This is a genomic window from Virgibacillus ihumii, assembly GCF_902726655.1.
Classification (GTDB): Bacteria; Bacillota; Bacilli; order Bacillales; family Amphibacillaceae; genus Lentibacillus; species Lentibacillus ihumii.
Genome location: NZ_CACVAN010000001.1, coordinates 1095757 through 1326442, shown reverse-complemented (window position 1 = coordinate 1326442; position 230686 = coordinate 1095757). Strand labels below are relative to the sequence as shown.

At 40.9% G+C, this 230686-nt stretch carries 222 protein-coding genes, 2 tRNA genes, 3 rRNA genes, 1 other RNA gene and 6 other annotated features (2 of these 234 running past the window's edge); of the genes, 181 read left to right on the top strand and 47 right to left on the bottom strand.

Annotation, left to right across the window (positions count from 1 at the left end; all coding sequences use genetic code 11):
- From HUX68_RS06640 to rrf, 3 genes are all read left to right on the top strand, one after another.
- Positions 1–283: ribosomal RNA gene (locus HUX68_RS06640) — 16S ribosomal RNA — on the top strand; it begins 1282 nt to the left of the window's first position.
- A gap of 145 nt (positions 284–428) precedes the next feature.
- Positions 429–3347, top strand: a 23S ribosomal RNA gene (locus HUX68_RS06635).
- 65 nt (positions 3348–3412) lie between these two features.
- Positions 3413–3528 (top strand): 5S ribosomal RNA (gene rrf, locus HUX68_RS06630).
- The 16S, 23S and 5S rRNA genes sit together here, the layout of an rRNA operon.
- 513 nt (positions 3529–4041) lie before the next feature.
- On the opposite strand, the gene ltrA is transcribed toward rrf, so the two are convergent.
- The 3 genes from ltrA to HUX68_RS06615 all read right to left on the bottom strand — a co-directional run bounded on the left by ltrA (position 4042) and on the right by HUX68_RS06615 (position 7574).
- Positions 4042–5211: a group II intron reverse transcriptase/maturase gene (gene ltrA, locus HUX68_RS06625; RefSeq protein WP_174614090.1), complete on the bottom strand. Its 1170-nt coding sequence runs from the start codon at positions 5209–5211 to the stop codon at positions 4042–4044.
- A gap of 863 nt (positions 5212–6074) precedes the next feature.
- Entirely contained in the window at positions 6075–6233 is a 159-nt protein-coding gene (locus HUX68_RS06620) for a hypothetical protein (protein ID WP_174614089.1), read from the bottom strand.
- 66 nt (positions 6234–6299) lie between these two features.
- Positions 6300–7574, bottom strand: coding sequence for a BaiN/RdsA family NAD(P)/FAD-dependent oxidoreductase (locus tag HUX68_RS06615; RefSeq protein ID WP_174616364.1), 1275 nt, complete (start codon positions 7572–7574; stop codon positions 6300–6302).
- A 128-nt stretch (positions 7575–7702) separates the two neighbouring features.
- Here HUX68_RS06615 and HUX68_RS06610 point away from each other — a divergent pair, with 128 nt between their 5' ends.
- The 4 genes from HUX68_RS06610 (at position 7703) to HUX68_RS06595 (ending at position 11672) form a co-directional block, all read left to right on the top strand.
- Entirely contained in the window at positions 7703–9322 is a 1620-nt protein-coding gene (locus tag HUX68_RS06610; protein WP_174614088.1) for a putative polysaccharide biosynthesis protein, read from the top strand.
- 13 nt (positions 9323–9335) lie between these two features.
- On the top strand, positions 9336–10052 hold the full coding sequence (locus HUX68_RS06605; RefSeq protein WP_174614087.1) for a pseudouridine synthase: 717 nt from the start codon (positions 9336–9338) through the stop codon (positions 10050–10052).
- Between the two features lie 17 nt (positions 10053–10069).
- The gene (gene thpR, locus HUX68_RS06600; RefSeq protein WP_174614086.1) at positions 10070–10636 is read left to right on the top strand and encodes an RNA 2',3'-cyclic phosphodiesterase; all 567 of its coding nucleotides are present in this window, start codon (positions 10070–10072) and stop codon (positions 10634–10636) included.
- 220 nt (positions 10637–10856) lie between these two features.
- On the top strand, positions 10857–11672 hold the full coding sequence (locus HUX68_RS06595; protein ID WP_174614085.1) for a phosphotransferase family protein: 816 nt from the start codon (positions 10857–10859) through the stop codon (positions 11670–11672).
- On the opposite strand, the gene HUX68_RS06590 is transcribed toward HUX68_RS06595, so the two are convergent.
- Complete coding sequence (locus HUX68_RS06590) at positions 11659–11946, bottom strand: YtzH-like family protein (RefSeq protein ID WP_174614084.1); 288 nt, start codon at positions 11944–11946, stop codon at positions 11659–11661. The two genes, HUX68_RS06595 and HUX68_RS06590, sit on opposite strands and share 14 nt — an antisense overlap.
- Positions 11947–12162: 216 nt before the next feature.
- Here HUX68_RS06590 and trmB point away from each other — a divergent pair, with 216 nt between their 5' ends.
- Positions 12163–12798 (top strand): tRNA (guanosine(46)-N7)-methyltransferase TrmB, encoded by a 636-nt coding sequence (gene trmB, locus HUX68_RS06585; RefSeq protein WP_174614083.1) that lies wholly within the window; start codon positions 12163–12165, stop codon positions 12796–12798.
- Between the two features lie 68 nt (positions 12799–12866).
- Complete coding sequence (locus tag HUX68_RS06580; protein ID WP_174614082.1) at positions 12867–13721, top strand: YtnP family quorum-quenching lactonase; 855 nt, start codon at positions 12867–12869, stop codon at positions 13719–13721.
- 277 nt (positions 13722–13998) lie between these two features.
- Here HUX68_RS06580 and HUX68_RS06575 read toward each other — a convergent pair whose 3' ends face one another.
- Positions 13999–14313: a PepSY domain-containing protein gene (locus HUX68_RS06575; protein ID WP_174614081.1), complete on the bottom strand. Its 315-nt coding sequence runs from the start codon at positions 14311–14313 to the stop codon at positions 13999–14001.
- Positions 14314–14483: 170 nt separating this feature from the next.
- On the opposite strand from HUX68_RS06575, the gene HUX68_RS06570 reads away from it, so the two are divergent.
- Both HUX68_RS06570 and HUX68_RS06565 read left to right on the top strand, forming a co-directional pair.
- Positions 14484–15551 carry a M42 family metallopeptidase gene (locus HUX68_RS06570; protein WP_174614080.1) on the top strand — a complete coding sequence of 356 codons (1068 nt, stop codon included), beginning with the start codon at positions 14484–14486 and terminating at the stop codon, positions 15549–15551.
- Positions 15552–15790: 239 nt separating this feature from the next.
- The gene (locus HUX68_RS06565; RefSeq protein ID WP_174614079.1) at positions 15791–16294 is read left to right on the top strand and encodes a DUF84 family protein; all 504 of its coding nucleotides are present in this window, start codon (positions 15791–15793) and stop codon (positions 16292–16294) included.
- A gap of 31 nt (positions 16295–16325) precedes the next feature.
- On the opposite strand, the gene HUX68_RS06560 is transcribed toward HUX68_RS06565, so the two are convergent.
- Positions 16326–16766, bottom strand: a complete 441-nt coding sequence (locus tag HUX68_RS06560) for a YtoQ family protein (RefSeq protein ID WP_174614078.1) — start codon at positions 16764–16766, stop codon at positions 16326–16328.
- A gap of 159 nt (positions 16767–16925) precedes the next feature.
- Here HUX68_RS06560 and HUX68_RS06555 point away from each other — a divergent pair, with 159 nt between their 5' ends.
- From HUX68_RS06555 to ccpA, 11 genes are all read left to right on the top strand, one after another.
- Positions 16926–17474, top strand: coding sequence for a hypothetical protein (locus tag HUX68_RS06555; protein WP_174614077.1), 549 nt, complete (start codon positions 16926–16928; stop codon positions 17472–17474).
- A 135-nt stretch (positions 17475–17609) separates the two neighbouring features.
- The gene (locus HUX68_RS06550; RefSeq protein ID WP_174614076.1) at positions 17610–17927 is read left to right on the top strand and encodes a thioredoxin family protein; all 318 of its coding nucleotides are present in this window, start codon (positions 17610–17612) and stop codon (positions 17925–17927) included.
- 17 nt (positions 17928–17944) lie between these two features.
- A complete protein-coding gene (locus HUX68_RS06545) occupies positions 17945–18748 on the top strand; it encodes a DUF1444 domain-containing protein (RefSeq protein ID WP_174614075.1) in 804 nt (267 codons plus the stop codon).
- 15 nt (positions 18749–18763) lie between these two features.
- Complete coding sequence (ytpR, locus tag HUX68_RS06540; RefSeq protein WP_174614074.1) at positions 18764–19366, top strand: YtpR family tRNA-binding protein; 603 nt, start codon at positions 18764–18766, stop codon at positions 19364–19366.
- Between the two features lie 116 nt (positions 19367–19482).
- Complete coding sequence (locus tag HUX68_RS06535; RefSeq protein ID WP_174614073.1) at positions 19483–21732, top strand: DNA translocase FtsK; 2250 nt, start codon at positions 19483–19485, stop codon at positions 21730–21732.
- 100 nt (positions 21733–21832) lie between these two features.
- A complete protein-coding gene (locus tag HUX68_RS06530) occupies positions 21833–22951 on the top strand; it encodes a nicotinate phosphoribosyltransferase (RefSeq protein ID WP_174614072.1) in 1119 nt (372 codons plus the stop codon).
- 134 nt (positions 22952–23085) lie between these two features.
- A complete protein-coding gene (murC, locus tag HUX68_RS06525) occupies positions 23086–24408 on the top strand; it encodes a UDP-N-acetylmuramate--L-alanine ligase (protein WP_174614071.1) in 1323 nt (440 codons plus the stop codon).
- A 222-nt stretch (positions 24409–24630) separates the two neighbouring features.
- Positions 24631–25038, top strand: coding sequence for a DUF948 domain-containing protein (locus tag HUX68_RS06520; RefSeq protein ID WP_174614070.1), 408 nt, complete (start codon positions 24631–24633; stop codon positions 25036–25038).
- Between the two features lie 18 nt (positions 25039–25056).
- Positions 25057–25455 (top strand): YtxH domain-containing protein, encoded by a 399-nt coding sequence (locus HUX68_RS06515; RefSeq protein WP_174614069.1) that lies wholly within the window; start codon positions 25057–25059, stop codon positions 25453–25455.
- Between the two features lie 355 nt (positions 25456–25810).
- Positions 25811–26884: a bifunctional 3-deoxy-7-phosphoheptulonate synthase/chorismate mutase gene (locus HUX68_RS06510; RefSeq protein WP_174614068.1), complete on the top strand. Its 1074-nt coding sequence runs from the start codon at positions 25811–25813 to the stop codon at positions 26882–26884.
- Between the two features lie 106 nt (positions 26885–26990).
- Positions 26991–27986 carry a catabolite control protein A gene (gene ccpA / locus HUX68_RS06505; protein WP_174614067.1) on the top strand — a complete coding sequence of 332 codons (996 nt, stop codon included), beginning with the start codon at positions 26991–26993 and terminating at the stop codon, positions 27984–27986.
- 26 nt (positions 27987–28012) lie between these two features.
- Here ccpA and HUX68_RS06500 read toward each other — a convergent pair whose 3' ends face one another.
- The 3 genes from HUX68_RS06500 to HUX68_RS06490 are packed head-to-tail and all read right to left on the bottom strand — an operon-like array spanning position 28013 to position 30479.
- Positions 28013–29179 carry an acetoin utilization protein AcuC gene (locus tag HUX68_RS06500; protein ID WP_174614066.1) on the bottom strand — a complete coding sequence of 389 codons (1167 nt, stop codon included), beginning with the start codon at positions 29177–29179 and terminating at the stop codon, positions 28013–28015.
- Positions 29176–29826: an acetoin utilization AcuB family protein gene (locus HUX68_RS06495; protein WP_174614065.1), complete on the bottom strand. Its 651-nt coding sequence runs from the start codon at positions 29824–29826 to the stop codon at positions 29176–29178. The genes HUX68_RS06500 and HUX68_RS06495 overlap by 4 nt, the downstream gene beginning before the upstream one ends.
- Positions 29826–30479 carry a GNAT family N-acetyltransferase gene (locus tag HUX68_RS06490; RefSeq protein WP_174614064.1) on the bottom strand — a complete coding sequence of 218 codons (654 nt, stop codon included), beginning with the start codon at positions 30477–30479 and terminating at the stop codon, positions 29826–29828. The genes HUX68_RS06495 and HUX68_RS06490 overlap by 1 nt, the downstream gene beginning before the upstream one ends.
- A 202-nt stretch (positions 30480–30681) precedes the next feature.
- On the opposite strand from HUX68_RS06490, the gene HUX68_RS06485 reads away from it, so the two are divergent.
- The 3 genes from HUX68_RS06485 to HUX68_RS06475 all read left to right on the top strand — a co-directional run bounded on the left by HUX68_RS06485 (position 30682) and on the right by HUX68_RS06475 (position 32369).
- On the top strand, positions 30682–31173 hold the full coding sequence (locus HUX68_RS06485; protein ID WP_174614063.1) for a DUF2975 domain-containing protein: 492 nt from the start codon (positions 30682–30684) through the stop codon (positions 31171–31173).
- 10 nt (positions 31174–31183) lie between these two features.
- Positions 31184–31408, top strand: a complete 225-nt coding sequence (locus tag HUX68_RS06480; protein ID WP_174614062.1) for a helix-turn-helix domain-containing protein — start codon at positions 31184–31186, stop codon at positions 31406–31408.
- 94 nt (positions 31409–31502) lie between these two features.
- Entirely contained in the window at positions 31503–32369 is an 867-nt protein-coding gene (locus HUX68_RS06475) for a DUF817 domain-containing protein (protein ID WP_174614061.1), read from the top strand.
- Between the two features lie 133 nt (positions 32370–32502).
- On the opposite strand, the gene HUX68_RS06470 is transcribed toward HUX68_RS06475, so the two are convergent.
- Positions 32503–35586, bottom strand: coding sequence for a transglycosylase domain-containing protein (locus HUX68_RS06470; protein WP_174614060.1), 3084 nt, complete (start codon positions 35584–35586; stop codon positions 32503–32505).
- 299 nt (positions 35587–35885) lie between these two features.
- Positions 35886–36088, top strand: a binding site (T-box leader).
- 120 nt (positions 36089–36208) lie between these two features.
- Between HUX68_RS06470 and tyrS the strand changes: the two genes are divergently transcribed.
- From tyrS to HUX68_RS06455, 3 genes are all read left to right on the top strand, one after another.
- On the top strand, positions 36209–37480 hold the full coding sequence (gene tyrS, locus HUX68_RS06465) for a tyrosine--tRNA ligase (RefSeq protein WP_174614059.1): 1272 nt from the start codon (positions 36209–36211) through the stop codon (positions 37478–37480).
- 30 nt (positions 37481–37510) lie between these two features.
- Positions 37511–38257, top strand: coding sequence for a Bax inhibitor-1/YccA family protein (locus tag HUX68_RS06460; protein ID WP_246206620.1), 747 nt, complete (start codon positions 37511–37513; stop codon positions 38255–38257).
- 185 nt (positions 38258–38442) lie between these two features.
- Positions 38443–39612 carry a YkvI family membrane protein gene (locus HUX68_RS06455; RefSeq protein ID WP_174614058.1) on the top strand — a complete coding sequence of 390 codons (1170 nt, stop codon included), beginning with the start codon at positions 38443–38445 and terminating at the stop codon, positions 39610–39612.
- 63 nt (positions 39613–39675) lie between these two features.
- Here the strand turns inward: HUX68_RS06455 and HUX68_RS06450 are convergent, their stop codons facing one another.
- The 3 genes from HUX68_RS06450 to HUX68_RS06440 form a co-directional block, all read right to left on the bottom strand.
- Positions 39676–39936: a hypothetical protein gene (locus HUX68_RS06450; RefSeq protein WP_174614057.1), complete on the bottom strand. Its 261-nt coding sequence runs from the start codon at positions 39934–39936 to the stop codon at positions 39676–39678.
- A 285-nt stretch (positions 39937–40221) separates the two neighbouring features.
- Positions 40222–40824 (bottom strand): 30S ribosomal protein S4, encoded by a 603-nt coding sequence (gene rpsD, locus HUX68_RS06445; RefSeq protein ID WP_174614056.1) that lies wholly within the window; start codon positions 40822–40824, stop codon positions 40222–40224.
- A 335-nt stretch (positions 40825–41159) separates the two neighbouring features.
- Positions 41160–41642 carry a GAF domain-containing protein gene (locus HUX68_RS06440; RefSeq protein WP_174614055.1) on the bottom strand — a complete coding sequence of 161 codons (483 nt, stop codon included), beginning with the start codon at positions 41640–41642 and terminating at the stop codon, positions 41160–41162.
- A gap of 118 nt (positions 41643–41760) precedes the next feature.
- Here HUX68_RS06440 and refZ point away from each other — a divergent pair, with 118 nt between their 5' ends.
- The 6 genes from refZ (at position 41761) to HUX68_RS06410 (ending at position 48791) form a co-directional block, all read left to right on the top strand.
- A complete protein-coding gene (refZ, locus tag HUX68_RS06435; protein WP_174614054.1) occupies positions 41761–42384 on the top strand; it encodes a forespore capture DNA-binding protein RefZ in 624 nt (207 codons plus the stop codon).
- Positions 42385–42598: 214 nt separating this feature from the next.
- Positions 42599–44290, top strand: coding sequence for a septation ring formation regulator EzrA (gene ezrA / locus HUX68_RS06430; protein WP_174614053.1), 1692 nt, complete (start codon positions 42599–42601; stop codon positions 44288–44290).
- 160 nt (positions 44291–44450) lie between these two features.
- Entirely contained in the window at positions 44451–45593 is a 1143-nt protein-coding gene (locus HUX68_RS06425) for a cysteine desulfurase family protein (protein WP_174614052.1), read from the top strand.
- 6 nt (positions 45594–45599) lie between these two features.
- On the top strand, positions 45600–46802 hold the full coding sequence (gene thiI / locus HUX68_RS06420) for a tRNA uracil 4-sulfurtransferase ThiI (RefSeq protein WP_174614051.1): 1203 nt from the start codon (positions 45600–45602) through the stop codon (positions 46800–46802).
- A gap of 70 nt (positions 46803–46872) precedes the next feature.
- Entirely contained in the window at positions 46873–47073 is a 201-nt protein-coding gene (locus HUX68_RS06415; protein ID WP_174614050.1) for an alpha/beta-type small acid-soluble spore protein, read from the top strand.
- Positions 47074–47186: 113 nt separating this feature from the next.
- On the top strand, positions 47187–48791 hold the full coding sequence (locus HUX68_RS06410; RefSeq protein ID WP_174614049.1) for an amidohydrolase: 1605 nt from the start codon (positions 47187–47189) through the stop codon (positions 48789–48791).
- Positions 48792–49120: 329 nt separating this feature from the next.
- Here HUX68_RS06410 and HUX68_RS06405 read toward each other — a convergent pair whose 3' ends face one another.
- Positions 49121–49921 carry an NAD kinase gene (locus HUX68_RS06405; protein ID WP_174614048.1) on the bottom strand — a complete coding sequence of 267 codons (801 nt, stop codon included), beginning with the start codon at positions 49919–49921 and terminating at the stop codon, positions 49121–49123.
- 307 nt (positions 49922–50228) lie between these two features.
- Here HUX68_RS06405 and HUX68_RS06400 point away from each other — a divergent pair, with 307 nt between their 5' ends.
- The 6 genes from HUX68_RS06400 to HUX68_RS06375 all read left to right on the top strand — a co-directional run bounded on the left by HUX68_RS06400 (position 50229) and on the right by HUX68_RS06375 (position 54599).
- Positions 50229–50618 (top strand): DUF2953 domain-containing protein, encoded by a 390-nt coding sequence (locus HUX68_RS06400; RefSeq protein ID WP_174614047.1) that lies wholly within the window; start codon positions 50229–50231, stop codon positions 50616–50618.
- A gap of 12 nt (positions 50619–50630) precedes the next feature.
- Complete coding sequence (gene ytfJ, locus HUX68_RS06395) at positions 50631–51161, top strand: GerW family sporulation protein (RefSeq protein WP_174614046.1); 531 nt, start codon at positions 50631–50633, stop codon at positions 51159–51161.
- A gap of 103 nt (positions 51162–51264) precedes the next feature.
- On the top strand, positions 51265–51765 hold the full coding sequence (gene tpx / locus HUX68_RS06390; RefSeq protein ID WP_174614045.1) for a thiol peroxidase: 501 nt from the start codon (positions 51265–51267) through the stop codon (positions 51763–51765).
- A gap of 113 nt (positions 51766–51878) precedes the next feature.
- Positions 51879–52871 carry a class I SAM-dependent methyltransferase gene (locus HUX68_RS06385; RefSeq protein WP_174614044.1) on the top strand — a complete coding sequence of 331 codons (993 nt, stop codon included), beginning with the start codon at positions 51879–51881 and terminating at the stop codon, positions 52869–52871.
- Positions 52872–52888: 17 nt separating this feature from the next.
- Complete coding sequence (locus HUX68_RS06380) at positions 52889–54085, top strand: acetate kinase (protein ID WP_174614043.1); 1197 nt, start codon at positions 52889–52891, stop codon at positions 54083–54085.
- A 1-nt stretch (position 54086) separates the two neighbouring features.
- Entirely contained in the window at positions 54087–54599 is a 513-nt protein-coding gene (locus HUX68_RS06375; RefSeq protein WP_174614042.1) for a MogA/MoaB family molybdenum cofactor biosynthesis protein, read from the top strand.
- 26 nt (positions 54600–54625) lie between these two features.
- On the opposite strand, the gene HUX68_RS06370 is transcribed toward HUX68_RS06375, so the two are convergent.
- Positions 54626–55060, bottom strand: a complete 435-nt coding sequence (locus HUX68_RS06370; RefSeq protein WP_174614041.1) for a universal stress protein — start codon at positions 55058–55060, stop codon at positions 54626–54628.
- Between the two features lie 130 nt (positions 55061–55190).
- Here HUX68_RS06370 and HUX68_RS06365 point away from each other — a divergent pair, with 130 nt between their 5' ends.
- Positions 55191–55343, top strand: a complete 153-nt coding sequence (locus tag HUX68_RS06365) for a hypothetical protein (RefSeq protein WP_174612718.1) — start codon at positions 55191–55193, stop codon at positions 55341–55343.
- 136 nt (positions 55344–55479) lie between these two features.
- On the top strand, positions 55480–56238 hold the full coding sequence (locus HUX68_RS06360; protein ID WP_174614040.1) for an SDR family oxidoreductase: 759 nt from the start codon (positions 55480–55482) through the stop codon (positions 56236–56238).
- Between the two features lie 271 nt (positions 56239–56509).
- On the opposite strand, the gene HUX68_RS06355 is transcribed toward HUX68_RS06360, so the two are convergent.
- Positions 56510–57607 carry a M24 family metallopeptidase gene (locus HUX68_RS06355; protein ID WP_174614039.1) on the bottom strand — a complete coding sequence of 366 codons (1098 nt, stop codon included), beginning with the start codon at positions 57605–57607 and terminating at the stop codon, positions 56510–56512.
- Between the two features lie 240 nt (positions 57608–57847).
- On the opposite strand from HUX68_RS06355, the gene HUX68_RS06350 reads away from it, so the two are divergent.
- From HUX68_RS06350 to HUX68_RS06330, 5 genes are all read left to right on the top strand, one after another.
- Positions 57848–58519 (top strand): PspA/IM30 family protein, encoded by a 672-nt coding sequence (locus HUX68_RS06350; protein ID WP_174614038.1) that lies wholly within the window; start codon positions 57848–57850, stop codon positions 58517–58519.
- Between the two features lie 152 nt (positions 58520–58671).
- The gene (locus HUX68_RS06345) at positions 58672–59352 is read left to right on the top strand and encodes a metal-dependent hydrolase (protein WP_174614037.1); all 681 of its coding nucleotides are present in this window, start codon (positions 58672–58674) and stop codon (positions 59350–59352) included.
- A 220-nt stretch (positions 59353–59572) separates the two neighbouring features.
- Positions 59573–60325 carry a prepilin peptidase gene (locus HUX68_RS06340; protein ID WP_174614036.1) on the top strand — a complete coding sequence of 251 codons (753 nt, stop codon included), beginning with the start codon at positions 59573–59575 and terminating at the stop codon, positions 60323–60325.
- Between the two features lie 231 nt (positions 60326–60556).
- Positions 60557–60778, top strand: a complete 222-nt coding sequence (locus HUX68_RS06335) for a hypothetical protein (protein ID WP_174614035.1) — start codon at positions 60557–60559, stop codon at positions 60776–60778.
- Positions 60779–60857: 79 nt separating this feature from the next.
- The gene (locus HUX68_RS06330; RefSeq protein ID WP_174614034.1) at positions 60858–62165 is read left to right on the top strand and encodes a DRTGG domain-containing protein; all 1308 of its coding nucleotides are present in this window, start codon (positions 60858–60860) and stop codon (positions 62163–62165) included.
- Between the two features lie 49 nt (positions 62166–62214).
- Here the strand turns inward: HUX68_RS06330 and HUX68_RS06325 are convergent, their stop codons facing one another.
- Positions 62215–62520 (bottom strand): YtpI family protein, encoded by a 306-nt coding sequence (locus tag HUX68_RS06325; protein WP_174614033.1) that lies wholly within the window; start codon positions 62518–62520, stop codon positions 62215–62217.
- Positions 62521–62702: 182 nt separating this feature from the next.
- Between HUX68_RS06325 and HUX68_RS06320 the strand changes: the two genes are divergently transcribed.
- Complete coding sequence (locus tag HUX68_RS06320; protein ID WP_174614032.1) at positions 62703–63650, top strand: DHH family phosphoesterase; 948 nt, start codon at positions 62703–62705, stop codon at positions 63648–63650.
- Positions 63651–63701: 51 nt separating this feature from the next.
- On the opposite strand, the gene HUX68_RS06315 is transcribed toward HUX68_RS06320, so the two are convergent.
- The 3 genes from HUX68_RS06315 to ytrH form a co-directional block, all read right to left on the bottom strand.
- On the bottom strand, positions 63702–63899 hold the full coding sequence (locus tag HUX68_RS06315; protein WP_174614031.1) for a YtzJ family protein: 198 nt from the start codon (positions 63897–63899) through the stop codon (positions 63702–63704).
- Between the two features lie 148 nt (positions 63900–64047).
- The gene (ytrI, locus tag HUX68_RS06310) at positions 64048–64557 is read right to left on the bottom strand and encodes a sporulation membrane protein YtrI (protein WP_174614030.1); all 510 of its coding nucleotides are present in this window, start codon (positions 64555–64557) and stop codon (positions 64048–64050) included.
- Positions 64557–64889, bottom strand: coding sequence for a sporulation membrane protein YtrH (gene ytrH, locus HUX68_RS06305; protein ID WP_174614029.1), 333 nt, complete (start codon positions 64887–64889; stop codon positions 64557–64559). Before ytrH ends, ytrI begins: the two co-directional genes overlap by 1 nt.
- A 237-nt stretch (positions 64890–65126) precedes the next feature.
- Here ytrH and dnaE point away from each other — a divergent pair, with 237 nt between their 5' ends.
- The 8 genes from dnaE (at position 65127) to HUX68_RS06265 (ending at position 75838) form a co-directional block, all read left to right on the top strand.
- Entirely contained in the window at positions 65127–68489 is a 3363-nt protein-coding gene (dnaE, locus tag HUX68_RS06300; RefSeq protein ID WP_174614028.1) for a DNA polymerase III subunit alpha, read from the top strand.
- A gap of 258 nt (positions 68490–68747) precedes the next feature.
- Positions 68748–69953, top strand: a complete 1206-nt coding sequence (ystJ, locus tag HUX68_RS06295) for an NADP-dependent malic enzyme (RefSeq protein ID WP_174616362.1) — start codon at positions 68748–68750, stop codon at positions 69951–69953.
- A 27-nt stretch (positions 69954–69980) separates the two neighbouring features.
- Complete coding sequence (locus tag HUX68_RS06290) at positions 69981–70619, top strand: FadR/GntR family transcriptional regulator (RefSeq protein ID WP_343033615.1); 639 nt, start codon at positions 69981–69983, stop codon at positions 70617–70619.
- Positions 70620–70721: 102 nt separating this feature from the next.
- Positions 70722–71579, top strand: a complete 858-nt coding sequence (accD, locus tag HUX68_RS06285; protein ID WP_174614027.1) for an acetyl-CoA carboxylase, carboxyltransferase subunit beta — start codon at positions 70722–70724, stop codon at positions 71577–71579.
- Positions 71579–72535: an acetyl-CoA carboxylase carboxyl transferase subunit alpha gene (gene accA / locus HUX68_RS06280; RefSeq protein ID WP_174614026.1), complete on the top strand. Its 957-nt coding sequence runs from the start codon at positions 71579–71581 to the stop codon at positions 72533–72535. Before accD ends, accA begins: the two co-directional genes overlap by 1 nt.
- Positions 72536–72641: 106 nt before the next feature.
- Positions 72642–73601 (top strand): 6-phosphofructokinase, encoded by a 960-nt coding sequence (gene pfkA, locus HUX68_RS06275; RefSeq protein WP_174614025.1) that lies wholly within the window; start codon positions 72642–72644, stop codon positions 73599–73601.
- Between the two features lie 16 nt (positions 73602–73617).
- A complete protein-coding gene (gene pyk / locus HUX68_RS06270) occupies positions 73618–75378 on the top strand; it encodes a pyruvate kinase (RefSeq protein WP_174614024.1) in 1761 nt (586 codons plus the stop codon).
- 70 nt (positions 75379–75448) lie between these two features.
- Positions 75449–75838 carry an FxsA family protein gene (locus tag HUX68_RS06265; RefSeq protein WP_174614023.1) on the top strand — a complete coding sequence of 130 codons (390 nt, stop codon included), beginning with the start codon at positions 75449–75451 and terminating at the stop codon, positions 75836–75838.
- 2 nt (positions 75839–75840) lie between these two features.
- On the opposite strand, the gene ytvI is transcribed toward HUX68_RS06265, so the two are convergent.
- Entirely contained in the window at positions 75841–76971 is a 1131-nt protein-coding gene (ytvI, locus tag HUX68_RS06260) for a sporulation integral membrane protein YtvI (RefSeq protein ID WP_174614022.1), read from the bottom strand.
- 276 nt (positions 76972–77247) lie between these two features.
- Here ytvI and citZ point away from each other — a divergent pair, with 276 nt between their 5' ends.
- The 13 genes from citZ to dnaI all read left to right on the top strand — a co-directional run bounded on the left by citZ (position 77248) and on the right by dnaI (position 91461).
- Positions 77248–78363 carry a citrate synthase gene (citZ, locus tag HUX68_RS06255; protein WP_174614021.1) on the top strand — a complete coding sequence of 372 codons (1116 nt, stop codon included), beginning with the start codon at positions 77248–77250 and terminating at the stop codon, positions 78361–78363.
- A gap of 88 nt (positions 78364–78451) precedes the next feature.
- Entirely contained in the window at positions 78452–79723 is a 1272-nt protein-coding gene (icd, locus tag HUX68_RS06250; RefSeq protein ID WP_174614020.1) for an NADP-dependent isocitrate dehydrogenase, read from the top strand.
- 134 nt (positions 79724–79857) lie between these two features.
- Positions 79858–80334 carry a MaoC/PaaZ C-terminal domain-containing protein gene (locus tag HUX68_RS06245; RefSeq protein WP_174614019.1) on the top strand — a complete coding sequence of 159 codons (477 nt, stop codon included), beginning with the start codon at positions 79858–79860 and terminating at the stop codon, positions 80332–80334.
- Positions 80335–80457: 123 nt separating this feature from the next.
- Positions 80458–81150, top strand: a complete 693-nt coding sequence (locus HUX68_RS06240; RefSeq protein ID WP_174614018.1) for a response regulator transcription factor — start codon at positions 80458–80460, stop codon at positions 81148–81150.
- Positions 81150–82514 carry a two-component system histidine kinase PnpS gene (pnpS, locus tag HUX68_RS06235; protein ID WP_174614017.1) on the top strand — a complete coding sequence of 455 codons (1365 nt, stop codon included), beginning with the start codon at positions 81150–81152 and terminating at the stop codon, positions 82512–82514. Before HUX68_RS06240 ends, pnpS begins: the two co-directional genes overlap by 1 nt.
- Positions 82515–82637: 123 nt before the next feature.
- Positions 82638–85274, top strand: coding sequence for a DNA polymerase I (gene polA / locus HUX68_RS06230; protein ID WP_174614016.1), 2637 nt, complete (start codon positions 82638–82640; stop codon positions 85272–85274).
- 14 nt (positions 85275–85288) lie between these two features.
- Positions 85289–86116 (top strand): DNA-formamidopyrimidine glycosylase, encoded by an 828-nt coding sequence (gene mutM / locus HUX68_RS06225; RefSeq protein ID WP_174614015.1) that lies wholly within the window; start codon positions 85289–85291, stop codon positions 86114–86116.
- Positions 86117–86139: 23 nt separating this feature from the next.
- Positions 86140–86742: a dephospho-CoA kinase gene (coaE, locus tag HUX68_RS06220; protein WP_174614014.1), complete on the top strand. Its 603-nt coding sequence runs from the start codon at positions 86140–86142 to the stop codon at positions 86740–86742.
- A gap of 132 nt (positions 86743–86874) precedes the next feature.
- Positions 86875–87906, top strand: a complete 1032-nt coding sequence (locus tag HUX68_RS06215; protein ID WP_174614013.1) for a glyceraldehyde-3-phosphate dehydrogenase — start codon at positions 86875–86877, stop codon at positions 87904–87906.
- 348 nt (positions 87907–88254) lie between these two features.
- On the top strand, positions 88255–88647 hold the full coding sequence (locus HUX68_RS06210) for a cytosolic protein (RefSeq protein ID WP_174614012.1): 393 nt from the start codon (positions 88255–88257) through the stop codon (positions 88645–88647).
- Between the two features lie 21 nt (positions 88648–88668).
- Positions 88669–89148, top strand: a complete 480-nt coding sequence (nrdR, locus tag HUX68_RS06205) for a transcriptional regulator NrdR (RefSeq protein WP_174614011.1) — start codon at positions 88669–88671, stop codon at positions 89146–89148.
- A 21-nt stretch (positions 89149–89169) separates the two neighbouring features.
- On the top strand, positions 89170–90507 hold the full coding sequence (locus HUX68_RS06200; RefSeq protein ID WP_174614010.1) for a replication initiation and membrane attachment family protein: 1338 nt from the start codon (positions 89170–89172) through the stop codon (positions 90505–90507).
- 21 nt (positions 90508–90528) lie between these two features.
- A complete protein-coding gene (gene dnaI / locus HUX68_RS06195) occupies positions 90529–91461 on the top strand; it encodes a primosomal protein DnaI (RefSeq protein WP_174614009.1) in 933 nt (310 codons plus the stop codon).
- Between the two features lie 277 nt (positions 91462–91738).
- Here the strand turns inward: dnaI and HUX68_RS06190 are convergent, their stop codons facing one another.
- Both HUX68_RS06190 and HUX68_RS06185 read right to left on the bottom strand, forming a co-directional pair.
- Positions 91739–92707 (bottom strand): LLM class flavin-dependent oxidoreductase, encoded by a 969-nt coding sequence (locus HUX68_RS06190; RefSeq protein WP_174614008.1) that lies wholly within the window; start codon positions 92705–92707, stop codon positions 91739–91741.
- A gap of 252 nt (positions 92708–92959) precedes the next feature.
- On the bottom strand, positions 92960–94093 hold the full coding sequence (locus HUX68_RS06185) for a zinc-dependent alcohol dehydrogenase (protein WP_174614007.1): 1134 nt from the start codon (positions 94091–94093) through the stop codon (positions 92960–92962).
- Between the two features lie 269 nt (positions 94094–94362).
- On the opposite strand from HUX68_RS06185, the gene ytxC reads away from it, so the two are divergent.
- The 7 genes from ytxC to HUX68_RS06150 all read left to right on the top strand — a co-directional run bounded on the left by ytxC (position 94363) and on the right by HUX68_RS06150 (position 99971).
- On the top strand, positions 94363–95211 hold the full coding sequence (gene ytxC, locus HUX68_RS06180) for a putative sporulation protein YtxC (protein ID WP_246206619.1): 849 nt from the start codon (positions 94363–94365) through the stop codon (positions 95209–95211).
- A gap of 338 nt (positions 95212–95549) precedes the next feature.
- Positions 95550–97496, top strand: coding sequence for a threonine--tRNA ligase (thrS, locus tag HUX68_RS06175; RefSeq protein WP_174614005.1), 1947 nt, complete (start codon positions 95550–95552; stop codon positions 97494–97496).
- 155 nt (positions 97497–97651) lie between these two features.
- Positions 97652–97780, top strand: a sequence feature (ribosomal protein L20 leader region).
- Positions 97781–97838: 58 nt separating this feature from the next.
- Positions 97839–98342: a translation initiation factor IF-3 gene (gene infC, locus HUX68_RS06170; RefSeq protein ID WP_174614004.1), complete on the top strand. Its 504-nt coding sequence runs from the start codon at positions 97839–97841 to the stop codon at positions 98340–98342.
- 27 nt (positions 98343–98369) lie between these two features.
- Complete coding sequence (gene rpmI, locus HUX68_RS06165; protein WP_174614003.1) at positions 98370–98567, top strand: 50S ribosomal protein L35; 198 nt, start codon at positions 98370–98372, stop codon at positions 98565–98567.
- Between the two features lie 52 nt (positions 98568–98619).
- The gene (gene rplT, locus HUX68_RS06160) at positions 98620–98976 is read left to right on the top strand and encodes a 50S ribosomal protein L20 (RefSeq protein WP_174614002.1); all 357 of its coding nucleotides are present in this window, start codon (positions 98620–98622) and stop codon (positions 98974–98976) included.
- A gap of 68 nt (positions 98977–99044) precedes the next feature.
- The gene (locus HUX68_RS06155; RefSeq protein WP_174614001.1) at positions 99045–99320 is read left to right on the top strand and encodes a DUF1294 domain-containing protein; all 276 of its coding nucleotides are present in this window, start codon (positions 99045–99047) and stop codon (positions 99318–99320) included.
- A gap of 78 nt (positions 99321–99398) precedes the next feature.
- The gene (locus tag HUX68_RS06150) at positions 99399–99971 is read left to right on the top strand and encodes a TVP38/TMEM64 family protein (protein ID WP_174614000.1); all 573 of its coding nucleotides are present in this window, start codon (positions 99399–99401) and stop codon (positions 99969–99971) included.
- A 221-nt stretch (positions 99972–100192) separates the two neighbouring features.
- On the opposite strand, the gene HUX68_RS06145 is transcribed toward HUX68_RS06150, so the two are convergent.
- Positions 100193–100585, bottom strand: coding sequence for a sigma-w pathway protein ysdB (locus HUX68_RS06145; protein ID WP_174613999.1), 393 nt, complete (start codon positions 100583–100585; stop codon positions 100193–100195).
- Positions 100586–100707: 122 nt separating this feature from the next.
- Here HUX68_RS06145 and HUX68_RS06140 point away from each other — a divergent pair, with 122 nt between their 5' ends.
- Positions 100708–101196: a dUTP diphosphatase gene (locus tag HUX68_RS06140; RefSeq protein ID WP_174613998.1), complete on the top strand. Its 489-nt coding sequence runs from the start codon at positions 100708–100710 to the stop codon at positions 101194–101196.
- 71 nt (positions 101197–101267) lie between these two features.
- Positions 101268–102353, top strand: coding sequence for a M42 family metallopeptidase (locus HUX68_RS06135; protein WP_174613997.1), 1086 nt, complete (start codon positions 101268–101270; stop codon positions 102351–102353).
- A 122-nt stretch (positions 102354–102475) separates the two neighbouring features.
- On the opposite strand, the gene HUX68_RS06130 is transcribed toward HUX68_RS06135, so the two are convergent.
- The 5 genes from HUX68_RS06130 to sspI form a co-directional block, all read right to left on the bottom strand.
- A complete protein-coding gene (locus HUX68_RS06130) occupies positions 102476–103147 on the bottom strand; it encodes an ABC transporter ATP-binding protein (RefSeq protein WP_174613996.1) in 672 nt (223 codons plus the stop codon).
- Positions 103131–104258, bottom strand: coding sequence for an ABC transporter permease (locus HUX68_RS06125; protein ID WP_174613995.1), 1128 nt, complete (start codon positions 104256–104258; stop codon positions 103131–103133). Before HUX68_RS06125 ends, HUX68_RS06130 begins: the two co-directional genes overlap by 17 nt.
- Entirely contained in the window at positions 104255–105475 is a 1221-nt protein-coding gene (locus tag HUX68_RS06120; RefSeq protein WP_174613994.1) for an ABC transporter permease, read from the bottom strand. Before HUX68_RS06120 ends, HUX68_RS06125 begins: the two co-directional genes overlap by 4 nt.
- A gap of 15 nt (positions 105476–105490) precedes the next feature.
- On the bottom strand, positions 105491–107068 hold the full coding sequence (locus HUX68_RS06115) for a DUF6583 family protein (RefSeq protein ID WP_174613993.1): 1578 nt from the start codon (positions 107066–107068) through the stop codon (positions 105491–105493).
- Between the two features lie 762 nt (positions 107069–107830).
- The gene (sspI, locus tag HUX68_RS06110; RefSeq protein ID WP_174613992.1) at positions 107831–108055 is read right to left on the bottom strand and encodes a small acid-soluble spore protein SspI; all 225 of its coding nucleotides are present in this window, start codon (positions 108053–108055) and stop codon (positions 107831–107833) included.
- 242 nt (positions 108056–108297) lie between these two features.
- Here sspI and HUX68_RS06105 point away from each other — a divergent pair, with 242 nt between their 5' ends.
- The 3 genes from HUX68_RS06105 (at position 108298) to pheT (ending at position 112875) form a co-directional block, all read left to right on the top strand.
- The gene (locus HUX68_RS06105; RefSeq protein ID WP_174613991.1) at positions 108298–109032 is read left to right on the top strand and encodes a TrmH family RNA methyltransferase; all 735 of its coding nucleotides are present in this window, start codon (positions 108298–108300) and stop codon (positions 109030–109032) included.
- Between the two features lie 367 nt (positions 109033–109399).
- Entirely contained in the window at positions 109400–110449 is a 1050-nt protein-coding gene (pheS, locus tag HUX68_RS06100; protein ID WP_174613990.1) for a phenylalanine--tRNA ligase subunit alpha, read from the top strand.
- Positions 110449–112875, top strand: a complete 2427-nt coding sequence (gene pheT / locus HUX68_RS06095; protein WP_174613989.1) for a phenylalanine--tRNA ligase subunit beta — start codon at positions 110449–110451, stop codon at positions 112873–112875. Before pheS ends, pheT begins: the two co-directional genes overlap by 1 nt.
- A gap of 65 nt (positions 112876–112940) precedes the next feature.
- Here the strand turns inward: pheT and rnhC are convergent, their stop codons facing one another.
- Positions 112941–113870: a ribonuclease HIII gene (rnhC, locus tag HUX68_RS06090; RefSeq protein ID WP_174613988.1), complete on the bottom strand. Its 930-nt coding sequence runs from the start codon at positions 113868–113870 to the stop codon at positions 112941–112943.
- Positions 113871–113995: 125 nt separating this feature from the next.
- Between rnhC and zapA the strand changes: the two genes are divergently transcribed.
- The 12 genes from zapA to uvrC all read left to right on the top strand — a co-directional run bounded on the left by zapA (position 113996) and on the right by uvrC (position 127126).
- Positions 113996–114259 (top strand): cell division protein ZapA, encoded by a 264-nt coding sequence (zapA, locus tag HUX68_RS06085; protein ID WP_174613987.1) that lies wholly within the window; start codon positions 113996–113998, stop codon positions 114257–114259.
- Positions 114260–114262: 3 nt separating this feature from the next.
- Complete coding sequence (locus HUX68_RS06080) at positions 114263–114817, top strand: CvpA family protein (protein WP_174613986.1); 555 nt, start codon at positions 114263–114265, stop codon at positions 114815–114817.
- Positions 114818–114992: 175 nt separating this feature from the next.
- Positions 114993–116714, top strand: coding sequence for a DNA polymerase/3'-5' exonuclease PolX (gene polX, locus HUX68_RS06075; RefSeq protein WP_174613985.1), 1722 nt, complete (start codon positions 114993–114995; stop codon positions 116712–116714).
- Between the two features lie 30 nt (positions 116715–116744).
- Entirely contained in the window at positions 116745–119090 is a 2346-nt protein-coding gene (locus tag HUX68_RS06070; RefSeq protein ID WP_174613984.1) for an endonuclease MutS2, read from the top strand.
- 21 nt (positions 119091–119111) lie between these two features.
- Positions 119112–119519 carry a DUF350 domain-containing protein gene (locus HUX68_RS06065; RefSeq protein WP_174613983.1) on the top strand — a complete coding sequence of 136 codons (408 nt, stop codon included), beginning with the start codon at positions 119112–119114 and terminating at the stop codon, positions 119517–119519.
- A 253-nt stretch (positions 119520–119772) separates the two neighbouring features.
- The gene (locus HUX68_RS06060; protein WP_174613982.1) at positions 119773–121467 is read left to right on the top strand and encodes an AMP-binding protein; all 1695 of its coding nucleotides are present in this window, start codon (positions 119773–119775) and stop codon (positions 121465–121467) included.
- 131 nt (positions 121468–121598) lie between these two features.
- Positions 121599–122183 (top strand): fatty acid metabolism transcriptional regulator FadR, encoded by a 585-nt coding sequence (fadR, locus tag HUX68_RS06055; protein WP_174613981.1) that lies wholly within the window; start codon positions 121599–121601, stop codon positions 122181–122183.
- A 21-nt stretch (positions 122184–122204) separates the two neighbouring features.
- Complete coding sequence (locus HUX68_RS06050) at positions 122205–122978, top strand: enoyl-CoA hydratase (RefSeq protein WP_174613980.1); 774 nt, start codon at positions 122205–122207, stop codon at positions 122976–122978.
- A gap of 16 nt (positions 122979–122994) precedes the next feature.
- Entirely contained in the window at positions 122995–123768 is a 774-nt protein-coding gene (locus HUX68_RS06045; protein WP_174613979.1) for an electron transfer flavoprotein subunit beta/FixA family protein, read from the top strand.
- Between the two features lie 27 nt (positions 123769–123795).
- Positions 123796–124767, top strand: coding sequence for an electron transfer flavoprotein subunit alpha/FixB family protein (locus HUX68_RS06040; RefSeq protein ID WP_174613978.1), 972 nt, complete (start codon positions 123796–123798; stop codon positions 124765–124767).
- A gap of 176 nt (positions 124768–124943) precedes the next feature.
- Complete coding sequence (gene trxA, locus HUX68_RS06035) at positions 124944–125258, top strand: thioredoxin (protein ID WP_174613977.1); 315 nt, start codon at positions 124944–124946, stop codon at positions 125256–125258.
- Positions 125259–125347: 89 nt separating this feature from the next.
- A complete protein-coding gene (gene uvrC, locus HUX68_RS06030) occupies positions 125348–127126 on the top strand; it encodes an excinuclease ABC subunit UvrC (protein ID WP_174613976.1) in 1779 nt (592 codons plus the stop codon).
- A 129-nt stretch (positions 127127–127255) separates the two neighbouring features.
- Here the strand turns inward: uvrC and HUX68_RS06025 are convergent, their stop codons facing one another.
- On the bottom strand, positions 127256–127693 hold the full coding sequence (locus tag HUX68_RS06025) for a YslB family protein (protein ID WP_174613975.1): 438 nt from the start codon (positions 127691–127693) through the stop codon (positions 127256–127258).
- A 322-nt stretch (positions 127694–128015) separates the two neighbouring features.
- On the opposite strand from HUX68_RS06025, the gene HUX68_RS06020 reads away from it, so the two are divergent.
- The 5 genes from HUX68_RS06020 (at position 128016) to HUX68_RS06000 (ending at position 132930) form a co-directional block, all read left to right on the top strand.
- On the top strand, positions 128016–128636 hold the full coding sequence (locus HUX68_RS06020) for a succinate dehydrogenase cytochrome b558 subunit (protein WP_174613974.1): 621 nt from the start codon (positions 128016–128018) through the stop codon (positions 128634–128636).
- 30 nt (positions 128637–128666) lie between these two features.
- Positions 128667–130418, top strand: a complete 1752-nt coding sequence (sdhA, locus tag HUX68_RS06015; protein ID WP_174613973.1) for a succinate dehydrogenase flavoprotein subunit — start codon at positions 128667–128669, stop codon at positions 130416–130418.
- Positions 130419–130434: 16 nt separating this feature from the next.
- Positions 130435–131199 carry a succinate dehydrogenase iron-sulfur subunit gene (gene sdhB / locus HUX68_RS06010; protein WP_174613972.1) on the top strand — a complete coding sequence of 255 codons (765 nt, stop codon included), beginning with the start codon at positions 130435–130437 and terminating at the stop codon, positions 131197–131199.
- 83 nt (positions 131200–131282) lie between these two features.
- Entirely contained in the window at positions 131283–131735 is a 453-nt protein-coding gene (locus HUX68_RS06005) for an acyl-CoA thioesterase (RefSeq protein WP_425509505.1), read from the top strand.
- Positions 131736–131928: 193 nt separating this feature from the next.
- A complete protein-coding gene (locus HUX68_RS06000; RefSeq protein ID WP_174613970.1) occupies positions 131929–132930 on the top strand; it encodes an ABC transporter substrate-binding protein in 1002 nt (333 codons plus the stop codon).
- A 61-nt stretch (positions 132931–132991) separates the two neighbouring features.
- Here HUX68_RS06000 and HUX68_RS05995 read toward each other — a convergent pair whose 3' ends face one another.
- Positions 132992–133216, bottom strand: coding sequence for a helix-turn-helix domain-containing protein (locus HUX68_RS05995; protein WP_010651078.1), 225 nt, complete (start codon positions 133214–133216; stop codon positions 132992–132994).
- Between the two features lie 195 nt (positions 133217–133411).
- Here HUX68_RS05995 and HUX68_RS05990 point away from each other — a divergent pair, with 195 nt between their 5' ends.
- The 17 genes from HUX68_RS05990 (at position 133412) to HUX68_RS05910 (ending at position 149663) form a co-directional block, all read left to right on the top strand.
- Positions 133412–134884: a potassium/proton antiporter gene (locus HUX68_RS05990; RefSeq protein WP_174613969.1), complete on the top strand. Its 1473-nt coding sequence runs from the start codon at positions 133412–133414 to the stop codon at positions 134882–134884.
- Positions 134885–134955: 71 nt separating this feature from the next.
- Positions 134956–135408, top strand: coding sequence for a MarR family winged helix-turn-helix transcriptional regulator (locus HUX68_RS05985; RefSeq protein WP_174613968.1), 453 nt, complete (start codon positions 134956–134958; stop codon positions 135406–135408).
- Between the two features lie 22 nt (positions 135409–135430).
- Positions 135431–136246: a glutamate racemase gene (gene racE / locus HUX68_RS05980; RefSeq protein WP_174613967.1), complete on the top strand. Its 816-nt coding sequence runs from the start codon at positions 135431–135433 to the stop codon at positions 136244–136246.
- 110 nt (positions 136247–136356) lie between these two features.
- Positions 136357–137442, top strand: coding sequence for a GerMN domain-containing protein (locus HUX68_RS05975; RefSeq protein WP_174613966.1), 1086 nt, complete (start codon positions 136357–136359; stop codon positions 137440–137442).
- A 152-nt stretch (positions 137443–137594) separates the two neighbouring features.
- Positions 137595–138359, top strand: a complete 765-nt coding sequence (rph, locus tag HUX68_RS05970; protein WP_174613965.1) for a ribonuclease PH — start codon at positions 137595–137597, stop codon at positions 138357–138359.
- Positions 138356–138943 carry an XTP/dITP diphosphatase gene (locus HUX68_RS05965; protein WP_174613964.1) on the top strand — a complete coding sequence of 196 codons (588 nt, stop codon included), beginning with the start codon at positions 138356–138358 and terminating at the stop codon, positions 138941–138943. Before rph ends, HUX68_RS05965 begins: the two co-directional genes overlap by 4 nt.
- Positions 138944–138965: 22 nt before the next feature.
- Positions 138966–139478, top strand: a complete 513-nt coding sequence (locus HUX68_RS05960; protein WP_174613963.1) for a metallophosphoesterase — start codon at positions 138966–138968, stop codon at positions 139476–139478.
- A gap of 170 nt (positions 139479–139648) precedes the next feature.
- Positions 139649–139722: transfer RNA gene (locus HUX68_RS05955), tRNA-Gly, on the top strand.
- 7 nt (positions 139723–139729) lie between these two features.
- Positions 139730–139803, top strand: a tRNA-Arg gene (locus HUX68_RS05950).
- A gap of 115 nt (positions 139804–139918) precedes the next feature.
- Complete coding sequence (locus tag HUX68_RS05945) at positions 139919–140899, top strand: tetratricopeptide repeat protein (RefSeq protein WP_174613962.1); 981 nt, start codon at positions 139919–139921, stop codon at positions 140897–140899.
- 139 nt (positions 140900–141038) lie between these two features.
- Complete coding sequence (tig, locus tag HUX68_RS05940) at positions 141039–142331, top strand: trigger factor (RefSeq protein ID WP_174613961.1); 1293 nt, start codon at positions 141039–141041, stop codon at positions 142329–142331.
- 380 nt (positions 142332–142711) lie between these two features.
- Entirely contained in the window at positions 142712–143992 is a 1281-nt protein-coding gene (gene clpX, locus HUX68_RS05935) for an ATP-dependent protease ATP-binding subunit ClpX (RefSeq protein ID WP_174613960.1), read from the top strand.
- Between the two features lie 206 nt (positions 143993–144198).
- Complete coding sequence (gene lon / locus HUX68_RS05930) at positions 144199–146529, top strand: endopeptidase La (RefSeq protein ID WP_174613959.1); 2331 nt, start codon at positions 144199–144201, stop codon at positions 146527–146529.
- Positions 146516–147097 carry a ribosome biogenesis GTP-binding protein YihA/YsxC gene (gene yihA, locus HUX68_RS05925; protein WP_174613958.1) on the top strand — a complete coding sequence of 194 codons (582 nt, stop codon included), beginning with the start codon at positions 146516–146518 and terminating at the stop codon, positions 147095–147097. Before lon ends, yihA begins: the two co-directional genes overlap by 14 nt.
- 281 nt (positions 147098–147378) lie before the next feature.
- Positions 147379–148191, top strand: coding sequence for a transporter substrate-binding domain-containing protein (locus tag HUX68_RS05920; protein ID WP_174613957.1), 813 nt, complete (start codon positions 147379–147381; stop codon positions 148189–148191).
- Positions 148192–148252: 61 nt separating this feature from the next.
- Entirely contained in the window at positions 148253–148906 is a 654-nt protein-coding gene (locus HUX68_RS05915) for an amino acid ABC transporter permease (protein WP_174613956.1), read from the top strand.
- Between the two features lie 16 nt (positions 148907–148922).
- Positions 148923–149663, top strand: coding sequence for an amino acid ABC transporter ATP-binding protein (locus HUX68_RS05910; protein ID WP_281355697.1), 741 nt, complete (start codon positions 148923–148925; stop codon positions 149661–149663).
- A gap of 253 nt (positions 149664–149916) precedes the next feature.
- Here the strand turns inward: HUX68_RS05910 and HUX68_RS05905 are convergent, their stop codons facing one another.
- Positions 149917–150399: a LiaI-LiaF-like domain-containing protein gene (locus HUX68_RS05905; protein ID WP_174613955.1), complete on the bottom strand. Its 483-nt coding sequence runs from the start codon at positions 150397–150399 to the stop codon at positions 149917–149919.
- Positions 150400–150605: 206 nt separating this feature from the next.
- Here HUX68_RS05905 and hemA point away from each other — a divergent pair, with 206 nt between their 5' ends.
- From hemA to HUX68_RS05865, 8 genes are all read left to right on the top strand, one after another.
- On the top strand, positions 150606–151970 hold the full coding sequence (hemA, locus tag HUX68_RS05900; RefSeq protein WP_174613954.1) for a glutamyl-tRNA reductase: 1365 nt from the start codon (positions 150606–150608) through the stop codon (positions 151968–151970).
- A gap of 13 nt (positions 151971–151983) precedes the next feature.
- Positions 151984–152814 (top strand): cytochrome C assembly family protein, encoded by an 831-nt coding sequence (locus HUX68_RS05895; protein ID WP_174613953.1) that lies wholly within the window; start codon positions 151984–151986, stop codon positions 152812–152814.
- 10 nt (positions 152815–152824) lie between these two features.
- On the top strand, positions 152825–153754 hold the full coding sequence (hemC, locus tag HUX68_RS05890) for a hydroxymethylbilane synthase (RefSeq protein WP_174613952.1): 930 nt from the start codon (positions 152825–152827) through the stop codon (positions 153752–153754).
- Positions 153754–154515, top strand: a complete 762-nt coding sequence (locus HUX68_RS05885; RefSeq protein WP_174613951.1) for a uroporphyrinogen-III synthase — start codon at positions 153754–153756, stop codon at positions 154513–154515. The genes hemC and HUX68_RS05885 overlap by 1 nt, the downstream gene beginning before the upstream one ends.
- 6 nt (positions 154516–154521) lie before the next feature.
- Positions 154522–155502 carry a porphobilinogen synthase gene (gene hemB / locus HUX68_RS05880; RefSeq protein ID WP_174613950.1) on the top strand — a complete coding sequence of 327 codons (981 nt, stop codon included), beginning with the start codon at positions 154522–154524 and terminating at the stop codon, positions 155500–155502.
- A 27-nt stretch (positions 155503–155529) separates the two neighbouring features.
- Entirely contained in the window at positions 155530–156816 is a 1287-nt protein-coding gene (gene hemL / locus HUX68_RS05875; RefSeq protein ID WP_174613949.1) for a glutamate-1-semialdehyde 2,1-aminomutase, read from the top strand.
- Positions 156817–156992: 176 nt separating this feature from the next.
- Entirely contained in the window at positions 156993–157997 is a 1005-nt protein-coding gene (locus tag HUX68_RS05870) for a LysM peptidoglycan-binding domain-containing protein (RefSeq protein WP_174613948.1), read from the top strand.
- A gap of 193 nt (positions 157998–158190) precedes the next feature.
- Positions 158191–159198 carry a phosphotransferase gene (locus HUX68_RS05865; RefSeq protein ID WP_174613947.1) on the top strand — a complete coding sequence of 336 codons (1008 nt, stop codon included), beginning with the start codon at positions 158191–158193 and terminating at the stop codon, positions 159196–159198.
- Here HUX68_RS05865 and HUX68_RS05860 read toward each other — a convergent pair.
- Complete coding sequence (locus HUX68_RS05860; RefSeq protein WP_174613946.1) at positions 159195–159383, bottom strand: hypothetical protein; 189 nt, start codon at positions 159381–159383, stop codon at positions 159195–159197. The genes HUX68_RS05865 and HUX68_RS05860 overlap by 4 nt on opposite strands.
- 174 nt (positions 159384–159557) lie before the next feature.
- Positions 159558–159793 (top strand) — a binding site (T-box leader).
- 44 nt (positions 159794–159837) lie between these two features.
- On the opposite strand from HUX68_RS05860, the gene HUX68_RS05855 reads away from it, so the two are divergent.
- On the top strand, positions 159838–162480 hold the full coding sequence (locus tag HUX68_RS05855; RefSeq protein WP_174613945.1) for a valine--tRNA ligase: 2643 nt from the start codon (positions 159838–159840) through the stop codon (positions 162478–162480).
- Positions 162481–162784: 304 nt separating this feature from the next.
- Here the strand turns inward: HUX68_RS05855 and HUX68_RS05850 are convergent, their stop codons facing one another.
- Both HUX68_RS05850 and HUX68_RS05845 read right to left on the bottom strand, forming a co-directional pair.
- On the bottom strand, positions 162785–163648 hold the full coding sequence (locus HUX68_RS05850; protein ID WP_174613944.1) for an ATP-grasp domain-containing protein: 864 nt from the start codon (positions 163646–163648) through the stop codon (positions 162785–162787).
- A complete protein-coding gene (locus HUX68_RS05845) occupies positions 163645–164553 on the bottom strand; it encodes an ATP-grasp domain-containing protein (RefSeq protein WP_174613943.1) in 909 nt (302 codons plus the stop codon). Before HUX68_RS05845 ends, HUX68_RS05850 begins: the two co-directional genes overlap by 4 nt.
- 94 nt (positions 164554–164647) lie before the next feature.
- On the opposite strand from HUX68_RS05845, the gene HUX68_RS05840 reads away from it, so the two are divergent.
- The 26 genes from HUX68_RS05840 to yajC all read left to right on the top strand — a co-directional run bounded on the left by HUX68_RS05840 (position 164648) and on the right by yajC (position 186167).
- Entirely contained in the window at positions 164648–165952 is a 1305-nt protein-coding gene (locus tag HUX68_RS05840) for a bifunctional folylpolyglutamate synthase/dihydrofolate synthase (RefSeq protein WP_174613942.1), read from the top strand.
- A gap of 119 nt (positions 165953–166071) precedes the next feature.
- The gene (locus tag HUX68_RS05835) at positions 166072–166995 is read left to right on the top strand and encodes an SPOR domain-containing protein (protein WP_174613941.1); all 924 of its coding nucleotides are present in this window, start codon (positions 166072–166074) and stop codon (positions 166993–166995) included.
- 198 nt (positions 166996–167193) lie between these two features.
- Entirely contained in the window at positions 167194–167883 is a 690-nt protein-coding gene (gene radC / locus HUX68_RS05830; protein WP_174613940.1) for a RadC family protein, read from the top strand.
- Between the two features lie 234 nt (positions 167884–168117).
- Positions 168118–169155 (top strand): rod shape-determining protein, encoded by a 1038-nt coding sequence (locus tag HUX68_RS05825; protein WP_174613939.1) that lies wholly within the window; start codon positions 168118–168120, stop codon positions 169153–169155.
- Positions 169156–169167: 12 nt separating this feature from the next.
- Positions 169168–170055 (top strand): rod shape-determining protein MreC, encoded by an 888-nt coding sequence (gene mreC / locus HUX68_RS05820; protein WP_174613938.1) that lies wholly within the window; start codon positions 169168–169170, stop codon positions 170053–170055.
- Positions 170055–170597: a rod shape-determining protein MreD gene (gene mreD / locus HUX68_RS05815; protein ID WP_174613937.1), complete on the top strand. Its 543-nt coding sequence runs from the start codon at positions 170055–170057 to the stop codon at positions 170595–170597. The genes mreC and mreD overlap by 1 nt, the downstream gene beginning before the upstream one ends.
- A 30-nt stretch (positions 170598–170627) precedes the next feature.
- Positions 170628–171314: a septum site-determining protein MinC gene (gene minC / locus HUX68_RS05810; RefSeq protein WP_174613936.1), complete on the top strand. Its 687-nt coding sequence runs from the start codon at positions 170628–170630 to the stop codon at positions 171312–171314.
- A complete protein-coding gene (gene minD, locus HUX68_RS05805; protein WP_174613935.1) occupies positions 171307–172104 on the top strand; it encodes a septum site-determining protein MinD in 798 nt (265 codons plus the stop codon). Before minC ends, minD begins: the two co-directional genes overlap by 8 nt.
- A gap of 115 nt (positions 172105–172219) precedes the next feature.
- Positions 172220–172999, top strand: a complete 780-nt coding sequence (locus HUX68_RS05800) for a M23 family metallopeptidase (protein WP_174613934.1) — start codon at positions 172220–172222, stop codon at positions 172997–172999.
- Positions 172983–173852, top strand: a complete 870-nt coding sequence (locus HUX68_RS05795; RefSeq protein WP_174613933.1) for a site-2 protease family protein — start codon at positions 172983–172985, stop codon at positions 173850–173852. The genes HUX68_RS05800 and HUX68_RS05795 overlap by 17 nt, the downstream gene beginning before the upstream one ends.
- Positions 173853–173917: 65 nt before the next feature.
- Positions 173918–173994 (top strand) — a sequence feature (ribosomal protein L21 leader region).
- A 13-nt stretch (positions 173995–174007) separates the two neighbouring features.
- Positions 174008–174316 (top strand): 50S ribosomal protein L21, encoded by a 309-nt coding sequence (gene rplU / locus HUX68_RS05790; protein WP_174613932.1) that lies wholly within the window; start codon positions 174008–174010, stop codon positions 174314–174316.
- 12 nt (positions 174317–174328) lie between these two features.
- Positions 174329–174685: a ribosomal-processing cysteine protease Prp gene (locus HUX68_RS05785; protein ID WP_174613931.1), complete on the top strand. Its 357-nt coding sequence runs from the start codon at positions 174329–174331 to the stop codon at positions 174683–174685.
- The gene (rpmA, locus tag HUX68_RS05780; RefSeq protein WP_174613930.1) at positions 174672–174962 is read left to right on the top strand and encodes a 50S ribosomal protein L27; all 291 of its coding nucleotides are present in this window, start codon (positions 174672–174674) and stop codon (positions 174960–174962) included. Before HUX68_RS05785 ends, rpmA begins: the two co-directional genes overlap by 14 nt.
- A 331-nt stretch (positions 174963–175293) precedes the next feature.
- Positions 175294–175827 carry a Spo0B domain-containing protein gene (locus tag HUX68_RS05775; RefSeq protein ID WP_174613929.1) on the top strand — a complete coding sequence of 178 codons (534 nt, stop codon included), beginning with the start codon at positions 175294–175296 and terminating at the stop codon, positions 175825–175827.
- 11 nt (positions 175828–175838) lie between these two features.
- Positions 175839–177119: a GTPase ObgE gene (obgE, locus tag HUX68_RS05770; RefSeq protein ID WP_174613928.1), complete on the top strand. Its 1281-nt coding sequence runs from the start codon at positions 175839–175841 to the stop codon at positions 177117–177119.
- A 27-nt stretch (positions 177120–177146) separates the two neighbouring features.
- Positions 177147–177998 (top strand): prephenate dehydratase, encoded by an 852-nt coding sequence (gene pheA, locus HUX68_RS05765; RefSeq protein ID WP_174613927.1) that lies wholly within the window; start codon positions 177147–177149, stop codon positions 177996–177998.
- A 341-nt stretch (positions 177999–178339) separates the two neighbouring features.
- A complete protein-coding gene (gene safA, locus HUX68_RS19595; protein ID WP_174613926.1) occupies positions 178340–179215 on the top strand; it encodes a SafA/ExsA family spore coat assembly protein in 876 nt (291 codons plus the stop codon).
- 151 nt (positions 179216–179366) lie between these two features.
- On the top strand, positions 179367–180107 hold the full coding sequence (gene nadE / locus HUX68_RS05755; protein ID WP_174613925.1) for an NAD(+) synthase: 741 nt from the start codon (positions 179367–179369) through the stop codon (positions 180105–180107).
- A gap of 58 nt (positions 180108–180165) precedes the next feature.
- Positions 180166–180717, top strand: a complete 552-nt coding sequence (locus tag HUX68_RS05750; protein WP_174613924.1) for a YhcN/YlaJ family sporulation lipoprotein — start codon at positions 180166–180168, stop codon at positions 180715–180717.
- A 205-nt stretch (positions 180718–180922) separates the two neighbouring features.
- Positions 180923–181654, top strand: coding sequence for a YebC/PmpR family DNA-binding transcriptional regulator (locus HUX68_RS05745; protein ID WP_174613923.1), 732 nt, complete (start codon positions 180923–180925; stop codon positions 181652–181654).
- A gap of 207 nt (positions 181655–181861) precedes the next feature.
- A complete protein-coding gene (ruvA, locus tag HUX68_RS05740; RefSeq protein WP_174613922.1) occupies positions 181862–182467 on the top strand; it encodes a Holliday junction branch migration protein RuvA in 606 nt (201 codons plus the stop codon).
- Between the two features lie 16 nt (positions 182468–182483).
- Entirely contained in the window at positions 182484–183485 is a 1002-nt protein-coding gene (gene ruvB / locus HUX68_RS05735; RefSeq protein WP_174613921.1) for a Holliday junction branch migration DNA helicase RuvB, read from the top strand.
- Positions 183485–183682, top strand: coding sequence for a DUF2905 domain-containing protein (locus HUX68_RS05730; protein ID WP_174613920.1), 198 nt, complete (start codon positions 183485–183487; stop codon positions 183680–183682). Before ruvB ends, HUX68_RS05730 begins: the two co-directional genes overlap by 1 nt.
- Before the next feature lie 19 nt (positions 183683–183701).
- Entirely contained in the window at positions 183702–184730 is a 1029-nt protein-coding gene (gene queA, locus HUX68_RS05725) for a tRNA preQ1(34) S-adenosylmethionine ribosyltransferase-isomerase QueA (protein WP_174616359.1), read from the top strand.
- 18 nt (positions 184731–184748) lie between these two features.
- Positions 184749–185888: a tRNA guanosine(34) transglycosylase Tgt gene (gene tgt / locus HUX68_RS05720; RefSeq protein WP_174613919.1), complete on the top strand. Its 1140-nt coding sequence runs from the start codon at positions 184749–184751 to the stop codon at positions 185886–185888.
- 18 nt (positions 185889–185906) lie between these two features.
- Positions 185907–186167: a preprotein translocase subunit YajC gene (yajC, locus tag HUX68_RS05715; RefSeq protein WP_174613918.1), complete on the top strand. Its 261-nt coding sequence runs from the start codon at positions 185907–185909 to the stop codon at positions 186165–186167.
- Between the two features lie 138 nt (positions 186168–186305).
- On the opposite strand, the gene HUX68_RS05710 is transcribed toward yajC, so the two are convergent.
- Positions 186306–186659, bottom strand: a complete 354-nt coding sequence (locus HUX68_RS05710; protein ID WP_343033700.1) for a TIGR04086 family membrane protein — start codon at positions 186657–186659, stop codon at positions 186306–186308.
- Between the two features lie 195 nt (positions 186660–186854).
- On the opposite strand from HUX68_RS05710, the gene HUX68_RS05705 reads away from it, so the two are divergent.
- A complete protein-coding gene (locus tag HUX68_RS05705; RefSeq protein ID WP_174616357.1) occupies positions 186855–188156 on the top strand; it encodes an ArsB/NhaD family transporter in 1302 nt (433 codons plus the stop codon).
- A 224-nt stretch (positions 188157–188380) separates the two neighbouring features.
- Here HUX68_RS05705 and spoVB read toward each other — a convergent pair whose 3' ends face one another.
- Positions 188381–189934 (bottom strand): stage V sporulation protein B, encoded by a 1554-nt coding sequence (gene spoVB, locus HUX68_RS05700; RefSeq protein ID WP_174613917.1) that lies wholly within the window; start codon positions 189932–189934, stop codon positions 188381–188383.
- 117 nt (positions 189935–190051) lie between these two features.
- Between spoVB and HUX68_RS05695 the strand changes: the two genes are divergently transcribed.
- The 7 genes from HUX68_RS05695 (at position 190052) to dtd (ending at position 199089) form a co-directional block, all read left to right on the top strand.
- Positions 190052–190345, top strand: a complete 294-nt coding sequence (locus HUX68_RS05695; protein ID WP_174616356.1) for a post-transcriptional regulator — start codon at positions 190052–190054, stop codon at positions 190343–190345.
- Between the two features lie 52 nt (positions 190346–190397).
- The gene (gene secDF / locus HUX68_RS05690; RefSeq protein WP_174613916.1) at positions 190398–192668 is read left to right on the top strand and encodes a protein translocase subunit SecDF; all 2271 of its coding nucleotides are present in this window, start codon (positions 190398–190400) and stop codon (positions 192666–192668) included.
- Positions 192669–193004: 336 nt separating this feature from the next.
- Positions 193005–193325 carry a LapA family protein gene (locus HUX68_RS05685; protein ID WP_174613915.1) on the top strand — a complete coding sequence of 107 codons (321 nt, stop codon included), beginning with the start codon at positions 193005–193007 and terminating at the stop codon, positions 193323–193325.
- A gap of 55 nt (positions 193326–193380) precedes the next feature.
- Positions 193381–195711, top strand: a complete 2331-nt coding sequence (recJ, locus tag HUX68_RS05680; protein WP_174613914.1) for a single-stranded-DNA-specific exonuclease RecJ — start codon at positions 193381–193383, stop codon at positions 195709–195711.
- Complete coding sequence (locus HUX68_RS05675; protein ID WP_174613913.1) at positions 195701–196213, top strand: adenine phosphoribosyltransferase; 513 nt, start codon at positions 195701–195703, stop codon at positions 196211–196213. The genes recJ and HUX68_RS05675 overlap by 11 nt, the downstream gene beginning before the upstream one ends.
- A 194-nt stretch (positions 196214–196407) precedes the next feature.
- Positions 196408–198609 (top strand): RelA/SpoT family protein, encoded by a 2202-nt coding sequence (locus HUX68_RS05670; RefSeq protein ID WP_174613912.1) that lies wholly within the window; start codon positions 196408–196410, stop codon positions 198607–198609.
- 33 nt (positions 198610–198642) lie between these two features.
- Entirely contained in the window at positions 198643–199089 is a 447-nt protein-coding gene (gene dtd / locus HUX68_RS05665; RefSeq protein ID WP_174613911.1) for a D-aminoacyl-tRNA deacylase, read from the top strand.
- A 548-nt stretch (positions 199090–199637) separates the two neighbouring features.
- On the opposite strand, the gene HUX68_RS05660 is transcribed toward dtd, so the two are convergent.
- Entirely contained in the window at positions 199638–200039 is a 402-nt protein-coding gene (locus tag HUX68_RS05660) for a GlcG/HbpS family heme-binding protein (protein ID WP_217424789.1), read from the bottom strand.
- Positions 200040–200243: 204 nt separating this feature from the next.
- Here HUX68_RS05660 and fdhA point away from each other — a divergent pair, with 204 nt between their 5' ends.
- The gene (gene fdhA / locus HUX68_RS05655; RefSeq protein ID WP_174613909.1) at positions 200244–201464 is read left to right on the top strand and encodes a formaldehyde dehydrogenase, glutathione-independent; all 1221 of its coding nucleotides are present in this window, start codon (positions 200244–200246) and stop codon (positions 201462–201464) included.
- A gap of 165 nt (positions 201465–201629) precedes the next feature.
- On the opposite strand, the gene HUX68_RS05650 is transcribed toward fdhA, so the two are convergent.
- On the bottom strand, positions 201630–202619 hold the full coding sequence (locus HUX68_RS05650; protein ID WP_174613908.1) for an N-acetylmuramoyl-L-alanine amidase family protein: 990 nt from the start codon (positions 202617–202619) through the stop codon (positions 201630–201632).
- A 142-nt stretch (positions 202620–202761) separates the two neighbouring features.
- Between HUX68_RS05650 and HUX68_RS05645 the strand changes: the two genes are divergently transcribed.
- From HUX68_RS05645 to HUX68_RS05625, 5 genes are all read left to right on the top strand, one after another.
- A complete protein-coding gene (locus HUX68_RS05645; RefSeq protein WP_174613907.1) occupies positions 202762–202938 on the top strand; it encodes an RNA polymerase sigma factor sigma-70 region 4 domain-containing protein in 177 nt (58 codons plus the stop codon).
- Between the two features lie 51 nt (positions 202939–202989).
- Positions 202990–203210, top strand: a binding site (T-box leader).
- Between the two features lie 54 nt (positions 203211–203264).
- Complete coding sequence (gene hisS / locus HUX68_RS05640) at positions 203265–204545, top strand: histidine--tRNA ligase (protein ID WP_174613906.1); 1281 nt, start codon at positions 203265–203267, stop codon at positions 204543–204545.
- A 1-nt stretch (position 204546) separates the two neighbouring features.
- Positions 204547–206313, top strand: coding sequence for an aspartate--tRNA ligase (gene aspS, locus HUX68_RS05635; RefSeq protein WP_174613905.1), 1767 nt, complete (start codon positions 204547–204549; stop codon positions 206311–206313).
- Positions 206314–206431: 118 nt separating this feature from the next.
- A non-coding RNA gene (gene ssrS, locus HUX68_RS05630) (6S RNA) lies at positions 206432–206610 on the top strand.
- Between the two features lie 148 nt (positions 206611–206758).
- The gene (locus tag HUX68_RS05625; protein ID WP_217424788.1) at positions 206759–208462 is read left to right on the top strand and encodes an IS1182 family transposase; all 1704 of its coding nucleotides are present in this window, start codon (positions 206759–206761) and stop codon (positions 208460–208462) included.
- Between the two features lie 47 nt (positions 208463–208509).
- On the opposite strand, the gene HUX68_RS05620 is transcribed toward HUX68_RS05625, so the two are convergent.
- Positions 208510–209163: an RsfA family transcriptional regulator gene (locus HUX68_RS05620; protein WP_174613904.1), complete on the bottom strand. Its 654-nt coding sequence runs from the start codon at positions 209161–209163 to the stop codon at positions 208510–208512.
- Between the two features lie 97 nt (positions 209164–209260).
- The gene (locus tag HUX68_RS05615; protein WP_174613903.1) at positions 209261–210541 is read right to left on the bottom strand and encodes a replication-associated recombination protein A; all 1281 of its coding nucleotides are present in this window, start codon (positions 210539–210541) and stop codon (positions 209261–209263) included.
- 156 nt (positions 210542–210697) lie between these two features.
- Between HUX68_RS05615 and cymR the strand changes: the two genes are divergently transcribed.
- From cymR to mtnN, 17 genes are all read left to right on the top strand, one after another.
- On the top strand, positions 210698–211117 hold the full coding sequence (cymR, locus tag HUX68_RS05610; protein ID WP_174613902.1) for a cysteine metabolism transcriptional regulator CymR: 420 nt from the start codon (positions 210698–210700) through the stop codon (positions 211115–211117).
- Between the two features lie 30 nt (positions 211118–211147).
- Positions 211148–212308, top strand: a complete 1161-nt coding sequence (locus HUX68_RS05605) for a cysteine desulfurase family protein (RefSeq protein ID WP_174613901.1) — start codon at positions 211148–211150, stop codon at positions 212306–212308.
- Positions 212305–213414, top strand: coding sequence for a tRNA 2-thiouridine(34) synthase MnmA (gene mnmA, locus HUX68_RS05600; protein WP_174613900.1), 1110 nt, complete (start codon positions 212305–212307; stop codon positions 213412–213414). Before HUX68_RS05605 ends, mnmA begins: the two co-directional genes overlap by 4 nt.
- Before the next feature lie 71 nt (positions 213415–213485).
- Positions 213486–214154: a tetratricopeptide repeat protein gene (locus HUX68_RS05595; protein ID WP_174613899.1), complete on the top strand. Its 669-nt coding sequence runs from the start codon at positions 213486–213488 to the stop codon at positions 214152–214154.
- A gap of 18 nt (positions 214155–214172) precedes the next feature.
- Positions 214173–216497 (top strand): SF1B family DNA helicase RecD2, encoded by a 2325-nt coding sequence (gene recD2, locus HUX68_RS05590; RefSeq protein WP_174613898.1) that lies wholly within the window; start codon positions 214173–214175, stop codon positions 216495–216497.
- 165 nt (positions 216498–216662) lie between these two features.
- Positions 216663–216854 (top strand): hypothetical protein, encoded by a 192-nt coding sequence (locus tag HUX68_RS05585; protein WP_174613897.1) that lies wholly within the window; start codon positions 216663–216665, stop codon positions 216852–216854.
- A 46-nt stretch (positions 216855–216900) separates the two neighbouring features.
- On the top strand, positions 216901–217965 hold the full coding sequence (locus tag HUX68_RS05580; protein ID WP_174613896.1) for an AI-2E family transporter: 1065 nt from the start codon (positions 216901–216903) through the stop codon (positions 217963–217965).
- 45 nt (positions 217966–218010) lie between these two features.
- Positions 218011–218220 (top strand) — a binding site (T-box leader).
- Between the two features lie 57 nt (positions 218221–218277).
- The gene (gene alaS, locus HUX68_RS05575) at positions 218278–220920 is read left to right on the top strand and encodes an alanine--tRNA ligase (RefSeq protein ID WP_174613895.1); all 2643 of its coding nucleotides are present in this window, start codon (positions 218278–218280) and stop codon (positions 220918–220920) included.
- 94 nt (positions 220921–221014) lie between these two features.
- Positions 221015–221284 carry an IreB family regulatory phosphoprotein gene (locus HUX68_RS05570; RefSeq protein WP_174613894.1) on the top strand — a complete coding sequence of 90 codons (270 nt, stop codon included), beginning with the start codon at positions 221015–221017 and terminating at the stop codon, positions 221282–221284.
- Positions 221285–221710, top strand: coding sequence for a Holliday junction resolvase RuvX (gene ruvX / locus HUX68_RS05565; RefSeq protein ID WP_174613893.1), 426 nt, complete (start codon positions 221285–221287; stop codon positions 221708–221710).
- Positions 221711–221714: 4 nt separating this feature from the next.
- Complete coding sequence (locus tag HUX68_RS05560) at positions 221715–222005, top strand: DUF1292 domain-containing protein (RefSeq protein WP_174613892.1); 291 nt, start codon at positions 221715–221717, stop codon at positions 222003–222005.
- Between the two features lie 121 nt (positions 222006–222126).
- Positions 222127–223245 carry an endolytic transglycosylase MltG gene (gene mltG / locus HUX68_RS05555; protein ID WP_174613891.1) on the top strand — a complete coding sequence of 373 codons (1119 nt, stop codon included), beginning with the start codon at positions 222127–222129 and terminating at the stop codon, positions 223243–223245.
- 464 nt (positions 223246–223709) lie between these two features.
- Positions 223710–224372 (top strand): O-methyltransferase, encoded by a 663-nt coding sequence (locus HUX68_RS05550; RefSeq protein WP_174613890.1) that lies wholly within the window; start codon positions 223710–223712, stop codon positions 224370–224372.
- Positions 224365–225006: a uridine kinase gene (udk, locus tag HUX68_RS05545; RefSeq protein WP_174613889.1), complete on the top strand. Its 642-nt coding sequence runs from the start codon at positions 224365–224367 to the stop codon at positions 225004–225006. Before HUX68_RS05550 ends, udk begins: the two co-directional genes overlap by 8 nt.
- 248 nt (positions 225007–225254) lie before the next feature.
- Positions 225255–225731 (top strand): transcription elongation factor GreA, encoded by a 477-nt coding sequence (gene greA / locus HUX68_RS05540; protein ID WP_174613888.1) that lies wholly within the window; start codon positions 225255–225257, stop codon positions 225729–225731.
- Positions 225732–225891: 160 nt separating this feature from the next.
- Positions 225892–226548: a YrrS family protein gene (locus HUX68_RS05535; protein ID WP_174613887.1), complete on the top strand. Its 657-nt coding sequence runs from the start codon at positions 225892–225894 to the stop codon at positions 226546–226548.
- A gap of 32 nt (positions 226549–226580) precedes the next feature.
- Positions 226581–227270: a 5'-methylthioadenosine/S-adenosylhomocysteine nucleosidase gene (gene mtnN, locus HUX68_RS05530; protein ID WP_174613886.1), complete on the top strand. Its 690-nt coding sequence runs from the start codon at positions 226581–226583 to the stop codon at positions 227268–227270.
- Positions 227271–227343: 73 nt separating this feature from the next.
- Here mtnN and sigK read toward each other — a convergent pair whose 3' ends face one another.
- From sigK to HUX68_RS05505, 5 genes are all read right to left on the bottom strand, one after another.
- Entirely contained in the window at positions 227344–228048 is a 705-nt protein-coding gene (gene sigK, locus HUX68_RS05525; RefSeq protein ID WP_174613885.1) for an RNA polymerase sporulation sigma factor SigK, read from the bottom strand.
- 131 nt (positions 228049–228179) lie between these two features.
- Positions 228180–228563, bottom strand: coding sequence for a monovalent cation/H(+) antiporter subunit G (gene mnhG, locus HUX68_RS05520; RefSeq protein ID WP_343033699.1), 384 nt, complete (start codon positions 228561–228563; stop codon positions 228180–228182).
- On the bottom strand, positions 228535–228846 hold the full coding sequence (locus tag HUX68_RS05515; protein WP_174613883.1) for a Na(+)/H(+) antiporter subunit F1: 312 nt from the start codon (positions 228844–228846) through the stop codon (positions 228535–228537). Before HUX68_RS05515 ends, mnhG begins: the two co-directional genes overlap by 29 nt.
- Complete coding sequence (locus HUX68_RS05510; RefSeq protein ID WP_174613882.1) at positions 228843–229319, bottom strand: Na+/H+ antiporter subunit E; 477 nt, start codon at positions 229317–229319, stop codon at positions 228843–228845. Before HUX68_RS05510 ends, HUX68_RS05515 begins: the two co-directional genes overlap by 4 nt.
- A 6-nt stretch (positions 229320–229325) precedes the next feature.
- On the bottom strand, positions 229326–230686 hold the 3' portion of the coding sequence (locus tag HUX68_RS05505) for a Na+/H+ antiporter subunit D (protein WP_174613881.1). The gene runs 115 nt beyond the window's last position; only the last 1361 of its 1476 coding nucleotides appear in the window; its start codon lies off the right edge, out of view — the gene reads right to left on this strand; the stop codon is at positions 229326–229328.

Below are 230686 nucleotides of genomic sequence, written 5' to 3'. Positions count from 1 at the left end.
GAAGCCGCAAGGTGTAGCAAATCCCATAAAACCATTCTCAGTTCGGATTGCAGGCTGCAACTCGCCTGCATGAAGCCGGAATCGCTAGTAATCGCGGATCAGCATGCCGCGGTGAATACGTTCCCGGGCCTTGTACACACCGCCCGTCACACCACGAGAGTTGGCAACACCCGAAGTCGGTGAGGTAACCTTTTGGAGCCAGCCGCCGAAGGTGGGGCCAATGATTGGGGTGAAGTCGTAACAAGGTAGCCGTATCGGAAGGTGCGGCTGGATCACCTCCTTTCTAAGGATTATTACGGAAGGCATACTTGGTTGTTTGGTTCAGTTTTGAGGGAGTAAATTCTCTCATTTGTACCTTGAAAACTGAATAAGCAAGATCAACGACATCAAATCAAAAGCGAAGGCGAAGAAGAAGTACGTCTATTCATAGTTAAGTGAAGAAGGGCGCACGGTGAATGCCTTGGCACTGGGAGCCGAAGAAGGACGGGACTAACACCGATATGCCCCGGGGAGTCGTAAGTAGACTTCGATCCGGGGATTTCCGAATGGGGGAACCCGCTGTTCGTAATGGAACAGGACGTGTATCTGAATACATAGGGTACGCGAGGCACACCCGGGGAACTGAAACATCTCAGTACCCGGAGGAAGAGAAAGCAAACGCGATTTCCCGAGTAGCGGCGAGCGAAACGGAAGCAGCCCAAACCAGAAAGCTTGCTTTCTGGGGTTGTAGGACACTCCATTGGAGTTACCAAGAGATGCATTAGACGAATCGGCCTGGAATGGCCGGCCGAAGAAGGTAAGAGCCCTGTAGTCGAAAATGCGTCTCCTCCGGAGTGGATCCTGAGTACGACGGAACACGAGGAATTCCGTCGGAATCCGGGAGGACCATCTCCCAAGGCTAAATACTCCCCAGTGACCGATAGTGAACCAGTACCGTGAGGGAAAGGTGAAAAGCACCCCGGAAGGGGAGTGAAAGAGAACCTGAAACCGTGCGCTTACAAGTAGTCGAAGCCCGTTAATGGGTGACGGCGTACCTTTTGTAGAATGGACCGGCGAGTTACGATCGTATGCAAGGTTAAGTGGAAGACACGGAGCCGCAGCGAAAGCGAGTCTGAACAGGGCGAATGAGTATGCGGTCGTAGACCCGAAACCGTGTGATCTACCCATGTCCAGGGTGAAAGTCAGGTAACACTGACTGGAGGCCCGAACCCACGTATGCTGAAAAATGCGGGGATGAGGTGTGGGTAGGGGTGAAATGCCAATCGAACACGGAGATAGCTGGTTCTCTCCGAAATAGCTTTAGGGCTAGCCTCAAGGGAAGCGTACCGGAGGTAGAGCACTGATTGGACGAGGGGCCCTCACCGGGTTACCGAATTCAGTCAAACTCCGAATGCCGGTTACGTAGCCTTGGGAGTCAGACTATGGGTGATAAGGTTCATAGTCGAAAGGGAAACAGCCCAGACCGCCAGCTAAGGTCCCAAAGTATACGTTAAGTGGAAAAGGATGTGGCGTTGCCCAGACAACCAGGATGTTGGCTTAGAAGCAGCCATCATTTAAAGAGTGCGTAATAGCTCACTGGTCGAGTGACGCTGCGCCGAAAATGTACCGGGGCTAAACGTATCACCGAAGCTGCGGATTGTTCTTCGAACAATGGTAGGAGAGCGTTCCAGGCGCTGTGAAGTCAGACCGTGAGGACTGGTGGAGCACCTGGAAGTGAGAATGCCGGTATGAGTAGCGAAAAAAGAGTGAGAATCTCTTTCACCGAAAGCCTAAGGTTTCCTGAGGAAGGCTCGTCCTCTCAGGGTTAGTCGGGACCTAAGCCGAGGCCGAAAGGCGTAGGCGATGGACAACAGGTCGATATTCCTGTACCACCTCATGAGCGTTTGAGCGACGGGGGGACGCAGGAGGAGAAGGAAAGCGCACCGATGGACGTGTGCGTCCAAGCAGTAAGGCAGTTGGATAGGTAAATCCGTCCAATAATGCCGAGCTGTGATGGGGAGGGAAATAGAGTACCGAAGTTCCTGCATCCACACTGCCAAGAAAAGCCTCTAGTGAGTTCATAGGTGCCCGTACCGCAAACCGACACAGGTAGGCGAGGAGAGAATCCTAAGGTGAGCGGGAGAACTCTCGTTAAGGAACTCGGCAAAATGACCCCGTAACTTCGGGAGAAGGGGTGCTTGCTTACGAGTGAGCCGCAGTGAATAGGCCCAAGCGACTGTTTAGCAAAAACACAGGTCTCTGCGAAGCCGAAAGGCGAAGTATAGGGGCTGACACCTGCCCGGTGCTGGAAGGTTAAGGGGAAGCGTTAGCACTTCGGTGCGAAGCGCAGAACCGAAGCCCCAGTAAACGGCGGCCGTAACTATAACGGTCCTAAGGTAGCGAAATTCCTTGTCGGGTAAGTTCCGACCCGCACGAAAGGTGCAACGACTTGGGCACTGTCTCAACGAGAGACCCGGTGAAATTATACGATGTGTGAAGATGCACATTACCCGCGACAGGACGGAAAGACCCCGTGGAGCTTTACTGTAGCCTGATATTGAATGTTGGTACAGCTTGTACAGGATAGGTGGGAGCCATTGAACCCGGAGCGCCAGCTTCGGTGGAGGCACCCGTGGGATACCACCCTGGCTGTACGGACCTTCTAACCCAGGGCCGTAATCCGGTCCGGAGACAGTGTCAGGCGGGCAGTTTGACTGGGGCGGTCGCCTCCCAAAAGGTAACGGAGGCGCCCAAAGGTTCCCTCAGAATGGTTGGAAATCATTCGCATGAGTGTAAAGGCAGAAGGGAGCTTGACTGCGAGACCTACAAGTCGAGCAGGGACGAAAGTCGGGCTTAGTGATCCGGTGGTTCCGCATGGAAGGGCCATCGCTCAACGGATAAAAGCTACCCCGGGGATAACAGGCTTATCTCCCCCAAGAGTTCACATCGACGGGGAGGTTTGGCACCTCGATGTCGGCTCATCGCATCCTGGGGCTGTAGTCGGTCCCAAGGGTTGGGCTGTTCGCCCATTAAAGCGGTACGCGAGCTGGGTTCAGAACGTCGTGAGACAGTTCGGTCCCTATCCGTCGTGGGCGTTGGAAGTTTGCGAGGAGCTGTCCTTAGTACGAGAGGACCGGGATGGACACACCGCTGGTGTACCAGTTGTTCCGCCAGGAGCACAGCTGGGTAGCTACGTGTGGCAAGGATAAGTGCTGAAAGCATCTAAGCATGAAGCCCCCCTCAAGATGAAACTTCCCATCACTTCGAGTGAGTAAGATCCCTCAGAGACGATGAGGTAGATAGGTCCGAGGTGGAAGCGTGGTGACACGTGGAGCTGACGGATACTAATCGATCGAGGACTTAACTAAACAGCTTTGGATGATGCGTTGCATATATGCTTATTCAGTTTTCAGGGTATAAATTCCTGATAAGGTCTGGTAGCAATAGCGGAGAGGTCACACCTGTTCCCATGCCGAACACAGCAGTTAAGCTCTCCAGCGCCGATGGTAGTTGGGGCTTTGCCCCTGCAAGAGTAGGACGCCGCCAGGCATAAATTTTAAGGGGAGTACATGCCTTTATGTGCTCCTCTTTTTTGTGATTTATTTAAATTTCAAAGTAGATATTTATTTCTGTGCTAGGTATGTAACGTCTAATGAAAAATGGCCCGAAAACAGCATACTTTGCACTCACTTCCTTAAAGCCTGTACATTTCCCACCATCGCTCAAGAGATAATCTCAATGGCTGACATTCTGATTCACTACAATGTTTAATTAATTAAACATTTGCATCTGCATCTATCTAAATTGCCCATTTCCAATTCTGTATCAGAATTTTCTTTGGAAAGCATGTACTTTTTTGATATTGGGCAAATTTATCATAAGGATGGTTTTGGATGATAGCTAAATTTCTTTCTAATAGACTAAATTTCAAAGTAGAGTAGGAGGAGGGCTTTCGCCCTCCGACCCCTCGTCAAACCGGACGTGCAGATTTCCCGCATCCGGCTTTCACTTCGTCAGTTCCCCATTTCCGGGAATGAGTTGTTACTTTATTTCACTCACGAATTAGGAACGTTTGGTGAGTAAGCTGACCATTGAAACCAATCCCGCTTGTGCTAACACTTTATTGGGTATGCGCCAATTCGACTCCATGGAACGCTTTTTCCTCATATAAGCTCGCACCCTCATTCGAATCCATTCATCCAGACGTTCGAATTTCTTTTTGACATTTCCTATCCTGAAGTAATTGGCAAATCCCCGAATGACTTCATTCAGTTTGTGAATCACTTCTACCAGACTCTTACCTTGTTGTCTTCTTGATAGATGCCTTATTTTATCTTTAACCTTTCGGGCTCTTTCATCTGGAAGGACTAGATAGTCTTTCCAGAAATGAAACCCCAGAAAACGAAATCCTTCATCAAAATGAACGACTTTCGTCTTTTCGGGATGCATCGTAAGCTTTAAATTGCCTTCCAATATCTCTTCAGCTGCTTTATACGCTCGATTAGCTTTTATCTTCGTTTTACAGAAAATAATCGCATCGTCCGCGAAACGTACAACTGGAAATCCTTGTTGGTTCATTTTCCAATCAAATTCATCCAAATAGACATTCGCCAATAACGGTGATATGACCCCTCCCTGAGGAGAGCCGGAAGTCGTGTCATAGAACCGATCGTCTTCCATGACACCTGCTTTTAACCACATTTCAATCAAATCAAGTATTCGCCCGTCGGCGATTTTTGTTTTGACTTTTTCCATCAATAAGTCATGCGGGATATTATCGAAATACGATTGGATATCCAAATCCACCACGTATTCATACCCATTCTTCTTCGCACGTCTTACGACGTCCACTGCCTGATGTTGGGAATGTCCCTTTCGAAACCCATAACTGTGTGGATAAAAGTCCCGGTCAAACAAGGGTTCCATCATTTGCCGTACGGCTTGTTGGATGATTCGGTCCCTTACAGTGGGGATGCCCAGCGGTCGTTTCTTTTTGCCGTCCCCTTTTGGGATATAGTGACGTAGTACCGGTTCCGGTCGATAACGCTGTTGCTTCAAAAGCCGTTGGACTTCTCTAAGATTTTGTTCCAACTGCGCCTCAAACCATAGGATGGTTTCACCATCTACCCCGGCGCTACCTTTATTGGTCTTAACGGCATTCCATGCATCGTACAGGTTACTCATGCGGTACACCTTATCAATGATGGAATAAAATTTGCGCTTTGGTCGCATATTCATCACCACCTTCGCGCTTACTCACCACATTGGTCTTATGGTCACTACAAGAGGCGATTCCTCGCTTGTTCCACCATGTTGGATTACGTGTTTAGGCAAAAGCCAATCGCTCCTATCCAATCATCATGTACTCAGGTCGCAAGTCCACCTGTATCCTTACATGGCTTTTCATGTTCGGCAGGACGTACCCCTTGGTGAACCTTTTCATTTAATGCGTTACGTCTCCCACTCACTTCCATTCACAATGTTGACGAAGCAGGTCCCTTCACCGCCATATCACAACTTTTGGTCGTGACACAGGTTAGATGACATCATGCATCTACTCATCCGACTTTTCCCCTCCAGACTGTCGCCAGCCTTCATCGGCTCGAATTTCATCGCTACTACGGAGCCATCCGCCACCTGCAGTACCCTCGGTTTGGCTTTCCCCATTTAGGGTTATACCTCCCCTACCTACCGGTGTTTACCGATAGGAGTCTACAGTGCTTCCCCCAGTAATCACACACTCTGTTCCATCCATCCTGACCCTAATCACGTCGATGTGCCCTATAGGTCGTTTCCCTTTTCTAGTTTCCCTACAAGGTGCGCAACTGCACAGGTTTCCCCGTTTTTTGGGCGGGTCACCCAACATCGCCGCCACCTCTGGTTCACACAATGTTCCGGGCTGGACTTTGCCTGCAGACCTTTCGGATTCCCCTTCGCAGAGGACACCCTGTCAATCCTGCCTCATCAGCGAGGATTCTTCTTCGGCTACGATACTTGAAAGGATAAAGTTATCGAGTGGATTTGAACCACCTAGAGTGTGGAACAGTGAGGCACACCAAAAAAGCGCACCCTAAAATTAGGGTACGCTAATTTTTTTATTGACGGGTTCCGCCGCTATTCATTTGCGTAACAAAAGGAACCATTTTTTGCATGGTTTGTCCAAGATTCTGGTTGTTTTTGGTCATCGTGTAGTAAGTCGCCGCTCCAACGCCGACAGAAGCGATTAATGGAAGCCACATTTGATTTTTTTGCATGTTTTTCAACCCTTTCATTGGTATTCCCGGACATTATTAGGGTGGGGTTAAAGTTAAAAAAACATGTCAGGAATCAAATGCCAATTCGCTTGCCTCAAAAGCTGCATTCATTCCAGCCAGCCGTCCGGTGACAAGTGCGGAGGTGATGTTGTATCCGCCTGTATAACCATGGATATCCAAGATTTCCCCACAGAAATAAAGACCGTGCATTTTTTTCGATTGCATTGTCTTTGGCATGATTTCCTTGATGGAAACGCCGCCCCCGGTGACGAATGCTTTGTCCAGTGGTAATGATCCGTTGACTTTAATGGAAAAATGCTTCAAATGATAAATGATCGAACGAAGAGATTCGCCTGACAGGTTTGCTGCTTTTTGGTCTGCATCAATCTTATTTTCCTGTAAAATAAATTCCAGCAGTCGCTCCGGTACAATTCCTTTTAAGATATTTCGTATTGATTTTTTAGGATTTTCTTTCATTAACTTGAATAGGTCCTGTATCAATTTTTCTTCCTGTTTGTCTGGCAGGGTATCAAGTACCATGGAAACTTCCTGTTGCCCCTTCATTAATTGTTTTACAACGAATTGTGAACAGCGCAGTACGGCTGGACCGGAGATTCCAAAGTGGGTGAAAATCATATCCATCCGGTGGGTGACCGCTGGCTTGTTTTTCTTATTCAAAACAGTCAATGCCACGTCCCTTAATGATAATCCTTGCAGTTGTTTATTTTTGATGAAGGCTTCATTTGATGTCAGAGCAACTTCGGTTGGATAGAGCTCTGTAACCGTGTGGCCTGCCTTTTTTGCCCATGCATAGCCATCACCGGTTGAACCTGTATGTGGTACTGCTTTACCGCCAACAGCGATTACAATGGATGTTGTATGTAATTTTGCGCCATCCGTTAGAATGACACTATGCCCTGACTTATCATAATGTACTGCTTCTACCGGCGTGTTCATGCGAACTTCCACATGCAGTTCATCGAGTTTATTGATTAATGCATTAACAACTGTTTTAGCTGAATTGGAAACAGGGAACATGCGGCCATGATCTTCCTCTTTTAATCCCACTCCCATTCCTTCAAAAAAGTCGATAATGTCATAATTATTGAAAATAGAAAATGGACTGTAGAGAAATTTCCCGTTCCCTGGTATATGTCTGATTACTTCCTCCTGGGGAAGCCTGTTTGTTACGTTACAGCGGCCGCCACCGGAAATTGCAAGCTTTTTCCCCAGTTTTCGCCCTTTTTCGATCAAAATCGTATTTGCGCCTTGCTCAGCAGCTGCTATGGCAGCCATCAATCCGGACGGGCCGCCGCCAATTACAATTACATCATATGTCACCATTCTTCATTCCCTTCGTATACATAATATCATGTTTTCAAGATAAGAAAAAAATTAAAATATAGCGTGAATGACTGCTATGTATGATAAAATGACAATTAAAGTATGAACAAATTGCAGGTGAAATAATGTCGAATATTGTCAGAGGTACCATGCTCCTTACTGGTGCCACTTTTTTATCAAAATTTCTGGGAATGATTTATCTCATACCGTTTAATACGCTTGTTGGGGAGACAGGTGGAGCATTGTACTCGTTTGCCTATATCCCATACAATATTTTAATCAGTATTTCAACAATCGGTGTCCCATTAGCCGTTTCCAAATTCGTTTCGAAATATAATGCATTGGGTGATTATGAAACCGGTATGCGAATATATAAAGCGGGAATATCGTTAATGATGGTTACCGGGTTCATTGCATTTTTAGGGTTATACTTCGGTGCAGAACCTCTGGCTAAATTCATTATTGCCAATGAAAATGTGGGTGCGATTTCCCGCGAAGAAGGGGCAATGGTTATTCGGATGGTCAGCTTTGCGTTATTAATAATCCCGGCAATGAGTATCACGCGCGGATTTTTCCAGGGATATGAATCGATGGGACCTACTGCAGTTTCGCAGGTTGTCGAACAAATAATCCGGATTGTGTTTATTTTGGCAGCTACATTTATTATTATGAAAATAATTGACGGAAATGTTGCAACAGCGGTTGGTTTTTCTGCCTTTGCAGCATTTGTCGGTGCACTCGGCTCCTGTGTTGTTTTATGGTATTACTGGCGAAAGCGGAAACCGCATATCCAAAAACGGCTGAGTCAGCAAAAATTTTCACATGCTATACCCACGAAAGATTTAATCACAGAGTTATTCCGGTATGCGGGTCCATTTGTAATCGTTGGAATCGCAACGCCACTTTATCAATTGGTTGATACGCTCACATTTCAGCGGGCCATGATTGATATCGGACAAGGAGATAATTATGATACAGCATTAGGCGCAATTAATGTATACGGACATAAATTAGTGATTATTCCGGTGACAATTGCTACAGGGCTATCTTTGGCTATTTTACCGGCTTTGACCAAATCGTTTACAAATAACAACAGGAAGGTTATGAACCAGCAAATTAATCAGGCACTGCAGATAGTCCTTGTTTTGGTTGTACCGGCGGCAGTTGGATTGACGATGCTGTCTGATTCGGCATATGGTGCACTTTATGGTACTCATCGGCTTGATATCACCGGTTCTCTGCTTGGCTGGTATGCGCCGGTTGCGCTACTGTTTGCCCTGTTTACGGTGACGTCTTCCATTTTGCAGGGGATCAATCAGCAGCGCTTTGCTGTCATTAGTTTAACTGGTGGCTTATTGATGAAAATACTGTTTAATATCCAGCTGATTCATATGTTTGGTGCAAAGGGTGCTATTTTTGGTACTGCACTTGCGGTCGGTACAGCGGTAGCACTTAATTTATGGCGAATCGGCGTATCTATCCGTTTTCCATTTAAACAGACATTAAAGCGGTTTTTGTTGGTCTGTATTTTTTCAATTATTATGTGTATCACCATTTGGATTACAAAAGCAATTTTTGGCACTTTCTTGGAAGTTGAGGGAAGCAGGCTGTCTGCTATCATTATGCTGATTGCAGGCGTTGGTGCAGGTGCTGGTGTATATCTGTGGTTTGCGTACGAATCCACCTTGCTTGACCGGGTTCTGGGAAGTAAGGTTCGTGTATTGGATAAGATTTTTCGCAGGTAAGGAGGATTGATTCATGCGTCTCGATAAATTGCTGGCAAACATGGGTGTTGGCAGCAGAAAAGATGTGAAGGCACTGATCAAGAAAAAGAATGTAACAGTAAATGATGCGGTTGTTAAAGACAGTGGTTTGCATGTTGATACAGAGTGTGATGTCGTCAAAGTGAATAATCAAACGATAAATTTTCAACAATATATATACCTGATGATGAACAAGCCGCCTGGTTATATTTCAGCTACCACTGATAATCGTGAACGAACCGTAATTGATTTATTGCCGAAAGCATACCAAAAATTCAAGCCATTTCCGGTCGGCCGCCTGGATAAAGATACAGAAGGGCTGCTTTTGATTACAAATGACGGGGAACTTGCACATCAGCTGGTTTCCCCGAAAAAGGATGTTGATAAAACATATTACGCAAAAATTAATGGTACCGTAACGGATGCTGACATTCAAGCTTTTAGAAACGGTCTAACACTTGCTGATGGTTATCACGCGAAACCTGCAGCGCTGGAAATTCTACATGCTGATACTGTTTCTGAAATAAACATCACCATAACAGAAGGAAAATTTCATCAGGTGAAGCGGATGTTTGAAGCGGTTGGAAAAAAGGTAGTTTATTTAAAGCGGATTAAAATGGGGAAACTTAAGTTGGACCCTGACCTGGATGTGGGCCATTTTCGTGAATTGACAAAGGAAGAGCTGGCTTTACTGGATGTCCAACAAAGTTAAATGAAAAGAGGGATTTCATGGCCGGATTGCCCCACTATTTTATAGCGGTTCCATTACCGATGGAATTGAAACAGTATTTGTACGAACAACAACAGCAATTAAAGCAATTAGTACCGTACAAACAATGGCCACACCCGGAAGATTTACATATTACACTGAAATTTCTTGGTCCGGTTTCACCCGCTCAATTGAACCAGCTTAAAGAGAAACTGGAAAAGGTAACGGATTTATATTCATTTCGTGTCAGGACAGGGTCACTTGGAACGTTCGGTAAATCGATTCAGCCAAGGGTTTTATGGGCCGGTGTAGAAAAAACAGCAGCGTTATTAAAGTTGCAGCAGCTGGTTGAAGGGCTTGTCAATGAAGCTGGATTTGAACAGGAGAAGCGAACCTATTCACCGCATATTACCCTTGCCAAAAAGTGGAATGATCCGACTGAAAAATTTCCTGAGCTGGAGGATACCTATGTTGATACGTATCAGCTCACCGTTCATCAGGTTGTAATTTACCGGATATTTCCCCAATCAATACCTAAATACAACCAGATTGCAGTATATCAGCTGAAAGGTGCAGGTGGCAGTTAAATTGTTTCTTTTAATTCCTATACGATGAAAAAGTGCGCAGGGCATAATTATCAGTAAAGACAGCTTTTTTGTGTTTTTAGGAAGAAAAAAAGCTGAATCCAAAGTTTGTTCTTGAAATAGGAATGAAAATCCGATAATCTAATCTATGGTCTTATTATCGGAATGTAAAAGCGTTTAAGGATTATTGGAAGGTCAAAATGTGCAGAATTGAGGTATTGGTGTGAATTGGTTAAAAGAAGTGCTCGGTAAAGAATGGGATATTGAGAAAGCTGGCGGGCTGACAGGGGAAGCTTTTATTGCCGAGAATAATAAAGAACGCCTGTTTTTGAAACGGAATTCTTCGCCTTTTTTGGCTGTTCTTTCAGCGGAAGGCATCGTTCCTAAACTGGTCTGGACCAAGCGGCTGGAAAACGGGGACGTTATAACTGCGCAGGAATGGCTTGAGGGCAGGGAATTAATGCCGTTGGAAATGCAGCATAATCGTGTTGCTGCCATACTGAAAAAAATCCATAACTCATCCGAATTACTGCATATGCTGATGCGAATGGGACGAAAGCCGGTAACGCCGGAAGAGCGTTTTCAGGACGTTAAGAAGCAACTTAAATATATCGGGGTAACCGGCAATTATCCGGAGGTTTCCGAAGCCATAGACAATTTGGAGCACCTGCTCCCGGTTACGCATGAACAGAAACAAGTTGTCTGTCATTGTGATTTGAATCATAATAATCTTTTATTAACAAAGGAAGGACAACTTTATCTGATTGATTGGGAGAATGCCATGATCGCTGATCCAGCAATGGATATCGGGATTATTTTAAAATGGTATATACCTCCCGAAGATTGGGACAACTGGCTGCGGGAATATGGTGTGACAAGTGACCAGTTGTTGCTGAAAAGAATGTATTGGTATCTTTTGTTGGATTCTCTTTATTTTTTAAATTGGCATCTGCAGCGTGATGAAACGGATAAGGCGCGGCGCAGATTGGAAGACTTACGGGAGTTGAACCGAGAAACGAGCATGACTATTCGAGATTGATTTGCTGAATAGCGCTAACCCAAGTTTCAATTTTTTCTTTGTTTGCGGTAATATGTTCTGCATCATTATGTGCAATTTCCCCCTGCCGCCCATAATTGTAGATTTCCGGAAGCAGTTGCAGCAGCTCCTCATCAGAAATGGATCCGTTCGCCATCATTGCTTGAACAAGGCGCTTAATTTGCTGATATTCGGAAATCTCACCACAGCAATCTTCATTCTGTTCACTTAATATATCCTGTAAAAGCTTTAACTGATTATTTAGGGTTAATGTCACTTCAAATCACCTCAAATGGTAGTGTTAACCATTATTGCTATTAATATGCTATTGATTTTCAACACCGGTTAATCGAAAGTAAATTCTGCTTTAAGCAATGCATGAGTGGATGAAGTGAAAAAGTGGGGTGCAAATGCATGATTTATTCCATTAACAACCATGGGGATGTGCCCACCGATTGAAATTTCACTATACATCGAAAGAAGGTGCTGCTAGATGCGACAGCGAAATAAACCATGGGCAGACGATTTTTTAAAAGAAAATGAACATTTTATTATTGCTGATCCACAATTAAATAAAGGTTCATGGTCAGAAGTATTTGGAAATTCCAACCCAATTTATGTTGAAATAGGGACTGGGAAGGGACAGTTTATTGCTGGGATGGCTGAAAAATATCCGGACGTGAATTTTATTGGAGTTGAGCTGGCCAAAAGTGTTATCGTAACTGCTGCACAAAAAATAATGGAAACAGATTATGATAATATTTTGTTAATTAATAAAGATGCAGAAGATTTGAAAAATATCTTTGCAATGGATGAAATCTCCCAAATTTATCTGAATTTTTCCGATCCGTGGCCGAAAAATCGCCATAAAAAAAGGCGTTTGACTTTTCACACCTTTTTGGAAAAGTATCGGGATATTCTTCAGAAAAACGGAGAACTTATTTTCAAAACCGACAACAGAGGTCTGTTTGAATACTCGCTTGTCAGTTTTTCCGAATTTGGTATGACTTTGAAGGAAGTGAACCTGGATTTGCATGCGATTGATGATCCCGGCAATGTCATGACCGAATACGAGGAGAAATTTTCTGCTAAGGGACAGGTGATCTATCGATGCCGATCTGAATTCTGATGCATGTTTGTTTACATGGCATTCCCTCTTTCGCTAAACTGACAGTATAGGCAAAGGAGGATGAAACAATGGAGACACTGCAAGTAGGCAGGGCAAAGTTGACTTGGCTGAACGGGGGAGTAAACTTCCTTGATGGAGGCGCAATGTTTGGTGTTGTTCCTAAGGCATTATGGAGCAGGAAATATCCGTACAATGAAAAAAACCAGATTGAATTACGGACAGATCCGATTTTACTTCAGCTGGACGGTCGGAACTACCTGATTGATTCTGGTATGGGTAATGATAAACTTACCGATAAACAGTTGCGGAATTTTGGGGTGCTGGAAGAATCTTCACTTAATCAATCATTGGCTGAGGTAGGTCTGACGGTTAATGACATTGATGCAATGCTCATGACGCATCTTCATTTTGACCATGCGTGTGGTATTACAAAAGCAGTTGGTGATGGTTACGAGTCTCTTTTTAAGAACGCAGTGATTCACGTCTCTCAGGTTGAATGGGATGAAATGCGGAACCCGAATATCCGGTCTGCGAATACATACTGGGAAATGAATTGGAAACCGATTCAGGAGCAGGTGCAGCCGTTCGAAAATGAAAAGCAGATTGCTGATGGGCTAAAAATGATTCATACCGGCGGACACAGTGACGGCCATTCGATACTGGTATTTGAAGATGGGGATGAAACCTTTATCCATATGGCTGACATTATGCCGACCCATGCACATCAAAATAAGCTGTGGGCACTTGCCTATGACGATTATCCTGTTACTTCCGTTCATCAGAAAGAGAAATGGATGGATTTTGGCTACTCCAAGCAGGCATGGTATACATTTTATCATGACGCCTATCTTCGTGCGGTCAAATTTGACGCGGAAGGCAAGCGGATTGATCAGGTGGATAGAGAACGGTATGAATATAAGTAAAGTCAATTGAATAAATTTAATCCAGTTGCAGAATTGATTAAATAAGGCTGCACTATCAGAAAAAATGTTAACGTTTAACCCCCTTTGGATTTTGTGATACCAAAGGGGGTTATATTATCTCTGTGTTCGGACTGGAGAATCATGCATTAGTAAAAACCGCTCATGCGGGAACATGAAGCGGTCGTAACAGTCTAAACCCTATCAAATGAGGCTGGACAGCTTAAGGCAATAATAATACCTCACGCCAGTTAAATTTTTTTGGTTGTTCAGGAATTTATTATGCTGTTTGTACAGAACCGATGACTGCACCTGTTTCAACGTCCACATAGAATTCAAACTGCTTGTTTTCCCCGTCGATATTTCTGGTTACGCCACCGCGATAAGCATTATACAACAAACCGTTTCGCTCCACTTCCTCAGGTTTCATATAAATCCATGAACCGCTGATCGGACCTTGTTTTTTAAATGTCTCTTTTGCCTGTTTTAATGCTTTTTCCGGGGTGATTTTTTGGTAATTGTCAATTTGTTGTTTTGCCACATAGCCAACTGCAACGCCTAAACCGGCTGCCAGTACTGCTTTTTTTACACTCATCTCATTCACCTCTATACAAAATTTGTTCCAATTTTAGGTTGTTCAATTCAATTCTTAGTATAACTTAAATTAATAAAAATAGAAACTGTTAGGCAGTATGTCTGTAGGGTGGAAAGCTTAACGTGTTTTCGTTTATACTGAATATATTACATAATAATGGGGGTATACATATGAAGCAGGAAACAATGGACATGTTCAGAACGCTTACCGAACTGCAGGGGGCACCGGGAAATGAGCAACCGGTTCGTCGGTTTATGAAACATGAACTTGAAAAATATTCAGATGAATTGATTCAGGACAATCTTGGCGGTGTGTTCGGTGTCAGAAAAGGGGAAGGTCCGCGTGTAATGGTTGCCGGCCATATGGATGAAGTTGGGTTAATGGTAACGAAAATCACCAAAAATGGGATGCTTCGTTTTCAGACTCTTGGTGGATGGTGGAGCCAGGTATTGCTTGCGCAGCGGGTACAGGTTATGACGGATAACGGGCCAATTACCGGTGTGATTGGATCGATCCCGCCACATAATCTTACACCGGAACAGCGCAAGAAACCAATGGAATTAAGCAATATGCTGATTGATATTGGTGCCGATGACCAGGAGGATGCTGAACGAATTGGTGTAAAACCGGGCCAGGCTATTTTGCCGATTTGTCCATTTACACCGATGGCAAATGATAAAAAGATTCTTGCAAAAGCCTGGGATAATCGTTATGGCTGCGGATTATCCATTGAATTACTGAAAGAATTAAAAGGTGAAACACTTTCAAACGAGTTATATTCAGGTGCAACGGTACAAGAGGAAGTGGGCTTGCGCGGCGCTCAGGTTGCCGCCAATATGATCAAGCCGGATATTTTTTATGCGCTTGATGCTTCTCCTGCCAATGATATGTCCGGTGATGAAAGTGAATTTGGTCAGCTTGGCAAGGGAGCATTGCTTCGAATTTTTGATCGTTCGATGATTACACATCATGGAATGAGGGACTTTATTCTGGATACAGCTGAATCCAATGACATTCCATATCAGTACTTTATATCGCAGGGTGGTACAGATGCCGGACGTGTTCATCTTTCTAATGACGGGGTTCCATCCGCAGTGGTTGGAATTTGTTCCAGATACATTCACACTGCCGCATCAATGATTCACGTGGATGATTATCAGGCGGCCAAGGAATTAATTGTCAAGCTTGCTAAATCCACGGATAAAAGCACGTTGGATAGCATTAAAAAGGCTAATTAAAGTTGATCGAGCTGCTGTCATAGAGTGATGGCAGCTTATCTTGTTTTGATATTTTTGATATTGACGTGTGGGGGATTGAGTTCGAGAGTTTAAGTGCCATCTTCGAGAGATGGAGGGTCATCTTCGAGAGTTTGAGTGCCATCTTCGAGAGATGGAAGGTCATCTTCGAGAGTTTAAGCTTCATCTTCAACATTAAATTTTGGAAAAAATTGTGGTGTAAAAACAAATGAGGTGTTTGAATGAAAATTTTAATCGGGTCGAAAAATCCTGCTAAAATCGAGGCTGTGGGGTCGGTATTTCATGTTGATAATGTTACTGGAATTGAGGTAACATCTCAGGTCAGTGCCCAACCTCAGACGGATGAGGAAACCCGGCGCGGTGCTATAAATCGTGCCCGGCAATGTGTAACAGAGTCAACGTGTGACATTGGTATTGGGCTGGAAGGTGGTGTGATGACACTGGACAATCAGCTGTATGTAACGAATTGGGGTGCACTTGTCCACAGTGATGGCACTACCTTTACCGCTGGTGGTGCCAGAATTCAGCTCCCGCAGGAATTTTCAGCCAAACTTAATCAAGGGATGGAGCTTGGTGATATAATGGACGATTTCGCGAAACGAAAAGACGTCCGTAAAAAAGAAGGTGCTATTGGTATCTTTACGAATGAACTGATTTCGCGGAAAGAAATGTTTGTACATGTTGTTACACTTTTAAAAGGGCAGTATGACTTCAGCCAAAAATAAGCAACGGGGGTTCCCGCTGCTTACTACTTCCTTATTCATAAATGTAGGCTAATACATCCAGTGCCTGGTCGATGTTTCCAACGGTTACATTCGCTTTGTTTGATAGCTCCTTCAGCGGATGCACCAGTGAGTCCGGACGTACGATAATGGTCGGTTTATTCATTGAAATGGCTGCACTCGCATCCATTGCGGTATTCCACTGCTTGTAACTTTCCCCGAATAATGCAATAACCGCATCGGATTTCTGCATTAATACCTCAGTTCTGAAGTTATTGATGTCGGATGCAGCATCATCTTTAACTGTTTTGTTCGGTTGCTCTCCAAGAATATCTTCCCCGACATTATCGGATCGTTCGTGATTTGTCTGCGGTGATACAAACGAAATCGGCAAGCTTTTTTCTTTTGCCTTGGCTTTTACTTTTTCACGCCAGTCATCATGAATTTGTCCGGCTAAATATACAGTCAGATCCATTAATATCCCCTCCATTTTTTATATCTGTCTTCCATGTTACCTTTATTACTAAAATTCGCAACTATTTCCAATTGTATTGGAAAAACATACTTCTTGTAAATTTCCAAAATCATAGTATTATGTAAAGAGGTAAATTGTACTGTTTCAGGGGGAACAAAAATGGAAAAGAGGTACAAACTTATTGTTGCCGTACTTTTTCTGACTGCAGTGTTGTTTGGCTGCAGTTTTCAGTCGGAAGAAGAAGCGGTAAATGATGCTGAAAAATCAGCTGAAGCAGTGTTTAACTCCAATAAAACGGCGGAAGCAAATCATGAAATGGATGGTTTTTCATTGTATCTGCCAGACCGGATGGAAGTTAAAGAAACTGGTAAAAATAATGTTATTTTAAAAGACGGCGATCAGACATATATTGTTTTTCATAACAGTCTTGAAGGTGCAGCCAGTCAATTGGGCTATAAGACTGCAAAAACGGAGTCGGCATTGTTGCTTGAGTCGTTTAAAGATGATAATAAATTCGGCTATATCCGTATCCGGTCACATGATGAAGAAGATAATTATGAACTGCAGGTTGGCTTAGGCGGAGTAAAAATCACTACTTACACAACTAAAGACCAACTGGATAATGATTCAAAGGCACTGATGAAAGTTGCCAGATCAATATCAACTTCCAATCCGACTACAGTAACCAATATAAAGGACGAATTTTAAACCAGCCAGCATGATGAGTGGCTGGTTTTCTTTTGTACAAAAACTTCGGCTCAAGCTGCAAGATGATTTTTTTAAAGTCTGTGAATTGATTCGCAGTGTAAAGCAAGATATGATTGGGTTGGAGGATGATGAATAATGAAAACTGTAGCTTCAATAGAAGAATGGAATGAATTAACGACCAATGAAAACGTAATTGCATTATTTACTGCAGGTTGGTGTCCGGATTGCCGTGTAATTGAACCGGTAATGCCGGGAATCGAGGAAAAATATCCGCAATATACATTTTTGAAGGTTAATCGGGATCAATTCATCGATCTTTGCAGCGAAAACGAAATTTTCGGGATTCCAAGTTTTCTTGCGTTTCAGGAAGGTAAGGAAATTGGGAGGTTTGTAAGCAAAGACCGTAAAACCAAAGAAGAGATTATAACGTTTATTGATGGACTTCCACGATAGGAAGGAGGATATATGATATGAAAATGACGAGCATCAAAATGAAAAAAATACTGGATGAGCGTTTGGCAGGACCCGCTTACAGAATATCCTACAACAGGGATAAAGACACATACCGCATAGTCTGGAAAGAATCCAATCAGGGAATAACGATTACACTTCCAAACGTAGTTGCCAAGTACAACGAGCGCGGTGAAAAGGCTGTTGATGATCTGGTTGAACACGTAACGGAAGCTTTAAAGGTTATGAATGAGGAACAGGAATTAACCGGCATGGAGAAAAATATCTATCCGGTTATACGGGCGACCTCATTTGCAACAAAGACAAAGTCAGGCGATAAGCTTGTATGTAAAGAGCATACGGCTGAAACACGAGTATATTATGCATTGGATCTCGGGAAATCATATCGGCTGATTGACGAATCAATGCTTGAAAAAGAGGGCTGGAATCAGGAACGGATTGATGAAATTGCCACATTTAATATTCGTTCACTGAACAATGATTATAAGAAAGATACAGTCGCGGGTAATGATTTTTATTTTGTGGCAAAACAGGACGGTTACGATGCGAGCAGAATTTTAAATGAAGCATTCCTCGAAGAAATGAAATTAAACAGTAAAGGGGAACTGGCTATTGCTGTACCGCATCAGGATGTGCTTATTTTTGCAGATATTCAAAATAAGACAGGATATGATGTACTGGCACAGATGACGATGAAATTTTTTGCGGAGGGAAGAATTCCGATAACGTCGCTGCCGTTCATTTATGAAAATAAAGAATTGGAGCCGATATTTATTCTTGCCAAAAATCGGCCAACAGAATAACAAAGGATGGTTGAAATGGACATTTTTTATAATCCTGATGGAATCGGCGATGTGCTGATTCTTCCACTGGATGATGCTGATTGTTATGAGGTTAAGCATGAAAACATTGGTGATATCACCAAAATCACAAAAGAAGACGGTACTGTAGTCGGGTATAATCTTTTCCGTGCTTCCACCAATATTGATCTGTCCGGGAAAGGTAAAATAGCTCTGACTGAAGATTTGCTTAACCAGTTGAAAGATGTTTTTCAAAAACAAGGGGTACAGGATTCGCTGGATATTGATTTGAGCCCAAAATTTGTTGTGGGCTTTGTTAAAACAAAAAATCCGCATGAAAATGCTGATAAATTAAGTGTCTGCCAGGTTGACGCAGGTGACGAATTACTGCAGATTGTCTGTGGCGCTCCTAATGTTGATGCAGGTCAAAAAGTTGTGGTGGCCAAGCCAGGTGCTACAATGCCAAGCGGAATGAAAATAAAACCGACAGAACTTCGCGGGGTTCCTTCGAATGGTATGATATGTTCACAGAAGGAACTTGGGCTGCCTGATGCACCAAAGGAAAAAGGGATTTATGTCCTTGATGACTCCTATCGGACGGGCGAGCCGTTTGAATTCTAAACTTTGGGCAACCTGAGTCTCGGACAAGGGTTGCCTTTCGTTTTACCCCTACAAAAAAATAAAAAAACTGATAAAATATGAATAGCGTCTATTATTATGGAAATGAGTGAAGATGTATGTGGGATCAATTTAAAAAGAAAATCAACAACTTTCTTTTTGTTGAAACTGAAGAAACAGAACAGACGGAAGTGAAACCAAGACGAAAAATAGAGCATAGAAGTGACAATATCCAAGCGAAAATGAAGTATCAGTATCCTGAAAAAAAATCATTCCGTTTTCCTGTTATTCCGGATCAGCCGAAAGAGGAAAAAACATCAGACATTCCTGCATATGCCCGAAAAAAGAAACGACGATCTGTTCCGGAAACTCACGAGCAAAACACGCCCCATAAACAGCGGGACAAAGAACAGGATGATTTTTATTCCAAAAAGCCATTTGAGCCGACACCGGTGCCGTCACCGATTTATGGTTTTCAGGAGCGCAGGAAAGAAAAAGAGACGGAGAATGTACCTGCTTATCAACGTAAACATCGGGTGGGAGAAATCATCGAGGAAACCGCTGAGACTGAAGCTGCTGCAACGAATACATATGCGGATGAACGGGTGCAATCCGATCAGGAAAACAATGTAAATTCTGAACAAAAACAGGCTGTCACAGAAAAACTGAAACAGGAATCTGTCCAGGAACCGGTTCAAGAATTTGTACAGGAGCCAGTTCAGGAATCGGCACCAAAGTTAGATGCAAAACCGGACGGAGATCCAGTCCCGGCCTCAAAACATAACGCTAATTCGAAACAGAAAACGAAAAAGCGGTTTGATAGAAAGAAGAAGAATAAAAAAGACGGTGACCAGAAACCATTGCCTTTTAACGTCATGATGTCGGCAAATGATAAACGGAGACATCGTGAAAGGAAACCGAAATTTGAAACGAATGTATCACCCGCTCCTTCTGTTCCGGAAAAGAAATATCCGTCGATACCGTATCACTTATTGAACGATCCGGTAGCAAAGACAGAAAAGGACCAACTATGGATGCAGGAAATGAAAGACCTGCTGGAAAAGACATTAAAACATTTTAATGTACGGGCAAAAGTGGTGAACACAACGCAAGGTCCATCCGTGACACGCTTTGAAGTACAGCCGGAAATGGGGGTCAAGGTCAGCAAAGTAAAAAACCTGAGTGATGATTTAAAGCTGAATATGGCTGCAAAGGATATACGTATCGAAGCACCTATACCGGGAAAAAATACAATTGGCATTGAAATCCCGAATCGGAAACCGCAAATTGTCGGCTTACAGGAGATTTTCGAAAGTGATGTTTTTCAGCATGACACGTCACCACTATCAGTTGGACTGGGATTAAGCATTGAGGGAAGCCCGATGATAACAAATATCCAGAAAATGCCGCACGGTTTAATCGCAGGTGCTACAGGATCCGGAAAAAGTGTTTGTATCAATACCATTTTAATCAGTATGTTATATAAAGCCAGTCATAACGATGTGAAGTTTTTACTAATTGATCCAAAGATGGTGGAACTTGCACCTTATAATGGTATTCCCCATCTCATATCACCGGTCATTACAGATGTAAAGGCGGCAACTGCTGCATTAAAATGGGCGGTTAAAGAAATGGAAGAACGCTATGATAAATTTGTAACAGAAGGCGTAAGGGACGTGGAGCGATACAATCAAAAAATGGCAAGACAAAACCGAATGGATGAAAAGCTGCCGTTCATGGTGATCGTGATTGACGAATTGGCGGATCTTATGATGGTATCCCCACAGGATGTGGAAGATGCAATATGCCGGATCGCCCAAAAAGCGCGCGCATGCGGCATTCATCTTCTTTTGGCAACCCAGCGTCCGTCGGTTGATGTCATTACAGGACTGATTAAAGCTAATATTCCAACACGAATTGCTTTCAGTGTTTCCTCTCAGGTGGATTCCAGAACGATAATGGATACAAGCGGTGCTGAAAAATTACTCGGCAAAGGTGATATGCTGTTCGTGGAAAATGGAGCCGGCAAGAGCATCCGGCTGCAGGGCGCTTTTGTTTCTGATGAAGAAATTGAACGGATTACGGACTATGCACGGACTATTGCGGAGCCTGAGTATGCATTTGAGCAGGAACAGTTATTGGAACAGATTTCCCATGATGATCATGAAGATGAACTTCTACAGGAAGCAATTGAATTTGTAGTCAGCCAGAACAGCGCAAGTACATCTTTGCTTCAGCGTCATTTTAAAATCGGGTATAACCGTGCAGCAAGGTTGATGGATGATATGGAAAACAGGGGGATTATTGCCCAGCAGAACGGCAGCAAGCCCCGTGATGTTCTCATATCTGAAGCTCAAATTGAAACATAAAAAATAATGGGTATTATTTTTGTTGCAGCGAATTGCAGAACCTGCAAATAAGTAATCTTGTAAAATTAAATACCTACATTGACAAGAGGAGATAACGGTTATGAAGGAAATTGAGCAAAAATTAAATGGAACGATTAAACGGCTGACAAATAAAACATTTAAATTTGATGAACGCATAAAGGAAGGTTGGTTTTCCGCAGTATACTTTTTAAAAACAAAAGAGATGGTTGAAAAAAAGCTGTCAAATAATCATGTTACGATGCAGTTTTTCCAAAAAGGCAGCAATGCAGTGTTATGTGGAACAGATGAAGCTATTGCTCTGGTACATACTTTTGCAGATAAGCCTGAGACACTTGAAATACATTCACTGAAGGATGGGGATAAAATAAAGCCATACGAGACGGTGTTGACCATCTCAGGTGCGTATCAACAGTTTGGTTTCCTGGAGGGGATCATTGATGGTATTCTGGCTAGAAGAACATCAGTGGCAACGAATGTATATAATGTGGTAAAAGCGGCCAGTTCTTCAGGGAAACAAAAGCCAATCATTTTCATGGGTGATCGTGATGATCATTATACTCAGCAGGCCGGAGACGGTTATGCAGCATTTATCGGCGGATCTACAGCACAGGCCACACATGCGATGAATGAATGGTGGGGCAAACACGGAATGGGAACGATGCCGCACGCTATGATTCAGATGTTCCGAGGGGATGTGGTGGCTGCAACTCAAGCATACCATGAAATGTTTCCGGAAGATGATCTTGTGTCACTTGTTGATTATAATAATGACGTTATCACAGATGCACTAAAGGTTGCCAAAGTTTTTGGGAACGAACTTAAGGGTGTACGAATAGATACATCCAGGACACTTGTTGATAAGTATTTTTTACGAAATCATCACCTGATGGGTACATTTGATCCCAGGGGAGTCAATCCGGAGCTGGTGTTCGCGCTTCGTAAAGCTCTTGACGATGAAGGTTTTTCTCATGTGAATATTGTTGTGACTGGAGGATTTACTGAAAAACGAATCAGTCATTTTGAACAGTTGGGAGTTCCGGTCGATATGTATGGTGTAGGTGGCAGTCTCCTGAAAATTAATATCGGCTTCACCGGTGACAACGTGTTGCTTAATGGGACTCGGGAAGCGAAAGAAGGGCGACGATACCGTCCAAATCCGTTAATGGAACGAGTGGAATTCCGCCCGCAAAACGATTAATGCAATATAATTTATTTTACACCACGGAAAGTTTTGCTATAATTACTTAGTAACTGTTGAAATAAATAAATAAAATTGTATTATATTCAGTTGAAAATTAACGGTTTTTATATATTTTTTGGAGGTTCTTTTTTATGACAACTTACCATTTTATTGGTATCAAGGGGACAGGGATGAGTTCACTTGCCCAAATACTTCATGATTCCGGGGAAAGTGTGCAAGGTTCTGATGTAGAAAAGCGTTTTTTTACACAGGAAGCATTGGAAAACAAGAATATCCCGATTTTCCCTTTTGCAGAAAGTAACATCGAAGAGGGATATACGATAATTGCCGGAAATGCATTTTCTGATGATCATCCGGAAATAAAAGAAGCAAAACGAAAAGGATTATCTTTCTACAGATATCATGAATTTCTTGGGGAATGGCTCAAACAGTACACAAGTATTGCTGTGGCCGGGGCACATGGAAAAACTTCAACAACAGGATTGCTGGCGCATGTATTGAATGAAACGTATCCTATTTCATATCTGATTGGCGATGGTACAGGAAAGGGGCATGTGGATAGCAAATATTTTGTGTTTGAAGCGTGTGAGTACCGGCGGCATTTTCTCAGATATGAACCTGACTATGCCATTATGACCAATATAGATTTTGACCATCCGGATTACTTCACGAGTATTGATGATGTGTTTAATGCATTTCAGTCAATGGCAGAACGTGTGAAAAAAGGAATTATCGCCTGTGGTGATGATGAGCAGTTACAAAAAATCCAGGCAAAAGTTCCTGTAGTGTATTATGGTTTTGAAGAAACAAACGATTTTCAGGCGCAAAATACACTGGAAACGGATGATGGAACTGAATTTGATGTGTTCGTCCGCAATACGTACTATGATACTTTTCAGATTCCAATGTACGGAGACCATAACATTCTTAATGCATTGTCAGTAATTGCAATCTGTCATTATGAAAATATGAAGGCGGATGATATCAAAGCTCTTGATACATTCCAGGGCGTCAAGCGGCGTTTTACTGAAAAGCGAATCGGCAAACAATTATTGGTTGATGATTATGCACATCATCCGAAAGAAATTACCGCAACTATTGATTCTGCCCGGAAGAAGTACCCCGGTAAGTCCGTGACTGCAATTTTTCAGCCGCATACGTTTTCACGTACGAAAACATTTCTGCAGGAGTTTGCCGATAGTTTATGCAATGCTGATAAAGTATACTTGTGTGATATCTTCGGGTCTGCAAGAGAAGACAGCGGGATGCTTACCATTTATGATTTACAGAAGCTGATTGATGGAAGTGAAATTTTGGAATTGTCCAACACAGATGTACTTCAGGAAGATGATGACAGTGTGCTGATATTTATGGGTGCCGGTGATATCCAAAAATTTCAGCAGGCATACGAGGAACAGTTGTCTTTGACTGGCAAAAATAGATTAAACGCGTAAAGAGCCTGAATTACAAGGCTCTATTTTTCCCTTATATTTTTTATGGACAGGTGAAAAGATGCTGTTATTTGGTACAAGCTGCTATTTAGTATGTTAAAATGTTTATGTGTTACTATTTTGGGATATTGTTTATTAAAACTATTTTCCAGCATTTATAATAGCAAGCATTTTAGAAGAATTCTGCACGAAAACGTCATATGAATTGAAGGAGCTGATCTACCAGTGGAAAGTTTGTTGTATATCTCAGCAATAATTGTCGCAGTTGCATTTGCCGTACTCGTCGTTTACCTGGCAATTACGCTGAAGGCAGCCAAGCAGACATTGAGCAATGTTTCAGGCACATTGGACAGCCTGAATCAGCAAATGCAGGGAATAACGACTGAAACATCTGCTTTGTTGAGCAAAACCAATCAGCTGGCTGACGATGTAAATGAAAAATCGTCCAAGCTGAATGGATTGTTTGAAGGACTTAAGGGCATCGGGGAAACAGTTAAGGGTTTTAATCATTCCTTGGGCAAATTATCGAAGAGCATATCCAATTCGGCAGCACAAAATCAGGATTCGACTTCACAGGTAATGAAATGGGGAAATGCAGCCGTGGATTATTTAAAAAAGAAAAAAAATAAATAAAAATGGAGGCATGTTCATATGGGAGAGAATAATATTAACAGTAAAGATTTTTTGATTGGTACACTAATCGGCGGATTTGTGGGTGCCGCTGCAGCATTATTGTTTGCACCAAAATCGGGAACTGAGCTAAGAGGAAATTTGAATGAAAGTGCTACACAGTTGAAAGACGTTGCTTATGAAAAGGGTTCCGGTCTGAAGGAAAAGGCATACGAAAAAGGATCAGACCTGAAAAACAAAGCCACTGATTCCAAAGACAAATTTTCTCAGAAAACACAGGAACTAACGAAAAATGTTCAGGACAAATGGAACGAACGGAAGAATGACGAAACGGCCGCAGAGGAAGCTGCTGAAGAACTTGCCGATGCAATTGAGGAAGCAGCAGAAGAAGCAGAGGAAGCAGAAGAAAAAAATAAATAAACAGATATTCAACAATCTGTAACGTTATAAAGCGTTGCAGATTTTTTTATTGGTAAGTGGAGAAGAATGATTTTACAGACGAAATATATGTATGGAGCAAATGAGAATAAAAATTATCATATATTATGCAGGATTTTAACCAAATTGGGGATAATGGAGTAAGCGCTTTATCGGTTTAATGTCAGTGGTTCTGAGTGAAAATACTGTTCCAATGCTGTTTTGGAACGGTTATAATGGTTTTTATTTTTTAAAAATTCCTGATGACAAATGTATAATAATTCGTTATAATGGTTTCTAATTATTAAAATTCTGCCTATTTCAACAGGTAAAAACATAGTGTTCAGGAGGGGTTACGATGAGCCAAAACGAATTGGAACAATTACGTCAGAATCTTGATAGGATTAATATGGAATTACTGGGTCTGATCAATGAACGTGCGGAAATTGCACAAGAAATAGGAAAGGTAAAGAATAAACAAAGTATTATGCGCTATGATCCGGTAAGGGAACGTAAAATGCTTGATGAACTTACAGAGAAAAATAATGGTCCATTTGAAAATTCCACGATTGAACACATATTCAAGGAAATTTTTAAAGCAAGCCTGGAATTGCAGGTAGATGACCACCGAAAAGCATTGCTGGTTTCCAGAAAAATGAAGCCTGAGAATACTGTTATTGATATCAATGGGGAAAAATTTGGTGATGGAAATACACACAATATTTTCGGGCCATGTGCAGTGGAAAGTTATGATCAAGTGGCTGAAGTTGCCAAGGCAGTTAAGCGCAATGGAAATAAACTATTGCGTGGCGGCGCATTTAAACCACGTACATCACCATACGACTTCCAGGGACTTGGACTTGAAGGACTGCAGATTTTAAAGAAGGTTGCGGATGAGTACGATCTTGCGGTTGTAAGCGAAATAGTCAATCCTGCCGATATAGAAAAAGCTGTTGATTATATTGATGTGATTCAAATTGGTGCACGTAACATGCAAAATTTCGAATTGCTCAAAGCAGCAGGGGAAGTTGACAAACCTGTATTGTTGAAACGCGGTATGTCAGCAACCATTTCCGAATTTGTGAATGCCGCAGAATATATTATTTCACGGGGCAATGGTAATATTATTCTTTGTGAACGTGGTATCCGAACTTATGAAAAAGCTACCAGAAATACACTGGATATTTCAGCCGTACCAATTCTGAAGCAGGAAACACACTTGCCCGTTATGGTTGATGTAACACATTCAACAGGACGCAGAGATTTACTGCTGCCAACGGCAAAAGCTGCATTGGCAGTTGGTGCAGACGGTGTAATGGCTGAAGTACATCCGGATCCGGCAGTAGCATTATCAGACGCTGCCCAGCAAATGGATATTCCAACGTTTGATTCCTTCAGCAAAGAATTGGGGTCGTTTTCGTATCAAAAATAGTTTTTGCCAAGGCCGATCACAGTGATCGGCCTTAAATTTTTTGTGTTTTTCCCCGCGTTAAAGTATGATATATGCATAAGGATCCGTATGATGGAGGTAGATTAGCGTGAACATAACAATTTATGATGTAGCACGAGAAGCAAACGTTTCAATGGCAACTGTATCAAGGGTTGTTAATGGAAATCCAAATGTAAAGCCTGCTACCCGGAAAAAGGTGCTGGCTACAATTGAACAATTGGGGTACAGGCCCAATGCGGTGGCGCGTGGTCTGGCAAGTAAAAAGACAACAACGGTTGGGGCAATCATTCCGGATATTTCAAGTATCTTCTTTGCTGAACTGGCAAGGGGGATTGAAGATATTGCAACGATGTATAAATATAACATTATTCTAAGTAATTCCGATCAGAACAAAGATAAAGAATTGCAGTTAATTAATACAATGCTGGAAAAACAGGTCGACGGTATATTGTTTATGGGCGGGAATATTTCCGAGGATCATGTTAACCAGTTTGAAAGCTCGTCAATTCCGGTTGTATTGGCAGCAACATATGATGAAACAGACACTATTCCATCTGTAAATATTGACTATGAAGCAGCTGCTTACGAAGCAACGTCATTTCTGATTGAAAAAGAAAATAGCAAAATTGCTTTTATATCCGGCCGTGAAGATACATTAATAAATCAGCAGAAATACAAAGGCTATCTGCGTGCACTCCGTGAGAAGTCAATCAGTGTCGATGATGATTATATTTTGAAAGGCGATTATTCGTATCACTCAGGCATTGAAGCTGTTGAAGAATTGTTGGTTATGGAAAACAAACCAACTGCGGTTTTTGTCGCTTCCGATGAAATGGCGCTTGGTGTAATTCATGGTGCGCAGGATAAAGGATATAACGTTCCTGAAGATCTGGAAGTGTTCGGGTTTGATAACACCAGATTGGCTACGATGGTACGGCCGACATTATCAACCATTGTGCAGCCAATGTACGACATCGGTGCAGTTGCAATGCGCCTGCTGACTAAATTTATGAACAAAGAAGAAGTGGCCGAGAAGAAAGTTGTTCTTCCGCATCGAATCGAAGAAAGAAAATCAACAAAATAATCGGTTAAAACGGGGAGGTGAAACATTCACCTCCCCGTTTGTGTATTTTGCGTATATTTTAATGCATTCATCAATATTTTAGCGTTTTTCTCTGTTATTTCAGTTTTGCGAGGAATGTCCGGTACGATGTTTTTGTCATCGTGCCAGGTTTTCGGCAGTGTAACGGGTGCATCCCGCTGCCATTTGTTCAGCCACATTTCCGGAATTGGTCCGGTTTTTGCAGTACCGGTTTTCATGACGCTCCATACCTGTGCCCAGGCACGGGGTACGACGCGCCACATATCATAACCGCCGCCTCCTAGCGCAATCCAGCGTCCATTACAATATTCATGGGCAATTTCATGTGCCAATTGCGGTATTTTGTCATATGTTTTCATGGTGGAACACAAATGTGTCAGCGGATCATATGTATGTGCATCAGCACCGTTCTGTGTCACAATCACGTCCGGTTTAAAATATGCAGCAATATTCCTTAGGGCAGACTCATAGACCTGCAAAAACGACTCATCCTCTGTAAATGCATCGATAGGCAGGTTAAACGAATAACCATGTCCTTCCTTAATTCCCCGCTCGTTTACGTTTCCGGTGCCAGGAAACAGATAGCGTCCCGTCTCATGGATGGAAAAGGTACAGACATTCGGATCATCGTAAAATGCCCACTGAACACCGTCACCATGATGGGCGTCTGTATCAATATATAATGCTCGTAATCCATAATTTTTACGAATATATTTTAGGGCAACTGCTCCATCATTATAAATACAGAAACCACTTGCTTTCCGCTTAAAACCATGGTGCAGTCCGCCGCCAAGGTTCAGGGCATGCTCAGCATTGCCTTGCAGGACATGGTCAACTGCAGCAAGCGTCCCGCCAACCAAATAGCTGGATGCTTCATGCATTCCTTTGAAAATCGGCGTATCCTCTGTTCCGATGCCGTATTCAGACCCATCATCAGAAGCCAGTTCACCGTTTCCGGCCTTTTTAACAGTTTCGATATAACTTAAATCATGAAAAAGGTTTAGTTCCTCAATCGTAGCAAGTCTTGGCTGAATAATGTCATCTTTGGTTAATAGTCCGGAATTCTCCAATAAAGTTTTTGAAAGTAATATCCGTTTTTGATTAAATGGGTGATCCGCATGAAAATGATAGTTTAAAAAAGCATCTGAAAAAACAAAAGCAGCATTGCACGTCATCGTTTTGGCCCCGCATCGTCATTTGGCCACATCAATTCGTACCCTGCATTCTGTAAGTCTTTTATTACAGGTAATGGATTCATGGTTTGGATACGGAACACAAGAATTTTATAATTTGCATCATTTTTATACGGATAAACCAAAACGGATGTGATGTTTGTTTTCCTTGCACCGAATATTGCTGCAACCTCCGGCAGAATACCCGGTTTATGTGGAACTTTTACTTCGATATGGGAGCTCTGTACATTGGTTCCTGTTATTTCTATAAGCGTATGGAGCATGTCTTTTTCTGTAATCACCCCAACCAATTCATTGTTGCTGACGACTGGAAGACAGGCAAACTCTTCTTCGTAAAAAATTCCGGCTATCTCTTCAACAAGATCGAGTGGATGCACAGTTACTACCGGCTGACTCATTATGGTATGGATTTCATTTTGCAATTCAGTATGTTCTCTGTTTTCTTCAAATATGGATGGTGTTGCATCCCGAACGTCCCGATCGGAGACAATGCCGATGACATTCTTTTCCTCATTTATTATCGGAATATGGCGGATCTTTTTTTCATGAAGCAGTTTTAATGCCGAGGCAATGGTCGCCGTTGGTGGTAAAGATGTTACTTCTGTATTCATAATCTCTTCAACGAGCATTAGAATCCCTCCCGCATATTTCGGTACTGGTGGCGCTGCAAGAACCTCAGCTTATCAAATTTGCTGATGGATGATTCCGGAACATTCTCTCCAACTCTTACCATCAGGCAATTTGCAGGATGTGAAATAATTTCGGGGTCATCTGTTGGAGCAGGGACAAGTCCTCCGGCTGCCATCATTTTTTCCATCACTTTGCGGTAATCCCAAACACTCAGACGTGTTCCGTCAAGATCCCAGTGCCAATAATATTCAGTGGAAATGATAATGTAATTTTCCATATAGTTGTCCATCATGGACAGTTTCAGAAGTCCTGATGCAATGCCCGCACCACGATAGGCCGGGATAATTTCAATCGCTCCGAGTTCAATCAAATCTTCCATCTTAAACTCTGACCACCGCTCAAGTGGATCCGGATGCAAATAGGTGACATACCCGATAATTGTATCCTTTGTTCTTGCTATTATAATTCGGCCTTCGTCAAAATCAGCAATGTTCTGGATTGCTTCAAATTGTTGTGGTGCACGGCGAAATGCCGTTAAATGTTCATGGAAATGGTATTTCCTCAGTTCGGATGAAGGCACCGGTCCTTCAATTATGATAGAGCTTTGTTCCGTATTGCGCTCCATTGAATGATACGTTTTAATATGCTCCACGTTTTCACCGCCTTAATAAAAATACCTTTGATACTCCTATTATACAGGAGATTGTAGTGAATTTTTAGTAAAAACCGGAGTAGTTTTAAATTTGACTATTCAATTTAACACAATAATAATATTATTAAATTCAATAAATATTTATTGATATTCAATAAATAATATGTTAAATTCAAATTAAAATAAATTAGTGAGGTGCTTTATGAAACGGGGATCAACACTCTTTTTAAAAATATCGGTTATTTTATTAGGGATTCCGGTTCTAGCGGTGTGTATATTTTTGCTTCCGCAAATAACAGTTGAAGCGATTGACCAGGCGAAAAGTGGTTCAGAGCTCGCATATATCGTATTTAGCATTTTATTTGTTATGTATGGAGCGACGATACCTTATTATTATGCTTTGTACCAGGCATTAAGGCTTTTAAGTTATATTGACAGGAACCAGGCTTTTTCTTTACATTCTGTAAGAGCGCTCAAAAAGATAAAAAACAGTGCCATCATAATCAGTGGCCTGTATGCAGTTGCTTTGCCACTTGTATATATCATAGCGGAGTGGGATGACGCACCAGGTCTTATATTAATTGGCATGGTCATTATTGGTGCTTCCATTGTAATTGCAGTTTTTGCTGCCGTTCTTCAAAGGCTATTAAAAGAAGCGATAGCAATCAAATCGGAAAATGATTTAACGGTCTGAGGTGAATAATATGGCAATTATAATCAATATTGATGTAATGCTGGCGAAACGGAAAATGAGTGTTACCGAACTTTCCGAAAGGGTCGGCATAACGATGGCCAATCTTTCCATACTGAAAAACGGAAAAGCAAAGGCGATTCGATTTTCAACGCTGGAAGCTATTTGCAAGGCTTTGGACTGCCAGCCGGGAGATATTTTGGAATACCGAAGTGATGGAAATATGGAAGGCTCCTAATACTGCTGTTAATTTTTTTGCAAATATGGTCGCCACCTAAAGACTTGGTGACAACCAATTTTTCTAATGTCGAAGTTTAGAAGGCAGGATGCGTATGAATTCAATCATTCATAATACTTCTCGGAAAGAAACATGGTCAGTGAAATCGAAGAGAGGTGGGGAACAGCTTGTTCGTTTTGGCTGGGAGCAGGCTATGTCCTGTTTATTTCCAGTTGTAATTTTTGCTTCTCTAGCCATTACAAAATTTATCCCGCTTCCTTTTCTGCCGCGGTATGACTGGCTGTTGATTATCTTTTTTCTAATGCAGGTCTGGATGGTGCGTTCCGGACTTGAGACACGGGATGAGCTAAAAGTAATCACATTGTTTCATCTTATTGGACTCACACTTGAAGTTTTTAAAGTACATATGGGGTCCTGGTCTTATCCGGGGGAAGGATATTTTAAAATTTTTGGCGTGCCTTTGTACAGCGGATTTATGTATGCGAGTGTCGCGAGCTATCTCTGTCAGGCATGGAGGAGGTTAAGGGTAGATTTGGTGAACTGGCCTGCATATTTGGCAGTTGTTCCGCTTGCAGCTGCAATCTATATAAATTTTTTTACGCACCATTTTTGGGTTGATGTCCGTTGGTGGTTATCCGGGCTTGTTCTAATCGTATTCTGGAAATCCTGGGTCACATACGAGATTGCTGGAGTTCGCTACCGTATGCCGCTTACACTTTCGTTTGTGCTTATCGGCTTTTTCATTTGGATTGCTGAAAATATCGCAACGTTCTTTGGTGCATGGGAGTATCCAAGCCAAACTGATGCCTGGAGTCTCGTTCACTTGGGAAAGGTGAGTTCATGGCTCTTGTTGGTGATTGTCAGTTTTCTTATCGTAGCGACGTTGAAACAAGCAAAAGAAAAAATTTCTGCTAATCGTAATTCTGTTGATAAGCTTCTGCGACAAGGCTCCGATTCATAGATTTACGGAAATTTCCAGAAACATACGTTTTAATAATAAAAATGCACCGCATGATGCGGTGCATTTAGTAATTTTTAATGTAGTGAGTTTAGATCATTTTTCTTCTTTATACAAGTTAATGTTTCTGTGTCATTTATTCACCATTATTACCGTTAGTCTCTCTATTATCGGTATTATCAATATCACTGTTATTGGGGCCCCCATTGCTGGATTCCCCGTTTCCGGAACTACCATCGCCGCCGGAATCACCACTGTCGGCACCGTCACCGTTAGAGCCTTCATCACCTGTGTTACCATTGCCGTTATCGGTACCGCCATTATTTCCATTATTCGAATCGTTATTTTCGTTATTCCCGGTATCCCCTGGATTTTCAGGTTCATCCGGCTTATCTGGTTTGTTTTTGCCATCTTTTTCCGGTTTATCCGGTTGTCCGGACGTAGCCGGTTTGGATGCGGATGATTCCAATCCGAAATAATCCACGGCTCGAACAATGTAAGCACCGCTTCCTGAAATGGATGTGCTTGTGCCAGTTGTACTGCCGACTTTGCTGTACGATCCATTTGAACTGGAAGCTTTATAGATTCGGTAACCGACAACATCATCGCTGCCGGATTCATTCCAGGTTAGCTTTCCACCTGATATTGAGACGCCAGAAGGAGCTTTTGGTGCTTTACCGTCATCCTCGATGGCGTTTGAGCTGGCATCTGAAGGCGGCAAGCCAATTTTTGACCATTTATCACGGTTCGTTCGTGGGAACAGTTTGGATAGGTTACCAAGTCTGTCCCAGCCTTTTCGTTCCAGAAATGCCGGATTGAATGCCAGTCCATCACCTTTGGTAAATTCTGCTGGCGTGTTTGGTCCCGCAACAACTGCCTGTCCGTTAACCATAACGTAAGAACCTTCTATTAAACTATTACCTGTTTCGGTTGGTGCATACTTTGCATTAAACAGATCAGTCATGACCAGCCCTGCTTGTTTACATAGGTCAGACGGCAGTTTACCTGAAATCGCACAATAGCTGCGTGATACGATACCACCCGGTCGATCAAAATTTTTCTGCGGTGCAACAAGGTCAGGTCTGATATCTGATGCTGCGTTGATCAGCTCTGCCCAAAGTTTTATATTTCGGTTACTGTAACCAAGTGAACAGCTTGAACATTTGATCGATTGTGGAGTTTTGTATCCCATCCATGTTCCAAAGGTTACTTTCGGGTTAACTCCGACAAACCATGTATCCTCCCAGTTGTTTGATGTTCCTGTTTTTCCGGCCCAGTCAACATAGTCATATTTTAATTGCGAATTGAGATAGGATGCTGTACCACTATCGATAACATCACGCATCATATCGATTGTTAAATAGTTTGTCTGCCGCGAGAAAACTTCTTCCGGATTTTTTTTGTGTTTATAAATTACTTTTCCATCTGCGGTCGTAATTTTTTGGATCAGATAAGCGTCATTAAATTTTCCGCGATTACCGAACGTACTGAATGCGTTTGTGTTTTCTTCAACACTAATTCCTTTGGTCGGCTGTCCAAGAGAAAGCGACATATGGTGCTGGTCACCTTTTGTCAGGGTAGTAATTCCCATACCTTCAATCAGAAAGTTCTTAGCCGGATTTTGGTTAATGATTCTGCTGTATACCTTGGCCGCGGGGATATTATAGGAATCTGCCAGCGCTTTACGGGCAGAAACAATGCCATGGTAAGATCCCTGAATATAGTTACTTGGACTCCAATTGTCACTTCCGGGTATCTGAAAAGTTGTTGAAACGTCGGCGATTGGTGTTCCAGGCTGTACTTTTCCAAGTTCCATCGCCGGCGCATAGTCCAGTATCGGCTTCATGGTACTTCCATTTGGACGCGGACGTGTTGTGTAGTTGAGCTGATTGTTTTGATTGTAATCTCTGCCGCCTATGAAACTAATTATTTTACCAGTACTGTTTTCAATCAGGATACCGCCCGTCTGGATTTTTTGGGTGATTGTTTTTGTTTTACCAGTTTCGTAATTCACCACAACTTCCCCGGTCCAGGGTTCCCCGTAATAATCATAGTTTTTAACAATTTGTTTGAATTTGTCATGAATCTTCTTATTTATTGTTGTATGAATCTTATAACCATTTTGACGCATAGCCCGGTCAGCAAGTGCTGTGTATTCACCCATCAGGTCATCATTTTCCTTGAGCTCTTTCATGGAGTATCCATCCTGTTTAGCCAGATGCTCTATTATAATTTGTTTCGCTCGTTCTTGGGCTTCAAAAGTTAAATACGGATATTTCTCAATAGGTGACTTGGATTCTTTGCTAAAATCATCCACGATATTATAGTTTAAAGCTTTTTCATATTGTTTTTTTGTGATGTATCCTGCTTCGTGCATCCGCTCCAGTACAAAACTCATCCGATTCAACCCCGGTTGAAGACCTTCCTTATTTTTAAGACCACCACTGTTTTTAAAAGGTGTATAGTAGGATGGGCTTTGCGGCAGCCCAGCCAGAAAAGCAGCCTGCGGAAGGTTCAGTTCCGAAGCATCGACCCCAAAGATCCCCTGTGCCGCAGTCTGGATTCCCGCAATATTTTGTCCGGATGCATTACGGCCATATGGAATAATATTTAAATAGGCTTCAAGAATTTCATCTTTATCAAAAAAACGTTCAACCCGCATAGCAATTAATATTTCTTTTGCCTTTCGTTCAAATGATACTTCATTTGTGAGTATTTGGTTTTTAACCAGTTGCTGTGTGAGTGTACTGCCGCCCGATTGCATAGGCGCATTTGTTACTTGTTGGACCATGGCCCGCACAATTGCCTTTGGTACAATACCTTCATGCATTCTGTAGTTACTGTCCTCTGTTGCAATTACGGCATGGATTAATTTGTCGGATACTTCATCAAGCGTGACCTCTTCCCGATGAATATCAGAGCGTACATTTCCAAAATAGTTGCCTCCTGCAAAATATAATTTGGAAGTTTGCTCATAATTATATATATCCTGTTTCATGCTGGCATAGCTCCTGACTGGTTCGTCTTTTACCAGGGAAGCGAAATAACCTGCACCCAAGCCGCCGACGAAAAAAGCGCCGATAACACCTACGACAAGGAAAAATAGAATAACATTCCAGAAAACATCATATGTAATTCTGGATGACCGCTGAATTTTTCCTTCATTCCAGGCATTCTTCACCTTCTGCGTATATTTGTGAAGCATTTGTTTGAAATCCACTATAAAATACCCCCTAAAATTCCACAATCTATTATAGCATAGCAGGAAGAATTAATGTATAATAAATTGTGCCTGCATATTGCTTTTGTTTGCAGAGTATGGTATGAATATATAATAATAAAATTATAGCAGTTAAGAAAGTATAAATCCTTTCTTACTGCATAAGTGCAACTATGGCTGTCACCTAAAAGCTTGGTGACAACTAAGTTTCTAATAACGTCAGAAAATATAAGTTATGGTTGACTTTATAAGAAGAACTTCGGCACTCGCTATAAGATGAGGCGTGGCCTGAGTTTTCCAAACATGCAATGATGGATTTCAGTAGTGTTGCATTTCCCTTTCCAAGAGAGCTGACGGCAGGTGGAAGTCAGTATACAGATGCAGGCGAATTACAATTCCGGAGCTTCTTTTATGAAAGACGGTGCGAATCATCGTTAACAATCCTAAGGTGACACGTATGGTGTAACAAGGGTGGTACCGCGAGTATAAACTCGTCCCTTTTGGAGGGATGGGTTTTTTTAATGATTAAAAATCGTTATGTGAGGGGAAATGCGGTATTCGCGCATAACATAGCTGGACCTGAATTTATATAAAATTTATAAGAAAAGTGAGAGTGGTGGACATGGATATTTTAAAAGATTTGGAAAAACGTAATCTTATTCATCAGACAACCGATGATGAAGGGCTTAAAAAACATCTCAGTGAAAATCAGGTAACTGTTTATTGCGGCTTTGACCCCACTGCTGACAGCCTTCACATTGGGCATTTGGTTCCGATTACTATGCTTAAAAGATTTCAGCGTGCGGGTCATAAACCAATCGCATTAATTGGCGGCGGAACTGGTATGATTGGTGACCCTAGCGGTCGCTCCAGTGAACGTTCGCTAAATGAAGAATCGGTAGTAAAAGACTACAGTGAAAAAATAAAAGAACAACTTGCACACCAGCTTGATTTTGATCATGGTTCAAATGCAGCTGTCGCCAGAAATAATCACGACTGGCTTGCAAGTATGACGGTTATCGATTTTCTGCGCGATGCTGGAAAACATTTTGGTATTAATTATATGCTTGGAAAAGAGTCAGTCTCAGCCAGAATTGAACAGGGGATATCGTATACTGAATTCAGTTACATGATTTTGCAGTCACTTGATTACATGAAATTGTATGAACAGGAAAACTGTACGCTGCAAATTGGCGGAAGTGATCAGTGGGGCAACATTACTGCTGGTATGGAGCTGATTCGTCGATCCAGAGAAAACGAGGATGAGGATATTAACGTATTCGGGTTGACTGTACCATTGATTACGAAAGCTGATGGCAGCAAATTCGGTAAAACGTCCGGCGGGGCAATCTGGCTTGATTCGGAAAAGACGTCACCATATGAATTTTATCAATTCTGGGTGAATACGGATGATAGGGATGTCATTAAATTTTTAAACTACTTTACATTTTTGGAAGATGACGAGATGGAAGCACTAAAAAAAGAATTGGAAACTCATCCTGAAAATAGGCTGGCACAGAAACGGCTTGCTGAGGAAATGACCCGTGAAGTCCACAGTCAGGAAGCACTGGAGCAGGCACAACGGATTACTTCTTCATTATTTAGTGGTAATCTACAGGATTTGACAGCTGAAGATATTGAGCAGGGTTTCAAAGATGTGCCTGCATATGTAACAGAAAAAGCGGAGATTGGATTAGTAGATTTACTCGTAAACAGTTCAATTTCCTCATCAAAGAGACAGGCGCGAGAAGATATCAACAATGGTGCTATTTATATAAACGGCACACGTGAGCAGGATACGAAATATGTGGTTGGTTCATCCGACCGGATTGATGACAGGTTTACGATTATCAGACGAGGCAAGAAAAAGTACTTCCTGATTCGTTATCAATAATCAGCACGTTTTACGAGAGGGGGGATATAGTTGGCACGTATAGGTTCATATTCACAGACGGCTAACCCGGCTTGGAGTGATAAAGCATTTCGGTCCGGCAATAATATTGCAAAGCAGATGACATTGCAAGGGACCATAAACCGGACATTTCTTTTGACAATGGCACTGTTTCTCTCGGCAGCATTCGCATGGAGCCGGTATTTCAACGGACCTGGTGTAAATGGACTGCTGGTACTTGGCCTGATTGCCGGGTTGATTTTGGCAGTTATTACAATTTTTGTCCCGAAAGTTGCCCCTTTTACATCTGTTCCTTACGCGCTCGCTGAAGGATTGGTAGTGGGCAGTGTTTCGGCAATGTATGAAGACCTGTACGGCGGTATAACGATGCAGGCTGCGTTGCTGACATTCGGTGTTCTGCTCATGATGCTATTACTGTATAAAACCGGTGTGATTAAAGTTACCAAAAAGTTCAGGATTGGGGTAATTTGTGCGACCGGCGCTATCCTTCTGGCTTATTTGGCAACGCTTGTGATGCGGCTGTTTGGGGTACATGATGTCCTGTACATGCATAACAGCGGTCCAATCGGGATTGTGATCAGTGTTGGGATTGTGATTGTAGCGGCATTGAATCTGGCGTTGGATTTTGATCTGATTGAGCGCGGCGTTAAACGCAATGCGCCTAGACACATGGAATGGTATGGCGCATTCGGACTTATGGTAACGTTGGTATGGCTTTATCTTGAGATTCTTCGGTTGATTGCTAAACTAAGACGATAACCTTTTTAACAGAGAAATTTCATCATTTAAATCCCGGTGTTTTGGCAGCCGGGTTTTTACGTTTTGCAATTATCAAAATTTTCTTGACAATATATAGCTTGTATGCTAAATTAAAATGGTATAGTTGGATTTTTTATGGGAGGTGGAATAGAACAGGTTTTATTTTCATACAAGGGGGGAGCACAATGAGTGAACAGACTCAGGCTAAGAAAAGTTTTTTCGATGGAAGATTCGGAAGGTTTATTCTCCCGGCGATTATTCTTCAATCGACATTGATTGGCGGAGGATATGCAACAGGAAGAGAAATTGTTGCATATGGGGCAAAGTTTGGTTCGCTTGGCTGGGTAGCTGGTCTGGCAATTTTTCTGGGATTTGGTCTGGCGGCGTTTCTGATGTTCGAGATAGCCAGGATTTTCAGGGCATATGATTATAAGTCAATGGTGAAGAATTTAATTGGTCCATTCTGGTTTTTATTTGATATTATCTACCTTTTATTGGCTGTTTTAATAATCTCGATTATGGCCGCCGCAACCGGATCGATTGTGGAAAGTACGCTCGGCATCAATTACTGGGTAGGCGTGGTTGGAATTGCTGTTATTGTCGGAATCCTGAATCTGTATGGTGAACGGCTGATCGAGCGGTTTGAAACGTATGGTACGATTGCATTAATGATTGGTTATATTATTTTTGGAATTATGGTTATTACTACGACCTGGGATGATGCGATGCAGGTTTTTGCCAGTGGTGACACTAGTTATGTGAGTGATTTCAGTTTCTGGACCATTATTTGGAGCGGGATCATTTATGTTGGATATAATCTTGCTGTATATCCGGCTGCATTATTTACCGTTAAACGGCAAAAATCGATAAAAGATACACTTGTTTCAGGTCTAGTTGCCGGGGTTCTGATGACACTGCCGTGGTTCTTGACTTACTTTGCTTTGATGGGATTTTATCCGTCAGAGGATGTGTTTGGTGCGGAAATCCCTTGGCTGCAGATGCTTGATGGTTATGGAGCCTGGGTTGTCGTATTGTTTGGTATTGTTGTTGGCTGGACATTGGTTGAGACCGCTACAGGTATGATTCATGCCTTTCTTGAACGATTGGATAACAATCTTGAGGAGCTTGGAAAAAAGAAACTGACGAAAAAACAAAGTGGGCTGGTTGCATTTATAACGCTTGCTGCTTCTGTGCTGCTTGCCGAAGTTGGAATCATGGATCTTGTATCCAAAGGTTACACAGCATTAGGGTATGGAATGCTTGTTGTCTTTGGTTTGCCGTTGATTACAGTTGGACCATATAAAATTTATAAGCATTTTAAGAAAAAGAAAGAAAAAGTCGATACTGTTGCATAAAATAAGAAAGCCACAAGCAGGAAATTGCAGCTTGCGGCTTTCTTTTATTATAGGTACAAATTGTTATTGATTATTGTTTTGCTGTGACTGTTGAGAAGCTTGAGCCTGCTGTCCTTGCTGCTGTTGAGCTTGTTGCAGTTGTTGCTTAGCCTGTTGCAACTGCTGTTGCTGCTGGGAATCAGCCTGAGCTGATTGTTGCGCTTGCTGCTCAAGTTGCTGCAATTGCTGCTGTGCCTGTTGGATCTGCTGTTGATCACCGGATTGGGCAGCTTGCTGTGCCTGTTGAACTGCTTGCTGTACCTGTTGCTGGTTTTGTTGTGCCATAAAAAAATACCTCCTGTAAATTTTTGTTTTCACTGGTAGTTTGTACAGGAATTGGACAATTTATGTACATGGATATGAACGATTTGGAAAAAAGTCGTTAAGTGCCCATATAAAAATAGAAATTAATAATTATATGTTGCGTGTATGAAACAGGAAGGAATGTTATTGAAAGATTGAACCGTAGCAGACATGTGGCCATGGGGGATTTGCAGATTATAAAACTCCCAAATCATACATGATTTGGGAGTTTTAAGTGCATTAAATGCTTTATAACAGATTTTATACTTAACGTGAGTAGTACTCAACGATAAGTGCTTCGTTAATTTCAGCCGGAAGTTCAGAGCGTTCCGGAAAACGTGTATAACTTCCTTCCAATTTATTTTCATCAAATGAAAGATATTCGGGTACGAAGTTATTTACTTCGATGGCTTCTTTAACAATGTCCATATTTTGTGATTTTTCACGAAGTCCGATAACCTGACCCGGCTTGACTGCGTATGATGGGATATCAACGCGTCCGCCGTCAACGGTTACATGACCATGGTTGACAAGCTGACGTGATTGTCTGCGTGTACGTGCAAGACCAAGACGATAAACAAGGTTATCCAATCTTGATTCAAGCAGAATCATGAAGTTTTCACCATGAACACCTTTCATTTTACCCGCTTTATTGAACAGCGTGCGGAACTGACGCTCATTTAAACCGTACATGAAACGGAGTTTTTGCTTTTCTTGTTGTTGCAGGCCGAATTCTGAAATCTTCTTTCGCTGATTTGGTCCATGCTGACCTGGAGCATATGGACGCTTATCAAGTTCTTTACCGGTTCCGGTTAAAGAAATGCCAAGACGACGTGACTTTTTCCAAATGGAATCTGTATAACGTGACATGGGACATTTCCTCCTTTATTGTTTTATTCGCATAAAATAAAACCGTGTGTTCCAGTTCGCTATGCATTTTGTTTTCATGTACCATCGCTCCAGCAGCCGAGAGTTACGCGATACACCTCATATCGAGGAACAAAATGACAAAAACGCAGGTTCACCTAAGCTACCTTTTTATTTTACACAACGAATAGTATATAAGTTTTGAGACAGGAAGTCAATCATAATCTGTGTTTTTAATAATTTTTTTGATTATCTTAAAATATATCGTACACTCGGTATTCGCATGATTGGATTAACGATACATGCAGTTTGCGTCTGTAAAACGATGTTGATATAAATTACTTCAAAAATCCTTCGACAATTTCCGCGAATTTTTCGAGATACTCCCTGTCCGTCTCATCGAATCGGTTCAGGCTGGGACTGTCAATGTCTAAAACTCCGTAAATTTCATTATTTATTAGCAATGGGACAACAATTTCCGATTTGCTGGCACTGTCACATGCAATGTGTCCCGGGAATTTTGTGACATCTTCAATCAGTTGTGATTCTCGTGTCTCAATCGCTGTTCCGCATACCCCTTTTCCATAGTCAATACGAAGGCAGGCCGGTAAACCTTGGAATGGACCGAGTACGAGCTGATCTTCCTTCCAAAGATAAAACCCAACCCAGTTAACATCATGAAGAAATTGGTTTAATAGTGCAGAGGCGTTTGAAAGGTTGGCGATTGTATCAGATTCGTCTTCGGTCAGTGCTGTCAGTTGTTTTAGTAATAATTCATAATCTTTAGCTTTTTCACCTGAATAGGCGGTAGTTTGAAACATGGTTATTTATCCTTTCAGTAATTGATATTTCGACATTCTTTTGAGTTAATTGTCGATAGAAAATAGAAGGATATATCATCTGTTTGTCGTAAAATAGATATAAGGAGATGAATTTAATATGAAATATCCAACAAAACAAAAAGTCGTCGATGCAGCGTCTCAACTATTTTTTCAAAATGGGTTTCACGGAACCTCAGTACGGGATATTGCCGACAAGGCGACGGTAAACGTTTCTCTTATAAGTTACTATTTTAAAAGCAAGCAAGGATTATTGGAGCATGCCGTCACTCGTTATTATGAAGCATATCTTGAAACAATAGAGGAGACACTGCAGAACAGTGAATCCGAACAACCAATAACCCGATTGAAACTAATGGTTGAAGCAATTATACAGTATAAGCAAAGCAATCATCAATTTTCGTGTTTCATACACAGAGAATTGTCATTGGATTCTGTTTTTGTGCGGGAAATGGCAGTCACTTATCTAGCAAAAGAAAACTATTTTATTAAAAATACATTTTTCGATGCACTTACAGACAGCAAAAGGGCCAATGATCATCAATTTTTGCTGATGCAATTAAAAGGAATGCTGATTACGCCATATATTCTGCAGCATGAATGGAAAAATCAGGTGATTGGTGAACGGTCGCATGGGGCATTTGCCAATAAGTATATAAAAACGATTGGAGAATGGCTCGACTATGTCATCGAAAATAATCGGCAACATAGTAAAAAGGTGTAAAACTCGTAATTTGGTCAGGGTTTTAGAAAAAATCTTGTCAAAATCGCATATTAATTGAATTTTTTTAGCCAAAAATGTAGATTACATGGTATCATTAGTATAATAACGACATGATTGCAGGAGTTTTGTTGATAATCCGACAATCCCTGTTCTTCCAAGAGAAATTCATCGAATGATAACCCTCTTATACAGGAATACAGTCAGGAGGCATTTTATGGCTTACATCATCGGCATTATATTGATAATTATTGCACTGATTATTACCGGGCTTATAATGCGAAAAAAGATCTATGATGTGGTAGACAGGTTGGAAGCCTGGAAAATGGATATTATGAATCGCAACGTTGCATCCCAAATTGGTCGGATTAAAAGTTTAAACCTCTCCGGTGAAACACAGCATAAATTCGAATCATGGAAAGATCGCTGGGAACTGATCGTTACGAAAGAATTGCCGGATATTGAAGAGTATTTGTTTGATTCTGAGGAGGCAGCAGACAGATACCGGTTTCCCAAGGCAAAGAAGATATTACGTCAAACAGAAGAAATCCTTCAATCGATTGAAGACGAAATTGAAAAGATGCTGTATGAGTTAGATGAATTGATGGAATCCGAAGAGTCCAGCCGCAAAGAAATTGAACAAATTCAACCAACCATCAAGGCGTTACGGAAAAAACTCTCTCAACATCGCTATCAGTACGGCGATGCCGAAAGACATTATGACGCTGAAATTGATCAGTTGGAGGAACAGTTGATACGATACCGAGAGCATGTTGAATCCGGAAATTATTCGGAAGCTCATCACGTGGTGGAAGGGCTTAAAGATGAACTTTCCATTCTCCAAAAAGAAATGGAAGAATTTCCTGCTCTCTATAAAGCATGTAAGAAAGAATTGCCTGAACAGCTGGATGATCTTTTAAACGGGCTGAAAGGTATGAAAGCTGATGGTTATCGTGTCGAACATTTTGGATTTGAGAAAGAAATACATACGTATCAGCAGCGGCTGAAGGATTGCGTCCGTGCATTGGATAATGGCAATGGGGACCCGGCTATAGAGATAAAAACTGAGATAGAAGAGCGAATTGCCGAAATGTATCAGCTGTTGGAGAAAGAAGCGGTTGCCAAAAATTATGCGGAAAATAAAATGCCGGTTTTTCAGGAAGAACTGGAAAATCTGGAAGATGATTTTCTTGTTACCAAGGAAGAAATTGAGGAACTGCAGAAAGCATATTATTTCGAAGATACTGATATGGAAAAATACCTTGTACTCGACAAATCGATTGGACAGTTGAAAAAACAGCTTGATATGGTAAAGACTGAAATGGACCAAATGGAAACTTCTCATTCCGCTCTTCGTTCTGAACTGGAAAGTGGGTTTGAGAAAGTGGAAGATTTGCAAAAGGAACATGATGAATTTAAGAAACAAATTCAAAATTTACGTAAAGATGAAGTGGCAGCAAAAGAAAAGTTGAATGAAATGAAGAATGAACTTTATCGTACAAGCCGTCGGTTAAATAAAAGTAATATTCCAGGTGTTCCGGGGTTTATCTGGAACTTGATGGAAGATGCTGCAAATAAGAATGCAAGAGTATTGGATGCATTGAATAAACAGCCATTGGATATTTCAGAAGTGCAGCAGACAATATCTGATGCAGATGCCGGTGTTACTCAGGTTGCTGAACAGACGGAAACAATTCTTGATCAGGCTTATTTGACTGAACAGGTTATTCAGTATGCAAATAGATATCGCAGTCAGAATCCTGTTTTGTCTGCGAAGTTATCAGAATCAGAACGGCTATTTCGTTCATATGAATATGAACTTGCATTGGAGCAGGCTGCCAAGGCTGTTGAGGAAATCGAGCCTGGTGCATTGAAGCGTATCGAGGAATATCAGCAAGCAGCAAACTAAATAATAGTAAAAACGTATCGTTTGATGTATGATTATCATTGTTTGAAATACATGACGTAAATGATGGGGCTGTCTTAAGGATCGGGTATGCGGTAAACCCGTTTTTAAGTCAGCCTTCGTTGTTTGTTTTATATTAATAGGGTTAAAAGGAGTATTTATCGTGATCTATTTGGATAACAGCGCAACAACTAAACCGGACCCATCTGTTCTGAAAAGCTTTCATCAGGCAGCGGAGAGTTTTTTTGCCAATCCATCGAGCATTCATCAGTTTGGCGGAAAGGCGGAAACATTGCTGCAAAAGTCAAAAGAACAGGCGTCATCCATCCTTGGTGTGTCACAGGAGGAAATTATTTTTACATCTGGCGGAACCGAGGGAAATAACCTTGCAATTAAAGGATTCGCCAATAAACATCAGAGCCGCGGAAAACATATCATTACAACCGAGGTTGAACACCCATCAGTTTATCAGGCATGCCGAAGTCTAGAAGAAGAAGCGGGTTTTCGTGTGACGTATTTGCCTGTAGATGAAAATGGCCGGATTTCAATAGAAGATTTGAAAAATGCGATCCAGGAAGACACCATCTTAATCAGTATAATGCATGTGAACAATGAAATCGGATCAATCCAGCCGATTCGTGAAATTGGTGAGGTTGCCAAGAAGCACCCAAAACTTGCATTACATGTTGACCATGTACAGGGCATGGGAAAAGTACCTGTGCAGCTGCACAACAGCGGGATTGATTTATGCACTATTTCCGGACACAAAATCCATGGATTAAAGGGGACCGGAATCTTATATGTGAATGAACGGACGAATTTGCTGCCCTTATTTCATGGTGGAGATCAGGAGCGGTCATTACGATCCGGAACGGAAAATCTTGCCGGTGCAGTCTCATTGGTAAAGGCGATGCGATTAATCAGCGAACGTGAAACAAAGGGCACTAAACATATGAATGGACTGAAGCAGTTGCTTGTGAAACATCTGGAAGCAATGGACGGTGTAGTAATCAATACCCCATCAGACGCTGCACCGCATATTATGAATATTTCCGTTCCCGGCATAAAACCTGAAGTGATCATTCATATGCTTGGTGAACGAGATATATTTATTTCCACCAAATCAGCCTGTTCATCCAAGCAGTCGGATGAAAGTAAAACCTTGGCAGCATGTGGATTCGACTCAGACCGTTCCACTTCTGCATTGCGCATCAGCATGTCGTTTGATACAACTGAATCAGAAATCGAACAGTTTTTAAAGGCGCTGGAAGAAGCAATTAATAAATTTAAAGCAGTAATGGGGTAGATAGTAATGGAATATGATTATATTTTAATCCGGTACGGCGAAATGGCCTTAAAAGGGAAAAACAGAAAGAAATTTATTGTGCAGCTGCAAAATAATCTTAAGAATAAGTTAGTGGAATTTCCCGGGGTCAAAGTAAAACGAACACAGGGAAGAATGTTCGTGTTATTAAATGGACATGAACCGGAACCGGTTATGGAAAAATGCAAAAATGTTTTTGGAATTCAAAGCCTGAGTCTGGCGATTAAAGTGTCCAATAATGCTGATGAAATAAAAGAAGCGGCTTTATGGGCGTTGCATAACAGTTCCGATGTTAAAACGTTCAAGGTATCTGTCAAACGAATTGATAAGGAGTTTCCCGTTCGTTCGCAGGATATGAACCAGGTTCTTGGCGGCCATTTGCTGACAAACACAAATGGATATACAGTGGATGTGCATAATCCCGATCTTGAGATTAAGGTTGAAATCAGAACAGAAGCAACTTATTTAACATCAAGTGTGGTGAATGGTTTAGGCGGATTACCTGTGGGTACTTCCGGTAAATCGATACTCCTGTTGTCGGGTGGGATTGATAGTCCGGTTGCTGGTTTTCTTGCAATGAAGCGTGGGGTGCAAATCGAAGCGATTCATTTTCACTCACCGCCATTTACGAGTGAACGTGCCAAGCAAAAAGTATTGGATTTAGCTGAAAAATTAACCGCGTATGGAAATGCGGTTAAAGTGCATGTTGTACCATTTACGAAGCTGCAGCAATATATTTTCCGTACGATGCCGGACGGATATGCGATGACCATTATGCGCCGGATGATGTTCCGAATCAGTGAGAGGGTCTGTGAACAAGAATCAATCCTTTCCATGACCACTGGTGAGAGTCTTGGGCAGGTTGCAAGCCAAACAATGGAAAGTATGAATGCGATTAATGAAGTAACCAATATTCCGATTATCCGGCCGTTAATTGCAATGGATAAAGATGATATCGTTAAAGTTTCCAGAAATATCGACACTTACGATATTTCCATCAGGCCGTATGAAGATTGCTGCACAATATTCGTGCCTAAATCACCTAAAACAAAGCCGAGTCGGGAAAAAATTAATCAATTTGAATCACAGGAAGATTTTACAGCATTAATTGATGAAGCAGTTACCGGCACAGAAGTGATTAAGCTTACAGGAAAACCAGAAAAAAAAGATGAGTTCAGTGATTTACTTTAATTTACAGCAAATACCAGTTTAAAATTCCTCCAACCTTCAAAGTCTATAAGTACCAAGGAGGTGAGTGAAGATGGCAAACAATAATTCAAACCAATTGGTAGTACCTGGTGCACAACAGGCACTGGATCAAATGAAAACTGAAATCGCATCAGAATTTGGTGTACAGCTAAGTGCTGACAACACTTCCCGCGCAAATGGTTCAGTTGGCGGTGAAATCACAAAACGCCTTGTTCAAACTGCTCAGCAACAATTTGGCGGTCAACAACAGTAATAACAAAATACTCATGGATTTGGGCTGCTCCTAATTTAGGAGCAGCCCTTGATTTTTATTGGATAAATGGGTAAGGTTTTTATAAAGAATACGAACTTCCAGGGGGAGATTACATGGGCATACTTTGGTTTGGCGGTCCAATCTACACGATGGACAATGAAGGGGACGCAGCAGAAGCAGTCTATACCGAAGGGGAATTTATAAAAGCAGTTGGCACATATGAGCGATTGTATCATGATTTCTTTGACCAGATTGATAATGAAGTGAACCTGAAAGGAAAAATGATGCTTCCCGGTTTGGTGGATAGCCATATGCATATTATACAGCATGGAGAAAAATTGCTTAGACTGGATTTGTCCCAGATGATATCTGCTGAAGAGGTAAAGGAAGCATTAAAAAATAGGACTGCTAATTTATCGGATGGCGAATGGCTTGTCGGTGAAGGCTGGAATGAAAACCAATGGGAGGATCCGGTAATATTTTCAAAAGCTGAATTGGATGATATATCCCCGGATAATCCGATGATACTTTCAAGAGTTTGCCGTCATGCATTATTGGCCAATTCAAAGGCGATGCAATTATCCAAAATTGCCGAAGACACTCCAAATCCGCAAGGTGGTATTATCGTTCGGGATAAGGAGGGGAAAGCAGCAGGTTATTTTTTGGACACAGCCCAGGAATTAATCAAAGCGGCAATGCCGGAAGTTTCTCAGGAATATTTACAACAGGTGATTAATATTGCTGTCGACGATCTTTTAGCTAAGGGTCTGGTTGGTGGACATAGTGAAGATTTAAATTATTATGGCGGATTCAATAAAACGTATCAGGCGTTTATGCATGCGGTTAACGGAACAAAGAAAAAGTTCAAGGCGCATTTATTGGTTCATCATGAAGTATTAGATGACATGCTTGAAGAGAATATGGGATTCCTTGATGGAACTACATATGTTGAGTTAGGTGCTGTTAAACTTTTTTCCGATGGTGCTCTTGGCGGGCGGACTGCCTGGCTGAGCAATGATTATAGTGATGATGAAGGAAATACAGGTGTTGCGATTCACAGCAGAGAAAACCTGGAAAATATTGTTCAAAAGGCGAGAAAGTATGATCTGCCAATTGCGGTTCATGCGATTGGAGATCAGGCTGCGGATGAAATCATATCAGTTATGAAGAAATATCCGTTACAAAATGGTGCGCGTGATCGGTTAATCCATGGTCAGTTACTTAATGAACGTTCATTAAAAACATTGACCGAAATACCTGTCATAGTAGATATTCAGCCCTCTTTTGTAGCATCTGATTTTCCATGGGTCATTGGCCGAATCGGAAATGACCGATTGAAGCTTTCATATGCATGGAAGACAATGATGGAGAATGGTGTGATTTGTGCAGGAGGGTCTGATGCTCCGATCGAGGGAGCCAATCCGCTTCTGGGTATCCAGGCGGCAGTTTTGCGTAAATCATCTTTTGACGGCAAGGTTTATTTACCGGGTCAGAAACTTTCCGTGTTCGAAGCAGTTCGGCTGTATACCGTTGGCAGTGCACAAGCGATAAGCCAAGAGAATTTCCGCGGGCTGATTAAAGAAGGATATACAGCGGACTTTACTATTTTGGAGGATGATATTTTTCAAATGGACCCTGAAATGCTTGATCAAGTGGAAGTGGCTATGACTGTAGTGGATGGAGATATTGTGTATGAGAAAAACCCTTACCGGTTGTGAAAGCCCGGTAAGGGTTTAAATGTCGCATTATGAGTTTTATAAGTGTTTAATTACGCTAATCATTCGCAGTTGAACTAAACTGCGATATAGTATTATCTCGTAAAGTTTCCTGACCTCGACGGTGGATAACAGAACAAGAACCAGCGGAGGAAATACGCGGAGACTCCTGTGGGAGCAGAGGCCTAGATGAGACTTCGCAGCGCGGTAGCGCAAGAAGGCTCATCAGCCGCCCACGGAAAGCGACGTGTATTTCCGTAGCGGTGGTAATACATCATATTATATCGCATTTATGGATTTTGTGTTTAAAACCAATCCATTTTAAAAGCAACTTATAAAAATGTTCGTTTCACACGTGACCAGAATGAGTTGTTTTTAAGCTTTACCGTTTTAATGACTTTGTCACTAAGGGTTATGTTTAACGATTGAATACTACGGATCGGATAAGCCTCGTTGTCTAAGCCGATTATGGGATAGTCATTCCCGTCCTGGACAATTTTCAGTGTTAATTCACGGTCACTATTTAATAAAAAGGGTGATCCCAGCGTTCGATATCTGTTGTTATTCAGCGATGCCAGTTCAGATACCTGAAAGCAATGCAGTTTCGGATCGATAACAGACCCTCCGGTTGATTTGTTGTATCCAGTGCTGCCGGTTGGTGTGGCAACAATCAAACCGTCTCCCCTGAACGTTTCAAAATGCATATCATCAATATAAACATCAATAACGATTGTCTTAATGATTGTTGAACGGATACTGACCTCATTCAGGCAATTAAAAGAAGATTCGCCGTTAATTTGTACGTTTATTACCGGAAAGCGTCTGACTTCAAGTTCTGCATGCTTCATCGTATGCAGCATTTCATCCATGTTATCCATATTAAAATCACAGTAGAGACCTGATTCATTTGATCGTGTAAGTCCTGTATATAAACAATCCTGCCGAAAACCGGTTTTGCGGACGGCCTGCAGAAATGTTCCGTCACCGCCGATACTCAAAATGATATTCGCATCTTTTGCGTTATTGACGATTGTAAATCCATTTTTTTCAGCTTCTGTAATCAGGGAATTCAACTGATCATCCGAATGATCGGCTGTCTGATAAATATAAATGTTTTTACGGTTTGCACGCATCAATGTTACTCCTCCCGTACTTGTACATTTCCTTCTTTTATCGTACCATTTTGCACCTTTTTACACTAATATTTAGCCAAATTGGATAAAAAATGAAATTTTGCTGCATAGTATTGCTAGAGGTGAGCATATGTGGATTGTTGCCATAATTTTATTGGTTTGTATTATTGTGTTGTTTTCAAAGATAGTTATTACCTGTCAGGCCGTTTTTCAAAAGGATTGTCAAAAAATTACTGTTGCTGTGCATTTTTATCGCATAAGGATCATCAGCAGAACGGTAAATCTTTCTGATCAGGATACAATTGATATGTCAGTTGAACAAAGTGTTGAGTTGTTTCAAACTACCAGCAGAAATTTGATACATATAGTTAAGGCATACCGTGACGCAGCAACGATCTTATTAAAGCGATTTACGTTTCAGCGGTTTTACTGGAAAACAGAATTTGGTACGGGAAAAGCAGATGGTACCGGCCTGGCAACAGGTGGAATATGGGCGAGTAAAGGATTTCTGACTGGATATTTCGCTAACAAAAGCACATTTAAAAGTGAACCTTCCATTTCAGTAATTCCTTATTTTAACAGGAAGTGTTTTCGCTCCGAATTGGAGTGCATTGTTTCGATAAGAGTAGGGCAAGCTATGTACGCACTTCTTAAAGTGATACGGAAAATTCCGTTTAAAAAAGAAGCGGTAATATAAAGGAGGAGCAACATGAGTGAGCATCCGATTCAAGGATTAATGACCACTGCAATGGAAAATTTGAAAGATATGATTGAAGTTAATACGATAATTGGGGATCCGGTTGAATCTCCTGATGGCAGTATCATCGTTCCTGTTTCAAAAGTTGGTTTTGGGTTTGCTGCCGGTGGAAGTGAATTTTCTAGTGGTGGCGGTAAGGGTGATGATTCAGGTGGTGATAGTCTTCCGTTTGGTGGAGGAAGCGGCGGTGGGGTTTCCATTACACCGGTAGCTTTTTTGATTGTCAGTCAAAAAGGGATCAAAATGATTCATATGGATGAAAATGTGCATTTGTATGAAAAAATGATTAATTTCGCACCACAGGCGGTGGAAAAGATTCAGCAGATTATAAAGGAGTCCGCTCAGTCAAATAAGAATAAAAAAGGTGGCCAGCAACAGAAAAAACAGGATAAGGAGAACAATAAGGAGAACAATCAGGATAGCGAAAAGAAAAACAATCAAGGCAGCGGAGAAAATTCACAGCAAACTGATTATGATATATAGTTCACAAAATCGTCCTATTTTTACAACGGTTATGAATAGACAATTGCTATGAGTAAACGCATAATAAAAGTGTAGACAAAATTTAGTAGGAGGAATGATTCATATGGCAAATGTTACATTCCAACAAGAACCTGTCACACTTTTAGGTAATGAAATTTCTGCAGGGGATAAGGCACCGGATTTTAAGGTTCTGTCAAACGACCTTCAAGAAGTTTCGTTGGATGATTATAAAGATAAAGTTAAACTGATCGCAGCAGTACCGTCCGTTGATACAGGTGTCTGTTCTGATGAAACCAAACGTTTTAATGAAGAAGCGGATAAACTGGATAATACGCATGTACTGACCATCAGCATGGATTTGCCGTTTGCACAGGGACGCTGGTGTGCTGCAAATGGGGTGAAGAATCTGGACACCCTATCCGACCATCGGGATGCTGATTTCGGTGAAAAATACGGAGTTCTGATTAAAGAGTTACGATTGTTGGCACGGGCAGTCTTTGTGGTGGACTCATCCAACACCGTTAAATATGCTGAATATGTCAGTGAAGTAACGGAATTACCTGATTTCGAGAAAGCTATCCAGGCAGCTAAAGATGCTGAATAATCCAATACATTGAATTCAATCTCTCCTGCATTTTCCACGGCAGGAGAGATTTTTGTACATTGGGCCGGGTGTTTTGATACACTCTAGGTAGTCGAAAGCAGAGGATGTGCAATATGGAAAAAACGAACGTTGAAAATTTATTTGAATGGATTGATCAAACGACGGAATTAATACAGCAGTATGAAAATGTTCCTTACTTGGATTGTTTGGCAGGTACATTAAACACGCTTTTTTATCGGGATGTTCCGGAAGACACGGGTGATGAACTTTCACAGAAATTAACTGACAAATTACAGGCAGTTGAATTAGAATCATACTTGAACACAGAAGTACGCAAAGCGGTCCAGCTGGCTATTTTGAAAGGAATGAAAGGTTCTACCCAGCAACAGCATTTAATGACGCCGGAAACGGTAGCATTGTTTACCGGTTACTTAGCGGAAAAGCTGACAAAAAGTCAGGAAAATTTGCGTGTGTTCGACCCTGCCGGCGGTACCGGGAATTTACTGACGATTGTGTTGGAGCATCTTAACAATGTCAGCAGTGTGTATGCTAGTGAAGTTGATCCGACGTTAATTGAACTGGCAGTGTTAAATGCTAATCTGCAAAAGAAAGAGGTGGAGTTTTTTCACCAGGACAGTTTGCGGCCATTCTTATTGGACCCGGTTGATTTAATTGTTGCCGATATTCCGGTAGGTTATTATCCGGATGATATGCGTGCGAATAACTATGAATTGGAAGCAGACCAGGGACACTCATATTCTCATCATTTATTTATCGAGCAAAGTATGAATTACACCAAAGAGGGCGGTTATTTAATTTTTGTCATTCCTGACTTCCTGTTTGACAGTGATCAGTCAGATAAGCTCTATGCGTTTATTCATGAATATGCACATATTGTTGGTGTCATCAAGTTACCGGAAAGTGCATTTAAGTCAGAAAAAAATACAAAAAGCATTCTGATCCTGCAAAAGAATGGTGAAGGGATAACAGCGCCTAAACAACCGCTGCTGGCAAACCTGCCTTCATTTAATAATACAGATGCGATGAATGATATCCTGGCACAAATTAATGCGTGGTTTTCTGAGAATATGACAAATCAGGACTAAGAGGGAGTTGAGCAGCATTGGATAATGTATTGGCAATCAATGCCGGGAGTTCCTCATTAAAATATCAATTGATTCAAATGCCGGATGAAAAGGTACTTGCGAAGGGCATATTTGAACGGATTGGACTTGCGAATTCCATATTTTCGATCACAATTGACGGGAAAAAAGACAGCGTAGAAATGGATATACCAAACCATGAGGTGGCTGTAAAATGGCTTTTGGAAAGGTTGGAAACGTCAGGGGTAATCCAGTCCTTGGATGACGTCAGTGCGATAGGACATCGGATTGTTCATGGCGGGGAGCGTTTTACTGATTCGGTTATCATTACCGATGATGTTATCCGCGAAATTGAGGAAGTTTCCAAGCTGGCACCGCTTCATAACCCGGCCAATTTGACTGGTGTAATGGCTTTCAGAGAATTATTGCCGAATGTGCCAATGGTGGCAGTATTTGATACAGCCTTTCATCAGACCATGCCCGAAAAATCATACCTATACAGTTTGCCTTATGAATACTATAAAAAATACGGTATCCGAAAATACGGGTTCCACGGTACTTCCCATAAATATGTATCACAGCGTGCATCTGAAATGATGGGGATTCCGGTTGATCAATTACGGCTGATTACGTGTCATTTGGGTAATGGGGCCAGTATAGCCGCCATCGATAAAGGCAAATCGATTGATACTTCAATGGGATTCACCCCGCTTGCAGGAGTCACCATGGGGACTCGTTCGGGTAATATCGATCCTGCTCTGATACCCTATATCATGGAAGAGACTGGACAATCCGCTGATGAGGTCATGCATGTGCTCAATAAAAAAAGTGGAATGCTGGCATTGTCCGGATTTTCCAGTGACTTGCGTGACATCGAACAACAGACGGGAACGAATGAGCGGGCTGAACTGGCTTTGGAAGTATTTGCTGCTCGTATTCATAAATATCTTGGGTCCTATGCAGCCCGCATGTCCGGTGTTGACGCAATTATTTTCACTGCAGGGGTCGGTGAAAACAGTGATGTTGTCCGGGAAAAAGTGCTGACCGGACTGGAGTTTATGGGTGTATACTGGAACCCTGAATTAAACAAAACCCGAGGTGAAGAGACATTTATCAATTATCCGCATTCACCTGTGAAAGTTCTGGTAATTCCAACGAATGAAGAAATAATGATTGCAAGGGATACAGTTCAACTGACAAGTACAGGGGGGCATTAGGATGTCGGTTTATGATCACAAACGGAACGAATTGGTTGTAAGATTCATGATTGTAACCATCAGTGATACGCGTACTGAAAAAACAGACAAAAGCGGAAATCTCATTGCAGAACTTTTGGAAGGCGCGGGTCATCACGTTGAACTTAAAAAAATCACTCATGATGAGGCATCATCAATAAATGAAATGGTTAGAGCTGGATGCAGCAAACCTGAAATTGATGTCGTCATTACAAACGGCGGTACAGGAATCGCCGGCCGCGATGTGACGATTGAAACGGTCAGCCCGCTATTTGACAAAGAAATAACCGGCTTTGGCGAATTATTTCGCATGCTCAGTTACTATGAGGATATAGGTTCGGCTGCACTGTTATCAAGGGCAGCCGCCGGGGTAATTAATCATACAGCAGTTTTTGCCATCCCTGGATCATCCGGTGCAGTACGGCTCGCTATGAATAAACTGATTTTGCCTGAAATTTCACATGTTGTAAAAGAAATAGCAAAAGATATAATCTGACGCCTGTTTTCAGCAAACAGGCGTCATTATCTTACAACAAGTACGTCACAACTGGCATACCGTGTTATGCTTTCGGAAACACTTCCAATCAGGAATCGTTCAACAGCCCCCATACCCGTTGCCCCGCAAATAATTAAATCGGCACCAAAGTTCACGGCAATATCTTTGGCAATTTTTACTTTTGGCGAACCATACTCCACACAGCGTACAATATTTGTAACATTTGCTTCATGCGCGTTTTCCACATAACTATCGAGCAACTCTTTAGCGTACTTATCCGCTCGTTCAGCTAATGTCCTGTCATATGCTTCAGCAGTTGCAAAAGTCCGTGAATCGACCACATGTGCAAGAATCAGGCGTGCATCATTACGTTTTACAATGTCCAGAGATTTTTTAAAGGCATTTTCGGAAGCTTGTGATCCGTCTACTGCAACAACAATATCCTTATATTCAAAATCCATTACTTTCGCCTCCTTTATAATAAACAATACCCCTTTTATGAACAGTTTAATCGAATTTATAAGATATGGAAACAGCTACCTTCAGTATTATGCTGAATGAATGCACATACTATAACTGGAGGTGATGATTTTGGCTCGAAAAGACAAACTGTTTGAAGATAAAAAAGGTATTGCAGCTGTACAAAACCAGTTGCTGGAGAGTTACCAGAGTGGTGTTATTGAAGATAAAGAGAATCTTTCGAATAACAGAAACATTCACACCTTCAATAATCAAAAAAAATAACTATTTGAAGTCCATCCCTTATTTAAAGGGGTGGATTCTTTTCATCGAATGTCAGTCAGGCTCTTTGACTGTTGTTCTTAGTATATTATGATATAATTTCAATCATGACAGGTATTTAGGAAGAGGGGGTATTGCCATGGGGCATGCACTAGTAACTGCTGGAACTTCAGGTCTCGGAAGGAAGGTAATCGAGGAGTTTCTGAAAGCAGGTCATTCTGTTACCACTACATACTTTCAAAATTATGAAAAGGCTAAAACAGCAAGAGAAAACCTGGCAGAATTCAGCCATCATTTGCATATTGAACAAGCTGATATCACAAAAAAAGATGACATAAAAAAACTGGTGGACGGTGCGGTTTCAAAATTCGGTGGAATCGATTATTTAATTAATAACGCCGGACCATTTGTTTTTGATCGGAAAAAATTGATGGATTATACAGAAAATGAGTGGCATGAAATGATCGAAGGTAATTTGAACGCCGTGTTTTATTTACTGCGACAGACAGTTCCCCATATGCGGAAGCAGAGTTTTGGAAGAATAATTAATTATGGTTTTCAGGGTGCCAATAATGCCTCAGGATGGCCATATCGCTCAGCATTTGCAGCTGCCAAGAGCGGACTCGTTTCACTTACGAAGACAGTCGCTTTTGAAGAAGCGGAAAATCAGATTACATCCAATATGGTGTGCCCGGGAAACATTGTAGGAGATATGAAAGAAGCAGGCATTGAGGAAAGCAGAAAAACATTTGATGATAAGACGCCGATAGGCAGGTCCGGAACCGGCGAAGATATAGCCCGCACTATCATGTATCTATGTGAGGACAACTCAGACATGATTACCGGTGCTGTTTTTGAGGTCACCGGAGGACTGGACGTAATCCATCGTTATCGCTAAATAAAAGGGGCTGGGACAAAACAAATACGTGTATAAGAAAAGACGAACGATACTCTACTTTAGCGGAGGAAATATGCGTAGACTCCTGCGGGAGGACAGGCCTAGATGAGACCCCGCAGTGCGTAAGCACGAGGAGGGCTCAACAGCCGCCCGCGGAAAGCGAAGTATATTTCCGGAGCGGTTGAATTCACCATTTAATTCGAATTTTCTTTAAAACACTTTTGTCCCAGCCTCTTTTTTAATAACGTCAGAAAGTATCAGTAAGGTTTTTCTAATCGATGATTTGCAGTTCTTTTGGAAATTTTGTCAGTGTTTCTGCGCCGTACTCGGTCATGAAAACCATATCTTCAATCCGTACACCGCCTGTTCCCGGTACATATATTCCAGGCTCGATAGTATAGCTCATTCCGGTTTTAAGCGGAAGTTCGTTTTTGCTGTGCATTGATGGGTATTCGTGTGTTTCGATGCCAAGGCCGTGTCCAATCCGATGGGTAAAAAAGTCACCATAGCCTGCCTGCACGATATGATTGCGTGCGGCCAAGTCAACTTTTCCTACAGGTGTACCATATACTGAGGTGTCAATCGCTTTCTTCTCAGCAGACAGTACCGTGTTATATATATTTTCCTGTTCCGGAGTAATGGATTTATATGCAACGGTTCTCGTTGTATCTGAACAATACCCTCCAAAAACAACACCAAGGTCAAACAGTACAAGATCCCCTTTTTCAATGGTCTTCATGGAAGGTGTTCCATGCGGTGATGCGGTTTTGGTACCTGACAGCGCCATCGTGGAGAAAGACATTCCTTGAACTCCCTGTTTTTTAAGTTCATATTCAATTTTTGCAATAATACCAAGTTCGGTTGCACCTTCATGGATCGCTTTGACCCCCGTTTCCACACCGAAATCAGCGAGGGAAGCGGCCTCTTTCAGCAATTTGTATTCCTGTTCGTTTTTCAACACTCGCATATTGGCAAGAATTTCCTGAGCGTCCGAAAATGCTGCTTTCGGAAAGATTTCTTTGATCTGGTTGAATCGTTCAATCGACAAGCTGTTAAACTCCAGTCCAATTGTCGCAGGAATACTGTCATTACGTGTTAAATAATCCAGCAAAAGCTGCCAAGGAGCTTCATGATCCTGATAGGCGATGATTTCATATTCCCACCCGGCATTTTTGGCGTCCTCTTTTTCCATGGAAGGAACCATGAGTACAGGGTCCTGGTGTTTGCTTACATATGTTACAATCACACGCTCATGCGGGTCCGTATAATAGTTGCTTAAGTAATAAAAATTTGCAGCCGATGTAACGAGCATACTTTCCAAATCGTTTTTCTTCATTTCGTTTAATAATGTATCCAGTCTGTCTGACATAAAAGCACCTCTTTTTTCAAGAATGATTTCATTATAACAGACTGGGAACAGGTTATAACAGTCAGCAGTGGTCACGCCGAAAGAACTTATCGGGCGAAATTCAGTTATAATTCAGCACTTCCAATAAGACTTCCGAACAAAGTAATTTGATGAAACTTTTTCCTCATTAATTCGTATTTCTGTTATGAAGATGAGGTGGGAATACGGAAACTGAATGGTTAAATTAAAAGGAGGAGCAGGATGTTTAAACTTTTTAAACGGCTGTCAACTGTAGTTGGTTCTGAATTGAATGCTATGTTGGATAAAGCAGAGGACCCTGTGAAAATGCTTGAACAATATATGCGTGAAATGGGAGAAGAAATCCGCGAAATGGAAACGGCTGTAGCAAGGCAGATGGCAAATGAAAAAATGCTGAAGCGAAAAGCTGATGACGCGCAGGCCATGGCTGACAAACGGCAGCGTCAGGCGGAACAGGCAGTTGAAACAGGTGACGATGAATTGGCACGTCGTGCACTGGAAGGCAAGGGCGAATATGATAAACAGGCATCCACGTTAAATGAATCATGGAACCGGGCAAAAGAAGATTCGGAACAGCTGAAAAGTAAACTGGATGAAATGAAGAAAGAATATCAGGAAATGAAACTTAAAAAAGACACGCTGACAGCACGTGCCGAATCAGCGAAAGCACGAACAAAAATGAACCATGCGATGTCTTCTATCGGGAATGATGACTCTAAACGGGGATTCGAGCGGATGGAAGAAAAAGTGATGCAGTATGAGGCAGAGGCGGAAACGAGTGAAGATATTTCATCTGACAGCAGAAGCCTGGATGACGAATTTAACAAGATCGATAAAAATAAGGCGGTTGACGGGGAATTATCAACGCTGAAGAAGAAGCTGGGTAAGGAATAGTCCGGCAATTGGAACAGATGCCATTGGAACGGGTGTCTGTTTTAATTTAGCTGAATGATGAATAAAATAAATCGTAAACGGGTAGAGGAAAAAGTGAGTTTTTTATAGAATAGATTAATGAAGCTATAATTATTACAGAAGGAGCGGTTAAAATGAAAGTATCTTTCCATGGACAATCTGTCGTACGAGTTGAAACGAATGAACATACTATTTTAATCGACCCGTTTATTTCGGGGAATGAGCAGTGTGATTTGAATGCGGATTCGGTTAAGGCTGATGTTATTCTGCTGACTCATGGTCACAACGATCATGTTGGTGACACATTTGATATTGCCAAACGAAATGACGCATTGGTTGTGGCGCCAAATGAACTTGCAGAATACTTTGGCGGAAAAGGACTGAATACACACCCAATGCACATCGGTGGTGCACATGAGTTTGATTTTGGGAAAGTGAAATTAACCCAGGCATTTCATGGTTCTTCCTATACCGAAGAAGATGGCAACGTTATTTATGCCGGAATGCCTTCAGGGATATTGCTGACGGTTGAAGGAAAAACAATTTATCATGCGGGTGACACTGCGCTGTTCAGTGATTTGAAGCTGATAGGGGAAATGAACAATATTGAGCTCGCTTTTCTGCCAATCGGTGATAATTTTACGATGGGGCCGGAAGATGCACTTGTTGCAGCAGACTGGGTTCAGGCAAACACAGTTGTACCGATGCATTACAACACGTTCCCTTTAATTGAACAGAATCCAGATGTTTTTGCCGCAAAAGTTAAGACTGGAAAAGGGCTTGCCATGAAGATAGGGGACACAATTGATCTTTAAAAGAATGTCTAGATTCAAAAACCGGATTATACAGTAATGAATTCTGTATCGATACAAACATTAAGGTGGCTATCAAAATGTACGTTCATTTGGTAGTCATTTTTTATTACTGCTAGTTTTCCCGCGTTAATCATGAATTTCAAAACCAAAGTTATCCAAAACAAGAATGCAGTGCTATAATAAGGGTTGTTAGGATTGAAAAAATGAAGGAGCTTTGGCTATGGAATTTGAATTTATGCTGCTTTTCTTTTTGCTCGGAATTATATTCGGCTCTTTTTTTAATGTGGCTGGACTTCGGGTGCCAAAAAAGAGACCTTTTGTTGCCGATCGCTCTTATTGTCCAACATGCCGTCAAACGATTTGGTGGTACGATCTTATTCCGGTATTATCTTATGTTTTTCTGCGTGGGAAATGCCGTCATTGTCAACAACGGATTTCAGTTATTTATCCGGCGGTTGAATTGGCGACAGGATTTTTCTTTGTATTCAGTTACAAAAAAATCGGTCTGAATATCGAACTGATTGTTGCGTTGACACTGGTGTCGATGCTGATGATTATTTTTGTTTCAGATCTTCATTATATGTTGATTCCAAACCGTATTCTGCTTTTTTTCCTGCCAATTTTTATTGTATTGAGGATTTTTCAACCGCTTAATCCATGGTGGGATGCCGTTGCAGGCGGGCTGACTGCTTTAGTGCTGCTTGCCGTCATTATTATTGTCAGCAGAGGTGGAATGGGTGGCGGTGATATGAAATTGTTCGGTCTTTTGGGTATTGTGCTTGGAACTGAAAAAGTACTGCTTGCCTTTTTTTTGGCGACGCTTATAGGGGCGCTTTTCGGCGGGATATTGCTGCTGTTTAAAATTGTTGGACGGAAACAGGAAGTACCGTTTGGACCATATATAATCGTTGGGGCATTGCTTGCGTATTTTTATGGAAATGAAATCATTGTATGGTACTTCACTTTTGTTTAATATGCCGGTCAAAAGTCCGTTAAAAAATAACAAACCAAACTTCCATGTTCCGCCACAAGCGTTTCGTTTTTTCCACCTTTTCGAACATACACTTGAAGTGGACAAAATAAGTATTTCCGGTCTGAATTTAAATTTGTCCTCATACTTTAATAAGAGGCTGTTTTACATCAAAGTTATACAGAGCAAGATCTATTGTAACAGTCAATCAAAACAGAAATGGGGGCACTATTTGTGCGGAATTATGCAATACTGCGGTTATTGCTGGCAGGTTTTCTGTTATATTTTGCATGGCCATTGATACCAGGGGCGGAAACACAGCTGGAGGCTATTTTTTGGGGGTCATGGCTCGTATTTCTGCTTCTGACAATTGGTTCGAATTTTGCTACACTATTGCAGATGACCAGTCCACCGGCTATGGAACAGCGGAAAATGAAACAGCGACAAAACGCTTAAACATTGAGTTTTTTCTGTATCAACTGTATAATAAATAAACAAATAAAAGACTAGTACAGTTGAAAGTCGGTGAGCGGAAATGGCCACAAAACATGAACAGATTTTGCAGCATATTTTAACATTGGAGATTGGACATAAAATATCTGTCCGGCAGATTGCAAAAGCGTTAAATGTAAGTGAAGGTACAGCCTATCGTGCCATAAAAGAAGCGGAAAACCAGGGGATTGTCAGTACGATCGAACGTGTTGGAACAATCCGGATTGAGCGTAAGAAAAAGGAAAATTTTGAGCGTCTGACATTTGCTGAAGTAATCAATATTGTAGATGGACAAGTGCTAGGCGGGCGCAAAGGACTTCATAAGACCCTGAATAAATTTGTAATTGGTGCCATGCAGCTGGATGCGATGATGCGTTATACCGAGGCAGGCTCACTCCTGATTGTCGGAAACCGGGTGAAAGCACATCAACTGGCGCTCAGCGAAGGGGCGGCTGTTTTGATCACCGGTGGGTTTGATGCAACGGATGAAATTAAAAAACTTGCTGATGATAAAGAACTGCCGATAATGTCAACCAGTTATGATACATTTACAGTTGCAGCAATGATCAACCGGGCGATCTATGACCAGCTGATCAAAAAGGAAATCGTATTTGTGGGAGATATCTATACCCCGTATGATAAATCATTCTATATGTATACGAAGGAACGGCTGCACCGCTGGTATGAATTGAATGAGCAATCGGAACATACCAGATTTCCCGTTGTTGATGAAAAAGAACGGATCATAGGGATGATTACCTCAAAAGACGTAATCGGAAAGGATGAATCATTACCGGTTGACAAGGTTATGACTAAAAATCCGATCGTTGTGCAGGAAAAAACCTCCCTGGCATATGTTGCCCATATGATGGTATGGGAAGGTATTGAGGTTGTGCCGGTTGTGGATGCTTCACAAAAACTGCAGGGTATTGTCTCAAGGCAGGATGTTTTGAAGGCGCTGCAACAGGTTCAGCGTCAGCCGCAAGTTGGGGAAACGATCGAGGATATTGTGTCACGTAATCTGCAGACTGCCGGGAATGATGAAACAAGCTTTCAGGTACAGGTGACCCCGCAAATGACAAATCAGTTGGGGACGCTGTCTAACGGTGTGTTTACGGCGCTCATGACCGAGGCCAGCAGCAGACTTTTGCTCTATTATAAGAAGGGTGATCTGGTGGTCGAAAGTTTAACCGTTTACTTCCTGAAGCCGGTGCCGATTGAGAGTATAATGCTAATTAAACCGACGCTAATGGAAGCGGGCCGGATTTATGCCAAAATTGATATAGAGGTATATAACGGACGGAAAATGGTTGGGAAAGGGTTGTTGATGGCACAACTGATTGACCGTTAGAATGGCTTTGCTTATCGTTAAAAGAAATTGTTATGAAAAAGCTGACCGGTTATTGGTCAGCTTCTGTTGGATTCAATCGTTTCCATTCTTTTCGGTAATGCTTCGTTTCCTTCAACCCGGCATTCAGCTGTACAACACCGAAAACCAAAAATACCAATCCAATCCATAATGCAATTTGGGTTTGGTAGAACAGGTATTCATTAATGGCAAAAAAGATAAGAAAGCTTCCAAGACTTACCCGTGACTTCGCATTAAAGTACCGTTGTTTTAATCCGTCCTGCGTCTTTATGATAGCAACCTTATAGTATACCCAGAAAACGGCGGACAGGGTAATCAGGATAGGAAAAATAATCATATAATCTACTCCTGTATAATAATCAATATGTATCTCACAGCAACAGTCAGAAACGTTTTGCTCAACTGACAATCAAAGAACAACTTTCACTGTTGGATGTTTCACTTTATATTGTAGCTTGTTTACAGCTGTTTTGCCAGACGATTATTCCATAAATTTGTGAAAAAGTTAGGAGCATACCAATGATACCAGATAAAATAATTTCCGCAATCAAAAAATATGACACGATTATCATTCATCGTCATGTACGACCGGATCCTGACGCGTATGGATCCCAGGTTGGGTTGAAAGAGATCATAAGCGATTCATTCCCTCACAAGAAAGTCTTTGCAGTGGGCGAGGAAGAACCATCATTAAATTTTTTGGCAAAGATGGATGATATTGAGGACGAAATGTATCACCATGCACTGGTTATCGTTTGTGATACTGCAAATGCCGCCCGTATCTGTGATCAGCGTTATAATCTAGGAGCAGATCTCATCAAAATCGACCATCATCCGAATGTGGATAAATACGGCGAAATAATGTGGGTTGATACGTCAGCAAGCTCAACTTGTGAATTGATTTATGATTTGTATTTATATGCAAAAGATGATGGCTTTCAGTTGAATGACAGGGCTGCAATGCTTATTTATGCTGGTATCGTTGGTGATACTGGAAGATTTTTATTTCCAAGTACATCCAAAAAAACATTCCAGCATGCAGCAGAGCTTGTTACATATGATTTTGATCGATCAAGGCTTTATGAGGGAATATACAACATTCAGGACAATATTGCCAGACTGCGCGGGTACATATTGCAGCATTTTGAGCTGTCAGAATCCGGGATGAGTTCAATCAGGCTAACTCGCGAAGAACTCGAGGAGTTTAACGTGGATCCGGCTGATTCAGGTCAGCTTATTGGCGTCCTGGGGGATATCGAGGGTATTCAGGCTTGGGTGTTTTTTATTGAGGAAGATGATCAGATTCGTGTCAGGCTCCGGTCAAAAGGTCCGGTGGTTAATGATATTGCTGCGAAGTATAATGGTGGAGGACATCCAATGGCCGCTGGTGCATCGGTAAAAACCTGGGAAGAAGCGGACAATGTGGTTGATGATCTGCAGGAAGCATGTATTGCTTATTCAAATTAATTTCTTGTGAACAAAAGTGCTAATTTCCATGAGCGGAAATTAGCACGTTGTTTAACTGCTCTTTTTTTCATCCATCGGAATAAACCAGCAGCCTGAAGTTGTATTGTCCAAGTGTACATTTATGTTATTTCGTTCAATTGAGCGTGTTATCAGCCGAATCATTTCCTGAGTCTCAGCATATGCTGTTTTTCCACTAAGTAATTGTGCAATCTTTTCATCGCGTATCCGTCTTTTATTGATGATTTGCATTTAACCAGCTCCTTTCAATTAAATTTATTCTATGAAAGTTTCTGCTGAAATGTTATTCTGTATAATTATATTATAGATAAATTTTTTCATTTTTACCACAATATCAGGGTGATGTTCATCGAATGTTCACAGTCAAATTCAAAAACAATTATGCTGAGTCACCGATTTTGGCTTCAGCGGTGATTTTTAATGTTTTACTAATGGTTAATTTTTTTATCGTAAAGACATACGTTAATTCATCCACCGTATATTCTTTATTTTCCAATGATGAAATCAGCAGCTGGGCACTTTCGTCAATGACCGAGACCTTTTGCCCGATAATATGATCAATTTCCTCTTTCATCAAGTTCTGTAAATCATGTATAATTAATTTATCTAGCTTCAGCTCGTCCTTGTTTTCAATAGTTATTTCAATGGAAGTAACTGTTAAGGGTTCCTTTGTTTTTTTATCCAGGTCCTGTTTATCCTCCAGCAATGCTTCATTTTGATTTTTCAGTTCTGAAACTTTGTCTTGTAAATCCTTATTTTCGCTCATCAACTGTTCATACATAAATCCATGCATGTACACAAAGATAAAATAGGCAATACACGCACCAATAAACGCACCCGCAAAAAAACGCTGCCATGACGGTTTTTTATAGTATGGAGGAATGTGCATTACCCGATATCCTCCTGAATGAGCCAGCCCAACAGTACCATGGCTGTTTTAACACCGCCCATTGCTGATAAAATAAGCATAATCTGTTTAAATAAATCAAGTGTGGACCCATCATAAATACCCCGTTCAAAATTTGCGATGGCATCAAAGGTCCCCCCGATTGCTGCAACGATGGCCCAAATACGCAGGCTTTTTGCAATCCGGTTCATCGAGGTGAATGGCGCATCCCCCGTAGCGAAAGAACCCATACTTCCAATGATAGCACCGCCAATAATCACGCCAAATGCAATAAAAAAACAATGGATAAACTGTGCGACAAATCTTTCTTCCATTTATACCGCCCCTTATTGTTGCTGATATCATTCTATGAGAAATTTGGACAGGATATGTTATGATGCACGATACAACCTTGGCAGTTTAGAAAGTTTAACTAACGTTCTGATCACATAAGTGCAACTTTCGTTATTAAAACCTTGGTGATAAGCCAAGATTTCTAATCTGGATTAAAATGAATGCAGTGTTTCATCTGATTAGCTATAATAATAAGCAGAGAAGAGGTTGGATAGCTTATGTCTTTTACACATCTGCAGATTCGGACTGGCTACAGTTTAATGAACAGCACCATAACCGTAAACAAGCTGGTTGATAAAATAGCCGAACTGGAAATGGATGCAGTGGCAATTACTGACGAACAGGTTTTATACGGAACCATCCAATTTTATCAAGCTTGTCTGGCAAAAGGGATTAAACCTATTATCGGTATGACGGTAACGGTGCGAATTTCCGAAGATAATGCAGCGACATGTATTTTGCTTGCAAAAAATAATCAGGGTTACAAACATCTGACAAAAATCAGTACACACATCCGGCTCACCGAGACGGAGTCCATTTCTAAATCGGAACTTGCACGGTATACCGGGGGGTTGATCTGTATCCTGCCCGTAATGGGTGGGAAACTGGAGACAATGATGATCAATGAAACACATGACACAGTAAAGAACTACCTGGAAAAGGAGTGGGAAATGTTTCCTGAGGATGATTTTTATCTCGGACTTCAGGATCATGGGCTTGAATCGGAACGAAGGGTGAATACCGCACTAAAATCATATCAGGAATTATATGGCTCATCTGTGACAGTCATTAATGACGTACGATATATCAACGTGGATGATGATATTGCCTATGACTGTCTGCAGGCGATGAAGAAAGGCAGGGGGTGGGTGCTTCGTAATCCGGATTCGAGCATGAAGCAACGGCATATTCGTGCGACTGACGAAATGCAGCAAATCTTTGGTGCCGATTGGCCAGAAGCGCTGGAAAGTACGGAGGAAATCAAGAAGAAATGTAATGTCAGTTTTGATTTTGACAAAAACACAATCCCCGCTTATCCTGTCCCTGATAATCGTGATGCACATACATATTTGCTTGATATGTGCCGGACGAATCTATTCAAAAGGTATGATAAGGTAACAGTCGAAATTGAGGAACGCCTCAAATATGAATTAGATATCGTTCAGTCAATGGGATTCAGCGATTATTTCCTGATTGTTTGGGATTTCATTGCTTATGCAAAGGAAAACAACATTCTGGTCGGCCCCGGCCGTGGGTCTGCGGCCGGTTCACTGGTAGCGTATGTGCTTGGAATAACGGAAGTGGACCCGATTCGGTATGATTTATTGTTCGAACGGTTTTTGAACCCTGAACGAATAACAATGCCGGATATTGATGTGGATTTTTCCGATCACAGAAGAGATGAGGTTATCTCGTATGTGCGGGAGAAATACGGAGAAGAATATGTGGCACAAATTATCACGTTCGGTACGTTTGCTGTCAGATCATTAATTCGGGAGTTAATCAAAACAATTGGAATTGATCAGCAGGAAGCATACTTTATTTTGAAAGAGATTCCTTCACAGGCAAGAAAATCGGTTGTGGAACTTGTCAGGGACTCGAAAGATTTGCAGGAATACCTGAAACAATCTCAAAAATTGAAGGCATTGTTTAAAGTGGCTGCCAAACTGGAAGGATTACCGCGCCATATTTCCACACATGCAGCCGGGGTTGTTATAAGTGACAAACCACTGGTTGAGAATGTTCCGTTGACTCTAGGAGTCAATCAAACGAACTTGACTCAGTTTCCGATGAACGACCTGGAAGCAATCGGATTACTTAAAATGGACTTTCTTGGGTTGCGTAATCTAACACTGTTGGAACGAATAATGAAAACAATTTCGTATCAAACAAAACAAACATTTAATCTTATGGATATACCGAATGATGACGCGAAGACGTATGAATTGCTGCAGGAAGGCAGAACGAACGGGATATTCCAGCTTGAGTCACAGGGGATGAAACGTGTTCTGAAAAACCTTAAACCCACTGTTTTTGAAGATATAGTTGCGGTAAATGCCCTATATCGTCCCGGTCCAATGGAACATATTCCGGAATACATCGACCGGAAGCATGGTCGTCAACACATTACATATCCGCATCCTGATCTGGAGTCTATTTTAGGAAAAACGTATGGAGTGCTTGTTTATCAGGAACAAATTATGCAGATTGCTAATAAAATCGCGGGATTCACCCTGGGAGAAGCGGATATATTACGAAGAGCTGTCAGCAAGAAACAGCAGCATCTGATGGAAGAACTGAAGGAGAGGTTTACTGCAGGCTGTCTGGAAAATGGTTATCATCGTCATGTTGCGGAAGAAATTTTTCAATGGATTGTAAAGTTTTCGAATTACGGATTTAACAAAAGCCATGCAGTTGCCTACAGTAAAATTTCCTACCAGTTGGCATACTTAAAGGCACACTATCCTAAAAGTTTTTTTGCAGAACTGTTGAGCTCGGCAGTCAATCAGCAGGATAAGCTGCAATTGTACAGGATGGAATTGAAAGAAATGGATATTCAATTGCTCCCTCCATCCATCAACAGAAGTTTTGGAAAATATTCGGTGGAACATGATGGGATTCGAATGGGATTTATGTCCATCAAAGGGATTGGAAATAATGTCGTGAAGGAAATCATCAGAGTTCGAAAAGATGGCCAGTTTAACAGTTTGTTTGATTTAGGTATGCGAGTTTCATTGAAAGTCATCAATCGTCCTGTACTGGAATCGTTAATCATGGCAGGTGCGTTTGATGACATCCATGGAAACCGGGCAAGTTTATTGGCTTCGATTGACCGTGCTATGGAACAGGGGGAACTGTTCAAGGAATTTACTGATCAGTCCAGTCTTTTTCAGGACGGGCTTGATCTGGAAGCATCATATATCGATATGGAAGATTTTACACAAATGAAAAAACTGTCTGATGAGAAGGAGTTGCTTGGAGTTTATATATCCAGTCATCCTTTGAAACCCTACCGTAGTACATTAGACTTTCATGGTTATGTATCTATGGAAACAGCTCTGCAAATGGCGGGTAAACGAAATGTGAAAAGTGCGGGAATTATTCAGTCTATCAAAGTTATCCGGACAAAACGAGGGGAATCGATGGCGTTTGTTACCGTTGGGGATGAAACAGAAGAAATGGAGGGTGTTATTTTTCCTGATGTCTACCGGGAAGTTAATCCCTGGCTGGCTGAAGAACAAATAGTTACATTTTTGGGGAAGATTGAAGCCAGAAATAATAAGATTCAATGGCTGATGTCCAAATTGGAATTTTTTAAAAAGGAAGATTGGGATATAGATCAAAATCAGCGGTTATTCATTAAGGTCACCGATCAAAATAACAGCGATGCATTTTCAGCTATTAAACAAATCGCTTCTGAACACAAGGGGGATACTCCGATTATCGTGTATCATCAGCCAATGGAACAGACATATAAGCTTAGCATGCAATATTTAATCGCGCCTTCTGATTCATGTATGGAATTATTCCGGAATCATTTTGGTGCTGATAATGTTGTACTCAAATGTGTTCGTGATTAAACACATATTTCTTTTCCGCTTTACACAAATATACCATCTGTTATAATAAAATAGTTAAGTGGTCAGACCACTGAAAAATGATTTATATTTTTTGTATGATAGGATTTTACACTTGAAGGATTTATGGAATGTCAAGATAACCATTTAAGAAAACAGCGGCATCCGCGACAGTTAAAGGTAAATGCCGGGTTTTTCGAGCATTTTTTATAACATGAAGGAGTGAAATTCGTGTCAGATTTAAGAAACGAAGCATTACATATGCATAAAATGAATAAAGGTAAATTGTCTACAGAGCCCAAGGTGACTGTCCGCAATGCAAAAGATTTAAGTTTGGCATATTCTCCTGGTGTGGCCGAACCATGTAAAGAAATACACGATCATACTGAAGCTGTGTATGATTATACAATGAAGGGCAATATGGTCGGGGTTGTCAGTGATGGTTCCGCAGTTCTTGGCCTGGGAAATATTGGCGCTGAAGCATCGCTGCCTGTTATGGAAGGTAAAGCAGTCCTTTTCAAAAGTTTTGCGGGTGTGGATGCATTTCCGATTTGCCTTTCGTCCAATGATATTGAAGATATTGTACGTACAGTCAAATTAATGGAGCCTACATTTGGCGGAATCAATCTGGAAGACATTGCTGCACCGAATTGTTTTATTATTGAGGAGCGTTTAAAAAAAGAAACCAACATCCCAATATTTCATGATGATCAACATGGTACAGCAATTGTAACTGTGGCAGGTTTGATTAATGCACTGAAATTAACCGGGAAGTCTTTTTCTGATATAAAAGTTGTTGCAAATGGTGCAGGTGCTGCCGGAATTGCGATTATGAAATTGTTGTACAGTTTTGGTGTACGTGAGATGATTATGTGCGATTCCAAAGGCGCGATATATGAAAACAGACCATACGGCATGAATGACGTGAAAGAACAAGTTGCCAAGATGACCAATAAGGACCATAAAGAGGGTAACCTTGAAGAAGTACTGGAAGATGCGGATGTATTTATCGGTGTATCAGTAGGTGGGCTCCTGACACAGGACATGGTGAAAAAGATGAAAGATGATCCGATTATTTTTGCAATGGCCAATCCAGATCCGGAAATAATGCCTGAGGATGCAAAGGCAGCTGGTGCAAAGGTAATTGGGACAGGCAGGTCTGATTTTCCGAATCAGGTGAATAACGTACTTGCTTTTCCGGGGATATTCCGTGGTGCATTAGACGTGCGGGCAACACGCATTAATGAGAAAATGAAAGTTGCTGCCGCCGAGGGGATTGCATCGTTAATCCCGGAAAATGAACTAAGTACAGACTATGTCATTCCGGCGCCATTTGATCCAAGGGTAGCGCCATTAGTGGCTTCCAGTGTGGCAAAAGCTGCGATGGAATCAGGTGTTGCAAGAATTCATGTTGATCCGGAAGAAGTTGCCGAAAAAACAAGGGTATTGACACGAATTGATGAATAATAAAATTTGATTTTAAAGGAGTGAATCATGGCTGTGTCCATGTCCCCAAAGCAAAAGGTATATCAGGGTGTACTGCAGGAAATTCGCAGGTTCATCGACACTAACAATCTGGGACCCGGTGACAAACTTCCTTCTGAACGTGATTTATCTGAAAAGCTTCATGCAGGCAGATCTTCTGTGCGTGAAGCTTTACGTGCTATGGAACTCTTGGGACTGTTAGAGACCAGGCATGGTGAAGGCACCTTTTTGAGTGCGTACACTCCTTACCAGACTGTCGAATTGTTATCCTCTTTTATATTACAGGGCAGCACCATTAAAAAAGACCTGGCTTCCACGAAAAGACTGCTGGAAAAAGAAATTGCCAAGCTTGCCGATCATTATCTGGACAGGAAGAACTTGGATGTTCTCCGGTCCTATCTTGAAAACACCAGTCAAACGGCTGCCGACAAACATAAAACTTTTTTTCAATACTTAAGCGAACAAACCGGCAATGAGCTGCTTGGCAAAATATGGTATTTAGTGGATGACTTTTCAGGTTCGGTTAATGCGGTTTATTATGAAGAAGGGTTTTATATAAATTTGCTGGATTTGTACGAAAGCAATGATATTGATTCGATTGAAGAATTATTCAATGCAAAAATAATGGATAGTGACGACGTAAACTGACACCTTTTTCAGGTTTCATCCGTTATAGTGGATGAAGAACAGATTAGAACTGAAGAATCGTATCGGTTATGTCTGGTTTTGTTAGAAAAAGGAGGTATTCCCTTGCTTAAGGATTTTTTCAGCAAGAAAAAGAAATATGCATCCATGCCAAGTGAACAGGACAAGCTTGAAGTTCCGGAAGGGCTAATGAAAAAATGCAGTGGATGCAATAAAATTTATTATCGAAAAGAAATGATTAAAAATGATAATGTATGTCCCAATTGTGGGTATCACCATCCCTTGACAGCATGGGAACGTATAAATGGACTATTTGATGAAGGAACGTTTGAGGAGTGGGACAGGCAGTTAACAACTACAAACCCGCTTAACTTTCCAGGATATGAAGAGAAAATTGCAAAAGACCGTGATAAGACCGGTTTAAATGAGGGTGTGGTAACAGGTAAGGGATTGATGAACGGTAACCCTGTTGCTTGTGCTGTAATGGATGCAAGTTTTCGGATGGGCAGTATGGGGTCTGTGATTGGAGAAAAAATCGCACGTGCGATTGAACAAGCCAAAAATGAATCACTCCCATTCATTATTTTTACCGCATCAGGCGGTGCGAGAATGCAGGAAGGTGTTCTGAGTCTGATGCAAATGACGAAAACCTCCGTAGCAATCAGCCGATTTTCAAAAGCAGGCGGGCTGATGGTTTCGGTAATGACCCATCCTACTACAGGTGGTGTTTCTGCAAGTTTTGCATCATTGGGTGATTATAATTTTGCTGAACCTGGTGCATTAATAGGTTTTGCCGGCCGCAGAATTATTGAGCAGACCATTCGTGAGAAATTGCCTGAGGATTTCCAGACGGCAGAATTTCTGATGAAACATGGACAACTGGATAAAGTGGTTCACCGGCATGAGCTTAAGTCCCTATTGACTTCGCTGCTTGCAATGCATCAGAAAGGCGGGGATGAATAATGAAACAGGTCATGGAATTTGAAAAACCGATTATGAATTTAAAAGAAAAGATTGCTGAATTGAAAAATTTCACGAAAGACAGTGAAATAGATTTATCTGATGAAATTAATACCCTTGAAAAACGCTTGGAAGTCCTGGAAAACGATATTTATGGTAATTTGCAGCCCTGGAATCGTGTACAAATGGCCAGACACCAGGAGCGGCCGACAACATTGGATTATATTCAGGAATTATTTACAGACTTTATCGAATTTTATGGTGATCGGCTGTTTGGGGATGACGCAGCAATCGTTTCCGGAATTGCTTATTATCAAAATAATCCAGTAACGGTAATCGGACATCAACGCGGGAAGGATACAAAAGAAAATATCCATCGGAACTTTGGCATGCCGCATCCGGAAGGGTACCGGAAAGCGCTGCGCCACATGCATCAGGCTGAAAAGTTCAAAAGGCCGATCGTTTGTTTTATTGATACAAAAGGGGCATATCCGGGCAAAGCTGCTGAAGAGCGCGGTCAAAGTGAAGCAATTGCGCGCAATCTGATGGAAATGGCCGGCCTGACGGTGCCTGTTGTCTGTATTGTTATCGGTGAAGGTGGAAGTGGCGGAGCACTAGGTTTGGGTGTGGGAGACCATATTCATATGCTGGAAAACTCCACCTACTCTGTTATTTCACCTGAAGGAGCAGCAGCTCTTCTGTGGAAAGATTCGGGTCAGGCAAAGCGTGCAGCGGAAACAATGAAAATCACTTCATATGATTTGAAGGAACTCGGTGTGATTGATCAGGTCATTCCGGAACCAAAAGGCGGTGCACATCGGGATATTCGTGAGCAGGCTGCAAATATTGATGCCGTATTGGAACATTCATTAACCAAATTAACACAAATGGATGAAACTGAATTACTTGAAAAGCGTTGGGAAAAATATAAGAAAATCGGTGAATATACAGAGATTTAACTGGGTGAGGTTGGCAACTGTCAGCCTCATGATTGTTTTTTAATTGAATTTTATTCGGCTTAGGATTATCTTTGAAAGAGAAACTTTGTAAACATGAGGTGGAATGATGAAAAAAATAGGAGTATTAACAAGCGGTGGCGATGCTCCGGGAATGAATGCGGCTATACGTGCCGTTGTCCGTAAAGCGATCTATCACGGCATGGAAGTTTATGCGGTGAAAAATGGATTTCAAGGACTTATTGATGGGAATATTGAAAAGATGGATATTGGGTCGGTTGGTGACATCATCCAGCGCGGTGGAACCATATTGCGTTCTGCTCGGTGTGAGGAATTTAAAACCGATGCCGGACAAAATAAAGGTATTGAGCAGTTGAAAAAATATCAGATTGAAGGGCTTATTGTAATCGGAGGTGACGGCAGTTTCCGCGGCGCACAGAAACTCACTGAAAAAGGTTATCCTTGTATAGGTGTTCCCGGAACCATTGATAATGATATTGCCGGTACCGATTTTACCATCGGCTTTGACACTGCATTGAATACAATTATTGAAGCAATTGATAAAATCCGAGATACGGCAACATCGCATGAACGGACATACGTAATTGAAGTAATGGGCAGAGATGCCGGTGACCTTGCATTATGGTCCGGACTTGCTGATGGCGCTGAAAGCATTCTTGTTCCTGAGAAGGCGGATGATTTTCAAGAGGTAATCGAACGGTTGAAACGCGGGCATGAACGCGGGAAGAAACACAGTATCATCATTCTCGCTGAAGGTGTAGGGAGCGGTCTTGCCTATGGTGAGAGGATTCAGGAGGCAACAAATCTGGAGACCCGGGTAACTGTACTGGGTCATATCCAGCGAGGTGGGTCGCCTACTGCTTCTGATCGTGTTCTGTCCAGCCGTCTTGGGGCAAAAGCGGTTGATCTTTTGCTCAATGGTGAAGCGGGAAGAATGGTTGGTATTCAGAGCAATAAGCTGATCGACCACGATATTTTGGAGGTTCTGTCAGAAGAGCATCAAATTAACAATGAAATGTATCAGCTTTCAAAAGAATTATCGATATAAACGAGGAGGAAATAACGTGCGGAAAACAAAAATAGTATGTACCATTGGACCGGCTTCTGAATCAATTGAGAGCCTGGAAAAATTGATTGAATCCGGCATGAATGTTGCCCGGCTGAATTTTTCCCATGGTGATTACGAAGAACATGGCCAGCGCATACAGAACATACGAAGAGCTGCAGCGAACACTGGAGAAACGGTTGCAATTTTACTTGATACAAAAGGGCCGGAGATACGAACCGGGTCTTTTAAGAACGGTGAGGCTGAACTTACGGAAGACAGTATTGTTTATGTGTCCATGACAGAGATTGAAGGGACAGCTGAACGTTTTTCCATAACATATGGCGGGCTTATTGATGATGTACACAAAGGATCAAAAATTCTGCTTGATGATGGATTGATTGAACTGGAAGTACTTGAAATTGACCATTCGAATCAGGAGTTGAAAACCAAAGCACTGAATTCGGGAACTATTAAAAACAAGAAAGGCGTAAATGTTCCCAATGTAAGTGTGAATTTACCGGGAATAACCGAAAAGGATGCACAGGATATCGTATTTGGCATTGAACAGGATGTTGATTTTATTGCTGCTTCCTTCGTCAGAAGATCATCTGATATTCTTGAAATTAAAGAACTTCTTGAAAAACATGATGCAACACATATACAGCTTATCCCTAAAATTGAAAACCAGGAAGGCGTCGATAATATTGAATCAATCCTGGAAGTGAGTGACGGGCTGATGGTAGCCAGGGGTGATCTAGGTGTTGAAATTCCTGCTGAAGAGGTTCCATTGGTGCAGAAGCATTTAATTACCATTTGCAATACTGCTGGGAAACCGGTGATTACTGCAACCCAAATGCTTGATTCCATGCAGCGGCATCCACGACCAACCAGAGCCGAGGCCTCTGATGTTGCCAATGCGATTTTTGATGGCACGGATGCAATTATGCTTTCAGGTGAAACTGCTGCCGGGAATTATCCGGTTGAATCAGTGGAAACAATGAGCAATATTGCCTTAAAAGCAGAAACCGGATTAGATCATATGGCAATTTTACGGAGTCGTTCAAGATCAGTTGATATGACGATAACCGATGCAATTAGTCAGTCAGTTACACATACAGCGATGAATTTAACTGTCAGTGCAATCATTACCCCGACAGAAAGTGGTCATACGGCAAGAATGATTTCCAAATACCGTCCAAAGGCACCAATTGTTGCTGTGACATTTTCAGAACGGGTTAATCGCCAAATGTCGCTTGTTTGGGGTGTTCATGCTGTTATGGGTGGACTGGCAAATACAACTGATGAAATGTTGGATACCGCCATTGACAGCGGACTGATGACAAATCTTTTTGATCGTGGAAGCAAAGTACTGATAACTGCTGGTGTTCCGGTTGGTGAGAGTGGCACAACAAATCTGATGAAAGTTCATGTAATAGGTGATGTCATGGCTAAAGGACAGGGGATTGGCCGTAAAAGTGCCTATGGTAAAGCAGTAATTGCCAAAAATGGCGAAGAAGCAATGGAAAAGTTACAAGAAGATGATATCTTGGTAACATATGGAACAGAGCGCGACATGATGCCAGCCATCGAAAAAGCCGCCGGTATTGTTACGGAAGAAGGCGGATTAACATCTCACGCCGCCGTGGTAGGTCTAAGTCTGGGAATACCAGTTGTTGTCGGAGTTAAGAATGTATTTGATCTGATAAGTGATGGCGAAGATATTACCATCGATGGTGCAAAAGGCGATATTTACAAAGGGCATGCCAGTGTCTTATAAAGTACAATAATAAAAGGAGGGGGAAAGGCCCCTTCTTTTTTCCAAATTCAAGCACTTGAAAGGTGATACGATGCGTTGGTTATTACTTGCATTTTTAATCATACCTGCAATGGAAATAGGTATTTTTATATGGGCAGGCGGTATTATTGGTCCGTGGTGGATAGTTACACTAATATTACTTACCGGAATTGTGGGCATATCGATAGCCAAAGTTCAAGGTACAGAAACATGGAAACGCGCACAGTTATCCATGAATCAAGGGATTATGCCAACAAATGAAATTATCGATGGTATCTGTATTTTTATCGGGGCTGTTTTCCTGTTCACACCTGGATTTATAACGGACACTGCCGGGTTTTTGTTAGTTCTGCCATTTACCCGCAGACCATTCAGGAACATGCTGCAAGGATTTATTAAAAGCAGACTGGATAAAGGTACGATTATCTATCGCAAATGGTAACGTCACCCTTTAATAAATTGCCATAACCGACTGATTACTCCGGCTTCATGAAGTGCCTGAATTATAATCAGCAAAATTGGTCCAATGATTAAACCTGCAATTCCCCATATTTGCAAACCGGCAAATATTGCAATCAGAACTGTCAGTGGATTTAATCCGATATTGCTTGAAATGACTTTTGGTTCGATTAATTGCCGCTGAATAACAACTGTCATATATAGGACAGTCAGCGGAATCGTCATTTCATAATTGCCAGTCAGAAACAGGTAACTAATCCACGGAATAAAAATAATTCCCGTACCAATGAACGGGAGCATATCAACTAATGCTGCCAGCAATGCAACTGTCATCGGATATTCCATACCTATTATCAGCAATCCGATATAAATAATCAGAGTTGTCAGCGAAATTAAAAAAAGTTGTGCTTTCATATAGCCGAATATTGCTTTCCGCAAATGATTCCAGACTGTCAGGCATGTCTCATGCACGGCTTCCGGTATCATTTTTTTAATGGATTGTGCTATCATATGCCAGTCATTTATGATAAAAAACGCCGCGATTACAACAAACATCGTAACCGTCAGCGAACCAGGGAGTGCTGTTAATGTTTGTGGTATAGTCATGAGAATGCGGTATAGGAATTCAGTCCCTATTACAGCAAATTGATCAATGAATTCTGTTATATAGTTATTGATTGCTTCTTGCTGCGGCGGATTCAATGTATGAAAAAAGGATGTAAGTTTATGATAAAAAGGCAGAACCTTATTCTCTATTATTTCTTCGATACCCCTGATGAATGTCTGAAAATGCGCAGGAATTTGTTCCGCAAGATATGCACTGCCTTGAATGAATTCCACGATGACAAAGATAACAATCCCCGTTAGTAACAGCAAAGAACTGGTAAGAACTGCAAAGGAAGCTATTACGCGCGGCATTTTCAGTCTTTGTTCTGCAAATGAAACAAACGGATGCAGCAGGTAAGCAAGAATTCCAGCCAGTATGAACGGATATAGGTATTCAAAGGAGTAATGCAACAGGAGTGTTAATAAAATAAGTGAACCGGCTGTCAAAACAAGCCGCAATATTGGATAAATGATATGCCTGTCCAATGCCATCCCTGCCAATCTGCACATTTTTAGACCTGTATTATTTATGTATGTTTAAAAACTGAAAAATAGACATGGACGCGTAAATATCTGTATTGAAACAGAAAATCCTGATTTTATTTAGTTTCCCCAAGCTAAAAATATTGAGCATTTTAGTCGGTTTTAATTCACATTATGAACATAATACTTTATAATTGTTGATGGGGCTGACAATGTTATATTGTAGAAATATTGTCGAATATAATTACTAATTAATTAATCCTAAGTTAATGAACAATTCATAGAAAAAGGAGAGGGTTTGTTATGGCAACAACTAAAGGTCTTGAAGGAATTGTCGCAACGCAATCTTCAATCAGTTCGATTATTGATGATCAGCTGACATATGTCGGTTATACAATCGATGATTTAGCGGAAAATTCCAGTTTTGAAGAAGTGGTTTATTTATTATGGAATTTGAGATTGCCAACAAAATCCGAATTGGATGAGTTTAAAGCTGAATTAGTCGCCAACTTGGAATTGCCTGAAGCGATTATTGAGCATTTACGTTCTTATGATTTGTCAACTGTACACCCAATGGCTGCATTAAGGACTGCCGTTTCTCTTCTGGGATTGTATGATGATGAAGCAGATGTGATGGAACCGGAAGCAAACAAACGGAAAGCGATTCGGCTGCAGGCTAAAATAGCTACAATTGTTACAGCATTTGCCCGCCTCCGTAAAGGTAAGGATCCGGTGAAACCCAAAAAAGAACTGAGCTTTGCGGCCAACTTCCTTTACATGCTGAACGGCAAAGAAGCTGAAGATGTTGAAGTGGAAGCTATTAATAAGGCTCTGGTGCTTCATGCGGACCATGAATTGAATGCTTCGACGTTTACAGCACGTGTCTGTGTAGCAACCCTTTCAGATATTTATTCAGGTGTAACAGCAGCGATTGGTGCACTGAAAGGTCCGTTGCACGGCGGGGCAAATGAGCGTGTGATGGCAATGTTGACTGAAATTGGCGAAGAAGAAAACGCTATACCGTACATTAAAGAAAAGATAGCAAATAAAGAAAAAATCATGGGTATGGGACACCGTGTATATAAAAATGGCGACCCTCGTGCCAAACACTTGAAACGAATGTCACGCGAGTTAACGGAAACAAGCGGCCAATCCAAATGGTACAACATGTCCATCAAGATTGAGGACTATATTAAAGAAGAAAAAGGTCTTCCGGCGAACGTTGATTTTTACTCTGCTTCTGTTTATCACAGTTTGGGAATTGACCATGATCTGTTTACACCAATTTTTGCAACGAGCCGTGTTTCCGGATGGCTTGCACATATTCTGGAACAGTATGATAATAACCGTCTTATCCGTCCGCGTGCTGAATACGTCGGACCGAAAACACAAGCTTATACACCTATTGAAAAGCGATAGAAGGTTAGTTTAAATATCCTGGCTGTTACCATGAAACGGCGCAATATGATAGAATAGCAAATGTAGAAGATGAATAGGAGGAATTACTATGACACAAGGAGAAAAAATTACCGTTGAGAACGGAAAAATGACCGTTCCAAACCAGCCAATCGTTCCATTCATTGAAGGTGATGGAACCGGTCCCGACATTTGGGCATCTGCACGCAGAGTAATTGAGGCTGCAGTTGAAAAGGCGTATAACGGTGAAAAAGAAATCCAATGGACCGAAGTTCTTGCCGGTCAAAAAGCTTACGATAAAACAGGTGAGTGGCTACCACAGGATACACTCGACATGATTAATAAATATAAAATTGCTATTAAAGGACCACTTACCACACCAATCGGCGGCGGAATTCGCTCATTAAATGTGGCCCTTCGTCAAAAGCTGGATTTGTTTACTTGCTTGCGTCCAGTTCGTTATTTCACTGGTGTACCATCTCCGGTTAAACGTCCGGAAGATGTAGACATGGTTATTTTCCGTGAAAACACCGAGGATATTTATGCAGGGATTGAGTGGCAAAAAGGTTCCGATGAAGTGAAAAAGGTTATTGACTTTTTGAAAAATGAAATGGATGTTAACAATATTCGTTTCCCTGAAACTTCCGGAATTGGCGTGAAGCCTATCTCTGAAGAAGGAACGAAGCGTATTGTCCGTGCATCTATCGAATATGCACTGAATGAAGGACGCAAGAGTGTTACTTTGGTACATAAAGGTAACATCATGAAGTTTACGGAAGGTTCATTTAAAGCATGGGGATATGAAGTTGCCGAACAAGAATATGGTGATAAAGTATTCACATGGGCAGAATACGACCGTATCGTTGAAAAAGATGGTAAGGATGCTGCAAACAAGGCACAGGATGAAGCAGTTGCTGCCGGCAAACTTCTTGTCAAAGATGCGATTGCGGATATCTTCCTGCAACAGATTCTTACCCGCCCCAAAGAATTTGATGTTGTTGCAACCATGAATCTTAACGGGGACTATGTTTCCGATGCATTAGCAGCACAAGTGGGCGGAATTGGGATTGCACCAGGAGCAAACATCAACTATGATACTGGACATGCGATTTTTGAAGCAACACACGGTACTGCTCCTAAATATGCTGGAATGGACAAGGTAAACCCTTCATCCGTTATTCTTTCCGCAGTATTGATGCTTGAACACCTTGAGTGGAGAGAAGCAGCTAACCTGATTACGAAAGCAATGGATAAAACAATTGCATCAAAAGTGGTTACGTATGATTTTGCCCGTCTAATGGATGGTGCAACAGAAGTTAAATGTTCCGAGTTTGGCGATGAATTAATCAAAAATATGGACTAACAAAATAAGAACGAAAACCGTATCCGGTTATACATCAGCTGGATGCGGTTTTTTTATCCCCGGTTAGATTAGCGCAAAATTGCATTTTCTGGTATAATAGAAAGCGCTTACATAATATATAAGGGGGAAGAATCATGATTGGAAAAAGACGAAGACTCGGAAAGCTGATTAATGAGTTGCAAATTGGGGATTCCTATACTGCAACAAAAACAATTAATGATCGGGACTTGTTGTTATATTTAGGTTTGACAGATGATTCAAATCCGCTGTACCTCCAGCATGATTATGCCTCACAGACACCGTACAATCAACCAATCGTTCCATCAGTAATGCTATTCGGAATGGTGAGCTCAATCATTTCTATGCACCTTCCGGGACCGGGAAGTCATATCACCAGGGATGAGATGTCTTTTCCAAAATCAGTTCATCATTATTCGGAAGTGAATTTGAATATTGAAATTATCGCAATTGATCAGGATGCACATCAGGTCATCATGTCCGTTGTCGCATATGATACAGATGGGGATGAGGTTGTCCGGGGAAAATTGAATGTATGTCCTTCCTACGAGCCGGAGTCCATCACTGGTCATTCGCTTCAAAATTTCTTTTAAGAATATGTTCGTTCGTTGATCAAAATTTGTAAATTATTCTTTACATGCCATTGTGTTCACAACCGGTTTTTTTCATTGTATGATTAATATAACACATGTTGATCACAGGAATGGGGATTGAATATGGGAAAACGAATTCTTATTGTTGACGATGAAAAATCGATTGTGACATTATTAAAATTTAACGTTGAACAGGCAGGGTTTGAGACGGATGTGGCTAATGACGGTCAGCAGGCAGTTGAATTGGTTGAACGCAATAATTACGATTTGGTTATTCTTGATTTAATGCTCCCGGAAATGGATGGAATGGATGTTTGCAGACATTTAAGAAATAATCAAATTGATGTACCGATTTTAATGCTGACGGCAAAGGATGACGAGTTTGATAAAGTATTGGGATTGGAACTGGGTGCAGATGATTATTTGACTAAGCCTTTCAGTCCAAAAGAGGTGATAGCCCGGATCAAGGCTATATTAAGACGTGCAGTCAAAGCGGAGGAAAATAGCTTTTCCTCATTACGAATTGGGGATCTGATTATCTATCCTGATCGTTATGAAGCTGAAATGCATGGTAAGACACTTACATTTACAAGAAAAGAATTTGAGTTGCTCTACTATCTTGCTTCTCATAAGGCGAAGGTTCTTTCACGTGATCAGCTGCTTAGTGCAGTCTGGAATTATGACTTTGTTGGCGATACACGGATTGTAGATGTCCATGTGAGCCATTTGCGGGAAAAAATTGAACCAGTTACCAAAAAACCGGCATATATTAAAACTGTCCGGGGACTGGGGTATAAAATGGAGGAACCTCAATAATGCGGGTTGTATTTTCAAGACCATTATTTGCATATATTGTCGGCATCTTTTCAGTAGTTGTTATTACTGGGATTCTGTCAATGCAAATAACCGATGAATATATTATTCTTGGAGCAATTTTGGTAGTGGAGTTTATTATTTTGCTGCTGATAATGCTCCATTTGTATGATAAATATATGAAACCTATTAAAAAAGCGGCAAGAACAGTGGATGAACTTGTTAAAGGAAATTACAGCGCACGCATTCATCAAACCGCCCAGGGGAATGTTGCAGAATTAAACAATAAAATAAACATTCTTGCACGTAATCTAAGTGAGTTTGCCATTCAGGAACAGATGCGGGAAAAACAACTTTCCACAGTAATTGATAATACACAAAGCGGCTTGGTTTTGCTTGATGAAAAAGGATACGTTCATCTTGTCAACCGGAAATTCACTTCCGTGTTCGGTGGAGACCAGCATGACTACATCGGCTTTCTTTACTATGAAGTGTTGTCGAATGAAAAAATACATGAAACCGTGCAACAGACATTTCTTTATGAGAAAAATGTAACAGAATCAATTACACAGGTAGTGGAAGTCGATAAAAAATATTTGGAGATGGTAGGGGCGCCAATTTTTGATGAGCGTAACATGCTGAAAGGTGCCGTTTTGGTCTTTTATGATATTACCCACTTGAAGAAACTTGAGCTGATGCGAAAAGATTTTGTTGCTAACGTATCACACGAGTTGAAAACACCAATCACGTCCATAAAAGGATTTGCTGAAACGCTCCTTGATGGTGCTTTGGAAGATCCTGATACCCTTCGGAATTTTTTAACGATTATCAATGATGAAAGCTCACGGCTGCAAGGTTTAATTGAGGATTTATTGAGATTATCAAGACTTGAAAAAGACGGGTATAAGCTTGTGAAGAATAATGTGAATCTGAACACACTGATTGATGAAGTCATACCAATTGTTAACCAGGCTGCTGAAGACAAAAGTATTACACTTTCAGTTGATACAGCCGACAATATTGCATTTCGGGCTGAAAGTGAAGGTGTGAAACAGATAATCATTAACCTGTTGATGAATGCTATCAGTTATACACCTGAACATGGCGAGGTTGCACTATATGCCGAAGAAACAGATGATTCCATTCATATCAAAGTAACTGATACCGGGATAGGCATACCCGAAGATGCGATTCCGAGAATTTTTGAGCGTTTCTACCGGGTTGATAAAGCCCGCAGCAGAAATACCGGTGGAACCGGACTGGGACTTTCCATATTAAAACATATAGTAGAGGTACATGATGGTAAAATATCAGTTGAAAGTGAACTGAACAAGGGCTCCACCTTCCAAGTGTATTTGCCGAAATGATAGCATCCTCGTTTTGAGGGTGCTAATTTATTTTGTAATAACGGATAACTTTTTCAATCTCGTCTATTCAATGATAAAATAGGTTTAGCGATTATAACGGTTAGATTGGAGGAGAATGTACATATGGCTGAAAAACTGGTGCTGATTGACGGTAACAGTATAATTTACCGGGCTTTTTTTGCTTTGCCTTTATTAAACAATGATAAGGGTGTCTATACGAATGCGGTGTATGGTTTTACGACAATGCTGCTGCGAATTCTGGAGGACGAAAAGCCGACACATATGCTGGTGGCATTTGATGCTGGAAAGACAACTTTCCGTCACGAGACGTACAAGGAATATAAAGGTGGCCGGCAAAAAACACCACCGGAGCTTTCTGAACAGTTTCCGCTGCTCAAAGAAGTGCTGGATGCTTTTCAAATTCCACATTATCAGCTGGATCAGTATGAAGCGGATGATATTATTGGAACATTGGCAAGTCAGGGTGAAGCGAAAAACTGGGATGTCACAGTCATTTCCGGTGATAAAGATCTGCTCCAACTGGCTTCAGACCGTGTAACGGTAAACCTGACGAAAAAAGGTATCAGTGACATCGAATCCTATACGCCAGCATTCATGAAAGAAAAAATGGAGATCAATCCAGATCAGATTATTGATTTGAAAGCGTTAATGGGTGACAGCTCTGATAATATTCCAGGCGTTCCGGGTATTGGTCAGAAAACCGCGATTAAGCTCCTGAAGCAATATCATAAACTGGAAAGTGTTTATGAGAATCTTGATGGCATTAGCGGCAAGAAATTGAAAGAAAAGCTTACTAATCATCAAGAAGAGGCTTTTATGAGTAAGAAATTGGTAACAATCGACCGTGACTCCCCAGTCAAAGTTAAGGTTGATGATCTTGATTACAGTGGCTATCCTGCTTCAGATGTCAGCACTATCTTTAAAAATCTTGGCTTTCAATCACTGTTGTCGAGAGTGGATGGCGGTGCTGAAGCTGATGAGACAGCTCAAGAACTTGATAAGATTGAATATGAGCTCCTGCAAGAGATTACGCCGGATATTTTCACTGATCATTCTGCACTCGTCGTGGAAATGTTTGGTGAAAACTATCATAATGCAACGATAGAAGGGTTTGGGCTTGTCACGGATGACCATGCCTATTTTATCCCAACTGAAACTGCAGTTTCGTCAAGAGAATTTAAAGCATGGGCAGAAGATATCAGGAAAACCAAAAGTGTTTTTGATGCGAAAAAAACACTTGTTGCGCTCCTGAGATATGATATCCATGTACAGGGAATTACCTTTGATATGCTGCTCAGTTCTTATTTGCTTAATCCATCGGAAAACAATCACGATATACCTGCGATTGGCCACCGGATGGGACGAACGGAAGTCCTGTATGATGAAGAAGTTTATGGAAAAGGAGCGAAAGCAAAGGTTCCCGAACAGAATGTATTGGCGGAACACGTTGTCCGTAAGTCAAACTTACTGTATAAGATTAAGCCGCAAATGGAGGATCAACTGAAGCAAAATAGTCAATATGAACTTCTGAAGGAGCTCGAAATGCCATTGGCGCTGATTCTTGGCGAAATGGAACATATAGGTGTGCTTGTTGATATTGAACGGCTTGAAAAAATGGGTGAAGATCTTAAACGGCGTCTGGATAACCTGGAGCAGGAAGTGTATGATCTTGCAGGTGAGAAGTTTAATCTGAACTCACCGAAACAACTGGGACCAATTCTATTTGAAAAGCTGGAACTGCCGGTTATAAAGAAGACAAAAACAGGTTATTCCACTGCTGCAGATGTCCTCGAGCAATTGAAAGATGAGCATCCGATTATCGAAAAGCTGCTTTTGTACAGACAACTTGGCAAACTGCAGTCAACTTATATTGAAGGTTTGTTAAAAGTAGTGGATAAAGATACAAATAAAATTCATACAACATTTAATCAGGCCCTTACCCAGACTGGCCGTTTAAGCTCGATTGATCCAAATCTGCAGAATATCCCAATCAGGCTTGAAGAAGGACGTAAAATCCGCCAAGCGTTTGTACCATCAAAAGATGGATGGATTATGTTTGCAGCTGACTATTCGCAAATTGAATTAAGGGTATTGGCTCATATAGCCGGGGATGAAAAACTGGCTGACGCTTTCAAAAATGATCAGGATATTCACACGCGAACCGCGATGGACGTTTTTCATGTGAAAGAAGATGAAGTAACATCCAATATGCGCAGACAGGCAAAAGCGGTCAATTTCGGTATTGTGTATGGTATCAGTGATTACGGACTATCACAAAGCCTTGGAATCACGAGAAAAGAAGCAAAGAAATTCATTGAACGATACTTTGAAAGCTATCCTGATGTAAAAAAATATATGGATGATATTGTCCAGGAGGCAAAACATCAGGGTTACGTCACAACGCTTATGAACAGGAGAAGGTATTTGCCGGATATTACGAGCAGAAATTTTAATCACCGGTCGTTTGCTGAAAGGACTGCAATGAATACACCAATTCAGGGCAGTGCTGCAGATATCATCAAGAAAGCGATGATTGACCTGCATGAAAAGCTGCTCGATGAAAAAGTGGAAGCGCGGATGCTGCTTCAGGTTCATGATGAACTGATCTTGGAAGCACCAAAAGAAGAGATCGATAAATTAACTGAAATAGTACCAGCAATTATGGAGAATACCGTTGAATTATCCGTCCCGTTAAAGGTCGATTATGAATATGGTGAAAGCTGGTTTGATGCAAAATAAGGGGATAGGAAATCATGCCGGAACTACCAGAAGTGGAAACCGTTAAGCAAACATTAAAGCGATTTGTTATCGGTAAAAAAATGAAAGATGTCGAAGTATACTGGCCGAATATTGTGAAACGACCGGATGATACGGAACAATTTAAATTAGAATTGACTGGACAAACTATTCAGGACATAACCCGAAAAGGTAAATTTTTACTTTTTCAGCTGGATGATGTTGTTCTCGTATCGCATTTACGAATGGAAGGCAAATACAGTGTTCATCCTTCGTCTGAAATTGTTAAAAAGCATACACATGTTATTTTTCGGTTTGTCGGTGGTGATGAACTCCGCTACAATGACGTCCGCAAATTTGGAACGATGCATATTTTTAATAAGGGTGAAGAGTTCAGCGGGAAGCCGCTCAATCAATTAGGTCCGGATCCATTCGATAAAAGCTTTACCCTGGATTATTTTTACAAGAAATTGAAAAAGACTGAGCGTAATATTAAAACGGCTTTGCTGGATCAAAGCATTGTAGCAGGCCTAGGTAATATATATGTCGATGAAACACTGTTCAGAGCCAATGTACATCCATTGAAAAAATCAAGCAAACTGACCAAAAAAGAAGTCAGGGAAATCCGCAATCAGGCGGTGGCCACCTTGCAGGAAGCGGTATTACAGGGTGGCACAACCATTCGCTCCTATGTGAATGGACAAGGTGACATGGGAATGTTTCAACAGGAGTTATTCGTGTACGGACAGGAAAACAATCCATGTAAAAATTGCGGTAAACCAATTGTTAAATTGAAGGTAGGCGGTCGTGGCACGCATGTTTGCGCTGACTGCCAAAAATTATAAGCGAGTAAGTGAGGTTATATCTGATGACATTGATCTTAGGATTAACGGGCAGCATCGCAACCGGAAAGAGTACCGTTTCTTCGATGTTTGCGAATTTCGGTATACCCGTAATTGATGCAGATAAAATAGCCAGAGAAGTTGTGATGCCGGGCGAAAAAGCCTATGAACAGATCGTGGAAGTGTTTGGAGAGGACGTATTGTTCGATGATAAAACACTCGATCGGAAAAAGCTTGGTTCCATTGTTTTTGCCGATGAAACGAAACGCAATAAACTTAATGATATTGTTCATCCGGCAGTAAGGGAAAAAATGGTAGCCAGAAGGGATTCCTGTATTAAGTCAGGTGAAAAATGTGTAGTGTTGGATATTCCGTTGTTATTTGAGAGTAAATTAACGCATTTTGTGGATAAGACACTTGTCGTAGCCGTGGATGAGGATGTGCAGTTAAAACGGCTAATGAACCGCGATGAATCAACAGAAAATGAAGCGAAACAGCGAATCAATTCGCAAATATCAATAAGTAAAAAAGCGAAACTTGCTGACGCGGTAATCGATAACAATGGAACGGTCGAAGAATCTTTTCAGCAGCTTGAATCAGTATTAAAGAATTGGGGCGCTATATCGTAAGATTGGCGTCTTTTGTGCGTTCTGCTCATGTAACAGTTTTTTCACAAACTTTTAAGCACATTTTTCTTGAAATATGTTATACTAATTATGATAATAAACTTAACGAGTATAACATATACAGGAGGACTACAGATGAATAAAACCCGAATTGCAATTAATGGATTTGGACGAATCGGACGGATCGTCTTTCGTCAAGCTATTATGGATAACCAACTAGAGGTCGTTGCAATTAATGCCAGCTATCCTCTGGAAACACTTGCACATCTGATTAAGTATGATAGTGTTCACGGTATTTTTGACGGTGAAGTGGAAACGCTTCAGGATGGTATTCAAGTAAATGGGCAATTTATCAATATTGTTAGTTCACGCGAACCGGAGAAGCTTCCATGGAAGAAACTTGATATTGACGTAGTAGTTGAAGCGACAGGGAAATTTAAAACAAAAGAAACTGCTGGAAAGCATCTCGATGCAGGTGCACGCAAGGTGGTTATTACTGCGCCGGGAAAACAGGTTGATAACACAATTGTAATGGGGGTTAACGAGGAAACCTATAACCCTGATGAAGATGACGTTATATCAAACGCTTCCTGTACAACAAACTGTCTAGCTCCCGTTGTAAAGGTGCTTGATGAAAACTTTAAGATTGTAAATGGACTCATGACTACCGTTCATTCATTTACAAGCGACCAGAAGAACTTGGATAATCCGCACAAAGATCTGCGTCGTGCAAGAGGGTGCAGTCAGTCCATTATCCCGACATCAACCGGGGCGGCCAAAGCACTAGGTGAAGTGCTTCCGAAAATGCAAGGAAAGCTTCACGGAATGGCTTTAAGAGTTCCGACGCCCAATGTTTCGCTGGTAGACCTTGTAATCGATGTTGAAGATGACGTAACCATCGATAAAGTTAATGAGGCATTTAAAAAAGCTTCAACCGGTGACATGAAAGGAATTCTTAAATACAGCGAGGAACCGCTCGTGTCCATTGACTACACAACTACTGATTATTCCGCAATTATTGATGGATTAACAACGATGGTAATGGAGGATAACAAAGTCAAAGTACTCGCATGGTATGATAATGAATGGGGTTATTCCAAGCGCGTTCTGGATCTCGCCAAATATGTCGGCAACTGCATTCATCAGAAGCAGGCTAAAATTTCTTAATTGCATTATTTCAATAAGGCTGACCGCTTTCAACTGCGGTTGGCCCGTTTTACTTGTATTGAGTAAACGCGAAGTATATTTTAGTCCTAAATAATGAACCACATCTTTTCGATGAACACTAAATAACCATCAACCCCGCTGAATAAAATTCATTTCCTTCTGTATGAACAAAAACTGCTGAATTTTTCCGCCTGACAATTTTTTTGTTAAACTATGTGAAAATTTGTTCACCCGACAATAAATAACCGGTATTCCAAATCAATTAGTCGATTCACGAAAAAAATGTTAAAATGAATGAAACTATAATATATTGACCGTGTATATATTACTATCGGATGAGGTGTATTAATGGCGTTTCGACAAACTGTAGGGAAATTTTTAGGCAATCATGCTGAAACGAATGAGAATCATTTGGATGTTTCACTTCAAACACATTATTATAAAACTACGAAAGACAGAGCATTAACGGTGCTTAGGAATTTTTTTGAGAAAAATGAAAAGTTCCGTATTAATGCTGTCTCCAATGAACGCGGGGAAGTCAGTGCTTCCATTATAAAAGGAAAAAAAGCTTTTATAGTAGGAACTGTTATTATGGTCAGACCACATCAGACTGTAGTTGATTTTTCAGTAACGACAGAGTCCGCTTTTCCATTTGATTTCGGGTACAGTACAAAAGTAATCCATAGGCTATATGATCATATGGATAAAGAACTGCCCACAATTCCAAAAACAAACAGGTAAAATGAATGGGGTTGAACTGATATGAGATGTTCAAATTGCCACAATAAAAGTACAAAAGTTCTTGATTCACGGCCAATTGAAGAGGGCCGATCCATTCGCAGGCGCAGAGAGTGCGAAGAGTGCGGGTTCCGTTTTACAACGTTTGAACGAATTGAAGAAGTTCCGCTGATCGTTGTTAAAAAAGATGGTGCACGGCAGGAGTACAGTCGTGATAAACTAATCAGAGGCTTAATAAAAGCATGTGAAAAACGACCTGTTCCAATGGAGAAAATTGAAGGAATTGCAGTCGATGTGGAGAAAGAACTGCGCAATACAGGCGTTTCTGAAATTGACAGTAAAGAGATTGGTGAAATGGTGATGGACAGGCTATCACATATTGATGAAGTCGCATATGTTCGTTTTGCATCTGTCTATCGTCAATTTAAGGATATTACCGTATTCCTGGATGAATTAAAAGATTTAATTAAAACAGATAAAGAAAACACCAGATCAGAGAGCTGATGGAAAGAAAGGGAAAGATAAATGGATGTAATAGGAAAATTACTGCCGATTGATGGCTATCATGTATCTTTAAAAGGTGATTTGCCGGTTGATTATGCGAAGTCATTGTCTCACCTGTATCAGCCGCTCATCGGTATGGAGGCGGTAATGCTTTATCAGACTTTATTACATGATATGGATTTACAGCAGGAAACGATGGATCAGACCCATCATACATTAATGAACTACATGAATCTGCCCTTGGATAAATTATATAGAGCACGGTTAAAACTGGAAGGGATTGGTTTGCTTAAAACATTTAAGCAGCAAACTGCCGAACATACTTCATATACATATGAACTTCAGTGCCCGTTTTCGCCATCATCTTTTTTTAAGGATGAAATGCTGACACAGCTCTTATATCATCATATTGGCAGAGATAAATTTGTGATCCTTAAGCAAAATTACATTGCGGAAACAACGCGAACAATCGAAGGAGATGTTACTGCCTCTTTTCATGATGTGTTCCAGACCTTTCAGCCGATTTCTGATGAGGATGCATTGGCAGTCCCAACAGATGAGAGTGACTCAGCTGTAGCGGATATGGATTTTTCCTGGATGGAACAAATTCTGAAGCGGCAAATGATTCCAGCAAAGAAAGTCTTGACACCGGAAAGCAAAAAATTGATTTCTCAAATGACGGTATTGTATGATTTAACGACCCTTGAGACAGAAAAGGCGGTTTTGTGGGCATTGACGGATGAAAATTCGCTTCATCATTATGAATTTAAGCAAGCTTGTCACGATTTATTTAAAAACAAACATCATCAGACAACGATAAAACTGACCGAACGTACACAGTCTGAGGAAAATAATAAATCCGATAAAAAACCAACCACGAAGGAAGAACAGTTTATTGCTGAATTGGAACGGATTTCACCGAAACAGCTGCTCGAAGATTTATCAAATGGAGGGCAGGCATCCGGACAGGACTTGAAAGTCATCCGTGATATCATGACAACTCAAGGATTACCTTCACCTGTAATGAATGTGTTGATCCATTATGTGCTGCTGCAAACGAACATGAAACTGTCAAAAGCTTATATGGAAAAAATCGCAAGCCATTGGTCCCGGGCAAATTTAAAAACAGCCAGGGAAGCGATGACTTTTGCCAAACAAGAACAGACGGATTTTCAAAAATCCAAACCGGCAGGAAAATACAACAAACGGTCAAATTCCTCACAGGAAGTTGTGCCGGATTGGTTTAAGGAAAGAAAAAAGAAACAGCGGAGTTCCAGTAAAGATTATACCTTCAATGAACGTAATAATGAGGAATTTGAAGCACTTTTAAAAGAGTTTTCCGATGGGAAGCAAAAATAACCTCTATCAAGGATGATATTGATGAAACCAGTCCAATCCGAGCTGAAAAAATGGATGAAGCAAAACAAAAATTTTAAAGAAAACTATTTAAAGGTTAGACAGGAAGTACTAAATGACCCGGAAATTAAAGAATTTCTTGCGTTGCATCCGCAAATTACCGAACAGGAAATTAATAAAAATCTGATCAAGCTCTATGAATATAAAACACAGTCAAAACAATGTGATCAATGTAAAAGTTTTGACAGCTGTATCAATATGATTCAGGGGTATTCCCCGGTTCTGCAGGTGGAAAGCAATGAAATTCATCTGGTTTATGAAAAATGCCACAACCGGGTTCACTATGAAAAGCAGAAGGAACAACAACGTTTGATTCAAAGTCTGTATATGCCAAAAGATATTTTCAATGCCAGTATTTCAAGTATTGATAACGACAAAAATAGGCAGCCGGCAGTTCATGAAATGATGCATTTTCTAAAAGGAGCAAAATCAGCACTCCCCAAAAAAGGGCTTTATTTTTACGGTCCGTTTGGTGTAGGAAAAACATATTTTCTTGGTGCGCTGGCCAATGAATTAAAGCGGATGAACATTTCGTCGATGCTAATTTATATGCCTGAATTTGTCCGTGAAATGAAGGGGTCGATCAAGGATGACTCGATCAATGATAAAATAAATTATTTTAAGAACACCGACGTGCTGATGCTGGATGATATCGGTGCTGAAACACAATCTGCTTGGTTTCGGGATGAGATACTCGGGTCGATTCTGCAATATCGGATGATGGAAGAGCTGCCCGTATTTTTTACTTCGAACTATAGTCTTGATCAATTGGAGAACCAATTGGCATTTTCCAACAAAGGCGGGACGGAAAAAGTGAAGGCAGGAAGAATAATTGAACGGATTAAGCAAGTGTCGACGGAAAATCCGCTGGCGGGAGAAAACAGGCGCGATTTATAAATAACCATGTGACTAATTAGATTAAGTATGCAGCATAAGTAATGTACCCTTTGGATTTATAATTTCCAAGGGGTTATATTTTTCATCAGTCAATCAACATAATGTATTAATAGTTTACCTGAACATCTGATAGCAGCCATGGATGCAGTCTTCTATCTAAATGATTGATATTTTATTGTGGGAAAAGGTGAGCAGCCACAGCTTTTTATTGATGCTTGTTAAATTAGTCTTTCATTCTATCTTACAAACGGAATCTGCTTTTAACTCTGCTTATCTGTTACAAAAACAATTCCATGACGCGCCGATACGACTGTTTCTTTTCTTCTACATCATAAATGTTTGTAAGAATTAGCCAGTCATTACATTGATAACGCTCAGACAGGAAAAGAAGTTCATTTTTTACTTTTTCTGGACCACCGACGATCATCCGCTTCCTGTTTTTCTTTATCTGTTCGCTATCTTTATCACTCAAGTCTTTGATTTTTGCCTCCTCGATACTTGGCACCCGGCTATCAAGACCTTTTTCCACATTCAGCAGCCAAATATCCTGACTAAGAGCAAGCTCTTCTGCATGTTCATCTGTTTTACCGCAGATAACGAAAATAGCAGAACGTTGTGCGGGATAATCCAAATAACCTTGTTTAAAACGTGCTCGGTATTTCTGATGGGCTTCTTTCCCTCTGTCAGGATTAATAAAATGACCGTATACATAGCCAACCCCTAGTTCGGCTGCAAGTCCAGCACTGTTTTCCCCTAAACCTAATGAGAATAAAACAGGAGAGCTTAATGTTCTTGGTGCTGCACGAACTTTCCCATCTTTGCTTAGGAATGTTATAAGATCTGCTAATTTATTGTCATAATCTGCCATTTGATTCGGTTTTCCATCGGCCAACAATGATCGAATCGTTTCACTTCCTCCCGGAGAACGTCCGACACCCGCCTCAATTCTCCCGGGAAAAAGTGCTTGTAATTGAAATAGTTGGGTAGCAACCTTATATGCACTATATTGCGGAAGCAGGATACCGCCACTTCCAACCTTCAATTTGGCAGTTTTCGCTGCCACTGCAGCCATCATAATTTCGGGAGAACTTGATGCTAATCCTTTTGTTGCGTGATGTTCAGCAAACCAATAGCGTTCATACCCTAATTCTTCAACATATTGAGCCGTTTCAACCGTGCGGTCCACCGTCTCTTCCGCTGTCAGCCCCTTTGGTTGCGCCATCTGGTCTAATACACCCAAGTTCATTGTCAACTACTCCTTTCTATTAGATTATCTCCAATTGAGTTTTAAAATGAAACATTTCAGCTTGTATGTGCTATCAGCTGAATTTAGGAAGAGGGTTGGACTAGAAAATACATAGAATTGATAATCGTGCAGCTTTGAAAATAAGTCGGCTAAAAATTTGGAGTTTTTGAATTAACGAGGCTGAACTTTCTTTTGACCCCCGGCACTTGCTTTTGACAGACGAATGTCGAGGGTCTTTGTAACACAGGAGTTTTATGGTTTTAAAATAACTTTGATACAGTCCTCCTCATGATTATTAAATATTTTGTAGCCATGACTTGCATCATCTAAAGACATTTTATGGGTAATGATTGCTTTCGGGTCAATTTCCCCTTTTGTTATTTTTTCAAAAAGGTAAGACATGTAATGAATTACGGGAGCCTGTCCCATTTTCAGGTTGACATTTCTAACCCAAAAAGGTCCCAGCGGAAAGGCATTGTACAGTCCACCATAGACACCGGTGAGTTGAACGGTACCAAATTTCCGAACCGCTTTGGTGGCAATTTGAATGGGACCCAGCGTCCCTCCTTGAAGTTTTAATTTCTGTTCGACAAATTCAAGTGGTGATTTTTTCCCGTCCATTCCTACACAATCAATGACAACGTCTGCACCACCTTCCGTTATTTCCTTCAGATGTTCACCCATATCCGGGTTCTTCGTAAAATCAAAAACTTCCACATTGTTCATTTTTTTTGCGTGGTTCATTCGATAATCCAGATAATCAACAGCGATGACGCGTTCCGCACCTTTTTTCCAGGCAAATTGTTGTGCCATCAGTCCAATGGGGCCACAGCCGAGTATAATGACGGTATCCCCTTCTTTAACTCCCGCATTTTCCACGCTCCAAAAAGCTGTTGGCAATACATCGGATAAAAAGAGAAGGGATTCATCTTCCAGTTCACATGATTCAGGGATAACGAAAGGAGTAAAGTTTCCGAATGGTACTTTTAAGTATTCTGCCTGTCCACCCGGGTGATTGCCGAATTTCTCCGAGTAACCAAAAAAACCTCCGGAATCGTAATGCGGGTTGGAGTTGTCACATTGGCTTTCCATATCATGCTGGCAATAAAAACAATGACCGCAAGCCACTGTGAAAGGTATGACGACACGATCCCCTTTTTTTACCTTATCGACCCCTGGGCCGACTTCCTCAATAATCCCCATAGGTTCATGTCCAATAACATAGCCTTCAGGTAAAGGGAATCCTCCTTTGTATATATGTAAGTCAGAACCGCAAATTGCGGTGGAGGTGATTTTTACAATCACATCATCACTTTTCTCAATTTTTGCATCCTCTACTTGTTTTACAGCAATATTTTTTGCGCCTTGGTAGGTTACTGCTTTCATGTTTGTGCTCCAATCTATAGTAAGTATTACACTTAGCTTTTCCTGCCAGCAAAATAATACACATTTTTGGCTTAGTTAGACATAAAGATTAAACGGGATCTTATCTAGTATTGTTTTGTTTGAAAAAGAGGTGATAGTCCTTTCCTTCTTGTATGGCATATTTCATCTTCTTACTAATCCTGCAGTTACTAGTTTTAATGGTTTATACATTTTTTTAATTACCCGTCCATATAATGTAACAGTTTGGTCCGGATGAGGGTGATTATTTGTTGGAGGTATTTTTTGAGCATGATAAAGAAACAATCAGTTTTTGTGAACATTTATTTCAGTACAACAAACGAATAGAACTATACTGGCGAACACATGAGGAATGGGGGAATCATTTACAACTTGATTATGAAAATGCGGGCAGCATTACGGAAACAGCTGCACAATCAATGGTTGATGTGTTTGTGATCCACCGGCTGGCGGATATGATTCACGATATTATTAAAAATGATTATTATTATTCGAATATGGAAGAAATTGACCGGATTGCTGATATCGCTTTATGGCTTTTTTACGGAGAGGATAAAGACAGCAGGCATGTCCGCAAAGACAAGGATCCCAGCCAGCTTTTAAAATCAATCATTATCGGTAATTTGGAAAATGCTGATATGATCCATTTTGATTCGATTGTGAATTTCCAAATGAAAATATTTAAAGATCAGCTTGTTCATCTTGTCGGACTGGCTATCGACGAATTTAAAAGGGAAGAAGATCATCAGGCATTCATTGATTCGCTAAGAGAGTTTATTGTAACCAGAACATGTACTTATAGTACGGTACATGTTCTGCAGGGAAATCCATTCACATTTTTTAAGCCGGATGGAAAACGTTTTACACGGATGGAACTGCGGCTGCTGATGCATAATGAACCACTGTATATGGTAGGTCTTGATGAAGAGGAATTGAATCTCGCACCACTTGTCGCAATGGCACCGAAAAAAATAACGATTTATGGGGACCACCCGTCTGAACCGAAGACATTAACAGTTATTAATGTTTTTCAGGAAAAAGCTGATTTTAAACCATACAGCAGTTTTCCTTTTTCCAATTACTTAAAAAATAAGTACTAACGCTTGATTTTATGTTCATCAGAAGCTATAATACATTTTAAATATAAGTTCATCTTTAAAAAGTAATGATGAGGACAGGATTGTTTGTTAAAACGTCTGTTAAGAGAGGGAAGTCCAAGGCTGAAAGCTTCCCCGGACCGGACAAATGATCACCACCTTTAAACTCTGTGATCGAATGAGTTGTAAATCATAGCGTTTTATCTGCGTTAAAGATTAATGAAGCCGTATTTTCATGCGGAAATTAGGGTGGAACCACGTGACCAACGCTCGTCCCTTTGCTTTAAGCAGAGGGATGGGCGTTTTTTAATATCTATTATTACATGAAGGAGCGTAAAACGATGGCTGAAATAACAATTACTTTTCCTGATGGAGCAAATAAACAATTCCCACAAGGAACCACCGGTGAAGAAATTGCGGGGTCGATATCACCAGGGCTTAAAAAACAGGCGCTTGCCATTAAACTTGATGGAAAATTGTATGACTTACGTCGAGAATTACAGCAGGGCGGTACTATCGAAATTGTCACATATAAGAATCAAGAGGGAATAGAGGTAATGCGTCATTCAACTGCGCATTTAATGGCTCAGGCGATAAAACGACTGTACAAAAATGTTAGTTTCGGGGTTGGCCCTGTAATTGAAGAAGGGTTCTACTATGATATGGACCTGGAACAATCATTGACACCGGAAGATCTCCCCAAAATTGAAAAGGAAATGAAACGAATCATCGATGAAAATCTGGAAATTGAACGGATTGAAGTAACCCGTGACCAGGCTAAAGAAATGTTCCGCGAAATCGGGGATACTCTGAAGCTGGAACTGATTGATGCCATTCCTGGTGATGAACAGGTAACCATTTATAAGCAGGGCGAATTTTTTGATTTGTGCCGGGGGATTCATGTTCCTTCCACAAGTAAAATAAAGGCTTTTAAATTACTGAGTATCTCGGGAGCATATTGGCGTGGTGACAGTAACAACAAACAATTGCAGCGCATTTATGGAACAGCTTTTGCGAAGCAGTCAGAGCTTGACGAACATTTGCGTATTCTTGAGGAGCGAAAAGAACGCGACCACCGGAAACTGGGCAAGGAACTGGAAATTTTCACGGTTTCGCAAAAAGTCGGTCAAGGGCTGCCATTATGGCTTCCAAAAGGAGCAACAATCCGCCGGAGCATTGAACGGTATATTGTAGATCTGGAAGAACGGCTGGGATATGATCACGTGTACACACCGGCACTTGGAAGCGTTGATCTTTATAAAACTAGCGGTCACTGGGATCACTATCAAGATGATATTTTTCCGCCGATGGAAATGGACAATGAGGAATTAATTCTTCGTCCGATGAACTGTCCGCATCATATGATGGTTTATAAAAATCAACTGTACAGCTACCGGAATTTGCCAGTCAGAATCGCTGAGCTCGGCATGATGCATCGGCATGAAATGTCTGGAGCGTTAGCCGGGCTGCAGCGAGTCCGTGCCATGACATTAAATGACGCACATATTTTTGCCCGTCCTGATCAGTTGAAAGAAGAGTTTATCCGTGTTGTTGAACTGATTCAACAGGTGTATAAAGACTTCGGAATTGACAAGTATTATTTCCGGCTTTCCTATCGTGATCCTGAAGACAAAGAGAAATATGTTGACAATGACGCGATGTGGGAAAAAGCACAGTCGATGCTGAAAGAGACGCTCGATGATATGGACGTTGAATATGTTGAAGCAGTAGGGGAAGCTGCATTTTACGGTCCGAAACTTGATGTGCAAGTACAGACAGCATTAGGAAAAGATGAAACATTGTCGACGGTACAACTGGATTTCCATTTACCGGAACAATTCGATCTAACGTATATTGGGGAAGATGGTCAGCAGCATCGTCCGGTTGTCATTCACCGTGGAGTTGTCGGTACGATGGAGCGATTTGTAGCTTTTCTCATTGAGGAATATAAAGGTGTATTCCCAACTTGGCTGGCACCGGTTCAAGCTAAGATCATCCCAGTTTCACCTGAAGTGCACCTGGATTATGCAAAGGAAATTACTGATAAATTGCGAAAGAGCGGTGTGCGCGTTTCGGTTGATGAGCGGGATGAAAAAATCGGATATAAAATTCGGGAAGCACAAACTCAAAAAATTCCATTTGCGTTGGTACTCGGTGACAAAGAAATTGAAAGCGGATCGGTCAATGTTCGCCGGTATGGCGAACAACAGTCGGAGACAATGGTTTATGACCTGTTTGAAGATATGGTTAAAAAGGAAATTGAAACAAAGGCACTTCGGAAATTGTAATGAAAAACTGCCAGGTACGTGGCCATCCATGTATCTGGGCTTTTCATGTTTTGGACAATGTGCTATGATTAAATTAATCGTAATGATGGAAATTATTCTTTGACAGAATAAGAATTACGTGGTATTCTATTAAAGTTGAATAAAATAATTGATCTGAAGACAAGCAGAAGCACCCGCTTCTCACCTGATTGACGCAATGTTATTGCAGTTGACTGGTTCCGAATTCTTTAAATAGACTATTGGAGAAGTGTGGGTGCATATTGTACCGACACTTTTTTTCATGAATGACTTGTCAAGATCAGCAACAAAAAAATCTGGAGGTGGCTGGCGATTAGCAAAGATATGAATGTCAATGAAAAGATTCGTGCTAAAGAAGTACGTCTTATCGACTCAAACGGTGATCAGCTTGGGGTGAAATCACGCAATGAAGCACTTGATATTGCCCAAACTCGGAACCTGGACCTTGTGCTTGTTGCACCAAAAGCGAAACCACCGGTGTGTCGTATCATGGACTTCGGGAAATATCGTTTTGAACAGCAGAAAAAAGAGAAAGAAGCCCGCAAAAAACAAAAAGTAATTAACGTGAAAGAGGTTCGCTTTACTCCGGGAATAGGCGAGCATGATTTCAATACGAAATTGAAAAATGCTAGAAAGTTTCTGAGCAAAGGTGACAAAGTAAAAGCATCTGTTCGCTTCCGCGGGCGTGCAATTACGCACAAAGAACTTGGACGGGAAGTGCTTGACCGGCTTGCTGATGAAGTGAAGGATGTTGCCACGGTTGAATCCAAACCGAAGATGGAAGGCCGAAACATGTTCATGATGCTTGCTCCATCAAACGAAAAATAATTATGCATGCACAAGGAGGAACTATCTATGCCTAAAATGAAAACTCATAAAGGTTCTCAAAAACGTTTCAAAAAAACGGGTACTGGAAAACTGAATCGCGGACATGCGTATACAAGTCACATGTTCGCTCATAAATCGCAAAAACAAAAGCGTAAACTGCGTAAATCAACAGTTGTTTCAGCAGGAGATTTCAAGCGTATCAAAACAATGATGCCATATAAATAAGCATACGCTATTTCATAAAAACGATTTTTTATCGCATTAGGAGGGAATTACTATGCCACGTGTAAAAGGTGGAACAGTTACACGCAGACGTCGTAAACGCGTGTTAAAGCTAGCAAAAGGATATTATGGTTCGAAGAGAACGCTATTTAAAACCGCAAAACAACAAGTAATGAAATCAGGTCAATACGCATATCGTGACCGTAAACAGAGAAAACGCGAATTCCGCAAACTTTGGATTGCACGCATCAATGCTGCCGCACGTTTGAATGATATTTCATACAGTAAAATGATGCATGGATTGAAAGTTGCCGGAATTGAGGTTAACCGCAAAATGCTGTCTGATCTTGCTGTCAACGATGAAAAAGGTTTTGCACAATTGGCGCAGAAAGCAAAATCAGCACTTAAATAAGTAATACAAGTATGAAGGCCAAACCGATAACAATGGTTTGGTCTTTCTATATTTGGGGAGAACATACTATGATCGATTTCAGTTTTTGGATATATCTTACAGTTATTAATGTCCTTGCTTATATATTAATGGGGATGGATAAACAAAAAGCCAGAAAGCATAAACAGCGTATATCGGAGCGGACATTTTGGATTATCGGTTTGCTTGGAGGATCTGCAGGAGCATTTGCCGGGATGAGAAAGTTCCGCCATAAGACGAAGCATTATACATTTGCAATAGGTATGCCATTACTCATATTAATCCATATCCTATTATTTGCCTGGATTCTGATTCGGATGTCATAAAGGCTCGTCTCGTGTCATATACATGTACAAAAGATCCAAATTTATGACCAGGGGAGGTACAAATGAAGGAGGTTGGATATGGACCTGTTTGGCAATTATTTATTGGCGATTGTTGAAACTGGTGGTTTTTTTGCACCACTTTTGTTCATCATCTGTCATTTATTTAGGCCTTTATTTTTTCTTCCGGTTGTTTTAATCTGTATTTCCGGCGGTGTTCTTTTTGGGACAATTGCCGGAACCGTGTATTCCGTTGTTGGGATTACATTATCAAGCATTATTTTTTATGGTGTCATTCGCTGGATGCCAGGAACTACTAACAAACTGTTGCATCTGAAACAAAAAATTATAGGCAGCAATTCCAAGCTAACTACATCACAAATTGCTCTCATGCGGCTAATTCCTTTCATACACTTCCATCTTTTATCATTATGTCTGATTGAGATATCAGCAGGTTTTAAAGAATATATGAAATCATCTCTGCTCTCAAACATTCCATTAGCCTTGGTATACACATCGATTGGTAAATGGATTTCCAGTCTTTCACCACTACATGTCCTCGTTTTATTGGCTGTTTTACTTCCAATTATCTACTTATTGCGTCGAAAGGAAATTATTATTAAATGGAATGATTTTTTTCAGGTCAGTACATGAAAGAGGCCGAGGCAAAAAGTGATTATTAAAAGAAAAAACGAATTAAATGGTAGGCTCAGCCGCTCCGGAAATATACGTCGCTTTCCGCGGGCGGCTGTTGAGCCCTCCTCGTGCTTACGCACTGCGGGGTCTCATCTAGGCCTTTCCTCCCGCAGGAGTCTACGTATATTTCCTCCGCTAGTCTCTAGAATTGTTCGTTTTTTGGATCTATCCCACCCTATTTAGTCTATTGCAGTAATCATTAATTTATTGATTGGATGCTTCCATTCAACTTTTGCGTAAGGATATCGTATCAGCAATTCCTTTTCAATGAAATATAAATCATCCCGTGTTATTCCTCTAAGCTCCGCGGGCTCGTTTGCAAAAACACTAATATTTACCACTTCAAAAGAACTCTCAGCAGCACCAAGATATTTTTCACCTTCAAATAGGCATCCTTTATAAACCAGCTGGATATTTTTTTTGCTGTTTGCTGACTCATCAAGCATGTAAAATTGTTCGTTATCTTTTGCTATATGGAGCTTCCGCACTGGGTTACGGTAATATTTGTAGATAGTATATAAAATAAGCGCCAGGGCAATTAAAATAAGAAACCGAAATAAAATGACAATCATGTTCAACCGACTCCCTGTATAGTTGATATATCCTTGTACGTATCAGAGACGTTCCGGGTTTCAAAATTATCCTTAATTCGTGATATAATAAATTTGATCGAATAAGAAAAGAGGGAGTTTGGATGAACTGGTCAGAGTTGTACAGTATGCAAAGGAAATTGGATAACTATATCGAAGCACAACACGATTTATCGGGCAGGGATATTTTTAAAGAAAAGTCTCTGGCACTTTTGGTGGAACTTGGTGAATTGGCCAATGAGACAAGATGTTTCAAGTTTTGGAGTACAAAATCCAGAAATGACAAATCTGTAATTTTGGAAGAGTATGTGGATGGGGTTCATTTTCTGTTATCACTTGGTCTTGAGAAAGGGTTTGAATATCGAGGCGGAAATAACCTTGCTGCATGCGCCGCGAATGAAACAGACCAGTTTAACCGGGTATTCAGTGCAAGTATTGAATTCCGGGAATACCCAACTGAGGTCAATTATAAAGCACTTTTTGAATACTTTGTTCAGTTGGGGGAATTACTAGGTTTTGAAGAAAAAGCAATTCAGAAAGCTTACCTGGAAAAGAATGAAATAAACTATGAGCGGCAGGATCAAGGTTATTAATTATAAAAATTTTGTGATTCCGATTATTATGGTTATAATGAAAGTGGATAAATTTTAGGAGGTTTGTACATATGGCAAAATTGGATGAAATGAACACAATGTTAAAAGACCTTACAGATGCGAAAGGAATTCCCGGTAACGAAAAAGAACCAAGAGAAGTGATGGAAAAATACATTACTCCTTATGCAGACAAAGTCTATATGGACAACCTGGGAAGTTTAATTGCTGAGAAAACAGGTAACGCTGATGGCCCGAAGATAATGGTGGCAGGGCATTTAGATGAAGTAGGGTTTATGGTTACCCGTATCGATAAGAATGGGTTTATTTATTTTCAGACTGTCGGCGGATGGTGGAGCCAGGTGATGCTCGCCCAACGGGTAACCATTATGTCCAAAAAAGGGGATGTTACGGGTGTAATCGGTTCCAAACCACCGCATGTCCTGTCTGCTGAAGCGCGGAAGAAACCGGTTGAAATTAAGGATATGTTTATTGATATTGGTGCTTCCAGCCAGGAAGAGGCGAAAGAATTTGGCGTTCGTCCAGGCGATTCAATAGTGCCTTATTTCGAGTTTACGCAACTGAAAAATGAGAAAATGCTTCTTGCAAAGGCCTGGGATAACCGAATCGGCTGTGCAATTGCAATTGAAGTTTTAAAACAATTGAAAGGTGAGGAACATCCTAACACCGTTTATGGTGTAGGTACCATTCAGGAGGAAGTTGGCCTGCGTGGTGCTAAAACATCTACACATGCGATTAAACCGGATATCGGTTTTGCGGTTGATGTTGGTATTGCAGGGGACACCCCTGGTATTTCCGATAAAGATGCGGACAGTGAACTTGGTAAAGGTCCACAAATAATTCTTTACGATGCGTCCATGGTTTCGCATAAAGGTGTCCGGGAATTTGTTGTGGATACAGCTGAAGAGAACAATATTCCTTTTCAATATGCTTCCATGGCTGGTGGAGGTACCGATTCCGGTTCCATCCATTTGACTGCAAACGGTGTTCCTGCTCTATCCATAACAGTAGCGTCACGTTATATTCATACACATGCAGCAATTTTGCATCGTGACGATTTTGAAAATGCAGTGAAACTTATCGTGGAGACGATTAAGAAACTGGATAATGATAAGGTGAAAGAAATTGTAATGGCATAAAAAAAGCTGAAGCGCCTGCGGGTGCTTCAGCTTTTTAAATAGCGTCAGAAAGTATAAATTATGGCAGACCTTATAAGAAAAACTTCGGCACTCGCTAAAGACGAGGCTAGGCCTGAGTTTTTCTAAAGTATTATCGGATTATTTCCCGCCTCTTTCAGGACGTCAGAGTAAAAAGGGTCTTTGCCAATGCAATAAATTTTATCACACAGGCTTTCAATTTCATCCATGTCATGGGAGGTATAGACAATCATTTTTCCAGATTGCTTTGCTTGTTTACTGAGGTAGGTTCCAATTTCTTTCCGGGATTTCAAATCAATTCCAACCGTTGGCTCATCAAGAAGCAAAAGCGCCGGATCGTGGATCAGACTTACTGCCAAATTTAACTTTCGTTTCATGCCGCCCGATAGCGTCTTGACCGGTTCATCCCATTTTTCCAGATTCATTTCAAGGCATAACTCCCGCAACTCATCTATGTTTTTATGTCCCCATGAAATTTTTTCGAAAAAAATCATATTCTCTTTGACGGTAAAATCATCCCATAATGCAATATCCTGTGCAACGAATCCAATTTGCTTGCGGATTTGCTTCTTATCTTTGCCGTATGTTAAATCCTGTAATGAAATGTTGCCGGAATCTGCCTTGGTTAAAGTCGCCAGCACATGCAGCATGGTAGATTTGCCGGCGCCATTTTCCCCGACCAGACCAATGATTTCCCCGGGCTCTACGGTGAATGAAATGGAGTCAAGTATTTGTTTCTTACCATAGGATTTTGATAATTTACATATACGAAGCATCGCTTTTCTCCTTTCTTAATAACCAAACGGTGAAAATCACAATGATCATAATCGTCCATAAACTGATAAATTCACCTTTGATTAGTGGACGGAGTGGATTTAGCTGTTCAAACCATGTCCAATTTGAAATGATTCCTGATGGTAATATTGCTCCACTGCAAATTCCTGTAATAAGAATTAAGCCGAATGATGCCATGTAGTATACATACGTATTTGAAAACAGCTGCGCAAGCAAAAATGCTCCCATGCTTATCCATATTCGGAATATTATCAGATTAAGAATGCTGATCCACTCTCCAAACAATAAATAGAAAGAGACAACAGCTGCAACATCAACAATCAAAAATAATATCACATACAGTATAAAATTCTGCATTAAATAGGACTTTAATGGTGTACGTGTGAATGCAAATCGGACAGCCGCTTTCGCATTCTTTTCTTTGATTACCCAGTCAAAAATAAATAAAGCTGATAAGATACTTAATAGACCCCAAATTCCCCAGATTGAAAATAATGACCGGTTTTCTCCGGTTTCCATGGATGGATCACTAAACGAAAACGAGGTCGTAAGCAGATTTTCTTCCTGTTGGATTTCTTTGCTTTTTTCGATGATGTCTTCAGCAGGCCAATTTTTATTACCGTTGTATTTGCTTTCCAGCTGCTGTACGACAAATGCTGCTTTTGCCCTGCCGGTTTCCTGTTGAACATAGGATAAAATCATTTCTTTAACTGGCGTGAATGCAAAGGATAAATCTGATTGATAACCTGTTATCAGCTTATTACGCTCATTCTGTAAGACTTTTTCCTGAAAGCCTTCATGGATAATGAAAACACTGTCAAGATCGTGTTTACGCAGTTTGTAAAGTGCTTCATCTTCAGAGAGGATAGCTGTACGGACTAATGGAGCGGACTTTACTTCCTCAACAAGCTCCAATGAAGCGTCTGATTGTTCTTCCAATACAATGCCAACTGGAATTTTCGAGTCATTTGCAAGCGAATTTGTTCCAGCAATAATTACCCATGTTGCGATTATCGGAAACAAAAGCCAGAAAACGAGGCTGAAGCCTTGCTTTTTCCAATGGATGATACGTGTTTCGATTATGCTTTTCACCTCATACCACGCTCCTTCAAGATTGACAATCCAAAGAAAAGGAAGACTGCGACTGCGGCCATCAGTGATAATGGTATAAAATCAGCATACAATCTGTTATTTAAAAGAATTTCCTGCAACCAGTAAAAGGTCTCACTTGCAAAGACATATGGAAGCAAATTTTGTATATACAGTGGAAAATACAGAGTCGGCAGTATTGCCCCACTTGCAAGCAGCAGCACCAATGTGAATAAGACCTGCATCAGCACGCGAACCTTTTGCCAGGTGAGTAATTTTTCTATCATTGCAAGTGATGTCAGAAACGTTATGCTGTATAATCCCGTAATAATACTTATTCGGAGCATGTCTTCACCATAAAGCGTTATGTTCATTAGGGGAACACATATATACAGAGCCGCTGCAGCTAAGACGGCTGTCATCATAAAGACCGTAATCATTTTGGAAATCAATTGAACAAGTGTTGTGACACCATATAAAGCCATCCGTCGTTTCATACGTTCTTCATCTTCCCGTGTGAAAAATGAATAAAAGGATAACAGCCAAATGGTAACAATAATAAACCACCCGGAAAGTAAATAATAGTGGAGAGGGGAACTTGTTGCAGCGTTGATTAATTGTTCCTCGTCGATAATTTTATCTTTTCCGATTGTATACATCAGAAAATTAGTGAACTGTTGAAACAGCATATCTTCACGATCCGATTCACTTATGGGTAATTGCTTGGCATAATGATTAATCGCCAGGATATTTGCCTGTGACGTCCGAATATGTCTGGCAATGCTGTCGAGCAGTTCTTTAACCATATAGCTATTGGTCCGTTTGTTCGGATTTCCTGTAACATAAAGCGTAACAGGTGTACCATTGTATAAGTCTTCTGTAAAACCTTCCGGAAACGTGATATAAGCGCTCAGTACATTGTTTGTTTTACGCTTCGCCAGTTGCTTGGTAAGGCCTTTAATTTGTATGTAATTACCTAATTGTGAGGATTCTTCAATCAGATTAATAACCATCTTTGTCTCTTTTGACTGATCGAGATCAACGAGTCCTACTTGAATCGGATCCTTTTCATTGGGTGAAAAAATGGAAACGGCAATTACCGCACATAATGCTACAATTATGATTGGAAACAGTAAAAGAAGAGGAAGTGAGATCCACTTCCTCTTCAATTTCTTTAAATCATTTTGTAAAAAAAGGATGATATGGTTGAAAAACGTCATGTGTTCACTTCCTCATTAAAAACCCTGTGTGCCACCAGGAACACCCATAATTTGCATGAACCACTGCTGGAATTGCGGCCTTACTTCCTGCTGGATGTATTGCTGAATTTCCATAGCGGACATTTTGCCAATATCCTTTACATTTGAATCATCCGGCTGCTTAACTTTTTTAATAGTTTTCGCTTCTTTATCAATCTGCAGGCTGATCATATCCTGTTGTAAATCAGGTGCTTCCATCGTCAACGTATTCTCTGACGACATTCTATCATTGTTATACGATGCTTCGCCAGTCCATATAAATGTTCCCGCGCCTTCTACAGCTAGTGTCCGCTCGAATTCCCGTGTGTTATCTTCAAGTGTGGATGATCCATTGTACGTAATTGTTGTATCTCCACCCGAAAGAGAAATCGAATCCTCCAGTTTGTTATCTTTATTTGATAGATTGGCAGTTATATTGAATGATGACTCCTCGTTTATTGCAGGGTTAACAACACTCATTTTATAGTTAACTTTTTGGGTGCTGTCGGACAACAACTGTGTACCGTTCAGACTGAATGTGGCAGGCTCAGTATCTTGGGGAGCCATGCTGATTTCCATGTTTCGTTTCACAATCAGATCATCGTTAATCCATATTTCGGATGTCAGGCCTTCCGGAATCTGAAAATCTTTTACTCCCTTCATTGCTTCTTCAAGAGATTTATCGAAGTTTTCCATGGCATTCTGAACCGGATTGGCCACGGCACCAGCAGATAGTGTTCCAAATTGTTGAATCTTAATCTGGTCTTTGATCATTCCCTTTAATTTATCATCTTTCTGCATCTTTTCAAGGACGGACGTGATAATATCTTTTACTTGTTTTTCGGAAAGGTTCATTGTTATTTTTTTCGTATCAATGGACTTGTCCTGAACATTCACAGTTTCTTCCGATGATTGGAAAGCATCTTTTGGAAGTTGTTCATAAATAAAGGTCAGGTATTCTTCCTTGATATATTTCCGGTCCTCTTCTGACAATGCCCCATTCATGCTTTTGAAAAATGCTTTGAAATCGAGCTCACCATTTATTGTGGGGTCAGATTCCTTAAGCAGTTTGCTCAGCCCTTTGTCGGTAATTTTAAGGGTTTCTTGCAAAAAAGGAAGTTGCAACATTAAATCATCAGCATTCATGTATATGCTCATATCGTTAATGGTCAATCCTCCAAAATTTACCTGGACATCGGTGGATAGTTCTGTTTCCTGTTGGTCCAGCTGTGTTGTCAAGTCAATTGTTGCGTTATTCAAAATCTGTGGGTTCACAGGCATTCCCATTGCGGGTGGGCCATTATATTCAGCTGATAATTCGAGAGTGGTTTCGGTCGGATTTTCACTTGCCTGCTTGGCCCAGTCAAACTCCGGCTGGTACCGTTCCTCCAGTTGTTCACCAATAAATTCAATAGTGTTCTTTTCTGCCAGGAAGTATTGTGCTTTGGCAGATCCGGCCAACAGGGCATAGGCTGCTACACTTCCACCAATAATAACTAAAGCAACTACTAAAATGGCAATTACTTTTTTAGGAAGTCCCTGTTTCTTGTTTCCATTATTAACTGTCTCATCCATAATTCTTGAACTCTCCTCCCTGTAATTCCTTATAAGTATATGTATTATTAAGATACAATCTTAATAACTAATAAAAACATTATATACTATTTTTTGGAATTATAGTCAAATAGTGTCGAAATAAGGTGCAGATGAAATAGTTCTTTCGTTGTGTTTTTGTTTTGAGTTAAAGATATTTTAATAGATTTAGTTTCAAATTAGATGAATATTGAATGTATAATAGATGTAAATTAGGACGTAAGATTCATAGTATTAAGTATAAATGTCATATTACGGGTATAAAGACTTATTTTATGTTGGAATCTTTGTGAATGCATGATGCTATATAACCCTGTAGTCGAATTAAACTGCGACGTAACTGCTGTTTTCTAATAACATCCGCTTTTCTCCCCGCCGTCCGAGATCGCTCCGGGCGGATGCTTTCCGCGGGCACGGCCTCAGCCTCCTCGAGAAAACCACTCTGCGGGGTCTTCGGACTCGTGCTGTTCCCGCAGGAGTCACCGCCCTCCGCTCACCCGGACTGGTGTAGTGGTATCAGCCGCTCACGGTAAAGAAGACACTGCGAAAGTTTGCTTGAGCAGATGTCGCACTTATGCTCGAAAGTGAAAGCGACGTGTATTTCCGCAGCGGAGGTAAAACATCACACTACGTCGCAGTTTATGGATAGTGCGAAAAGAATACCCTATATATAAAAGCATTTTATAAAAAAAGACAGATGCTGATCAGGGCATCTATCTTGATTTTTTTCATATGATTGAGTTTTTATTCCTGACTTGATGCCTGTTTGACTCCTTGTTCAAGGGAATCAATCATTTCCTGCCTGTTTTCTTCATCGGATTGATTCCAGATGAGTTCGAAAAGCACGCCGAGACCCGGCAGCATTTTCTCCTCACCTTGTTGAATGGCATCCACGATAGTGGCTTCAAGTTGTTCCTGATCGTTGGAAGCAATGTTGGTAACAATTGCTTTGCGTAAATTCAAATCCATTGATAAACACCTCACACAATTTTTTTGGATTAACGATAGTTTGACCAAAACAGTTGGAAATATGTATGATAATAAAGTAAACCTTCAATCAGAGGTTATAATCCACCGATTGTCAGGTGAGCAAAATCGGACCTTTACTGGCTTTTGTTCCTACAATTATCTTACTCATCTTTTCAGGAGCCTGAAGTGGGGTCTTATTGCCAGTTAACAGGGAACAAAAAAAGCTGATAAGGATGAATGGTATGATAACTTCGGTTCATAATAACAGGGTTAAACAGTGGAAAAGGCTGGGGAAACGAAAAGATCGGGAACAGACTGGTACTTTTTTTATTGAAGGGTATCACCTGATTGATGAAGCATACAGAAGTGGCTGGAAAGTACTCGAAGTAATAGCTGAGGAAGGAAAAACGGTTCCTGACTGGTCTCAGGGTATCGTTGTTTATGTCAGCTCCGAAGTTTTTAAATATGCAGCACGTACGGAAGCACCGCAAGGGATAGCGGCGGTTGTCGAAATGAAGGAAATCGCTGCAAGCGGAGGAAATGCGGTTTTGCTGGTGGATGCCATACAAGATCCGGGAAATCTCGGTACAATTATCCGAACAGCCGATTCTGCAGGGTTTGATGCGGTTCTGCTTGGCGATGGAACGGTGGATCCATATAATGATAAAGTGATTCGCGCTACACAAGGATCATTGTTTCACATAGCCGTTTATCACGTGAACATTATAAATGAAATCCCCGATTTGAAGCAGCAGGGGTATGAAATTTGGGCATCGGCTTTAACTGAATCTGTACCATTCGAAACAGCAACTGTCCCTGACAAAACAGCATTGATTGTCGGTAATGAAGGAGCAGGGATACAAAATGGTATATTGCGGCTTGCGGATTCAATTGTCAACATTCCGATATATGGAAATGCAGAGTCGTTGAACGTTAGTGTTGCAGCCGGCATCTTAATGTATTATATTAGAAGATAATAATTGATTTTAAATGCTAATGATGAACAATACATGCAACGAAAGAGCACGTAATAATCGAAAGCGTCGGCTAAGGGAAGAGGTGTCATAGACTGCAAACATCTCTGCCGATGAATTATTACATTTCACTCTGGAGCAGACACTTGGACCTTGTTGATACAAGTAAAGGTGTACCGGGTAATTTTATCCGTTATCAAAACATGAGCCGGACACATAATAGTTGTGTCAATAAGGGTGGTACCGCGACTTGACAACCTCGTCCCTTCGATAAGGGGGCGGGGTTTTTGTGTTTGCATTTTTAGTCCATGCAGATTGCTGCTATTGCATTACCGTGCTTCATGAACAAATTATACGAGGAGGAATCATGATGAAGGATGAGCTGTACGCCATTCAGGAAGAAACATTGAAACAAATCAACAATGCCGATTCCTTAAAAGAACTGCAGGTTATTAAAGTGGCAGTTCTTGGCAAAAAAGGGTCATTGACAGGTGTTCTCAGAGGAATGGGGAAACTTTCCAAAGAAGAACGGCCAGTTGTCGGTGAAATAGCCAACAAGGTCAGGGAAACAATTTCGGCAAAAATTGAAGAGAAAAGTGACGTACTTGAAGAAAAGGCATTGGAAGAACAATTGGAAAAAGAAACATTAGACGTTACGTTGCCTGGCCGGCCTGTGCAGGTAGGCGGACCACATCTGTTAACCAGCATTATTGAGGAGATTGAGGATTTGTTTGTTGGAATGGGTTTTGAAATAAAAGAAGGCCCAGAAGTGGAAACAGACTATTATAATTTTGAAGCCCTGAACCTGCCGAAAGACCATCCGGCACGTGATATGCAGGATACATTTTATATAACCAATGAACTGCTGCTCAGAACACATACATCACCTGTTCAGGCCCGAACAATGAATCAGTACGAAGGTGATCAGCCGGTTAAAATGATTTGCCCCGGAAAGGTTTACCGCCGCGATACAGATGATGCCACACACTCCCATCAATTCACACAAATTGAAGGGTTGTACGTGGACAAAAATGTGCGGATGAGCGATTTGAAAGGCATCCTTAACCGGTTTGCCAAAAAAATGTTCGGACAGGACCGGGAAATCAGGCTGCGTCCAAGCTTTTTCCCTTTCACTGAACCTTCCGTCGAAATGGATATATCCTGTAAAGTTTGCCACGGTGAAGGCTGTTCTGTCTGTAAACAGTCAGGCTGGATTGAAATTCTGGGTGCCGGCATGGTCCATCCGCGTGTGCTGGAAATGGCCGGATATGATCCCGAAATGTATACGGGATTTGCGTTCGGAATGGGACCGGATCGTATCGCAATGCTGAAATACGGCATCGATGATATCCGTCAGTTCTATACAAATGACGTACGTTTTCTGCGTCAGTATCATCATGCTAAAGGAGGTATCCTTTAATGTTAGTATCTGTTAACTGGTTAAAGAATTATGTGGATATCGGGGATATCAGCCCGGTGGAACTTGCTGAAAAAATAACGAAAACCGGGATTGAAGTGGATGGAATAGAGTATATCGCTGAAAAGAGTTCCGGTATTGTAACAGGCTATGTGGAGTCATGCGGGAAACATCCGAATGCGGATAAATTGAGTTTGTGCCAGGTTGATGTTGGTGACGAAACATTGCAGATTATTTGCGGTGCACCGAATATCAAACAAGGTCAAAAAGTGGCAGTTGCCAAGCCTGGCGCAGTTCTTCCGGGAAACTTCAAAATTAAGAAGGTGAAATTGCGCGGTGTCGAATCAAATGGCATGATTTGTTCCTTGCAGGAGCTGGGTATTGAAGAAAAGTATGTGCCCAAGGATATTGCTGAAGGGATTTTTGTGTTCCCGAACGATACCGCAGTAGGTGAAGCTATTGAACCGTTATTAAACCTGAATGATGCGGTATTGGAGTTCGATTTGACACCCAACCGTGCGGATTGTTTGAGCATGCTGGGGGTAGCATACGAGGTAGCGGCAATATTAAATCAAAATATAACGCTCCCTGATGAATCGGTGAATTTCAGTGCCGAAAAAGCAACAGATTACGTAACAGTGGATGTGGATGCTCCGGAATTAAATCCTTATTATGGAGCGTTTATCATTAAAGATTTGGAAATTCGGAAATCACCACTGTGGATGCGCAATGCATTGACGGCAGCCGGTATAAGACCAATTAACAATGTTGTCGATATTACTAACTATGTTTTGCTCGAATATGGCCAGCCGCTGCATGCATTTGATTTTGATTTGTTGAATTCGGATAAAATTGTTGTGCGCCGGGCCAATGAAAATGAAAAAATGGTTACGCTGGATGATGTGGAAAGGAATCTTTCATCAGATAATCTCGCCATAACCAACGGTACCGAACCTGTTGCACTGGCAGGTGTTATGGGCGGTGCAAAAACAGAAGTTAACAATGATACAAAAGCCATTTTGCTGGAAGCTGCATATTTTGATCCTAAGTCTGTTAGAAGGACGGTTAAAGAAACTGGGTTGCGAAGTGAGTCAAGTACCCGATTTGAGAAAGGTATAGATCCTAACCGTGTTTACCGTGCAGGCATGCGGGCAGCACATCTTCTGCAGCAATATGCAGGCGGGACTGTGCTGGCTGAACCTGCAATATTTGATGAACTGGACCGTTCCGAGAAAGTAGTTGCGATTAATACCGCTGAAATCAACAAGCGTCTTGGCACACAAATTGACACAGGTGACATCGCTGCTATTTTAGACAGATTGCAATTTTCATTTGAACAGCATGATGATCATTTTTCAGTAACTGTTCCAACCCGACGTGGGGATATTACCATTTTTGAAGATATGCTGGAGGAAGTTGCCCGGATCTATGGCTATGATAATCTTCCGTTTACGTTACCTGAAGGCTCGTCACAGGCAGGTGGACTTACAAATCACCAGCTATTAAAACGGGAAGTGAAAGGTTACTTGCAAAGTGCCGGCTTGATGGAAACTATTACGTATTCTTTGACCAAGGAAGAATGGGCAGGAAAGTTTGTCAGCCCGGAGATAGCCAAGTTGAATCCAAATCAGGTTCATTTATCCATGCCGATGACGGAAGATCATAAAACACTTAGGTTAAGTCTTATTCCTGAACTGCTGCAAACCATATCACATAACTTGGCCAGGAATCAGAGGGATCTTGCCTATTATGAACTGGGGACAGTTTTTATTTCAGATGAAAAAGAACTGACTGAACAACCAAATGAGAAATTAAGGGCGTCGGGTGTGCTTACAGGTAACTGGCTTACACACCTGTGGCAGCAAGAGAAGAAACAGGTAGACTTTTACCTTGTTAAAGGAATTGTGGAAGGGTTGTTCGATTTCCTCGATATCGAAGTTGACTTTAAACAGGGTAAAATCGCTGATCTTCATCCGGGAAGATGTGCTGTTGTAACTGTAAAGGGACAAACGGTTGGTTACTTGGGGCAGGTTCATCCAAGATTGGAGAAAAAACTCGATATTAAAGAAACGTATGTATTTGATATTGATATGGATTATGTGTTTGAAGTATACCGTAATACAATCAGCTACAGACCGATTCCGAAGTATCCATCCGTTTCAAGGGATATCGCTTTTATCGTGGATGAAAATGTTCAGGCCGGCGATATTAAAGAACTTATTGAGAAAACGGGAGCTCCGCTGGTTCAGAATGTCCACATATTTGATGTATATAAAGGGGAGCATTTGGAAGAAGGTAAAAAGTCAATTGCCATTAGTTTGTTGTATCAGGACGCTGAAAAGACGCTGAAAGATAATGAAGTTGAACAGTCTTATCAGGAAATTGTAGGAAAGGTTAATGACCAGTTTGATGCATATGTAAGATCTTAAACAGTCTAAAAAGCGGAAGTGCTGAATACGGCATTTCCGCTTTTTAAAAGACTTTGATTCGCTTCTTATAAATATTGAGCTGCTTTTTTTGTATTGGCAAAATGTGTTTTGGCACAAGTGCTTAATCTGTTTTTTCCTTTCGCTTTGATAATTTTTGCAATGGTTATATCAACCTTTTTGGACGCCCCTTTAGGTAAGGTGAATCCGACTTGTTTGGACAATTTATCCATTTCATTCAGAAAGCTTGCCCGTGCGATGATTGAACCGGCAGCAACGGCGAGTGAGCTGCTTTCAGCTTTAGTCATGAAATAGGTACTGCCTGTAAGTTCTTCTTTTTCGGATTCGATATGTTTTTTATAAACATGCGGCTCACAAAACTGATCAATCAAAATGCCATTGAGCTGCTCCGTCCCAATCTTTTCACATACATTATTAATGGCATGATGATGCAGCATTGCTTTCATTTTTCCTTGGGTCCATCCCCTTTTTTGTAAACTGTTATATTTTTCGTTATGCAATATCAAAAGTGAATATGGCATGTCAACATGCATGATATCAGCTGCTATTTTTCGGATGGTTGGATCGGATAAATTTTTGGAATCCTGTACTCCCAATTCCTTCAATAAGTCCAGTTGATCATGTCTGACAAACGCGGCTGCAGTTGTTATCGGTCCGAAGTAATCCCCTGTACCGGCTTCATCTGATCCAATATGATTACTTGTAAAAAGGGTTTCGGGCGGTGCGAAAAGAGAGCTTTTTTTCTTCTTTGACGCTTGTTTTGTATCCGTTAATTGATCGGCAGCCCACCTGTCAGCTTCAACTTCGGGGTTATTTCCCTGAAACATTACTTTGCCTGATTTGAAAGCGGTAATAACCGCATGCTGCGTTCTGGCCCTGAAAATTGCCTCTTGTGGTGCAGATTGCAGTGATGCAGCATAATGTTTTTTCATTGTTGCAATGGAATCCTGTGTATAGCGATTGACTAGTTGTCCCATAATTATCCCCCAATCTTTCACTTTTACAATAGCAAATTCGAAGCGGAAATGAAATGGGCAACAGTTTCCTGTATGCATAAGTTTGTGTTAATATAAGGTGAACTATTTTTCAGGGGGGTATCCATGTGGCCCGGAATGATAAAACACGTGTAACGGTTGAAATACAAAATAAACCATATACGATTGTAGGAACGGAAGAACCGCAGCATGTTCGGCTTGTTGCAGGTTTGGTCGACCAGAAAATGCGTGAAATTCATGATGCAAATCAACAATTAAACACAAGTGAGCTGGCGGTCTTGACAGCGGTAAATACAATGAATGATTACATGAAACTGAAAGAAGAATATGCAAGTTTACTCGGATCAAAAAACAAGAAAAAGGATAAATAACGAATGGTAGATTTATTTTTAATAATTGTACTTATTTTTGGTTTTTTAATGGGGTTGAAACGCGGGTTTATCCTGCAAACTTTTCATTTGTTAGGATTCATAACCGCCTTTATAATTGCTGCGATATATTATGATGTTCTTTCCGATAGACTGGCACTGTGGATTCCATATCCGGAACTCGGGAACAGCAGTGCCTGGGTGGATTTTCTCGAGTCAATGCCGCTTGAAGTGGCATTTTATAATGCAGTCGCATTTGCGATTATTTTCTTTGCGGTTAAAATCATTATGCAAATTATTGCCTCCATGCTTGATTTTGTGGCAGATTTGCCTGTGTTAAAATCAGTTAATAAATTGCTTGGGGCTGTGCTCGGATTCGTTGAAGTCTATCTGATTATATTTATATTGTTATACATTCTGGCATTGACACCTATGGCGCAAATTCAGGCTTGGATCAACGACTCATGGGTGGCGTTATTCATAATTGAGTATACGCCGTTTTTGTCCGAAAAAATAACAGAACTCTGGTTCACTCAGATTGAGTCTACATTAAAGGGTTAACAGTTTTGAAGGCTGGTTCAATTAATTGGGTATTCTTGTTGTATCTCATGTACAATAAAGATAACCTTCTAATGGATCAGTCTTTTAATAGGCCGTTTTTGCAGCATGCCATTAATTATTGCAATACTTATTCAGAGAGCTTCCCTTAATAATAATCGAATGCAGGTGATGGATAATGGAAGTGAATAAAAAAGATGTGATTAAATTACTCGAAAAAATAGGCACGTATCTGGAATTAAAAGGTGAAAATTCCTTTAAGATTTCCGCTTACCGAAAGGCGGCACAAGCACTTGAGGGGGATGACCGTTCACTTGCAGATATAGATGATTTTACAAAATTAAAAGGAATTGGAAAAGGCACAGCAACTGTTATCAATGAATATATTCAAAACGGAGCTTCGGAAACATTAGCCCAGCTTCAGAAAGAAGTGCCGGAAGGGTTGATTCCATTGCTGGATTTGCCCGGTTTGGGCGGGAAGAAACTGGCTAAATTGTTCCAGGAATTAGGGGTGACGGATGCTGATTCACTAAAAAAGGCGGTTGATGAAGGAGAAGTGGAAAAGCTCGCCGGTTTTGGAAAAAAATCAGCCGAAAAAATTTTGGCAGCATTGGAAAATGCCAATAAGCGCCCGGAACGTCTGCCAATAGCGACTATTCTTCCAATTGCCGAATGGATTGAAACATATTTACAGGATATACCTTCCATTAACGATTTTTCGCGTGCTGGCAGTTTGCGGAGAATGCGGGAAACGATAAAAGATATTGATTTCATTATATCAGCTGATAACCCTGCTGAAGTACGGGATGACTTATTGAAATTGGATAATATCAAGGAGATAATTGCGCAGGGAGATACAAAGGTTTCCGTAACATTGGATGAAGCATACGATGTGAATGTTGATTTCCGGATAGTCGCCCCGGAAGAGTTTGCTTCAACACTCCACCATTTTACCGGCTCCAAGGAACATAATGTTGCAATGAGACAACTTGCCAAATCCAAAGGGGAAAAAATTAATGAATATGGAGTGGAAGTGGAAGAAACCGGTGAAACACTGACATTTGAAGGCGAGGAACAGTTCTTCCACCATTTTGGTCTGAATTTTATTCCGCCGGAGGCAAGGGAAAACACTGGTGAACTTGAATATTTTATTGAAAATGTTCCGGATTTGATTGAACAGAAGGATATTCGCGGTGACTTGCATATGCATTCGACCTGGAGTGATGGGGCACAGTCAGTTGAAGAAATGGTTAATCGCGCAAGGGAGAAAAAGTACGAGTACATTTGTATCACGGATCATTCCAAATTTTTACGGGTGGCCAATGGTTTAAATGAAGACAGACTGCGTAAACAGCGAGAAGAAATCAGTCGGTTGAATGAAAAATATTCCGATATTCATATATTTGCCGGAGTGGAGATGGATATTTTACCGGATGGCACATTAAATTTTGACGATGATTTTTTAAAGGAAATGGATTTTGTAATAGGGGCAATTCATTCAGGATTTAATCAGTCGGAAGAAAAGATTATGGAGCGGTTATATGCTGCGTTGGATAACCCTTTTGTTTCCCTGATTGCTCATCCTACCGGCAGGCTGATCGGAAGACGTGCAGGATATCAAGCAGATGTTGAAAAATTAATTGAACGAGCAAAACAGACCGGGACAGCACTTGAACTGAATGCCAATCCGAACCGTCTGGACCTTTCCAGTGAATGGCTTCGAAAGGCGCAGGAGGCTGGTGTTCCGATTGCAATTGATACAGATGCTCATGATTATTTAATGCTCGAGCATATGAAATATGGAACCGGTGCAGCAAGAAGAGGATGGATTGAAAAAGATACGGTCATCAACACATGGCCGAAAGCGAAACTAATTGATTTTATGAATCGTAACAAGTAATGAGAAAGAACATTAAAGGAGTACGTATGTATGAACGAACGAATTCTTCGTGTACTTGAATTCAATAAAATAACCGAGCAGTTAGCCAATCAGGCGGCCACATCGCTTGGCAAAGATTATTGTATTGGACTGAAGCCTGAAACAGAGATGGATAACGTTATTCGGCTGCAGGAGGAAACGGATGAAGCAAGCCAAATTTTTCGGCTCAATAAGTCCATTCCATTGGGCGGAATTAAGGATATCCGTGCCGGGATTAAAAGAAGTGTTATCGGTGGTGTTCTAAATACAAACGAATGCCTGGATATTGCTACTACACTTTACGCAGGCCGCCAGGTGAAGGATTTTATGGCAAAAATGGAGGAAGAAGAATTACCGATACTGCAGTCGCTGGTAGAGCGTATTGAGCCGTTGCGTCAGCTGGAAAATCACATCAGCACATGCATTGATGACAATGGAAATATGATGGACAGTGCTTCTGTTAAATTAAAGAGTATCCGTTCATCCATCAAAACATTGGAGAGCAGAGTGCGGGACAAATTGGACAGTTACACAAAATCCAAAACGAATATACTTTCTGATGCGATTATAACGATTCGTAATGACCGGTATGTATTGCCTGTCAAAGCGGAGTATCGAGGATCAATCGGTGGTATTGTCCACGATCAGTCAGCATCAGGGGCAACTTTGTTTATGGAACCGAAAGCAGTAGTTGACTTGAATAATCAGCTGCAGGAATCCAGAGTTAAAGAGAAACAGGAAGTTGATCGGATTCTTCGTGAATTGACCAGTCATATTGCCGAGAATGAAAGCTTCCTGACAGAGAATGTTGATGTGCTGGCGAAAATTGATTTCATTGCTGCCCGGGCAAAACTAGGAATGCAAATGAAAGCTGCCAAACCGGCAATTAATGATTCCGGAGTCATTAAAATGAAACAGGCAAGACACCCGCTGATTGAAAATGATGAAGTGGTGGCAAATGATATTGAATTGGGTGCTGATTATACTGCAATAGTTATTACCGGACCGAATACCGGCGGTAAAACTGTTACATTAAAAATGATTGGTTTATGCACGATAATGGCACAATCCGGCCTCCGTATTCCCGCCTTTGACGGCTGTAAGATGGCAGTTTTTGATGATGTTTATGCGGATATTGGTGATGAACAATCCATTGAACAAAATTTGAGCACCTTTTCTTCACATATGACAAATATTGTTTCCATATTGAAGCAGGTTGACCATAAGTCGCTTGTTTTATTTGATGAACTTGGCGCAGGTACAGACCCGCAGGAAGGTGCTGCACTTGCCATGTCCATTTTGGATAATGTGGTTTCACGGGGTGCACGTGTTGTTGCCACCACACATTATCCTGAACTTAAAGCATATGGATATAACCGTGATGAAGTTGTAAATGCTTCTGTTGAGTTTGATGTAAAAACATTACAGCCGACTTATCGCCTGCTCATAGGTGTTCCAGGACGGAGTAATGCATTTGAAATATCAAAAAGGCTTGGACTGCGGGATGATGTTATTAATCAGGCTAAAAACCACATCGGTATGGATTCCAAAAGTGTGGAAAATATGATAGCTTCGTTGGAAAAATCACATCGTCAGGCCGAAACGGATTATCAGGAGGCACATGAAATTCTGCAGGAAAGTGAAAAATTACGCAGTGATCTTGTAAGAGAATGGAAGAAATTTGAGGATAAACGGGAATCACTTTTTCAAAAGGCAGAAGAAAAAGCGGAAAAAGCATTACAAAATGCCCGAGAAGAAGCGGAGACAATCGTTGACGAGATACGTAACATGAAATCCGGTGCGGAATTAAAGGAACATGAATGGATCGAAGCCAGAAAAATGCTGGATGAAGCAAAACCAAACCTTTCAGATAAGACTCCGAAAAAGCCGAAACAGTCATCAGCATCGAAACAGCACTTGCAGCCTGGGGATGAAATAAAGTTATTATCGGTAAATCAGAATGGTACGGTGCTGGAAAAGGTCGCCGACAATAAGTATTATGTCCAGGTCGGAATCATGAAAGTCAAAGTGAAACGGGATGAACTGAAGCTTGTAAGTAAAAAAAGTAAGGTATCGGAAAAGCCCCTTGCAACGGTAAAAGGATCGAATTACCATGTGAAAACCGAGCTCGATTTAAGAGGAGAACGGTATGAAGAGGCATTATTACAGCTTGAAAAATACATCGATGATGCACTGCTTGCCGGATACCCGCAAGTATCCATTATACACGGTAAAGGAACCGGGGCTTTAAGAAAAGGTGTCAGTGAGTTTGCCAGAAAACACCCAAGGATAGCTGATGCAAGGGCAGGTTCCGCGGGTGAAGGAGGCAGTGGTGCAACGATACTGAAGCTGAGCTAATCGGAAAGGGGAAATCTGTTCATGACCGGGTTCTGGGAGAATATCTTTGTGGAAATTGCAGCAAGATACAGCGTAGTCATTTTATGCACGATTGTTTTTCTTGCTGTATTTGAAGTGGTAACATCCTATAAGAACTGGCAGGAAATCAGAAATGGAAACATTGCCGTAGCATTGGCTACCGGGGGAAAAATTTTTGGCATCGCGACTATTTTCCGTTACTCCATTGAGCACAACGACACATTGCTGCAGAGTATCGGATGGGGCGTGTTTGGATTTTTGTTATTGCTGCTCGGCTATTTCATATTTGAATTCTTAACACCAACAATTAATGTGGACAAGGAGATTGGTCAGGACAACAGAGCTATCGGTTTCATATCCATGATGATTTCAGTAGGGTTGTCATTTGTTATTGGAGCCAGCATTGGATAGGGGAGAATAAATTGGATATATTGCAAACGTTAGCCAAAATATTAGTGGTTGTAGCGGTTATTTTTGCGGTTGTCGGTATCATATATTTAATATAAGAGCTGTATATGGAAAAAATAATGAAGAATTGAACTCATATATAATGCGGGATAATGATCAGTACAAAAAATATCATCAAAAAATGATGAAAAAATTTCAAAAAATACTAATTAATCGGTATAATGAATGTATGGAGGTAAAAAGGAGGAGGAATAAAATGGATAGAAAGCCCTGGTATCGTCATTATCCGAAAGAAATTTCGACCTCATTAACCTATGATGATAAACCGCTGCATACCTTTTTAGCAAGATCTGCTGAATTAAACGCTGAAAAGAAAGCGCTTCATTTTATGGGGAATGAAATGACATTCGCAGAAGTTTATACAGCGTCTAAAAAGATGGCGCGGTATCTGCAATCACTGGGTCTTGAAAAAGGTGACCGTGTGGCAATTATGCTGCCCAATTGTCCCCAGGGGGTTATCAGCTATTATGGAACATTAATGGCCGGAGGGACGGTTGTTCAGACAAATCCGTTGTATAAAGAAAGAGAACTGGAATACCAGTTAAATGATTCAGGTGCAACATTTATTGTCTGTCTGGATATATTGCTCCCACGTGTTACAAATGTCAGAGGAAATACAAAATTGAAGCATACGATTGTTGCAGGAATAAAAGATTACCTGCCTTTTCCTAAAAATAAGATTTACCCGATTATCCAAAAGAAACAATATAATATGGTCGTCAAAATAGAACAAACTGACGATACACACATCTGGCAAAACATAATCGATCAATCGGAGGAAAATTATTTTCCTGTAGAGGTGGACCCAATTGAAGATCTTGCATTATTACAGTATACAGGCGGGACCACAGGGCATCCAAAAGGGGTTATGCTGACGCATCATAATCTGGTTGCCAACTGTCAAATGTGTAATGCATGGCTGTACAGAATGAACCCATCTGAACAAGTTGTATTGGGCGTGCTGCCGTTTTTCCATGTATACGGAATGACAACGGTTATGAATATATCCATGATGTACGGCTCAAAAATGATATTGCTTCCAAAATTTGATGCGAAAGAAGTTCTGAAAACGATTCATAAACAAAAGCCGACATTATTTCCGGGTGCACCAACCATATATATCGGATTGCTGAATCATCCGGATCTTAAAAAATATGATTTGTCATCAATAGAAGCCTGTATCAGTGGATCTGCGCCATTGCCTGCTGAAATTCAGGAACAGTTTGAAAAGATAACGGGCGGACGTTTGGTTGAGGGCTATGGACTAACGGAAACTTCCCCCGTAACGCATTCCAATTTTGTCTGGACCGACAGAGTTAACGGTAGTATTGGTGTTCCGTGGCCCGATACGGATTGCAAAATCGTGAATATGGAAACATCCGAGGAAGCAGCTATTGGTGAGGTTGGTGAATTGGCTGTAAAAGGACCGCAAGTGATGAAAGGTTATTGGGGTAATCAGGAAGAAACGGATAATGTTTTAAAAGATGGTTGGATGTTTACCGGTGATATGGGATATATGGATGAAGAGGGCTATTTTTACATTGTTGACCGGAAAAAAGATATGATTATCGCTGGTGGATATAATATTTATCCGAGAGAAGTCGAGGAAGTACTTTATGAGCATGAGGCGATTCAGGAGACTGTTGTAGCCGGTATTCCGGATGCATACCGCGGTGAAACGGTAAAAGCCTACATTGTTCTAAAAACCGGAAGTGAAGTAACGGAAGAAGAATTAAATGAGTATTGCAGGAAAAATCTGGCTTCATTTAAAGTTCCAAGGCTTTATGAGTACAGGGAAGAGTTGCCAAAAACGGCTGTCGGGAAAATACTGCGGAGAAAACTGGTTGATGAAGAAAGAGAAAAAATGGAACAGAACAGCAATACGATTTGAGTGTCTTATACTCTTTTTTTGTATAATTGCTGGACAAACTATATTGACATAACAGTTGAGTATTTGTACAATAAAATATGAATGATTGTTCATTCATATTAGTACAAGGGATTCCTGTAAGGAGAATTCTCATGAAGAAAAATAAACCTAAATACAATCAAATTATTGAAGCAGCTGTTGAAGTGATTGCCGAAAATGGTTACCATGCTTCACAAGTATCGAAAATTGCAAAAAAGGCCGGGGTTGCAGACGGCACCATTTACCTGTATTTTAAAAATAAAGAGGATATTCTTGTATCTGTTTTTAAGGAGAAGATGGGACAGTTTATCGAACAAATTGCCGAGGGCATCAATCAGAAGCAAAATGCAGATGAGAAACTGCTCACCCTTATCCGGATGCATTTCAGCCAGCTTGCCAGCGACCACCACCTGGCGATTGTCACACAGTTGGAACTAAGGCAGTCGAACAGCGAATTGCGGCTGGAAATTAATAATATTCTCAAGCCTTATTTGTCGGTTATGGATGACATCATTAAAGAGGGCACAAAAGAAAAAGTATTTCGTGATGATCTGAACATCCCGCTCGTAAGGCAAATGATTTTTGGAACCCTGGATGAAACTGTAACAAATTGGGTTATGAAAGAACAAAAATATAATTTATTAGAAATGGCCCCTGAAGTTCACAGGTTGCTAACACATGGCCTTTCCGATAAATAGAAGAAGAGGAGGAGGATTGAGTTGGGGACACTGACATACGAATTAAATGAGAATGTTGCAGTATTGACCATTCAAAGCCCGCCGGCAAACGCATTGTCCAGCACCCTGTTAAAGGATTTGGATGAAAAATTGGATGAAATTGAAACCGATAACAATGCCAAGGCGGTACTACTTAAAGGGGAAGGCAAATTTTTCTCCGCTGGTGCGGATATTAAAGAATTTACTTCACTGCAGAATGCAAGCGATTACCAGTTTCTGTCGGAACGCGGTCAGAAATTATTTGATCGTGTCGAAAATTTTTCAATCCCAGTTATTGCTGCCATTCATGGTGCTGCATTAGGCGGCGGCCTTGAACTTGCAATGTCATGTCATATCAGGATTGTGACGGAAAGTGCAAAATTGGGTCTCCCGGAACTGACATTAGGTATCATTCCCGGATTTGCCGGTACGCAGCGTCTGCCGAGATATGTCGGTTCTGCAAAAGCATATGAGATGATTTTGAGTGGACAACCGATTAGTGGTACAGAAGCTGCACAATTGGGTCTTGCCAATCATGCAGTTGGGGAAGAAGAAGCCCATGAAAAAGCTATGAAACTGGCAACTGTAATTGCGGCTAAAAGCAAGCCGACGATTAACAGTGTTATGCAGTTGATTCCGTATGCTAAGACTTCACAGTTTGCTGATGGGGTCCGGGAAGAAGCAAAAACATTTGGCGAGATTTTTGGTTCCAATGATGCAAAGGAAGGCGTTCAAGCGTTTATTGAAAAGCGCAAGCCTAATTTCAAAGATAAGTAGAAGGAGGAAATCATATATGAATATTTATGTATTGCTGAAAAAAACATTTGATACGGAAGAAAAAATTGCTGTATCCAATGGGCAAATTGAAGATGATGGTGCTGAATATATTATTAATCCATATGATGAGTATGCGGTTGAAGAGGCAATTAAGCAGAAGGATGCTCATGGTGGTGAAGTTACTGTCGTCACGGTAGGAGATGAAGATTCCGAAAAACAGTTACGCACTGCTTTGGCAATGGGTGCTGATAAGGCTGTATTGATTAATACAGAAGATGATCTCGAAGATGGCGATCAATTCACTACTGCTAAAATTTTGGAAGCATATTTTGAGGATAAGGAAGCAGACCTTATTTTAGCAGGTAATGTAGCGATTGATGAAGCAAGTGGTCAAGTAGGTCCACGTCTTGCCGAGTTACTTGGCATCCCTTCCGTCACAACCATTACTGCCTTGGAAATTGATGGGGATACCGTAAAAATGGATAAAGATGTAGAAGGCGATGTAGAAAAAATTGAAACTTCCTTACCGGTACTGGTTACATGTCAGCAAGGGCTGAATGATCCAAGATATCCATCACTGCCAGGAATTATGAAAGCGAAGAAAAAACCGCTTGAAGAACTTGAGATTGATGATTTGGATCTTGATGAAGATGATGTGGAAGCAAAAACAAAAACAGAAGACATATTTATGCCGCCGGAAAAAGAGGCAGGAAGAGTGCTCGAAGGTGAACTGGATGAACAGGTTCAGGAATTGGTATCCCTTCTCAAAGATGAATCAAAAGTACTGTAACCATTGAATACGGAAAGGAGAAATGACATGAGTGATAAAATACTAGTTATAGGCGAATTGAGAGAAAATACACTACGTAACGTAACATTTGAAGCAATTGCCGCGGCAAAATCCATTAGTGCAGATGGGGAGATTGTCGGGGTTATCTGCGGAACTGGTGATTTAAACGAACAGGGCCAGGAAATGATTTATTATGGTGCGGACCGTGTCGTAACCGTAGCAGATGATAAACTCGAAACATATACTCCGGATGGATTTGGCCAGGCGGTTATGGCTGTGATAAATGATGAGTCTCCCGATGGGATTATTATGGGACACACGTCAATCGGGAAGGACCTAACTCCTAAACTGGCCAGTAAGCTGGAGACAGGGCTGATCTCAGATGCTACAGAAATTTCAAGTGATGGCGGCAAAGTCGTCTTTACGAGACCTATTTATTCCGGTAAAGCATTTGAGAAGAAAACAATCACGAACGGATTGACTTTTGCAACAATCCGGCCAAATAATATTGCTGCTCCAGAAAAGGATGAGTCTCGTTCAGGTGACATTTCAACCAAGGAAGTTGATATTGCTGATATCCGTACAGTTATTAAAGATGTTATCAGAAAAGCATCTGAAGGGGTTGACCTGTCTGAAGCAAATGTAATCGTAGCAGGCGGACGCGGCGTCAAAAGTGAGGAAGGTTTTGAACCGCTTCAGGAACTTGCTGATGTATTAGGTGGAGCAGTTGGTGCCTCACGAGGTGCCTGTGACGCGGAATACTGTGATTATTCATTGCAAATCGGTCAAACTGGTAAGGTTGTTACACCGGATTTATATATTGCATGCGGTATTTCCGGCGCAATTCAGCATCTTGCCGGAATGTCCAATTCCAAAGTAATCGTGGCAATCAATAAAGATCCGGAAGCTAACATCTTTAATGTAGCGGATTACGGTATTGTGGGTGACATTTTCGATGTCGTTCCGATGTTGACTGAGGAAATAAAAAAATTGAAATAAATATCAAACAGACCCGGCTGTTAATTGGCAGGGTCTGTATTTTCCATTAAGTTATAAATGTATTCAACTGACCAAGTCAGCAACCGAATTTTTTTGGAATAAGCAAACTATTAGCTAGGATATACTAACGGTGATATACTCATTACAGAAGTCAGTTAGATTGAGGAGGAATAGAAATGGCAATTGCTCATGTAACGGATCAAAATTTCACCAAAGAGACTGCAGAAGGTCTCGTACTTGCCGACTTTTGGGCTCCTTGGTGCGGACCATGCAAAATGATTGCTCCGGTTCTCGAGGAAATTGATGGTGAAATGGAAGATAAAGTACAGATTGTTAAACTTGATGTAGATGAAAATCAGGAAACAGCCGGTAAATATGGGGTAATGAGTATCCCGACTCTATTGCTGTTTAAAGATGGCAATGTGGTTGATCAGGTCGTTGGTTTTCAGCCGAAAGAAGCACTTGTTGATTTAATTAACAAACATGCTTAACAACGTGAATATAATATAAAGGAACGGAAAATAATCCCTTGTTGCGTCATGTGGCAAGGGATTTATTTGGTTAAAGGATGGAATCGATAATGAGTCAGCAAATTAAAGATAAATTGGCTGTTCTTCCAGCTCAGCCGGGCTGCTACCTGATGAAGGACAGGCACGGAACAGTAATTTATGTTGGCAAGTCGAAGCTGTTGCGCAATCGGGTCAGATCATATTTTACCGGAGCGAATGATAAAAAAACGCAACGTCTTGTACAGGAAATTACGGATTTTGAGTACATTGTAACGACTTCCGAAATTGAGGCACTAATACTCGAAATGAATCTGATAAAAAAATATGATCCCAAATACAATGTGCTGTTAAAGGATGATAAATCATATCCGTACCTGAAAATCACATCGGAACGGCACCCGCGCCTTCAGATTGTACGCAAAATAAAAAAAGACAAGGGGAAATATTTTGGGCCTTATCCGAACGTATTGGCAGCTCGCGAAACGAAAAAACTGCTTGACCGTTTGTATCCTTTAAGGAAATGTAACAATCCAGCGGGGCGCTATTGTTTGTACTACCATATGGGGCAGTGTCTTGCCTGTAGTGAAACCCCTCCCTCTGACGATACCTACAAGGAAATTATTCAAAGTATTACATCATTTTTGCACGGGGGACATAAAGAAATTAAAGATAATCTGAAATCTGCCATGTATGAAGCGAGTTCAGATCTTAATTTTGAGCGGGCCAAGGAGTTGCGCGATCAGATTCAGCATATTGAAATTGTCATGGAACAGCAGCGGATGACGCTGAATGATCAGACAGACCGGGATATTTTTGGTTTCGCATATGATAAAGGCTGGATGTGTGTGCAGGTGTTTTTTATCAGACAGGGAAAATTAATCGAACGGGATGTTTCCATTTTTCCGTTTTTTGATGATCCATCTGATACATTTATCAGCTTTATCGGCCGTTTCTACCTTCACCATCATCATATAAAGCCAAAACAGCTTCTGGTACCGATTGGAACGGATACCGATCTCCTAAAGGAGTTACTGGAAATTAACGTCCACACCCCTTTTCGCGGAAGGAAAAAGGAATTGGTGGAATTAGCTGAAAAAAATGCTTCTATTGCGCTGACGGAGAAATTCTCCATTATTGAGCGTGATGAAGAACGAACAATCAAGGCTGTCGAAGGACTTGGAGATATCCTGAATATAGAAACACCACACCGGATTGAAGCATTTGACAACTCAAATATTCAAGGGGCGGATCCTGTTTCGGCCATGGTTGTGTTTACCGACGGAAAAGCGAATAAAAACGAATACCGAAAATATAAAATAAGGGATGTTGATGGTCCTGATGATTATGAAACAATGCGCGAAGTAGTCAGGCGCAGATATAAGAGAGTGCTGAAAGAAAACTTGCCATTACCAGATTTACTCATCGTTGATGGTGGTAAAGGGCAGATGAGTGCAGCACTTGATGTATTGGAAAACGAACTCGGACTTGATATTCCATTGTGCGGGCTGGTCAAGGATGATAAGCATAAAACGAGTGAGCTGGTGTATGGTGATCCGCCTGCTGTCGTCACGTTACCAAGGAATTCACAGGAATTTTATCTTGTACAACGTATTCAGGAAGAAGTGCATCGGTTCGCCATTTCGTTTCACCGTCAATTAAGAGGAAAAAGTCTATTTCAGTCGGAACTGGATAAAGTGCCCGGGGTAGGAGAAAAACGCAAACGACTGCTGCTGACTCATTTCAAGTCAGTGAATGAAATTCGCAATGCATCAGTTGAGCGTATGACGAAACTTGGTATTCCGATTAATATTGCCAATACAATTAAAGAACACCTGGCAAAAAAAGAGTAGGTGCTGTGAATGCCCTACTCTTTAAGTTATGGGATTTTGTCACGAGACAGCAGTGTGAAGTGCTCGTAACCGTAAGCGGTAGCAAAGATTGCATTACTACATACAGTCTGCAGCTGGTTGATGTATCTGTTAATCTGTAAAAACGACGGTAAATTCTATCATGTGAATTTTTTTATTGATTTCCTCTTTGCATTCACATGTTTTCTCTTTAATTAATTCTATTGATTCAGCCAAAAAACCTGACTCCAGTCGAAAATCTGTCTCGAATGGGGCGTTTAGTTTGTAAACAATTGAATCAGACATGAGATGAAATGTTAATTCCCGTTTCTTTTCCTTTACTAAGTCCAGTTTCCCCCATCCAATTTTTTCGAATGCGTAGACAATATCCGAAACAGATTTGATATCCATTTTTCGTGCAATGTTTTTACCCATAAAATAAAGAAGTGTGGGTGCTTCAGATCCCAGCAGCTCAGGTAATCCCAGGTAACGAATGATATCATACCCGGCACCGGATGTGTGAAGTTCATCCAAGACACTTACAGGCAAAGCTTCCTTTGCATCTGGCATTGTTGTCATCCTTTCTGTCAGTAACCAGTTTATTTTAACATTGATTATTAAGTTCGAGAATAGCTTATCAATTATAATTTTATTATCCATGTTCTCTGCCGGCAGTGCAAGAACACGACTATATTATTGAAAACCAGAATTTAAATGATGATAAATATCACATACTTGTGAAATTAAGGCTTCCTTTCTTGACGCTTTTTATTGTTAGAAGTACAATAAAATATGTCATAAATTGTACAATATTGGACAATAAGTTAATATTGTCATCTGATTTTGTGCATTACTAATTACAGTATCAAATCACAACCGAGGGGGGTAACACATGTCAGAGCATCGTGAGTTCTTTTACAGAAGACTCCATTCCTTATTAGGTGTCATACCGATTGGAATCTTCCTGATTCAGCATCTGGTAGTAAACCATTTTGCTGTATATGGGGAAGAAAGCTTTAACAAAGCTGCAGCATTTATGCACGATTTGCCGTTCAGGATTGTGCTGGAAACATTCATTATCTTTTTGCCTATTTTATTTCACGCAATTTTGGGTGTTTATATTGTTTTTGTGACAAAAAACAACCCAAGAAATTATGGCTATTTCCGAAACTGGATGTTTTTTCTGCAGCGCATAACCGGGATTATTACATTTGTCTTTATCGCTTGGCACGTTTGGGAAACACGAGTGCAAATCGGGATGGGCACTGCGGAACTGGATTATAACCTGATGGAAAATATTCTTTCCAATCCGGTAATGTTCTGGTTTTACATTATTGGCGTGCTTTCAACTACATTCCATTTCAGCAATGGTCTATGGAGTTTCCTGGTTTCATGGGGCTTCACCCAGTCACCAAAATCGCAAAAAATTGTTACATACGCAACGCTGATTGTATTTTTTGCGATAAGTTATATCGGAGTACGTGCATTAATTAAATTTGCTTATGGTGTTTAATTTTTTGGAAAGAGGGAGTGAGTCAGAATCATGAGTAATCGCAAAGTAGTTGTTGTAGGCGGCGGTCTAGCCGGTCTTATGGCAACAATAAAGGCAGCAGAAGCAGGTGTGAATGTAGATTTGTTCTCCATTGTACCTGTTAAACGTTCTCACTCTGTATGTGCTCAAGGCGGGATTAATGGTGCAGTGAATACTAAAGGTGAGGGGGACTCACCTTGGAAGCACCTTGACGATACCGTATATGGCGGGGATTTTCTGGCAAATCAGCCGCCGGTTAAAGCAATGTGTGATGCAGCACCTGGAATTATAAACTTACTTGACAGAATGGGTGTTATGTTTAACCGGACGCCTGAAGGTCTGCTTGATTTCCGGCGTTTTGGCGGTACATCCGTACACCGCACAGCATATGCAGGAGCCACAACCGGACAACAGTTATTATATGCATTGGACGAACAGGTTCGTCGCTATGAAGTGGAAGGTCTGGTTACAAAATACGAGAACTGGGAATTCCTTGGTGCTATTCTGGATGATGATGGTGTTGGCAAAGGAATTGTTGCACAAAATATTAAAACGCATGAAATAAAATCATATCCATCAGATGCAACCATCATGGCAACCGGCGGACCGGGAATTATTTTTGGAAAGTCAACAAACTCCATGATTAACACTGGGTCTGCTGCCAGTATTCTGTATCAGCAGGGTGCTAAATATGCGAATGGTGAGTTTATTCAAATTCATCCAACCGCCATTCCGGGAGATGACAAACTGCGCCTGATGAGTGAGTCAGCGCGCGGTGAGGGCGGACGTATCTGGACGTACAAAGATGGTGAGCCATGGTATTTCCTTGAAGAGAAATATCCGGCCTACGGGAACCTGGTAACGCGCGATATAGCAACACGTGAAATTTTTGATGTCTGCGTAAATCAAAAACTTGGTATTAATGGCGAGAATATGGTCTATCTGGATTTGTCCCACAAGGATCCTAAAGAACTTGACGTTAAGCTTGGCGGAATTATCGAGATTTATGAAAAATTTGTCGGTGAAGACCCACGTAAAGTACCAATGAAGATTTTCCCTGCTGTCCACTATTCAATGGGTGGTCTTTGGGTAGACTATGACCAAATGACAAGTATCCCAGGGGTTTTTGCCTGTGGTGAGTGTGATTATTCACAGCATGGCGGAAACCGTCTGGGTGCAAATTCTCTGCTCTCTGCAATTTACGGAGGATCCGTAGCAGGTCCGAATGCAATTGAATACATTGATGGACTTGATAAGCATGTTGAGGATATGTCACCTGAATTGTTCGAACAACGGGAGAAAGAAGAGCAGGAAATATTTGATGAGTTCATGAAAATGGAAGGCGACGAAAATGCCTATCAGATTCATAAGGAACTTGGTGAATGGATGACTGATAACGTAACGGTTGTTCGTCATAATGATAAATTGCTGAAGACTGATGAAAAAATTCAGGAACTTCAGGAACGCTGGAACAAGATTAATATTAATGATACATCACGTTGGAGCAATCAGGGTGTTATGTTTACCCGTCAGCTGAAAAACATGCTGCATTTGGCACGTGTTATTACAATGGGTGCATATAACCGTAATGAGAGCCGTGGGGCGCATTATAAACCGGATTACCCGGATCGTAATGATGAGGATTGGCTCAAAACAACAATTGCGGCTTTCGATCAGGAAAAGAAAGCACCGGTAATATCCTATGAGGAAGTTGATACATCGCTGATTGAGCCTAGGTTAAGGGATTATACACAAAAAAACTGAGGGGAGAAAGATAAACATGGCTGAACAAAAAACTGTTAAGTTTATTATAACGCGTCAAGACAGCCCGGATTCTGCTCCTTATGAGGAATCATTTGATGTTCCTTATAAAACAAACATGAATGTTATTTCCGGACTGATGGAAATCCGTCAGAACCCAGTTAATGATAAAGGTGAAAAAACGACTCCGGTAGCATGGGATATGAACTGTCTCGAGGAAGTGTGCGGGGCTTGTTCAATGGTCATTAATGGAACAGCACGTCAATCCTGTGCAGCCTTAGTTGATAAACTGGAACAGCCAATCCGCCTGGAGCCAATGAGCACATTTCCAATTGTCCGTGATCTTGTAGTGGATCGCGAGCAAATGTTTGATGCATTGAAACAAGTAAAAGCATGGATTCCAATTGATGGGACGTATGATCTTGGGCCAGGACCGCGTATGCCGGAGAAAAAACGGCAATGGGCATATGAGTTGTCAAAATGTATGACTTGCGGTGTGTGCCTGGAGGCTTGTCCGAATGTGAATGATAAATCGAACTTTATTGGACCGGCTGCTTTATCTCAAGCAAGATTGTTTAATGCACATCCAACTGGAGAAATGAATTCCAAAGAACGATTGGATGGACTAATGGAAGAAGGCGGCGTTACCGGTTGTGGAAACGCGCAGAATTGTGTACAGGTTTGTCCGAAAGGCATTCCATTGACAACTTCCATTGCTGCTATGAACCGTGCAACAAACATCCAGTCTTTCAAAAACTTTTTTGGAAGTGACAACGCACATTAATTGAAACTCGGATGGATTTTCCGTTTTACCATGACCCTTGCCTTTTAATTGGTAAGGGTCATTTTTAAAATTAATCATAAGGAGTGGAGAGCTTGCCAAAAATATCCTACATCAATGATTTGGAGCAGTGGAGATCAGAATTTTCCTTTCATATCCCAATAAAAATCCGATTTTCAGAGACAGATATGTTTGGACATGTGAACAATGTTTCACCTTTTATTTATTTTGAAGAGGGACGTATTGAGTTTTTAAAAGCAGCCGGGGTGTTCGGACGTGACAATACGGAAAATGGCATGCCAATTGTGGCTGATCTTCAGTGTGATTATCATAAACAACTGTTTTTTGATGATACACTGAAATTGTATGTCAAGGTAAACCATGTCGGAAAAACCTCGCTTGATATACACTATATGGCTGCAAATGAAAAAGATGAGCTATGCCTTACGGGGCGTGGGCGGATGGTATACATAAACAGGCAAACCGGTAAACCGGTATCCATAAATGAATCCATGAAAGAAAAACTGATAAACCAATAAAGATGAAGCAGGGCCACTGAATTTGCGGAAGTGCCCTGCTTTTTTTCTTCTAAAATTCAGTTGACAAGCTCGTAATTTATAGTAATATAATTAATGAAACTGATAATCATTATCAATTATAAGTCTGGTTACAGCTCAATACATATTATGCCAAAGCTGTAAGATTGATTTGATGATGAAAAGGAGGAGCAGGATGAAAAAATGGTTGGTCATAATCAGTATATTAATTCTTGTATTATTGTCTGCATGTAATGGCACAGATGATGAAAATTCGGGTACAAATGATAAGGGAAATACCAGTGGAAAGCAGGAAAGGACTTTTATCATTGAAGATTCGATGGGAAAACAAACGATTGAAGGTACACCCAAAAAGATCGTAGTTCTGGAGTGGTTTTTCGCAGAGCATTTACTTGCGTTGGGGATGCAGCCTGCAGGAGTTCCCAATATTGATGGATACAACGATTGGATAAACATAGAAAGAGACCTTTCTGATCGTGTGAAAGATGTTGGTACCCGGCAGGAACCAAATCTTGAAGCTATTTCCCGATTGGATCCTGACTTGATTATTGCTGCGAAGTTCAGACATGAGAAGATTCTTGGACAATTGAAGAAAATCGCCCCGACAGTAACATTTGCACCGTATAGTGAAAAGGGTTCCCAAAATTTATATAAAGAAATGCTCAGGGAATTTAAAATGGTTGCGAAAATTGTTGATAAAAAAGAAAAAGCAAAAAAGGAAATAGCGAAACTGAATCAATTTTATGATAAGCAGAAACAAATTGTGGAGGAATCAGGTTTAAAAGGGACCGAATATATTTCAGCATTGGCTTTTACAACTCAGAATGCTCCTGTTTTACGGCTGTATGCGGAGAACTCAATTGTGTCACAGGTAATGAAACGACTCGGGTTTGAAAATATGTATGAATCAGAAAAAACAGAGCCATATGGTTTCACACAGACAGGAGTTGAGGCTCTGCAAAAGTTCCAGGAAGAAAATCCTCATTTCCTTTATATTGTACAAAAGGATGACAACATTTTTGAAAATCAGCTTAAAGGAAATCCTGTTTGGGAGCAATTAAGCTTTGTCAAATCTGGCAAAATCCATCAGATCCCTGGCGACACTCCGGTATTTGGCGGTGTACTTTCCGCTAAGGTACTGGCAGAAGAGCTGGTTAATTCCATGATTAATAAATAGACGCTTCACACGATTATTCAGCTAATAAACCCGGCTTTCAATATATGAAAGCCGGGCTTATTTAGAGCTTTAATTCCCCCATACGAAGGAGCTCTACTACAGCCTGTGATCGCCCCTTGACTCCTAACTTTTGCATAGCATTTGAAATGTGGTTACGGACAGTCTTTTCCGATATAAACAATTCCTGGGCAATTTCTTTTGTTGTCTTATCTTGTACTAGGAGTTCAAATACTTCTTTTTCTCGTTTAGTCAATAATTGCTTCGGTTTGTACTCGTTGTCCTTCAAATGTTAACCCCTCCTTGCTGTCATAGAGCTGCAGATTGAAGGGAATTTATTTAGTCACTATAGCTTATGAAAGAATTGTTAATCAGTGAGCACAAATACGAGTTAAATTGTACGATAGCAAGCACTTATTTCAATATATAGACTAATGTTTGGTATACTAAAGGAAAATTTGAAGTTTCATTCTGGAGCGTTGTTATGATTCAAGAAATTTTGATGTCTAATCAGTTTATTTTTGTTGTTGCATTGCTGTTAATAACCAGTGTTATTGTTACAAAATTTTCGGCGAGACTGGGTGTACCCTCACTTGTCCTGTTTATCCTTGTCGGCATGCTTACCGGCAGTGACGGCTTGGATATTTTTTACTTCGATAATGCCTCAGTTGCTCAGTTAATCGGTGTGATTGCACTCGTTATCATTCTGTTCGAAGGTGGATTGAATACGGAGTGGAACACCATAAAACCTATATTGCCTTCTTCGCTTTCACTTGCAACACTTGGTGTAATTGTTACCGCGCTTGTCGTTGCCCTTGCTGCAAAGTTTATCCTGGATATTACCTGGCTGCAGGGATTACTTATTGGATCCATTGTTGGATCTACAGATGCAGCTGCTGTATTTGCTGTATTAAAAGATAAGAACATTAAGGGTAATTTAAAGTCAACGCTTGAAGCAGAATCAGGATCCAATGATCCGATGGCCATGTTTTTAACACTTTCCGTTATCCAATTAATTACGCAGGAACAATCAGGATTTGTTTCACTTATTTGGACGTTTTTCTGGCAAATGGGGATCGGATTTCTTTTCGGTATTATCGTTGGTAAGCTGGGCAGTTTTTCACTTAATCGAATAAACCTGGATTCTGGTGGACTTTATCCTTTGTATGCACTTGCTTTTGCCTTTCTAGCATATAGTGTGACGTCACTTGTGGATGCAAGTGGATTGCTTGCTGTATATATTGCGGCACTGACTATAGGCAATTCAGATTTAGCATATCGTCATTCGATAATGCGCTTTAATGAAGGCTTTGCCTGGATGGCGCAAATTATCATGTTCGTTATATTGGGGCTGTTTGTTTCACCATCCCAGTTGTTTCAGTGGCAGTATATTATTAACGGGCTGCTGATTTCAGTGATCCTGATTTTCGTTGCACGTCCTGTTGCTGTTTTTTTAACCTTAATGAAATCTCAATATAATTTAAAAGAAAAAAGTTTTTTATCCTGGGCAGGTTTGCGTGGTGCTGTTCCGATTGTACTTGCCATTTTCCCGATGCTTGCAGATATTGATAATAGTCAGATTATGTTTAATATGGTATTTTTCGTTGTACTGACTTCGACACTTGTGCAAGGTTCAACAATTACTTATCTGGCTGCAAAACTCGGTCTGGAGGATGAAGCCAGAGAGAGGCCGGCACATTCGCTGGAACTTATATCAATGGGAAAAACAAATTCAGAAATGATTGAATATGATGTAACAGAGAAAAATATAGTTAACGGGAAGTCCCTTGAGGAGCTCGACTTTCCGGATAGTGCGTTAGTTAATGCGATTATCCGGGATGGGGAAGTTGTCACACCTAATGGTCAGACAGTCATTCAGGAAAATGATGTTTTATACATTTTAGTTTCAAGAAAACACAAAAAGCAACTAATCTCGGCATTGAAGGCCGAAGCGTAAGCAATTATGGAAATGAAAGCTGCCGCCTATGTTATGCTAATAAAAAATAAAGAATATTGGGGGTTACCTGGTTGGAAAATGAATTATCACATGATACAATTGCTGAAATTGAAAAGAGGCTCCGTTACATATCTGGTGTCATCAAACAAAATGGCCGCAAAATATTAAATAATTACCCGATTACTGCACCCCAGTTCGTTGCATTGCAATGGTTGATGGAATATGGAGATTTAACAATAGGGGAATTATCAAATAAAAATGGGCTTGCCTTCAGTACGACTACTGATCTGGTTGATCGAATGGAAAAAAATCAGCTTGTAAAACGGATTCGTGATGACAAGGATCGCAGGGTCGTTCGAATACAGGTTTTGGATAAAGGGAAGAAAATTATTAAAGAAGTAATTAAAAAGCGTCAGGAATATCTGGGGGAAGTATTTGCAAATTTTTCGATAAATGATGCGGAAAAAATGAATGATTTGCTTGCATTCCTCCATGAACAAATGAAATATGTGAATGAAAAATAACAGCATAGAAGAGGCGGTTCTGTTGGAAAAAGCGATAGGAGTTATCGATTCAGGTGTTGGTGGTCTGACAGTTGCACATGAACTGATGCGTCAGCTGCCAAAAGAAAAATTAATATACCTTGGTGATACATTAAGATGCCCGTATGGACCAAGACCACGGGAAGAAGTCAGAAATTTCACTTGGGAAATGGTTGAGTTTTTATTGGAGAAGGATATAAAAATGCTTGTTGTAGCGTGCAATACAGCCACTGCATTTGCTCTTGAAGAACTTCAGCAGACACTCAGTATTCCGGTTATAGGTGTCATACAACCGGGTGCTAGAGCTGCGATTAAATTTACGCAAAATAACCACATTGGTGTAATTGGTACAGAAGGAACGATTAGGAGTGATGCGTATACAAACGCATTGAAGAGAATTAATGCAACCATACATGTTAATGCACTTGCATGTCCGCTTTTCGTTCCACTTGTTGAAGAGGGTATCCTGAACGGTGATCAGGCGGAACAGGTTGTAGAGGAAATGCTTCATCCGATGAAAGAGAGCAACCACATCGATACATTGATTCTCGGATGTACACACTACCCGCTGCTGCGTGAGACGATTCAGACTGTTATCGGCGATCATGTTACGATTATTTCCTCCAGTGAGGAAACTGCCCGTGAAGCAAGTACTATACTGGAATTTCACAATCTTTTACTGAAAAGCGATGAAATTCCACAGCATCAATTTTATACAACGGGTAAATTGGATATTTTCAGTCAGATTGCCGAGGACATCTTCAGTGAGCCAGTAAATAATTTTAAAACTGTTACAATCGAAAAGGCCGTAATTTGTTGAATTGGAATTTCCTCTATATGGAGGGATTCCAATTTTTTAATGATTGAGTGGTCTAATTTCACGATGAGCCCGTATATATAATAGTACAAACCATCGTGGGAGGGAATGAGATGAAAAAGCGCAGAATCCTGCTGCCGATTATACCTGTAAGTCTGGCCATTGTACTGACTGGATGTTTTCAGGGAGAACAGTCATTAAACAATAAGAACGAGGAGATTGATCCGCCAAAAGAAAATGCTGAAGCTGTAAATAATCTGGAAAATGCAACCAAGGGTGAAAAAAACGCGAAGGACGAAACGGCTGAGAATTCGGCCAACACTGTCTCAAGACAATTATATTTGCTTGATGCCAATGGCATGGTAGCTTCGCAAACCTTGGAACTTCCGGTGCCAGACTCGAAAGAAGTTGCTGCACAGTCATTGGAATACCTTGTTAAAGGTGGACCAGTGGCACAGCTTCTCCCGACTGGTTTCCAAGCTGTACTGCCACAGGGAACAGAAATACTGGGGTTGAATTTAAAGGATAATGGGACGATGATAGTAAATGTATCGAAAGATTTCAAAAACTATAAAGCTGAAAATGAAGCTGAAATTCTTCAAGCCATGACATACACGTTGACACAGTTTGATAGTGTGAATACCATCAAGCTGGAGATCAACGGGAAACCGTTGAATGCCATGCCGGTTAATGGAACTCCGATTGGGGATGGGTATTCCCGCGCAAATGGAATTAATCTGGTTCAATCTGATGCAGTGGATCTGATGCAAAGCAAGCCGGTTACACTTTTCTTCCCGGCGGTACAGGATAAAAACCACTATTTTGTTCCAGTTACCAAGTATCTTAACGTATCGGATGAGGATTTATACAGCTCAATGGTTCAGGCTCTTGTGGAAGGCCCGGGATTCAGCACCAATTTGCAGCATGTGTTTAATGAACAGACAGAATTGGTAACCAGTCCAAGCGTCAACAGTGGTGTGCTTGAATTGAAATTCAGCCAGTCGGTATTAAAGAACAGTGATAAGGCAGTCATACCGGACAAGGTGATGGAAACTCTTGTAAGGACGTTGACAGGGGATGGAACAGTTGAAGCGGTTGAAGTACAGGTCGAGAATGTGGAAACCTTATTCAACGAGGAAGGTGAACCATATACAGAGCCGGTAACAACACAAATGTTGACCCCGGCAAAAAGACTATAAAAGGCTGTGATACGCAGCCTTTTATTTTTGGATAAAATTTCACTTATAATAATATAATTGCCTTTTCTTTCAGAATGTATTTTCGTGTTTCTTTCGTGTAAAATATGATAGGATTGCTCTAGTGAATGGTCGAATAAGGAGGACTTTAACAAGTGAGAATTGATCAGCGAAAGAATAATCAGTTACGTGAAATTACCATCACCAGGGATTTTGTCAAACATCCTGAAGGTTCTGTGCTCATTCAGGCAGGTGATACGAAAGTAATTTGCAATGCAAGTGTGGAAGACAGAGTGCCTCCATTTATGCGCGGACAAGGAAAAGGGTGGATTACTGCAGAATATGCTATGCTTCCACGGGCGACAGAACAGCGGAATATCCGGGAATCATCGAAGGGAAAAGTAAGTGGCCGGACTATGGAAATACAGCGATTGATCGGCAGAGCACTGCGGTCTGTTGTAGATTTGAATAATATAGGCGAACGGACAGTATGGGTGGATTGCGATGTCATTCAGGCTGATGGCGGAACGCGGACCGCTGCGATCACAGGTGCTTTTGTTGCCGTTGTATTGGCATTTGGCAAGTTGATTCATGATAAAACAATTAATAAGATGCCTGTTACAGACTTTTTATCTGCCATTTCTGTCGGTGTTCTGCCTGATGGTGCTGAAGCTCTTGACTTAAATTACGCAGAGGATTCCGGGGCACAGGTTGATATGAATGTCGTCATGACCGGCAATGAAGAATTTGTTGAGATACAGGGAACCGGTGAGGAAGCGACTTTTACAAATGGACAATTGTTTAAAATGCTCGATTTGGCAAAAGACGGTGTGCAGCAGATTACGGAGATTCAGAAGGATGTCATCGGAGACATCGCCAGCCGTATAGGGGAAACAAAGATAAAAGAGGTACAGAAATGAAAGAGATCATAATAGCTACTAAAAATGCCGGTAAAGCAGAAGAATTTAGAAGTTTTTTTGCAAAATATGATATAGAAGCAATTTCGTTGCTTGATTTAACCGAGCCAGTAGAAGATATTGAAGAAACAGGAACAACATTTGAAGAAAATGCTGCATTGAAGGCAGAACAGATTGCCGAAAAATTGAGTACTCCGGTGTTGGCTGATGATTCCGGATTGATGGTAGACGCACTTAATGGACGGCCGGGAATTTTTTCTGCACGTTATGCAGGTGAACCAAAAGACGACCAGGCTAATCTGGAAAAAGTACTGCGCGAACTGGAACGTTCCGCAAATCGGCAGGCAAGATTTGTTTGTGTGCTCGCAGTGGCTATACCTGGAGAAGAGACATTCTTTAAGCGTGGAGTCTGTGAAGGTTCTCTTATTATGGAACCCAGGGGCGGGAACGGCTTTGGTTATGATCCTATTTTTGTTCCGGACGGTTTTACAACAACAATGGCACAGCTTTCATCAGATGAAAAAAATAACATCAGTCATCGCAGTGATGCGATTATGAAACTGGAAGAATGGATCAAGCAGATCTAGCTAAAGATTGAGGGGTTACAACATGAACAAAGTATTAATTGTCAGTGACAGTCACGGTTTAACAAAAGAACTGAATGCAATTAAAAAACAGCACCCTGATATCCGGATGATTCATTGTGGTGACTCAGAATTGGACATGGATGCACCGGAGCTTGAAGGGTTTGTGAAAGTGGCCGGAAATTGTGACTTTGACTCGCGGTATCCACAGGAACAAACGGTTGAAATTGGCGGTTTGCGCTTCTTTGTGGCGCACGGACACAGACATCAGGTGAAACAGGGTTTGATGACAATTTCCTACCGGGCTATGGAACAAGATGCCGATGTGGTATGTTTTGGTCATACACATATTGCCGGAGCAGAAAAAAGCGGTGAACTTTTGCTGGTTAATCCCGGCAGCATAAGGCTTCCGAGGCTCAGAGATGTTAAGACGTATGCGATTTTGGAATGGGACACCCCAGACGCTGTTGCTGTTCAATTTCACACATTGTCAGGTGAAACTGTCGAGGAACTTGCCATCAAAACTTCACTGAAATAAGCAGGAATTTCATCCGGTCTTGTTCCGGGTGAAAAGCTTTTTTCTGCAGTAAGTATTGACAAATTTTTTCATTGTACATATAATGAATCTTGTCCGTGAAAAACATGCGGATTTATAATGAAGGGTGCAGCGGTTGATATCATCTTCAGCATACATATTAAAGTAAGCATGCGGGTGTAGTTTAGTGGTAAAACCTCAGCCTTCCAAGCTGATGATGTGGGTTCGATTCCCATCACCCGCTCCATATCATTGTCCCAGTAGCTCAGCTGGATAGAGCAATAGCCTTCTAAGCTATGGGTCGCAGGTTCGAATCCTGCCTGGGACGTCAAAAAAGGGACCTATTATTAGTAGGTTCCTTTTTTACATATGTTTATATCCAAATATATAGGGTATATTATTACATTAGAAATAATTATAAATACCGGGAAAGGAGTGAATACATGCACAATAAACAGAAAAAGGTCGTTCTTTTCCCAAAATGGAAAGATCTCCTTGAGGAAGAGAGTCTGATTGCTTTAAAGGAAAAACGATATTATGAAGCACTGGAAAAGCTGGACAAGTTAATAAGTTATAATGTTAACAATCATGAGATTGTAATCGGGAAACTTATTTGTCTGATGGAATTGGATCGGTATGAAGCGGCGCAGGAACTGTGTGAGGAGTTAATGACTCTTAAAGATGAAAATTACTATCATTATGTACATATTTACCTCACCATTCTTTTCCAGACAAATCAGTATTCATTATTAATGGAACAAGTGGAGTTTGAATTCAGACAGCCCGGTATTCCGGAGATGATTTACGAACAATTTCAGCAGCTCTATGATATGAGCAATAAAATGAATGATGAACTTCGGACCGAAAAATCTGTACAATACATAAATGATCTTTGGAAAGCTGTAAAAGAGGAGAATCATGGTCAGCAATGGCGTTTAGTTGAAGAATTGAGGAAAATCGATGCTGTTCCGGTTGCCTCTATAAAAAAATTGCTTGTAAATGAAAAGATACACCCTGTAGTAAAAACTGCCATTTTTACATGGATGCAGGAAGTGGATATTTCTGAATCAATTGAAATTCAAAAATTTGATATATACATGTCAGTCAGTCCGACAGAAACAGCCACACTTAATACGCATCCTGCCATGAAACGGACAATGCTGTTCATAAGCGATCTGGAGCAAAGTAATCCTACTTTGTACAAGATGGTTGAAAAGCTGCTTTATCGATATTGCTATGTTCGTTATCCGGTAATGCCCGCTGAGAAAGATATAGCAACATTGGCAGATGCGCTAATAATCATTGGGGAAGAAAATATGAAAATACATACTGATCAAAGGGAAAAAATTGATACGGAATTAAATCACTTCGTTGAAGAAGTCCAATTGTGTGAAGCGTTATACCTGACAATTTTGGAGGCATAGTCCTTCATACGTCCATAATTGTTGAAAGGACTTCGAATTATGTTATAATGAGATGGTTGTAAATTTGATCATTAAATATACTAGTCTATATTAGTGAATGCGGCATTATAATGAGATTTTAGATTTTGGAGGGAATAGCATGTCGGCAAAATGGGAAAAGCAAGAAGGCAATGAAGGAGTACTGACGTTTGAAGTCAGTGTGGATGAATTTGAGAAAGGACTGGATCAGGCATTTAAAAAAGTGGTAAAAGATGTACAGATTCCGGGCTTCCGTAAAGGGAAGGTACCTCGTAAAATTTTTGAAAAACGATTCGGCGTTGAATCGCTTTATCAGGATGCGGTTGACATTCTGCTTCCGGATGCCTATGTCAGTGCTGTTGAAGAAACCGGCATTGAGCCAATTGAACAGCCGGAAGTGGATATTGAAGAAATCGAACGCGGCAAGCCGCTTGTTTTCACTGCCAAAGTGACGGTTAAGCCGGAAGTAACGCTTGGTGAATACAAAGGACTTGAAGTGGAAGAGCAGTCTGTAGAAGTTACGGATGAAGATGTGGATCATGAAATTGAGCACCAGCGTGAGCATCAGGCTGAACTTATTATCAAGGAAGAAGGAACTGTCGAAGAAGGCGATACAGTTGTAATGGATTTTGAAGGATTCATGGACGGTGAAGCGTTCGAAGGCGGAAAAGGTGAAGATCACTCACTGGAAATTGGATCCGGACAGTTTATTCCAGGATTCGAAGAGCAGCTTGTTGGCAAATCAGCAGGTGAAGAAACTGAAATTGAAATAACGTTCCCGGAAGATTACCACGCGGAGGATCTTGCTGGTAAAAAAGCACAATTTCAGGTAAAAATCCATGATGTTAAAACGAAAGAAATGCCGGAACTTGATGATGAATTTGCAAAAGATGTAGATGAAGAAGTGGAAACACTGGAAGAGCTGAAAACAAAGAAAAAAGAAGAACTGGAAACACAGCGCAAGCAGGACGCGGAAAATCAGAAGCGTGAATCATTGATTGAGCAGGCTTCAGATAATGCGGAAGTGGATGTTCCGGAAGCTATGGTTAATACGGAACTTGACCGGATGCTTAAGGAATTTGAACAGCGTCTGCAAATGCAGGGAATGACAATGGATATGTATTTCCAGTTTTCCGGTCAGGATGAAAATGCTTTAAAAGAGCAAATGAAAGACGATGCTGAGAAACGTGTCAAAACAAATCTGACTCTTGAAGCAATTGTAAATGCTGAAAACCTGGAAGTATCCGATGAAGATGTGGATGAGGAACTTGGTAACATGGCATCCATGTATGGAACAGAGGTTGAACAGCTGAAGCAAATGCTCGGTGGAAATACCGATGCTATTAAAGAAGATCTTAAAATGAAGAAAGCAATTGAGTTCCTTGACGAAAACAGCAAAAAGATTGAAGGATAATGTAGCAGCGGTGTTAAATTAAAAATGAAGAACGGACAAGGTGCGATCATTCGCACCTTGTTTCACTATTCACGGAAATCCTGGGGTTTTATGAATAAAAACATTCCTGACTGTTAAACATGGATGCAAGCAGGGTTTCCAGCGAATCAGCCTTTAGATGTTATCTTATTTGCTTTTATGACATAGGATAGGAAAAGGGCAAAACAACAATGGTTATGATTTGACTTTTTCATTAAATTCCTCATAATTAAGTGGTAAATGAAGTAAAGGTTTTTTGTTTTGTTTTCCTATTTTGATTTGGTATGATGACATTGAAAGCTAAAGTTGAAGTGAAGCAGATAAATTTAAAAGGCAGATTTAAACTTTTAGGAGTGAATTGAATGTTTAAGTTTAATGAAGAAAAGGGACAATTAAAATGTTCATTTTGTGGCAAAAGCCAGGATCAGGTTCGTAAACTTGTAGCCGGGCCAGGCGTTTATATATGTGATGAGTGTATTGAACTTTGTACCGAAATCGTTGAAGAAGAGCTCGGTACCGAAGAAGAAACGGAATTCAAAGAAATTCCGAAGCCAAAGGAAATCTGCGAGACCCTGAACGATTATGTAATTGGTCAGGATCAGGCTAAGAAAAATTTGTCTGTTGCCGTTTATAACCACTACAAACGTATTAACTCCACAAGGAATGCAGATGATGTGGAACTGGCCAAAAGTAACATCGCCATGCTTGGACCAACCGGCAGTGGTAAAACACTTTTAGCTCAGACATTGGCGCGTATATTAAATGTTCCGTTTGCCATGGCTGATGCAACATCATTAACCGAAGCTGGTTATGTAGGAGAAGATGTTGAGAATATTTTATTAAAACTGATTCAGGCTGCGGATTATGATGTGGAAAAAGCCGAAAAAGGAATTATTTACATCGATGAAATTGACAAGGTTGCCCGCAAATCGGAAAACCCTTCCATTACGCGTGATGTATCCGGAGAAGGTGTTCAACAAGCACTTCTTAAAATTCTGGAAGGTACAGTAGCAAGTGTTCCGCCTCAGGGAGGACGTAAGCATCCGCATCAGGAATTTATACAGATTGATACTACTAATGTCCTGTTTATCGTTGGCGGAGCATTTGATGGCATTGACCAGATCGTTAAGCGTCGTCTCGGTAAAAAGGTTATTGGTTTTGGTGCCAATGAATCACAGCAGGATATGGATAAATCTGAACTTCTTACAAAAGTATTACCGGAAGACTTGTTGCGTTATGGACTTATTCCAGAATTTATCGGTCGGATTCCGGTGGTAGGCAGTCTTCAGCCGTTGGATGAAGAAGCACTTGTTGATATTTTAACAAAACCAAAAAATGCTCTGGTTAAGCAATATGTGAAGCTTTTCGAGATGGATGATGTAGAGCTGGAATTTGAGGAAGAGGCCCTCAGGGAAATAGCCAGAAAAGCAATTGAGCGTAAAACAGGTGCCCGTGGTCTACGGTCGATTATTGAAGGCATTACGCTTGATGTAATGTTTGACCTGCCTTCAAGGGATGAAGATATTGAAAAATGTATCATCACAAAAGATACCGTGATTAACGAAGGCGGCAATCCAAAGCTGGTCTTTCGGGATGGTACGGTAAAAGAAGGCAATAAAGAAATTCCAAAAGAAAGTGCATAAAAAATAATAAAATTTAATATCATAGAGGCTGACTCTGCGCTGCTGATGTCAGTCTCTTTCTTATGTAAGTAATGTTGTTTAGTATCCGTTTGACAGGTAATACTAAGGTTGAAAGTAAGTCAATTCGTTTACATTCAGCCGGTATTTTTATAAACTAATAAAACATACATAATTATTCCATTACATATTTTTTGGAGGTACATATAATGACAAACGAAACAAAAGAGTTGCCGTTATTGCCATTGCGGGGACTGCTTGTATTTCCGTCTATGGTGCTTCATTTGGATGTCGGACGGGACAAGTCTGTAGCAGCACTTGAAAAAGCAATGATGGATGATTCAATTATTTTCCTGGCAGCTCAAAAAAAGGTCAGTCTGGATGATCCTGAGCCGAAAGATATCTACCGGATCGGAACACTGGCAAAAGTAAAACAGATGTTAAAACTCCCTAATGGTACTATTCGTGTCCTCGTTGAAGGCTTAAACCGCGGACAAATAACAAGGTTTATAGACGAAAAAGATGAATTCATGGTCGAAATTGAGAAACTGTCAGATGAACATGGGGAGAACAACGAAGAAGAAGCTCTCATGCGTTCATTGCTGCGACAATTTGAGCAGTACATAAAGGTTTCACAAAAGATCACAAAGGAAACACTCGAAACAGTTTCTGATATCGATGAACCAGGACGGCTTGCTGACCTGGTCACATCACATCTTTCACTGAAGTTAAAAGATAAACAGGAACTGCTGGAGATTGTGAATGTCAAACAGCGACTGCAGCATCTGGTAAAACTTATTTCCAATGAAAAAAAGGTACTGGATTTGGAAAAGAAAATCGGCCAGCGCGTTAAAACGTCCATGGAAAAAACGCAAAAGGAATATTATTTACGTGAACAACTCAAAGCGATTCAGAAAGAGCTGGGTGACAAAGACGGAAAAAACGGAGAAGTTGGTCAGTTACGGGAAAAAGTGGAGAACTCAGGCATGCCGGAGCGGATTGTCGAAGTCGCCATGAAAGAATTGGACCGCTATGAAAAAGTCCCGCAAAGTTCCGCGGAAAGTTCTGTAATCCGGAATTATATTGAATGGCTTTTGGCATTGCCTTGGACCAATAAGACACAGGATACCATTGAAATCAATAAAGCGAACAAAATTCTTGATGAGGATCATTATGGTCTGGAAAAAGTGAAGGAACGAATTTTGGAATACCTTGCTGTCCAAAAGTTGACCAAGTCCATAAAAGGTCCTATTCTATGTTTGGTCGGGCCTCCAGGAGTCGGGAAAACGTCATTGGCAAAATCGATTGCCAGATCAATCAATCGTAATTTCGTCCGTATTTCACTTGGGGGTATTCGTGATGATGCCGAAATTCGCGGACACCGTCGAACATATATTGGAGCAATGCCTGGCAGAATTATTCAGGGGATGAAAAAGGCTGAAACGGTCAATCCTGTTTTTCTGTTGGATGAGATTGATAAAATGGCCAGTGATTTTCGTGGAGATCCATCTTCAGCGATGTTGGAAGTTCTGGATCCGGAACAAAACAGCAATTTCAGTGACCACTTTATTGAGGAGACATATGATTTATCAAATGTGCTCTTCGTTGCAACAGCGAACTATGTTAATAATATACCGGGGCCATTATTAGACCGGATGGAGCTCATTTCCATTGCAGGGTATACGGAAGTGGAAAAACTGCATATTGCTAAAGAGCACCTGCTGCCAAAACAATTGAAGGAAAATGGTTTAAAAAAAGGGAATTTGCAAGTGCGTGATGATGCATTATTGAAGTTAATCCGCACCTACACGCGGGAAGCGGGGGTTCGCGGACTTGAGCGCCAACTTGCAACCATTTGCCGTAAAGCAGCCAAAATTATTATATCGGGTGATAAGAAGCGCGTTATTGTAACTGAGAAAAGCATTGAAGATTTACTTGGAAAACCGCTGTTTCGTTATGGAAGAATGGAGGAGGAAAATCAAGTAGGTGCGGCTACTGGTCTTGCGTATACAGCAGCAGGAGGCGACACGCTGTCGATCGAGGTTTCCCATTATCCGGGTAAAGGCAAATTAACCCTTACAGGTAAACTTGGAGATGTTATGCAGGAATCAGCACAAGCAGCATTCAGCTATATCCGATCGCGTTCGGATGAGTTGAATATCGATTCCGATTTTTACGAGAAGTATGATATTCATATACATGTTCCCGAAGGTGCGACACCAAAGGATGGGCCGTCAGCAGGTATTACAATGGCTACCGCACTTGTTTCGGCGTTGACAGGGAGGGCTGTCAAAAAGGAAGTTGCCATGACTGGTGAAATTACACTCAGAGGACGTGTGCTGCCGATTGGCGGCTTAAAGGAGAAATCCCTCAGTGCACATCGGGCTGGCATTTCATCGATAATTATTCCGGAAGAAAATGAAAAAGATATTGAAGATATTCCTGAAAGTGTCCGGGGTGATCTGACATTTATTAAAGTCAACCATCTGGACCAGGTACTGAAGCATGCGCTTATGGAGGAGAAAAATGAAAGTAACTGATGCAGAAATTGTTATTAGTGCAGTGAGCAAGAAGCAGTATCCATCTGACCGGCTCCCGGAAATTGCACTTGCCGGACGGTCCAATGTCGGAAAATCTTCATTCATCAACAAATTAATTAACCGTAAAAATCTAGCCAGAACTTCATCAAAGCCAGGCAAAACTCAAACATTGAATTTTTATAAAATAAACCAGTCGTTTTATTTTGTAGATGTTCCAGGGTATGGGTATGCCAAAGTGTCAAAAAAGGAACGGGAAAAATGGGGACATATGATGGAGGAGTACTTTGAAACAAGGGAAACATTAAAGGCTGTTGTCCTTATTACTGATATAAGGCATGAACCAACCGGGGATGACCAGCAGATGTATGATTTTTTAAAGTACTATGAGCTGCCGGTTATCGTTATTGGTACGAAGTTGGATAAGATTCCTAAAGGCAAACGGATAAACCATTTGAACCGGACAAGGCAGGTACTGGAAATGGAACCGGAAGATGTTGTGATTCCATTTTCTGCAGAAACCGGGGAAGGAAAAGACGCTGCTTGGAGTAATTTAAGACAGTATTTATAAGAATATGCAAAACAACCCTCCGTTAAATTTCGAACGGAGGGTTGTTTTATTGAAAGAACAAGTATCTGAAAGGATGAAGGTGTATATATAAGCAAACAAGGTTTATTTCGGTTTAATGCTTGTAAATGTTTCTATAAAGGTATAAATGGATTATTAGTCTGTTCGTATAAATTACTTAAAATTGGTATAATTCTTTATATTAATCATTAAGAAGGTTAAGATTATTCCGAGCTAAAATATGATTCCAAACAAAATAGAAAAAGGAGAGGATGTAGCAGATCATGAAAAAACTGAAATTTTTATTATTTATCGCTATTATTGTGGTGGCTATGACTGCATGCGGAGGTTCAGATGGCAGTTCGGAAAAATCGTCATCTGGAGAGGGTTCTGGGAAATACGACTTGATTAAAGATGGAAAGTTGATTTTTGCTGCATCAGGGGAGTTTAAGCCATTCAGTTACATGGAAGGCGGAAAGATGGTGGGATATGATATAGCGGTGGCAGAAGCAATCGCTGAAAAGCTTGGGTTGGAACCGGTTCAGAAAAAAGCCAAATTTTCCGGAATTGTAACCGGGGTAAAACAAGGTCGTTATGATATTGCTGTAGCAAGTCATACAATCACTGAAAAGCGTTTAAAAGAAGTAAACTTTTCTGAGCCTTATTATTATTCTGGTCCAGTTATCTATACAAGGCCCGACAGTGATATTGAAACTGCTGAGGATCTAAAAGGAAAAGAGGTTTCAGTTTCCAGGGGATCAACCTATGTTGAAATGGCACAGCAATATACCGACAATATCCCGCAAGTTGATAGTGATGTGGTTGCGTTGCAGTCTCTTTCTAAAGGACACCATGATGCTGTGATAACTGATGCAGTTACAGGCAGTACTGCAATCGAAAATGGCCTGAAAATTGAAAAACGGGCACAGCTTGGTGTAAGTGAGCAGGCGGTTGCTGTTCCAAAAGGGCATGATAAATTAATGGAGGATATAAATCAGGCATTAAAAGAACTGAAAGAAAGCGGTAAATTAAAAGAGTTGTCCATGGAGTGGATTGGTGCTGATATTACTCAGGAACCAGAAGAATCAAGTGAATAATAAAGCTTGAAAATGTGCGCTTAGATTGCGCACATTTGTTCCTTAAAAAGGAGCTGATAAGTTGTCTCATTTTATTGATGTTTTTATTGGAAGTTTTGATTTATTTATTGAGGGGTTGTGGCTTACTTTTGAATTGTCAGCTGCCTCCTTGGTGATTGCATTCATTATTGGTCTGTTTTTTGCTATATTGAAAATCTCTAATATTAAAATACTTGAGTGGATTGCTGATACATACATATGGGTTGTTCGAGGAACACCACTTATTGTTCAAATCTTTGTGTTGTACTACGGATTGGCGGAAATTGTACTGATTCCAATGTTTTGGGCAGGTGTAGCTGGACTTGCTTTTCACAGTGGAGCATATATTGCTGAAATTATCCGTGGTGCTATTCAGTCCATTGATAAAGGGCAAAGGGAAGCTGGTCGTACTCTGGGGATGACCAAAGGATTGACCATGCGAAGAATTATTCTTCCTCAGGCTTTTCGTCGCGCAGTGCCATCACTAGGTAATCAATTTATTATTGGTATTAAAGATTCTTCATTAGTATCATTCATCGGTATGCAGGAGCTGTTTGGTGTTGCCAGTACGCAGGGATCCAATAATTTTGATTATCTTCCATACTACTTAACAGTTGCTGTGTATTATTTATTTATTGTTCTTATTTTAACATTATTAGTAAATTTGCTTGAAAAGAAGATGGCAAAAAGTGATTGAAGCGAGGAGGATTAATATGAGTGAAAGACGGGAAATGATAAGGGTCGAGAAATTAAATAAATCATTTGGTGATCTGCATGTGCTGAAGGATATTGATATGAAAGTCAATGAAAGTGATGTTATTGTGTTCATTGGGGCAAGTGGGTCGGGAAAAAGCACACTGCTCAGGTGTCTGAATTTTCTTGAGCTGAAAGACAGTGGGAAAATTATAATTGAAGGAGATCAGATTGAAGAAAATATCCACAATTTGAATAAAATTCGTGAGCAGGTTGGAATGGTCTTTCAGCATTTCAATTTATTTCCACATAAGACGGTAATCGGAAATATTATCGAAGCACCAACACAAGTAAAAGGCGTAAAAAAAGAACAGGCAATAAAAGAAGGGAAGGTTTTGTTAGAAAAGGTGGGACTGGGTGATAAATACGATGTCTATCCTTCCACATTATCCGGGGGTCAAAAACAGCGTGTGGCAATTGCGCGGGCGCTGGCAATGAAACCCGATGTCATGTTGTTTGATGAACCGACTTCAGCACTTGATCCTGAACTTGTCGGAGAAGTTCTTGCTACAATGAAAGAACTAGCTGATGAAGGAATGACAATGGTTGTCGTAACGCATGAAATGGGGTTTGCCCGGGAAGTTGGTGATTGGGTCGTTTACATGCATGACGGTAGAGTAGTGGAAGCAGGGCCGCCCGGTGAACTTTTTGATAGTCCAAAGGAAGAACGGACCAAAGCTTTTTTAAGTTCGGTTCTGTAGAATGAAACTTTACACAAAAATGGGGCTGGGACAAAACAAATAAGTGTATAAGAAAAGACGAACAATACTCTATTTTAGCGGAGGAAATATGCGTAGACTCCTGCGGGAGAAAAGGCCTAGGTGAGACTCTGAGTGCGTAGCACGAAGAGGCTCAACAGCCGCCCGCGGAAAGCGAAGTATATTTCCGGAGCGGCTGGATTCCTCAACTAAGTTAATTCGTATTTTCTTTTGATAAAATATTTTTGTCCCAGCCTCATTTTTTCCTTTTAAGCCAATAAATACCAAGTCCAATTAAAAATATTGGCCAAAAGGTTTCTAAAAGATCAGCAACCTCGTAAACCCAATCGAACATCCCCGGTAATTGAATAGAGAAAATAAACAAAATGGCCAGACCGATCAAAACAATTCCCAACAGAAATCCTTTTTTGGTGCGGATTGCCCGTACGATGAAGGCAATACCCACGATGAGTAAATAGACAGCCCAATGATCAATCCAAAAATTGTAATGTGTTACCCCATGGAAGTGGACGCCGATTCCGAGAATTAAGGTGCCACTGAACAGATGCTGGTAATCATTTGCTGTATAACTGTACAGCAGCAACGCAATGCCGATAATGATCAGTAAAGTAGGCCATGAATAAAAATCAGTAATGATTGGTATTTCCAGTTTCCGGAGCAGAAAATATATCCCCACACCAATTAATAAATACGCAGCAAATGTATTTCGTTTTTTCATGTTAAAGCCCCTTTTCGTGGTGTATGTAAAGCAGCCGGATTATTTGCTTCTGATAATTTCGTATGATAGAGTACATACGAGTTATACTACATGGTATACGGATTATCCTAACATATTGTTTCAGTCTGTTCACAAATTTTACTATTGTACTGGACTGCCCATGTTATAATTGGGAAATGAATGTTCAAATTTTTGGGGGTATTACCTTGCACATACTTAAAGTCGGAATTAATTACAAATCAGCCCCTGTAGAAATAAGGGAGAAGCTTACTTTTTCCGAGGAATCAATGGATAAAGCAATGCTGTTATTAAAGGAACAGAAAAGTATATTGGAAAATGTGATTGTTTCCACTTGCAACCGGACAGAAATTTATGCGGTAGTGGATCAGGTTCATACAGGTCGTTATTACGTTAAACAATTTCTGGCAGATTGGTTCCAGATAGACAAGGCTGAATTCACCTCTTACTTGAAGATATCGGAAGCCGATGGTGCGATTGAGCACCTTTTGCGTGTGGCGACAGGTCTTGATTCGATGGTGCTTGGCGAAACACAGATTCTTGGTCAGGTGAAACAATCATTTTTAACTGCACAGATGATGCAGACAACTGGAACAGTTTTTAACGAGCTGTTTAAACAGGTTATTACCTTTGCCAAACGGGCGCATAAAGATACAGCAATCGGTGAGCATGCTGTATCCGTAAGCTATGCAGCTGTTGAACTTGCCAAAAAAATCTTTGGTGACTTGAAGCAAAAGCATGTTGTTATTCTTGGAGCCGGAAAAATGGGAGAACTGGCAGCCAAAAACCTTCATGGATCCGGAGCAAATCGAATCACAGTTGTTAACCGGACATATGCCAAAGCAGAAGAGTTGGCAATGAAATTTGAAGCGAAAGCAGAACAGATGGATCAGCTGCATGCGAATCTGCAGAATGCTGATATTCTAATCAGTTCAACCGGATCGGATTCTGTAGTACTGGATAAAGAAACAATTCATTCGATTCAAAAGAAACGCAAAGGAAAGCCATTGTTCCTTGTTGACATAGCTGTACCTAGAGATTTGGATGCCTCAATCGGTGAATTGGATAATGTATTTCTGTATGATATCGATGATTTACAGCATATTGTGGATGAAAATCTGAAAGCCAGAGAAGCAGCAGCAGAAAATATAGAAATGATGCTGGAAGCTGAAATTGTTCAATTTAATGAATGGCTGCAGACGCTTGGCGTTGTTCCGGTCATTTCAGCACTTCGACAGAAAGCTCTGTCCATCCAGGCTGAGACGATGAAGAGCATTGAACGGAAAATGCCTGAGTTAAGTAAACGCGAGAAAAAGGTGCTGAACAAGCATACAAAAAGCATCATTAATCAGCTGCTGAAAGAACCTGTTACACAGGCTAAGGAACTGGCGGCGGAGAAAAATAGTGACGAGTCATTGGATTTATTTGTAAAGATTTTTGGTATTGAGTCTGAAGTGGAAGAAGAAACTGCTAAACAGACACAAAAACATTCAATGAAAACGGACAATGTATCCTTTCGTGTTTCAGAGAATAAACCTAGCACAGTAAAGTGAAGGGATTCCAATTATGCTTGAATCAAAATGGGTTTATGAAATTATATTAATTATTTACGGACTGAGTCTGGTTGGATACTTTATAGATTTTATTCAGCGTAACCGGAGGGCCAACAGGATAGCCTTCTGGTTACTTAGTATGGTCTGGTTTTTTCAGACGGTTTTTCTCGTATCGAATATATTTTTTGAAAATAATTTTCCGATACTAACCTTGTATGATGGTTTGTTCTTTTATGCATGGGTCCTTGTGACGTTCTCAGTAATTATTAACCGGTTACTCCGGGTACAATTTATTTTATTCTTTACTAACCTCGTTGGTTTTTTCGTCTTCTTATTATACGTTTCAACGAGGGCACAGACATCCATGCAGGATCAGGGGATTCAACTGGTGCACGAAATACTGATAACACATGTTACCCTGGCGATTGTGTCGTACGGTTTTTTTACATTATCGTTTCTTTTTTCGATGATGTACTTGATTCAATATAAATTTTTGAAAGAAAAGAAAGGGCTGAACTGGATGTGGAGACTGGGGGATCTGCAACGGCTTGATTCATTTTCCTTTATAGCCGTAACATTGGGTGTCCCGCTCCTTACAATCGCAATTATCCTGGGAATAGTCTGGGCATATGTTGCAAATGCCGAATTTTACTGGTTTGATATGAAGACGATCGGTTCACTGTTGGTGCTGGCTGTTTATACACTGTACCTGTTTTTGCGGCTCGGAAAAGGCCGGCAGGGAAAATCCATTTCCATGTACAGTACTGCAGCATTTTTAATACTGTTGGTTAATTTCTTTTTATTCAATGTGCTCTCGAATTTTCATTTTAATAGTTTTCTATAGGAGGATTCCAATGCGAAAAATAGTCATCGGATCAAGAAAGAGTAATCTGGCACTCACCCAAACAAATTGGGTGATTGATCAGTTGAAAAAAGCTGGTGTGCAAAATGAATTTGAAGTGAAAAAAATCGTGACAAAGGGTGATAAAATCCTTGATGTTACCCTGTCAAAAGTAGGCGGTAAAGCTTTGTTTGTCAAAGAAATTGAACAGGCTATGTATAATAAGGAAATTGACTTTGCTGTTCATAGTATGAAAGATATGCCGTCTGAGATGCCTGCAGGGTTAACCATCTCAACAATTCCTTTGCGAGAGGATTATCGTGATGCCTATATTTCCAAGAATAATGTACTATTGAAGGATTTGCCGGCAGGTGCAATTGTCGGGACAAGCAGTCTCAGACGAAAAGCGCAGATTCTGGCAGCACGTCCGGACGTGGAAGTGAAATGGATCCGCGGTAATATTGAAACAAGGATAAGAAAATTGGAAGAAGAGGACTATGATGCGATTATCCTGGCAGTCTCTGGCTTAAAACGTGTAGGTTTAAGTGAAGAGCTTATTACGGAATACCTTGAACCGGATGTATGTGTTCCAGCGGTCGGGCAAGGTGCATTGGCCATTGAGTGCCGTGAAGATGATAAAGAGCTTCATCAGCTGTTGAGCGTTATTAATGACTCTCTTACCACTACAACTGTTAAAGCTGAACGTACTTTTTTGAATTTGCTTGAAGGCAGTTGTTCAGTACCAATCGGCGGTCATGCCAGGATGGAAGGCGATGAAATTGTCCTTACGGCAATGGTAGGTACCCCCGACGGTAAAACTATTTTGAAAGAAGAAGTGTGTGGAAATGATCCGACTGCAGTTGGGAAAGAGGCCGCCGAAAAAATGATAAATCGTGGCGCCAAGGACATCGTCGATACGGTAAAAGAGGAGCTCGATAACTGATGCCAACTGCTTTGCATGGAAAGAAAATAATGATTACCAGGGAGAAAAAGCAGGCGACGGAATTTTCCGAAAAGGTATTACAAGCCGGCGGGAATCCAATTGAAGTTCCCCTGTTAAAAATTTCATGCATCGATAACGACACTACGAGACAGTTCTTTGACGAAGCAAAACCGTATAACTGGATTTTTTTTACGAGTGCAAATGGTGTTGATTGTTTTTTAAAACGCGACGGCTGGAAAACAATAACAGAGGAAACACAACTTGCAGCGGTGGGCCATAAAACAGCCGAAAAATTAGAAGACTATGGATATCAGGTTGATTTTATTCCGTCCACGTATCACGCTGAAGCCATGACAAATGAATTTCCTGAACCGGATAGACTGCATGAAAGTCAGGTTTTGCTTATCCAGGGGACGAAATCGAGGGATGTCTTGCCGAACTGGCTGGCTGATAAGGATGTTCCGTTTGATACAGTAGTTGTGTATGAATCGTTATTCAACTATGAAAACAGACAAAAATTAAGCTGGGTATTAGCCAAAGAAAGCCCTGATTTTATAACGTTTACAAGTCCATCAACTGTTGATGCTTTTTTGGAAATGAATGAGGGAACCATTGAACAGGATTGTATTTATGTCTGTATCGGGACGACAACCTGTAACTATGCGCAGGAATCGGGGTTTGAAAATATATTAACACCAGATGAATTTACAATCGATGGCATGATACAATGTATGAGTGATTATATCGCAGTGAAAGGGTAGGTTCAGATGACAGATAATTATGATTTTAAGCGTCACAGGAGACTGCGTACATCAGCAGTAATGCGGTCATTGGTCCGTGAAACACAACTGCATACAGATGATTTTATTTATCCGATTTTTGTGGTGGAAGGAAATGAAATTAAAAATGAGGTTCCGTCAATGCCGGGGGTATTTCAAGTATCCCTTGACTATGTAAAGGCAGAGATGGAAGAGCTGCAGTCACTGGGAATAAAAGCTGTCATGTTGTTTGGGGTGCCTGCAGAGAAAGATGAACAAGGTACTGGGGCATTCGCCGACACAGGAATTGTCCAGGAAGCAACCCGGCTTATTAAAAGGGAAGTTCCTGACATGCTGGTCGTTGCCGACACATGTCTTTGTGAGTATACTTCACATGGACATTGTGGCGTCATTCATGATCATGATGTGGATAATGATGCATCACTGGAACTGCTTGCGAAAACCGCCGTATCACAAGCTGAAGCTGGTGCTGATATCATTGCGCCGTCCAATATGATGGATGGATTTGTAACAGTTATCCGTTATGCATTGGATGAAGCAGGTTACACGAATATACCGATTATGTCGTACGCCGTTAAATATGCCTCGGCATTTTATGGGCCTTTTCGGGATGCAGCAGATAGTACCCCGCAGTTTGGCGACCGCAAAACATATCAGATGGATCCCGCCAATCGGGTCGAAGCATTAAGAGAAGCAGAGTCTGATATGGAAGAAGGGGCCGATTTTCTGATTGTTAAACCGGCTATGTCATATCTTGATATTGTTCGGGATATGAAGAATAATTATAACGCTCCAATTGTTGCGTACAATGTCAGCGGAGAGTATTCCATGGTCAAGGCAGCCGCAAACAATGGATGGATTAATGAAAGAGAATTAGTTTTGGAAAAACTGACTGCCATGAAACGGGCAGGGGCAGATCTGATTATTTCCTATTTTGCTAAAGACGCAGCCAAATGGCTTCGTGAATAAAATTTTTAAGTGTTGGGGTGTTGATAAATGAGCTTTGACAAGTCGCAGGATGCATATAAAGAGGCAGTTGATCTCATGCCTGGAGGAGTGAACTCTCCTGTACGTGCATTTAAATCAGTCGGTATGTCACCGGTTTTTATGGAATCCGGCAAGGGATCAAAAATAGTTGATATCGATAAAAATGAATATATTGATTATGTTTTAAGCTGGGGTCCCCTGATTTTGGGACATGCTGATGATCGGGTTGTATCAGGTTTGAAGGATGCAGTGGATAATGGGACAAGCTTTGGTGCACCGACATTAATTGAAAACAAACTGACACAATTAGTGATCGATCGTGTTCCATCCATTGAAATGGTACGCATGGTTAACTCCGGTACGGAAGCGACGATGAGCGCAATCCGTGTTGCACGGGGATATACCGGACGCGACAAGGTTTTAAAATTTGAAGGAAACTATCACGGGCACGGTGACTCGCTCCTGATTAAAGCAGGCTCCGGTGTTGCCACACTCGGTTTACCGGACAGTCCAGGTGTTCCTGAGTCGATTGCGCAGAACACCATTACCGTTCCGTACAATGATATTGAAAGTGTTCGCTATGCGTTTGAACAGTTTGGGGAAGAACTTGCTGCGGTCATCGTTGAACCGGTTTCCGGCAACATGGGAGTTGTTCCGCCACAGGAAGACTTTTTGCAGGAATTACGGAAGGTCACTGAAGAAAATGGTACATTGCTCATTTTTGATGAGGTCATGACCGGTTTCCGTGTCGGGTATAATTGTGCGCAGGGCTTCTTTGGTGTTACACCTGATTTAACTTGCCTCGGAAAGGTTATAGGCGGAGGTCTGCCGGTAGGAGCATATGGCGGTAAACGGGAGATTATGGAAAAAGTTGCGCCAACAGGATCGATTTATCAGGCTGGAACGCTGTCAGGAAACCCCCTTGCAATGACGGCTGGTTTCGAAACATTGAGCGCATTGGATGAATCGTCCTATGATCAAATCAGCGAAAAAATTGATAAGCTGGTCGAAGGATATAAACAGGCAGCAATTGATTTTAACATCCCGCTTCAAATAAATAGAGCAGGTTCGATGGTTGGATTTTTCTTCACCAATCAGCCGGTCATTAATTATGAAACAGCCCAGACGTCCAATCTTGATTATTTCGCACAATACTACCGAAGCATGATTGATGAAGGAATTTTCCTTCCTCCATCACAGTTTGAAGGGTTGTTTTTATCTACCGCCCATACGGATGAAGACATTGAAAAAACAATTGCAGCAGTGCGAAAGGCATTTGAAGCTATCAAAAAATAATATTACGTATTCAAGCTATCCCGGGATGGGGTAGCTTTTCTACTGTTGTCCGCAAATCTGGTGAGTGTAGTCTTCTCTCTGAAAATTTCAGTAAAATGAATAACTTTGGAATATGTTTCATATAGATGAATAAGACATATAAGCATATGGAATATATGTTGAAGGGAGGAAATCACTTGGCTGATGATCAAGCGGTGTTTCGTTTTGATTTAAATGAATCACTTTACTTTGAAAAAGGACAGGAAGTTTTAGAGATGATGGGGGTTTCACTGGAGCCGGAAATTTCCATCCAACCGTTTCATGATTATATTTCAATTAGGGGAGTTATTGAGCTCCAAGGTACTTATAAGCGGCTTCCATCCAACGAAGATAATGCAGAGCCTGATAACCTGAATGATTATCACTCCAAAAGGTACGTCGAGAAGGTCGTAGAATTGGAAGATGATCGATCAGAGTTTTTACACAGGTTTCCAGTTGAGATCTCAATTCCAGTTAATCGGGTTAATGATCTGAATGATATAACCGTTGATATTGAATCGTTTGATTATGAAATACCCAATCAGACCCAAATGAAGTTAAGCTCCACGGTTCAAATTCATGGGATTGATAATCCGCAACAGGAATCAACAGTCCATGAGAAGGAGGATACAGCTTTTCTGCAGCGGGAGGATGAAACATTTGAATTTGATATAAAAGAAAAAGCAAACGAAGAAGAAATGAATTCTGATTCTGCAGAAGATTTTGTTTCAGAACTTCCGCAAATGCCAGAGGAAGAACCGGCAAATGAAACCGTAGAGGAAGAGGAGCGTTGGAAAAAGAAGAAGTCTCAGTCTCTGACAGAGTTTTTTAACAAGGATGTGAATGAGAAGGCAGAAGAGGAAATTCATCAGAATGATACGGCCCCGGAAGTAGAAATTACGGAAGCTGCCGATCCGTCAGAAATACCGGAAGCGCAAACAGATAATCTGGAAGATGTACGTTATCTGGCAGATGTATTTCAGACCGAGGAAGGTGAACAATACACGAGTATGCGCTTATGTATTGTCCAGGAGACAGATACGGTTGAAACAATTGCTGACCGATATCAGATATCTGCCGGACAACTGCTGAAACGGAACCGGTTAAGTAATGATGATTTGAAAGAGGGACAATTACTGTATATTCCATATCGAAAAAGTTAGAACCCTGATGCCCCTTGCTGATGCAGTAAGGGGTATTGCTTGGCAGGTGAAAGTATAAACTCTTTCTTACTGCATAAATGCAACAAAGACCGTCACCTAAAGGCTTGATGGCAACCAAGTTTTCCAACAGCCGGATTATGCTGTGGAATGAAACAATGGTTTTTACAGTTTATATTATTTGGTGGTGAATTGTATGGAGAATATCAGAAAAGCAGTTAGTGCGTATAACATATACCCAGTTAAATTCAAGCAGGAGACGGATCGGTTATATCAAGTTGATACCGGTCAACAAAAGTATGCCTTAAAGCAAAGCCGCATGAACAAGCAGGCATTATCTGTATGGGAGGATACGTATCGCCTAGCGTCTAAACATGATATTAAATCAATACTGCCGGTCTATTTAACCAACCATTCTAAGATATATACGGATCAGAATGATTTGATCTGCTATCTGTCCCCGTGGATTCCAAATAAAAAACTGGAAGAGGATATGCAATCCACCAGGACAATTGCTGAATGTATCGCTGAAGTACACGCAAAAACAAAAAAGGATTATCAAGTGGAACCGGAACCAATAATTGAAAAATTTTCTGAATACCGGAAACGATGTTCTACAATGCAGCGGAACTTGTTACATTATGTGGAAATGTTTGAACAGAATCGGTTCATGTCACCGTTTGAATTACAGGTCTGTACCCATTACCATCTATTAAACGAAACATTTCAGGAACTGGACTGGAAAATTGAACAATTTTGTTCTGAACTTGGTGATACAGCTGAATGGAACTATAGTCTGTGTCACGGAAACCTGAAAGAATCACATACATTGCACGGGGATCAACCCTATTTAATAAACTGGGAAAATGCTTTTTATGATAATGCAACAACTGATTTAATCCAATTTTTCAACCACAAGGTACGTTCTGATTATCAATCTTCCGATAAATTAATGGACTTTTTTTTCAGTTACATTTCAGGCAATCCATTAAAGCAGCAGGAGGTGTACTTATTTGTCATATCCTCGTTGAATCCGCGAACTTACATACAAATGATTGATGCGTATCATAATCGTTCTTCCGGTGATACAATGGTTTACCGGACGAAGGAACTGGAATATGCTTTTCGTCAGCTTAAATTTGGATTGTATTGTTCAAATTGGCTGGAAAAACATTTGTCTGATGGCAAATTGAATGGCAGTTAGATCCATTCGAGATAGAATGCTATAAACAGTCCGGTTAAAATTCCAAGCAGGAATACATCAAAGGTTGTTGGTATGAATAAGGTTCGGATTAATTGAAATATCAGGAGCGGCAGTGTAATCCGTTCACAAATGATAATGCATTTCCTGGCCCAAGGGGGAAGCCGGTAACGATAGTATCTTGCCATATTAATCACCTCTTTCGTTGCTGTTTAATAGTATATGATGAACCATTGTTCATTTGTGCAACAAAAACTGCATCAGCGGAATGTACTTTTCTGCTGGTTGCAGTTGATGAGATCAGATGACAGTGATAAAACAGTTGATTTTACCGGATATAACAGGTAAAATATACTCAAAATGAAAATGCAGTGACAGGGAAGAGTACAGAATAGTTGCCTTGCAGAGAGGGAAACAAATGCTGAAAGTTTCTCAGGATTAATTATTTTGGAAAGTCGCCCTTGATGCAGCCTCTTTGAACAGTTACTCTCTAATTAGAAGAGTGCCGGCTTTTGGCCGTTATCCATGAATGAAGTGCACAGACGTACGTTTGTGAACAAAGGTGGTACCACGGAATTGTATCCTTTTCGTCCTTTTTATATGGATGAAAGGGATTTTTTAATTTCTAAGGAGGCAACTAAAATGAGTGATGAACCGAAAACAAATATGTCATCAAAGTACAATCCTCGGAAAATCGAGCAAGGCCGATATCGGTATTGGGTCGATGGCAAGTTTTTTGAAGCAACAGGAGATAAGGCAAAGGAACCCTTTTCAATTGTGATTCCGCCTCCAAATGTAACCGGAAAACTGCATTTGGGACATGCATGGGACACAACCATGCAGGATACGATCTCCAGAATGAAACGCATGCAGGGATATGATGTACTGTGGCTCCCCGGAATGGACCATGCAGGGATTGCAACCCAGGCAAAAGTGGAAGCCAAATTAAAGGAGCAAGGTAAAAACCGCTATGACCTTGGACGTGAAAAATTTCTGGACACAGTTTGGGACTGGAAGGAAGAATATGCTGACTTTATTCGTTCGCAGTGGGAGAAACTGGGCTTAGGACTTGATTATTCCCGGGAACGCTTTACACTGGATGAAGGTTTATCGTCAGCGGTTCGCGAAGTTTTTGTAACACTGTATGAAAAAGAGTTAATTTATCGCGGGGAATATATTATTAATTGGGACCCGGATACAAAAACAGCGCTTTCCGATATCGAGGTGATTTATGAGGAAGTTCAGGGCAAGTTTTATCATATGCGGTATCCAATTAAAGACAGTGTTGAGACAATTGAAATCGCCACAACGCGTCCGGAAACAATGCTAGGTGATACTGCTGTTGCTGTGCATCCTGAAGATGACCGTTATAAGCATTTGATCGGGAAGACTGTTGTACTGCCAATCGTTGGACGTGAAATGGAAATCGTAGCTGATGAATATGTTGATATGGAAATGGGATCCGGAGCGGTAAAAATCACCCCGGCACACGATCCGAACGACTTTGAAATTGGTAATCGGCACAATCTGGAACGGATTCTTGTGATGAATGAGGATGGTTCCATGAACGAAAATGCCGGTGAATACCAGGGGATGGATCGTTTTGAGTGCCGGAAGCAAATTGTAAAAGATCTGCAGGAGCAAGGTGTTTTATTCGAAATTGAAGATCATACCCATCAGGTAGGTCATTCTGAGCGCAGTGGGGCTGTAGTTGAGCCGTATTTGTCAACACAGTGGTTCGTCAATATGCAGCCACTGGCTGATGCGGTTATCGACATGCAGCAAGACGACGGAAAAGTTAATTTTGTTCCAGAAAGGTTTGAGCGGACTTATCTGCATTGGATGGAAAATATCCGTGACTGGTGTATTTCCCGACAGTTATGGTGGGGGCACCGCATCCCAGCCTGGTACCATAAGGAAACGAACGAGCTTTATGTAGGTATAGAAGCACCTGCAGATATTGAAAACTGGGAGCAGGATGAAGATGTACTTGATACATGGTTTTCATCTGCATTGTGGCCTTTTTCTACAATGGGATGGCCGTCGGATACCGAAGATTTCAAACGATATTTCCCGACTGATGTTCTTGTAACGGGGTATGATATTATTTTCTTCTGGGTAGCCCGAATGATTTTTCAGTCGAAACAATTTACCGATGAACGCCCGTTTAAAGATGTGCTGATCCACGGCCTGATTCGTGACGCGGAAGGCCGGAAGATGAGTAAGTCGCTTGGTAATGGTGTCGATCCAATGGATGTCATTGATAAATATGGTGCAGATTCACTTCGCTATTTTCTTTTGACTGGTTCCACCCCGGGTCAGGATTTACGTTTTCACTGGGAAAAAATTGAAGCAACCTGGAACTTTGCCAATAAAGTATGGAATGCTTCACGTTTTTCACTCATGAATATGGAAGGTTTCACATACGAGGATATTGACCTTTCCGGTGAAAAGTCATTGGCGGATAAGTGGATATTAACCAGGTTAAATGAAACAATCGAACAGGTTACGAAGAATACGAACAAATATGAATTTGGTGAAGCAGGCCGTTATCTGTATAACTTTATTTGGGATGAATTATGCGACTGGTATATTGAAATGGCCAAATTACCGTTGTACGGGGATGACGAGAAGCAGAAACAGACGACCCAATCGGTTCTTGCTTATGTGCTGGATCAGACGATGCGTATGCTGCATCCGTACATGCCGTTTATTACGGAGGAAATCTGGCAGCAGCTGCCACATCTGGGTGAATCGATTACGGTAGCAGCATGGCCTGAATCCCGTGATGAGTTCCATGATGAAATGGCATCTGAAGAAATGAAGCGACTCGTTTCCATTATTAAGTTAGTTCGTAATATCCGTGCTGAAGTGGATACACCAATGTCGAAGCAGATTAGGTTGTTGATCCAGACGGAAAATGAAAAGATTACAGATGAGCTGGAAAATAATCGGGATTATTTGGACCGTTTCTGTAACCCAAGTGAACTAATTATCAGTACATCTGTGAATGTCCCTGATAAAGCAATGTCAGCTGTTGTAACCGGCGCTGAACTGTTCCTGCCGCTTGAAGGACTGATTGATTTTGACAAGGAAATCAGCCGTCTGGAAAAAGAACTTGATAAATGGAACAACGAGGTTACACGTGTGCAGAAAAAACTTTCGAATGAAGGATTTATAAACAAAGCACCAGAGTCAGTTGTAGAGGAAGAAAGGAAGAAAGAACAGGATTATAAAGAAAAGCAGGCAAAAGTAAAAGCACGATTAGAAGAATTAAAATCATAAAAACTTCCTTTTGGTAAAGCAGGAGCAGTTGACCACTGAAGGTTTGAAGCAACCGTGAATCCGATCCAGTTTTGGATTCACGGCTGTTTCTTTTTTAATGTCTACATTTCCAATTCAAAATCTTTCACGTATGCTTGCGGAGTCATAATCGCTTTGCCATCAAACTTATTGAGTGGCTTACCGTTTTTAACGCATTTTGGGGTGTTTGGTTGTGCGAGTGCCTGGCGGGCAATCCCGATAAAGTCAGCTTGATTTTGCTTTAGGACATTAGCTGCTTTTGAGGGGGTGACTCTCGCCTGATTACTCAAACTGTACTTTTAATAAGGGAAACATACTTTTCCAAAATATTAACATCACTTACAGCACTCAATGTCCGGGATCCAACTACATCCTCTATTTCGTTGAACAATAGACTGCCATCAATGGTGACCAAAAAATCAATTCCCACCATTCCGAAATCAAAGTATCGGATAATCGATTGAATCATGTTTCGTTCATTATTATGTAATGGGTACCATGAAGCGGAACCGCCCAACTTGTAGTTGGAACGAAAATCTGTAGAACTTGCCCGCAATACGGCACCGACAATTTCTTTTCCGACTACAAAAACCCGGACATCTTTGCCGGATTGAATGGAATCGGTTGATTGAACAATCATGTCGTTTGATGTAACAGCCGATAAACTAGTCTCCCATTCCCGTCTATTTTGAATCATATATACTTGCTGACCGCCACGTCCGTCAACCTCTTTTAAAACAATTGGATAGGGAATAGCAGGCCCATCCTCGGGCAGTTTCATTCCTTTTTTAAGAAAGATGGTATCTGTCATTGGAATAGCAAGCTTATTAAGGTGGAAATGGGTAAGTGCCTTATCGTTGCATATTTCCGAAATGGCAGCGGAATTATGAACTTTTACTCCCAGTGCTTCCAGAAATATGCTGAGCATCGGGTCAATTGTCCGTACCACGGCAAAATTGGGAAGATGGACCGGTTTATTACCGATTAAAATCGTTTGTTTGTTATGGATTATTCCAGTGGTAATTTCTTCCCTCATGATTAATTGCAGGGATAATTCCTGTTTTTGTGCTTCTTCGATAAACCACCGGATAAACGAGTTATTCTGTTTAGCATCCTGTTTCCGGTAAATCAGCCACCCTTTTGATTTCATAGGCTACCGCCGCTTTCAATACATGCCAGCACATGATCTATCATAGACTCTGCAACATTGACCCCAGTACAATCATAAATATTACGTATGTGGGCATTTGAATTTATTTCACAAATAAGTGGACTTTCATTTGGCCCGAAAAGTAAGTCGACTCCGGCAAAGTCTGCACCAATTGCTTGTGCGGCTGCAATTGCCAGATTTTTTTCATCGGTTGTCGGTTGATGGGTTTGCATCTTCCCGCCTGCAGTTACATTGGCACGAAAATCATTTTGTGCATGTCTGGTCATTGCAGCAACAACTTTTTCACCGGTAACATGAAGGCGGATGTCTCTGCCGTAACTGGTTGAAACAAACTCCTGCAAAACGAACGGTTTACCTTGCAGTTCGGATAATTTCGTATGCATTTCCTGTTTATTATGTACGAGGTAAACCTGTTCTCCGAATGATCCAAAGGCTTCCTTAATGACCATGGGAAATCCTAATTCATTTATTGCTTCTTGATAGTCACCTGGATCAAAAGCTACTGATGGTGCAAACATTTTCGGTGATACAATCGTTTTGGGTATCGGGAGTTTATGGGCTGCGATTGTTTGATATGAAGCGATTTTATCATCACTGATTTCAATTGTCCGTGAATTGTTAAAGACACGGACACCCATTAGTTCAAGTTGTCGTGCCAGATAGATATCTTTATCCGTGAAAATGACAAAATCAGGTAATGTTATGGTCGAATCCCGGATGATATCGAGTGAATTGTTCGTTAAATAGGTCAATAATTGGTTATTTTTGATGATTTTTGTTTGAACATTCCGATGTAATGCTGCTGCCTGAATCCATTCAGCAAAATCAAGAAATTTATTTCCCGGTAAATAACCGTTATAAATAATCCATCCCTTTGGGTTCATTGCAATATTTTCCTTTCTAACATTCAATTTGATTTTTTTAATTGATATACTTATTCTAGTGTTTATGATACTAAAAGAAAAGCGGTGTACATTTATGTTCAAGGACATTCAGCAGGTAGAGGATTTTTTTGATAAAAGAAGAATGTACGGTATGAAACCGGGATTGGACCGCATACGAAAATTACTTCATATGTTGGGCAATCCGCAGCATGAAGTAAAGGCCATTCATGTCGCTGGTACGAATGGCAAGGGTTCAACAGTGTACTATTTAAAAAATGCGTTAACTGCTAATGGATATAATGTCGGTATGTTCACTTCCCCAAGCCTGGAAGGAATAACCGGTCATATTATCAAAAATGATGCGACACTTCCGGAAGCTGATTTTCTCTATATCATGAATAACATACTTCCGTTTATTGAAAAACTGGATCAGGAACAAAATCATCCAACCGAATTTGAGATTATCACAGTGGCAGCATTCGTTTATTTTGCGGAAAATGTTGAAATCGCACTGATTGAAGCGGGGATGGGCGGCAGAATGGACACGACAAATTGTTTCATCCCAATGCTATCGGTTATAACAAATGTCGAAGAAGATCACATGGCATTCCTTGGCAATACGAAAAGTTCCATTGCCTATCATAAGGCAGGGATTATTAAGGAAGCTAAACCGGTAATTGTCGGTGAGATGGATATGGAGGCTATGGAAGTAATCCAAAAAGAAGCCATTGATAAAAAGGCACCGGTATACCAGTTTTTGCGGGACTTTCACTATTTGATCAAGGAAAAAAGTAATTCCAGCACAACATTCGAATGGTTTTCCGACAGTAAATTCAGATTGCGTGTAACGTTAAACATGGATGGCAAGCATCAGGTGAAAAATGCATCACTTGTCATTATGGCGCTGATCTTGCTTGAGGAAATCGGATATGAGTTGGATTGGCAAAAATGTCTGTATGGAATTACCCGGACAGTGATTCCAGGGAGATACGAGCATATCCATTCATCGATGGTGCTGGATGGCGCACATAATCCGGCAGGGGTAAAAGCTTTTATTCGAACACTTTCGAAGGACGATACGGTGAACAAACATCTGATTTTTGCAGCGTTCCGTGATAAGGAATTGGACAAAATGCTCGGACTGCTCTGCGGTTATTTTACATCGGTGACATTAACCACTTTTGATCATCCAAGGGCAGCTTCTTGTAATGAACTGTTGACTGCTGCTCCCCAAGGCAATATAAAAGTGATGAAGGATTGGAAGGAAGCTGTTGACTTTATACCGGAGTCGGTTTCTGGTTCCTGCTGGTATGTGACTGGGTCATTGAAATTCATTGCCAATGTTCGAAATTATGTACAGTACAAGCGGAAACATCGGCCAAAAGAGCGCTACATTTAACATTTGTCCGGTAAGATCATATTCTGTTGAGAAGTTTTTTGATAGTGTGACAAATATCGTCTTACTTTTTATATTTCCTGTGCTAGAGTAAAACAAACTGGCATATGGAGGGGAATCAATTGGGTAAAGACAAACCAATAGTCATATGGATGAATGGAAAGAAAACACGAATTGCACGTAAAGACGATTCTGCAGAAAACCAAACAGACGGACAACTCCACAAAAAATATGCTGCAGCGGCTTCCGAGGATTCAAATGATTCAGATCAAATTCCTGCTCTTGTACGTCGGCACAGTCCGGGAAACGGTCATTTCTTTCAGCCCAAAAATAAGCTCAAGGCATTTAAACCTTTGCTTATTGCTATATTTGCGGCATTGTTAATAGGAACTGGGATGGGAATATTTATGCTGAATATGTTTGTTGATATTGACAACAGTTTGGCACAGCAAAACGAAGGCATTTCAATGTCCGGTCTGGAAGCAGAGGATGAAAATAACGAACAAGAAAGTGCAAATACTGCCGGTACAGTTGGGGCGATTGAGCCAATTAGTGCCTATGTGCTGCAGGCTGGTGTGTTTAGTGACGAGAAGAACGCTCGTGAAATGGCTGATACATTCATGGAAGCGGGATATGCCGCAATGATCTGGCAAAAGGATAGCAAATACTATGTGTTTTCAGGGATTGCAAACTCCGAAAGTCAGGGCGAGCAGCTTGCTCAAGAATTGAAGACACAGGGTTTTGAAGTATATGTGAAAGAATGGACTACTGATGGGTTTGAAATCAAAATGACTGAATCCACTGCTGATTGGCTGCAAAAGTACCGCCAACAATGGAAGGCTTCTGTTGATACGTTGAGTACGGGGCAAGCTGTATCAGCAGCCAAGTGGAATGATCTGATTGCATCCAGCCCGAAAAATGGAACTGTTGTAAGTGAGTTTGCGGGTCAGTCAGGAGAGAAACTTGATTCATTATCGGACAGTTTCTGGAAAGGGCATATTGCAATGCTGCGACTGTGGAAAGGGCTCTCCTCCTTGTCACAATAACTTTATCTTTTATAGGCAGTTTTTACAAAACGGTATAATTGATTTTTGATATATGGATATGACCCGGAAATACATTTTCCCGCTGGCGAAGTTTTCTTTTTTACCGGCTGTTTAATATGTAAAATCCTGAAATCATAATTTGTCCGAGTTATTTTAAACAGGTAATATGGAGCTAACCATATGCAAGGAGGATAAATTATGGAGTCGTCAACGATAATGATTAAAGATGTACCGAAAGATGACCGCCCCAGGGAACGAATGCTGCAGTTGGGTGCAGCCCATTTATCAAATCAGGAACTTCTAGCTATTTTACTAGGAAGCGGAACAAGAGAAGAATCCGTTATGACTTTGTCCAACCGGCTGCTGATGCATTTTGAGGGGCTGAACCTGTTAAAAGACGCAACCATTGAAGAGTTGACCTCCATCAAAGGGATAGGAACGGCCAAAGGCGTTTTGCTTCTGTCAGCAATGGAACTCGGAAGAAGAATGAGCCAATATAAACCAAACGAAAGATATGTTATTCGCTCACCTGAAGATGGAGCGGATTATGTTATGGAGGAAATGCGTAATCTTAATCAGGAACATTTTGTTGTACTTTTTCTGAATACCAAAAATCAGATTATCCATCGGCAGACCATTTTTATCGGCAGTTTAAATGCTTCCATTGTTCATCCACGCGAAGTGTACAGGGAGGCGGTAAAACGATCCGCGGCCTCCATTATTTGTGCGCATAATCACCCTTCCGGCGACCCCAGTCCTTCCCAGGAAGATATTCATGTTACACGACGTCTTGTCGAATGCGGAAAAATGATAGGTATCGAATTACTTGACCATTTAGTGATTGGTGACCGGAAATTTGTGTCGTTAAAAGAAAAAGGTTATCTGTAAACACTATCTATTTTAGTTATTTTTTCGTATAATTGAATAGAGTAATGACATGATGGCGCCAGTTTCCGTAAATAAATGAAATTGGCGCTTATTATGATGGGTATTATATCTTATAAAAAGTGTTTAACGAAATATGTCATATGTTGATGTCAGATTGCATCAAACAGAATTAATAGATATAGTAAACATTACATAAAACTCGACGAATTTGTTAGTTGGAAAGGAAGATTCTTTTTGGGAAGGTTCAGTTTATCACAGGATTTTGGTATTGATCTGGGAACAGCCAATACACTTGTGTTTGTCAAAAATAAAGGTGTTGTCTTGCGTGAACCCACTGTTGTAGCCAAAAACATGCAGACTGGGGATATCGAAGCGGTGGGCAGTCAGGCGCGTAATATGATCGGACGGACACCTGGAAATATATCTGTTGTGCGTCCGATGAAGGATGGCGTAATTGCTGATTATGATACAACAGCTGTATTAATGAAATATTATATAAAAAATGCGATGAAGAACCGCTCATTTTTCGCAAGAAAGCCGAATGTTATGATATGTGTTCCATCGGGAATAACGATGGTGGAAGAAAGAGCAGTTATTGATGCTACTAAACAAGCTGGAGCTAAGGACGCTTTTCCCATTGCAGAACCTTTTGCTGCAGCTATAGGTGCTGGGCTTCCTGTCTGGGAACCAACAGGAAGTATGATTGTTGATATTGGCGGCGGAACTACAGAAGTCGCGGTTATTTCATTGGGAGGGATTGTGACAAGCCAGTCAATCCGTAAAGCCGGTGATAATATGGACGAAGCAATTATTTATTATATCCGCAAACATTACAATTTGATGATTGGAGAACGATCAGCAGAGTCAATCAAGATGGATCTTGGGACTGCAGGGGAAGTTACAGAAGATATTGAAATGGATATCAGAGGTCGTGACTTGCTTACAGGACTTCCCAAAACGATTATGATTACTGCAAAAGAAATAGCAGTTTCATTACGGGATACAGTGGAATCGATTGTTAATGCTGTCAAAACCACCCTGGAGAAAACACCTCCCGAATTATCAGCAGATATCGTGGAACGCGGTATTGTTTTATCCGGAGGAGGGGCTTTATTGCGAAACCTGGATAAAGTCATCAGCGAAGAGACAGAAATGCCTGTATTTATTGCCGATGATCCATTGGACAGTGTAGCTATCGGAACAGGTAAATCATTGGAATACATTCAGCACTTCCGCTCCCATCCGAATGTATCTTCCCGTACAACTGAGTAGGAAGGTGTCTGTATGCCATTTTTTCAAAATAAACGATTATTCATCCTGCTTATTGGTATTATCGTTCTTGTTGCATTAATCGGGTACTCTTTACAGGACAAGAGGGACCTGACAACTCCGGAGCAGTTCATAAAAGACACTGTTGGATGGGCACAAAGTGTAGTACATACACCGGTGAATTTTGTAACAAATGTTTTTACCAATATAGACGACTTAAAAGACACGTTTGAAGAAAATAAGGTGTTGCGAAATAAACTGGCACAATATAAAACACTTATTTATGAGGTGCAGGAACTAAAAGAAGAAAACGAAGAACTCCGAAAGCTTCTTGATAAAACGGAATCTGGTTCCATCAGGGATTTTAATCCGATTCAGGCAACAGTTCTCTCCCGGTCTCCTGAACGGTGGATCGAGCACGTCACAATCAACAAAGGTAAGCAGGACGGCGTAAGGGAAAACATGGCGGTAGTTACGGCTGGGGGCATGATTGGAAAAATACAGTCTGCATCGCAGTTTACCTCTACTGTACAGCTCCTTACCGGTTTTGATCAGTTTAACCGGATATCAGCAACGATTTCACGTGAAAAAGGTAATGATGTTTTTGGTTTGATTCAAGGGTTTGATAAAGAGTCCGGTAATTTGCTGTTTAAGATTATTGAGGAATCCGATAAAAACCTGAAAGAAGGGGAAATGGTATTGTCCTCTGGTATGGGAGGAGTATTCCCGGCGGGGCTGTTAATTGGTACAGTCCAGGAGGTTAAACCCGACAAATATGGATTGACCAAGACTGCCTTGGTTAAGCCGGCGGCTGATATGTATGAAATCAATAATGTCATTGTTGTTGATCGTGTCCTTGAAGAACATGAAAATTCCAACCAATCGGAAGAGGGGGAGGGATAATGAAACGGTTGATTATTCCATTCATCCTGTTTGTGCTTCTTATAATGGAAGGTGTGGCATTGGAATTGCTTCCGGTTTCGCTTGTAACAGGCGATATTGTTATTGTACCTCACTGGATTCTGGCATTTCTGGTAATGATGGCTATTTTCTATGACCGTGAGAACACATATATGTCCATTTTATATGGAGTGATTTTTGGGTTATTGATTGATGTAGTGTACACAGGCGTGTTAGGTGTGTATATGTTTACTTATGCTGTTGTAATCTATATCGTTCATAACCTAACCAAACTGCTGCATGCCAATATATTCGGTGTAATTGTACTCGGAATAGTCGGGTTGTTACTGGCAGAAATCTCGATAAATGTTGTCTTTTCATTTGTAGGGCTGTCTGAAATGAAATGGAGCACGTACTTACTGTATCGAATGCTCCCTACAGTACTGGCCAATCTGCTCTTTTTGCTGCTCCTGTATCCCATTACGTATAAGTGGCTGGTCAATTGGCAGCAGGATGATTTACGCGGTAAGTCCGTTTATTTATGACTGACCAGGTTTTAATGAGGTGAAATTGAAATGCCAGACAATAGACAAATGATAACAATTAAAGGAACGAAAGACGGACTCACTTTGTTCATAAATGATTCCTGCTCCTTTGATGATGTAATGAATGAACTGAATGCAAAACTATCTGTGTATCAGCCTAATCATGAAGAACCGGAAGTGGCTGTCACGGTTAAATTAGGCAATCGCTATCTGAATGATCAACAAAAAAACCAAATAAATGAATTAATCAGTAAAAATAACTATTTTTCTGTTCAGACTTTTGATTCTGAAGTTGTTCGAAAAAATGATGCAATCAGTTGGAAAGAAGAAAGTGATGTAAAAACAGTCCACCGTATTGTCAGATCCGGACAGGTTTTAGAGATAACCGGTGATTTATTACTGATAGGGGACGTGAATCCCGGTGGCAGTGTGATAACAACCGGTAATGTTTTTATTATGGGAAGTTTGCTGGGGATGGCACATGCCGGTTCCAACGGTGATAAAAATGCGGTAATTGCGGCATCGTACATGAAGCCAGGACAGTTGCGAATTGCTGATTATATAAGCCGTGCTCCGGATTATGAAGCAGAAGGTGTATATATGGAATGCGGACTGATTGATGAACAGCAGGATAAAATAGTTATTGATCGGCTGCAGGTTTTATCGCAAAAGCGAAAAGATTTAAGCGGGTTTGAAAGGAGAATTCAGAATGGGTGAAGCAATCGTTATTACTTCCGGTAAAGGCGGAGTTGGTAAAACGACAACAACTGCTAATATTGGTACTGCATTGGCATTGATGGGTAAAAAAGTATGCCTGATTGATACAGATATTGGGCTAAGGAACCTGGATGTTGTCATGGGCTTGGAAAACCGGATAATTTATGACATAGTCGATGTCATTGAGGAACGTTGCAAACTGAAGCAGGCTTTAATTAAGGACAAGCGGTTTGAGTTTTTGTCATTGCTTCCGGCGGCTCAGACAAGCGATAAATCTGCCGTTACAACCGCAGGAATGCAAAAAGTAATTGATGAACTTAAACAGGAATATGATTATATCGTTATTGACTGTCCGGCTGGTATTGAGCAAGGTTTCCAAAATGCAATTGCCGGAGCCGATAAGGCCATTGTTGTTACGACTCCTGAAAAATCAAGTGTACGGGATGCAGACCGTATTATCGGTTTATTGGAAAATGCGGATGTGGAATCTCCTAAACTAGTAATCAATCGAATCCGGAATCACATGATGAAAAACGGGGATATGATCGACATTGATGATATTATCCAAATTTTATCAATCGATCTGATCGGTATCGTTGTTGATGATGATGAAGTAATAAAAGCATCCAACAGTGGTGAACCGATTGCATTTCAGCCCAATTCCAAACCTTCGATAGCATACCGGAATATTGCACGGCGGATTTTGGGAGAAACCGTCCCGCTTCAGTCGCTGGAAGAAGAAAAAGGGATGTTTAAAAAGGTAAAGGAATTTTTTGGAATACGTTCATAATAGAAATGATGGCATGCAGAAAGTTGATGAAAAAAACTTCCTGCATGTTTTTCTATCATATCTTTTTTGCTTGTCTCATAAACTTTACAAAAGCTTGGTGAGGGTTGTGAGGAATATGAGCAAAGGGATTAAGCAGGTCAGAAAATCGATAAACCAGCGTAAGCGGATGCGTGGGCTGAGTCAACAAGATGGAGCATCATCAAAACCGGTTTTTCCACCGTTTCCGGAGGAGGAAGAAAAACACGGGTATTTTCCGATGTTTCAGGATAATACTTCGAAAAACTGGTCATCCGGCAGGACTGATAAACGGATTTCATCTTTTATCGTAAAAGCGATGTTTTCAGTCATGTTGTTTTTGGGGGCCGCTTTCTTATTTCAGGCGGAAGATGAATGGTTAACCGAACCGAAACAATGGGCAAGCAATGCTTTAACCGAGGAATTTCCGTTTGCCAGTGTAAACAGCTGGTACCAGGAAACATTTGGCAAGCCCATGGCTATCGCCCCCAATCAGCAGCAGAACCAGTCTGACACATCACCACTTGCAATGCCTGTGACAGGAAGTGTCTCTGAGTCATTTCAGGAAAATGGGACAGGCATAATGATTAAACCTGGAGCGACGACTGAAGTGAGTGCCTTACGGCAAGGAGTGGTGATTTTCGCAGGAAATGATTCTGAAACTGGGAAAACGATTGTCGTTCAGCATGCAGATAACAGTAAAACAACATATGGTTATTTAAGCGATATTAACGTTCACTTATATGAACCTGTGGATGCACAGCAAAAGCTTGGAAAGTTTAAACCGACTGCCGAGAGGAAGACCGTTTATTTTGCTATTGAAAAAAATGATACATTCATTGATCCGGTACAGGTGATTAAAGTTGACGATACTCCGTAAGGTTGTCCCGGAAATAAGGTTGCATCCAATTCTGTTCGTCTTTATTATCATTTCTTTTCTAACTGGTACATTTGTTTCATTATTTGTAATCATGACAATTGTGTTGATCCATGAATTGGGTCACTACCTGATGGCTGCCTTTTTCAGGTGGCGAATCAGAAGGGTTATGATTTGGGTTTTCGGTGGTGTCATGGACACGGATGAACATGGCACAAAGCCACTGTATCAGGAAATACTTGTGACAATCGCTGGGCCTTTTCAGCATTTGGTGATTTATTTACTGCTAATATTGTTTTTGCAATTGCAGTTCATCCCGCATTCAATGGTTGAATTGGCATTTTTTTATAATTCCGTTATTCTTCTATTCAATTTACTCCCGATCTGGCCGTTGGATGGGGGGAAGCTTTTATTTCTGCTTCTCTCATCTCGGCTTGCATACCGGAAAGCATACAATTGGGTGATATTGTTTTCGATGTTTGTTTGTATGCTTGGCTTAATTGTTCAATTGTTTTTTATATCGTTTACGCTTAGTTCGTTCGTGTTGTTTATGTTTTTGCTAATGGAAAACAGAACAGACTGGAAACAACGATATTACGTATTTATACGTTTTTTGTTAAGAAGGTATTATGGACAGACATATGTGAAAGGAGTATTGCCAATCGAAGTATCGCATAATTGCGGGCTGATGAACGTTTTCAGTAAATTTCACCGGGAAAAGAAACATCCCATCTATATTACATACCCCGGGTCAATGCGCAGGTCAATCGATGAGATGGACTGTCTGTACAGTTATTTTCATGAACGGCATTTTCGTAGAACAGTCGGAGAAGTGGACAGCTATATTGTTAAATGATGTGCACTGTTTCTTGACAAGTGCTTTCCAAACATGGTAACATCAATACGTTATTCATCGTAGCATCAGTGCTACAACCGCGCAAAGCAGGTTATTAAATTCGAAATATCGAATACCTGTAATGGCGAGTCTGAGTTAATTAAGGAGGTGCAGGTGTGTACGCGATAATCGAAACAGGTGGTAAACAGGTAAAGGTTGAAGAAGGACAGGAAATTTTCGTTGAAAAGGTTTCAGCAGATGCAAATGACGCTGTTACGTTTGATAAAGTTCTTTTCATCGGTGGAGATGATGTTAAAGTTGGAGCTCCATACGTGGATGGTGCAACTGTCACTGCAAAAGTTGAGAAACATGGCCGTCAGAAGAAGGTTACTGTTTTCAAATATAAGCGCAGAAAGAATTATCATCGTAAACAAGGTCACCGTCAGCCGTATACGAAATTAGTAGTGGATAAAATTAATGCATAAAGGTTCTCACGTATGATTAATGTAACTGTATTTCGAAATAATAAACAAATAACCGGTTTTGAATTATCGGGACATGCTGAAAGTGGTCCATATGGTTATGATCTTGTATGTGCCGGGGTTTCATCCGTTTCGTTTGGTGCGGTGAATGCAGTTATGGAAATGACCGATATTGAACTGGTAATTGATCAGGGAGCTGAAGGTGGATATCTTCGGGTCATTGTTCCTGAAAATATTACGAAAGAACAGATGAATATCGTTCAGCTTTTATTTGAAGGAATGATAATTTCCCTCGAAACAATTGTACGAGAGTATAACCAGTTTATTGAAATTCACAATAATGAAGGAGGTACACCAAATGCTACGTCTTGATTTGCAGTTTTTCTCTCAGAAAAAAGGTGCCGGTAGTACCAAAAACGGTCGTGATTCAGAGTCAAAACGCCTTGGTGCTAAACGTGGCGATGGTCAGTTTGTAACAGGTGGATCGATTATTTTCCGTCAACGCGGAACAAAAATTTATCCTGGTACAAATGTTGGCCGCGGCGGAGATGACACACTGTTTTCAAAAATCGATGGTGTCGTTAAATTTGAACGGTATGGACGCGATCGTAAAAAAGTCAGTGTCTACCCGGTTGCCAAAGAAGCATAGTTTTCATAAACGTAAAAACTCCAGCCTGATGGTTGGAGTTTTTTCTTTTCGCAGATTTAGAACTAAACTGCGACATACTGAAAAAAGAGTGCTATGACACCGCTCCGGAAATACACTACGCTTTCCGGGGGCGGCTGCTGAGCCTCTATTCCAGCTGCGTTGGTCAGGAAGCTTTACTAGAAAATTCTGTGTCGCAGTTTATGGATATTATGTAATAACAACAGCCTTTTAGAAAATAGCCTTTACTATATTCAGGTGCTTAATATTGCTGAATTTGATTTTCATTTTGTTTTATATCTGCTATACTCATCTTATTATTGGGGGATGAAAAATGCTTGAAGAAGATGTAATCCAAATTTTACGGCATAATCGGCATGATTTGATGAATCATCTGCAAATTGTTCAGGGATATTTGAGCATGGATAAACCTGAGAAGGCCAGATCAAAACTGGAAACGTTTATGAAACTTATGGAAGAGGAACGTAAGCTTGTAAATTTGAACATACCGAAGTTTGCTTTGTGTCTTATTCAGTTTAACACCAATTACCAGAATTTCCGTTTATCCTATCATATACATACGGCCAGGCAGGATTTACGTTCGTTGGATGACATGCTTGTAGAGCAGTGCAGATATCTTATGGGCCAGATAGCTGATGCAGCTGATGAAATGGAGCTTTATATGGTAAACTTGCAACTGAATGAGCTGGACGAGGTAGGTAAATCTGGCGTTGAAGTGAAATTAGCTGTTCAGGGTAACTTTACATCGGAAATAAAAATAAAACGTAAGGATAGCGTGGATCTGTCTCCAATGGTGAGTCAAAGTGATGAAGGTATTATATGCTCTATTCAGATCCCATGCGATTGAGGTGATCATCTATGTTTGTCGATCAGGTTAGTGTATATGTGAAAGCAGGAGATGGCGGAAACGGTCTTGTCGGCTACCGTCGTGAGAAATATGTTCCAAAAGGCGGACCTGCCGGGGGTGACGGTGGAAATGGCGGCGATGTCATTTTTAAAGTGGATGAAGGATTAAACACGCTAATGGACTTTCGATATACGAAGCATTACAAGGCGAAGCGCGGAGAAAATGGCATGAGCAAGAACCAACATGGCAAAAATGCAAATGCATTAATTGTTTCTGTTCCACCGGGTACAACCGTTACTGATGAAACTACCGGGGAGGTAATTGCTGATTTAACCGTACATGAACAGGAAGCGGTGATTGCCAAGGGTGGTCGTGGCGGCCGGGGTAATACGAGGTTTGCCAGCCCTAAAAACCCTGCACCGGATTTTGCTGAAAATGGTGAACCGGGGATTGAACGCAATATAAAAGTGGAGCTGAAACTAATTGCTGATGTGGGACTAGTAGGATTTCCAAGCGTCGGGAAATCAACTTTGCTTTCGGTAATGAGTGCGGCAAAACCTAAAATTGCGGATTATCACTTCACCACATTAGCACCGAATCTAGGTGTTGTTGATGCAGGTGATCAACGCAGTTTTGTCATTGCTGACCTTCCCGGTTTGATTGAAGGAGCACATAAAGGAGTCGGTTTGGGTTATCAGTTTCTGCGTCATGTGGAACGGACAAGGGTGATTCTCCACGTGGTGGACATGGCAGGTATGGAAGAAAGGGACCCGTATGATGATTTTTTGAAAATAAATGAGGAATTAAAAGCATACGACCCTGAATTGGTGGAACGCCCTCAGATTATTGCAGCCAATAAAATGGAGATGCCCGGAGCAGAGGAAAATTTGGCCGTGTTTAAGTCGAAACTGTCTGGAGAATATCCTGTTTTTCCGCTTTCTGCTCTTACAAAACAGGGGTTGCGCGATATAATATATACAATAGCTGGTACACTGGATACCATTCCGAAAAAAGCACCCGAAGTTGAAGATACCGATGAAAAAGTGGTATACAGGTATAAGAAAGAAGAAGTTCCATTTGTCATTTCACGTGATTCAGATGGTTCATATGTGTTATCCGGGGCCAAAATCGAGAAATTGTTTAAGATGACCGATTTTTCCAGAGATGAAGGTGTACAGCGTTTTGCCAGACAAATCCGTGCAATGGGTGTGGATGATGAACTGCGTAAACAAGGTGCAAAAGATGGTGACACCATCCGGCTGATGGATTTTGAATTCGAGTTTATCGAGTAATATTAACATGGTAAAGAGGGGAAGAAATTGGTGAGCATAGGATACTTAGGTCCAAAAGGGACATTCACAAAATTGGCAGTTGATTCAGCTTTCAATGGAGGAGAAAAATATAGCTTTGAAACGATTCCTGAATGTATCGATGCTGTAGGAAACGGGCAAATTGATATTGGTGTCGTTCCACTTGAAAATGCGATAGAGGGTACGGTTCAATTAACGGTTGATTACCTTGTTCATCAGGTACGATTACCAATTTTTGCGGAAATAGTTGTACCTGTCCAACAGCATTTACTCGTTAATTCAGAATTTAACGGTGACATGAATGATATAAAGGAAATTCATTCGCATAGCCACGCGATTGCCCAGTGTCATCAGTTTATCCACAGTTACTTACCTGATGCCAAACTAAATTTTACAACGTCAACAGGGAGTGCAGCTGAATTAGTGAGCAATGACAATGCTAATATGGCTGCTATAGGAAATAAGCTGGCAGCTAAAGAATACGGTCTTCAGCTGTGGAAGGAAAATATTCATGATTATCCGAATAACCATACTAGGTTTGCGGTTATTGCCAAAGATGAAAATCTGGTACGAATAAATCATGAAGTAGATGCCGAAAAAACCAGTATGCTGATTACACTTCCAAGTGATTATGCAGGGGCGCTTTACCAGGTACTGGCAGCGTTTGCGTGGCGAAAAATGAATTTATCCAAGATTGAATCACGACCGATGAAAACCGGCTTGGGAAATTATTTCTTTATTGTCGATGTGAATCAGCCATATGATGATGTATTATTTCCTGGGGTAAAAGCTGAGCTGGAGGCACTGGGATGCAAAGTGCAAGTGCTTGGTACATACTCGGTTTATGAAATGAAATTATAATAATCGAGAGTCGTTTGCTTCGTGAATGGAGGTGAACGGCTTTTTTGGCAGTTAAGAAAGGATCAAATCCTTTCTTACTGCATAAGTGCGACTTTGGCTGTCACCTAAAGGCTTGGTGACAGCCAAGTTTTCTAACAGAAAAAAATTGGCAGTCTCAACGATATCCATATCCTCCCAATAATAAACCTTCAACAAACCGTTATATCGTCCAAACCAGGTAATGTATCATCTAGCTGACGGATATAAGATAAATTTAAGTTCAACATTTAACACTAAATGCATATGTTGATAGTGAGTGTTTTGCCCAATTGAGACAGATGTTGAAAGGAGTATGGTTAAAGTTGAAAATTCATATCGTTCAAAAGGGAGATACATTGTGGGAAATTTCCAAGCAATACGGAGCGGATTTTGAAGAAGTTAAAAAGCTCAATCCACAGTTATCAAGCCCTGACATGATCATGCCCGGTATGAAAATTAAAATACCCGGGACATCAAAGGCTGTTAAGAACGACAATGTAAAAGGTGCTAAAATGCCTGAAGCGAAACATCCCTATAAGGATACATCCCCGAAGCCAAAACCTGTTATGAATAAAGAGACTGAAAAAATGAAGCCGGAAATGCCGATGCAACCCAAAATGCCCAAAAAACCTGATGTTCCAACGAAGCCGATGCAACAAATGCAAATGATGGATCAGGACTTTTACAATTATACTACGATTAATTTTCCGGAAATGCCCGATTATCCTCAGCCAAATTATCAACCGAAAAAGAATGCCCAAATGCATATGCCCCCTCAACCAATGCCAATGCAAATGGTGCCGGTTTGTTGTTATTGTCATAAGCCGTGTTGTCCACCGCCACCACCAATGCATCACGGACCTAAACATGGACAGAAAAAAGGGGGATGTGGATGTGGCGGGCCAAAACCACCCCTTTTCAGGAATCAACAAAGCCAAATGCAACCATTTGATGTTCCAAACGAAAGGGAAATGCCTGCACGGCCAAAGGAAAATCCTTATATAAATGATAATGAATTATATGGGGCTCCCCCGCCTTTAGCTTCAACGGATGATCGTTATTATACGGATTTAAATGAAACAAAAATGCAGAATAAACCAACTGGTCCAAATGGAGATATGCCTGTACCGGAACCACCTGATTTTGGAACAATGCCAGCATATAATTTTCGAGAGGATACGAATGAACAGGAGGAATAAATAGGAGTACTTAGGAGACGAATAAGCTGGAATCGTCTCCTTTTTTATCGTCCGGGAACCGTTATGTTAAGTCAGTCTATTTTTAAAAGTAAGCTTTGAATGCTAAAATTATGATAATCACAAATCATGGTAAAAAGAGGAGAATGGATAAGTGGAACAAAAAGTAGAAGCAATTGTGCAATGGTTGCGGGATCAAGTAAAAGAAACCGGTGTGAAAGGTCTGGTGGTTGGTGTCAGTGGCGGGCTTGACTCAGCGGTGGTAGCTTACCTTATTCAGCGCGCTGCACCTGACAATTCATTGGGAGTGCTTATGCCATTAAAAAGCAGTCGTGAAAGTATAGATCATGGTAAAAAGGTAATGGACAGCTGTGGAATTAACCATCTGACCGTTGAGCTTTCCGAAACACATAACGTATTATACTCTACCATTAAGGAACAGGTGGAGGAAAAAAATGAATTCAATGAAAAAAATAATCAGCTGGCTGATGCGAATTTAAGGGCACGTCTGCGGATGAGTACCTTATATACGTTAGCAACCAATTATAACTATCTTGTTGTTGGGACGGATAATGCTTCTGAGTGGTATACAGGCTACTTTACGAAGTATGGTGACGGTGGTGTTGATATCCTGCCGATTGTCGAATTTACGAAGCAGGAAGTCCGTGAAATGGCAGCATATCTGGGGGTCCCCGATGAAGTTGTAAACAAGCAGCCGAGTGCGGATCTGTGGGAAGGTCAGACGGATGAGGATGAAATGGGTACCTCCTATGATACGATTGATGCTTATTTGCGGGGGAAAGAAGTACCCGAACGGGATAAAAAAATAATTGAAAACATGCATGCCCGAACTGAACACAAACGTCGTGGTGCTAAACAGTTCCATTTAAAATAATTTTAACGTGTATGAAAAAACTTCTCTTATACAAACTGAAGATAAGGGAGGTTTTTTTATGTGGATGCTTAAAATTTTTTGCTTACTATTATTTGCTGTCTTTATTGTTGGCTGTAATGCAGTGACAGATAATGCCGCTGATAATGATGGTGATTTAAGTTCGGAACCTATCCATTATGAAACAGAAAATGAGCGCAATAACCGATTGAACAATAGACCGGAAAACATTGCTGAGCAGGGAGGTTACGAGCAGAGTGAACGGGACAGGCTGAATATGGGAGACAGGGATGCCAAGACAGATTTATATACGAATGAATTCACAATGTCCATTTCCGAGCATTTGAAACAGAACAAGAATGTCAAACAAGCTCAGGTAGTGGCAACGGACAAAAAAATCGTAGTTGGTGTTCAGGTAAACGAATATGCCCCTAAGGGAATTAAGAAAACCATTAAAAATGAGGTTAAACAAATGGTGCCTGAACGAAAAGTGGTGGTTTATACTGATCGAGTATACTGGGATAAAATGCGTGATGAAGATGCAGAACCCGATCAATTGAATGGTGACATGGAAGAGTTTCTTGATGAATTTTTCAACAGGGAACGTGACTGATATGCCAAACCGGGGGTATTCAGCTGCTTTTGAATTTAACCCTTCTCATATATACTATCGAAATCATAAGTAGAAAGGTGGCAAAATTAAAGATTTTGCCACCTTTTCACAATTCTGATCCGATTGTACTTTAAGAAGACACCTTTATCGATTTGCATTTTTTTGGTATAGTAAAAAAGGAATTTATTAGAGAGGAGAATGTCCAATGGCTGGTCATTCTAAATGGAAAAATATACAAAGAAGAAAAAACGCGCAGGATGCAAAAAAAGGAAAAATTTTCATGCGCCATCAAAAGGATATATATACGGCAGCGAAACAGGGCGGCGGAGACCCTGATACCAATCCTTCTTTGCGTTTGGCTGTTGATAAGGCAAAAGGCGACAATATGCCAAACGATAACATTGACCGTGCCATTAAAAAAGCAACCGGTTCGCTTGATGGAGCAAGTTTTGAGGAATTAACCTATGAAGGGTATGGTCCAGGCGGTGTTGCAGTCATTGTGCAGGTTTTGACCGATAATAAGAACAGAACTGCTTCTGAAGTAAGGCATGCATTTAAAAAAAATGACGGAAATCTTGGGGAAAATGGCAGTGTTTCGTTTATGTTTGACCGGAAAGGATACATTGTCATTACAAACGAAGATGGTACCATTGATGAAGATGAAATCAGTCTGGAGGCAATTGAAGCCGGTGCAGATGATATTGTAACACAGGAAGATGCATACGAAATTTATACGGAACCGGAAAACTTTACTAATGTGTGTGATCAGTTGCGTGACAGCGGCTACGAACTGGAGGAATCAGAAATCACAATGTTCCCGCAAACCTTCAGTACACCTGATGAGGATGATCACAAAAAAATGCTTCAATTGATTGACATGCTGGAAGACAGTGAAGATGTTCAGGATATCTTTCATAATCTGGAGAATGCAGAATAAAATCTGACCAAAACTTCCATTTTTTATCGGATGATAGGAGATGGAAGTTTTGGTTTTTCAAAGCGTCAGAGAGTAAAGATTATGATTGATCTTACAGGAAGGGTTTTGGAACTAGCCATAGATAAAAGAAATGCCGGGTTTTTCTAATGATTGACAGGGATAGTTATGTTAAAATAAGGTAAGGAATGTAAAAGGAGAAGGTCTGTAATGATAGCATATATACGAGGTGTTTTGACAGCTGTCCAGGAGGAGGCAGTGATTGTGGATATGCATGGGGTTGGGTACGAAATTATCTGCGCCAATCCTTTTGTATTTCAGCATGCGTTAAATAATGAAATAACCATCAATACATACCACTATGTCCGTGAAGATATACAAATGCTTTATGGTTTTAAAAATGAAGATGAAAAATATTTATTCACCAAACTCATTTCGGTATCTGGAATTGGACCAAAGGGGGCGTTGGCTGTATTGGGAAGTGTTGATGTCAGCGGCTTTGTTGAGGCAATTGAACGTGAAGACGATAAATTTTTGACGAGCTTTCCTGGGATTGGCAAAAAAACAGCACGGCAAATTATTCTTGATTTAAAAGGAAAGTTGAACGCCTTTGTGACAGTACCAGTTGATTCGGCCGAATTGGAACAGCCAACAGATGCAGGTACAAAAGAATTAACCGAAGCGCGGGAAGCATTAAAGTCATTAGGCTATACGGATAGGGAAATTAAAACCGTCCTTCCAAAGCTGCAGCATGAAAATGATCATAACACGGATGAAATTGTCCGAAAAGCATTAGCACTGTTAATGAAAAATTGACGAAGGGGAGATTGAGATGGATGAACGTATGGTGACTGGAGAATTGCAGAATGAAGATTCAACTGTCGAGCTAAGTCTCCGTCCTGTCAATCTTAATCAGTACATTGGCCAAGAAAAGGTCAAAGAAAATTTAAGCATTTTTATCCAGGCAGCCCGAATGCGGGAAGAACCACTTGACCATGTGCTATTGTATGGACCACCCGGGCTCGGGAAAACTACACTTGCTGCCATTATCGCCAATGAGATGGGCGTTCAATTTCGTTCCACTTCCGGTCCGGCCATAGAACGTGCTGGTGATTTAGCAGCAATCCTGTCATCACTGGAACCTGGTGATGTACTGTTTATTGATGAAGTTCATCGTTTACCGAGATCTGTGGAGGAAATCCTGTATCCGGCCATGGAAGATTTCTTCCTGGATATTGTGATCGGCACAGGTCCGAGTGCGCGTTCGGTTCGAATTGATTTGCCCCCTTTCACACTGGTTGGTGCGACCACACGGGCAGGGCTGCTGTCTGCACCGTTGAGGGATCGATTTGGGGTGCTCAGCCGCCTGGAATTTTATGAAACAAAAGACTTGTGTGCAATCGTTGAACGCACAGCAGAAATATTTGACACGACCATTACAAAGGAAGCAGCATCTGAAATTGCACGCAGATCAAGAGGTACACCACGAATTGCCAATCGGCTCTTGAAACGAATCCGGGATATTTCACAGGTTAAAGGTGAAACGGAAATTAGCCTGGAAACGACTAGTGTTGCTCTGGAGATGTTGCAAGTGGATAAAGCAGGGCTTGATCATATTGACCATAAACTGTTGAACAGTATTATTGATGGATTTCAGGGCGGCCCAGTTGGTTTGGATACAATTGGTGCAACGATTGGGGAAGAATCGCAAACAATTGAAGATGTATATGAGCCGTATTTATTACAAATTGGCTTTTTGCAACGAACACCGAGGGGAAGGGTTGTAACACCCAAGGCTTACGACCATCTTGGAATTCAAAGGAACGGTGCATAATGCAGGCAGGAAAACTGTTTATTATTCTTGGAATTGTCTTTTTATTGATCGGAATCATTTGGACGTTCATCGGGCGGCTTCCGGGTGATATCAGCTTTAAGAAAGGAAATTTTTCCTTCCATTTTCCAATTATGACTTCGATCGTTGTGAGTATTATACTGTCATTAATCTTTTTTATTATAAGTAAATTTCGTTAAGGAAGTAAGGGAGAACATGATGAACATAGAAGATTTTGATTTTGATTTACCAGAAGGACTGATTGCACAGACACCATTGAAGGACCGGTCCTCATCCCGGATGCTCGTTTTACACCGGGATGATAAACGCATTGAACATCAGCATTTTACGGATATCAAGAAATATTTAAATCCGGGAGATTGTCTTGTCTTGAATGATACGCGGGTCTTACCGGCAAGATTGTATGGTGTGAAAGAAGATACAGGGGCAAAGATAGAAATACTGCTGTTACACCAAAAAGAAAATGATACATGGGAGGTACTTACCAAACCGGCCAAAAAGGTGAAAGTGGGAACGACTCTCGTTTTTGGAGAAGGTAAAATCCGTGCAACATGTACAGAGATTTTGGAGCATGGCGGTCGTATTATGGATTTTGAATATGAAGGAATCTTTTATGAGGTCCTTGATGAACTGGGGGAAATGCCGCTCCCTCCGTATATAAAAGAACAGCTGCCGGAGAAGGAACGGTATCAGACGGTTTATGCAAAAGAAGAAGGATCGGCAGCTGCTCCGACTGCAGGCTTGCATTTCACCAATGAATTATTGGACGAGCTTAAAGTAATGGGGGTAATCATAACCTTTATTACACTTCATGTCGGATTAGGCACATTTCGCCCGGTAAGTGTTGATAACATTGATGACCATACGATGCACTCCGAGTTTTATCATATGACACAGGAAACGGCGGACACCTTAACAAGCGTAAGGGAAAATAATGGCCGGATTATTTCGGTCGGTACAACGTCAACCAGAATGCTGGAAACTATTACACGGGATCATAATGGAAAATTTATGGAATCGAGCGGATGGACAGATATTTTTATTTACCCGCCCTACGAATTTCAGGCAATTGACGGTCTTATCACCAATTTCCATTTGCCGAAATCTACCTTGATTATGATGGTAAGCGCACTTGCGGACCGTGAGAGTATTTTGCATGCATACCGTGAAGCGGTTAGAGAAAGATACCGGTTTTTCAGCTTTGGTGATGCGATGCTAATTTTATAGGAAAAGGAACGAAATGACATGACAGCAATTACCTATGAACATATCAAAACATGTAAACAAACAGGAGCCAGACTGGGAAAAGTCCACACACCACATGGTTCATTTGATACACCGACTTTTATGCCGGTTGGTACGCTGGCAACGGTCAAAACAATGAGTCCGGAAGACCTGCATCAAATGAATGCCAATATTATTCTTTCCAATACGTATCATTTATGGCTGCGTCCCGGTGAAGATATTATCCGGGAAGCTGGCGGGCTTCATAAATTTATGAATTGGGATGGTGCCATTTTAACTGATTCCGGCGGTTTTCAGGTATTTAGTTTAAGTGAGATGCGTAATATTAAAGAAGAGGGTGTCCACTTCCGGAATCATTTAAACGGCGAGAAATTATTTTTGTCTCCTGAAAAGGCAATCGAGATACAAAATGCTCTCGGTTCCGATATTATGATGGCGTTTGATGAATGTCCGCCATATCCTGCATCATATGATTATATGAAGGCATCCGTTGAAAGAACTTCACGCTGGGCTGAACGTTGTTTGAAGGCACATCAACGTCCGGAAGACCAGGGATTGTTCGGGATTATACAGGGGGGTGAGTATGAGGAATTACGCAGGCAGAGCGCAGCGGATTTAACGTCGATGGATTTTCCGGGTTATGCAATTGGTGGACTTTCAGTGGGTGAGCCAAAGGATGTCATGAACCGAATGCTTGAATTCACCACTCCGCTCATGCCACCTGACAAGCCAAGATATTTGATGGGCGTGGGATCCCCTGATTCATTGATAGATGGTGCACTCCGCGGGATTGATATGTTCGATTGTGTCCTTCCGACGCGCATTGCACGAAATGGAACATGCATGATATCAAATGGGAGGCTAGTTGTCCGTAATGCAAAATTTGCCCGGGATTTTAGTCCGATAGATGAAAATTGTGATTGTCATGTATGCCAAAATTATTCACGTGCATACATTCGTCATCTGATTAAATGCAATGAAACATTCGGATTCAGGCTTACTACTTACCATAATTTATATTTTCTGTTAAAATTAATGGAGCAAGTACGAGCAGCAATTTATGATGATCGTCTTGGCGACTTTAAAGAAGCATTCTTTGAACAATACGGGCTTAATCGCCCGGATGCAAAAAACTTTTAGAAAGGGGGAATAGATATAATGGATATGCTTATTTCACTATCACCAATTATTTTGATGTTTGTTATTTTTTATTTTCTGCTGATTCGTCCGCAGCAAAAGCGGCAGAAGCAGGTAAAGCAAATGCAAACCGACCTTAAAAAAGGGGACGAAGTCATTACGATTGGCGGCTTCCATGGAGTTGTACATGCAATTGATGAAAATACAGTGGTCATTCAGGCAGCGGGAGAAAATACAAAACTCACGTATGACCGGAGTGCCATCCGAGAGGTAAAAAGCTAATACTTTATGATGATACATAAAGGAAACAGAAAAAAGCGCAGAAGCTGTTCACATTTTAATGTTGAACTTACTCTGCGCTTTTTTTTCGCTGTTAAGAAAGGTAAATTTTCTTACTGCTTCTTTCAAACGTTAAACATTTTATTCTTCCTGTCCACTGGTCATATTTACACCAATCATTCCACCAAGTAATGCTGCCAAAATATATCCCAGATGGTAAAATGACTGCTGCAATGAAAATGCCTGTTCATACCCCAGGTATTGAATGAGAAATGTGAAAAGGGTGAATCCAAGTCCAGTTATTCCTCCAATTACCCAGCCTTTTTGCTTGCCTTTAATACCGGAAACAATACCTCCTGCAAATAAGCAGATTAATCCGGTAATTAAGGTAGTCCACGATAATGCGGTTCCATCCATTTCAGTAAACCGAAGAAGTAATGCAAGAATTACACTTGTTAAAAGGATCAGACCAAGCACAACGACCCAACCATACAGCAGCGCTATAAATTGTTGTTTTCGAATTTTTTAACCCCCTTTTTCTATTCCGGATAAATTTTAAAATACAGACAGGAGAATCTGTCCCCTATTAAATGTTATTCGGACAAGTGAAAAATAGACTGAAATTTTTTAAGACATGCGAGCATATATATGTATGAAGCAATGATACCAATATTGAAAGAGGATGCTTATATGGATGTTCTGCTCGCAACAGTTATCTTTATAATCAGCTATGTATTTATCATGACAGAGAAGTATAACCGCGCAGTCATTGCAATGTCTGGCGGTGTCCTGTTGCTTATTTCCGGTATTTATTCCGTGGATGACATGTTCCGGACTTATATTGACTGGAATACGATTGCGCTATTATTTTCCATGATGGTGCTGATATCGATTACGGAACGAACGGGGTTGTTTTCGTTCGTAGCAATTCGATTTGCCCAAAAAGTCCGCGGATCCCCAGTACCTTTGCTGATTGGTGTCGGAATGTTGACCGCATTTGGTTCAGCTTTGCTGGATAACGTAACGACAGTACTTATTTTTGTCCCCATCATCCTGAAAATCACAAAAGAATTGCAACTGCCTTCATTTCCTTATCTGTTGATGATTATTTTCAGTTCCAATATTGGGGGAACTGCTACATTAATCGGTGATCCGCCTAACATTATGATTGGACAGGCAGTGGACCACCTGAATTTTCTATCGTTTGTTAATCATTTGGCTCCCGTCGCTGGCATTATTTTTGCCGCAATGGTTTTTATGCTGTATATGCTGTTCAGAAAATCATTAAGAACCGGGAGTTCCAATGTCAGAAAACTGCTGGAACTTGATGCGTCGGAATATCTAGTTAGGTCTCCGATGCTTTATCAATCGATATCTGTTTTATCAATGACGTTATTTGGGTTTCTCCTGCATTCTTTCCTTCATATCAATCTGACGATAGTAGCTATCAGTGGGGCTGTATTACTGCTGCTGTTAACTGAAAAAGAACTTGACACGGAACACATATTAAAACAGGTTGAGTGGATCACTTTATTTTTCTTTATTGGGTTGTTTGCTTTGGTGGGAGGACTTCGGGAGGTTGGAATTATCGATGAATTGGCCAGGATGATCGTTCTGTTCACAGATGGTGATTTTTCCAAGACTGCTTTATTGATTTTATGGGTTTCGGGATTGTTTTCCGGTGTGGTTGATAATATTCCGTTTGTTGCGGCGATGATTCCGGTGATTCAGGAGTTTGAAACGTATGGACTTGTTTACCTTGACCCAATTTGGTGGTCGTTAGCGCTTGGCGCTTGTCTCGGGGGAAATGCAACACTTGTCGGGGCATCAGCCAATATAGTGGTAGCAGGTCTAGCTGAAGGGGAAGGAGAAAAGATACCATTTATCCGCTTTATGCTGTATGGAATCCCATTTGTTATATTTTCATTGGTCATTTCAACCATTTATATTTTCGTAAGGTATTTAATCCCGTATATGTCCGGAGGGTTATAGTATTAATACCGCATTTATTGCCGGTGCTGCAGGATTGAAGCAACAAGCAATAAATCAACTAAATAACGGATTAACTCCATTTTACGAAAAAATAACGCCAGTGGAAGGCGTTATTTTTTCTCGGCAGTTAAGAAAGAATAAAATCCTATCTTACTGCATAAGTGCATCTATGACTGGTGAAAGCCAAGTTTTTTAATAATGAACAATTTCACGAAAAGATATTTTTAAGACAGCCATTTTTGAAGCGCAGGAATTTGTTTTAATTCTTCCTTTGTTACAAACTTTAGTGCAAAAAGTAAGCCTATATAGATGAGTCCGAGCAGTGCAATAATAAATATAAATAGGAGCAGGTTTGACTCAAGTCCGGAATAGATATTTTTTAGTGTGTTGCCTGCAAACCAGGTTAAAAGCAGTAACATGCCCATTTTCAATAAATCTTTCATCGGTATTTTAAAACCTATTTCCTTATACAGACTGGCCAGATGCAGGATTGTTACCAATACAGCACTGACAGACATGGCGATGGCCGCTCCCATAATGCCAAATTTAGGGTTGGATGCCAGGAAAAACAATACCGTGAATTTAACCGCTGCGCCAATCAGACTGTTCCACATTGCCGGTTTTGCCAAATCAAGAGCCTGCAGTGCCGATTGTAATGGAGGCTGAAGATAGAGTAAAATAAAAAACGGCGCCATGAGAACAAGAAATCTGCTTGCGTCACCAGTCCCATACATAAAAGTTAATATTGGAACCGCAAAAAGTGATAGAACAATCGTTGCCAACGCTCCCGAGGCAAATGAAATGCGAATTGATTGATGGACCCGGTAATGGATAAGATTATTATTATAGTTGGCATCTGCCTCTGAAATGGCTGGAACTAGTGCTATGGAAAGCGACTGTGTTATAAAAGTCGGCAGGAACAATAATGGCAGCACATAACCGGTTAATTCACCATATTGTTTTGTTGCCAGGCTGGTAGATATACCTGCCAGCATCAAACTTTGGGAAACGATAATCGGTTCCAGAAAATTGGAAACAGAACTTATGATTTTGCTGCCTGTGCTGGGCAATGCGATTGAAAAAAGTTCCCTGATTGTGTCCTTGCTTGATTTCACATATTTCATGAACCTGTGGCGCACCTTAACGATTTTTTTGCGCTTGAACAAGTACATCATAAATAATAAGGATGCAAGTTCGCCAATAATCACACTGAACATTGCTCCCGCTGCAGCATATTCAATTCCAAAGGGCAGCAAAAGTTTTACAAACAATGCCACACACGTTATCCGAACAACCTGTTCTATCACGAGTGCATAGCTTTGTGGTTTCATGTTTTGTCTGCCTTGAAAATACCCTCTCAATACGGATGATATTGCGATAATCGGGATAATCGGACTGATTGCTATCAATGGAAACAACGTACGGTCATCGGTTAATAAGGTGGATGCAATAAAAGGTGATGCAAAAATCATGCCGATTGTAAAGATGATACTGGAAATACCTGTTATTACCAATGAAATAACCAGGATACTTTTGATTTTTTGTTTGTCTCCCCGTGCTTCTGCTTCGGCTATCCGTTTGGATATGGCTACGGGAAGCCCAAACTGTGTCAGTGTAATAACAAGAATTAAAGTCGGCAGTGCCATCATGTACAGACCGATACCTTCTTCGCCCATTAACCGGGCAACCACTAATCGATTTATGAATCCAAGCAGCCGGGTAATCATACCAGCAATTATTAAAATAATTGTTCCTTGTAAAAAAGTTTGTTTGGTCAATATTGCCGCCTGCCTTCTCAAAAAATAAATTTTCATATACAATGATATATATGCAAAGAAGTGGGCCAAGCATGACAAGCTTTCATTATTAACTGCAGGGGGGATTGGGTGGAGACGATGAAGACAGTGCGTGAGTGGAGGAACGAGCTTGAAATGGCGCTTGAATGCAAAAAAAATGAGTTTCAAATGATGGGGTATCAACAAGCATCCACTGACGATATTTGGAAATGTCTCGAAGAAAAAGTGTGGAAAGGCAACCCACAAAAGCGGTTGTATGAAGTGGTTCAGGATATTTTCCATTTGGCGTCCAATATATACATGAGCTATTTGACAGTTAATGCTTATCAGGATGATGATTTAATGGCATCGATTGCAGCTGTTACGAACGTGGATTACGATGGAAATAAGTGATATTTACATAATGACGTTTGACCTGCATGGATTTAAGGGAGGCAATTAACAGATGAAAAACAGAGGCAGAATCGTTGCCTTTTTTCTGATCGTCATCGTGTTTTTGGGAACGATTGGAACAACGATAACCGGAATAACGAAAGATATTAAGCTGGGGTTGGATTTACAGGGAGGATTTGAAATCCTGTATAAAGTCGAACCGGTAGATGAGGAAGAAGAAACAGACAGGCAATTGTTGGAGTCGACTGTTCGGATTCTGAATGAACGGGTTAACAGCTTGGGTATCAGTGAAGCAAATATAAACATTGAAGGAGAAAACCGTATCCGTGTTCAGCTTGCCGGAATTGATAATCCGGAAGAAGCTCGGGATATACTTTCCACCTCAGCCCGCCTTTCGTTCCGCAATGTTTCCGATAAGGAATTAATGAATGGGACGGACATCGTGGAAGGCAGTGCCCAGCAGGATTTCAGTGCGCAAACGAACCAGCCAATCGTTACACTGAAACTGAAATCGGCTAAGAAATTTGGTGAAATTACCAGTAAGTTAAAGGACAATTATAATCAAAAAACCCCTTACCCGGATAACTTGCTTGTCATTTGGATGGATTATCAAAAAGGGGATGCTTTTGCGGAAGAATGGAAAAAGAAAGATCCGAAATACGTCTCCGCACCTTCCGTTGATCAGACACTTAATACTTCTGAAGTTATGATCACAGGTGATTTTACGGTAGAAGAAGCACAGCGGCTGGCTGATATCATTAATGCCGGTTCACTGCCGGTAAATATGACGGAATTGTATTCCACCACAGTTGGTGCCCAATTTGGTGAACAGGCACTGGATAAAACCGTATTTGCCGGAATTATCGGCATTAGTATCATCTTTTTATTCATCATGGTTATTTACCGTTTTCCTGGTGTAATTGCCGCCATTAATTTAACTTTCTATATTTACCTTATTTTACTGTTCTTTGAATTAATGAACGGGGTTCTGACATTGCAAGGTATCGCAGCCCTCATACTTGGTGTAGGGATGGCAGTTGACGCAAACGTTATTACCTTTGAGCGGATTAAGGAAGAATTGCGTGAAGGGAAATCTGTTCTCGCTTCATTTAAAGCTGGGACAAGCAACTCATTAAGAGCGATAATCGATGCGAATATTACAACGATCCTTGCAGCAGCCGTATTATTTATTTTCGGTACCAGCTCAGTTAAAGGGTTTGCCACCATGCTCATCTTGAGTATTCTGGTAAGTTTCCTGACAGCAGTATATGGAACAAGACTGCTGATGGGCTTATGGATGAGGACAAAGTTGATGAAAAACCGTCCAGGCTGGTTCGGTGTCAAGAAGAAAGATATCAAGGATATATCTGATACAACAGAAAGAGAACCAAAATTGTTTAATCGTGAATTGAAGCCTGTAAACCATCGTAAGAAATTCTTTATTGCTTCAGGTATTATGGTGATTCTAGGGGCAATTTCACTTGGAATATTCCAGCTAAATCCGGGAATTGATTTCACCAGTGGTTCACGGATTCAGATTAATGCAGATAACTCGTTAAATGCGGAGAATGTAGAAGATGATCTGGATCAATTGGGAGTAAATCCTGAATCCGTTGTCCTTTCCGGGAATAATAATACAACTGCTGTTGCCCGGTATGATACGGTCATCAATGAAGAAAAAATAGCGGAAATTCAGGATCTGTTCAGTAAAGAATATAATGCCAACACAAGCGTTAGTATTGTTTCCCCGATTGTCGGAGAGGAACTTGTAAAAAACGCGTTGTATGCACTTGGAATAGCATCAATTGGTATGATTATTTATGTTGCGTTCAGATTTGAATTGTTCTTTGCGGTCACAGCAATTATCGCGTTGTTGCATGATGTGTTTTTCATACTGGCTGTTTTCAGTTTCACAAGAATCGAGTTTGATATTACAATCGTTGCAGCAATCCTTACCATCGTCGGGTATTCCATCAATGATACGATTGTTACCTTTGACAGAATCCGCGAGAACTTACGGAAAAAGAAAAGGGTTAAATCATTTGGCGAACTCGCAAAAATCGTGAACAGAAGTCTTATGCAGACATTTACCCGAAGTATCAATACCACGGTTACAACATTGATTGCTGTATTGGCATTCCTGTTCCTTGGTGCACAGTCGATATCAGGATTTGCAATCGCGCTCACTGTCGGACTGGTTGCAGGTACGTATTCATCACTGTTTATTGCATCACAATTGTGGCTTGTATGGAGAGGAAAAAATATCAAAGAGAAACCTGTTGTTTTCGCCAAGAAAAAGCGCACAGAGGGACCACAGGTATAATAAAGATCCCGTGTCATTCAAACGTGACACGGGATTGCTTAATTTTAAAGTTTTTGCCAAGATATATTGATCAATAAATCCATAAACTGTGATATTAAAAAAGTTGATTGAATATGGCTCTCCGACCACACAGTTGGAAGTGTATGCGGAGTGTATTTCCGTGGCAGCAGCACCATCATCATACTACGTCTCAGTTGAGTTCAAGTGTAAGTTAAGTAATAATAGTAATAATATTTAAGAATAGAGGCTAATAAAAATCAAGCTTTTTTTCAGATTAGATTCCATTCAAAGCGGGTAATTTATTAAAATAGCCTGTAAATGAAGGAGGATATTCGGGTGCGGGGACAATCATACGTTATTCTGGCCATTATTTTTGTCATTATCATTGCAATTTTTGCTGTTATTAATGTTGAACCGGTAGAAGTGAATTATCTTTTTGGTATCGGGCAGGCACCGTTGATTTTAGTTATTCTATTTTCGGTATTAATGGGTGGTGTTATTACCGCAGCTGTTAATCTGATTAAAATCATTCATCTGCAGCGGGAGAAAAGATCACTGCAGCATGAGAATAATCAATTGAAGGAGACGTTAAAAGAACATAACTTGTTGGATACCAATCAAGATGATTCAACTGATGGAAGAAAAACTGAAACATAACCTGATTGCTACCCTTGGCTTACTTTTGTATAATAGGAAAGTCAGGGGTGAAATTATGTTACAGAGCATGATGAAATGGAAATATACAGAAGCTATTGATATACCAGTAAATTGGGAATCAAATGAAATCTCCCCGCTCATTAAGGAATTGCTTGTACAGCGAGGAATTACAAATAATATAGCCGCACAGGAGTTTTTATCTCCTGAACTGGATCAATTAAATAACCCACAGGAGCTGGCAAATATAGAACAGGCAGCTGAACGTGTGCATGAGGCAATTGACCGGAATGAACGGATACTTATATATGGTGATTATGATGCAGATGGTGTCAGTTCAACGACATTGCTTCTGAAAACAATGGAAGAGCTTGGAGCAGATTGCGACTATTACATACCTAACCGTTTCACAGAAGGATATGGGCCCAATGAGGAGGCATTTCGGGAAGCATCCCGAAATGGTTTTCATGTTATTATAACAGTGGATACTGGGATTGCATCCGTAAACGAGGCAGATGTTGCCAAAGAATTAGGTATTGACTTAATCATCACTGACCATCATGAACCACAGGAACAGCTTCCGGATGCTTTTGCCATCATACATCCGAAATGCTCACCTGCATACGCGTTTAAGGAACTGGCGGGTGTTGGTGTGGCCTTTAAATTTGCACAGCAGCTTTTAGGATATTTTCCGAAACAATTTCTTGATTTGGCTGCAATTGGTACAATTGCCGACCTTGTAGCGTTAGTGGAAGAGAACAGGGTTTTTGCATATTTCGGGTTGCAGTCACTGACAACTACCAATCGTGCAGGACTGAACGCCCTGAAGAGGGTGTGCAATATAAATGGTAATGTAACAGAAGAAGATGTCGGTTTCTCAATTGGACCGAGACTAAACGCGGTTGGAAGGCTTCAGGATGCTGATTTGGCCGTTCAATTGTTAATGGCGGATGATCCTGATGAGGCAGAAGAGATTGCCGAAATGGTACAGTCGCTTAACAAGGAGCGTCAAAAAATCGTAAGTGATATTGTCCAGGAAGCAAAGCAAATGATTGATCCAACGGAAAATCATGGAGTAATCGTTGTGGCAAAGGAAGGTTGGAATCAAGGTGTTCTGGGAATTGTGGCATCCAATCTTGTTCGGAAATATGATCGCCCGGCGATTGTTTTATCCATTCTTCCGGAAACTGGACAGGCAAAGGGGTCGGCCCGAAGTATTCCTGCCTTTAATTTATTCGAAAACTGTATGAAACTCCGGGAATTGTTTGCAGCATTTGGCGGCCATTCCCAAGCTGCTGGAATGACGCTTCCGACAGAAAATGTGCAAGTGCTCCGTGATGAATTAAACGAATTGATTTTTCAGCAGCTCTCAGAAGAGGATTTTACACAGGAGTTGGAAATTAGTAAAACGATTGCAGTTCCCGAGATAAATGAAATGCTGGTTAATGAGATTTCCCAACTGGCACCTTTTGGAATGAGTAACCCTAAGCCGATTTTTCAGTTAGATCATATGCCAAATGATGCAAGACAAATTGGAAGCAGGAAGAACCACCTAAAAGTACAATTCAGACAGGATAACATATCGATTGATGGTATCGGATTTGGGCTCGGTCATTTGCACCCGTTTATCTCATCCGGAACAGACATCACGGTGGCCGGAGAGCTTGGGATCAATGAATGGAATGGAAACAGAAAGGTACAACTGGTCATAAAGGATATGAAAATCAAGGATAAGCAGTTGTTTGATCACCGTGGCAGGAAACAGGCGAATATTTCCCCGTTTGTTGACCACAACACTTCTCAGGTTGCCGTTTTTAATAAACTTCCGGTTGAGCACAGCATTGTTCCGGAAGGTGTCAGGTGCATTACATACGATACAGATGTAGGTAGTCTGGGGGACGAAGATACAGTCTATTTGTATGAACTGCCGGAAGAGCTAAGCACACTCCGGGACATAATTGTAAAGATCAATCCGAATAATGTTCATGTATGTTTTTACCTGGAAGATAGTGCGTATTTGAATCATTTTCCAACCCGGGAAGATTTCAAATGGTTTTATGTACTTGCCATGAAGCGAAAGAAATTAAACCTTAAAGAAAATATTGAAAAGATTATGCACGCGAAAAATTGGACAAAAGAACAGGTTCTGTTCATGTCTGAGGTGTTTTTTGAATTAGGTTTTGTTAAAATAGAAAAAGGTATTATCACCATAAATTCTGATCCGGTGAAACGTGATTTGACTGAATCAAGTGTATATCAAAAGCGGATAAACCGGGCTGACATTGAAAAGGTACTGTATTATTCCAGATACGAGGATTTAAGAAATTGGTTTTTGGGTTGTGTACAGGATCGCGACATTTCCAGGGAGGAAGTAATAAATGGACTATAAAAAATATATTAAAATTGTGGAAGACTGGCCAAAAGAGGGAATTCAATTTAAAGATATCACGCCATTGATGGATAATGGCTCTGCATATAAATCTGCAGTGGATGAGATTGTGAAATATGCCCGTGAACGGAGTATTGATCTTGTCGTAGGTCCTGAAGCAAGAGGGTTTATAATCGGCTGCCCTGTTTCTTATGCATTGGAGAAAGGTTTTGCTCCAGTTCGAAAAGAGGGCAAATTACCTCGTGAAGTAATAAAAGTTGATTATGGACTGGAATACGGGGAAAATGTACTCACAATCCATAAAGATGCAATTAAACCTGGCCAGCGCGTACTGATTACCGATGACTTGCTTGCAACGGGTGGTACAATAGAAGCAACCATTAAATTAGTGGAAGAGCTTGGTGGTGTTGTGGCCGGATGTGCTTTTCTAATTGAACTCTCGTATTTGAACGGGTTAGAAAAACTTAAGGGTTATGATGTGTTAACATTAATGAGTTACTAAATAAGATAATAAACAGGTCTGGCGTATTGTCAGGCCTTTGCTTAAATTATAAAGTCACACAGTTAAATTATTTGGTGATCTTATATAAGTGCAACTAGTTTTCTAGTATGATTTGTTTTTTCGTTTCATTTATGTAAAAATTTCGATACAAGTACAAATGTATTCTCTGCATCGGGTTAAGGTCAGGTGATTATATGGCAAAAGAAGATATTCTAACAATTGAAGATGTGTTAAACAAGGCTCGACGTTATCTTGCCGGGGAGGATGTGAAATTTCTTCAGCGTGCATATAATTATGCTGCGAAAGCACATGAAAATCAGTTCCGAAAATCCGGTGAGCCTTATATAATTCATCCTGTACAGGTCGCCGGCATTCTGCTTGAACTGGAAATGGATCCGGAAACAGTTGCAGGCGGATTTTTGCATGATGTCGTAGAGGATACTGATATCACAACGGAAGATCTTGAGGAGCACTTCAACCATGAAGTCGCCATGCTTGTGGATGGTGTAACGAAACTTGGAAAAATAAAGTACAAATCGAAGGAAGCGATTCAGGCTGAGAATCATCGGAAAATGTTTGTGGCGATGGCCAAAGACATACGGGTTATCCTGATAAAACTCGCTGACCGTCTGCATAATATGCGTACACTGAAGCATTTGCCTCCTCAAAAACAGCGCCGCATTTCCAATGAGACGCTGGAAATTTTTGCCCCGCTGGCACATCGGCTGGGAATCTCGACGATAAAATGGGAACTTGAAGATACTGCATTGCGTTATTTGAATCCGCAGCAGTATTATCGAATAGTCCAGTTAATGAGACAGAAAAGAGAGCAGCGGGAGTCCTATATTGATGAAGTGATGACGGAGGTCAGGAGTCAGCTGAAGGATGTCAAAATCGAAGCTGATATCTCCGGACGCCCGAAGCATTTATACAGTATTTACAGAAAAATGGTAAAACAGAACAAACAGTTTAACGAAATCTATGATTTGTTGGCTGTTAGAATAATTGTGAATAATATTAAAGATTGCTATGCGGTTTTGGGGATTATTCATACATGCTGGAAGCCGATGCCCGGCAGGTTTAAAGACTATATCGCAATGCCTAAACCAAATTTATACCAATCGCTTCATACAACGGTGATCGGACCAAAAGGTGATCCGCTCGAAGTACAAATCCGCACGAAGGAAATGCACGAAATTGCGGAATATGGTATTGCGGCACACTGGGCTTATAAAGAAGGCAGCAGAGTGTCAAAGGATAAAAAATCTTTTGAAGAAAAATTGACATGGTTCCGGGAAATACTCGAATGGCAAAGTGAGACACATGATGCTGAGGAATTTATGGAGACGCTAAAAGTCGATCTCTTTTCTGATATGGTTTATGTTTTCACGCCTAAAGGCGATGTGATTGAACTTCCATCCGGGTCGGTCCCGATTGATTTTGCTTACCGGATTCATACAGAGGTAGGGAACCAGACGATAGGAGCAAAAGTCAACGGGAAGATGGAACCACTCGATTATCAGCTCCATAATGGAGATATTATCGATGTGATGACTTCTAAGCATTCGTATGGACCATCGCAGGATTGGCTGAAAATCACCCAAACGTCCCAAGCAAAAAGTAAAATAAAACAGTTCTTTAAAAAACAACGGCGTGATGAGAATATCAGCAAAGGCAAGGAATCTGTTGATAAGGAAATTCGGGCTCTTGGTATTGAACCTAAAGAGGTTTTGACGCAGGAGAACCTGAGCCGCGTCCATGAACGTTTTAATTTTATGAATGAAGACGATATGTACGCAGCTGTTGGTTACCAGGGTATAACCGCAGCTTTAATTGCTACACGTCTCACTGATAAACTTCGCCGGACGAAGCAGAAGGAACAGAATCTGGAAGAAACATTGGAAGAAGTGAAAAGCGAATCCACTTTTAAGAAGAAACAAAAAAGGGATTCCGGTGTCCGGGTAGCAGGTGTTGACAATATGCTTGTACGCCTTTCCAAATGCTGTAACCCTGTACCTGGTGATAAAATTGTCGGTTATATAACAAAAGGTAGAGGGGTATCTGTTCACCGGACTGATTGTCCGAATGTTCAATCGGAGGAGGCACAGCAGCGTTTCCTTCACGTGGAATGGGAAAATAATCAGATTGAGAAAAAACAATATCATGTGGATTTGGAAATTTCGGGTTACGATCGCCGCGGACTGTTAAATGAAGTTCTGCAGGCTGTAAATGAAACAAAAACAAATATTACCCATGTAAATGGCAAATCAGATCGTAATAAGATGGCAACTATTCACATTACTATCCTTATTCATAATACGAGTCATCTACGTAGAATCGTAGATCGTATAAAGCAAATTAAAGATGTTTATACAGTTACACGTACAATTCAATAATTAAAGTACTGTAGAAAAAGGGGTACCAAAGCAATGAAAGCAGTAGTTCAGCTGGTAAATAATGCAAAAGTTTCCGTTGAAGACAGGATAACCGGAAAAATTGATTCTGGTTTTGTTGTTTTGCTTGGAGTAACACACGATGATACGGAAGCAGATGCGCAATATGTAGTGAATAAATTAGTTCATCTGCGGATTTTTGCTGATGAAAATGGAAAAATGAATCATTCATTAAAAGATGTTAATGGCAATGTTTTGTCCATTTCTCAATTCACACTCTTTGCTGACACACGTAAAGGCAGACGTCCGAGTTTCGTGCAAGCTGCAAAACCGGACCAGGCATTAGAACTTTATAATTATTTTAATCAACAGATTGAAGAACAAGGGATTCGTGTGGAGACAGGTGAATTTGGAGAAATGATGGACGTGCAATTGACAAATCAGGGGCCTGTAACGATTATTTTGGACAGTAATGAAAAATGACTACCATAAAAATGACCATCCATTTTTAAATAAAACGGGTGGTCATTTTTCCCATCTATATTAATGTGGTTTAAGCTTTTGGCCATTTTCGTATAAACTGCGACACAGAAATCATGGGAATTTAGTATGACTCTTAGGCAAACGCCGTTGGAATATACTCGCTTTCCGCGGGCAAGTGCCGAGCCCTCCTCAGCTCGTACCTCGCCTGCGGGGTCTCGCCTAGCTTGTACTTCCCGCAGGAGTCTCGCATATTCCAACGGCTGGTTTGGGTTGAAAATCATCTAATCTTTGGAAATAAAGGGTAATATTCCTCAAAAGCAGCCAGTATACACCAAGACTCCTGGGGGAGCTGAGGCCTAGGTGAGACTCGCAGTGCGACAGCACGAAGAGGCTCAGCAGCCGCCCCCGGAAAGCGAAGTGTATACTAGCTGCGGGGCGAGATAACATCAATCGCTACCAAATCAATATAGAAGTTACGTCGCAGTTTTGTTCAACTGTAAAAGGTTAAGTAACAACATAATTTACTGAGAGAGTCAGCTTTTTTCTATTTAAAAAGCATTAACCGCAGCTTCTGCTACCTGGACATCCTGTGGCACTGATCCGCCACTGACACCGACTGCACCCACCACTTTTCCGTCTTTTTCAAGTGGGATACCGCCACCGAAAACGACAATTTTTCCTTGGTTCGTTGTGTTAAGTCCCCAAAGTTCTGCATTAGGCACCGTTGCTTCTTCCAGATTTGACGTAGGCATTTTGAGTGCTACTGATGTCCAGGCCTTATTCCAGGAGATGTCCACACTTGCGAGCCATGCATCATCCATTCGGTGCGCAGCAATCAAATTTCCACCATTATCAAGTACTGAAATGACCATTTGTACACCGATTTTCTCTGCTTCTTGTTCAGCGCTGTTAATCAGCTTTTTGGCTGTTTCCAAATTTAGTTCCTCCACTTTCAACATCCTTTCTCTATATTATTTCTTGAAGTTCCGTTTTCATTGAAGGTTCTTCCCATCTTATTGAGAAATAAAACAATAATTCTATAAAATTTTGGAAATAAATTAAATTTTATAGTTTTATAAGTCAATAACTGGGTAGAGAAGGAATAGGGTCTTTGTGGCCTGTTGATCACATAATACACAAAGGAGGTTATTTTGGTGGCTGACAATCGTGGAGTAGTTTATACAGGAGAAGGAAATGTGGAGGTGCAGGATATCGCATATCCTGATTTAGTTCTGCATGATGGACCGGGTGTACCAAAGTCGAACGTTGGCAGGAAATGTGAACATGGAGTTATACTGAAAAATATCGTTACGAACATCTGTGGCAGCGACCAGCACATGGTTCGCGGTCGTACTACTGCGCCGTCAGGTCTGGTCCTGGGGCACGAGATTACCGGTGAAGTTATTGAGGTGGGACGTGATGTGGAATTCATTAAAAAAGGGGATATTGTATCCGTGCCGTTTAATGTGGCATGCGGACGCTGCAAAATGTGCCAGCGGCAGGATACCCATATCTGCCAGAACGTTAATCCGGAAAGACCCGGTGGAGCCTATGGTTATGTCGATATGGGCGGCTGGGTAGGTGGTCAGTCCGAATATGTCATGGTTCCATATGCCGATTTTCAGCTGTTGAAATTTCCTGATAAGGACAAGGCTATGGATAAAATTCTTGACCTTACCATGTTATCGGATATTTTTCCAACAGGTTACCATGGAGCAGTAAGCGCCGGCGTAACAACAGGTTCAACTGTTTATGTTGCAGGTGCGGGACCGGTTGGATTGGCTGCAGCACACTCCGCACAATTGCTTGGTGCAGCAGTAGTTATTGTCGGTGACTTAAAAGAAGAAAGACTGGAACAGGCAAGAAGTTTTGGTTGTGAGACAATTAATTTAAAGGAACATGATGATGTTGGCGAACAAATTGAGCAGATTCTTGGTGATCCCGAAGTCGATTGTGCAATCGACGCAGTTGGTTTTGAAGCATATGGACATGGGACAGATCACCAGGATGCACCGGCTACTGTACTTAATACGATGATGGGTGTTGTTGAAGCAGGTGGCAGATTTGGAATTCCAGGTCTGTATGTGACGGAAGATCCAGGGGCAAAAGATAACGATGCTAAACAGGGATCGTTAAAAGTACGCTTTGGTTTAGGTTGGTCAAAAGCGCATTCATTTACCACTGGACAAACTCCTGCTATGAAATATCAACGGCAATTAATGAATGCTATTCTTAATGGTAAAGCGGAAATCGCAAAAGTTGTGAATGCAACCGTAATATCGCTGGATCAAGCTCCGCAAGGTTATGCTGATTTTGACAGCGGTGTTGCGAAAAAGTTTGTCATTGATCCGCATGGCACGCTAAGCAAACAGTAAAAATTACCGGAAAGGCTGAAAATCGCTTTAGAGAAAGAGCATTCCGGACATTTCTGAAAGTAGTGATAACCGGTAGAGACCTTGTCTATATTTGGCAAGGTCTTTATTAGCAGTTAAAAAACATTTTCTCTCATGAATGTGGCCATAAGACGTAAGGCGCTATTATCAAGGTTCATTTTTAAAATAACGGTTCAGCCCGTTGACTATTCCGGTAACAATTTTTTTCTGGTAAGCGTTCGTCTGCAGCAGTTTTTCTTTTTCAGGGTTGGAAATAAAGCCCAGTTCCAATAATATGGCAGGTTTCAAGTTTTGCCTGATAACCTGGTAATCCGCAAATTTGCTGCCCCGGTTTCGCACTCCGGTTTCTTTACTGACTTCTTCCAGTATGTAACGGGCAAGGTCTTGATACTGGTTACGATAATAATAAGCAGAAATTCCCGTAACACTTGGCAATTTGGGAAAGCTGTTATAGTGAATACTGATGAAAGCATCCGTTTGGTTTAAATTAGAAAGGCTTGTCCTGCTTGCCAGCGAAACAAATTCATTTTTTTCCCTTGTCACAATTACATCGGCTCCAAGCATTGTCAACTCATGTTTCAATTCTCTCATGGTTTGGTACGTATAATGCTTTTCATATGTTCCGTTGGCCCCTATAGCCCCGATATCCCTTCCGCCATGGCCGGCATCAATGACAATTGTCTTGTTTTTGATGGAGTTGTTCGATTCGGCTTGCTGGCTTTTAAGAATATCCTTCAGAATGAATCCAGTTAAATTATCATTGGAAATTTCATACCATTTTTCGGTTTCTGATATGATTTGGAACTCCGCACCTTGTTCTGCAAATCCAACAATATCAAAAGTGGAAGCAGGGCCTCCACGCAGATGGACCTTTTCTTTTGATATGGTAATTGTTTTTCCTGTCTGCTTAGATTGTTTCCCGTCTGAATAGGATTGAATAGTGACATACTGCGATGCCAACCAGCCTTTTTGATCCTGAAGCCTTATCTGTACCCATTTATCCTGTTGCTGAATCATGGGATAGACATCTCCGGAATGGACTTGTGTAACGACTTCATGTTGTGTTCCAGGACTGCTTCGCACATTCAGGTTATCAGTGTTCACAACCACAGAAGCACTTTTATCTGCCGTCGCCATTGAAAAAACAAGCAGTCCTAAGATGGTTAGGAATAATATTAATTTTTTAATGGGAAATGAAACCTCCTCTGTCCATTATTATCAATCATAATAAATATTTGATAAATAGGCAAAACTAATGGGACTGAGGGAGGGATGTACTGTGCGTTATCATGAAAAACAATGGAATGCAACGATGAATAATAATGATGTGTTTGGTGTTAATTTACATCATTTTATGGAATTGGAAAAAAATCATAATTATATGGAAATAGCTGAAGAGTTTGGAATTTCAGTAGGTGAAGTAAAAATGTTGAAGAAAAAAATTATTCGCTCTTGACATTCATATAACAAGCAATTATGATAATAGTCATATTAAATGATCAATGAATACAAACCGGTGATGGAAAAAGTAATTGGAACCCACGTGGAAAGAGAGAAAATGTCTCAGGCTGAAAACATTTTTGCACGATGCTTCAATGAAAGACATTCCTTAGGCTTTGTACTGAAGTACTGAAGTAGGTACAAACGTTTTGCAGGCGTTAACTGTGCAGAGTGGATGCCATTTGTGCATCAACCAGGGTGGCAACGCGGGTAACTCCCGTCCCTTTATTATAAGGGACGGGAGTTTTATATTGCTTAAAAATTTGTATAGGGGATGATGGAATGAGCTTTAAAGCGCCGAGAGGCACGGTGGATATTTTACCGGAAGAGGCGGCTAAATGGGATTACATTGAAAAGCAAATCAAGGATATATGCAGAAGGTACCATTTTGAAGAAATCCGAACGCCGCTGTTTGAGCATACAGAAGTTTTTCAACGTGGTGTCGGTGATTCTACCGATATCGTGCAAAAAGAAATGTATACATTTGAAGATCGTGGCGGCAGAAGTCTGACATTGCGCCCTGAAGGAACGGCTTCAGTTGTTCGGGCATTTGCTCAAAATAAATTGTTCGGTAATCCGATTCAGCCGGTGAAATTGTTTTATTTTGCCCAAATGTTTCGCTATGAACGACCGCAGAAAGGGAGAATGCGCCAATTAAATCAATTTGGTGTCGAGGTCTTGGGCAGTGCGAACCCGGCAGTTGATGCAGAAGTGATTGATTTGGCTATGACCTGTTACAAGGAGTTGGGGTTAAGGTCGTTGAAACTTGTCATCAACTCACTTGGTGACCAGGAGAGTCGCTCCAGTCACCGTCAGGCATTGATTGACCATTTCACACCGCATAAAGATGAACTTTGCAGCGATTGTCAGAACCGGTTGACTCAAAACCCAATGCGGATTCTTGACTGCAAGACGGATCGTGATCACCCGGCAATGAAAACGGCGCCGTCGATACTCGATTATTTGAATGATGAATCAAGGACATATTTTGAACAGGTACAGGAATATTTAACAAGTATGGGAATCGAGTATGAAGTGGATCAGAATCTTGTTCGCGGATTGGACTATTATAATCATACCGCTTTTGAAATTATGAGTGAGGCTGATGGATTTGGGGCTATTGCAACACTGGCCGGCGGTGGCAGGTACAATGGTCTCGTTGAGGAACTTGGCGGACCGGCAACCCCCGGAATCGGATTCGGTATGGGGCTGGAGCGATTATTGATGGCATTGGAAGTGGAAAATCAGGCTATCCCGATTGACAAAAGTCTGGACTGTTTTCTGGTCGCCGCGGGGGATGAAGCGGACAAACAGGCAATGACGCTCTTGCACCGTCTGAGGAAAAATGGGATTCAGGCTGACAAAGATTATCAAGGTCGCAAAATGAAGACCCAATTTAAAACCGCTGATCGCTTAAAAGCAAAATTTGTGCTGGTTATCGGTGACGATGAGCTGAAGAAACAAATTGTTACGGTTAAGGACATGACAAGCGGTGATCAGAAGGAAATACCAATGGAAAAACTGGACGAAACGATGCAGCAGTTAGTGACAGGAGGCAAATGATATGACGGAACGAATTTTAAGTGGAACACTCACTAAGAAAAATGTAGGAGAAAAAGTGCTGCTGAAGGGATGGGTACAAAAAAGACGGGATCTTGGCGGATTAATTTTTATCGATTTACGAGACAAATCAGGTCTCGTTCAAGTAGTGTTCAATCCTGATAATTCCAAAGATGCCTTGGAAACAGCTGAATCAGTTCGAACCGAATATGTGATTGAAATAACCGGTGAAGTAGTGAAGCGGGATGAGAGTACTGTCAATGATGCCCTGGAAACCGGTGAAATAGAGATAATGGCTGATAGACTTATTATTTTGAATAAGGCGAAGACACCGCCATTCCTTATCCAGGATCAATCTGATGTAACCGAGGATATGCGATTAAAGTATCGTTACATTGATTTACGCAGAAATGTTTTGCAGAATACGTTTAAATTAAGGCACCAGACAACACAATCAGTAAGGAACTTTTTGAATAATCGGGAGTTTTTGGAAATGGAAACCCCGATTTTAACGAAAAGCACACCCGAAGGAGCACGTGACTATCTTGTGCCAAGTCGCGTGCATGAAGGTGAATTTTATGCATTGCCACAATCCCCACAACTGTTTAAACAGCTGATCATGTTGGGCGGTTTTGAGAGATATTATCAGATTGCCCGTTGTTTCAGAGACGAGGATCTTCGGGCGGATCGTCAGCCGGAGTTTACTCAGATTGATATTGAAACATCTTTTATGACAAGTAATGAAATTATGGAAATGACAGAAGAAATGATGAAGCAGGTTATGAAAGAAATTAAACATATCGATATTGAAACACCGTTCAAACGGATTCCATATGACGAAGCAATGGCCAGGTTTGGTTCAGATAAACCGGATACCAGGTTTGGAATGGAACTGATTCATGTTTCCGATGTACTGGCAGATTCATCGTTTAAGGTTTTTCAAGGAGCCATCAGTGCCAAAGGGAAAGTATGCCTGCTGAATGTAAAAGGGCAGGCTGATAATTATTCGAGAAAAGACCTCGATAAACTGACTGATTTTGTAAAAGTATACGATGCCAAAGGAATGGCTTGGTTGAAGGCAGAAGGGGATGAGTTGAAAGGTCCGATTGCAAAGTTTTTGACGGAAGAAGAAAAGGCTGGACTGATTGAGCGGGCAAATGCAGCTGATGGTGACCTGCTGCTATTCGGTTCGGATAAGACAAGTGTGGTGTATGATGCACTGGGGGCGTTGCGTCTTAAACTGGGACGGGAACTTGGTCTCATCGATGAGAGTCAGTTTAATTATTTGTGGGTAACCGATTGGCCGCTGTTTGAATATGATGAAGGTCTGAATCGGTACACGGCTGCACATCATCCATTTACAATGCCTGCAGGTGGGGATGTTGAAAAATTGAAATCCAATCCGGAGAGCGTTCGAGCAAATGCATATGACCTTGTATTGAATGGATATGAGCTTGGTGGAGGTTCATTGCGTATTCATAAACGTGAACTGCAGGATACTATGTTTGAAGTGTTGGGTTTCACCAAGGAAGAAGCTAATGAACAGTTTGGATTTCTGCTGGAGGCATTGGAATATGGAGCACCGCCTCATGGGGGCATAGCGTTGGGACTGGACCGGATTATTATGCTGCTGGCAGGAAGGTCCAATTTGCGGGATACGATTCTGTTTCCAAAAACGGCATCAGCTTCCGACTTGCTTACCGATGCACCGGATGGAGTGAGTCAAGCACAACTGGAAGAACTCTCTATTCATGTTGACGGAAAAAAATGAGTAGAAGTTGGTAATGTTGTAGAAATGTAATTTTTGTAATCAATCCTTTAAATTTAGAATATTGAAAATCGAAATGAACTGTGGTAGAATAAATTTACAGTTGAAGTAAGGAGAATAAGCAATCCTGATGTGTACGTCTGCCATAATCGTTTTGACCGAACATCTATATAAACGGGAGCCTGTAGTGTTTCCATGTTGCGTGCGCGCCTCGTCCGAGGAAGCATAATAAATATGGAACAGGGCACCCACCTGCCGAGAGCGGGATCAAAACTTATGGACGGCACGATTGGGATATGAGGCTGGGACAAAACCCAGTAAAATAGAATAAGCGTGGTCTCCACCATTAAGTGGAAAGACCACGCTTATTTTTTTGCTTTTAATAAACAAAAAGGACACCTTCTGATAAAATTAAAGTAACCACACAATAATCATCGGAGGTGTCCTTATGTTTAAACATTATAACATGAATCAAGTGGTTTTGCCGTTAGATTTAGAAATAAAACTTCAAGAAGATGATATTGCTTACGCTGTGAATGACATAGTGGAAGCTATTCCGGATGATGCATTCATTAACTTTTTACGTGACACTGGTTGTCCAGCTTATCATCCACGCATGATGATGAAAATTATTTTATGTGCTTACACGCAATCTGTTTTCTCTGGCAGAAAGGTGGAAGGATTACTGAACGATAGTGTACGTATGATGTGGTTAGCCCAGGGATATGAGCCGAGTTATCGCACCATCAATCGATTCCGTGTTCATCCAGAGGTCAAAGAACTATTGCGTCAGTGCTTCGTGCAATTTCGTTGTCAGCTTGTACGGGAAGAACAGATAGATGAAGAAGCGATTTTTATGGACGGAACCAAAATCGAAGCGAATGCCAATAAGTATACATTTGTTTGGCGTAAAGCGATTGAAAAATACAGTGCCAATTTGGTGGAGAAGTCCAACCAGATGTATGATGAACTATTGGAAAAAGAAATTATTCCGGAAATCGAACGGGAAAGCGCAGATGAGCTATCTACCGATGAGCTCGAAAAAGTAGTCGAAAAGCTGGATGAGAACGTTGAAGCCTATAATAAAAAAATCGAAGCAAGTGAAGATGGAAGCGAACGGAAACGGCTTCGCTCCGAACGCAAAACACCGAAACAATATCGTAAACAATTTAAGGATTACGTGGCACGCAAACAGAAATACCAGCAGGACATGGAAACCTTCAGAACACGCAACAGTTACTCCAAGACAGATCATGATGCCACGTTTATGCGAATGAAAGATGACCATATGAGAAATGGCCAACTGAAAGCAGGCTATAATGTGCAACTTGCGACAGAAGGACAATATGCGCTCGCTTATGATGTGTTTCCAAACCCGACAGATACACGTACATTCATTCCTTTTCTGGATCATATCGAGGAACGTTTCTTTAAGCTACCGACGTATATTGTCGCTGACGCAGGCTATGGAAGTGAACAAAACTACGAAGACGTCATCGAGAATCGGAAACGCACGCCACTGATTACGTATAACCAATACCGTAAAGAGAAGAAAAAGAAATATAAGGAAAACGCCTTTAATGTAGCCAATTGGGAATATAGCGAGGAAAATGATACCTTTACCTGTCCGAATGGTAAAAGATTAACCTTCCGCTATATGTCCAACCGAACAGACCGATATGGTTATACAAGGACATTTAAAGTTTATGAATGTGAAGACTGTTCCGGTTGTCCGTTACGATCCCAATGCACCAAAGCAAAGGAAGGCCATAACCGAAGAATTTATTATAACCAAAAGTGGGAGCAACAAAAAGCATATACGAGACAACAGCTTTCGGAAAAAGAAACTGGTGAAATTTACGGTAAACGTAAAATTGAGGTGGAACCAGTCTTCGGATTCTTGAAGGCTAATTTGCGTTTCACCCGTTTTTCTGTACGGGGCAAAGAGAAAGTGGAAAATGAATTAGGATTTGCATTCATGGCGGTGAACTTGCGAAAGTACACTGCCATGAACGTAAATCAACCAACAGATCATAAAAATAATCCAAATCAAAATGGTTCCGATCACCAACAATCGATGATCGGAACCATTTTTAAGTTATTTTTGGCTAGTTATGTCCCAGCCTCTTGGCAGTTAACAGAATCGCTTTAACGCTTTAACGAATGCCAACTTTTCTAAAAGCTGGTTCTTACGCTTTTTTAGTTACCCGAACTATCCGCCACCTGTTGGAGGTTTCCGTTTTTATCCATTTTAAATGATGGTGCTTTAAATGCTCCCTGATCTTCTAAAACCGTCATTTTTCTGGCGCGGTCCATAATTTGCATGAATACCTGATAATCCTCTTGTACAGCTGCAAACTGTTTTTTGGTTTCTGCAAGTTTATTTTCCAACTCTTCTACATGTTCCCGTAACATTCGGTTTTCATTTTCAGCTTGTTCCAATGATACTTTCGATTGATTGGAAGCATGATAGTCTTCTTTCAGTTGGGTTAAATAATGAATGACAGTATCCATACTGAGTTCCGGTGTTTCTGATTGCTGTATTTCAGTGTTTGTGACAGTTGTACGCTGCGGAAGAGGTGCAACTGTTTGTTTGCTTTTTGATGCGTTTACAGCTTGTGCACGTTTCTTCTCTTTCCGCTGACGTTTTGCCAGATCGATAGCATTTTCATATTTTGCCCGGACTTCCGCGTTCCACCTAAATCCACAGGCAGCTGAAGTCCTGTTTAGTTTATCTCCTACTTCTTCAAATGCATTTAACTGGGTGCTTCCTTCCCGTATATGGCGCAAGACCGTTTCTGCCAGTAACAGGTCATCTTCGTGTGACCAGGCATCCTGTCTGACTTTAACCATTTTTTCATCTCCTTTTCCAAATCGGCATGTTCATAACATAGATTAAAATCTTTATGACTATTGTGACCGGTATGAAAAGGATTTATACGTCTACTATCTAGTATTTATCAGAGTCGGACTGTATTTTCTCATAAACCTGCTTCAGTGCCCGTTCAAATTTGCCAGAATCCTTTGGCTGGTAGTAGTGTTTGTTTTTTATAGAATCAGGCAGATATTGTTGTTTTACCCATCCGTTATCGTAATTGTGCGGATATTGATATTCAATACCTCTACCTAATTGTTTGGCACCCTGATAATGGGAATCTTTCAGATGAGCAGGTACATCGCCGCTTTTCCCGCTGCGGATATCCGACAAAGCTTTGTCAAGCGCATTATAGGCTGTATTTGATTTTGGAGAGAGGGCCAGTTCAATAATAGCTACTGATAAAGGTATCCTTGCCTCGGGAAAGCCTACCCGTTCGGCAGCCTGAACGGCGGCAATTGCCCGCGGACCCGCCTGCGGGTTGGCCAGACCGATATCTTCATATGCACAAACAATCATGCGCCGTGCAATACTGTCTAAATCTCCGGCTTCTATCAGGCGTGATAAATAATGCAATGCTGCATTGACGTCACTTCCTCTGATAGATTTTTGAAACGCTGACAGTACATCATAATGGGCATCACCGTCCTTATCATGGGAGAAACTCTTCTTCTGCATACATTCTTCGGCAATGTCCAGGTTAAGGATAATTTCACCCTGTTCATTTTCGGGTGTTGAATATACAGCGAGCTCCAGACCATTAAGCGCAGCGCGTAAATCACCGCCCGAGGCAAAAGCAAAGTGATCCAATGCCTCATCAGATATATTTATCTTTCGGGACCCAAAACCATTTGTTTCATCACTCACAGCACGATGTATTGCTGTTTTGACATGGTCTGCAGTCAGTTTATGCACCTCGAATAGATGACATCTGCTTCGGATTGCCGGATTGATGGAATGGTATGGATTACTGGTTGTACAGCCGATTAAAGTAATTAAATTGCTTTCGATATGTGGCAGCAGAAAATCCTGCTTTGCTTTGTCCAGTCGATGAACTTCATCCAGAACCATTACCGATTGGCCGGTCATCTTTGCTTCTTCGACAGCAATTTCCATATCTTTTTTTTTGTCTACTACCGCATTTAGTATTTTAAATGGGAGGTTCAGACTTTTAGCCAGCGCAACTGCCATGGACGTTTTCCCCGTACCTGGCGGACCGAATAGGATCATGGATGCCAGACGATCCGCCTGAACCATACGATTTAATATTTTGCCTTCACTGATCAGGTGTTCCTGGCCAATTATGTCATCGATATTGGTCGGGCGCATTTTATATGCAAGTGGTTGTTGATTCATTTTCCATCTTCCTTTGTATGAAAATAATAGTTTGTATATCAGCGTAATCTTGAATTTCCTGAAATGCAACATGGTTGTCATTCATGCTATAATAACATGTATTGAAAAACAGAAATAATGAAAGCTATAGAATTATCATAAATAAGAGGTGTCATTATGAAGATTTCAACAAAGGGAAGATATGGGCTTACCATCATGATTGAATTGGCCAGAAAGTATGGAAATGGTCCAATGTCTTTAAAAGCGATAGCACGGGAGAAGAATTTATCCGAACATTACCTGGAACAACTGGCAGCACCACTGCGCAATGCCGGTCTTATTAATAGTATCCGCGGGGCTTATGGCGGGTATGTTTTGGCGAAAAAACCGGGTGAAATTAAAGCAGGAGATGTAATCCGTGTTCTGGAAGGCCCGATTTCCCCGGTTGAAGGCATTGAAGAAGAAGAACCCGCACAGCAAGCGTTGTGGATCAGGATACGGGATGCTGTACGGGACGTTTTGGATACAACAACATTGGATGATTTAAAAAAGCATCAGGACGACAAATTACAGGATGCTTATATGTTTTATATATAATTATTTGGAAACAGAAAGGGTTTGGAAAGATTGGACTATATTTATTTGGACCATGCTGCAACAGCACCAATGGATAAACGGGTAACAGATGCGATGGTTCCTGTTATGAATGGGGTTTTCGGAAACCCGTCAAGTGTTCATTCTTTTGGGAGAAAAGCACGGCAGCATTTGGATGAAGCACGCCGAGTTATGGCTGGGAGTATTCAGGCAAATGAGAAGGAAATCATTTTAACCGGCGGCGGAACCGAAGCTGATAATCTGGCATTGATTGGAACTGCATTTGCCAATCAACATAAAGGCAATCACATTATTACTACGGTACAGGAGCATCATGCTACACTTCATACTGCTCATTACCTTGAAAGCAAAGGGTTTGACGTGACATATCTTCCAGTCGATGAAACAGGCGTGGTGTCATCGGACGCTGTAAAAGATGCGCTTACCGACGACACGATTTTGGTATCAGTCATGTATGTCAATAATGAAACTGGTATGATTCAGCCTATTAAAGAGATTGGTGAAATCTTATCCAGGCATCAGGCATATTTTCATACAGATGCTGTACAGGCATACGGTTTGCTTGATATTGATGTAAAAGATTCCGGCATTGATATGTTGTCGGTATCATCACACAAATTAAGCGGTCCAAAAGGGATTGGTTTCTTATATGCTGCCGATGATGTGAAGCTTGAAGCGATCCAGTATGGTGGTGAGCAGGAAAGGAAACGCAGGCCAGGCACAGAGAACGTGGCCGGTGCTGTAGGGTTTCAAAAAGCGGTTGAAATTATGATGGAGAGCAAAGTGAATCGAAACAAGCTGTATGCCGACTTTAAAGGTTTGTTTATAAATGAATTGACCGAAGCAGGTGTGCAATTTGAAGTAAATGGAACTGCCGAAAATGCAATTGCTTCCATTATGAATATCAGTTTTCCAGGAACCAATGTTGAGTCCATGCTGACTAATCTTGATCTCGACAGGATTGCAGTATCAAGCGGGAGTGCATGTACAGCGGGATCTGTTGAACCTTCACATGTACTGACCGCCATGTATGGAGAAAATAATGAGCGGACAACCAATTCCATACGGTTCAGTTTCGGAATTCATAATACAAAAGAAAATGTGAAAGATGCAGCCGGACGTGTTGCAAAAATCGTCAGACGTTTGTCTGCGAGTAAGGAGGTGCAACAATGAAGCGTAAAGAAGATACAAGAGTAGTAGTTGGTATGAGCGGAGGAGTTGATTCCTCAGTTGCAGCACTGTTGTTGAAAGAACAAGGCTACGATGTAGTTGGTATTTTTATGAAAAATTGGGATGATACGGATAAAAATGGTGTTTGCACGGCGACGGAAGATTTTGATGACGTTGTCAGGGTCTGCAATCAGCTTGATATTCCATATTTTGCGGTAAATTTTGAAAAGCAGTACTGGGATAAAGTGTTCACCTATTTTTTAGATGAATATAAAGCCGGACGAACGCCTAATCCTGATGTGATGTGCAATAAGGAGATTAAATTCAAAGCATTTCTTGACCATGCATTGTCTCTGGGAGCGGATTATTTGGCAACCGGACACTATGCACAAGTAAGGGAAAACAATGGCAGATATGAAATGCTTCGTGGAGTTGATGACAATAAGGACCAGACATATTTCCTGAATCAATTGACAGAAGATGTTCTAGAAAAAGTAATGTTTCCGCTGGGACATCTGCAAAAGCAAGAAGTACGTAAAATTGCCAAAGAACACGACCTGGTTACGGCAACAAAGAAAGACAGTACAGGAATATGTTTTATCGGAGAACGCAATTTCAAGGAATTTCTGAGCGAGTATTTACCGGCACAGCCTGGATTGATGAAAACTTTGTCAGGAACTGAAAAAGGGCGCCACGATGGATTAATGTATTACACAATTGGTCAGCGTCAAGGCTTGGGAATAGGCGGTTCCGGAGATCCATGGTTTGTTGTTGGCAAGAACCTGGAAGACAATGTCCTCTATGTTGAGCAAGGTTTTGCAAATGATAAACTTTATTCAGACGGGCTGTTGGCAATGGACGTAAACTGGATTGGTGACACGCCGGCCGAACCTTTTACATGTACCGCTAAGTTTCGATATCGGCAAAAAGATAGTGAAGTCATTGTACATCCGCTTGATGATGGAAAGGTGAACGTGGAATTCAAAGACACACAGCGAGCTGTTACACCTGGACAGGCAGTTGTATTTTATGATGGAGAGATTTGCCTTGGCGGGGGTACCATCGATGAAGTATTCAAAAATGACGCCTCATTGGATTATGTCGGATAACATTCAGGATCATCTTGCATGATCCTCTATTTTTTTAGCAAAAGCTGAAAACGCGGAAAGGGCTGAATATAATGGACAAGACCGAACAGGCGATTGAATTGATGAAGGAACAGAAATATGAAAAAGCGGCAGAATTGTTTAATGAAATTATCGAGGCAAACCCGGAGGAACCATTGGGTTATATTAACTTTGGTAATTTATTGCTGCATATTAATGATTTTGAACGAGCGCAGCGCTTTTTTGAACGAGCGATTGAACTGGATCAGTATGCCGCAACAGCCTATTATGGACTGGGTAATATTTATTATGAACAATCACTCTACCCTAAAGCACAGGAAAATTTTCAGAAAGCAATTGAAATCGGATTACTGGAAGCAGATGCCTATTTTATGCTTGGTATGACTTTTTACCATCAGGAGCATTTCAAGCTTGCATTGCCATATCTGCAACGGGCAACTGAGCTGGATTCGGAAGATGAGGAAGTGCTGTTTCAGTATGGATTGACACTTGCACAAAGTGATCACCTCAAGGATGCCAAAGGGGTGTTTGAAAAAGTACTGAAGCTGGAATCACAGCATAGTGATGCACACTATAATTTAGGAGTTATCGCATTGTACGATGAAGATCTTACACAAGCATTGCATCACTTTGATGAGGCGTTGGAAATACAGCCGGAGCACACACTGGCAGCTAACGGAAAAGGCCAAATTGAACAGTTACTGAACAATACCGATTTGTAAGATGGCGGGGTAATGTTAATGGCAGCAGACAGCAAAATGGATCATGAAAGAGGATATATTAAGGGAGAGCTTCTGTATACCATTTTTCAGAATGAGCAGGAGCATTTTTCAATTGCAAAAATAAAGGTACATGATACAAATGAGGACCTTAAGGCGAAAGATATCGTGATTAAAGGTTATTTTTCCAATTTGCAGGATGCAACGGTCTATAATTTTTACGGAACCTTTGAAAACCATGTGAAATTTGGCATGCAATATAATGTAAGCTCATATCAGACATTTATTCCGGAAACGAAAGATGGTCTGGCTGCCTACCTGTCCAGTGATCTGTTTTATGGCATCGGTAAAAAAACTGCTGAGAAAGTTGTGGGGAAATTAGGTGAGCAGGCGATTTCCGAAATCCTGAATAACCCGGATGTGTTAAAGGAAATCCCCGGCTTGAAGGCGGAGAAAAGAGACTTTTTGGTAAAGACACTGCAGGAAAATCAGGGGTTTGAACATGTTGTTGTTTATCTCGCTAAATATGGAATCGGGCTGAAATTGGCGCAGAAAGTATTTCAGGAATATAAAGAGCGGGCAATTGAGGTGCTGGAAAGTGATCCGTATCAGTATGTGTTTGATATCGAAGGGTTCGGGTTTCGAACGGCGGATCATATCGCCCAGCAAAACGGTCTGTCGCTAACACATCCTAATCGTATTTCAGCGGGGTGTATTTATGTTTTACAGAAAAATATTCAAAATGGACATGTCTACCTGCCGTTGGATACATGCATTGGTCAGGTAATGGAATTGCTGTTTGACCATCAACAGCCCCTTACATATGATAATGTTTCAGAATTATTGATGGAACTTAACAAAACGAAGAAAGTCATCATTCAGAATGGTAATGTTTATCTGCCATCACTTTATTACGCTGAAGATGGTTTTGCTTCAAGTGTCAAACGATTGATGGAAAAACCAGTTGAAACTGATACGACAACGGCAGAATTAATGAAAATAATCGGTGATATTGAGGAAACAGAAATTTTAAGTTATGGCAAGGAACAATTCGATGCATTAAGTAAGGCACTGCAGTCAAAATTAATGATCGTTACAGGTGGTCCGGGGACTGGAAAAACAACTGTTATTAAAGGGATTGTAAAGGCTTATGCATCGATTCATCAGATGTCCATGGATCCTAAAGATTATGATTCTGAAACTGATTTTCCTTTTGTATTAACAGCTCCAACAGGCCGTGCTTCAAAAAGACTCAATGAATCAACCGGGCTGCCGGCAGTTACGATTCATCGTTTGCTGGGTTGGGATGGTCATAACGGTTTCAGTAAAAATGAGGATGATCAGCTGGCAGGCAAGTATCTGATTATTGATGAATTTTCAATGGTTGATATATGGCTGGCTAACAGTTTGTTTAAGGCTATCCCCGATGATATGCAAGTATTGATTGTTGGTGATGAGGATCAGCTTCCATCGGTCGGACCTGGTCAGGTATTGTCAGATTTATTAAGCAGCGGATTTATATCATTTGTGAGTTTGAATGAAGTATACCGGCAGAAAGAAGGATCAAAAATTATTCAGCTTGCACATTTAATTAAACATGATCGATGCAGTAATGAATCTTTGGCAAATGATAAAGATTTCAGTTTTATTGCCTGCAGGGAATTTCAAATGATTGATGTTATTAATAAAGTGTTTACCAGTGCCAAGCGGAAAGGAATAGACCCGAAAACCATCCAGGTTCTTGCTCCAATGTACCGTTCACAGGCTGGAATAAACGTGATAAACAGACATTTGCAGGCACTTATTAACCCAAAAACCGCTGCGAAACGTGAAGTGAAAGCAAATGATGTGCTATTCCGGATTGGTGATAAAGTAATTCAGCTTGTGAACCAACCGGAAGATGGCGTGTTCAACGGAGATATAGGTGAGGTCGCCGCTATCTTTGAAGAAGATGAAAATAAGGATCATGTTGAACAACTGGTTATCACGTTTGATGGAAAAGAAGTCGTATATGAACGTAAGGATTATATAAATCTGATGCACGCTTATTGTATATCCATCCATAAATCACAGGGCAGCGAATTCCCCATCGTCATTTTGCCTGTAGCATCCGGTTATAACCGGATGCTCAGGAAAAACCTGTTGTACACAGCTATTACCAGAAGCAAGCAATCATTGATTATTTGCGGGGAACAGCATGCATTTTTAAAAGGAGTTCGTACAAAAGACACAAATAAACGATATACATCGTTAACATATTTATTGGAAACGAGAATATCAAACACTATGCCGGAACCTGAGAACGATTCGGAAGAGGAAGAAATTTCGCCATATGATTTCATGTGAAAGTGAGGTATATTTTTTTAATTTCGGGCAACGATAAATAGAAAAACTCTGGCCTAGCTTTGACAGGTAAGAAAGTATAAAATTTTCTTACTGCATAAATGCAACTAAGGCCGTCACCTAAAGGCTTGGTGAAAACCAAGTTTTCTAATCAAAGGAGCTTTATGTATGTTCGAATGCCCGAATTGCAAAGGGAATGATCTGGGTAAAATTGGTCCACAGCAATACTACTGCTGGAATTGTTTTATCGAATTGTCTGTTGATGAAAATGTGCTTGCAATTCATCAGGTGGAATCAGATGGTTCGCTTAGTTCACTCGATGACTTGTTTACTGAAGATGAACGGAAGATTCAATGGTAGTCCTTAGCAATGACTTATGTCTTTATATGTGCTGAGGGGGAATTACATGTTTAAAACCAAGCTGTTGAATTTATTTCTGACTTCCCTTACCGGAATAATTATAATATTATTTGTTTTTCTGGTTATTAAACTGTTTCCATTTATTGGAGCTGTTTTTTCATTTCTTTGGCATATTGCTGCTCCGTTTTTGGCAGCCGGACTTATTGCTTACTTGCTATTTCCTGTTGTCCGGAAGATGAGCCAATATAATATGCCAAAAGGCTTGGCAATAATGATAATTTACGTGGTATTTTTCGGAGGAAGTGCCTACCTGATCTACCGGGTTTACCCTGCAATGATACATCAACTGGGCGGGTTGAAAGAACAATTGCCGCATCTTTTAAAACTGTATCGTGATTTTGTTTATTCGTTGTATGAATTTACGTCCTTTTTACCGGAACATTTCCATGATAAAATGGATGAGCTTTTGTATGAAATGGAAACCTACGTTGAAAACTTGCTTACCAATTTGGTTCGAGGATTTACAAAGATTTTTGATATGATCATCCTTTTAACCATAATTCCTGTCCTGGTATTTTATTTTTTAAAGGATCTCACACAATTGAAGGAATTTATAAAACAATGGGTACCGGAAAAATACCGAGGTGATTTGAGTCAATTTATCCGTTCTTTGGATAGTAGTTTAGGCAGCTATATCCGAGGGCAGCTTTTCGTTTGTCTAATTGTATCAACAGCTGCATTTGCATTTCTCTATTATTTAGATATTAACTATGCTTTGCTGCTGGCTGTTTTTATTGGTATAACGAATTTAATACCTTATTTCGGACCAATTATCGGAGCAGTGCCTGTGATTGCAATAACTGCTGCGACCGCCTCTGAACTGTTGCTTGTTGTTATTATCGGTTTATTTGTTATCCAGCTTATTGAAGGGAATTTGCTGACTCCGTATATAATGGGGAAAAGCATCCAGATTCACCCGGTAGCAATTATCCTTGCATTGTTTGTTGGAGGCGAAATATTTGGTATCATCGGAATGATTCTGGCCGTCCCTGCTCTAACCGTTCTGAAGGTGGTTTTTGAACAGACAACAGCTCTGGGTCGAAATCATTGACATATTCCTATTGTTTTCTTATAATATCGCATAACTGATAAATACAAGAAGGCGTTGAAGACACGGAGTACATGATACTATTTTAAAGAGAGAGACTTCCGTTTCGGCTGTAAGAAGTCTTAAATGAAAGGTCATGGAAAGCTATGTCGGAGTGCGGTTAATCCCCGCCGGTTTGCAAACCGTTAGCATGCTTAAGTGATGAACCATTATTTGGTTCATAATTAGGGTGGTACCGCGATGAATCTCGTCCCTGCAACGATGCAGAGAGGAGATTTTTTTAATGAATTAAACTGCAGATATGGAGGATGGAGCATGAAAAACTTAACATCAGCTCAGGTAAGGCAAATGTTTTTGGATTTCTTTAAAGAAAAAGGGCATGGCGTCGAACCGAGTGCATCACTTGTGCCAAAAGAAGACCCGACTTTACTTTGGATTAACAGTGGTGTTGCTACGCTGAAAAAATATTTTGACGGTCGGGTAATTCCGGAAAACCCCCGCATTGTGAACGCACAGAAGTCAATTCGGACAAATGATATTGAAAATGTCGGATTTACCGCACGACATCATACATTCTTTGAAATGCTGGGGAACTTTTCAATCGGCGACTATTTCAAAAAAGAAGCAATGGAATGGGCATGGGAATTCCTGACAAGTGACAAGTGGATTGGCTTTGATGCTGACCGCCTGTCGGTTACGGTACACCCGGAGGACGATGAAGCGTATGATTTATGGCTTAATCATGTTAACATTCCGGAAGAACGTATTATCCGTCTCGAGGAAAATTTCTGGGATATCGGAGAAGGTCCAAGCGGTCCCAATACAGAAATTTTTTATGACCGTGGTAAAAAATATGGGTCTGATCCAAATGACCCTGAACTGTACCCGGGTGGCGAAAATGAACGGTATCTGGAAATATGGAACCTGGTATTTTCCCAGTTCAACCATAATCCGGATGATACGTACACACCGCTGCCAAAGAAAAATATTGATACAGGTATGGGGCTTGAACGGATCGTTTGTGTCATTCAGGATACACCGACAAACTTTGAAACTGACCTGTTTATGCCGCTAATCCAAAAAACAGAAGAATTGTCTGGAGTGTCTTATGGACAAAGCAAAGATGCGGATACGGCCTTTAAGGTAATTGCTGATCATATCCGAACAGTTACATTTGCCATTGGCGATAATGCAGTTCCATCGAATGAAGGCAGGGGCTATGTGCTGAGAAGGTTATTGCGCCGCGCAGTCCGTTTTGCCAAACAGATTGGTATTGATAAACCATTTATGTACGAACTGGTTCCGGTTGTTGGTGAAATCATGAAAGATTTTTATCCGGAGGTTGTCAAACAATACGAATATATTGAAAATGTAGTAAAGGCCGAAGAAGAACGTTTCCATGAAACGCTTCATGATGGCTTGGAAATATTAACAACAATTATGGAGAAAGAAAAACAAAAAGGAAGCAATGTTTTTCCTGGAACAGAGGTATTCCGGCTTTATGACACGTATGGTTTCCCGAAAGAATTAACTGAGGAATATGTAGCTGAAGAAGGCTTCATTATTGATGACGAAGGGTTCCAGCATGAAATGGAAATGCAGCGTGACCGTGCCCGTAAAGCCCGCCAGAAAACGGATTCGATGCAAGTGCAAGATGGTGTCTTAGGTGAGCTGGATGCAGAAAGCTCGTTTATTGGTTATGAGCATGGTGAAGTGGAGACTTCTATTACCGCCATTGTCTCCGCTGATCAATTCGTGGATTCGGCACCCTCTGGCGACAGTGTTCTCGTTACGATGAAGGAAACGCCGTTTTATGCAGAAAGCGGTGGACAGATTGCCGATCAAGGTTGGATTTACACTGACAACTTCTCGGGTTATATTGAGGATGTACAAAAAGCACCAAAAGGCCAGCATATTCACAAGGTAAATATTAAAGATGGAGAGATTTGTGTAGGTGATTCCGTCAAAGCTATTATTGATAAGGAGTTCCGGAAATCAATCATCAAAAATCACACGGCAACACACCTTCTTCATCAGGCATTAAAAGATGTACTGGGTGATCATGTCAATCAATCCGGATCGCTTGTAACACCAGACCGGTTACGTTTTGATTTTTCCCATTTTGGCAGTGTGGAATCCGAGCAGCTGGAAGAGATTGAGCACAATGTAAACCGTAAAATTTGGGAATCCATTCCTTTGGTTATTGAAAACATGAAAATTGATGAAGCCAAGGAAATGGGGGCTATGGCTTTATTTGGTGAAAAATACGGAGATATCGTCCGCGTTGTGCAAATAAGTGATTACAGCATTGAATTGTGCGGTGGCTGTCATGTAACGAACACAGCAGAAATTGGGTTGTTTAAGCTTGTTTCTGAAACAGGCATCGGGGCAGGAACAAGACGAATTGAGGCCGTTTCAAGTAAAAAGGCGTATGAGTATATAAACAGTAAGCTTGACCTGCTCCATGAAACAGCACAGCTGCTTAAAACCAGTGAAGAAAATGCACCTGAGCGTGTGGAAGTTCTTTTCCAGGATATGAAAGCACTGGAGAAAACAAATGAGTCCTTAAGTGCCAAATTATCCAATGCTGAAGCTTCATCCATCCTTGATAAAGCAGAAGAAGTCCATGGCGTAAACGTTCTGGCGCAGCAAGTAAGCGTAAAAGACATGAATCAGCTCCGAAATATGGTGGACGACCTGAAGCAAAAAATGGGAACAGGCGTTATTCTTCTTGCTGCTGAGAATAACGGGAAAGTCCAGCTTGCAGCAGGTGTATCAAAAGACCTGATGGACAATGGACTCCATGCCGGAAATCTGATTAAACAGGCTGCCAAACTGTGCGGCGGCGGTGGAGGCGGCCGCCCGGATATGGCACAGGCAGGTGGTAAGAATCCTGAAAAGATTGATGAGGCACTTTTATTTGCAGCAAAATATGTTAAAGATAATACGGAAGAATAATCTCTTCCTTTCAATCTGATAAAAAATCATATAATATTAAAGATAAACATGTTAAAATGATGGATGAAGGCAAATTATGGAACGAGGTGTCACTATGAGCTCTACTGACAAAACGATGAAGTTTAACTTTTCAGAAGAACCTTTTGATCAGGATATCAAGGAAATACTGCTGACCGTCCATGGTGCCCTTAAGGAAAAAGGTTATAATCCGATAAATCAGATTGTTGGCTATTTATTATCCGGTGATCCTGCCTATATACCGAGATATAATGATGCCAGAAATTTAATCCGTAAAATTGAACGTGATGAGGTTATTGAGGAATTGGTCAAGTTTTACCTTGAAGAACAGCGCAGGAAAAGCTGAATGAAGATTATGGGTTTGGATGTCGGCTCCAAGACAATTGGTGTTGCTGTCAGTGATGCATTTGGCTGGACTGCCCAGGGTTTAACAACAATTAAATGGGATGAACACGATATTCATTCCGCAGATGATGAACTGAAGCAGATTATAGCAAAGCACGATGTTGAAAAAGCGGTTGTAGGGTTGCCCAAACATATGAACGGCAGCATTGGAGATCGTGGAAAAGCATCCGAAGTCTACGCCAAACATTTCGAAAAAGTTCATGATATCCCCGCAGTTCTATGGGATGAAAGGCTTACAACGATGGCTGCGGAACGTGTTCTGCTGGAAGCTGATGTGAGCAGGAAGAAACGGAAAAAAGTAATAGATAAAATGGCTGCTGTTATGATACTGCAAGGGTATCTTGATCAGCCCCAGGAAACGAGGTGACGTAATGCCACTGGATGAAAAGGAACGAATTATCATTCCCGATGAAAATGGGGAAGAGCATCTTTTTGAAGTATTGTTTTCATTTGATGTTGACCAGACGGAACAATCCTATATTGCTGTGGTGCCCGTTGAGCAGAAGGATGATGATGAAGTTGAAGTGTATGCTTTCCGTTATGAAGAAAAAGAAAACGATGACAATGATCTTTCACTATTTGCCATAGAGTCGGACGAAGAATGGGAAATGGTGGAGGAAATGTTAAACACATTGGCCGATGAAGAAGACCAGGATCAGTAATCCCTGAAACCAAATAACTGATTGCTTAGCCGACGTCGGGTAAAGATGTCGGCTATTGTTATATTTCTAGATATTTTATGCTTTTTTTAGTATAATTAACCGGGTGAAAGGGGGATACCCAATGAGCAAGGATAAAAAGCCACGGAAATACAGAGACAACCTAAAATTGCGCAGTGAAGAATCCCGGCTTGTCCGTAAAATTGTAATGCTCATTATTGTGGCAGTAATCCTTATTCTGGTTGTTGGTGGTATATCAGGTTATATGTACATTAAATCAGCTTTGCAGCCAGTTAACCCTGACAGTGAAGAAAAAGTAAAAGTGGAAATACCGATGGGTTCCTCAACTTCTGATATTGCATCGATATTGGAGGAAAACGGAATTATTAAAGATGGTCGGGTTTTTCGATTTTATATTAAATTTAATAATGAATCTAACTTTCAGGCTGGTAATTATACGTTTTCACCTTCAATGGAAATTGATGAGATCATAACATCGCTTAAGAAAGGCAAGGTTATGCAAGAGCCACTGTTGCGGATAACAATCCCGGAGGGTCAAACAATTAAAGAAATGGCAAAAATTTATTCAAAAAAATTGTCATTTAGCAAAAAAGATTTTTTAAATAAAGTAAATGATCGTGATTATATTGAATCATTAATTGACAGATATCCTGCAGTTTTGACAAAAGATATACTGAACCCGGATATCAGAACCCCACTGGAAGGCTATCTTTATGCTGCAACTTACAATTTTTATACAAAAAGTCCAAGTGTTGAATCAGTCGTAGAACGTATGCTGGAGAAAACAGTAACTGTTGTAACGCCATACCTGAATGAGATTTCAGAACAGGATTTGACTGTGCATGAAGCAATGACGATGGCTTCGCTGGTTCAAAAAGAGGCAAGCTCTGTTAAACAACGTAAAAAAATCGCTGGTGTATTTTATAATCGACTTGATAAAGGCATGCCGCTTCAAACGGATCCAACCGTTTTATACGCGTTAGGCGGACATAAAGAAAAAGTATTATATAAGGATCTTAAAATTGAATCGCCATATAATACTTATCATGTTGATACATTACCGGTTGGACCGATCTCCAATTTTGCCGAAAGTTCATTGAAAGCAACAGTGAATCCTGAAAAGTCAGATTTTCTTTACTTTTTGCATGATGACAAAGGGAATATCCATTACGCAGAGACACTTAAAAAGCACAGGCAAAATAAAAAGAAATATATTAATTAGGGATGTTGTAGAAGAAATGGTAGGATAGTTCAAGACAGTTATCTGCATGATTTGAGAAATTCCCAACGAGTCAAACAATTGAAGGAAGTGTGAATTCTATTCACATTTCCCGTTTTTTTACACATTAATAATTAGGCTGTCTTGGTAGAGAGTGTCGTTTTTGTCAATCACAAAATCCATAAACTGCGATATAGTATGATGTGTTACCATCGCTGCGGAAATACACGTCGCTTTCCGTGGGCGGCTGATGAGCCTCCTTGCGCTACCGCGCTGCGGAGTCTCATCTAGGCCTCTGCTCCCACAGGAGTCTCCGCGTATTTCCTCCGCTGATTCTTGTTCTGTTATCCACCGTCGCGGTCAGGAAACTTTACGAGATAATACTATATCGCAGTTTAGTTCAACAACGAAGTTAAAAAAACATAATATACGAAAATAGCTAATAATTAAGTTCAGGGGCTGACAAAATGGAGGAAAAACTGGATCAATATTTACAGAAAATGCTACTGCCTGCAGATGAGTGGGTTCGTGATCTTGCAGCAGAGGCTAAAGCAGACCGTGTTCCCATTATGGATCCGGTCGGAATGAATTTCGTGATGCAGCTTATCCGTTTAACCAAACCGCAACGAATTTTGGAAGTGGGTACCGCCATCGGGTATTCAGCAATGCGGATGGTTGAGGCAAATCCGTATGCTTCTATCATAACCATTGAACATGATAAAGTTCGTTACAACCAAGCGTTTAACAATATTCATAAAATGGAAATGGAGCACAACATTGAGGTTATCCATGGCGATGCATCTGAGGTTATTCCAACATTAGCAGCAGAAGAATCCTTTGATATGGTATTTATTGATGCAGCAAAGGGTCAATATAAACGTTTTTTTGAATTGGCTGCACCACTTCTTTCTGATAATGGATTCATACTTTCAGATAATGTATTGTTTAAAGGATACGTAGCAGATGAAGAAAAAGAGCATCCAAGATTTCAAAAAATAGCCCGGAAGCTTCGGGACTACAACGACTGGCTGATCCAACATCCGAATTTTATTACATCTATTGTTCCAATTGGTGACGGTGTAGCAATCAGTTATAAAAGTAATGGAAAGGAACTGAAAGATTATGTCTGAAAAACCTGTTGTTATAGGAGTTGCAGGCGGAAGCGGGAGCGGAAAAACAACTGTCACCCGTTCTATCTGTCAGCGTTTTGCTGATAAGACAATCCTTGTTATTGAACAGGATTATTATTATAAAGATCAGAGTCATCTTCCTTTTGAAGAGAGACTGAACACAAACTACGACCATCCGTTGGCATTTGATAACGATTTGCTGATCAGTCACTTGCATGATTTAATGAATCAAAAATCAATTAAGAAACCTGTTTACGATTATAAAGTTCATACACGTTCCAATGAGGTTATTCCGGTAGAACCAAAAGAAGTCATTATTTTGGAAGGAATTTTGATACTGGAGGATCCACGTCTGGTTGATTTGATGGATATCAAGGTGTTTGTGGATACTGACTCTGACGTTCGTATTATTAGACGGTTACTAAGGGATATTAAAGAACGTGGAAGAACACTTGATTCGGTAATCGATCAATATGTGAATAATGTACGTCCAAGCCATTTGCAGTTTGTCGAGCCAACGAAGCGTTATGCGGATATCATTATTCCGGAAGGCGGTCAAAACCATGTCGCAATTGATATAATGGCAACGAAAATTGAAAATATCCTAACTAAAAACCGACAAAATAAAGAATGAAAAGGTATTGAAAACATAAATAAAATCTGCCATAGTAGTGTTTAGTAAATATAATACAAGCTTTTATGAATGAATAAACGTATAGTACGAAGGTATTTATGCTTTCTTACTGTACAACATAAGCCCTTTTCATTTTCGTCGGCCAGTTTTTTGGATACATGATAGAAATAGGTATATGCTGTTTTTTAGTGAGCTTATGTATGATTTACAGTTAATATTGGAGGATCACAAAGGAGTGTAATAAGAATATGGCTACAGAGAAAAGTTATTATATGACCGATGAGGGGAAAGAGAAACTCGAGAATGAATTGCACTATCTGAAAACAGAACGCAGACAGGAAGTAGTGGAAAGAATTAAAGTTGCCCGCAGTTTTGGTGACCTTTCCGAGAATTCCGAGTACGATGCAGCAAAGGACGAACAAGCATTTGTTGAAACACGTATTTCACAGGTAGAAACAATGATTCGCAATGCAGTCATTATTGAAAATGATAATGAGAATCCAAACATTGTGTCACTTGGCAAGTCAGTAACCTTCAAAGAACTTCCAGACGGTGAAGAAGAAACATATACGATAGTTGGAAGTGCAGAAGCAGATCCATTTGAGGGAAAGATATCGAATGATTCACCAATGGCTAAAAGTTTATTAGGTCACGAAATCGGAACAGAGGTTTCCGTAGTAACACCAGGTGGCGATATTCAGGTTGAAATTGTTAAAGTTGACTAATGATTGGATGAAACGGAATGGATAATTCATTCCGTTTTTTTTCGTCTAAGAAAGGGTGTTAACTGCAGTTTTCTCAGGTGATTTACGATTTCCCCGGCATATATTTTTGTGTGTAAAATATGATATTATAGTCATGTGCACTATGGGGAGGGAAGCGGCCATGTCTGAAAACCAGAAAAATTCACGGGTTGGCAAATTTGATAAGCGGAGAAAAAATACAAAATCACTGACTATTTTCACGATACTTGGAAGTGTGCTTCTGGTCGTCTTTATAGCACTGCTGGTAGTTGGTGGCGATAATGAAGAGATGGCAGAAGGGAGCGGAACAAATCAGTCCGAGGGTGAACAAAGTAATCATAACGGTAAAGCAAATTCTGACGAGAAGCAGGAAAGCAGCTCCGGGAGTTCCGGTGATAGTGATGAACAATTAGAGGATGCGCAGCAAAAAAATGATAGCAACAACGAAGAAAGACAAAAAGTGAAACCTTCAGACGATAATGTGGTCAAAGCATATACGGGTAATTGGCAGCCGGTGGGAACGGAACAGACTGGCCCGCATACGATTAACTATAATGAAGGATCACAGGATCGGATTGAAATGAGAAAAGCAATATCAACAGCAACCGATTTAAACAGTGAAAACCTGATAATGTGGTGGATTTCCAGAAATGGTGATCAAAAGGTAGTAGTGACCACTTCTGATGCAAATGAAACGAATACCTACCGTGTATATTTGACATGGGTTAAAAATGAGGGCTGGAAACCAACAAAGGTGGAAGAACTTAAAGAAAATGATCAGAAGTACAGATTTGAATAACAATCAATTGTGGGATGAAGGGGGCATTTGCGATGCCAATTGGAATTATTGGTGCGATGGATGAGGAAATAGAGATGTTAAAGCAGCAGATGACAGACAGAAGCGAAATAACTGTAGCCAACTGTCTGTTTATTGAAGGTAAACTTTTTGAAAGGGATATCGTTTTGCTTAAATCGGGTATCGGAAAAGTGAATGCGGCAATGGCTGCAACTATAATGCACGAAAGATATGCGCCCTCACATGTTATAAATACCGGATCAGCAGGCGGATTTGCAGATTCGCTTCAGGTTGGTGATATTGTCATATCCTCAAAAGTTGTTCATCATGATGTGGATTGTACAGCATTCGACTATGCTTATGGACAGGTACCAGGTATGCCTGCAGTGTATGTACCGGACAAATCATTGGTAATGAAAACTTCGGATGCAATTAAAGAATTGGGAGTGCGATATACAGAGGGAATTATTGCAACTGGTGATTCCTTTATGTCCGATTCTTCCAGGGTCGCATTTGTAAAAGAACGATTCCCTGCGATGATTGCCGGTGAAATGGAGGCTGCTGCTATTGCACAGGTTTGTTATCAATACGGAAGTCCTTTTGTAATCATTCGTGCGTTGAGTGATATCGCCGGAAAAGATTCATCCGTTTCCTTTGATGCATTTTTGGAAACTGCGGCAGAAAATGCTGCCAAACTGATTATGAAGGTCATACCAGCTATATAATATATTATAAAATCATAATGAGATAACGATTAACGGAAGCGCGATGATGATTATATATCGCGCTTCACGTGTTTTAACCTCTTCTTTCTTTACGGAAATATTCATGAAATACTTTCATTAGCGCTCTTTTTTCAATACGCGATACATAACTTCTGGAAATGTCAAGCATCTGAGCGATTTCCCGCTGTGTCATTTCGTTGTGGTTATTGAGTCCGTATCGGTAAAGAATAACCTCTTTCTCACGGGTATCCAAAATTGATAAGTATTCATTCATTTTGTCAATTTCCATATTTAATTGGATGTATTCGATTATATTTTGGTTTTCCGCTTCCAGAATATCAATGAGACTGATCTCATTTCCTTCCTTATCCTGGCCAATCGGATCATGCAATGAAACATCCTTCCTTACTTTTTTTAAAGCGCGTAAATGCATCAATATTTCATTTTCAATACAACGTGCAGCGTAGGTCGCCAGTTTTGTTCCTTTGTCCGTTGAGTAACTTTCGATTCCTTTAATCAGTCCAATGGTGCCGATGGAAATTAAGTCTTCCATGTCCTCACCGGTATTTTCAAACTTCTTGACAATATGGGCGACAAGTCTTAAATTGTGCTCGATCAATTTGTTGCGTGCTTCATGACTTCCATTTTGCATCGCTTCGATATACTTTTTTTCATCTTCAGGGGGGAGCGGTTGAGGAAAAGCGTGATTTTTTACATACGACACAAAAAATAATGCTTCTTTAATTAATAAAGCAAGGACACTCAAAATTCCCGACAAACATAGCCACCTCCTTAACGAGCCAGTTGGGCTTCAGCCCATATAACATCTTTATGAAGGTGTAAGGCATTTTGTGTCTGTCCTTATTAAATACATAAAAAAACCGGCTATGCTGAAAATAGCCGGAAAAGTCAGTGCTGCTTTGTATGTTTTTGGATTGCATCTTCGTATTCATCCCGCCTGTGCTTCAGTACCGGTTTTATGCCTTTCCGATGCGCAGCACGTGCAATCATATGACCGGAAACCGGTGACGTTAAAAAGACAAATACAATAGCCAGTAATAATTTACCGCTGACAATACCATCATTTATGTACAAATAGAGTGTAGCTCCAACCAGAATGCCAACCACACCAAGTGTTGCTGATTTAGAAGCCGCATGCAACCTTGTAAACACATCAGGAAAGCGTATTATTCCGATTGAGCTGGATAGCATGAAAAATACTCCGAATAAGAGGAAAAAGATGATGATTAAATTCAAAATGATGCTAATCAGTGTCTCGATCAATAATAACACCCTTTTCAAGATATTTGGCAATGACAAGTGTGCCGATGAACAATAAAATACCAATTAATAGAACAACATCATTAAACTTGGTTGTTCCCAGTGTGATAGATAACAATGCTCCCAGTCCTACCATGTTTATTCCGATTGCATCAAGAGCTACTGCACGATCTGCATTGGTTGGCCCTTTAACAATCCGGATCAGAAGCAAAATAAGCGAAACAGCAATTAAAATCAGGCTCACTTGCGTAGCAATTGGTATTATATTTTGTGTGACCTGAAGAATGTCGTTCATCGTGTCACCTCCATAATCGCTTTTTCAAATGTATCTTTAATGGAGTTGATCTCATCATTGATATCGTCTATGTCCAGTGCATGAATGTAAATATGGGTATTGTCCTCTGATACAGCCACAGACAACGTACCTGGTGTGAGTGTAATCAGATTGGCCAACAGTGTAATTTCCCAATTGCTTTTTAATTCAGTCGGAAGGGCAAATATGCCGGGCTCAAACTCCGGTTTTGGATTATAGACAAGCTTGACAATATCAATATTTGATTTAATCAATTCTTTAATAAATAACATAATCAACATGAAAATTTTATAAACCCGTTTAAGGTAAAATGAATCGGGTATAAAACGGTTTAATAAAAATAATAAGCCTAAACCGAGAATATACCCTGTAACAAAACTTGCTGCGGTATACGTTTCACTCAGAAACATCCACATTGTTGCGATAATTAAGTTTATCAGTATTTGAAAGGCCATCTGACATCACTCCTTAAGGACGGAATCGATATATATTTCCGGGTCAAGTAAATACGTTGAGATATTTTCGATAGACGGATAGATGAACTCCGCGCCTACACCTAAGAAAACGGATATTGCCACCAGAAAAGCGATCGGTCCAGTTAAACCTTTTATTGATTTTGGTTCAAAGGATTCATCTTTCACACCCCAGAACCCTTTGATAAATATTTTCATGATGGAGTACAAAATCAACAGACTGCTGATCAACCCAATAATCACAATGGCAATTTCATCATCAGACAGTGCTCCGGTAAGCAGAAGCAGTTTCCCGATAAATCCGCTGAAAGGCGGTATCCCTGCAAGAACAAATGCTGACACGAACAGAAGCCATCCTAAAACAGGATAGTAGTGGATTAACCCGCTGAACTTTCTCAAATCAGATGTACCTGCTACATATGCTACAGTTCCCGCAATAAGAAATAATGCCGCTTTAATAATCATATCATGAATCAGATAGTAAACAGATCCACTGACAGCCGTTTCATTGAAAACGCCGATTCCCATGATAATAAATCCAATCGCCGGGATGATATTATAGGCAATAATCAATTTGATATTGTTGGTGGATAAGGCCCCGATTACACCAAAGATCATCGATAAGCCTGCAATCCAAATAAAAACTTCGTGTGTAAGGTCAATTTTATAAATAAAAATTAATGAAAAGACACGAATGATAGAATAGATTCCGACTTTGGTTAACAATGCCCCAAATAATGCTGAAATAACCGGGTTCGGTTTAACATATGGGCTTGGCATCCAATAATACAATGGAAATAACGCTGCTTTTGTAGCAAAGACAAAAAACAACAGAATACCTATTGTTGTGAGAATACCTTGCTGATCCACCTCCTGTACACGCAATGCAATTTGAGCCATGTTGACAGTACCGACAGCTGCATATAAAAAGGCAACAGCGGTTACAAACAGGATGGAAGAAAATAGATTAATTAATACATATTTTATTGATTCCCTTAGTTGAACTTTGTCTCCTCCCAGGACGATCAACGCATAAGATGCCATCAACAGCACTTCAAAAAACACAAACAGGTTAAAAATATCTCCTGTCAGAAAGGCACCTGAGACACCGGTTATCAGAAAGAAAAAGAAAGCGTAAAAATAATACTGTTCCTTTTTGTCTGATAGGGAATGTGGCGCATAAAATGCACATGCAGCCGCAATGATGTTTGTCGTAAATACCAAAAGGATGGACAATGAATCAGCGACTAAAATAATTCCATAGGGTGCCGGCCAAGCCCCGGTTTCCAAAATGATTGATCCGGTGGTATAAACCGTAAATAAGATATAACCGGATACCAGCAGGTTTA

Excerpts from the sequence above, each read along its gene's own strand:
- radC (WP_174613940.1), top strand. The coding sequence starts at position 167,194 with ATGGAGTCGTCAACGATAATGATTAAAGATGTACCGAAAGATGACCGC.
- HUX68_RS06550 (WP_174614076.1), top strand. The coding sequence starts at position 17,610 with ATGAAAACTGTAGCTTCAATAGAAGAATGGAATGAATTAACGACCAAT.
- HUX68_RS06355 (WP_174614039.1), bottom strand. The coding sequence starts at position 57,607 with ATGTCAGACAGACTGGATACATTATTAAACGAAATGAAGAAAAACGAT.
- HUX68_RS05615 (WP_174613903.1), bottom strand. The coding sequence starts at position 210,541 with ATGAATCAACAACCACTTGCATATAAAATGCGCCCGACCAATATCGAT.
- HUX68_RS06345 (WP_174614037.1), top strand. The coding sequence starts at position 58,672 with ATGAAAGTATCTTTCCATGGACAATCTGTCGTACGAGTTGAAACGAAT.
- thiI (WP_174614051.1), top strand. The coding sequence starts at position 45,600 with ATGGAATATGATTATATTTTAATCCGGTACGGCGAAATGGCCTTAAAA.
- ruvA (WP_174613922.1), top strand. The coding sequence starts at position 181,862 with ATGATAGCATATATACGAGGTGTTTTGACAGCTGTCCAGGAGGAGGCA.
- HUX68_RS05595 (WP_174613899.1), top strand. The coding sequence starts at position 213,486 with ATGGACAAGACCGAACAGGCGATTGAATTGATGAAGGAACAGAAATAT.
- rpmI (WP_174614003.1), top strand. The coding sequence starts at position 98,370 with ATGCCTAAAATGAAAACTCATAAAGGTTCTCAAAAACGTTTCAAAAAA.
- tyrS (WP_174614059.1), top strand. The coding sequence starts at position 36,209 with ATGGATATTTTAAAAGATTTGGAAAAACGTAATCTTATTCATCAGACA.
- HUX68_RS05695 (WP_174616356.1), top strand. The coding sequence starts at position 190,052 with ATGAAGACAGTGCGTGAGTGGAGGAACGAGCTTGAAATGGCGCTTGAA.
- minC (WP_174613936.1), top strand. The coding sequence starts at position 170,628 with ATGCCAGACAATAGACAAATGATAACAATTAAAGGAACGAAAGACGGA.
- rpsD (WP_174614056.1), bottom strand. The coding sequence starts at position 40,824 with ATGTCACGTTATACAGATTCCATTTGGAAAAAGTCACGTCGTCTTGGC.
- HUX68_RS06620 (WP_174614089.1), bottom strand. The coding sequence starts at position 6,233 with ATGCAAAAAAATCAAATGTGGCTTCCATTAATCGCTTCTGTCGGCGTT.
- HUX68_RS06350 (WP_174614038.1), top strand. The coding sequence starts at position 57,848 with ATGTTTAAACTTTTTAAACGGCTGTCAACTGTAGTTGGTTCTGAATTG.
- HUX68_RS06315 (WP_174614031.1), bottom strand. The coding sequence starts at position 63,899 with ATGCAAATCATCAATAAAAGACGGATACGCGATGAAAAGATTGCACAA.
- HUX68_RS05570 (WP_174613894.1), top strand. The coding sequence starts at position 221,015 with ATGAGCTCTACTGACAAAACGATGAAGTTTAACTTTTCAGAAGAACCT.
- HUX68_RS05705 (WP_174616357.1), top strand. The coding sequence starts at position 186,855 with ATGGATGTTCTGCTCGCAACAGTTATCTTTATAATCAGCTATGTATTT.
- refZ (WP_174614054.1), top strand. The coding sequence starts at position 41,761 with ATGAAATATCCAACAAAACAAAAAGTCGTCGATGCAGCGTCTCAACTA.
- HUX68_RS06140 (WP_174613998.1), top strand. The coding sequence starts at position 100,708 with ATGAACTGGTCAGAGTTGTACAGTATGCAAAGGAAATTGGATAACTAT.
- alaS (WP_174613895.1), top strand. The coding sequence starts at position 218,278 with ATGAAAAACTTAACATCAGCTCAGGTAAGGCAAATGTTTTTGGATTTC.
- HUX68_RS06210 (WP_174614012.1), top strand. The coding sequence starts at position 88,255 with ATGGCGTTTCGACAAACTGTAGGGAAATTTTTAGGCAATCATGCTGAA.
- fadR (WP_174613981.1), top strand. The coding sequence starts at position 121,599 with ATGAAGAAAAATAAACCTAAATACAATCAAATTATTGAAGCAGCTGTT.
- HUX68_RS06405 (WP_174614048.1), bottom strand. The coding sequence starts at position 49,921 with ATGCGTGCAAACCGTAAAAACATTTATATTTATCAGACAGCCGATCAT.
- HUX68_RS06145 (WP_174613999.1), bottom strand. The coding sequence starts at position 100,585 with ATGATTGTCATTTTATTTCGGTTTCTTATTTTAATTGCCCTGGCGCTT.
- tig (WP_174613961.1), top strand. The coding sequence starts at position 141,039 with ATGTCGGCAAAATGGGAAAAGCAAGAAGGCAATGAAGGAGTACTGACG.
- HUX68_RS05560 (WP_174613892.1), top strand. The coding sequence starts at position 221,715 with ATGCCACTGGATGAAAAGGAACGAATTATCATTCCCGATGAAAATGGG.
- HUX68_RS06385 (WP_174614044.1), top strand. The coding sequence starts at position 51,879 with ATGGAAAAAACGAACGTTGAAAATTTATTTGAATGGATTGATCAAACG.
- ytpR (WP_174614074.1), top strand. The coding sequence starts at position 18,764 with ATGGACATTTTTTATAATCCTGATGGAATCGGCGATGTGCTGATTCTT.
- ystJ (WP_174616362.1), top strand. The coding sequence starts at position 68,748 with ATGCATAAAATGAATAAAGGTAAATTGTCTACAGAGCCCAAGGTGACT.
- HUX68_RS05845 (WP_174613943.1), bottom strand. The coding sequence starts at position 164,553 with ATGAACCCAAAGGGATGGATTATTTATAACGGTTATTTACCGGGAAAT.
- HUX68_RS05515 (WP_174613883.1), bottom strand. The coding sequence starts at position 228,846 with ATGAACGACATTCTTCAGGTCACACAAAATATAATACCAATTGCTACG.
- dtd (WP_174613911.1), top strand. The coding sequence starts at position 198,643 with ATGAAAGCAGTAGTTCAGCTGGTAAATAATGCAAAAGTTTCCGTTGAA.
- mreC (WP_174613938.1), top strand. The coding sequence starts at position 169,168 with ATGCCATTTTTTCAAAATAAACGATTATTCATCCTGCTTATTGGTATT.
- hemL (WP_174613949.1), top strand. The coding sequence starts at position 155,530 with ATGAGCTTTGACAAGTCGCAGGATGCATATAAAGAGGCAGTTGATCTC.
- HUX68_RS05650 (WP_174613908.1), bottom strand. The coding sequence starts at position 202,619 with ATGGCGACGGCAGATAAAAGTGCTTCTGTGGTTGTGAACACTGATAAC.
- HUX68_RS06240 (WP_174614018.1), top strand. The coding sequence starts at position 80,458 with ATGGGAAAACGAATTCTTATTGTTGACGATGAAAAATCGATTGTGACA.
- HUX68_RS05785 (WP_174613931.1), top strand. The coding sequence starts at position 174,329 with ATGATTAATGTAACTGTATTTCGAAATAATAAACAAATAACCGGTTTT.
- HUX68_RS06475 (WP_174614061.1), top strand. The coding sequence starts at position 31,503 with ATGAATTCAATCATTCATAATACTTCTCGGAAAGAAACATGGTCAGTG.
- HUX68_RS06360 (WP_174614040.1), top strand. The coding sequence starts at position 55,480 with ATGGGGCATGCACTAGTAACTGCTGGAACTTCAGGTCTCGGAAGGAAG.
- HUX68_RS06575 (WP_174614081.1), bottom strand. The coding sequence starts at position 14,313 with ATGAGTGTAAAAAAAGCAGTACTGGCAGCCGGTTTAGGCGTTGCAGTT.
- mreD (WP_174613937.1), top strand. The coding sequence starts at position 170,055 with ATGAAACGGTTGATTATTCCATTCATCCTGTTTGTGCTTCTTATAATG.
- HUX68_RS06070 (WP_174613984.1), top strand. The coding sequence starts at position 116,745 with ATGAACGAACGAATTCTTCGTGTACTTGAATTCAATAAAATAACCGAG.
- HUX68_RS06040 (WP_174613978.1), top strand. The coding sequence starts at position 123,796 with ATGAGTGATAAAATACTAGTTATAGGCGAATTGAGAGAAAATACACTA.
- tgt (WP_174613919.1), top strand. The coding sequence starts at position 184,749 with ATGACAGCAATTACCTATGAACATATCAAAACATGTAAACAAACAGGA.
- HUX68_RS06440 (WP_174614055.1), bottom strand. The coding sequence starts at position 41,642 with ATGTTTCAAACTACCGCCTATTCAGGTGAAAAAGCTAAAGATTATGAA.
- HUX68_RS06120 (WP_174613994.1), bottom strand. The coding sequence starts at position 105,475 with ATGACGTTTTTCAACCATATCATCCTTTTTTTACAAAATGATTTAAAG.
- yajC (WP_174613918.1), top strand. The coding sequence starts at position 185,907 with ATGGATATGCTTATTTCACTATCACCAATTATTTTGATGTTTGTTATT.
- HUX68_RS05920 (WP_174613957.1), top strand. The coding sequence starts at position 147,379 with ATGAAAAAACTGAAATTTTTATTATTTATCGCTATTATTGTGGTGGCT.
- HUX68_RS05965 (WP_174613964.1), top strand. The coding sequence starts at position 138,356 with ATGAAAGAGATCATAATAGCTACTAAAAATGCCGGTAAAGCAGAAGAA.
- murC (WP_174614071.1), top strand. The coding sequence starts at position 23,086 with ATGACAACTTACCATTTTATTGGTATCAAGGGGACAGGGATGAGTTCA.
- HUX68_RS06065 (WP_174613983.1), top strand. The coding sequence starts at position 119,112 with ATGACCGGGTTCTGGGAGAATATCTTTGTGGAAATTGCAGCAAGATAC.
- citZ (WP_174614021.1), top strand. The coding sequence starts at position 77,248 with ATGGCAACAACTAAAGGTCTTGAAGGAATTGTCGCAACGCAATCTTCA.
- mtnN (WP_174613886.1), top strand. The coding sequence starts at position 226,581 with ATGCCAATTGGAATTATTGGTGCGATGGATGAGGAAATAGAGATGTTA.
- HUX68_RS06480 (WP_174614062.1), top strand. The coding sequence starts at position 31,184 with ATGGCAATTATAATCAATATTGATGTAATGCTGGCGAAACGGAAAATG.
- mutM (WP_174614015.1), top strand. The coding sequence starts at position 85,289 with ATGCCGGAACTACCAGAAGTGGAAACCGTTAAGCAAACATTAAAGCGA.
- HUX68_RS06410 (WP_174614049.1), top strand. The coding sequence starts at position 47,187 with ATGGGCATACTTTGGTTTGGCGGTCCAATCTACACGATGGACAATGAA.
- mnmA (WP_174613900.1), top strand. The coding sequence starts at position 212,305 with ATGAAGCGTAAAGAAGATACAAGAGTAGTAGTTGGTATGAGCGGAGGA.
- secDF (WP_174613916.1), top strand. The coding sequence starts at position 190,398 with ATGAAAAACAGAGGCAGAATCGTTGCCTTTTTTCTGATCGTCATCGTG.
- HUX68_RS06485 (WP_174614063.1), top strand. The coding sequence starts at position 30,682 with ATGAAACGGGGATCAACACTCTTTTTAAAAATATCGGTTATTTTATTA.
- pheT (WP_174613989.1), top strand. The coding sequence starts at position 110,449 with ATGTTAGTATCTGTTAACTGGTTAAAGAATTATGTGGATATCGGGGAT.
- pheS (WP_174613990.1), top strand. The coding sequence starts at position 109,400 with ATGAAGGATGAGCTGTACGCCATTCAGGAAGAAACATTGAAACAAATC.
- HUX68_RS06105 (WP_174613991.1), top strand. The coding sequence starts at position 108,298 with ATGATAACTTCGGTTCATAATAACAGGGTTAAACAGTGGAAAAGGCTG.
- HUX68_RS06060 (WP_174613982.1), top strand. The coding sequence starts at position 119,773 with ATGGATAGAAAGCCCTGGTATCGTCATTATCCGAAAGAAATTTCGACC.
- HUX68_RS05550 (WP_174613890.1), top strand. The coding sequence starts at position 223,710 with ATGGAGGAAAAACTGGATCAATATTTACAGAAAATGCTACTGCCTGCA.
- dnaI (WP_174614009.1), top strand. The coding sequence starts at position 90,529 with ATGAAACCAGTCCAATCCGAGCTGAAAAAATGGATGAAGCAAAACAAA.
- HUX68_RS05975 (WP_174613966.1), top strand. The coding sequence starts at position 136,357 with ATGAAAAAGCGCAGAATCCTGCTGCCGATTATACCTGTAAGTCTGGCC.
- HUX68_RS06515 (WP_174614069.1), top strand. The coding sequence starts at position 25,057 with ATGGGAGAGAATAATATTAACAGTAAAGATTTTTTGATTGGTACACTA.
- HUX68_RS05745 (WP_174613923.1), top strand. The coding sequence starts at position 180,923 with ATGGCTGGTCATTCTAAATGGAAAAATATACAAAGAAGAAAAAACGCG.
- HUX68_RS05535 (WP_174613887.1), top strand. The coding sequence starts at position 225,892 with ATGTCTGAAAACCAGAAAAATTCACGGGTTGGCAAATTTGATAAGCGG.
- HUX68_RS06565 (WP_174614079.1), top strand. The coding sequence starts at position 15,791 with ATGAAAATTTTAATCGGGTCGAAAAATCCTGCTAAAATCGAGGCTGTG.
- HUX68_RS05750 (WP_174613924.1), top strand. The coding sequence starts at position 180,166 with ATGTGGATGCTTAAAATTTTTTGCTTACTATTATTTGCTGTCTTTATT.
- aspS (WP_174613905.1), top strand. The coding sequence starts at position 204,547 with ATGACGGAACGAATTTTAAGTGGAACACTCACTAAGAAAAATGTAGGA.
- HUX68_RS06500 (WP_174614066.1), bottom strand. The coding sequence starts at position 29,179 with ATGACGTGCAATGCTGCTTTTGTTTTTTCAGATGCTTTTTTAAACTAT.
- ruvB (WP_174613921.1), top strand. The coding sequence starts at position 182,484 with ATGGATGAACGTATGGTGACTGGAGAATTGCAGAATGAAGATTCAACT.
- HUX68_RS05865 (WP_174613947.1), top strand. The coding sequence starts at position 158,191 with ATGGAGAATATCAGAAAAGCAGTTAGTGCGTATAACATATACCCAGTT.
- HUX68_RS05895 (WP_174613953.1), top strand. The coding sequence starts at position 151,984 with ATGCTTGAATCAAAATGGGTTTATGAAATTATATTAATTATTTACGGA.
- HUX68_RS06150 (WP_174614000.1), top strand. The coding sequence starts at position 99,399 with ATGGACCTGTTTGGCAATTATTTATTGGCGATTGTTGAAACTGGTGGT.
- HUX68_RS06375 (WP_174614042.1), top strand. The coding sequence starts at position 54,087 with ATGTCGGTTTATGATCACAAACGGAACGAATTGGTTGTAAGATTCATG.
- HUX68_RS06025 (WP_174613975.1), bottom strand. The coding sequence starts at position 127,693 with ATGCCAGATGCAAAGGAAGCTTTGCCTGTAAGTGTCTTGGATGAACTT.
- trmB (WP_174614083.1), top strand. The coding sequence starts at position 12,163 with ATGCGACAGCGAAATAAACCATGGGCAGACGATTTTTTAAAAGAAAAT.
- HUX68_RS06320 (WP_174614032.1), top strand. The coding sequence starts at position 62,703 with ATGATACCAGATAAAATAATTTCCGCAATCAAAAAATATGACACGATT.
- ytrI (WP_174614030.1), bottom strand. The coding sequence starts at position 64,557 with ATGCACATTCCTCCATACTATAAAAAACCGTCATGGCAGCGTTTTTTT.
- HUX68_RS06290 (WP_343033615.1), top strand. The coding sequence starts at position 69,981 with ATGGCTGTGTCCATGTCCCCAAAGCAAAAGGTATATCAGGGTGTACTG.
- polX (WP_174613985.1), top strand. The coding sequence starts at position 114,993 with ATGGAAGTGAATAAAAAAGATGTGATTAAATTACTCGAAAAAATAGGC.
- HUX68_RS06370 (WP_174614041.1), bottom strand. The coding sequence starts at position 55,060 with ATGGATTTTGAATATAAGGATATTGTTGTTGCAGTAGACGGATCACAA.
- HUX68_RS05580 (WP_174613896.1), top strand. The coding sequence starts at position 216,901 with ATGTTTAAAACCAAGCTGTTGAATTTATTTCTGACTTCCCTTACCGGA.
- HUX68_RS05840 (WP_174613942.1), top strand. The coding sequence starts at position 164,648 with ATGTTCAAGGACATTCAGCAGGTAGAGGATTTTTTTGATAAAAGAAGA.
- HUX68_RS06510 (WP_174614068.1), top strand. The coding sequence starts at position 25,811 with ATGAGCCAAAACGAATTGGAACAATTACGTCAGAATCTTGATAGGATT.
- ytfJ (WP_174614046.1), top strand. The coding sequence starts at position 50,631 with ATGAGTGAGCATCCGATTCAAGGATTAATGACCACTGCAATGGAAAAT.
- HUX68_RS06415 (WP_174614050.1), top strand. The coding sequence starts at position 46,873 with ATGGCAAACAATAATTCAAACCAATTGGTAGTACCTGGTGCACAACAG.
- HUX68_RS06610 (WP_174614088.1), top strand. The coding sequence starts at position 7,703 with ATGTCGAATATTGTCAGAGGTACCATGCTCCTTACTGGTGCCACTTTT.
- HUX68_RS06215 (WP_174614013.1), top strand. The coding sequence starts at position 86,875 with ATGAATAAAACCCGAATTGCAATTAATGGATTTGGACGAATCGGACGG.
- ezrA (WP_174614053.1), top strand. The coding sequence starts at position 42,599 with ATGGCTTACATCATCGGCATTATATTGATAATTATTGCACTGATTATT.
- minD (WP_174613935.1), top strand. The coding sequence starts at position 171,307 with ATGGGTGAAGCAATCGTTATTACTTCCGGTAAAGGCGGAGTTGGTAAA.
- HUX68_RS06605 (WP_174614087.1), top strand. The coding sequence starts at position 9,336 with ATGCGTCTCGATAAATTGCTGGCAAACATGGGTGTTGGCAGCAGAAAA.
- uvrC (WP_174613976.1), top strand. The coding sequence starts at position 125,348 with ATGAGTCAGCAAATTAAAGATAAATTGGCTGTTCTTCCAGCTCAGCCG.
- HUX68_RS06455 (WP_174614058.1), top strand. The coding sequence starts at position 38,443 with ATGAGTGAACAGACTCAGGCTAAGAAAAGTTTTTTCGATGGAAGATTC.
- trxA (WP_174613977.1), top strand. The coding sequence starts at position 124,944 with ATGGCAATTGCTCATGTAACGGATCAAAATTTCACCAAAGAGACTGCA.
- thpR (WP_174614086.1), top strand. The coding sequence starts at position 10,070 with ATGGCCGGATTGCCCCACTATTTTATAGCGGTTCCATTACCGATGGAA.
- HUX68_RS06000 (WP_174613970.1), top strand. The coding sequence starts at position 131,929 with ATGAAAAAATGGTTGGTCATAATCAGTATATTAATTCTTGTATTATTG.
- HUX68_RS06115 (WP_174613993.1), bottom strand. The coding sequence starts at position 107,068 with ATGGATGAGACAGTTAATAATGGAAACAAGAAACAGGGACTTCCTAAA.
- HUX68_RS06545 (WP_174614075.1), top strand. The coding sequence starts at position 17,945 with ATGAAAATGACGAGCATCAAAATGAAAAAAATACTGGATGAGCGTTTG.
- HUX68_RS06340 (WP_174614036.1), top strand. The coding sequence starts at position 59,573 with ATGGAATTTGAATTTATGCTGCTTTTCTTTTTGCTCGGAATTATATTC.
- HUX68_RS06190 (WP_174614008.1), bottom strand. The coding sequence starts at position 92,707 with ATGAACTTGGGTGTATTAGACCAGATGGCGCAACCAAAGGGGCTGACA.
- udk (WP_174613889.1), top strand. The coding sequence starts at position 224,365 with ATGTCTGAAAAACCTGTTGTTATAGGAGTTGCAGGCGGAAGCGGGAGC.
- HUX68_RS06265 (WP_174614023.1), top strand. The coding sequence starts at position 75,449 with ATGCGTTGGTTATTACTTGCATTTTTAATCATACCTGCAATGGAAATA.
- obgE (WP_174613928.1), top strand. The coding sequence starts at position 175,839 with ATGTTTGTCGATCAGGTTAGTGTATATGTGAAAGCAGGAGATGGCGGA.
- accA (WP_174614026.1), top strand. The coding sequence starts at position 71,579 with ATGAAACAGGTCATGGAATTTGAAAAACCGATTATGAATTTAAAAGAA.
- HUX68_RS06130 (WP_174613996.1), bottom strand. The coding sequence starts at position 103,147 with ATGCTTCGTATATGTAAATTATCAAAATCCTATGGTAAGAAACAAATA.
- HUX68_RS06325 (WP_174614033.1), bottom strand. The coding sequence starts at position 62,520 with ATGATTATTTTTCCTATCCTGATTACCCTGTCCGCCGTTTTCTGGGTA.
- greA (WP_174613888.1), top strand. The coding sequence starts at position 225,255 with ATGGCTACAGAGAAAAGTTATTATATGACCGATGAGGGGAAAGAGAAA.
- recD2 (WP_174613898.1), top strand. The coding sequence starts at position 214,173 with ATGGCAGCAGACAGCAAAATGGATCATGAAAGAGGATATATTAAGGGA.
- HUX68_RS06400 (WP_174614047.1), top strand. The coding sequence starts at position 50,229 with ATGTCAGTTGAACAAAGTGTTGAGTTGTTTCAAACTACCAGCAGAAAT.
- thrS (WP_174614005.1), top strand. The coding sequence starts at position 95,550 with ATGGCTGAAATAACAATTACTTTTCCTGATGGAGCAAATAAACAATTC.
- HUX68_RS05850 (WP_174613944.1), bottom strand. The coding sequence starts at position 163,648 with ATGAAATCAAAAGGGTGGCTGATTTACCGGAAACAGGATGCTAAACAG.
- HUX68_RS06560 (WP_174614078.1), bottom strand. The coding sequence starts at position 16,766 with ATGGATCTGACTGTATATTTAGCCGGACAAATTCATGATGACTGGCGT.
- pnpS (WP_174614017.1), top strand. The coding sequence starts at position 81,150 with ATGCGGGTTGTATTTTCAAGACCATTATTTGCATATATTGTCGGCATC.
- yihA (WP_174613958.1), top strand. The coding sequence starts at position 146,516 with ATGAAAGTAACTGATGCAGAAATTGTTATTAGTGCAGTGAGCAAGAAG.
- ytrH (WP_174614029.1), bottom strand. The coding sequence starts at position 64,889 with ATGGAAGAAAGATTTGTCGCACAGTTTATCCATTGTTTTTTTATTGCA.
- HUX68_RS05910 (WP_281355697.1), top strand. The coding sequence starts at position 148,923 with ATGAGTGAAAGACGGGAAATGATAAGGGTCGAGAAATTAAATAAATCA.
- sdhB (WP_174613972.1), top strand. The coding sequence starts at position 130,435 with ATGGCTGAACAAAAAACTGTTAAGTTTATTATAACGCGTCAAGACAGC.
- HUX68_RS06135 (WP_174613997.1), top strand. The coding sequence starts at position 101,268 with ATGGCAAAATTGGATGAAATGAACACAATGTTAAAAGACCTTACAGAT.
- ruvX (WP_174613893.1), top strand. The coding sequence starts at position 221,285 with ATGAAGATTATGGGTTTGGATGTCGGCTCCAAGACAATTGGTGTTGCT.
- lon (WP_174613959.1), top strand. The coding sequence starts at position 144,199 with ATGACAAACGAAACAAAAGAGTTGCCGTTATTGCCATTGCGGGGACTG.
- HUX68_RS06200 (WP_174614010.1), top strand. The coding sequence starts at position 89,170 with ATGGATGTAATAGGAAAATTACTGCCGATTGATGGCTATCATGTATCT.
- hemB (WP_174613950.1), top strand. The coding sequence starts at position 154,522 with ATGACAGATAATTATGATTTTAAGCGTCACAGGAGACTGCGTACATCA.
- HUX68_RS06045 (WP_174613979.1), top strand. The coding sequence starts at position 122,995 with ATGAATATTTATGTATTGCTGAAAAAAACATTTGATACGGAAGAAAAA.
- HUX68_RS05670 (WP_174613912.1), top strand. The coding sequence starts at position 196,408 with ATGGCAAAAGAAGATATTCTAACAATTGAAGATGTGTTAAACAAGGCT.
- HUX68_RS05675 (WP_174613913.1), top strand. The coding sequence starts at position 195,701 with ATGGACTATAAAAAATATATTAAAATTGTGGAAGACTGGCCAAAAGAG.
- rplT (WP_174614002.1), top strand. The coding sequence starts at position 98,620 with ATGCCACGTGTAAAAGGTGGAACAGTTACACGCAGACGTCGTAAACGC.
- HUX68_RS06580 (WP_174614082.1), top strand. The coding sequence starts at position 12,867 with ATGGAGACACTGCAAGTAGGCAGGGCAAAGTTGACTTGGCTGAACGGG.
- HUX68_RS05885 (WP_174613951.1), top strand. The coding sequence starts at position 153,754 with ATGCCAACTGCTTTGCATGGAAAGAAAATAATGATTACCAGGGAGAAA.
- coaE (WP_174614014.1), top strand. The coding sequence starts at position 86,140 with ATGACATTGATCTTAGGATTAACGGGCAGCATCGCAACCGGAAAGAGT.
- hemC (WP_174613952.1), top strand. The coding sequence starts at position 152,825 with ATGCGAAAAATAGTCATCGGATCAAGAAAGAGTAATCTGGCACTCACC.
- ytvI (WP_174614022.1), bottom strand. The coding sequence starts at position 76,971 with ATGTGCAGATTGGCAGGGATGGCATTGGACAGGCATATCATTTATCCA.
- HUX68_RS05960 (WP_174613963.1), top strand. The coding sequence starts at position 138,966 with ATGAACAAAGTATTAATTGTCAGTGACAGTCACGGTTTAACAAAAGAA.
- mltG (WP_174613891.1), top strand. The coding sequence starts at position 222,127 with ATGAGCAAGGATAAAAAGCCACGGAAATACAGAGACAACCTAAAATTG.
- HUX68_RS06330 (WP_174614034.1), top strand. The coding sequence starts at position 60,858 with ATGGCCACAAAACATGAACAGATTTTGCAGCATATTTTAACATTGGAG.
- sdhA (WP_174613973.1), top strand. The coding sequence starts at position 128,667 with ATGAGTAATCGCAAAGTAGTTGTTGTAGGCGGCGGTCTAGCCGGTCTT.
- queA (WP_174616359.1), top strand. The coding sequence starts at position 183,702 with ATGAACATAGAAGATTTTGATTTTGATTTACCAGAAGGACTGATTGCA.
- HUX68_RS05990 (WP_174613969.1), top strand. The coding sequence starts at position 133,412 with ATGATTCAAGAAATTTTGATGTCTAATCAGTTTATTTTTGTTGTTGCA.
- HUX68_RS06020 (WP_174613974.1), top strand. The coding sequence starts at position 128,016 with ATGTCAGAGCATCGTGAGTTCTTTTACAGAAGACTCCATTCCTTATTA.
- HUX68_RS06185 (WP_174614007.1), bottom strand. The coding sequence starts at position 94,093 with ATGAAAGCAGTAACCTACCAAGGCGCAAAAAATATTGCTGTAAAACAA.
- HUX68_RS06495 (WP_174614065.1), bottom strand. The coding sequence starts at position 29,826 with ATGCTCGTTGAAGAGATTATGAATACAGAAGTAACATCTTTACCACCA.
- HUX68_RS05945 (WP_174613962.1), top strand. The coding sequence starts at position 139,919 with ATGCACAATAAACAGAAAAAGGTCGTTCTTTTCCCAAAATGGAAAGAT.
- HUX68_RS05860 (WP_174613946.1), bottom strand. The coding sequence starts at position 159,383 with ATGGCAAGATACTATCGTTACCGGCTTCCCCCTTGGGCCAGGAAATGC.
- HUX68_RS05585 (WP_174613897.1), top strand. The coding sequence starts at position 216,663 with ATGTTCGAATGCCCGAATTGCAAAGGGAATGATCTGGGTAAAATTGGT.
- HUX68_RS06535 (WP_174614073.1), top strand. The coding sequence starts at position 19,483 with ATGTGGGATCAATTTAAAAAGAAAATCAACAACTTTCTTTTTGTTGAA.
- HUX68_RS06530 (WP_174614072.1), top strand. The coding sequence starts at position 21,833 with ATGAAGGAAATTGAGCAAAAATTAAATGGAACGATTAAACGGCTGACA.
- hisS (WP_174613906.1), top strand. The coding sequence starts at position 203,265 with ATGAGCTTTAAAGCGCCGAGAGGCACGGTGGATATTTTACCGGAAGAG.
- clpX (WP_174613960.1), top strand. The coding sequence starts at position 142,712 with ATGTTTAAGTTTAATGAAGAAAAGGGACAATTAAAATGTTCATTTTGT.
- HUX68_RS06570 (WP_174614080.1), top strand. The coding sequence starts at position 14,484 with ATGAAGCAGGAAACAATGGACATGTTCAGAACGCTTACCGAACTGCAG.
- HUX68_RS06555 (WP_174614077.1), top strand. The coding sequence starts at position 16,926 with ATGGAAAAGAGGTACAAACTTATTGTTGCCGTACTTTTTCTGACTGCA.
- polA (WP_174614016.1), top strand. The coding sequence starts at position 82,638 with ATGGCTGAAAAACTGGTGCTGATTGACGGTAACAGTATAATTTACCGG.
- cymR (WP_174613902.1), top strand. The coding sequence starts at position 210,698 with ATGAAGATTTCAACAAAGGGAAGATATGGGCTTACCATCATGATTGAA.
- HUX68_RS06155 (WP_174614001.1), top strand. The coding sequence starts at position 99,045 with ATGATCGATTTCAGTTTTTGGATATATCTTACAGTTATTAATGTCCTT.
- dnaE (WP_174614028.1), top strand. The coding sequence starts at position 65,127 with ATGTCTTTTACACATCTGCAGATTCGGACTGGCTACAGTTTAATGAAC.
- HUX68_RS05730 (WP_174613920.1), top strand. The coding sequence starts at position 183,485 with ATGCAGGCAGGAAAACTGTTTATTATTCTTGGAATTGTCTTTTTATTG.
- rnhC (WP_174613988.1), bottom strand. The coding sequence starts at position 113,870 with ATGGGACAACTAGTCAATCGCTATACACAGGATTCCATTGCAACAATG.
- HUX68_RS05625 (WP_217424788.1), top strand. The coding sequence starts at position 206,759 with ATGTTTAAACATTATAACATGAATCAAGTGGTTTTGCCGTTAGATTTA.
- pfkA (WP_174614025.1), top strand. The coding sequence starts at position 72,642 with ATGAAAAAAATAGGAGTATTAACAAGCGGTGGCGATGCTCCGGGAATG.
- tpx (WP_174614045.1), top strand. The coding sequence starts at position 51,265 with ATGGCAAATGTTACATTCCAACAAGAACCTGTCACACTTTTAGGTAAT.
- ltrA (WP_174614090.1), bottom strand. The coding sequence starts at position 5,211 with ATGCGACCAAAGCGCAAATTTTATTCCATCATTGATAAGGTGTACCGC.
- nrdR (WP_174614011.1), top strand. The coding sequence starts at position 88,669 with ATGAGATGTTCAAATTGCCACAATAAAAGTACAAAAGTTCTTGATTCA.
- recJ (WP_174613914.1), top strand. The coding sequence starts at position 193,381 with ATGTTACAGAGCATGATGAAATGGAAATATACAGAAGCTATTGATATA.
- infC (WP_174614004.1), top strand. The coding sequence starts at position 97,839 with ATGAATGTCAATGAAAAGATTCGTGCTAAAGAAGTACGTCTTATCGAC.
- HUX68_RS05905 (WP_174613955.1), bottom strand. The coding sequence starts at position 150,399 with ATGAAAAAACGAAATACATTTGCTGCGTATTTATTAATTGGTGTGGGG.
- HUX68_RS05620 (WP_174613904.1), bottom strand. The coding sequence starts at position 209,163 with ATGGTTAAAGTCAGACAGGATGCCTGGTCACACGAAGATGACCTGTTA.
- HUX68_RS05855 (WP_174613945.1), top strand. The coding sequence starts at position 159,838 with ATGAGTGATGAACCGAAAACAAATATGTCATCAAAGTACAATCCTCGG.
- HUX68_RS05510 (WP_174613882.1), bottom strand. The coding sequence starts at position 229,319 with ATGGCCTTTCAAATACTGATAAACTTAATTATCGCAACAATGTGGATG.
- HUX68_RS05800 (WP_174613934.1), top strand. The coding sequence starts at position 172,220 with ATGAGCAAAGGGATTAAGCAGGTCAGAAAATCGATAAACCAGCGTAAG.
- sspI (WP_174613992.1), bottom strand. The coding sequence starts at position 108,055 with ATGGATTTGAATTTACGCAAAGCAATTGTTACCAACATTGCTTCCAAC.
- HUX68_RS06080 (WP_174613986.1), top strand. The coding sequence starts at position 114,263 with ATGGTAGATTTATTTTTAATAATTGTACTTATTTTTGGTTTTTTAATG.
- HUX68_RS06245 (WP_174614019.1), top strand. The coding sequence starts at position 79,858 with ATGATTGGAAAAAGACGAAGACTCGGAAAGCTGATTAATGAGTTGCAA.
- HUX68_RS05775 (WP_174613929.1), top strand. The coding sequence starts at position 175,294 with ATGCTTGAAGAAGATGTAATCCAAATTTTACGGCATAATCGGCATGAT.
- icd (WP_174614020.1), top strand. The coding sequence starts at position 78,452 with ATGACACAAGGAGAAAAAATTACCGTTGAGAACGGAAAAATGACCGTT.
- rpmA (WP_174613930.1), top strand. The coding sequence starts at position 174,672 with ATGCTACGTCTTGATTTGCAGTTTTTCTCTCAGAAAAAAGGTGCCGGT.
- HUX68_RS06450 (WP_174614057.1), bottom strand. The coding sequence starts at position 39,936 with ATGGCACAACAAAACCAGCAACAGGTACAGCAAGCAGTTCAACAGGCA.